Here is a 208,886-nt window from a genome sequence, read left to right as displayed (position 1 = left end):
CGCCCGACCAGGATCCGCACACCGGACAGACCGCCCGTCCCGCGGTCGTACGTGCCCCGACCGGACGACCGCGCCGGTCACCTCCACCGACTCCACCAACACGCCCTCGACCGAGGAGAACAGCAGCCGCCGAGGCCGACACGGCCTGCGCCGACCTCGCGATTCACGAGCTCGGGAACAGGGGCCCGCCCGCCATCAGGCCGCCGTCGACAAGGAGGATGTGCCCGGTGATGTAGCTCGCCTTGTCGGAACCCAGGTACTGGACGGCCTCGGCGATCTCCTCCGGGGTACCCGCCCGGTGCATGGGCAGCACCGAATCGACCGCAGCACGCGCCGTGTCGTCGCCGGTGAACCGCTCGTACATCGCGGTCCGGGTGTAGCCGGGCGCGACCGCGTTGACCCGGATACCGTGCGCGGCGCCTTCGAGCGCGGCCGCCTTGGTGATGCCGGCGACGGCGTGTTTGCTCCCGACGTACAAGGTCGCCCCCGGGTATCCCATCAACCCGTAGTTGGAGCTGACGTTGACGATGCTGCCGCCGCCTCGTTCCTTCATGACCCGGAACTCGTGCTTCAGGCACAGCAGCGTTCCCTTGACGTTGGTATCGAAGGTGGCCTGGTAAGCCTCGTCGGTCACCTCGGTGACAGGGCCGGGTGTTCCCTCCGTGCCGGCGTTGTTGAAGGCGACATCGATCCGCCCGAACCGCGCCACCGCACGGTCGACGAGGTCCTTCACATCGGCGTCGTAGCGGACGTCGGCCCGCACGAACTCGGCCGGGGCACCGAGGTCGGAGAGTTCTCCGGCAAGCTGCTCACCCACGTCCTCGTGGCGGCCGGAGACCACGAGGCTCGCGCCGTGACGGGCATAAGCCAAGGCGGTAGCTCGGCCGATACCGGTAAGCGCGCCCGTGATGAGGACGACGGGATCAGACACGTCGAGAGTCCTTCCTGCAACCACCCAGGTGAACGACGGGCAAGCGGTCCGGAACCCGCACGACACCGGGTTCCTCTTCGGGCCGGGGCGTATCCCCCGGTACACCCGCAAGGAAGGTGTCCCAGCCGGACGACAGCCGCGTCGGACCCGACCGCCGTATCCATCGAACGGCGGCACTCGATGACCGGTATGGCCCACGGACGGCGGCCGGGAGAGACGCTCCGAAAGCGGTCACGCGGGTGGGAGGCGAACGCCGCAAGTCCCCTGGTGACATCAGAACGAACTGACATCGCGAACTCGCTCAGCCAGTGACTCCCGCAGACACATCGAAACGGCTCACATCGCAACGACCGAGCGCGTCGGCCGGCCACTGCTGCGGACAGTGGCCGCCCGACGGCGTTCGCTGCCGAGATCAGGGGCGGGCGGCCAGGAGGTCGGTCAGCAGGCCGCAGATCCGGCGTTCGATCTCGTCGCGGATCGGGCGGACAGCCTCGATGCCCTGGCCTGCGGGATCGTCGAGTTGCCAGTCGAGGTACGTCTTGCCGGGGAAGACGGGGCAGGCGTCGCCGCAGCCCATGGTGATCACCACGTCGGACGCCTGCACCGCCTCAGTGGTCAGCGCCTTCGGCGTCTGAGCGGAGAGGTCGATGCCGACCTCCGTCATCGCCTTGACGACGGCCGGGTTCACGGCGTCGGCGGGGGCGGATCCGGCGGAGCGGACCTCGACCTGGCCCTGGGCGTGGTGGGCGAGGAAGGCGGCGGCCATCTGCGAGCGGCCGGCGTTATGGACGCAGACGAACAGCACCGACGGCTTCGGGCGGGTGTCAGGCACGGGAGGTCTCCTGGGGCCCGGCCGGCTCGGCGGCCGGGACGGCGCCGGGGATGGGAAAGAAGCGGCGGGCGGCCAGGGCGACATGGACCAGGCCGATCAGCACCGGCACCTCGATGAGAGGGCCGACGACTCCGGCCAGGGCCTGGCCGGACGTCGCCCCGAACGTCGCGATGGCGACGGCGATGGCGAGTTCGAAGTTGTTGCCCGCCGCGGTGAACGCCAGGGTCGTGGCCCGCGGGTAGTTCAGCCCGACGGCCCTGCCCAGGGCCATGGAACCGGCCCACATGACGGCGAAGTACACCAGCAGCGGCAGTGCGATCCGCACGACATCCAGCGGACGGGAGGTGATCGCGTTCCCCTGCAAGGCGAAGAGCACGACGATCGTGAACAGCAGGCCCCAGAGGGCGAACGGGCCGATGCGGGGGATCAGTTTCGTCTCGTACCAGGTGCGGCCCTTGGCCTTCTCGCCCAGGCGGCGGGTGAGGAACCCGGCGGCCAGGGGGATGCCGAGGAAGATCAGCACGCTGCGGGCGATCTCCCAGACCGAGATGTTCAACCCGGTCTGCTGCAGGCCGAGCCAGCCGGGCAGGACGGAGAGGTAGAACCAGCCCAGAAGGCTGAACGTGAGCACCTGGAAGACGGAGTTGAGGGCGACCAGGACGGCGGCGGCTTCGCGGTCGCCGCAGGCCAGGTCGTTCCAGATGATGACCATGGCGATGCAGCGGGCCAGCCCGACGATGATCAGGCCGGTCCGGTATTCCGGCAGGTCGGGCAGGAAGATCCATGCGAGCGCGAACATGATCGCGGGGCCGAGGATCCAGTTGATCACCAGCGAGGGGATCAACAGGCGGCGGTCGCGGGTGACGGTGTCCAGGCGGTCATAGCGGACCTTGGCCAGCACCGGATACATCATCACCAGCAGCCCGAGCGCGATCGGCAGTGAGACACCCGTGACGGTGACCGTCGCCAGCGCGTCTCCGAGCCCCGGGACGAGGCGGCCCAGACCGAGGCCGGCGGCCATGGCCAGCAGGATCCAGATGGCCAAGAAGCGGTCCAGGAAGGACAGGCGGGCGGCGACCGGCCCCGCAGTCGCCGCGGTGGTCTCGGCGGTCATGAGGTGGCCCCCGCGGCCGTCTCAGTCAGGGGCTGTCCGGCGGGGCGGGCCAGGATGCCGGCGAGGCGGTCGGTCATCCGGGGCAGCAGCCAGTAGTACACCCACGTTCCGCGGCGTTCGCAGTCGATCAGTCCGGCCTGCCGCAGGAGCTTGAGGTGGTGGGAGATCGTCGGCTGCGACAGGTCGAAGGCCGGGGTCAGGTCGCACACGCACACCTCGCCGCCGGCCCGGGAGGCGATCATCGACAGCAGTCGCAGCCGCACCGGATCCCCCAGGGCCTTGAAGACCTTCGCCAGCTCGACGGCCTGGTCCTCGTCCAGCGGGGCGGCCAGCAGGCCCGGACAGCAGGCTTCGGTCCGGCCGGGTACCTCAAGCTCTTGTTTCGACATGCCTCTATGTTGACGAACTTCGATTCAAGACGCAAGCTTGCATCGACAGGTATCAATTCAATGAGATCGGGGAGACCTTCATGTCCCGTATTCAGCTCGCCCTCAACGTCGCCGACCTCGAAGGGTCCGTGGAGTTCTACTCCAAGCTGTTCGGCGTCGAGCCGGCCAAGCGCCGCCCCGGATACGCCAACTTCGCCCTCACCGAGCCGCCGCTGAAGCTCGTCCTGATCGAGGGCGAGGCCGGCCAGGCCACCCGCCTGGATCACCTCGGCGTCGAGGTCGACTCCACCGACCAGGTCACCGCGGCCACCGACCGCCTCAAGGAAGCGGGGCTGGCGACCTTCGAGGAGAACGACACCTCCTGCTGCTACGCCGTCCAGGACAAGGTCTGGGTCCACGGCCCCGGCAAGGAGCCCTGGGAGGTCTACGTCGTCAAGGCCGACGCCGACCAGATGGGCAAGGCACCTGCCCTGGACAGCAACGCATGTTGCAGCAACGAACCCGCCGCCGAGCCCACCGAAGCGGCCGCTGGATGCACTTGCGGAAACTGACCCGCAACGACAGCGCAGAGGAACTCGCGGGCCGCGCCGGGGCCGAACGAAGAGCGGCACACGAGGCACACGAGTTCATCTCCCCTGCCGGAGCGGCCCGGCCGGGATCGAGGGATCAACTGGTCCGAATTCTCTGCACATCAAGCGGAGATTGCCGATCCCGGGCGCGACGCCGCTCCTCCTTGGCCTCTGGCACGTTGAGCACTACGAGTACGGCCGGAACACCGTCCGGCCTTTCCTGCTGTGGTGCCGGACCACCAAGCTCACACGGCGATTCCGACCGCCGATGCCGTCGGCCCGCCGGGCGCCCGCGCTGTCCCGGGAAGGCCGTCTGGACCTGCTCGGCCGGCTTCTCACCGACGGCAACCTGCCCCTGCGAAGCCGCGTCGCCGCGGCTATCGTCCTGCTCCATGCCCAACCCTGCAGCCGGGTGGTCCGGCCGACCATTGACGATGCCGATCGCGGCAACGACCGAGTCCTGCTGCGGCTCGGTGATCCGGTGATCCGCCTCCCCCGGTCCCGCTCCATTCGCCGCACTCCTCCTGGCCGGTATCGACAACCGGGACAACATGAACACCGCGACGAACCGCGACCTCCGCGGGTTGTTCCCCGGCCGACGTGCCGGTCGGTCGTTGCCTCCCTTCGCCCTTGCCGAGCTGGTCCGCGACCTCGGCGTCCCCGCCACCGCCCGCCGGGCGCCAGCGATCCGCGCGCGGGTCCTGGAGATGCCGGCCCCCGTCGTCACCGACGCCCTTGGCCACCACCAGGTCACCACGGCCCGCCTCGGGGCTGAGGCCGGAGGAACTTGGAGCCGACACGCCTCCGGGGGCCACACACGGTCACCGGCGGGCCGGGTTCATCGGGGGCCGGCGACAGTCGAAGAGGCGAGGCCACCGGTGAATCCCTGGAGGCCCCGGACTGCTACCTCCGTCCCAGGGCGATAAGTGCCGGTGAGGGGGCACCAGTTGGACGACCCGAGAGGGGGAGCCCGGCTCGCACGGGCTCAGCGCGCCGGACCCCGAAGCCCTGGTCCTGGGGCTATCCCCCGTGAAAGTGTCGGGCCGGCCCCAGCGCACCCGGGCTGCCGTGGGCGTGATGATCTTCTCAACAGCGCTTGACATCACGCAGGTTGAGGAGTGATCACACATGACCGGCAATGCTGGTAATGGGAAGAGGCTCGCGGCAGCGGCTCTCGCCCTGGCCGCGGTGCTGGCCCCCGCGACGGCCGCGTGCGCGTCACCGGCGGCGTCCGCGTCCGCCACCGCGCCGGCCCCCGTCCGCGCACTGGACCGGATCGCCCACCCGCTGCGGTCGACCCAGCCGGGCACCGACACGGCCGACCTGCGGGCCCTCGGGACGATCGTCGGTGGTGCCAAGGTGGTCGGCCTGGGTGAGGCCACTCACGGCTCGCACGAGTTCTTCGCGCTGAAGGACCGGGCCTTCCGCTACCTCGTCGAGCGGAAGGGATTCACCACCTTCGCCCTGGAGATCAGCTGGTCGGCGGGCCTGCGGATCGACGACTACCTCCAGCACGGCGACGGCGACGCACGGCAGGTCGTACACGAGACGATGGCCGGATCCCCCTGGGACCGTGAGGAATTCGTGACCCTCGTCCAGTGGATGCGCGACCACAACCGCCGGCACCCCGACCGACCGGTCCACTTCATGGGCGACGACATCGGCGCCCCCAAACTCGACGAGCCCGTCTTCGACGCGGTGACCGACTACGTCCGGCGGACCCATCCGCAGTCCCTGCCGCGGCTGAACAAGCTCCTCACCGGCCTGCGCCCGCTCGACGACGCCATCGGCTACCTGAAGCGACCGCTCGCGGAACGGCAGCAGAACGCCTCCAGGGCACAGCAACTGCTCACATTCATGGGAGGTCAGGGAAAACCTGGCGACGATGACTTCGAGTTCGCCCTCCAGAACGCCCGCAATATCGCCCAGACTTACACCTTCCTCACCCTCAACGCCGACGATCAGGACTCGTTGACCGCCATGGAGCGCTACCGCGACCAGGTGATGGCCGAGACCACGGCATGGTGGCAGCGGCGTGCCGGCGGCAGGATCCTGCTGTCCGCCCAGGACGACCATGTCGGCTACACGGCCACCGATCCCACGACGTATCCGAAGACCCAGGGCTCGTTCCTCCGCGACACCCTGGGCGCGGACTACCTCGCCATCGGCACCACCTTCGACCAGGGGTCCTTCCTCTCCAAGGATCAGGCGCTCGGCGGCGAGTGGAAGAAGTTCACCGTCGGCCCGGCCGGACCCGGCACCAACGAGCACACGCTCGACCAGGTCCGGTACCGCGACTACTACGCCGACCTGCGCAAGGCCCCTGCCGCCGCCCGCACGTGGCTGGACATCCCGCGCCCGACGTACAACGTCGGCACGCAGTTCCCGAACGACAAGACGCCCGAGACCGCCATCGGCCGGGCCTACGACGTCCTGGTCCACCTCCACACCGTCCGGGCCGCGAGCAAGCTGTAGTACCCAGATGCCGACCCCGTCGTCGCCGATGTCCTCGGCTGCTACCAGGTCACCACGGCTCGCCTCGGTACTGAGGCCGGAGGAACGGAGCCGGTACGCCCCCGGGGATCACACACGGCCACCAGCCGGGTGGGTTCTTCGGGGAACTGGCGGCAAGTTGAACGGGCGAGCCCGCCGGCGCCGAGGCCGCCCATGGGTGCATGAAGCCGGTCGAGACGGTCGGGATGTCCGCTGCCGCCACGCCGGAACGTCCCGGTCTCGCCCCCCTTGTTGACCGGTGCGGCACTGGCCGAGGGCATGCGCCGGCGGATGGTCTTCCGCTGCCGGGTCCGTGAGTGACCCCCGGATGTCACCGCGTGGGTGACCGAGGTGTTCGTCGATGCGTTGCGTGCTCGGGCGGGACCGAGCCCGTGCTGGTGACCGTCTCCTGTTCGTCCCGTCGCTGAGGCGGGTAGCGCCCGTCACCGAGGGCGGTGCGTACCCTACAACTCGGGTACCACGTACGGCTGTTGCGTCATTCCCGGGAGGGAGGGGAGGTGTAGCCCGGCGGGGGATCCGCATGCGTGGCCGGTTCCTGAAAGATCTTTCCTGTCCGAACATGCGACCGGAAGGATCGATATCGTGCGAAGACGACGTCTCGTGCCCCTGTTGGCCGTGAGTGTCACGGCAACGCTGGCTCCCGCGCTCGCCACCTCGACGGCCACCGCTGCTCCCGCCGCCACCCCGTCGACCGCCCCCTCGTCCGCCGCCAAGGGCACGCTGGACCGGTATGTGAAGCAGAAGCCGCAGTGGAAGCGGTGCGAAGCCGACTCTCCGGCGGAGTTCGAGTGCGCCACGATCAAAGTCCCGCTGGACTACCGGGCTCCCGGGGGCAAGCGGATCGACTTGGCCATATCCCGGATCAAGAGCACCGCGCCCGACAAGCGGCACGGTGTCCTGTTCTCCAACCCCGGCGGACCGGGCGGGGAGGGGCTCTACATGCCGCTGGGAATGCAGAAGATGCTCCCCGAGTCCGCACGTCAGAAGTACGACCTCATCGGCTTCGACCCGCGCGGCGTGGGACAGAGCAGCCCGGTTTCCTGCGGGCTGGAGCCGGATGAGGCGGAGAACTGGCTGCGGCCGTACAAGGAGGAGAAGTTCGACGAGGACGTCGCCTGGGCACGCGGCGTCGCGAACAAGTGCAAGGAGAAAGCGGGCGACACGCTCCCGCACCTCACCACACGCAACACCGCGCGCGACATGGATCTGCTCCGGGCGATCCTCGGTGAGAAGAAGATCTCGTACGTGGGTTACTCGTACGGCACCTACCTGGGCTCCGTCTACACCCAGCTCTTCCCGGGCCGGGCCGACCGGTTCGTGCTGGACAGCGCGGTCGACCCGGCACGCGCCTGGCGAGGGATGATCCAGTGGTGGGCGGAGGGCGCCGAGCCCGCGTTCGACCGGTGGACCGAGTGGGCCGCCGCGCGTTCGGAGAAGTACGGCCTCGGTGACACCCCGAAGGAGGTCGACCGGACCCTCTGGGACCTGGTCGCGCAGGCCAACGAGAAGCCCATCGAGGTGGACGGGCAGCCGACCACCGGTGATGACATCCGGAGCGGAATGCGCGGGGCGGTCTTCACCCCGGAGTCCGCCACCGAGGGTGTCGTGGAGCTGAAGAAGGCCGCGGCCGGCAAGCCCGCCTCCGCGAAGAAGCTCGCGGCGTTCGCCGGATCCGGGCGGACCTGGACGGCAGGCGCCGCCGAGGCACCGGCCGACAACATGACGGCGAGCTTCTGGGCCGTGGTGTGCGGCGACAACTCGGCCGCGTGGTCCCGCGATCCTGAGAGCTACCGGCGGGACGCCATCGAGGACAAGGGCCGTTACCCCCTCTTCGGTGACTTCGCGTCCAGCATCAAGCCCTGTGCGTTCTGGGACAAGTCCGTGGAACCGGCAACCAAGGTGAACAACAAGGCCGGCTCCCTGATCGTCCAGAACGAGTGGGATCCGCAGACCCCGCTGCCCAGCGGTCAGGCCCTGCACGCCGACCTGAAGGGCTCGAAAATGGTCACTGTCCTCGGCGGCGAGGGCCATGGCGTCTACCCGAACGGCAACGCGTGCACGGACGGCACGGTCACCGGCTACCTGCTCACAGGCAAGCTCCCGGCGAAGGACGTGACCTGCGAGGCGACGGCCGACTCGAACGCGAAGGCACGGAAGAACCAGAAGCGGGAGGTGCTCCCCGGGTCTCCGCTCCCGGAGCGTGCCCCGGACCGTTTCTGAGCCCCGTCGCACGGCCCACTGCCGCATGATCCATTGATGGGGCTGGCTGGTTCCCTCCTGAAGGGACGCGAGGGCGACGGGACGTCATGTCCGTTCTGCCGCGTCGGGTAGAAGCGCGTTATCCACCCGCGAGGCCAGCGGGTCGTGGACTTCGGCGAGGTCCAGGCTGGGGCGGTCGTACGGGGGCGGCAGGTAACCGTCGAATGACCGAAGGGGGGTGAGCGGCGGCTGCGCGAGGCGCTGGATGTCCTGGAGGGGCACCACGTCGTGACGGCGTCCACCGGGCCCGGGGCAGCCTCCCTGCGGTGCGGTGTCCTCGTCCTGGTCCTGGTCCTGCCCGCCGAGTACACGGTTGACGGTGGTCCGGGCGACACCTGTGGCGCGGCGCAGCTCCACCTTGCTGCTGCCGCGCCCGAGCGCGAGATCACGCTCGGCTCGCCGTCGCCCGCGCCATCGTTGACGGCTGATGTGACGTCACGCTCGATACACGCTTTTGTCACGGAGCTCTTCCCGCCTCTGGAGCAGGTGGCGGGCGTGTTCCACCGCCGCGTCGGCGTCGGTGCGTTTGACCAACCGCCACCGGTGGGCGTCGTATCCCGCGGTGCCCTCCCATGGCCGGACGACGAACACCACCGCGTTCCAGGCGCGCATGGGGGCCTGAAGCGTCTCGGGCTCCTCGCCGTTGAACCAGAGGTTGAACTCGTCGACCAGCGCGCCGAGGAGCTCCAGGCAGTGGGCGGCGCGGGCCTCGTTGCCGGCCGCGGGGTGATGCTCGCGGAGTTCTTGCACCCGGGCGGTCAGGAGTACTGCCCGGTCAGTTCGTCGGCATTGAACGGGGCGGGCCGGGGCTCATCGGTGAAGAAGCGTGAAAGCAGGCATCCCAGCCCGCCGAGGCGGTCTCGTCGGCGGCCATGGGCTTGTGCGGCCGGCCGCGCCCCTTCGGCCGGATCCTCATCACCGCAGGCGCCTTCGACATCGTGGCGGCGGGCGGGACGAACTCGCCCCGGGTGGGCGCCTGGTGCTGCCGCTGCCGCGCCTGCCGCGGCCACGTAGAGGGTCGCCAGGCACGGTAATCTCGGGCCATGCCGGAGACATCGGTGACGCACTTCTACGACGAACTGGCCGACGACTACCACCTGATCTACTCCGACTGGGATGCGAGCATCCGTCGGCAGGGCGACACCCTGGACGCCCTGATCGGCCAGGATCGCGCGGCGGTCCTCGACTGTTCCTGCGGCATCGGCACGCAGGCCATCGGCCTGGCACTGCGCGGGCACCGGGTCACCGGGACCGACCTCAGCCCCCGCGCCGCCGCCCGCGCCGCCCGTGAGGCCACCCGCCGGAACCTGAGCCTGGGCACGGCCGCCGCCGACATGCGACGCCTTCCGTTTCCTGATGGCCGGTTCGACACGGTCGTCTGCGCCGACAACTCGCTGCCTCACCTGCTGGCTGAGCAGGACGTACACGCCGCCCTGGCCGAGATGCGCCGCGTGCTGCGTCCCGACGGCCTGCTGCTGGTCAGCACACGCCACTACGACGACCTGCTGCGCGACCGCCCGGCTTCGACGCTTCCACAGGTCCACAGGAACGCCGACTGCGCCGACGGCGAAGAACGAACCGTCACCTTCCAGCTCTGGCACTGGCACGACGACGGCGAGCACTACGACCTGGAGCACTTCCAACTCCTTCCGGCAGGCGGAGAGTGGCGCGTCCAGGTCCGCCGTACCACCTACTGGGCACTCGGCCGGGACCGGTTGTCCGGCCTCGCAGCCAAGGCCGGGTTCGCCGACCCCGAGTGGCGGATGCCGCAGGAGACGGGCTTCTTCCAGCCACTGCTCGTGGCCCGCGCCGGTGAGTAAGTGACTCCGCCTCCCGGCGTGGGACGGACGCAGGGATCAACCCCTATGAACCGCATGACATCGCTCCCCAGCGACGTCGCCTGCTTCGCTTCGCAGGCCGCCCCAAATGATGCCGGCCTGGCCTCCATACGTAGCGGATGAGTGCGCCAGGACGTGCAGGCGCGGACGTTCGCGCCGGGACCTTGGCGTCGGCCGCCGCGAACAGCTCCGGCACGATCCGGCGCAGCGGTCGTCCCATAGACAGGCGGGTCCGGCACGACGTCCAGCCGACCGGCGTCCGCGTCAGCCTTCACCAACCCGGACCTGCCCGCCCGGTTCAGACGCGACGGCGGCGAGGGCACTGTCGAACAGGGCAGATGTCGAGCAGGGAGGGCTGTTCCGAGGACGGGTGTCCGAAGAGCTACCTGCCCCGGTTCGTCGGCGGGCTGGTCACGCACGGCGTCTCCTTGGTGCTCGACGGCTCCGTCCTCGCGCATCACCAGGCCCGGCTCATGCTGATCGCGCTCCGGAGCCCGAGCGGCGCGCGACCACCGTGCCGCACCGCCTGCCCGGTGCGCCGCTTCGGCTTCTCCTTGCGGATGGCGCCGTTCTTCTTCACCGCCTCGCGGGTCGCGACCAGGGCCTGGCATGCGAGATCACCCCGCTCAGTTCGGTGGTCATGCGATCACCACGCGGACCAGCGGAAGATGCCCGCCGGCCCGGATGCCTCGTCACGCCGGCGGCTACTTGGCGAGTTCCGCGACGCCCGCCCGCGCGAACTTTTCGTCCAGGTCGCCCGACGGGGCTCCGGCGACACCGATGCCGGCGATCGGCGCGCCCCCGGCGGTGACCGGGGCGCCGCCGGCGAGGAACAGGGTGCCGGGGATGTCCTTCAGCGTCGGGGCGCTCTCCAGGCGCTTGACCAGTCCGGAGGTCGGGGCGTTCCAGGAGACGGCGGTGTACGCCTTCTTCACGGCCGACTCGTAGGACTGCGGCCCGGCGCCGTCGCCGCGCAGCTCGACGACGGTGTTGCCGTTGCGGTCCACGACGGCGACGGAGACGCGCTGGTTCTCCTTCTGCGCGGCGCGCAGGACGGCTTCGGCGGCGTCGGTTGCGGCCGCGACGGTCAGGTGGGTGGACCGCGTGAGGTGGCCGTCGCCCGCGCCGGCCCTGGCGGCGGCCTGGGCTGCCGGGGCCGGGGATGACGCGTTCGCCGACCAGGCGCCGACGCCACCGATGGCGAGGGCGGCGACGACGCCGGTGAGGACGCGGGTGCGCTTCGAGACCTTCTTGACATGCTTCACGGGAGTCAACTCCAGGAATTCTCAAGGGGTGTGCGGGTTACCGCTGGTCGGGAGGGGGCGGTGCTCCGGCGGCCGCTCTCGGCGAGGCGAGGCGATACGAGGCCGGAGAGAGACAGGGGCGAGGCCAGGGCCTGCTGTGCTGCCTGTCGTCCGCTCCGAGACCCATCCTGGGCCCGCATACCGACGGCCCCCGTCGTCGTACCGGCTCCATACGGCGGGCGGGACGGTGGGTATCGGGGTCGTCCGATCGGATGACGGCCCTGCTGCCGGGACTGCCCTTCCCCAACTCCTCCCCATTGGCATACCAAACTCCTGGAACGGGATGGCCGAACCATCACGGGACGCCGCATACAGGGGCGACCATCTCACCAGCACGCGGGTTTTCGCCCGCCCGAGCCCCTTGCCCGCGACCCGTAATTTGGGATACCAATTGCCATCGGTTGTCCGCAGAGCGCCGAGGAGCCCGCCATGTGTGTCGAGTCCGTCCCGCCCCCGTCCAGCCGGGTCACCCGTCGCGGCGTACTCGCCGGGGCCGCCGCCCTGGCCGGAACGGCGGCTGCCCTCTCGGCGGCTCCACGTGCCGCTGCCGCACCGGCGCGGGGCGCGCAGCACGCCGGTGACCTGGTCGTCGAGGGCGGCACGCTGCTGGATCCGGCGACCGGTGACGTCACCGAGGACGCCGTCGTCGTGATCCGTGGCGGCGTGGTCCGCGCCGCCGGGGCCAGGGCACGTACCGAGGTTCCGGACGGCGCGCCGCGCCTCGATGCGCACGGCCGGTGGGTGCTGCCCGGCCTGGTCGACGCGCACATCCACCTCAACACCGCGACCGAGGCGCGCGACGCCGTGCGTAAGGGCGCCACCAGTGCGCGCAGCGGCTCCACGAACTTCTACCAGGACATCGCCGTACGGGAGTTGGCCCGTCAGGCACCCGAGCAGGCGCCCCGACTGCGGGCCGCCGGAATCTTCGTCACGCCCGATCTGGGCGACACGGTGCTCGCCGACCCGGACCTCACCCCGCTCGCCCGCCTCAAGGACGGAGTGCGTTCGGCGGAGGCGCTGCGCCGGGTCGTCCAGGTGAACCTGGCCCGCGGTGCCGACGTGATCAAGACGCGGGTGAACGAGCGGGCCGGGCTGCCGGAGCAGGACCCGCTGGCCCAGGTCTACTCGCACGAGCAGCTGTCCGAGGTCGTGGCGGCGGCGCGGCGCGACGGCAAGGGCGTGCTGTGCCACAGCTACAGCGAGCGCGGCTGCGACGACGCGGTGCGGGCGGGGATCCGGTCCCTGGAGCACGGGGTGTTCGTCGCCGAACGCACTCTGCACGACATGCGGCGCAGGGGTACGTACTTCACGCCGACGCTGACCGCCATCGCAGGGCTCGTCGATGCGCCCGACCCGGTGCTCGCCGAGCGCGGCCGTACGTATCTGCCGGTGCTCAAGGAGGCGGTGCGCATGGCGTACGAGCTGGGTGTTCCGCTGGCGGCCGGGACGGATTCCTCCGGCGGTGAGGTCGAACCCATCGGGCGGGAAGTGGAGTTGATGCGGGCGGCGGGACTGCCCGCGCTCGACGCGATCCGTGCCGCCACGACCTGGGCCGCCCGGCTCCTCGGCCTGGAGCGGACGGCGGGGCGGCTCGCACGCGGCTTCGCGGGTGACGTGATCGTGGTCGGCGGTGACCCGCTCGCCGACGTGTCCGTGCTCAGGAAGCCGCTGCGCGTGGTCCGCGCCGGGCTGCCGCTTTAGCGCCTGGGTCCGAACCCCGCACGGCCGGTCCTGCCGTGCGCCGTCCCGTCACCGACCGAAGGAGTCCCATGATGTCCGCAGCATCCGAACCGTCCCGGCGAGGTGTCCTGGCGGGGGCCGCCGCGCTCGCGAGTTCCGGCACCGTACTGTCCGCCGCCGCTCCGTCGGCACGGGCCGACGCACGGGCGCGGCCCGGCCGCCCGGTGGTCTTCCGTGACGTACGGCCCTTCGGTGCGAAGAACCCGGTGGATCTCACCGTCGTCGACGGCCGCATCACCGGCGAACGGGCCCCCGGCGGCGCCGAAATGATCGACGGTGGCGGCCGCATCGCCCTGCCCGCCCTGGTGGACGCGCACATCCACCCCGACAAGACGACCTGGGGTGGCACCTGGATGTCACGCAAACCGGCCGACGGCATCGCCGATCTCGCGGCGCAGGACGTGGAGGTGTTCCACAGCCGGCGCCGGCCTGTCGCCGAGCGGGCGTACGGGCTGATGGCGCACGCCGTGACGCGCGGCACGCGGGCCCTGCGCGCGCACGCCGACATCGCTCCCGCCTACGGCCTGACCTGCGTGGAAGGCGTCGCGCAGGCACGCGAGCGGCTCCGGCACGCGCTCGACGTCCAGATCGTGGCGTTCCCGCAGCACGGCGTCGTCCGCGCGCCCGGTACGGCAGCGCTGCTCAAGGAGGCGGCGCGCAGCGGGGCCGTGGACTTCATCGGCGGGATCGATCCGATCGGCTTCGACCAGGCGCTTGACGAGCAACTCGACCTGGTCTTCGGTCTCGCGGACCGGTACGGCGTCGGCGTGGACATCCACCTGCACGACAGGGGCGAGAAGGGCCTTGCGACGCTGCGCGGCATCATCGACCGCACCCGGACGCTGTCCCTGCGGGGGAAGGTCACGGTCAGCCATGTGTTCTGCCTGCCGGGCCTGTCCGACGGCGAGCTGGCCAAGGTGGCCGCGGACCTCGGCGACCTGGACATCGCGCTGACCACCGTGGCGCCGAGCGCGTCGCTGGTCCTGCCAATCGCCCGGCTGAAGGAGCACGGCGTGCGGGTCGGCCTCGGCTCGGACGGGGTGCGCGACGCGTGGAGTCCGTTCGGCAATGCGGACATGCTGCACCGCGCGCACCTGCTCGGCCGGGTCGAAGACGTCCGTCTGGACACGGAATTGACGGCCTGTTACGAGGCGGGGTCGCACGGCGGCGCCGATGTCCTGCGCCTGCCACGCGCCGACCTGTCCCCCGGCTCCCCCGCCGACTTCCTGCTCGTCCGCGGCGCATGCCTGCCGCAGATCGTGGTGGACCTGCCCGCGCGGGACATGGTGGTACACGGCGGCCGGGTGGTGGCCCGCGACGGCGAACTGACGTGACGGGCGCACGGAGGCGAAGGCGCCCTGCCCGGCGCGGGCCGCGAACGGCGCCACGTCCCGGGTGCCCGCACAGGACTCCGGGGTCGCGTCGGCCACCGTCAACTCCGGTCAGCAGGTGGGCGGTTCCCTCGGGTCGGCCGTCTTCCACACGGTCGCCGCGAGCGCGGCCGCCGCCCACCACGGCAGCCCCCGGGCGGCCACCCTGCACGGGTTCACCGCGGCCGTCCGGCATCCCCTGGGCGTCCTGCTGCTCGCGGCCGCCGCGACGTCCACGCTCACGCGGCGGGGCACGGCGGCGGCAGCATGATGGACGGTGCCTATAGTCCGAGGTATGGGTCCGGAACTACGTCACCTCCGTTATCTGATCGCGGTGGCCGAGCAAGGCAACTTCACCCGCGCAGCCGAGGTGCTGTGCATCTCCCAGCCGACGCTTTCGCAACAGATCAAACAGCTGGAACGCGCCGTCGGCGTCCAGCTCATCGACCGCAGCGGCCGCAGCGTCCGGCCGACCGACGCGGGCGAGGCATATGTGCACTACGCCCGGCGCGCCCTGCGGGAGCTGGCCGCGGCCGACCGCGCGGTCCTGGACGTCGCCGACCTCTCCCGAGGGCATCTGCGCCTGGCGATGACGCCCACCTTCACCGCCTACCTCCTCGGCCCTCTCGTGCAGGAGCTGCACGAGCGCTTTCCCGGCGTCACGCTGGAGGTCAGCGAAATGGCGCAGGACCGCATCGAGGCGGGCCTCTTGGCCGACGAACTCGACCTCGGCATCGCCTTCGACGGCCCCCATCCGCCCGGCATCGCCGCCACCGCACTGTTCGCCGAGACCCTCAGTCTCGTCGCCACCGGGGACCGTCCCGACACCAGGGATCAGCGGCCGCTGCCGGTGCAGCAGCTCGCCGAGCAGCGGCTCGCGCTGCTCAGCGAGGGTTTCGCCACGCGCGGCCACATCGACGCCTACTTCGCGCGGCATCGCGTCAGCCCGCCGATCGCGGTGGAAGCCAACACCATTCAGGCCCTCACCGAGATCGTGCGCCGCACCCCCGCACTGGCCACCGTGCTTCCCGACGCCATCACCGACGATCACCCACACCTCACCCCGATCCCTCTCGCCCCTCCCCTGCCCACCCGCGTCGCCGCGCTGCTGCGCCGCGACAGCGCCTACCAGAGCGCCGCCGCCCGTGCCTTCACCCGGCTTGCCCGTGACGTGGTCCAGGGCCGCGGCTACGCACCGGCCTGACGGCATGCCGGACGCGGCACGGGCCGATGAGAGAATGAGGACATGGCAGGGTCTGGAGGGTTTGAGCCCGAGTCGGAGCGGGTCACACGGCAGTTGCGCAACGAGATCATCGACGGCGTCCGCACGCCGGGCAGCAAGCTGGTCGAACGGGAACTCGCCGCCGAACTGGGGGTCAGCCGGCTGCCGATCCGGGATGCCCTGAAGGCGCTGGTGTCCGAGGGGTTGGTGACTCCGCGCCCCCGGACGTGGGCCGTGGTGCGGGAGTTCGCGCCGACCGACATCGCCGACCTCGACGAGGTGCGTTCGGCCTTCGAGACGCTGGCCTTCCGGCTCGCCGCCCAGCGCCGCACCCGCGCCGGGCTCGCGCGGCTCCGCGCAGACCTCGACGCCGAACTGGCCGCGGCCGGCGAGGGCGATGCCGTACGTGCCCGGCGGGCCGCCGCCGACTTCCACGAGACGGTGACCTCACTCGCCGACAACGAGCTGCTCAACGAGCTGGAGCGCACCCTGCGCAGCAGGATGCGCTGGCTCCTGGGGCAGCACGACGACCTCATGGCGATGGCGAAGGAACACGAAGATCTCTACGCGGCCATCGCCGACCGGGACGTGGCACGGGTCGAAGCGCTCGCCATGAAGCACGTGGAGACCGGCCGCAGCGCGGCCGCCGCCCGCCGGAAGCGGCCCCAGGACTGACCGGAAACGGTCACCGGGCGACCGCCGGAGCACGTGCCTACCGGGGCAGCAGTCGCTGTTCCTTGGCGACGGCGACGGCGCCCGCGCGGGTGTCGACGCCGAGCTTGGTGTAGATCCGGCCGAGGTGGGTCTTGACGGTGGCCTCGCTGATGAAGAGCGCGCGGGCGATGTCACGGTTGCCGAGACCGCGGGCGAGCTGCCCGAGGATGTCCCGCTCCCGGTCGGTGAGGGCCGGTGCCGCGGCGCCGCGCATCCGGTCCATCACCCGGCCCGCGACCGGCGGCGACAGCGTCGTACGGCCCTGGGCGGCGGACCGGATCGCCGCGAACAGCTCTGCGGGCCGCTCGGCCTTGAGCAGGTACCCGGTGGCGCCCGCCTCGATGGCGCGGGTGATGTCGGCATCCGTGTCGTACGTGGTGAGGACCAGGACGTGGCCGGAGTCCGGGGTGGCCACGAGGCGACGGGTCGCTTCGGCTCCGTCGATGCCGCTGCCGAGCTGAAGGTCCATCAGGACCACGTCGGGACGGAGTTTGGCGGCGAGGGCGACGGCTTCCTCGCCGCTGCCCGCTTCGCCGACGACCTCGATATCGGGCTCGCTGCCCAGGAGAGCGAGCAGCCCGGCACGTACCACGGCGTGGTCGTCGCAGAGCAGGACACGTACGGGGGCGGTCATGACAGGGGCTCCAGAGGGATCGCGGCGGAGAGGACGGTGCCTTCACCGGGGGCCGTTTCGATGGTGAGGGTGCCGCCGAGCTGCCGCACGCGGGCGCGCATGGCGGGCAGGCCGTGGCCGCGTACCCCGCCGGGGCCTGCTGCGGGGGTGAAGCCCCGGCCGTCGTCGGCGATGTCCACAACGACCTGGTCGTCGAGATGGGTCAGGGTGAGCGCGACGGTGGTGGCGTCCGCGTGTTCGCGCACGTTGGCCAGCGCGCCCTGCGCGATCCGCAGCAGCGCGGACTGGAGCCGGTCGGGAAGCGGCGTCTGCGGGGTGCCCTCCTGGTGGAAGCGGATCCGGAGGGTGGCGGTCGTCTCGCGGACGGCGAGGGCGCGCAGTGCGTCGTCGAGTCCGCCGCCGCCTGCGAGGTCGGCGGGGGCGAGATCGTGGACGAAGCGGCGGGCCTCGGCGAGGTTGTGTCCGGAGATGGACGTGGCGCTGCGGACATGGCATCGGGCTGTCGCCGGGTCGGTGTCCCAGATCCGGTCCGCGGCCTGGAGCAGCATCTGCTGGCTGGACAGGCCCTGGGCGAGAGTGTCGTGGATCTCCATGGACAGCCGCTGGCGCTCGGCCAGGGTGCCCGCACGGCGTTCGGTGGCGGCCAGCTCGCGCCGGGCACGCACCAGGTCGGCGATGACGTTCCGCAGCCGGGCGGCCTGGCGCTGGGAGTGGATGAACACGGCCGTGGCGACGGCGGCGACCGCCGGGGGCGCGAACAGCAGATTCGGGTCGAAGCCGGTCTGCGGCCGCAGTTTGACCTGCGCGGCCACCACGGCGGCGGTGAGCAGCGCGACGAGGACGATCGCGGAGCGGGTGCCCAGGGACCGCAGGCCGGTGTAGAAGAGCGGCACGGCGCACCAGCCGAAGCTCGGCGCGAGGACGATCAGCATCAGCCAGGCGGCGATGACGGCCACGAGCCAGATCCGGTGGGTGGTCGCGGAGCCGCCCGCCGCGGTCCTCTCGTCCGGGCCGAGAACCGGACCGAGTACGTACAGGAGGGCCAGGGTGACGGCGAGGGCGATCACCCAGGGCGTGGCGGGATGGTGCGGGTGGCGCAGCAGGAAGCGGGTCAGTGAGGCGCTCAGCAGCACGAAGAACGTGATGTGCATCACGGCCGCGAGCCGGCGTGCGTCGGGGTCGGCTGCCTCGCTGCCGATGGGCGACCGCCTGTTCATCCCTGCCGCACGCTCCCCGCCCGCCTTGCTTCCCAGCCAAGGCTATCCAGCGGCTCCGCGTCCGCATCAACCGATCGGCTGACCCCGCGGCCGTCCGGGACACCGGGCCCGCCGTCGCCTTCGCCGTCGACCGGGCCCCGGCCGGGAAACGGCGTTGTCCCCGTGCACGGTCAGACGCTAAAGTCAGCCGGGTGACTGCCGGGTCGGCCATGGGCCATGCACGAGTGAGGCTCCCGGCCTCGGCGTGAGCGCGAGGCGGGCAAGAGCCCCGCCCCCTCCTCCGCATCTTCGCTCCCGGCGCCCGTGTGCGGCGCCTGTCCCAGCGCATCCCGAAGATCCGGAGAATCCCACTGATGTCACACGACCAGCAGTACCCGCACCCATCCGAGCCGTCGGCGGCCTCCGTCCAGCTGAACCACACCGCCGTCTTCGCCAGTGACCGGCGCCTGTCGGCCGAGTTCATCGCCACGATCCTGGGGCTGAAGGTCGGCGCCCCGTTCGGGCCGTTCCTGCCCGTAGATCTCGGCAACGGCGTGACGCTCGACTACTACGAGAAGCGGGACGAGCCGATCCAGTCGCAGCACTACGCGTTCCTCGTGCCCGAGGCGCAGTTCCACACCATGATCGCCCGCCTGGAGGCGGTCGGGGTCACCTACTACGCCGACCCCAGCCATACCGAACCCGGCCGGATCAACCGCCTGTTCGGCGGTCACGGCGCGTACTTCGCCGACCCGGACGGCCACAACATGGAGATCATGACCCGGCCCTACGTGCGTCCTTAGCGGGCTGCCCGGCCGCCCTCCACCGTCATGTGCGCACCACGAAGGGAGCCGCGCACAGGCAGCTGTGAGGGCGCGGCGGCGCACGGTCGGGCGTCCCGGACTCCGGTGCCTCCCCCGCCAGTTGGCCGTGTGGGGTGCCGGTCCGTGCGTCCGGCCCAGGAGGCGAGGAAGCGGAGTCCTTCGTGGGAGGGGGTGCCGGGCTCCGCGGTCCAGATGACCAGTTGCTGGTCGGGGTCGGTGCTGGCGGTGAGGGTGTCCCATTCGAGGGTGAGGTCGCCGGGCGGCGAGGGGGTGGAGCGTCTTGGTGCCGATGTTCCGGGCGGCCACGTCGTGCGAGGCCCACCAGTGGCGGAAGTCGGCGTCCTGCACGGAGAGTTCGCCGACGAGGGCGGTCAGGCGCGGGTCGTCGGGAGAGGCGGCGGCTTCCCTGCGCAGCTGCGGGGCGCAGGTGCGGGCGACGGTTTCCCAGTCCGCGTACAGGGTGCGCATGGCGGGGTCGGTGAAGGCCATCCGGATGCAGTTGCGGTCCCTTTCCGGGATCTGCGAGAAACCGGCGACGAGGGCGGCGGCGGGCACGTTCCAGGAGAGGACGTCCATGCGGCGGCCCATGACGATCGTGGGGGCGCGGACAGGTCGTCGGCGAGACGGTCGAGCGCGAAAGGGCCGGGCAGCGTCCAGGAGGGCCCCATCCCCGCTGGCCGAAGCGGGCCGTGGCGCGGCCGCCCGGCAGCGCGTCGATGACCGCGTCCCAGGTGCGCGGGGCCCATGGGGCGCCGGACGCGGTCACTTGAGGAACCGGGCGAAAGCGTCCGGCCGATCGGGACGGCGGCCCGTCTCACCGGAGCCGCGGAAAAGGGGCGCACGGGTGCAACCGCCGAAGTGCGGCACAGTGTCATGCGCCGTGAGGGTCAACCCCTCTGCGAACCCAACCCAACTCAACTCATCGCAACTCAACTCGACATATTCCCCACCCACTTAACCCACCCCACTCCGTTCGATCCACTCCCATCAACTCAACTTCCAGGAGGTCGTGTGCGTAATCGCACCAGGGGCGCGATAGCAGCAGGGATCGGTACCGTCGTCGCGGGGGCCCTCGCCGTCACCGCAGGGGCCGTCACGTCGGGCGCCGCCGGGCCCGGCAAGGACTCGGAGGCCGCGGTCAAGAAGTCCGCGGTGAAGGAGGACTTCAACGGCGACGGCTACAACGACCTGGCCATCGGCGCCCCTGGCGCCTCCGACGGGGCCGGCAGCCTCGCCGTCGTCTACGGTTCGGCCCACGGCCTGGACCCCTCCACCCGCACCGTCATCGACGCCAAGATGCTCGGAATTCCCGACGTCGACGGCCGGTTCGCCGACAAGCTCGCCGCCAGGGATCTGGACGGGGACGGCGTGACGGATCTCGCCGTGCAGGTGGCGGGCGGGTCCGGGGACCGCCTGATCGCGCTCTGGGGCGCCAAGGGCAAGGGGCTGAGCGCCAAGGGGGCCGTCCGGCTCCACGATGCCGAACGGATGGCCGCAGGTGACTTCAACGGCGACGGCAAGCAGGACCTGTTCGTCACCGAGTACATGAAGGAGGACAAGGCCTCGCTGCTCCAGGGCCCCTTCACGCGCGAGGGCAAGCCCGCCGAGGTGCAGACGGTTTCGGTGGCCGACTCCGACGAGGAGGCGTTCGGGCTCACCGCAGGCGACATCAACGGCGACGGCGCCGACGACGTGTTCGTGACCCGGGCCATGGAGGAGTCGGCGCGTCCGGGCGCCGTGCTCCTGGGCGGCAGGAACGGGCTGACCAAGCAGACCGGCGACGGGCCCGAGGCGCTGCCCGCCACCTTCGGCGACTTCAACGGCGACGGCAAGGCAGACCTGGCCTACCGCGAGGCCCCCGGCGACATCGTCGAAGGCCCGTGGACCGACTCCGGCACCGTCAAGGTGCGTTACGGCACCAGGAACGGGCTCGGCAGCCGCACCGCGACCTTCACCCAGGCCACCCCGGGTGTGCCGGGCGCGAACGAGAAGGGCGATGTGTTCGGCGCCTCGCTCGCCGCGGGCGAGGTCGACGGGGACGGCCGTGACGAGCTGGCCGTCGGGGTGCCGGGCGAGTCCATCGGCAGCAAGCGCAAGGCCGGTTCGACAGTTCTGCTCAAGGGCTCGGCCGACGGGCTGACCGGAGCCGGCGCGCAGGCGTTCAGCCAGGACACCGCGGGTGTACCCGGTGTCGCCGAGGCGGGCGACGAATTCGGCGGCAATGTACGGCTGTTGGACATCAACGGCGACGGCAGGGCCGACCTGGCCGACTCCGCGCCCGGCGAGAACGCCGGCGCCGGTGCCGTCTGGTCCGTCCCCGGCAGCTCCTCGGGCCTGGATACCGGCAAGGCGACGTCCTTCGCGCCCGGCGACCTGGGTGCGCCCGCGACCCGGTCCGCCTTCGGCGACAACTTCAACGGTTCGACACCGTCGCCTCTTCGGGGCCTCGAAGAGAGCTGACCCGCTGCGGTCCCGTGGACCGTCCGCCGGGAAGTGCACGGCCCCCGACCACATGATGGATGGTCGGGGGCCGTTTACGCGGGCGGGCAGCGGGCCCCGCCCCTCCCCGGGCTCCCGGCTGCCCCGGCCCGCCCAGGGCGGTCACCGGGAATTCCCCCATGCCTCGTATTGCCGCTCATGCCCCTCTTCACCGACATGCACTCGTTTGGATGAGATACGGCGTGTCAGGACGATCTCGGGACACCGTGGGCAGTCTCCAGGCGAACTGACCTGAAGGGGGAGGCGTGGGATTAGCACGCGAGTACGGGCGCGCCATCAGCGAGGGGCCAACTCCGGCCGACGCGGCGGGGACACCGGCCCTTCCCTACCCGAGCGGCTGGGCCGCGCTGGCGTTCTCGGACGAACTGACGCCGGGCACCGTCCTGACCCGGCCGCTGGCCGGTGAGGACGTCGTCCTCTACCGGCTGGGCTCGGGGGCGGTCCGGGCCATCCGGCCCTACTGTCCGCACCTCGGCGCCCACCTCGGCCTCGCGAAGGTCGAAGGCGACGACCTGGTATGCCCGTTCCACTTCTTCGCCTTCCGTCCCGACGGGACGTGCGTGCGGACGGGATACGACACCCCGCCGCCCAAGTCGCGCCTCGCGCCACTGCCGGTGCGGGAGGCCAACGGCGCCGTCTTCGTCTGGCGGCACCACGACGGCCGGGCACCGGACTGGTCCATCCCCGACTGGCACGCGATCGGTCACCGCCCCGCCCGGCACATCGCCTGGGAGCTGGCGGGCAACGTCCAGGAGGTGATCGAGAATTCGGTGGACCTCGGGCACTTCGCCACCCTGCACGGCTGGTCCAAGGCCGAGATCGGCGGGCCGGTCGCCTACGCCGACGCGACGTTCCACGTCTCCATGCGGGCCCATGAATCGGCGCCGCTGATAGGGGACTTCGTCGTCGAGGTGGAGGTGGACGGGTACGGGCTCGGCTGCCTGCACGCGGACATGTACACGCCGCGGCTCGGGCTGCGGATGTGCACGATGGTGATGCCGACGGCCATCGCGCCCAACCGCATGCAGTTCCGGCAGCTGAACCGCATCGCCTTCAGCGAGCCGGCCCGGCTGCCCGCGCCTCTCGCCCGCGCGGTCAGCCGGACCGCAGCCCGACTGCTGGACCGCCCGATCTTCCGGTCCAGCTGCGAGTTCACCGCCGCCGACTTCCCGATCTGGAACCACAAGCTGTACCAGCAGCCGCCCCGGCTCGCGCACGGCGACGGCCCGATCGGCCCGTTCCGGCGCTGGGCCCGGCGGTTCTACCCGCCGCTGGCGGAGTGCGGGGACGCCTGACGGCCGACCGACGCCGATGCGGGAAATCCCATTGGCATACTAATAATATTAAGTAGCTCAAATTGATGACACGGGGCTCTTTTCATATTCCCCAGGTGTGGACCATCCGGTTCAATGGTCATCAGGTGGAGAGCGGTGACGCGGATACCTGGAACGGCACATCGGTACGCCTTGCTCAAGGCCACCGGAAAAGAAAAGGAACAATGCATACCCGGTTCTGTCGACGCTCATCCATGCGTTTCACGAGTCTGTCCGGCAGCCTGGAAACCGCGAATTCCGGCCAGGCTCCCGAAAGCATCACGCACCTCCCTGAAGGGCCTGCCGAATCCTCTGGGTGCCGGGTAGGCGGGGGTGGTGGACCGCACTGCGAGGTGGGAGTTCGCGCCTCCAGCGGATCCCCGCAGTGATGAGGGCTTCACCTTTTCCGTGTATCGCATCGCATGCAGAGGTGCTACGGATGGAAGAGTTCGAGCAATCAGCCAGCAGCGAAATCGAGCCAACTACGTCCCTGGCGTCCACAAAACGGATTTCGGTTATTTCCCCGGGTTCCGTTCTGCGCGCGACCGCCTATCCGGTGCTTTTCCTGACCACACTTTCGGTGGCTATGGCGGCGCTGCGGTACCGGTGGGATCCCACCCGGGTGAGCCCTCTTCTCCTGATCGGCATCGTCACCTATCTGGTAATTCTCGAACGCCTGATTCCCTACGAGCGCGACTGGCGGCCCCGTGCCGACGAATGGCGTTGGTACGGCGTCTATTTCCTGCTGACCATGGCCGGAGGGGCGCTGGCGCAGGGGCTGGTGACGGCCGCCGTCGGTGTGCTGTCACCGGCCGAACCGGCGCTCGCGCTGTGGCAGGAGATCCCGTGTGCGCTGCTGAGCGGCTCGTTGGCCGGCTATCTGGTGCACCGGCTGGCGCACACCCACACCTGGCTGTGGCGGTTGCACGGAGTGCACCACGTCCCGCAGAAGGTCAATGTCGCCAACAACGGCGTCAACCACATCCTCGACATCGTCATCGAGCAGGGATGTGTCCAACTGACCCTGGCGCTGGCCGGGTTCTCGCGGGAGTCGGTATTCGTCGTGGGCCTCTTCGTGGTCGCGCAGGGGTTCTTCATCCACGCCAACATCGATGTGCGTATGGGCTGGCTCAACCACGCACTCGCGGGTCCTGAACAGCACCGCCTGCACCACAGCACCGCGCTGTCCCAGGCCGGTCACTACGGCTCCGACCTCGCGGTCTGGGACCACCTCTTCGGCAGCTTCACCTGGCGGCCGGGAAGCAGGCCGGTCGCGGTCGGCCTGCGGGATCCCGCGTCGTTCCCCGGTACCGGCGAGATCCTCGCCGCCCAGCTTCACCCGTGGCGCCGTGCGAAGGGCTGAAAGCGGCCCTGCTGACCGGAGTTCCCGGAAGCACACACCACCACTCGTATCCCCCTACCCCATACCCCATCCCCCGATCCCCAGTGCCGCGGCGCACGACGTGAGGAGTTCAACCATGACGGAGGCGCACGACGCTGCCGCACAGGGCAAAGTGGCCATCGTCGGCATGGGCTGCCGGCTGCCCGGTGGCGCGTCCGACCACCGGACTTTCTGGCAGAACCTGCTGGACGGCAAGGACTGCATCACACCGACCCCTGCCGACCGCTACGACGTCACCACGCTCGGCAGCCGGTTCAAAGACAAACCGGGGCGCCTGGTCGGCGGCCGCGGTGGATACATCGACGGCTTCGACGAGTTCGACCCCGCCTTCTTCGGCATCAGCCCGCGCGAGGCCGACCACATGGACCCGCAGCAGCGCAAGCTGCTGGAAGTGGCCTGGGAGGCCCTGGAGGACGGCGGGCAGCGGCCCGCCGAGCTGGCCGGATGTGAAGTCGGCGTGTTCGTCGGCGCGTTCACGCTCGACTACAAGATCCTCCAGTTCTCGGATCTCAGCTTCGCCTCGCTGGCCGCGCACACGGCGACCGGCACCATGATGACGATGGTGTCGAACCGCATCTCGTACTGCTTCGACTTCCGCGGCCCCAGCGTCTCGCTCGACTCCGCGTGCAGTTCGTCGCTGGTGGCCGTGCACCTCGCCTGCCAGAGCCTGAACCGCGGCGAGACCGGCCTCGCGCTGGCCGGCGGGGCCCTGCTGCACATGGCGCCGCAGTACACCATCGCCGAGACCAAGGGCGGATTCCTCTCGCCCGACGGCCGGTCACGGACCTTCGACGCCTCGGCCAACGGTTACGTACGGGCCGAAGGGGTCGGCGTCGTCGCGCTCAAGCGGCTGGACGACGCCCTGCGCGACGGGGATCCGATCCATGCGGTGATCGTCGGCAGCGGGGTCAACCAGGACGGCCGCACCAACGGCATCACCGTGCCCAACCCTGACGCGCAGGTCACCCTCATCCAACGCGTCTGCGCCGAGGCCGGCATCGCACCCGGCAGCCTCCAGTACATGGAGGCGCACGGCACCTCGACACCGGTCGGCGACCCGATCGAGGCCAACGCGCTGGGCCGCGCACTGGCGCTCGGGCGGCGGCCCGGTGACCGCTGTTACGTCGGCTCGGTCAAGGCGAACATCGGGCACACCGAAGCGGCCGCCGGCATCGCCGGGCTGATCAAGACCGCCCTGTGCCTCGAACACCGGAAGATCCCGCCCCACATCAACCTGAAGCAGCTCAACCCCGCCATCGAACAGGGCGCCCTGCCCTACGAGTTCCCCGACCGGGTGACCGACTGGCCCGCGCACGAGGGCCCCGCGCGGGCCGGGGTGAACTCGTTCGGCTTCGGCGGCACCAACGCGCACGTCCTGCTGGAGGCAGCACCCCCGCAGCCTCCGGACGGGCGCCCCGGCGCGCCGGAGGACCGCGCCTGGACCATCCTGCCGCTGAGCGCGCGGACCGCCGACGCCCTCCCCGAGGTGGCCGCGGGCATCCGCGAAGAGCTGTCCGGCACCCACGGCGCGGCGGCCTCGCTGACCGACATCGGCCACACCCTCGCCCACCGCCGCCAGCACCACGCCGCGCGCCTGTCCGTCGTCCACTCCTCGCGCGACTCGCTGGACGAGGCGCTCGCCGCCTACACGCGCGGCGAGCCCCACCCCCGGGTGCTCCAGGGCCAGCAGCGGGACGCCGCGCAGCGCCGCCTGGTCTGGGTGTTCACCGGGATGGGGCCCCAGTGGTGGGGCATGGGCCGCGAGCTGTTCGCGAACGAGCCGGTCTACCGCGAGGTGATCACCCGCTGCGACGAGGAGATCCGCAGGCAGGCGGGCTGGTCGCTGATCGAGGAGCTGAACGCCGACGAGTCCGCGTCGCGGATGGCCGAGACCTGGCTCGCGCAGCCCGCCAACTTCGCCCTGCAGATCGGCCTGGCGGCGATGTGGCGCGCGTACGGCGTGCGCCCGGAAGCCGTGGTCGGACACAGCACGGGCGAGATCGCGGCCTTCTACGAAGCGGGGGTCTACACCCTGGCGGAAGCGGTCCGGATCGCCCTGCACCGCAGCCGCCTCCAGCAGCAGCTGGCAGGCACCGGCACGATGCTCGCCGTCAGCCTCTCCGAGGCGGAGGCGGAGCGCCACGTCGCGCCGTACGGCGACCGGGTCTCCGTGGCGGCGGTCAACAGTCCCACCGCGATCACGCTCGCCGGTGACGAGGACGCGCTGACGCAGCTGGCGGCCGAGCTGGGCGCCGAGCAGGTCTTCGCCAAGTTCCTTTCGGTGCGTGTCCCTTACCACAGCGCCTCCATGGACGCGATCAAGGACGAGCTGCTGTCCTCACTGGCCGGGCTCGATCCGCAGCCTGCCCGGGTGCCGCTGTATCTGACCGGCCAGGACGGTGTGGCGCACGGCCCGGAACTGGACGCGGGCTACTGGTGGAAGAACGTCCGTGACCGGGTCCGCTTCCGCGCCGCGGTCGACCGCATCGCCGACGACGGCTACGGCCTGTTCCTGGAGATCGGCCCGCATCCGGTGCTCGGCCACTCCCTCCGCGAATGCCTCGAAAGCAAGGGGCTCGACGCCGACGGCCTCAAGGACAGCACCCTGCCGTCGATCCGCCGCCAGGAGGACGAACCGGAGCGCTTCGCCGCCTCGTTGGCGACGCTGCACAACCTCGGCGTCGACATCCGGTGGGACGTGCTGCACCCCGCGGGCCGGCCGGTTCCCCTGCCGCGCTACCCGTGGAAGCGGGACCGCTACTGGACCGAGCCCGCGCCCGTCGAGCAGGTCAGGCTCGGTCGCCAGGACCACCCGCTGCTGGGCCGCCGCACGGCCCACACCGAACCGACGTGGGAGGCCCGGCTCGACGTCGAGGCCCTGCCCTATCTCGCCGACCACCGCATCCAGGACACCGTGGTGTGTCCCGCGGCCGGCTACCTGGAGATGGCGATGCAGGCGGTGCGGGCGGTCACCGGCGGCACCCACGTCGCGCTGGCCGACATCGAGCTGCGCAAGGCGCTCTTCCTGCCCGAGGAGGAGAGCAGGACGGTGCAGCTGTCCCTGTCCATGGAGAACGCCGGGTTCACCATCGCGTCGCTGCCGGACGCGGACGGCGACCCGCTCGTGCACGCGAGCGGCGTGGTGCGTACCGGGCAGCGCCGGACGTACGGGCCCGCGCTGGACGCCGACGCGATCCGCGCGCGCAGCCTGCGCCGGCTGGACGGCGACGCCTGCTATGCGGCGCTGACCGCACTCGGGTATCACTACGGCCCCGCCTTCCAGGCCATCGAAGAGGTGTGGATCGGCCCCGACGAGGTCCTCGCCCGGGTACGTCCCACCGCCGAACTCGGCGACGACGCCGCCCGCCACCACTTCCACCCCGTACTGCTCGACGCCTGCTTCCAGTCACTGCTGACTCCCCAGCTCCTGGAGGCGCACGAGGAGGGCGGCACCGGCATCCGGCTGCCGCTGTCGATCGACGAGGTGTGCGCGGGGCCCGTCGGCGACCAGCCGCTCTGGGTGCACGCCACCGTCACCCGTCGCGACGAGGAGGAGTTGGTCGGCGACCTCACCGTGTACGGCGACGGCGGCGAGCCGCTGGGCCGGATCGGCGGGTTCCGCGCGGCCGACGTGGAGAAGGCGTCGACCACGGTCGGCCGGAGCACCATCGACTCCTGGCTGGCCGAGACCGTCTGGACCGAGCTGCCGCCCGACGCAGTCGTGGCAGGAGAGGAGGACGACCGGACTGCCGGCCGCGGCACGGACGCGCCGTCCGGGCCCGGATCCTGGCTGGTCTTCACCGACGCCGCGGGGCTCGGCGACGAGCTGGCGGCGCTGGTGAGCGCGCGAGGCGGGCGCTGCCACGTGGTGCGTCCTGGCCACGCCTATGCCCAGGAGGGGCGGGAATTCACGGTCGAACCGGGCTCCGTCGACCACCTGGAGCGGCTCTTCGCCGATCTGGACCGGCAGGGCGAGGAGCCGCCGGGTGCCCTGGTGCACCTGTGGAATCTGGACCTGCCGGCGATCGACGACACCGTACGGGCCGACTTCGGGCGACACGTCAGCGCGGGCTCCTACTCGCTCATCGCGCTCGCCCGCGCGCTGCTGTCCTGCGGGACCGGCGGCAGGCTGCACATCGTCACGCGCGGGGCGCAGGCGGTACGTGCCGGCGAGGCCGTCGAGCCGCTGGGCGCGCCCGCGTGGGGGGTCGGCCGGGTGCTGTGGCATCAGGAGCTGACCGGCCACCGCGGCAAGCTGATCGACCTGGACCCCGACGGGATCCGGGGCGCCGCCGGGATCCGCGCCGAGGCGGAGGTGCTGCTGCGCGAGGTCCTGGCCGACGACGAGGAAGAGATCGCGCTGCGTGGCGAGGGCCGCCTCACCAGCCGGCTGCGGCCGGCCGACGGGCTGACCCGCCCGCTGCCGCTGCTGCTGCGGGCCGACGGAAGTTACCTGGTGACCGGCGCGTTCGGGGCGCTCGGCCGGCTGCTGTGCCGGACCCTCGTCAGACGAGGTGCGCGTCGCCTGATCCTGATGGGCCGCAGCCGGCTGCCCGGACGCGAGCAGTGGCGCGGCCTCGATCCCGCCACTCCGGAAGGCCGGGCCGTGGCGTTCCTCAAGGAGTTGGAGGCGCTGGGCGCGCAGCCCGTCCTGGCCCCGGTCGACCTGACCGACGAGGACGCGCTGGCCGACTGGCTCCAGGACCACAGGCGCGGTGACCCGCCGCCCATCCGGGGCGTGTTCCACCTGGCGGGCCAGGTGCGCGACACGCTGATCACGGACATGGACCGGTCCACCTTCGATGCGGTCCACGACCCGAAGGCCGTCGGCGCGTATCTGCTGCACCGGCATCTGCGGGACGAGCCGCTTGAGCACTTCGTCCTGTTCGCCTCGATCGCGTCGCTGCTGACGACGGCGGGGCAGACCAACTACGCGGCGGGCAACGCCTTCCTGGACGCGCTGGCCCACCACCGCCGGGCGCAGGGCCTGCCGGCGCTGAGTGTGGACTGGGGCCCGTGGGCGACCGGCATGATCGAGGAGCTGGGGCTCGTCGAGCACTACCTGCACAGCCGCGGGATGAGTTCACTGTCGCCCGAGGCCGGTATGGCGGTGCTCGAACGCGTCATGGGCCAGGACCGTGCGCAATTGCTCGTCGCGACGGTCGTCGACTGGCCGGTCTTCCTGGCCTGGTACTCCTCACCGCCACCGCTGGTGTCCGAGCTGGCGGCGGCTGCGGAGGGCCCGGCCGGCGAGGAGGGCAGCGGATTCCTCGACACCCTTCGTGCGGCCGGAGCCGACGAGCGCAGGTCGCTGGTGGCCGAGCGGTTCACCGCGCTGGTCGCCTCCGTGCTGCGGGCCGCTCCCGAGCAGGTCGATCCGTCGGCCGGGCTCAATGTCCTGGGGCTCGACTCGCTGCTGGCGATGGAGCTGCGGGCCCGGGTCCACGCGGAGTTCAAGGTCGCGCTGCCGGTGGTCGCGCTGCTGAGCGGCACCCCGGTCGGTGAGCTGGTGGCACAGCTGGACGAGGGTCTGGCCGAGCTGGTGGCGGCCGACGAGCGGGGTGGTGAGTGGGTTCCGGAGCTGTACGAGGACGAGTGGCAGTATCCGCTGACGCAGAACCAGAAGGCGCTGTGGTTCCTCAAGCAGCTCAACCCCACGGGCTACGCCTACAACATCGGGGGCGCGGTCGAGGTGCGGGTCGCGCTCGAACCCGAGGTGATGTTCGAGGCGGTCCGCCGTCTGATCGCCCGCCATCCGGCGCTGCGCACCAACTTCCTGCTGGAGGACGGGCAGCCGGTGCAGCGGGTGTCGGCGGCGACGCCGGCCGACGTCGCACTGTTCGACGTGCAGGGCCAGGAGTGGGACGACATCCACCGGGTGATCGTCGAGGAGTACCGCAAGCCCTACGACCTCGAACGGGATCCGCTGGTCCGCTTCCGCCTGTTCAAACGAGGCGAGGACCGGTGGGTGATCATGAAGGCCGTTCACCACATCGTCTCCGACGCGATCTCGACGTTCACCTTCATCGAGGAACTGCTGGCGCTCTACGAGGGGTTGCGGCACGGCCAGGAGCCCTCGCTGGCGCCGGTGCCGGCCCGCTATCTCGACTTCCTCAACCAGCAGAACCGCTTTCTGGCCGGCCGCGAGGCCGAGGGCATGCTCGACTACTGGCGGTCGCATCTGCCGGCCCAGGTCCCGTTGCTCGATCTGCCGGTCGACAAGCCGCGCCCCGCGGTGCAGACGCACAACGGCGCCTCCGAGTTCTTCGTGCTCGACACGGAGCTCAGCGCCCGCGTCCACGCGCTGGCGCGTGAGCACCACGTGACCCCGTTCATGGTGCTGCTCAGCGCGTACTACGTCCTGCTGCACCGCTACTCCGGGCAGGACCACCTCATCGTCGGCAGTCCGGTGACCGGCCGTACCCAGCAGGAATTCGGCTCCGTCTACGGGTACTTCGTCAATCCGCTGCCGCTGCACGCGGACCTGTCGGGCGGTCCTTCGGTCGCCGAGCTGCTGGAGCAGGTGCGCACGACCGTGCTGAACGGTCTGGACAACCAGGAGTACCCGTTCGTCCTGCTGGTCGAGAAGCTGGGCCTGCAGCACGATCCGAGCCGCTCGGCGGTCTTCCAGGCGATGTTCATCCTGCTCACGCACAAGGTCGCCACCGAGAAGTACGGGTACCGGCTGGAGTACATCGAACTGCCCGAGGAGGAGGGCCAGTTCGACCTGACGCTGTCGGCCTACGAGGACGAGGCGGAGCGGCGTTTCCACTGCGTGTTCAAGTACAACACCGACCTGTTCCTGCCGGAGACGATGCGGCGGATGGCGTCGCACTACGTCAACCTGCTCGACGCGATGACCCGGGCACCGGCCGGGCGGCCCACCCCCCGGCTTGACATGCTGGACGCCCCGGAGCGTGCGCGGCTGATCGGTGACTGGAGCGGCGCCGGCCGGCTGGCGCTGCCGCCCGGCGGCTCGGACCGGAGCGCGGAGCCCGGCCTGCCGGTGCACGTGCTGATCGGCAGGGCCGCCGCCGAGCGGCCCGATGCGGTGGCGGTATCGGCGCCCTCGCTCCATGGTGTGACCCGGCGGCTGACCTATGCCGAACTGGAGCGCAGGGCAGGCGGGCTGGCCGGGCGGCTGCGCGAGCGCGGGGTCGGGGCGGGCTCGGTGGTGGCGTTGAGTCTGGACAAGTCGCCCGAGCTGGTCGTCGCACTGCTGGCGGTCCTCAAGGCGGGCGGCGCCTATCTGCCGCTTGAGCCCGGCCATCCGGCCGACCGCATCGCCCGGATGGTGGGCGCCGTCGGCGTCTCGCTCGTGGTCGTCGCCGACGGTGACGGCCTGGAGGCGGCGAGGGGTCTGCCTGCCGAGGTGGTGACGCTGGACGAGCTGCTCGGCGCGGATGCGGATGCGCCCGTGGACGTGCCGGCGGATCCGGTCGACCTGGACGCTCCGGCGTACGTCATCCACACCTCGGGCTCCACGGGGCGCCCCAAGGCGGTGCAGGTCAGTCACCGCAACCTCGCATCGGCGTACGGCGCATGGCTCCAGGAGTACCGCCTGGAGGACGACGTGCGGGTGCATCTCCAGATGGCCGCGCCGTCCTTCGACGTCTTCACCGGCGACCTGGTGCGGGCGCTGTGCTCCGGCGGCAGCCTGGTGCTCGCCGACCGTGACCTGCTTTTCGACACCGCGCGCCTGTACCGGACGATGCGTCAGGAGCAGGTGGACTGCGGTGAGTTCGTGCCGGCTGTGGTGCGTGGGCTGATGGATCACTGCGAGCGGGAGGGGCTGCGGCTGGACTTCATGCGGCTGCTGGTCGTCGGCTCGGACGCCTGGAAGGTCGCGGAGTACCGGCGGCTGCGCGGCCTGTGCAGCCCGCGGACGCGGGTGGTCAACTCGTACGGCGTCACCGAGGCGACGATCGACAGCGCGTACTTCGAGGGGCCGGTCGACGACCTGGAGCCCGGCCGGATGGTGCCGATCGGGCGGCCGCTGCCGAACAGCACGCTGCACATCCTCGACGAACGCGGCGAGCCGGTGCCTCCGGGTGTGCCGGGCGAACTGTGGATCGGCGGCCGCGGCGTCGCGATCGGGTACGCAGGGGATTCGGAACAGACCGCGCAGCGGTTCGTGACCCGGACCCTGGGGCGTGAGCCGGGTGCAGGGCCGGAACGGCTGTACCGCAGCGGCGATGTCGCGCGGTGGGACGCCCAGGGCCGGGTGCATGTGCTCGGCCGGGTCGACAACCAGGTCAAGCTGCGGGGCCACCGCATCGAGATCGGTGAGATCGAAGCGCAGCTGGCGCAGTGGCCCGGCCTTGCGCGGGCGGTGGTCACCGTACGCCAGGACACCGGCGGCGAGGCCGCGCTGTGCGCCTACTGCGTGCCGGCCGGCGGCACCGCACTGAACCGGCGTGAGCTGCGCCGGCACCTCGCCGGGTATCTGCCGACGTACATGATTCCGTCGTACTTCGTGGAGCTGCCACGGCTGCCGCTGACCCCGAGCGGAAAGGTGGATGTCGCGGCGCTGCCTGCCCCGCGGTCCGACGGCGGCGAGGAGCCGCACGAGGAGCCGGTGACGCGCTACGAAGTGAGCATGGCCCGGCAGTGGCAGAAGCTGCTCGGCCTGGAACGGGTCGGCCTTGAACAGGACTTCTTCGAAGTGGGCGGCAGTTCGATCAAGTTGATCGAACTGATCCACCACCTGCGGACGGAGTTCGGCGTCAGCATTCCCGTCAGCCATCTGTACCGGGTCACGACCCTGCACGGCATGGCCAGGACCGTGGAACAGCTCCTGCAGAACGAGACCGCCGACGAGCTGCCGTATCTGAGTTTCAACGGCCCCGGCGCGACGGTCTTCTGCTTCCCGCCCGCGGGCGGCCACGGGCTGGTCTACCGCGAGTTCGCGACGCGGCTGCCGCAGTACCGGCTCGTCGCCTTCAACTACGTGCCGGGCGACGACAAGGTGGTGCGCTACGCGGATCTGGTCGAGTCGCTCCAGCCCGAGGGTCCGTGCCTGCTGCTCGGCTATTCCCTCGGCGGCAACCTCGCGTTCGAGGCGGCCAAGGAGCTGGAAAGCCGCGGGCGCCGGGTGGCGCATGTGATCATTCTGGACTCGCAGCGCATCGTGGAGCCCTACGTTCCCGGCCCCGAGCACATCGAGGCGTTCGAGGCGGAGCTGGGCGAGCACCTGCTCAAGCACACCGGCTCGGAGGTCGTCGCACAGGACGTGCTCGATCACGCCGCGGAGTACCTGGCGTTCTGCGGCCGTACTCCGAATCTCGGGGCGGTGGCGGCGGCGGTCAGCGTGATCACGGATGAGGAGAAGACGGCGCTGTACGCGTCCGGAGAGCGTGGTACCTGGCACGGCAGCTCGACCGGCAGCACCGCGGTGCTGCGCGGCTCCGGTACGCACGCCGACATGCTCGACCCCAAGCACCTCGCCCGCAACGCGAATCTGGTGCTGGGCGTTCTGGCGGGGGGCGAAGTCCATGCCTGATGATCTGGAGCCGGACTGGAGCGAGCGCGGCTCGGGCGGCAGGCCGCGGGTCATCGTGATCGGCGCGGGTGTCGGCGGCATGTCGACCGGCAGTTACGCGCAGATGAGCGGGATGCGGACCCGCATCTTCGAGAAGCACGTACTGCCCGGAGGGTGCTGCACGGCGTGGTCGCGTGACGGCTACATCTTCGACTACTGCATCGAGTGGCTGATCGGGACGGCCGCCGGCAACGAGGCGCACCAGGTGTGGCGGGAGCTGGGGGCGCTCGACGGCAAGTCGATCACGAACTTCGACCTGTTCAACCGGGTCACCGACGAGAGCGGCCGCTCGGTGACGTTCTACAACGATCCGGACCGTCTGGAGCGGCATCTGCTGGAGCTGTCCCCCGCCGACGCGCGGCCGATCCGCGCGTTCTGCCGGGATCTGCGGCGGTTCCTCGGCATCGAGCTGTATCCCTTCCTGACGCCGCCGCCGCTGCGGAGCGCTAGGGAGAAGGCGGCGCTGCTGCGGACCGTGCTGCCGGCGTTCCGGCTGTTCTGGCGGACCGCGGCGCTGCCGATGCACACCTTCGCCGACCGTTTCCAGGATCCGCTGCTGCGCCGGGCGTTCCGGAACATCTTCTTCCAGGACCCGGAGGGCTTCCCGCTGCTGCCTTACCTGTTCAACATGGCCAGTGCCTATCACCACAACGCCGGTTTCCCGCAAGGCGGTTCGCTGGGTCTGGCCCGGTCGATCGAGGAGCGGTACACATCACTGGGCGGTGAGATCACCTACCGTGCGCGGGTCGAGCGGATCCTGGTGGAGAACGACCGCGCGGTCGGCGTGGAACTCCGCAACGGCAAGCGGTTCTACGCCGACCACGTCGTGTCGGCCTGCGACGGATACACCACCATCTACGGCCTGCTCGACGGCCGGTACACGGGGCCGCGGATCGACAAGCTCTACGAGGAGCTGCTGGACCGTCCCGGTGCCCTCTTCCCCGCCGTCGTCTCGGCGTTCGTCGGCATCAAGGGCGACCTCCCGACCGGCGACGCGCACAGCACCACGTATCTGCTGTCCGACGAGGAGGCCGCCGAACTGCCCGGCGCGCTGCAGAAGAGCCTGGTGGTGCAGTTGCGTTCGCGCTATTCGGACGGCTTCGCCCCGGAGGGGAAGTCGGTGGTCCACTGCACCTACTTCAGTGACTTCTCCTACTGGAAGAACCTGCGGGGCAGCGACCGCAAGGAGTACTGGGCACAGAAGCGCAGGGTGGCCGACTTCGTGCGGAGCTTCCTGGAGCGCCGGTGGCCGGGCACCGGCGAGCGGATCGATGTGGTCGACATCGCCTCGCCGGCCACGACCAAGCGCTACACCGGCAACTTCGACGGCAGCATTCTTGCCTGGAAGGCGTTCTCCGATGCCGACGACCTGGCGGCCAAACTGGTGGGCAAGGACCGGATGCGGCTGCCGGGGCTGAGCGGATTCTCCATGGCCGGGCAGTGGGTCGGCCTCGGTGGCCTGATCCGCGCCGCGTCGACCGGCAGGTTCGCGGCCCAGTACCTGTGCGAGGAGCTGGGCCTGGAGTTCACCGCGTGGGAGAGCGCGGGCGAGGAGCCGTGGCATCCGGGGAAGCTGGGGCATCTGCCGCAGCTCGACCGGTGGTCCGCGCGCGGGAAGGCAGGCGCGTGAGCGGCGGGGAGGCGCCGGACACGGCGCGGCCGGAGCACGGCAGAGAGACGATGATCATCATCGGTGCGGGCCTGGGCGGCCTGTCCACCGGCTGCTACGCGCAGATGAACGGCTACCGGAGCCAGATCCTGGAGATGCACGAGATCCCCGGCGGCTGCTGCACGGCCTGGGAGCGGGGCGACTTCACCCTCGACTGCTGCATCAGCTGGCTGCTCGGCAGCGGCCCGGGAAACGAGATGCACCAGATCTGGCTCGAACTGGGCGCGTTGCAGGGCAAGGAGGTGCGCCACTTCGACGTGTTCAACATCGTGCGCGGCCAGGATGGCAGGGCCGTCCACTTCTACTCCGACCCGGACCGGCTGGAGGCGCATCTGACCGCCATCTCCCCTGCCGACGCCAAGCTGATCCGGCGGTTCTGCCACGGGCTGCGCAGGTTCCGCAAGTGCCTGGCGGTGTATCCCTTCCTCAAGCCGGTGGGGCTGATGGGGACGGTCGAGCGTATGCGGATGCTGGCGTCGTTCGTCCCGTACTTCAACACCGTCCGCACCTCGATCACCGAGCTGATGACGGACTACTCGGCGAAGTTCCAGGACCCGCTGCTGCGCGAGGCCTTCAACTTCATCCTGTACGAGAAGCATCCGGCGTTCCCGGTACTGCCGTTCCTCTTCCAGCTGGCCTCGCACGCGAACCTGTCGGCCGGCGTCCCCGAGGGCGGCTCGCTCGGTCTCGCCGAGTCGATCGAGCAGCGCTACCGGCGGCTCGGCGGTGAGGTGAGCTACAACGCCAAGGTCGAGGAGATCCTGATCGAGGACGACCGGGCGATCGGGGTGCGTCTCAGCGACGGGCGGGAGCTGTTCGCCGACATCGTGGTCTCGGCGTGCGACGGGCACACCACGACGATGAAGTTCCTCAAGGGCCGCTACCTCAACGACGCCTACCGCCGCCTCTACACCGAGACCATCCGCGAGCCCGGCATGGTCTTCCCCGGATACTTCACGCTGTTCCTCGGTCTCCGGCGTCCCTTCCCCGAAGGGGCACCCTGCACGACGTATCTGCTGGACGAGTCCGTGGCCGCCGAGCTGACCGGCATCCGTCACCCGAGCATCAACGTCCAGTTCCGCAACCAGCATTACCCGGAGCTCTCCCCCGAGGAGACGACCGTCGTCTATGCCACGTATTTCTGTGACATCGCCCCCTGGCGCGCCCTGGACGAGGGGGCGGAGCAGATCAGCCGCACCCGTGGGGGCCAGGAGGTGCACACCTTGCCGGTGCGCCACGGGCGCGGATATTACGCGGCGAAGCGGCAGGCGCGGACGGCGCTGGTGCGGTTCCTGGAGGAGCGGTATCCGGGGATCGAGGACGCCATCGCGGTGCGCGACGTGTCCAGTCCGCTGACGCAGGTGCGCTACACGGGCAACTACAACGGGACCGTGCTCGGCTGGCAGCCGTTCGTGGAGAGCGGCGAGACGCTGGAAGAGCTGATCAAGAAGCACGGGCCCGGACTGCCGGGTCTTGCGAACTTCTACCAGTCCGGTGTCTGGGCGACGACCGGCGGCCTGATCCGGGCCGCCGCCGCCGGCCGGCACGTCATGCAGTTCGTCTGCCGCGACGACGGGCGGCCGTTCACCGCCTCCGTCGACAAGACCGGGCCGCTGCCGACCCACGTGGTCATTCCGGTCGGGGCGCGTGTGCCCCGGCCCGCCCGCGAAGAGGTCAGGACGGCCGTCACCACAGAGAAGGACGCGACATGAAGAGCAAAAAATGGGTGGTCCGTGAGCACGTCGAAGGTGTTCCCGATATCGGCAGGGTCTACGAGCAGGTCACCGAGGACGTGGGAGGGGACCTCGCGCCCGACGAGATGCTGCTGAAGACCCTGTATGTGTCGGTGGATCCGTATCTCCAGGGCATCGCGATGGACACCCCGCTCGGCGCGCACATGGGGGCCGACTCGGTCATGGAGGTGCTCAAGGCCGGCCCGCGCGCGGCCCACCGGGTCGGTGATCTGGTGCAGGGGTTCGGCGGCTGGCGCGAGTACGTCGTCAGCAACGGCGAGCCGCGGCTGTGGCAGACCGGGACGTTCCCGATGGTCTTCCCCGCCTACCGCCGGCTGGATCCGCAGTGGTTCGACGACACGCTGCCCCTGGCGACGGCCCTGAGCGTCATGGGTGGCCCCGGCATGACGGCCTGGGGGACGCTGACCAAGTTCCTGACGGTCAGCCCCGGCGACACCGTCGTGATCAGCGGTGCGTCGGGCGCTGTCGGGTCGCTGGTCGGCCAGTTGGCCAAGCGTGCCGGGGCGCGGGTGGTGGGTTCCACGTCCACCCCGCAGAAGGCGGAGTATCTGACCCGGCTGGGCTTCGACGAGGTCATCGTCTACCGGCACGGTGACGGCGCCGACGCGGTGCGCGAGGCGCTCAAGAAGGCCGCACCCGGCGGCGTCGACAAGTACTTCGACAATCTGGGCGGCACCGTGACCGACACGGTGTTCTCGCTGCTCAACATCGGCAGCCAGGTGGCGGTGTGCTGGCAGTGGGCGACCCAGGTCGGCCGGGAGGGCGTCGGGCCGCGACTGCTGCCCTACATCATGTTTCCGCGCACCACGATCCGCGGCATCTTCTCGCTCGAATGGTTCACGGATGAGAACTGGGCAGCACTCCATACCGAGTTGGGCGGCATGTTCCGCCGCAACGAGATCACCTGCGACCACACCGTCCACCACGGCTTCGACCACATCCCGGAGGCATACGGGAGCCTGTACCAGGACCAGGCGGCCAATCGGGGCAAGGTCCTGGTCAAGTTGTGAGCGTGACGCCAACTCCGATGTTCTGCACCGGAGTTGGCGTCGTTTCGGCTCGCGCCACCCCCCACACACCACGGACCAGGAGGTACCGTGTCCGCCGCAGACAACTCCACGAAGACGGCCGACCAGACGCTGCTCCCGCTGCACCGCGTGAGTTTCGGCGAGTCCGGCCCACCGCAGCCCACCACCCTGCCCGACGGCAGCCCGGCCTGGCTGGTGACCCGGCACCGCGACGTGCAGCAGGTCCTCAGCGACGCGCGGTTCGGCCGCGCCCAGCTCTACGGGCCGGACGCCCCGCCCGTCTCGGACGTACCCAACCTCGTGAACAACCCCGATCTGGTGTTCAACCAGGACGGGCCCGACCACCTGCGGCTGCGCCGCACCTTCCGCCGCGCGTTCACTCCGCGGGCGGTCGCGCGCTGGCGCCCCTGGATCGCCGCGATGGTGGAGCGCTGCCTGGACGAACTGGCGCGCTGCGAACCGCCGGTGGACGTGGTGGCCGCCTTCACCCTCCCGCTGCCGATCGCGGTGATCAGTGAGCTGATGGGCCTCGACGCGCAGGCGCAGGGCCGGCTGCGGCACTGGACCGCGTACGCCTTCTCGGACGGTTCCCACGACCCGGATGAGGTGACAGCCGCGCTGGAGGAGTTCGCCGCGTTCGCGGCCGAGCTGATCGCCGAGCGGCGGCGCGACCCCGGCGACGACCTCGTCAGCAGCCTGCTCCGGTCGGCGGACACGGAAGGCGGCATCCCCGAGGCGCAGCTCGTCAGCCTGGTGTGCGGTCTGGCGGTGGGGGGCCATGACAGCACGATGACGATGCTCGGCAACTGCCTGCTCTACCTGCTCGGTGAGCGGCCGGAGACCTGGCCGGTCCTGGGATCCGACGAGAAGGCGGCCGAGCTGGCGGCCGAGCGGCTGCTGCATCTGATCCCGCTGGGCGACGACCGGGGCAGTACCCGCCATGCGTCGGAGGACGTCGAGGTCGGGGGCGTGATCATTCCGGCCGGGTCGGTGGTGGTCGCCGACTGCGGCACGGCCAACCGGGATCCTGCCGTCTTCCCCGGCCGGCCGTTCGACGAGTTGTTCTCACCGCTGGCGGGCGCCAATCTCGCGTTCGGGGCCGGGCCGCACTACTGCATGGGCGCCTGGCTGGCCCGGCTGGAGTTGCAGCTCGCGCTGCACCGGCTCGCCGCCCGCTTCCCGGAGCTGCGGCTGGCGGAGCCCGCGCAGGGCGTCGAGTGGCGTCTGGGCGCCACGTCACGCAGCCCGCTGCGGCTCGCGGTGACCTGGTAGGAGTCGCACCCGTGGCCCTGCCTGGACGGTGTGTCCGGACAGGGCCACGGCGGAGATGGCGGGCGGCTACTCGAAGCGCGAGGTGTCGCCCGCTCCCCGGCGGACGATCTCGGCCTCGTCGCCGGAGAAGTCGATGACCGTGGTCGGCTCGGTGCCGCAGTCGCCCGAGTCGACCACGGCGTCCACCACATGCTCCAGCCGTTCCTTGATCTCCCAGCCCTGCGTCAGCGGCTCGTCCTCGTCGGGCAGCAGCAGAGTGCTGGAGAGCAGCGGCTCGCCGAGTTCGGCGAGCAGGGCCTGGGCGACGGCGTGGTCCGGGATCCGGACGCCGACCGTCTTCTTCTTGGGGTGCAGCAGCTTGCGCGGCACCTCCTTGGTCGCGGGCAGGATGAAGGTGTAACTGCCGGGTGTCGCCGCCTTGATCGCGCGGAACACGTCGTTGTCGACGTGCACGAACTGGCCCAGCTGCGCGAAGTTCTGGCACACCAGGGTGAAGTGGTGGCGATCGTCGAGGTTGCGGATCGACCGGATCCGGTCGATGCCGTCCCGGCTGCCGAGTTGGCATCCCAGCGCGAAGCAGGAGTCCGTCGGGTACGCGATGAGCGCGCCGGAACGGATGCTGTCCGCCACAGTGCTGATGGTGCGCCGCTGAGGATTCTCGGGGTGCACGTCGAAATACTTCGCCATCCGTCGAGCCTACGTGATGGGCACCCTGTGTACGGGCCGTGCGGGCGCCGTCGGCGGGGCTGTGCGGGGTGGCCGGGGGCGCGGTCAGCGGCCGGGGGCGCCGGTGCGCAGTCCGTCCATGACGAGGTCGATGAGGCGCGTGGCGCGGGGCTGCCACGCGCCGCGCGGATCGAGCTGCCACAGTCCGGCGATGGCGAGCAGGAAGTCGTCCGGGGTCACGCCGGGGCGGATGGTGCCGGCCTCCTCGTTCGCCTGGAGGAGGCGGGTGATGGCGGAGGTCACCGGGCCGTGGCCGAGAGCGGCCAGGCAGCCGTGTGCGCTGGTGGCCCGGCGCATCGCGTCGGCCAGGCCCGCCTTGGCCATGGCGTACTGGGCGAGGCGGTCCATCCACTCGCGCAGGGCCTGGTCCGGTGTCCGGGTCGCCAGCAGCTGGGACGCGGCGTCGGCCACCTGCTGGACCTCGTAGCGGTAGACCTCCAGGACGAGTGCCTCGCGCTGGGGGAAGTTACGGTAGAAGGTGGCCTGGCCGACGCCCGCCCGCTTGGCGATCGTGCTGAGCGGGACGTCGGCCGAGCGCGTCAGCTCCACGAGGGCCGCCTCCAGGATGCGCTCGCGGTTGCGCTGGGCGTCCGAACGCAGGGGCGCGTCTTTCTTCGGTGGCACTCGTCCTCCTTCCGGGATCCGGGAATCACGGATGGATCGATCTTGCTTACCGGACAGCTGTCCAGTAAGTTTCACGCTAACGGACAGTTATCCGCTTGGACCCACCATAATGGCAGATGCGGACGGTGCGGACGGCCGGTCGCTCGGCCCGGCCACACCGTCGGCACCGCAGCTTCCGCCGTCACACACAGCGCCCCGCCCCTCCCGGCCGTCTGTCGGAATCAGCAGCTTCCCGCCCGCGCTCCGGCGCCACGGAACTCCCTGCTTCCCGGTCGACGGCGTCGACATCAGGGCCCGGACCCCGACCCGCACCGCGCCTCATATACGCGAAAGAAGGCTGATCATGGCCCTATCGACGTCCAGCGCCATCACGTTGCACATCAACGGCGAGAAGCACTCACTGCCGGTCGACCACCGCACCACCCTGCTCGACGCGCTGCGCGAGCACCTCGACCTGACCGGCACCAAGAAGGGCTGCGACCACGGCCAGTGCGGCGCCTGCACGGTGCTGCTCGACGGGCGCAGGGCCGTCTCCTGCCTCCAGCTCGCGGTGGCCGCCGAAGGACGCGCGGTCACCACCATCGAGGGGGTGGCGGACGGCGAGCGGCTGCACCCGGTGCAGGAGGCGTTCCTCGATCTCGACGGCTACCAGTGCGGCTACTGCACACCGGGGCAGGTCTGTTCGGCCCTCGCGGTGATCGAGGAGCACGCGGCGGGCTGGCCGAGCGCCGTGACCGCCGATGTGTCGCCCGATGCCGGCCCGCCGGCGCTGACCGCTGAGGAGATCCGGGAGCGGATGAGCGGCAATCTGTGCCGCTGCGGCGCCTACGTGTCGATCGTGCAGGCGGTCGCGCGGGCGGCGGCCGCGACGCAGTCCTCCAACACGCCGGATTCCGACGGCACTTCGCACGCGGCGGATGCGGCGGATGCGGCGGTGTCGGCATGAGGGAGTTCGGCTACCAGCGCGCGTCCGACGTCCAGGGCGCCGTTGCCCTGCTCGGCGCCGATCCCGGTGCGCGCGCCCTCGGCGGCGGCACCAACCTCGTCGACCTGATGAAGACCGGGGTGGAACGGCCCGCGCAGCTCGTCGACATCCGGGAACTGCCGCTCGACCGGATCGAGACCACGGACGACGGCGGCCTGCGGATCGGCGCGACCGTCACCAACAGCGACCTGGCCGCCCACCCCGAAGTGCGCCGCCGCTACCCGGCGTTGGCGCAGGCGGTGCTGGCCGGGGCGTCGGGACAGCTGCGCAACATGGCCACCGTCGGCGGGAATCTGCTCCAGCGCACCCGCTGCGGCTACTTCACCGACGTGACACAGGCGTGCAACAAGCGCTCCCCCGGCAGCGGTTGCCCCGCCGTCGAGGGCGAGCACCACCAGCACGCGATCCTCGGCGCCTCCGCACACTGCGTGGCCGTCCATCCTTCGGACATGGGCGTGGCGCTGGCCGCCTTCGACGCCGTCGTGCACTACGAAACGGCGGACGGTCCCGGCGAGTTGCCGCTTGCGGAGTTCTATCTTCCGGTGGGCACCACGCCGCATCTGGAGACCGCGCTGCCGCCCGGCGCACTGATCACCGGCCTGACCCTGCCGCCGGCCCCGGTCGCCGCGGCCTCCCGCTACCGGAAGGTGCGCGAGCGCGCCTCGTACGCCTTCGCCATCGGCTCGATCGCCGCCGCGCTGGATGTGCGGGACGGTGTCGTACACGAGGTGCGCCTGGCCTTCGGGGCGGTCGCGTCGCGGCCGTGGCGGGCCCGGGAGGCCGAGCGGGCGCTGACCGGCGGCCCGGCGACCGCCGAGGCGTTCGGTGCCGCAGCGGACGCGGAACTGGCCGCCGCCGCGCCGCTCCCCCACAACGGATACAAGGTGACGCTGATGCGCAATCTCGTCGTGGCCGTACTGACCGAACTCGCCGAGGAGGCCGCCCGATGACCACCGTGACGACCTCGACCGCAGGCACGACGGGATCCGTCGGCGCCGCACACGCCCGCCTTGAGGGCCGCGACAAGGTCACCGGGGCCGCGCGCTACGCGGGCGAGGTGCCGTTCGCCGAACTCGCCCACGGCTGGCTGGTGTTGTCCACGATCACCCGCGGCCGCATCCGGTCCGTGGAGACCGGTCCGGTCCTGGAGATGCCCGGCGTGCTCACCGTCCTGCATCACGGGAACGCCCCCCGCATCGACGGGAACTACCAGGGCATGATGGGGCCGCCCGACCCGGTCATCCAGGTCTTCCAGCACGACCGAGTGCCCCACGCGGGCTGGCCGGTGGCGCTGGTCGTGGCGGAAACGTCCGAGCAGGCGCGGGAGGCCGCCGAGTCGCTGGTCGTCCGGTACGAGGAGGAGCCGCACGACGTGGTGTTCGGCGCCGGGAGCCCCGGCGCGTACGTCCCGGACTCGGAGACGCCGACGGAGAAGGGGGACGTGGAGGCCGAACTCGCCTCGTCCGCCGTCGTCGTGGACGCGGAATACACCACGCCGGAAGAGCACCACAGCGCGATGGAGCCGCACGCGGCGATGGCTCGCTGGGACAGCGGACGCCTCGAAGTCGTGGACTCCAACCAGGGCAGCATGTGGGTGGCGAGCGAGCTGGCGAAGCTGTTCTCGCTCGATCCGGGGGCGGTGCGGGTGCGCTCCGAGCACGTCGGCGGCGCGTTCGGGGCCAAAGGGATCCGGCCGCACCAGGTGTGCGCCGTGATGGCGGCGACCGTTCTGCACCGCCCGGTCCGCGTCGTCCTGACCCGCCGTCAGACGTTCTCGCTGGTCGGCTACCGCAGTCCCACCGCGCAGCGGGTCAGGCTCGGCGCCGACGCCGACGGGCGGCTGCGCGCGGTCGACCACCAGGCGCTGAGCGTCACGTCGACGGTGCACGAGTTCCTGGAGCGGAGCGCCGACGCGGGGCGTGCGATGTACGCGGCCGACGCGCTGCACACCGTCAACCGCCTCGTACGGGTCGACGTGCCGACGCCGACCTTCATGCGGGCACCGGGCGAGGCGCCCGGCTCGTTCGCGCTGGAATCCGCGCTGGACGAACTCGCCGAGAAGTGCGGCATCGACCCGATCGCGCTGCGCGCCCGCAACGAACCTGCCGTGGGCCCGGCCTCCGGGCTGCCGTTCAGCAGCCGCAATCTGCTCGCCTGCTTCGACGAGGGTGCCGCGCGGTTCGGCTGGGCGCAGCGGGATCCGCGTCCCGGCATCCGCCGTGAGGGGCGCTGGCTGCTCGGCACGGGCACGGCCGCGTCGTCGTTCCCCTCGGGGGCGGCGCCGTCCACGGCTTCGGTGACGGCGGAGGCGGACGGCAGCTTCACCGTGCGGATCACCGCGGCGGACGTCGGAACCGGGGCGCGGACCGCGCTGACGCTGATCGCGGCGGACGCCCTGGAGGTGGCTCCGGAACGCATCCGCATGAAGATCGCGGACAGCGACTTCGGTCCCGCCATGGTCGCCGGCGGCTCGATGGGCACCCGGTCCTGGGCCTGGGCGGTCACCACCGCGGCGGCTGACCTGCGGGAGCAACTGGCCCTGGGCGGCGGCATTCCGCCGCAGGGCATCACGGTGCGGGCCGACACCGGCGCGGCCGTGCAGGCGCTGACGCAGAAGGAACGGCACTCCTTCGGGGCGCAGTTCGCCGAGGTCGCGGTGGACGTCACCAGCGGTGAGGTGCGCGTGCGGCGGATGCTCGGCGTCTTCGCGGCCGGCCGCATCGTCAACCCGCTGACCGCGCGCAGCCAGTTCATCGGCGGCATGACCTGGGGGCTTTCCATGGCGCTGCACGAGGAGGCGGTACGGGACCAGGCGTCGGGCGGGCACGTCGGCGCGGACCTCGCGGGGTATCACTTCGCGGCGCACGCCGATGTACCGCCCATCGAGGCGGCCTGGGTGGAGGACCCGGATCCGGACGACCCGGTGGGGATCAAGGGCATCGGCGAGATCGGGATCGTCGGGGCCGCGGCGGCGATTGCCAACGCGGTCTGGCATGCGACCGGTGTGCGCCACCGGAATCTGCCGATCCGGCCCGACCGGGTCCTTCAGGCGGGTACCGCGGCCCACGGGGCCGGCTGAGCACGGGCGCCGGGGGTTCCGCCTCGTCCGCCGTACACCCCGCCCGCACCGGGCCGTGAAGCAGGAGGAGACCGAAATGCTGGACATCGCCGACGAGTTGGCCCGGTGGGTGGCACAGGGCCGGGAATTCGCCGTCGCCACCGTGGTGGCCGTCGGCGGCAGCGCGCCGCGCAGTCCCGGCGCCGCCCTGGCCGTCGACGGCGAGGGCACGGTCATCGGCTCGGTCTCCGGCGGCTGTGTGGAGGGCGCGGTGTACGACCTGTGCGTCCAGGCCCTGGAGGACGGGCGGACGGTGCTCGAACGGTTCGGATACAGCGATGAGGATGCCTTCGCGGTGGGGCTGACCTGCGGCGGGGTCATCGACATCCTGGTCACGCCGGTGGGCGCGGACGCGGTGGTGCGGGAGGTGCTGGCCGCGGCGCTGCCGGCCGCCGCCCTCGGGGAGACGGTGGCGCTGGCCCGGGTGACCGACGGGCCGGCCGAACTGCTCGGCCACGCCCTGCTCGTGCGGGCCGACGGATCGTACGAAGGCGGTCTTGGCGGGCATCCGGAGCTTGATCTGGCGGCTGCGGGTGAGAGCCGGGCCCTGCTGGCGGCCGGGCGCACCGGTACCTGCGTGGTCTCGGACCGCGGGACGCGCTGCGGGGTGCCGCTGACGCTGTTCGTCGAGTCGCGCGTGCCGCCGCCCCGCATGATCGTTTTCGGTGCGGTGGACTTCACGGCGGCGCTGGTGCGTACCGGCGTGTTCCTGGGTTACCGCGTGACGGTGTGCGACGCGCGGCCGGTGTTCGCCACCCGGGCCCGCTTCCCCGAGGCCGACGAGGTCGTGGTCGACTGGCCGCACCGCTATCTCCAGCGCACCGGGACCGACGCCCGCACGGTGCTGTGTGTGCTGACCCACGACGCCAAGTTCGACATTCCGCTGCTGACGGTCGCCCTGCGGATGCCGGTCGCGTTCGTCGGCGCGATGGGGTCGCGCCGCACGCACGAGGACCGGGTCCGCCTGCTCACCGATGCGGGGGTCGGCGCGGACGAACTGGCCAGGCTCCGTTCGCCGATCGGCCTGGATCTCGGTGCCCGCACCCCCGAGGAGACCGCGCTGTCCATCGCGGCCGAGATCATCGCGGCCCGGCAGGGTGGTACGGGTGCCCCGCTGACGGGGTCGCGGACGCCGATCCACCCCGACGCGCACGGGCGGGAGTCCGGCGCGGGCGGGGGGGCACGCGGCGGCGTGAGGCGGAAGCGCTGAAGGGGCCCCGGTGGCGGGGCCCCTTCAGCGCTTCCTACAGCACTCCGGTGCGGAGCGCGAAGGCGACCGCGTGGGTGCGGTTGCGGAGGTTGTGGCGGGCCACGAGTTGGTGGATGACGCTCTTGATGGTGCGTTCCGAGCAGCCGATCCGGCCTGCCACCTCTTTCGTGTTGAGACCGTCGGCTAGCAGCCTGAGCACTTCGACCTCTCTGGCTCCCAGGCCCGCGACATTGAGTCCGTGCGGGATGAGGGCATGGTCCCTGATCGCCTCGATCTGACTGATCAGGCGTTGCTGAATGCCGTCCCCTGCTTTCGCGCGGCCGCGTACGGCGGTCACGACGGCGCGCACGATGGCGTTGAAGCTGCTCTTGCGCCGGTAGAGGAGGCTGACGAGTCCGAGGCTGATCGCGCGCAGCATGGAATGTTCGGGGAACTCGTTGGCGACGAGGATGACCGGCAGCCTGCGCGAGCCGCCTCCGTTCTCGCGGTGCACGCGTTCCACTCGCGTCAGTAGCTTCGCGGTCACTTCGTTGGCCAGTACAAGCAGTACGTCAGCGGTGTCGCACGAGTCCAGGGAAAGCGGGGCGATCTCTTCGTATGAGGTTAAGCGCATGATGGCCCCCTCCTCGGTTATGGGGTCATCTGCGAGCACGGCTACGGCAATCGGCTTTCTCAAGGAATCCCCTTATGGGCACCCTGCGCAATGAGTCTGCCCACCCCAACGGGAGAACAGTCCCTACGCAGAGCTGTGCCATGCCATACAGGGATAACGATGCCTACGGACATTACCTCTGCACTCCCCGGCATGCACGGATCAGGTGGTCGCGCTCAATGTAACCCGATGGAATCCCGCATTACCTGGAAAGCGATACAAGTCTCCCCCGCCGGAGGGCACTTCAGACTGTCCATTTTCAGCCAACTCTTGCCGGGCGGGGCGCCGGGGGGTTGACGCGCCGCACCCCCGGCACCACCTCCTCGGCGATCACTCACCGGCGAGTGATTCGACCACCTGTGCGAATTCCGTCATGGCCGATTCATGCACACTGATGTAGGAAAAACCGTAGCGATCACGCCGTTCTCGCAGTTGGGCCGTGATCTCCTTCACAGAGCCGAGCAGCACCGTCGGCGCGTCGGCGATCTGCCCGGCCGTCAGGTGCGGCATCCGGCGGCGCAGCGTCTCGACCGCCTCGTCGCGGCGCGCGGTCACCGCCACCGCCTGGACCAGGATGTTCCGCTCGATCAGCGACCCGCGCTCGCCGGCGACGGAGGCGAAATGGGCGACCCGTTCCGCGACCGTCTCGCCGTCCAGCAGCTCCAACGTGCCCCGCGTGGCGCCGCGTTTGAGCACCGCGCCGGTGAAGGCGACGACGTCGGCGTGGCGCGCGGCAAGGCCCAGGACGCGGTTGCCGTTGCCGCCGATCACCACAGGCGGCCGGGACGGCGGCTGGGTATCACCCAGTTCGCGGGGATTGTCCAGGAGCCGGGTCACCTCGGTGACGGTCTCCTCCAGCCGGTCCACCCGGGTACCGGCTGTGCCCCAACTCACGCCGGCCTTGTCGAACTCTGAACGCACGTACCCGGTTCCGAGCCCCAATTCGAGCCGCTGATCGGTGAGCCGGTCCGTCGTCCTGACCTCGCGGGCCAGCAGAACCGGGTTCCAGAACGCACTGTTGAGGACAAAAGTGGCCACCCGTATGCGCTCGGTCACCGCGGCCGCCGCGACCAGCGCGGGGAACGGGGCCTGCACGCCGAGGTGATCAGGAACCGTCAGGACGTCATATCCGAGCGATTCCGCCGACCGGCATTTTTCCGTCCAATCCTGATGGCCCGTCGCGGAATTCAGATTTACCCCGAATCGAAATTTCCTCATCAGTTCACTCCGTCCCTTCCCCGCGATTCACAAGGCGTCATGGTGAATACCTGATCCGGCAGCAGGGCGCCGAATCGGTTGAGTACCGCGGCGAGATCACCGGCCAGCTCCCCGGCATCGGCGGCGCGGATACGGTCACCGCGGTAGGCCAGCGACCCCCGCACCGCGGAGCCGCTTTCCGCGAACGTGACGGTGAGCGGGAACTTACTGGTTTCGGTGCGCTCCGCGACGAAATCCACGGGTGTCAGAGCGGCGTCGCCGAGCGTCCCCGACCAGTGCGTCAGGCTGACGCTGTTCAGCAGCACATCGGCGTACGGCGTGTGTCCGGGCAGCCTCGCGGGACGCAGGCCGCGCACCACGTCGTCGAAGGACGCCGCGCGGTGCTCGAAGGCGCCGATGATCTCTTCCCGCAGGGTCCGCAGCAGCTCGCCGAGTGTCGTGTCGCGGGCGCAACGGGAGCGCAGCACCAGGGTGTTCAGGCACGGTCCGATGACGTCGTCGAACGCGGAGCCGCCGCGGTTCGCGACCGGGATGCCGAAGGTGAGGTCGGTGCGCCCGGTCCACCGGTGCAGGGCCGCGGCGACCGCGGTCGCCTGGATCATGAAGGCCGAGGCCCGCTCGGCGCGTTGGACGGCGAGCAGTTCCTGCGCCGCCTCGTCGGCAAGCCGCAGCCCGAGGTTGCCGGCCGGCTCGGGAGAGCGGGGCGCGGACAGGCCGAGCGAGCTGGGGGCGCCGGCCAGCCGGTCGCACCAGTAGGCCAGGTCGGCGGCCGCCCGGGGCTCCCGATGCTCGGCCGACACCAGGTCGCGGTACTGGTGCGGGGGCGCCGGCGGCATCGCCTCCCCGCCGGCCGCCGCGTAACAGCGCTCCAGCTCCCGTACCAGATGCGGCACCGACTCGCCGTCGAGCACGAGGTGGTGGACGCACAGGGAGAGCACCTGATGCTGCGGGGCCCTGGTGAACAGCGCGGCGCGCAGCAGGTGTCCGTCCGCCGGCACCAGGTCGCCGGCCGCCTCGTCCGCCCATCGCCGCAGCCGCAGATCCTGTGCGGCGGCGGGCAGCCCGGTGAGGTCCGTGTGGCCGGCCTCCGGGGTCCAGGGCGCGGCCACTTCCTGGTAGAGGCGGCCGTCGCGGTCGACGAAGCGGGTGCGCAGGATCTCGTGCCGGGAGACCAGCAGCGCCAGTGCGCGGCGCAGCCGCGCGGGGTCCAGCTCGCCGGCCACGTCCCAGGACAGCGGCACGTGGTACGTCGCGTGGACGGGGTCCAGGCGCTGCGCGAGCCAGATGCTCTCCTGGAAGCCGGATGCCGGGAGCGGGCCGCCGGGCTCGGGGCGGGCCGCGGGGGTGTCGTCCTGGGTGGCCCGGGAGGGGGCGGGGCCCTGGTCGATGAGGCGGACCAGTTCGCCGAAGCCGGGGTGCGAGAAGAGGTCGCGCAGCGACGGCTCGGTGCCGAAGCGGCGGCCGATGCGGGTCAGCAGCGTGGTGGCGAGGAGGGAATGGCCGCCCATTTCGAAGAACGAGTCATCGGCCGATGCCACCGGTACGCCCAGGACCTGATGCCAGATCTCGGCGAGTGCGACGGCGGTGGGCGAGGTGAGGGACGAGGGCGCGGGGGCCTGCGGGCGCGGCGCGTCGAGTGCCGGGGCCGGTTCGGCGGCGTGCGGCCCGTGGGCTGCGGCGGCTGCGTCGTCCGGGGGCGGGGCGCTGACCGCGGGCAGCCGTGCCTGGCCGTCGGCGAGGGTGCCGTACGGGTCGGCGACCATGTCCGCGACGACGGCCAGGTGGTCGCGTGCCAGCGAGGCGAGCAGGTCCGGGTCGACGGTGCCGTGCGGGTCCTTCCACAGCATGCGGCTGCCCCGGCTGTCCTCGGCGAGCAGGACGGTGAGCCGGTGGTCGGCCACGTCGGTCAGGTCCCGCAGGCTCAGCTCGGCCCGCGCGCCGCCGGCCGCGAAGTCCATCCGGGCCACGTCGGCGCCCTCCTGCGCGTGGTGCCCGAACTGGAGGTACTGGAAGACGACTTGGTGGGTGCGGTCCCGGTCGGCGGGCGCCGTCAGGCCCGCCGCGCGCAGGATCGCGGGCTGCGGCAGCTCGCCGTGTCCGCTGCCGCTTTGCACCTGGGCGCGCAGGCCGGTCAGCAGGTCGGCGTACGTCCGGGTGCCGGGGAGGTGCTCCCGGAACGGCAGGACGTTGACGAAGAAGCCGATCCGGCCGGCGAGGGCGGGGTCGGACCGTCCGTGGTAGGGCGCCGAGACGATGAGGTCGTCGGTGGCGGTGTGGCGGTGCAGGGTCACGAAGAGGGCCGCGAACATGACCGTGAAGTAGGTGACGCCCAGTTCCGCGGCCACCTTCCGTACCTGATCGACGAGTTCCTGGTCGATGGGGCGCGGCAGCTGCTGGTAGCCGCCGGGTTCGGGCCGCACCGGCAGCGGGCGGGCCGGCGCCGGGTCGGCCAGGACCGTGCGCCAGTACGCACGGTGCGGTTCGCCGTCGGCTCCGAGTGCCAGCTCCCAGGAGCGCCGGGCGTGGGCGATGACCGGCCGCGGATCGTCCGGGCCGTCGAGGGGGTGCCCGGCGTAGGCCCGGCGCAGCTCTTCGCAGAGGAGGGGGATCGACGTGCCGTCCAGGACCAGGTGGTGGACGGTGAGCTGGACCACGGTGAAGTCCGGGCCGCGCAGCACCTCCGCCCGTGCCAGCGGCCCGCGGTTCAGGTCGAAGGGGCGGCAGGCCGCCGCGAGGGCCGCGTCACGGTCGGCGTCGACGGTACGGACGGTGAACGGTACGGGGTCCGTGCCCGCCCAGGTCAGGCGGGTGCCGGTGGGGGCGCGGTCGACGCGGGCCCGCAGCAGGGGGTGCCGGCGCGACAGCTCCGCGACGGCCGCCCGCAGGCGCTCGGTGTCGAGGTCGCCGGTGACGTCCAGGGCCAGCGGGATGAGGTGCTCCTGCTGGTCGAGGTCGCGCTCCCAGGAGATCCACATCGCCTCCTGCACGGCGGACAGCGGCAGGGCGTCGCCGGGCGCGGCCCAGCCGGTGCCACGCCCGGCCGGCCGGCTGCCGCTCGCGCCCGCCACAGCTTCTCCAGGCTCAGCCACGGGTCCTCCAGGCGTGGTCTCTTGGGGGTCGGGGGCTCCGGGTGCGGGTCATGACAGCTGCTCGGCGAGGGCGCGCTTGTCGGTCTTTCCCGAGGGGCTCAGCGGCAGCTCGGGGACGGACACGAAGCGGCGGGGCACCATGTAGGCGGGCAGCGCGGCGCGGGCGCGGGTGGCGAGGCGTTCGGCCAGGTCGTCCCCGGCGGCGGACGCGTCGGACGCCGGTGCGTAGAAGGCCGTGAGCATCCGTTCGCCGATGCGGCTGGTGACCGGCACGACCACGAGGTCCTGGACGCCGTCGGTGGTGCGCAGCGCGGCCTCGATCTCGCTGGTCTCGATGCGGTAGCCGTTGATCTTCACCTGGTCGTCGGCGCGGCCCGCGAACTCCCATGAGCCGTCCGGGAGGGCCAGTGCCAGGTCGCCGCTGCGGTAGTAGCGCCGCGCGGTGCCGGTGCCGGCCACGTCGAGCAGCGGGTAGCGCTCGTCGGTCAGCTCCGGCCGGTTGAGGTAGCCGATGGCCAGCTGGTCACCGGCCAGGCAGAGTTCGCCGATGCGGCCCGGAGGGGTGCGGCCGCCCCATTCGTCGAGCAGTTCCACGTCGAGGCCGTCGAGCGGGCGGCCGATGTTGAGTTCCGGGTCGGCGCTCGCGCGGGGCGGCGCGGCCGGGTCCGCCGGGGCCAGTCCTTCGCGGGCGGCGCCGGACGGGGCGTCGGTCTCGGCCTCGGGCAGCCGTCGGTAGGTGGCGAAGACCGTGGTCTCGGTGATGCCGTACATGTTGAAGAACTCGGCCCGCCTGCCGTGGACTTCGCGCCAGCCGCGTACCGCTTCGAGGTCGACGGGCTCGCCGCCGAAGATGACGTACCGCAGCGGCAGCTCTCCCCCGCCGGCCGCGGGTTCGCGGGCCACCGCCGAGCGGGAGAGGTAGCGGAACACCGAGGGCACCTGGTTGAGGACGGTCACGCGCTCGGACACGACGAGGTCGAGGAACGCCTCGGGCGAGCGGGCGGTCTCGGCCGGCACCACGACCAGCCGGGCGCCGTGGGCCAGGGCGCCCCACATCTCCCAGACGGAGAAGTCGAAGCAGGGCGAGTGGAAGAGCGTCCACACGTCGTCGTCGCGCAGGTCGAAGACCTTGTCGCAGGCGGCCAGCAGCGCCGTGACGTTCCGGTGGGAGACCTCGACACCCTTGGGGTTGCCGCTCGATCCGGAGGTGTAGATGACGTAGGCGGGCAGGTCCGGGGTGGCCTGTACCTTGCCCGGGTCGAGGGGCGGGTGTGCGCGCACCGCGTCGCCGACGGTGATGACGGTGGCGTCGGGCAGCGCGTCGGCGGTGTCCTGGTCGGCCACCACCAGGTCGAGCGAGGCGTCCTCGGCCATGTACCGCACCCGGTCGCCCGGGTAGGAGGGGTCCAGCGGTACGTAGGAGCAGCCGGCCTTGAGCACCGCGATCACCGCGGCCACCACGTCGTTCCCGCGCCGCAGGTACAGGCCGATCCGGGAGCCGGGTGCGGGGGCGTGGTCCAGGATGGCGGACGCCAACCGTGCGGCGCGGTCGTCCAGTTGGGCGTAGGTCAGGGTCTCCCGGCCGTCCGACACGGCGGGCGCGTCAGGGGTGCGCGCCGCCTGTTCTTCGAATATCCGGTGAAGACAGAGCTGTGACAGCACGTGCTGCTCTCCTCCTCGTGAGGGTGGGCGGACGGGTGCCGCCCGGTCGGCGGGCGGGTCAGGAACGCAGGCTCTTGGGCCGCAGGTCGGTCCATGCGGTGGCGATGTAGGACAGGCAGGCGGGCTTGTCGCCGGTCACCGGCAGCGTGTCCCAGCCGGGCGGCGCGGGCCGGTCGGCCGGCCAGAGGGAGTACTGGTCCTCGTGGTTGCGGACCACGGTGTACTGGCGGTCGTCGTCATCGAACATGGGTGACGCGGTCCTCTCCGGTGCGGGGTGCGGGGTGGGCCGGCCGGTCGGGCCGGGCGGGTGCGAGGAGTTCGGTGCGCATCAGAGAGCGCATGTCGGCGCCTTCCGGGCCGGTGAGGAAGAAATGTCCGCCGGTCAGCCGCCGGTTAAGGAAGCGCTGTGCGGTATGCCTTTCCCAGGCGGCGAGTTCGGGGCCTGAGACCAGGGCATCGGTGGTGCCGCCGAATGCGCTCAGGGGAATGTCGAGCGGGGGCCGCTCGCGGTATGTGTAGCTGAAGTCCAGTTCGAAGTCGGCGCGCAGGGCGGGGAGTGCCAGCTGCCGGATCTCCGGCCGGGCCAGAACTCCCGGCGGGGTGCCGCCGATACGGTCGAGAAAGCCGAGCAGTTCGTCTTCCGGCAGGTCGTGGCAGGCGACCTCAGCACTTCCCAGATGGGGGGCCTTGTGTGCCGCCACGATCAGCCCGGTCAGGGAATTGCCCGGCAACTGCCGCAGGCGGGCGGCCACTTCGTACGCGATCAGGGCGCCGAGGCTGTGGCCGAAGAGGACCATGGGGCGGTCGGATGCGGCATGCAGTACCTCGGCCAGTGCGTCGGCCAGCGGTTCCATCCGGCGGACCGGCGTTTCACGCAGCCGTCCGCCACGGCCCGGCAGCTGGACGGCGCAGACCTCGACGTCCGCGGGGAACTCCGTCGACCACGGGTGGTACATCGCCGCCGAGCAGCCCGCTCCCGGCAGGCAGACCAGGCGCAGCCGGGCGTCGGGGCGCGGCGGGAAACGCAGCAGCCAGGGGCTTTTCACGGGGCCTCCGCAGGTGCCGGTGCGGTGGTCTGCGCGGCCCGCTTCAGGTGGGCCGCGAGGTCCTGGACGGTGGGGTGGTGGAAGATGTCGCCGACGCGCAGCGAAAGTCCGGCCTCCCGTGCCCTGTGCACCAGTTGGATGCTCTTGAGCGAGTCCCCGCCGATGGCGAAGAAGTCCTCGGTGACCTCGGTGTGCGGGCGGCCGAGCACCTGCGACCAGATGCGCACGAGCGTGGCCTCGACCTCGTCCGCGGGCTCCGCCGGCTCGTGGCCGGGGGCCGGAGCGGCGGACGGGCCCGGTGCGGGCAGGGCAGCGCGGTCGACCTTGCCGCTGGCGTTGAGCGGCAGGCGGGGCAGGACGAGGAACCGCGCGGGGACCATGAAGCCGGGCAGGCGGTCGCGCAGATGGCCGCGCAGTGCGCCGGCGAAGGCGTCGTCGTCGGCGTGGCCTGCTGTTGCCGCGGTCTCGTTCCGTACGAGGTAGGCGTGGAGTTCGGGCGATGCGGCGCCGTCGGGGCGGGCGGCGATCACGGTCGCCTCGTGTACGCCGGGGTGGGTGCGGATCACGTTCTCGATCTCGCCGGGTTCGATCCGTACGCCGCGGATCTTGACCTGGTGGTCGTTGCGGCCCAGGAAGTCAAGACCCGCGTCGGACCGCCAGCGCACCAGGTCGCCGGTGCGGTACAGGCGGGCGCCCGGCACCCGGCTGTAGGGGTGGGGAACGAACCGGTCGGCGGTGAGGGCGGGCTGGCCCAGGTATCCGCGGGCAAGTCCGGTCCCGCCGAGGTACAGCTCGCCGGGCACGCCCACCGGTACGGGCCGCAGCTCGCCGTCGAGGACGTACACCTCGGCGCCGGCGACCGGACGCCCGATGGACACCCGCGGGTCGCCCGTACCCCCGTCGGCGTCACCGGCCGCGCACTCCCCTTCGGTGACCTCGATCGATGCCTCGGTCGGTCCGTACGCGTTGAACAACCGGACGGGCAGCCGCTCCAGGCAGCGGTCGCGGGAGGCGGGGGGCAGTTCCTGGCCGCTGCACAGGACCCGCCGCAGCGAGGCGCAGCGGTCCAGGCCGGGCTCTTCGAGGAACGCGGCGAGCAGCGGCGGCACGAAGTGCACGGTGGTCACCCGCTCCCGCTCGATCAGCTCGACGAGATAGGTGGGGTCGCGGTGCCCGCCCGGGACGGCCACCACGAGCGTGGCGCCCGCGGTCAACGGCCACAGCAGTTCCTCCACCGACACGTCGAAGGTGGCCGGTGTCTTGTGCAGCACCCGGTCCGACGCGTCCAGGCCGTGGATGTCCTGGAGCGTGCGGACCCGGTTGGCCAGTCCCTGGTGCGGGACGCCCACGGCCTTGGGGGCGCCGGTGGAGCCCGAGGTGTGGATGACGTACGCGAGGTGGCCGGGGGCGATGCGCGCTGCGGCCGGGGGCGGGCCCGGGTGCGGGGCCTCGTCCCAGGGGAAGGTGTCCACGGCGGTGACGGGTACCCCGGCGGCGGCGAGAGCGGGGGCCAGCGCTTCGGTGGTGAGGATGTGGGCGGCGCCGGCCGCGCGGAGCATGTCCACCAGCCGGCCCGTCGGGTCGTCGGGCGACAGCGGGAGGTAGGCCCCGCCGGCGGACATCACGCCCAGGACCGCGGTGACCAGGTCGCTGCCGCGCGGCAGGCAGACCGCGACGGGCGTGTCCGGCGTCACGCCGTGCCCGGCCAGGTGCGCGGCCAACGCGCCTGCCCGAGTGTCGAGTTCGGCGTAGCTGAGCTGCCGGCCGTCGAAGACCACGGCGGTGGCGTCGGGGGTCAGCCGGGTCTGCCGGGCGACGGCCTCGTGCACGGGCCCGTCCCACGGGTGGGCGGGCGCGGTCCTGCTCCACCCGTACAGCAGCCGCTCGGTCTCCTCCTCGTCCGTCAGCGAGAAGCCGGAGCAGGGCGTGCCGGGTGCGTCAAGGGCGGTGTGCAGAACCTGGCGGTACTGCCGTGCCAGGCGGGCGACGGCCGCTTCGTCGAAGAGTTCGGTCCGGTAGCGGAAGGAGCAGTCGGCGCCGTCCTGGTGGGGACGGATCTCCAGCCACAGGTCCGTGAAGGTCGTCCGCGGGCTGACCGGGAAGAGGTCCGTGGAGAGTCCGGCGAGGCCGGGCGGGGTCAGCGGCTGCTGGAGCGCGAACATCGCCTGGAACAGCGGGTCGTGGCTGCGGGCGCGTTCCAGGCCGAGTTCGGTGACGATCCGCTCCAGGGGGACGTCCTGGCGCGGGAAGGCGTCGAGCGCGCCGCGCCGGACCCGTCGCAGCAGCTCGTCGAACGAGGGGTCGCCCGACAGGTCGATGCGCAGCGGCATGGTGTTGACGAACATGCCGATCAGTGGGGCGAGTTCGGGCCTGGCGCGGCCTGCGCTGGGGCTGCCGATGACCAGGTCGTCGGCGCCCGAGAGCCGGGAGAGCTGGAGGGCGAACGCCGACAGGAGCAGCATGAAGGGGGTGGCCTTGTGTGCCCGCGCGGCATCCCGTACCGCCTGCCAGGTCTCGCCGTCCAGCGTCGTGGTGTACGACGCGCCGTCGAAGCCCTGGACGGCGGGGCGGGGGGCGCTGGTGGGGAGTTCCAGCAGCGCCGGTGCGCCGTGCAGCCGGGTGCGCCAGTGGGCGAGGGCGTCCTGGGTTCTGGGGTCCGCGAGCTCCCGGTGCTGGCGGGCGGCGTGATCGCCGAACTGGAGCGGCAGCGGGTCGAGTTCGGGTGCGCGTCCGGCCGTGAGGGCGGCGTACAGCTCGGTGAGCTCCGCGAAGAGCCGGTCCATGGACCAGCCGTCGCACACGGTGTGGTGGCAGATGACGGCGAGGACGTGGTCCTGGTCGTCGAGGCGCACCACGTGGGTGCGGATGAGGGGGCCGTGGGCGAGGTCGAAGGCGCGCTCCGTCTCCGACTCGATGAAGGCCCTGGCCTGTTCGGCACGGTCGGCTGCGGGCCGGTGCGTCAGGTCGGTGACGGGGAGGCCGAGGTCGATGCGGGGCGCCACGTGCTGGCAGGGCTCCCCCGCCGCGTCGGCCCGGAAGACCGTGCGCAGCGCCTCGTGCCGCGCCACGATGCGGTTCAGGGACCGGTACAGCGCCGGCAGGTCGAGCGGCCCGCGCAGCCGCAGGGCCGCCACGAGGTTGTAGGCGCTGTTGCCGGGGTCGAGCTGGTCCAGGAACCACAGCCGGCGCTGGGCGAAGGAGGTGGGCGCGATCCTGCCCTCGCCGTCCTCGCCCGCCGCGTCGGCGGATTCCGTCAGCAGAGCGGTCAGGTCCGTCATGATTCCCCCCGCGCGTCGTGGTGGTGGCCGGTCTCGGGCGCGGCGTTGGCGGCGGCCCGCAGATCCTCGACGACGCGGGCGAGGCCGCTGACCGTCGGGTGCTCGAACACGTCCTCCAGGGACATCGCCACGGTGAACCTGTCCTCGATGAGGGCGACCAGTTCGACGGCCGCCAGGGAGTCGCCGCCGTGCTCGAAGAAGTCCGGGTCGGTGACGTCTTCGGCGGTGCCGAGCACCTGCTGGAAGAGGCCGAGCAGGGTGGCCTCGGCGGTGTCGGGCACCTGCGGTGCCGCGTCGGCAGTGGCCGGGACGGACGGGGCCGGGGCGGTGTCGGCGGCGGGGCGGGGCTCGGGGCGAACCAGGTGGTGCTGCCGCTCGAACGGATAGGTGGGCAGCGGTACCCGGCGCAGGTCCGTGCCGGTGTGCAGACGGCTCCAGTCGACGGCCGCCCCGTTCTGCCAGGCGCGGCCGGCCGCGTCGAGGAGCGCGGTGAGCGGGCCGCCGTCCTGCCGGTCCGTGCCGATCTCCAGGTGGAGGCGGCCGGTGGGATCCGGCAGCGGGTAGCCGTCGGGCCGGTGGGTGTCCGTCTCCAGGAGTGCCGCCCAGAAGCCGGGGTCGGCCGCCTCGCGGGCCGTCACCGGGGCGCCGGTGGCGGCGTTCGTCCAGGGCACATCGGGGGTGCGCCAGGCGGCCGCGCCGACTGCGTCCCGCAGGGCGTCCGCGCCCCGGGGTGCCGCCGTGGCGAGGGCCAGCGCGTCGGCGAGGGGCAGTGCTCCGGCGACGCTCGCGGCGGCCAGCGCGCCGGGTCCGTGGCCCGTGACGGTCGCGGGCGCGACGCCCCACTCCATGAGCGTGCGGGCCAGCGCGTAGGCGGCGGTGACGTCCGTCGCCCAGGCCGCCGGAGAGGTCCCGGCGTCCGGTTCCGCGCCGGGCTGTCCTGCGCCGTCCGGGCCGAGCAGCCGGCGTACGTCGCGGGCGACGGCGGCGGGCAGGGCCTGGCAGCAGGCGTCGACCGAGGTGCGGAAGGCCGGGACGGTCGCGTACAGGGGGCGGAGGGCGGCGGTGTGGCGGGCGCCGCGGGCCGGGAACGCGAAGGTGACCGGGTGCTCGTCCGTGTGCTGGGCCGCGGCCGGTGCCGCGAGCGCGGCGAGTGCCTGGGCGCGGTCGGAGCAGACGAGGTAGCGGCGGTGGGCGAACGCGTGCCGGCCCGTCTGGAGGGTCCTGGCAACGGCGTCCAGCGGCAGTTCCGGGTGCCGGCTCAGGTGCTGCGACAGCCGCTCGGCCATGGCGTCCAGCGCCGTGGGGGTGCGGGCCGACAGGACGAGAAGCTGCTCGGCGGGGGCGGGCGGGGCGGCGGCGGGCGCGGGGAGCGGCGCCTCTTCCAGGACGACGTGCGCGTTGGTGCCGCCGATGCCGAAGGAGCTGACGCCGGCCCGGCGCGGAAGCCGACCGGTCTCCCACTTGCGGGCCTGGGTGACGACCTGGAAGGGGGTGGCGGCGAAGTCGATCCGGGGGTTGGGCCCGGTGAAGTGCAAGGTGGCCGGGAGGGTGCCGTCCTCCAGGGCCAGTACGGTCTTGATGAGGCCCGCGATGCCGGCCGCGGTGTCGGTGTGGCCGATGTTCGTCTTCACCGAGCCCAGCGCGACGGTGCCCGCGCCGCCGTGCGCGGCGCCGCCGAACGCCTCGGTCAGCGCGGTGACTTCGATGGGGTCGCCGACGGGTGTGCCGGTGCCGTGCGCCTCGATGTAGGAGATGTCGTCGGGGGCGACCCCTGCGGCGAGGTGCGCGCGGCGGATGACCTCGGACTGGCCGCGCACGCCGGGGGCAGTGTAGCCCGCGCGGTCGTGGCCGTCGTTGTTCACGGCCGAGCCGCGGATCACGGCGTGCACGTGGTCGCCGTCGTCGATGGCGTCCTGGAGGCGGCGCAGCACGACGACGCCTGCGCCGTCGCCAGCGACGATGCCCCGGGCGTCCTGGGAGAACGTGCGGCAGTACCCGTCGGGCGACATGGTGCCGCCTTCCCGGTGCCAGTAGCCGGAGAGGGGCGCGCGCAGGGTGACGCCGCCGGCCAGCGCGGTGTCGCACTCGCCGGCCAGCAGGGCGCGGCCCGCTTCGTGGACGGCGACCAGCGAGGTCGAGCAGGCGGTCATGACGGCCACACTGGGTCCGGTGAGGCCGAGCGTGTACGAGACGCGGGTGCACAGGTGCTCGGGGTCGTTGGCGAGGCTGAGGGCGAGGTCGTCCACACCCGGGAAGCGGTCGGTCCTGTTCCGTATGACCGCGGAGTAGCCGTTGCGGCCCGCCCCCGCGTACAGGCCGGTCGTGCCCGGGACCGCACGGGGGTCGTATCCGGCCCGCTCCAGCGCTTCCCAGGCGCATTCCAGGAAGATCCTGTGCTGCGGGTTGAGCAGGTCCGCGTCGCGCTCCGAGACGCCGAAGAACGCGGGGTCGAAGTCCCCGATGTTGTCCACGACGCCGTGCCGGCGTACGTAGCGCGGGTCCGTGAGCCGCTCCGGGTCGTCGCCCCACTCCCGGAGTTCCGCGGGGGTCAGGGTCCGCACGCCGTCGGTGCCGGACACCACGTTGTCCCAGAACTCCTCCGGGGTGACGGCGCCGGGGAAGCGGCAGGCCATGCCGACGATGGCGAGGTGGGTGTCGTTGTCCTCGTCGCCGTACGCGAGGCCGTCGTCGTAGGGGTGGGGGTTCTCGTTGCCGTGCTCGGCGGTCACTGTCGTTCAGCCCTTCCGTGAGTGGGTCCGCGCCCGCATCGCCGTCAGCCGGGCCGCGCCGCGGCGGCGGCGCTCGACGGCGCCGTCCTCGACGACGGCCGGGCCGGGGGTGTGGCCTTCGGCGCCGGTCAGCTGCCGGGCGAGGGTGGCGATGGTCGGGTACGCGTAGAGGTCGGCGATCCGTACGGGGGTGCCCAGTTCGGCGGCGAGCCGGTCGCGGACCGACGCCAGGAGCAGCGAATGGCCGCCCACGTCGAAGAAGTTGTCGTCGGTCCCGAAGGACTCATGGCCCAGCGCCTGCGCCCAGACACCGCTGATCAGACGCTCCAGCGGCGCCTTCGCCGACCGGCGGGCCGCCTCGGGCGGCGGGGCGAGTTCCGCGGCGTCGTCGGGCAGCGCGGTGCGGTCGACCTTGCCGTTGGCGGTCAGCGGCACCGACGTCAGCAGGAGGTAGCGGCGCGGGTGCATGTGGCGGGGCAGGTGCCGGGCGGTGTGGTCGTGGAGGCCGGCGAGGTCGGGGGCGGTGCCGTCGGCGGGTACGAGGTAGGCGGCGAGTTCGGTGCCCGTGCCGCCTTGGTCGGAGGCCGCCACGACCGCTTCCCGTACGCCGGGGTGGGCGCGCAGCACGTTCTCGATCTCGCCCGGCTCGATGCGGATCCCGCGGACCTTGACCTGGTGGTCGTTGCGGCCCAGGAAGTCCAGGCTGCCGTCGGCCCGCCAGCGCACGAGGTCGCCCGTGCGGTAGAGCCGGGCGCCGGGTGCCGGGGCGTAGGGGTGCGGGACGAACCGGTCGGCGGTCAGGGCGGGTTGGCCCAGGTAGCCGCGGGCAAGTCCGGCTCCTCCGAGGTACAGCTCGCCGGGCACGCCCACCGGGACCTGCCGCAGTTCCGCGTCGAGCACGTACGCCTCGGTCCCCGCGATGGGGCGTCCGATGCCGGGCAGCGCGTCCTGCGCCTCGCCCTGCGCGGTGACCGTGCCCGAGGTGGCGACGACCGTGTTCTCGGTCGGGCCGTAGTTGTTGACCAGGCGGAAGGGCAGCGGGTGCCCGCCGGCGCCGTGCAGCCGGTCGCCGCCGGTCAGCACGGACCGCAGTACGGACCCGGCGGGCCAGGGCGTGGCGGTCATCCGCTCCAGGAGGGGCGTGGGCAGGAACGCGGTGGTGACCTGCCGTTCGGTCAGCCAGGCGCGGAGTTCGGACGGCGACAGGACGGTCTCGGCGTCGGGCACTTCCAGGCAGGCACCGGCGGTCAGGGCCGACCAGATCTCCCAGACGGACGCATCGAATCCGGGGGCCGCGATCAGGGTGCTGCGGTCGCCGGGTTCGAGGCCGAATGCGGTGCGGTGCCAGGCCACCAGGTTGGCGAGCGCGTGGTGTTCGACCATGACGCCCTTGGGCTTTCCGGTGGACCCGGAGGTGTACATCACGTAGGCGAGGTCCTCGGGCCCGGCCTCCGTCGTGTGCGGCCCGTGCCGCCCGTCCGCCTCCCGGTCTCCCTGGTCCTGGAGGGCGGCGACGGTGTGCACACTGCCCGCCGCGAGCCCTGCGGCGGGTTCCTGGCCGGCCACGACCAGCAGCGGACGCGCCTCGTCGAGGATGGCGTTGAGCCGGGACGAGGGGTGCGCGGGGTCGAGGGAGACGTAGGCGGCGCCGCTCTTGAGGACACCGAGCTGCGCGGTCACCAGGTCCGCGCCGCGGGGCAGGCAGGTCGCCACGAGCGTGCCGGGCCCGGCGCCCGCCGCGCGCAGCCCCGCCGCGAGCCGGTCGGCCGCGCGGTCGAGTCCGGCGTAGGTCAGGCTGCCTTCACCGGTCCGTACCGCGAGGGCGTCCGGGTGGGCGCGGGCCCGGCGGGCGAAGAGCCGGTCGATGCGCTCGCGTTGCGGCTCGGGCGGGCGTCCGGACGTCCCGGACCAGTCGCGCAGCGCGTGCTCCTCGTCGGTCCCGAGCACGGGCAGGTCCGCCAGCGGGGTGTCCGGCGCGGCGAGGGCCGCGGACAGCAGGCGGGTGTACCGGTCGCCGATCAGACCGGCGGTCCGGCCGTCGAAAAGGCCCGTCTGGTAGCCCACCCAGCCCTCGGTGCCCTGCCGGTTCCCGGCCAGGTGCAGGGCGAGTTCGTACTTGGCGGTGGTGGTGGGCAGCGGGAGGGGCGAGCAGTCCAGGCCCGGGAGGAGTGCGGCGCCGGCAGCGGGCAGGTCCTCGTAGGTGACCACGGTCTGGAAGAGCGGGTGGCGCGCGGTGGAACGGTCCGGCTGCACCTCCTCGACCAGGAGCTGGAAGGGCAGGTCCTGGTATTCGTGACCCGCGAGGAAGGTGTCGCGGACCTGGTGCAGGAGCGTGGCGAAGGTGGTGTCCGGCGCGCAGCGGATGCGCAGCGGCAGCATGTTCACGAACAGCCCGACGGTGCCTTCGACTTCCAGCGTCGTACGGCCGCTGACGGGTACGCCGATGACCAGGTCGGGCGCGGCGGACATCCGGGAGAGCAGCACCGCGTACGCGCTGAGCAGGGTGATGAACCGGGTGACGCGGTAGCGGGAGGCGACCGCGTCGAGCTGCGCGCCGAGCTGCGGCGGGAAGGTGACCGGGTGGCTGTCGCCGTCGAAGCGCTGCGTCGGGGGGTGCGGCCGGTCGGTCGGCAGCGGCAGCCGCAGCTGGGCGCCGGCGAGTTCGGCCCGCCAGTGGTCCAGTGCTTCGCGGCGCCTCGGCCCTTCCAGGAGCCGGCGCTCGGCGGCGACGTACTCCCGGTAGGAGTGGGCCGGCGTGGGCAGCGGATCGGCGCCGCCGGTGCGCAGGGCCTCGTACTGGAGGGACAGTTCCTGGTCGATGATGCCCATGGACCAGCCGTCGACCGCGATGTGGTGGAAGGTGAGGACCAGCGCGTGGTCCTCGTCGGCCAGCCGGATCAAGTCGGCGCGGAACACCGGGCCTTCGGCCAGGTCGAACGGTGCCAGGGCGGCGCGGGCCACCGCTTCGGCCAGGGCCGCTTCGCGCGTCGCCGCGGGCGATCCGCCGAGGTCGGTCCTGCGGAGCGGCACCGCTGCCTCGGGGGCGATCCGCAGGACGGGGACGCCGTCCACGGTCGGGAAGGTGGCGCGCAGCGCGTCGTGCCGGGCCACCAGCCGGTCGATGGCCCGCTGGAGGGTGTCCGCGTCGAGCGGGCCGCGCAGGCGGGTGGCCCGCGGCACGTTGTACTCGTTGCCGTCGGGCCGCAACTGCCACAGGAACCACAGGCGTTGCTGGGCCGAGGACAGCGGGGAGACCGCGTCGCCGCTCATTCCGGCGTCCCTCCCTCGCGGCCGCGCCGCCGCACCACGAAGTCGGCGAGCTCGTCGACGGTGGGCCCGTCGAAGAAGTCCGCCATCGGGACCTCGACCTGTAGCGCTCGTGCGATACGGGCGATGACCTGCGAGGCCGTCAGCGAATGGCCGCCCAGCTCGAAGAAGTTGTCGTCGCTGCCCAGCACGTCGAGACGGAGGACCTCTTTCCAGATCTGGCTGATCGCGGTCCGCACACTCTCGCGTGAGATCTGCTGCGTTGGCTCGGCCTGGGAAACCATGGCCACAAGACCCCTTCCGACTCTGGAGGATAAGGGGGGTTTCCCGGCGTACCGCGCGAAACCTCTGCCCTCACCACAAGATGTCCGGCGGCCGAGCAAGATCCAACTGCCGTGCCCAAAGGGGAAACGATCACTGCCCTGTCGGGCAGCCCACGCCACCGACCTGCGCCCTTTCCCTCTCTCCGGCCGGGCCCCACTGAGCAGAACCCCCGCAGGACCGGGTCGGCGGAGGCTCTGCTCAGTGGGGCCGCGTCGGGCGTGCTCCGGTCAGTCCGCCGCTCCCGTGATGAGGGTGTGCAGGACGGCCTGGGCCGTGGGCAGCCGGTTCGCCGCCTGCCGCCAGACCAGCGACTGCGGGCCGTCCAGCACATCCGACGTGATTTCCTCGCCCCGTACGGCGGGCAGGCAGTGCAGGACGACGGTGTCCGCGCCCGCGTGGGACAGGAGTTCGGCGTCGACCCGGTAGGCGGCGAAGCGGCGGACGCGTTCCGCCCGCTCCTGCGGCCGGTCCATCGGCACCCAGACCTCCGCGTAGACGACATCGGCCTGCCGGACCGCCTCCACCGGATCGCCCGCGAACTCCACGGAGCCGCCCGTCCGTTGCATCGTCCTACGGGCCGCGGCGACGAGGCCGGGGTCGGCTTCGTAGCCGGGCGGGGAGGCGATCGTGAGGTGCATGCCCGCGCCCGCGCAGGCTTCCAGGAACGAGTTGCAGGTATTGCTCCGGCCGTCCCCGATGAATGCGGCCCGGAGACCGACCGGCGTCCCGAAGTGCTCGGCCAGCGTGAGCAGATCGGCCAGCGACTGGCACGGATGGTGGTCATTGGAGAGGGTGTTGATGACGGGAACCGTCGCGATGCCGGCCATCCGCTCGACCGTGCCGTGGTCGAAGGTGCGCAGAGTGAGGGCGTCGAAGTAGGAGGAGAGGACGCGTACGGTGTCCTCCCAGGTCTCGCCGTGTCCGAGCTGCATCTCCTCCTTGTTCAGCATGACGGTCGTCATGCCCAGCCGGTGGGCCGCCACCGCCAGCGAGACGCGCGTACGGGTCGACGGTTTCTCGAAGCTGCACCCCACCGCGGCGCCGCGCAGGCTGTGCTGCCAGGCCAGCGGTTCACGCTTCATCCGGGCGGCGAGGTCCAGGACGGCGGCCAGCGCGATCGGATCGAAATCGCTGACGCGCAGCAGATGACCCGGGGGCACGCCTGCGGTCCTCGCACCGGCGGGACGGTCCGATGATTCCGTTCCTGGCAGGGTCATGGGTCACGCTCCTGGGCTCGCCGGCTGTCCGGTCCCGGGGCGTGCGTGCCAGGCGTCGCGAGCCGGGCAGGACTGTGCGGACACGCCCCAGGCCAGCGTGGAGCCCGGCGGGCCCGGGGGCGCGCCGGGAGACGCGGACAGGTGAACGGTTGGCGTCCCCGGCCCGCGGCGGCGATCCTCGACGGTGGCCGGTCGCCGGTCGCCGGTCGCCGGTCGCCGGTGGCCGGTGGCCGGTCGCTGTTCCATGCCGTGCCGTGCCGTGCAACCCTTGCGCAACCTTGCGGGGCGTTGACTGGGGCCATCAGCCGTGAGCGCGGCCCGGCGGGGCCCGGCACCGGCCGGCGGGCACGGGTGCCCGCGGTGGCCGGTCGACGAAGGGACGCACGCGTGTACCTGCCCGGCACGTACCGACAGCAGCAGACGCAGCGCCCGTCCGGGAAGCCGGGGCGCTTCTGATGGACGGCGCGAAGGACCCGGCCGCAGCGACGGCAGGGAACGGTCCGGGTGCCTCGGACGGCGGGGCACCCGGACCGGACGACGCTTCCCGGATCGCCCTCACCGATGCGGCCGCCGCTCTGCTGCGCACGCTGCGACAGCTGCACGGCCCGCTGATGTTCCACCAGTCGGGAGGCTGCTGCGACGGGAGTGCACCGATGTGCTTCCCGGCCGGCGAGTTCCGTACCGGGGCGTCGGACGTGCTGCTGGCGCGGCTGGTCGTGGAGGGCGTGCCGGAGCCGATCGGCTTCTGGATGTCAGCCGATCAGTTCGCCCGCTGGCGGCACACGCATCTGACCGTGGACGTCGTCCCGGGGCGCGGCGGCGGATTCTCGCTGGAGGCGCCGGAAGGAGTGCGGTTCCTGATCCGCTCACGACTGCTGAGCGAGGAGGAACGGGCCCGGCTCGACGAGCCGCCGGGGGCCGGCCGGAGCGGCGGCCGGGAGGGCTGAGCGGGCACAGTGAGGCCCCGCGCACGGGGGATGACGCGGGGCCTCACTTACCAAAACGCTTCACCGGCCCTCGGGGTTCCGCCTTCGTGAAGATTCTGCGGGAAATTTTCGCCCGGGGCGTGTGCGGGCGGCGCGGGCCCGAGCGCCGGGCCGGGCCGCAGGGTCAGACGTCGTCCTCGACCAGGCGCTCCAGCATGTTCTGGAAGTCGCCGTTCACGACCACCCGCAGCCCTGCGCCGTCCGGCTCGCTCAGCGGCGTCAGGAAGCCGCGGCGCCACCAGAACACATTGGGGCTGATGGCGCCGGCGGCGTCCTCGTGCCCCGCGGCCGCGAACTGGGCCATGGCCTGGAGCGCCGGGATGACCTGGGCATCGTGGATGCGGTGGAAGGCCAGCTGGTGGCGGAACGGCATGGCGACGAGCGCGCCGTTCCCGGTCAGTCCTGTGCCCATGATCCGCTCGACCAGTTCGTCGAGCACCAGGACCCGGCTGGCGGTGAAGAAGGAGTCGCCGAGCAGCACCTCGAAGGCCGCGCCGTCGCCGCGGCGGACCGTCTCGTGCCCTTCGACGGGCAGCGCGCGCAGGTTGTTCAGCGCCCGGATCCGCAGTTCGGCGATGTCGCCGACGTCCCGCAGGGAGTCCTCGCTGAGCATCTGCACCGCGTCGGGCAGGTCGAGGGCCAGCACCTCGCGCAGCCCGGGTGCGGGTTCCTGGCCGTACCGGAAGGCGTCCGACGCGGGGAGGGTGTCCTCGGCGACGACGCGGGGGTAGAGGCAGGCCCTGATCTCGTCGCCGGAGAGGATTTCCAGGGGCTGCGGGCCGTCCATCGTGCGCAGGACCTTGCCGACGTGGTCGCGGATGAGGACCGGCCAGCAACGTTCGCCGCGCCGGTCGTGGTGGCAGACGGCCGCGAGGTTGCCCAGGCCGAACCTGCGGCCTCCGGAGTCGGTGACCGTACCCGCGTACACGGTGACCTCCAGGCCCCGTTCGGCGAATGCCTGCCGCACCTGGGACCTGAAGACGCCGCCTTCTCTGTCGGAGAAGAACGCGAACTCATCGTCGCGTGCGAGCGCGCGTGGATCCCGCTTCGGTCCTCGGCGGAACAGGCCCATCTCTTCCTCCCGGCGACGGCCACGAACGACGGCCACGAAGGCCGATCGTATCGGGTACGCCGGTCGCACCCGGCACGCTCCACCGCCCCGGTACGGGGACCGTGCCGGGGCGGCGGGGTGGGAGCGGAGCGCGCCGGGCGGGACGGGCCGCCCGGCGCACGGCGCCCGGAGTATCCGTACTAGCCGCCGATGTTGACGTCCACGCAGGCGTAGAAGGCGTTCGCGGTGTCGGCGATGTTCCAGACCGCGAGGACCTTCTGCTTGCCGCTGAGGCCGCCGAAGTTGACCTGATGGGTGACGGTGGATCCCGGCGTGGCCCCGTTGTCGTTGAACTCCGCGATCTTGTTGCCACCGACGAAGTACTGCCAGGTACTGGTGGCGTGACGAGCCGTCAGGCGCCAGTTGAAGCTGGTCGAGCTGCCGACCGGGGTGACCTTCCAGCCCTTGGAGTCGTCGTCGAGATCGGCGAACTGGCTGTTTCCGCCGCTGCAACTGGTGAGCCCCTTGGGGCCTTCGACGCTCTGCGGTTCCCACTTGATGGGCCCGCACTCGACAGTGCCCGCGGCGCACTGGGCCTGTCGGCTGGGCGGCGAGGAGATGTAGCCGTGCGCGCTGGCGGAGCTGACCGGCATGGTCACGACGAGCAGCGGAGCCACACCGGCACCGATGGCCAGGGCCAGCCTTCTTTTCTTGTTCATGCCAAAACCTTTCGCGAGGGAGGCCGCCACGCGAGAAGATGGGGACGCGGCGCTGCCGCAGCGCCGAACGTCCGCCCCGGGGAGCCTCGTTGAGTGTGGGGTGAATGACGCGAAGGTGTTCCACGGCGGCACCGCCCGCGACCGCCCGGCCCGGCGCCGACACCGGATACGGAGGCCCGCGAGCCCGCCCGCCAATTGGTCTAGACTTTACTCGCTGACCGCGTACGGTCAAGAGGTGCGGAGCAGCGCATCGCGCGGCATTCCCGGCCGCACGCCGGATATGGCGGGTGCCGCAGGCGGGTAGGAAGGACCACATGACTGCTCTCGGTGCCGTATTCCGCCCCCAACTGCCTCCCGAGCGGCTGCGCGACGTCGCGCGCACGGCCGAGGAAGCCGGCCTGGAGGAGCTGTGGCTCTGGGAGGACTGCTTCTTCGAAAGCGGGATCGCCGCCGCGGCCGCCACCCTGGCCTGGACGCAGCGACTGCGGGTCGGTGTCGGCCTGCTGCCGGTGCCGCTGCGGAACGTGGCGCTGACGGCGATGGAGGCCGCGACGCTGCACCGGCTGTTCCCCGAACGCGTCGTCCTCGGCGTCGGGCACGGCGTCCAGGACTGGATGGCGCAGGTCGGCGCGCGCGTCGATTCGCCCCTGACGCTGCTGCGCGAACACCTGACGGCGCTGCGGGCACTGCTGCACCGCGAACGGGTCACCGTGCAGGGGCGTTACGTCCGGCTCGACGACGTCGCCCTCGACTGGCCCCCGCCGACGGCGCCCGCCGTGTTCGCCGGCGCGACGGGCCCGCGCTCGGTCCGGCTGACCGGCGAGACCGCGGACGGCACCATCCTGGAGGCCGGCACCACACCCGACGGCGTGCGCCGGGCGCGTGCACTCCTGGAAGAGGGACGCGCGGCGGCCGGCCGCACCGGGCGGCACCACGTGACCGTCTACCTCCACGCGGCGACCGGCCCCGGCGCCGAGTCCCGGCTGCGTGCCGCTCTCGCGCCCGGGGAGGACGGCGTGCCGCCGGGCCTCGGCGTCGCGGGGGACGCGGCGGCGTGCGCGCGGGCGGTACAGCGCCTGGCGGACGCCGGGGCCGGCACGGTGGTGCTGCAGCCCACCGCCGACGAACCGGATCCGGAGGGTTTTGTCCGCTTCGTGGCCCGGCAGGTGCGTCCGCTGATGCCCTGAGCCCTGGTCAGGGGCGCGTCCGTGACATGGGGGGACACCAGAACAGGGGACTGGCCGACGTGCCCGGCCGCTGCGAGAGTTGCGGCGGAACAGCCAACTGCCGGCAAAAACCGGCGCGAGAGGGTGGGCAGATGACAGCGCCAGGCTTCAAGGTCACTCCGCAGGTGATCGCCCAGGCCGCCGCCTCCTGTGACAACACGGCGACGGACGTCGAGGCGAAGCTCCAGAACCTCAAGTCGTACGTCATCCAGCTGGAAGATTCCTGGCAGGGCATCGCCCACAACACCTTCCAGATCTACATGGCCGAGTACGACACGTACGCACAGATGCTGCACAACGCCCTGACCGACATCGCGTCGGGCCTGCGCGGCAACGAGGTCAACTACAAGGAATCCGAGAACGCCAACCTCCAGCGGATCCACACCCTGCAGAGCGAGCTGCCCTCGGCCCGGCTGGGCTGACCACCGAACCATCCGAATGACCGGCCGAACGCCCGAGGAGCTGCCGTGGGAATCGACGATGCGAACCTCTTGGTCCGCCAGGAGCTGGAAAACGCAGGCACGCACATCAACAACCTGTCCGAGCAGATCGCGGAGGAGCTGCACCAGCTGATCACCCTGCTCCAGCCGATCTCGGAGACCTGGCAGGGTCAGGCGCAGGTGTACTACGAGGGTCTGCAGGCGGAGTGGAACACGGCCGCTGAGGGCCTGTTCGGACCGGGCGGCGTGCTCGGCCAGATCGCCATGGCCATGAACGTCAACTGGCAGAACTACTCCGAGGCCGAGTGGACCAACACGAAGACCTGGCAGCACTCGTAACACCCGCACCACCCATCTCACCCAGCACGAGAGGACCTGAGCACACCCGATGGCCGATGAGCGCTGCCGGATCACGGTCGTAGGCGAACGCAGGCAGGTGGACCTCGCGGTCCCGGCCCGTGCTCCCATCGCCGAGTACATCGATGACCTGGCCCGCATGTGCGAGCTGGAGGAGAGCGAGCTGATGCCCGCCGCCTGGTCGCTCGCGACCGGGACCGGAGAGCCGTTCGCACCCGAACACAGCCTGGCCGAGATCGGTGTGGCGGACGGTCAACTGCTGTACCTGCGGGACGTGGTGGCCGGGGAGTTCGACGAGCCGGTGATCCAGGACGTGGCCGAGCAGGTCACGGAGGCGTCCGAGCGGCTGCTCGACCGGCGCTGGGACGCCCGCTCGCGCACCGTCACGGTGATGGCCTGCGGCCTTGCCTGGTGGATCGGCGCGCTGGTGCTGGTCGCCGCGCTGGCGCCGATCGATTCCGCGGTCACCGGCACCGCGGCCGCCGCGCTCGGACTGGTACTGCCGGCGCTCGGCTGGCTGGCCGCCGAACGGCGCTGGTCGGTGCCGGGGTCCGTGCGGCTGGCGCTGGCGCTGTGCGCGATCCCCGCTCTGGCCATCGCCTCCTGGGAGTTGGTGGCACAGGACGCGGCGCCGCAGGCGGCGCTGACCCCGGCCGGAGTGACGGCGCTGAGCCTGGCCGGCGGCGTGCTCGTCGGCGCGGTGCTCGCCTGCGTCGCGTCGATGGGCGTGACGACCGCCGCGGTACTGCTCGGTTCCGTGATCGCCACGGTGCTGACCGCCGGGCTCGCGCTGCTCCAGGCGGACACCGCGCAGTGCGCCGCGGTGATCTCGGTGGTCGCGTTCGGTCTGCTCCTCATCGCTCCGGCGACGGCGGGGCGGGTGGCCGCGTTCGGCTACCGACGCCATGCGCCGAGCGGCGGGACCGCCCCGGAGGGCCCGGAGCTGGAGAGCGCCGTGCGTACCGCGATGCTGCTGCTCGCCCTGTGGGGCGGGGCGTTGTCCCTGGCGGCCGCCGTCGCGCTGGTGCTGCTCGGTTCCGACGGGGAGTCCCCGTTCGCCGCCGCGATCACCGCGTGCATCGGCCTCGGCCTGGTGCTGCGCGCCGGGTCCGCGAAGGTCGTGGTCGAGGTGGCGCCGGTGGGAATCGCCGGTGCGATCGGCCTGTTCACGCTGCTGCTGGCCGGTCCTGACCAGCTGGATCTGCCCGCTTGGTCGGGCCCGGTGGCCTCGCTGGCGATCGGTGCCGTGCTGGTGCTGTACGGGTTCCGGCGGCTGATGCGTCCGGAGCTGCCGCCGCTGCGCCGTCCCACCTGGTTCGGCGGACTCGGCGCGGTGCTCGGTGCGTTCGCCATCCCGCTGACGGTTGCCGCGTTCGGCGTCTTCGGCCAGCTGATGGGGATCGGCCGGAATCTGTGACAGACGGAGCGGAGCGGGACGAGTGGTCGGCGCTGCCGGCCCTGCCTACGGAAGAGCATCGGGCGGCGCGACCGGCCCCGCCCGCTCCGTCACTCCGTGCCGAGCAGCAGGGAACGGGGCCGTCCTCCGGAGCCACGGGCCGGTCCTGCCCCCCGCGCCGTCGCGGTGCCTGCCTCCCGCAGCAGGCCCAGTTCGATGGCGGTGCGGGTGAGATCGGCCTTGTTCCCGACGTTGAGCTTGGTTCTGATCCGCTTGACGTAGGTGCTGACGGTGGCCTCGGTCAGGCCCATCCTGCGACCTATCTGACTATGCGTCAGCCCTTCGGCGAGCAGCCGCAGCGCTTCGAGTTCGCGGCGGGCCAGCGACCTGGGTTCCGCTCCGCTGGGCTCCCGCAGCTCCGCGTGCAGGCGGGGTGCCAGCGTCGGCGTGAGGTGGAAGCCGCCCGCGACGACGGTGTCCACGGCGCGCAGCAGTTCCTCGTCGTCGACCTGTCCCGTGACGCAGCCGAGCGCCCCGGCCCGCACGGTGTCGAGCAGGCGGCACGGCCGGCTGAACTCCGAGACGACCAGGACCGGCGCACAGGCGGCGAGGTGAGCGACCGTCTGTGCCGACGACTCCCCCTCCATGTCGCCTTCGCGGACGGGCGGGCCGAACAGGATGGCGTCGAGTCCGTCGGAGCCGAGCGGCACGCGCGAGAAGTCCTGCACGGACTCCACTGCGGCGATCACGTCCAGCCGGGGGCTCTGGGACAGCACTCGCTCAAGCCCGTGCCGGACGAGGTTCTGGTGCTCAATAATGACAATTCGCGCACAGTCAGACATGCGTGGTTCCGTCCTCAGATCAATGCGTCGCACTTCCGGCCCCCGGATCGACGCATCATCCGGAAACCGACTCGATGTACCGTCAATGTACTGGCCCGGGTCGGCAGTGTACGGACCGATGGCTATGTATAACAGAAGTGATGCACGAACGTTCGATCCACTGCGTGGTGAGACGTACCTACCGCGCTGACCTGCGACGAAGGAACCCGGACGGCGGTTCCTCGCGGGAGATTACGATTATGTAAGGCTTCCGTTAACGGGGCGATAGGCACAGCACCCCGTTAATTTATTTACCTCTGCGGACTTATCTGTTAACCCATCAGCGGTATTCTGTGCCGCGTCCCATACGGTCCTGAATATTGGAGAGCACGTGGCTGACCAGGAGAAGCCTAAGGAGCCGGCTGCCGAGGCGCCCGGCCGCCTGGCGGAGGAGGACCGGCACGGCTTCGTCTCCGCGTTCGTGGGCGGCGTCCGACCCGACGGCGAGCAAGGCAGGCCGGGCAAGCGGCTGGTGGCGATAGGTATCGCGGTGGTCGCCGCACTGAGCCTCGGTGCCCTCGCGATCGGCGCGCTCACCAGCAAGGGCGACGAGAAGAACGAAGCCGGCAAGGCTTCCCCCGCCGGTGCCACCGCCAGCGCCGACCAGCACGGCAAGCGCCCCGCGGGACACGACAACGGCCCCGCCGGAGGGACCGGAGGAAGCGGCGGCGGCTCAGGCGGACAAGGTGCCGGGCAGGGGACGTCGGGCAACAACATCCAGACCCAGCCGGACTCCACGGGCCCTTCCCCCGATTCCACCGGCTCGTCGAAGACTCCCCCCACCAGCGCCGCGACCCAGAAGGCCGAGGCCCACGGCAAGACGTACTCCCGCGCCGCGACCCCGGCCTACACCGGCCTCGCCGGTTACGGCTGCCCGTCGAGCGCCGCCGCCAAGATCTGGACCAAGGACCCCAGTTTCAGCAACGGTTCATCCGGCTGGCTCAAGTCCTCCACCGGCGGCTACACCGGTTCCGGCTGCAACGGCCAGTACCTCTCCGTCCCCATGTCCGGGTCGAAGACCTCGTACGACGCGACGCAGTACGTGCTGTGGAAGTTCGACTACAGCGCCAAGATCAAGGGCGCCGCCTCCTGCGAGCTGTCCGTCTACGTCCCTGGCAACTCCAACATCCAGTACGTGGGCGGCAATCCGGCCCAGTACGCCCTCTACAACTCCGACCACAGCGGCGGCACCGCCGCCGGTACCTTCCAGGTCGACCAGGTCCACAACGCCGGCAAGTGGCTCTCCCGCGGGCCGTTCAAGGTCAGCGGCGGCAAGGTGACGCTCAAGATGTTCAACACCGGCATCGACTACACGTCGTCCACCAAGCACGCACACGACGCTGCCGCGCCGGTCCAGCTCAGCTGCTCCCCGGCATGATCGGGCGGTCCAGCGGCGCGGCCGCACTGCGCGTCGGGGCCCGGGGCTGGGGAGGGCACCGCACCATCGGCGCGGCGCTGCGCGCTGCTGGACCCGGCACGGTCATCTCCGTCCAGCCCGGCACCTACACCGAAAACCTGACACTGGACCGGGACGTCACCCTGGTCGCCGAGCAGGGCCCCGGCACGGTCACGCTGGTCGCCACCCGCGGCACGCCGCTGACCGTGCTCGGCGGCGCCGGCGAGGTCCGCGGTCTCGCCGTCCAGGGCCTGGGCGCCGACCAGCCCGCGGTGTCGATGACGGGCGGCACGGCGCTGCTCGACGGCTGCGAGATCACCGGCGGCCAGGTGGACATCGCCGGCACCGCGGCCCCCACCCTGCGCGACTGCCGCATCCACGGCACGAGCGCCCCGGCGCTGCGCCTGGGCGGCGACAGCCGGGCGGTCCTGGAACATGTGACCGTCACCGACATCGACGGCACCGGCCTGCTGGTCGAGCACGGCGCGGACGCCACCGTCACCGGACTCACCGTCAACTCGGTGGCCGGGTACGGCGTCCTGATGCGCGGCCCGGCCCGCGGCAGCTTCACCGACTGCGAGCTGACCGGCACCGCGTCGGCCGCGTTCCGCGTCGACGACGACGCCCGTCCCGTGCTGCGCTCCTGCCGGCTGACCGGCAGCGCGGCGCAGGGCGTACTGGTCACCGCCTCGGGCACCGGCGGGCCCGCGATGCCGCAGGACACCGACGCGGGCAGCGGCCCCGAAGGCGGCGCCGGAGCGTCCGGAAGCACCGCAGGAGTGCTGCTGCACGACTGCGAGATCGCCCGGAGCGGCGGCACCGGCGTCCAGGCCGCGGGGCCTGTGCTGGTCACCCTGCGGGACTGCCGGGTCGACGAGTCCGGCGGCGTGGGGGTGCTGGCCGCCGAGGGCGCCGTACTGCGCCTGGACGCCACCACCGTCGGCGACTCGGCCGACAGTGGCCTCGCCGCGGGCGGCACCGCGGACGTCGAGGTACGCGGCGGCGGCCTGGCCCGCTCCCGCGCCAACGGCGTCTTCGTCACCGACGAGGCCCGCCTCACGCTCACCGAATGCACGGTCACCGACAGCGCGTTCACCGCCGTGCACCTGGCCGGTTCGGCCCGCGCGACGGTCCGCGACTGCGAACTGCGCGGCACCCCGCAGCACGGCGTACGGGTCACCGAGCGGGCACTGCTCACGCTCACCGACACCCGTGTCGAATCCGCGGAACTCACCGGAATCGCGGTGGACGGCGGGGATTTGACGGCTCGTCACTGTCGAGTGGTGGGCGCGGGTACCGGCATCAGCCTGTCCACCGCGCACCGCCCGCTCCTCGACGGCTGCGAGATCGAGGACTGCGGCACCGGCCTGGACGTGACGGCCGGCACCGGCGCACTGGTGGCGGACACCCGGGTGCGCGGCAGCCGGTCGGCCGGCGTGTTCCTCGGCGAGCGCAGCACCGCATGGCTCGACAGCTGCGAGATCACCGACAGCAAGGGCAGCGCCCTGGTCCTGTGGACCGGCGCCCGGCCTCGGATCAGCGCGACCCGGGTCACCCGCGCCGCCAAGAACGGCGTCTACATCGCCGACGGCGCGTCAGGGCTCCTGGCGGACTGTGACATCGGCGCCACCGGATTCCCCGCGGTGTACGTCGGCAAGGATGCGAAGCCGGTGCTGCGCCGCTGCCTGATCCGCGACACCGACGAGGACTTGAAGCTCGCGGAAGGCGCCGATCCGGTCTTCGATGAGTGCCGCGTCGAGGCGGTGAAGGACAGCACCCTGCCGGAGTCCGGGATCGCGGCCGCGCCCGGGGCGACCCCCGTCCCGGCGGGCGGCGCACGCAGCGCCACACCGGCCGCGGCCGAGACCACTCCCCCGCCCGCCGAAACGCTGGAAGAACTGCTCGCCGAACTCCGCAGCCTGATCGGCCTGGACCGCGTCAAGCAGGATGTGGAGACGCTGGTCAAGCTGATGCAGTTGGTCCGCCGCCGTACCGAGGCGGGCCTGCCGCCGCCCCCGCTCAGCCGCCACCTGGTGTTCGCGGGGAACGCGGGTACCGGCAAGACCACGGTGGCCCGGCTGTACGGCCGGCTGCTGGCCGCGCTCGGGCTGCTGACCCGCGGGCACCTCGTCGAGGCGGACCGTGGCTCGCTGGTCGGCGAGTACGTCGGGCACACCGCGCCGAAGACCACCGCGATCTTCCGGCAGGCCGTCGGCGGCGTGCTCTTCATCGACGAGGCGTACGCGCTGGTGCCGCACGGCCAGGGCTCGGACTTCGGTCTTGAGGCCATCTCGACGCTGGTGAAGCTGATGGAGGACCACCGCGAGGACGTGGTGGTGATCGTGGCCGGCTACCCCGACGACATGGGCCGGTTCATCGACGCCAACCCGGGCCTCGCCTCGCGGTTCACCCGGACCCTGCTCTTCGACGACTACGACGCGGACGAACTCGTCGGCATCGTGGCGCAGCAGGCCGAGCAGCACCAGTACGAGCTGGGCGGCGAGACCTCGGCGGCGCTCGCCGAGTACTTCGCCGGCGTCGAGCGCGACGACCGCTTCGGCAACGGCCGCACCGCCCGCCAGCTCTTCCAGCGGATGACGGAGCGTCACGCGGCCCGGCTCGCCGATCATGCGGTCCTGACCGGACCGGCGGATGACGAGTCGGAGCAGGACACGGATGACCTGGTGACGTTGCTGCCGGAGGACATTCCGACGTTGCAGGCGCTCTGACGGGCGGAGCCGGACGGCGAAAACGGGCCGGGAGTGCGGAGTTCGAGAAGAACGCCGCGCTCCCGGCCCGTTGCTGATCAGCCGTCACATGCCGGTCAGGTGCCCACTACCGGCTTCATCGACTCCGGGAAGGCCGACGCGTGGTCGGCGTTGGCGTAATAGGTGCCCGCGCGGTCCATACGGACGATGAACTGGCCGGCCAGCTCAATGGCGTTGGCGCATTCCTTCAGCACCTCCGTCATCTTGGGGTACATCGCCTCGGCGTACGCCTTGGCCGCGCTTTGCACCTCGGTGTCGGGGTGCTGGCCCGGGTGGTCGGAGTGGCTGGCGTAGTCGGGGGAGACGCCCTGTGCCCGCTGCTTGGAGTGCACGGCGCTGCCGTCGCTCTTGCCCCAGTCGTCCTGGTAGGTGGCCTGTTCTCCGAACGTGTTACCGCTGAACATGGCGCCCACGACGACCTGTTCCATCAACGTGTAGCCGTCGACCGCGCTCTTGGAGGCATCCAGCATCCCCTGCATGCCGTCGACGATGCTGCCGATGTTGACGTTGATGGGCGCGTGACTGCCCGCCGTCTGATGGTCGCCGCCACCGGATCCTCCGCTGTTGGGGAGGTACGTGGTGATGGGCGGGGCACTGCCCCAGATCATCGCCAGAGCGGGGACATCGGCGTATGCGGGCCCGCCCTTGGAATTGTCGACGGGGTCGTTCGCGTGGGCGGCCGGGCCGTCCTTGCTGTCATCCCTGGGCGGGCCGAACCGTGAGTCTCTCGGAGTTTCTGCCACAGCTGCCTTCCACCGCATTCGGTCGGGTAGGGTTCGGTCGATCCCACCCCATCCCATCCGATACGGCGGCCACCGGCCAGGTCCCCGTTCAGAGACATTTCCCTGTCGGAATTGGGGCGTACCTTCGGGTGATCATCGCGGTTTAGGCTCGCAGGGTGGCCCCTCAATCCCTCACTCCCGCAGAGTTCAAAGTCGATCTGCAGCAGCTCCATGACGCCATCTCCACGGTCAACGGCTGCACCGCGTCAATCGAGAACGACGTCATGCTGGTGAACCAGGTGTTCAAGCTCGCCGAGGGCGTCTGGCACAGCCCGTCGGGCGCCACGTTCTCCAATCTGGAGCGCGACTTCAGCCAGAATATGGACCAACTCGTCCAGCTGCTGCACGAGATGTCGCGTCGGATGCAGTCGGCGTACAACCAGTACCGCGATACCGAGAAGACCAACGCGGACAACTTCCACAAGAACCAGCACTAATCGGGTGGCGGAGCCACGCCGTGCCGCTCAGGCGGCACGGACCGGTGCTCCCGTACGAGATTCCCAGGAGCAGTGGTGAGCCCCAGCCCTACCCCAGATGAAGACCCGACCAAGGCGCCCGTCTACGGCGCGCGTGGCGCTTCCAACAACGCCACCATCGAGGTCGATGCCCAACTCCTGCGCGTATTCGGCGCGCAGATCGGCGGACCCGACGGCGCCGGCGGACTGATCGAAAACCTCAGCACCCAGGTCGGCACGATCTTCCACGTGCTGGGCGACCTCAAGCTCGGCTGGGCGGGCCAGACCCAGCAGGAGGCCGAGGACTTCTTCACGCGCCTGGACGCCTGCATGACCAGCATCTTCGGCAAGGCCGACAACGAGGCCAGCCAGGGGAACAGCGTGCTCGCACGGGTTGCCGTCGGACTGACCGCGGCCGGCAACAACTACCTGACCGCGGAGGACACCGTCGTCAAGGAGTTCACCGACTTCGCCACCCAGATCGGCGGTGGCTCGGGTGGCGAGGGCGGAGGCGGCGGCAGCCAGAGCATCACCGATCCCAAGGTCACCGCGATCAGCGAGACCTTCGGCCGCTGATCACCGCTCCACCCTGAACTCCCCGCTTTTCCGGTTTCCCGCTCTTTTCCCCGTCTCAGCTCCAGCTCACAGGTGATGTCGCTATGTACGATCCCGATCCGACTGTCACCGACAGCATCTACGCCCTCGGCAACGCGTGGATCGACTTCAGCGACCTGCTGTGGGTGGAGATGACGGCCATGGACTCCGCCGTCCATGGCATGCAGTGGAGCGGGGACGGGAACAACGTCGTCCAGAACACCTGGAACCAGGTGCACGATGCCCATCTCCAGAAGGCCGTGGACGACGCGCGGCAAATGGGCAACAACATCAATGCGTTCGGCGATTACATCAAGCAGCTCCAGGCCCAGGAGCTGCATGATGCGCAAATGGAGTCGATCAAGGCTCTGATCGAGACCGTTCTTCCCATGATCGCCGCCATGGCCCTGCCGTTCCTGCTTCCCCTGGAGGCGATCGTCGGGGCCCTCACCGCGGTGCTGGAGATCGTGGGCGTCGCCGTTGAAGGCGCCGTCGAGGCCGCGGTGTTCGCGGGAGCCATCGTCATCGACATGGCGGTGAACGCCGGTGCCCAGCTCGGTGCCGACATGGCCGCGGCGGCGCTCGCCTCGGCCGTCACGGGCACGGATATGCCCGACTTCGGGAGCTCCGAGTGGTGGAAGGGCGAGGCCGTGAACCTCGGCCTGGCCGGCGGCGGCAGCCTCGTCGGGCCGGCCCTGAAGGGAGCCGGCGCGGCGCGCAAGGCCATCGGTGACATGACGAAGGGCGGCGAAGCCGTAACGCCCCCCAAGATCAACCCAGGGGGCCAGCATGCCCCGGTGACTTCGGGGAACGGAGCGACGGGTGGCGCCCCGAACGGCACCGGCTTCAAGCCGCCGACGACGGGGAGCGGCACCGCGCCGATCTCGTTCGAGAAGGGTGGGAGCAAGGGCGTCGGAGACCTGGCCCCGAAGCCCGAGGGCGTGAACGTGAAGCCGTCCAACGAGGCCCCGGTCGGCGGGCAGGGGCTCAACGGCTCGACGACCCGGCCGAAGAACGTCACCTCCGGGGCGGACAGTTCGGTGACCGGCGGCCCCAAGGCCAAGGACCCGGTCGGCCCGGCGAACACCACGAGCACCACGCGGCCCGACCACACGACGACGTCCTCGTCCGGCAAGCCGACGCAGGTCGACTCCCCGAAGACGAACAGCGCGCGGCCCGACACCTCGACATCGGCCGGCGAACCCACCTCCACCCCCAAGGGCACCTCCCCCGGCACCGCGCACCCGGTCACGGGCGACGGGCCGCGCCCCGCCACCACGCACCAGCCAGGACAGCAGGGCAAGCCTGTCGAGAACACCCCGCAGCACGGCTCCTCGACGCACGAGCAGAACGGCGGCCGCGGCCCGAACGAGACCGCCGGTGCGAACTCCCCGCACCAGACCTCCGAGTCCGGGACGAGCCCCACCACGTCCGCGGCCTCGGGTAACGGCGGCAAACTCGCCGCCCACGAGGGGACGCACGGCCCGTCGGGCACCAAGGGCACGCAGGGGGAGCCCGTCCGGGAATCCGGCGCACCCCACTCCGGAACCGCCAAGGACCAGCCGCAGCACGTCCCGAACCGCGGGGAACGGAACGCGGACGAGACCACCGGCGCGCACAACGAGGACGCCGGCCGGCACACCTCTCAGCCCGGAAACGTCGCCACTCCGCCCAAGTTGACGGGCGACGCCGCGACGCTGGCCAAACAGGACGGCGTGCACGTCGGCTCGGTGGCCAAGAGCCCGGAGATCCGCGAGACCCCGACGCCGCATTCCGCCACCGTCGAGAAGGGCGGCCACCCGCAGCAGCCCCTGGACAAGACGGCGCCGAACGAGCCGCGGTCCGGGCAGCAGTCCTCCTCGTCGGCGCACGGGGCGCAGACGGAAGAGCACGCCGGATCCCCGACCGGGAACCACGCGACGGAGAAGTCCCCTTCGAACACGAACGTGACGTCCGGCGAGAAGTCCGCCGCCAACGTCACGTCCGGGGAGAAGTCCGCCGCGAACGTCACGTCCACGGAGAAGTCCGCCGCGCACGCCACGTCCGGCGAGAAGACCTCCCCCACGAACCTCACGTCCACGGAGAAGCCGGCGGCCCACGCGGCGGACAAGTCGCGGCCCGTCCAGTCCACGGAGAAGGCCCCGTCGACCGAGAAGCCGTCGTCCACCGAGCATGCCCCGGCCAAGGAGAAGCCGACGTCGGAGAAGTCGTCTTCGGCTCATCAGTCGGCCGACGAGCCGAACGCCTCCGCGGCGAAGGAAGCACCGGCGAAGTCCGCGCCCACCAAGGCGTCCGCACACGAATCCACCGAGCACACCTCGGCGTCCTCCGGCAGCACGCATGACCCGGCGCACGACGCCTCTTCGCCGGGCGAGCACACCAAGCAGGGCGAGCACGTCAAGGAGCCGCACGGGAGCGGGCATGCGGGCGAGCAGCCCGCGCCCGTGCGGCCCGACGAGCCGAACCCGGCATCCACCACGTCGGCGTCCGACCACTCCGCGCCGAAGTCGGCGGAGCACGGCCCGACGGCCGCGAAGGAGAAGACCTGGGCCGCCGAGCACGACTCGGTGCGCAAGGACTTCGCCGAGAAGCTGGCCGGGGAGCAGAGGCTCGCCGACGCCAGGGAGCAGCTGCGGGACCGGTTCGTGCAGACGTCCAAGACGTCCAAGGCCCTGCGGGGCCTGAACGAGGCCGATCGCCAGAAGGTCTTCGACGGGCTCGTGCACGACGCGGAGACCAAGCACGGCAACGTGTTCAAGCCGGAGTCCGAGGGCCACGCACACAGCCCGGCGGATCTCGCCAAGGCCGAGAAGCAGTGGCAGCGGGAGCTGAAGAACCTCGGCGACTCCGTCCGTGGCCGCGCCCAACTCCACGGCATGAAGCCGAAGGTGGACGCGCGCATCAACCATGCGGTGGAGCGGGCGGAACAGCGCTGGAACTCCGAGGGCCACCAGCCGGACGTCGTCAACGCGGCGTCCAAGGAGTACCGGAACAGCCTTGAGCACGCCTACGAGCATTCCTACGGCCAGCTGAAGGAGAAGGCGCACTGGAAGGTCGACGACCCGGCCGGGCGCTTCTCCCGGATGGCCGACGACCTCAAGAAGGGCCTGCCGGACCGGATCGACCGGCACGCCAGGACCCACGACATCCTCAGCACCACCGACAAGATGGTCGAGCGTCATCTGACCAGCTGGAAGGAGTCCGGCTCCGGCTGGTCAAGCCGTGACCTGTCGGAGATCCGGCAGCGCTACGGCGCCAACTCCCACAACCTGTTCGAGCAGATGGTCAGCGACGAGCTGAAGGCGCTCCCCAAGGCCCGGCTGACCCCCGCCGCCGAACACGCCGCCGTGACCCGGGCAGCAGAGAAGTGGGGGAAGGTCGAGGCCGGTGTGAGCGAGAAGCTCGCGGCCGAGCTGAAGGCGACCGAGGACATCCGGCACTTCCTGGACGAGCTGCCGGACCGCTTCGGCGACGCGAACCCGCACCACCTCGCCGCCGACCTGCGCCAGCACTCCGGCAGCGTCCAGTCGTCCATCCGCGCAACGGCCCACGACCTGCTCGCCGACATCCGGCGCGACCCGCTGGACAGCAGGTCCGTAGGGGTGGACACCACCACCAAGCACGCCCTGGCCGATCTCGACAAGAGCATTTCCGGGCGCCTCAACTTCGAGGCCGAGGCCCATCGGCAGTGGAAGACCAGCCATGATTCCCTGCCGAACCAGAAGGACCTGGGCAAGCAGGGCAGCTGGGTGCGGTCCCGGCTCGACGACCTCTCCATGGACGCGGTGGCCGACGCCCGTAAGCGGCTGAGCGGCACCGACTACGCGCCGCAGCACGTCAACAAGGCGCTGCACAGCCTGGAGCACACCCTCACCGACCTCAAGAAGTCGGCGCCCGACCTGGCGAAGACCGCGGAGCAGTTGCCGCACGCCGCCGCCGAGGCCAAGTCGGTATGGCACGACATGGCCGGCGACCGGCACGGTCTCCCCTCTTCCAAGGTCGACGCGCTGGGTTCGGACTTCCACGACAAGTGGATGTCCGGCTACGACAAGGTCTGGTCGGACGGCCGGCTGGACGGCGCCCGCTGGAAAGACACCGAGCCCTCCCCCGTGCCCGGCCAGGATCCCGCGGTGGACGCCGCGCACACCGCCGGCAAGGAAAAGCTCACCGACCACTACACACACGTGCTGGAACTGGCCGAGACCCGCAACCGGCAGTTGCAGGGTCTGGCCGGGAAGGTCGACGCGGCGGCCAAGGACTGGATGCCGCTGGACGAGCGGGTCCGCCACCTGAACACCGAGGACAAGGCCCGCCTCACCCCGGCGGAGCTGAAGGACGCACGGGCCACGGCCGAGCGCCGTCAACTGCTGGGCACGTCCGTGACCCGGCCCACCAAGGCGGACATCACAGCCGTCCTGGACGAGGTCACGGCCGAATTCCACGCCGAGTTCAAGAAGCTGACCGAGGTCGGCGAAGGCCGTCCGCTCACCGCGGCCGAGCACCAGGAGCTGAGCAAGACCTGGGACGCGTTCCACGAGCAGCTCGTCAACAAGCTGCCCGAGCGCTTCGACCTGCGCCAGTCGCTGGCCGAGCGGGACCTGATGGCCAACCGGCCGCTGGACGAGAACCTGGCCCGGACGTACAAGGACAACCCGCTCGATCCGGAACTCGTGAAGTCGGTCCGGGAGAAGTACCAGGCGGACATCGACGGCGCGAAGGACCTCACACCGGACCAGGCCCACACGGTCGGCACCGAGGCCGAACGGTTCGCCTTCGCCAAGGAGGTGCAGACCCGCGTCGACCACTTCATGGAGCACTACGACGCGGCGTCCGGCAAACGCGGCGGCGATGCCCGCATCGATGACGATCACTTCAACGACGGCGGCAGGAAGGGCTGGGAGCTCTCCGCCCGCGATCAACTGCTGGACTCGTTCGGCGACATGAAGCAGTTGCAGGCCCAGGGCTGGGCGCGCCAGGACGCGGCCGACTTCGCACTGGACAGCACCCTCACCCGCCTCCGTGAGCACCTGCGGGTCGAGCAGGACCTGCTGCCGGGGCTGAAGGAGAAGCTGGACGACGCGGCCTCCCTGCACGCGCTGGACTCCGGGAGCAAGCCGACCGGCGAAGCGCTGGACAACCTCAAGGCCGACGCGCTGGAGAGCCTCAAGAAGGACCTCCGCGCCACGGTGGACGACGCGTTCGCCACCTTCAACGGCGGGATCGAGCCGACCCGGCACGGGCTCGGCGAAGCGGTGTCGTGGAGCAAGCACACCACCGACTCGATGCTGAGCGGACGCGCGCTCAACGACCGGTTGCACTACCACTCCGAGGTCAACCAGCGCCTCACGCAGCTGCGGGACACCGCGGAGAACAACCTGTCCCACGACACGGGAACGATCAACCGGGTCGTCGACGACCTCAGCACGCAGCTGAAGGCCGAAGCCGAATCCCTCCTCGACGGGCTGCGCAACGGGAAGGAACCCCTGCTCGGCAAGGAACTCGACCCCCGTTTCCGGCAGTGGCGGGCGAACTCCGGCAAGCTCATCGACGACCTCCGTACCCATCTCGAACGGGACGCCTACCGCGAGGCCGCCGTCAGGGAGGCCGGCCACACCTTCGAGAAGCGGTTCTTCGACTACGACGGGTTCAGCGCACCCCACGAGGACGGCTACGCGGACGTGGCGTCGTCCTTCCGGGAGGACTGGGTCGCGCTGCACGACCACTTCCACGGCAACAGCAGCGCCGACCTGAAGCAGTGGCTGGAGCACGAGAAGGACAGCACCGACGCCTTCGCGAAGGGCGCACAGCAGCGTGCCGATGAGCGCATTCAGACTGCGCTCAAGAAGGAGCGGACGGCAGCGAAGGAAGCTGCCACGGCGCAGGACGCGGGCGCGCCGCCGGCCGGCAAGGACATGCCCACGGCGGAGCCCACGAAGGTCACAGGACCCACCCACGAGCATCCGGCCCCGGCCCGGACCCACGACTCCGTCCAGGCCCAGACCGTCGCCAAGGACGCCGGCGCCACCCACGAGCAGCCGACGCAGGTCCACGCCGAGCAGTCCCACGCCACCACCCGGACCCAGGCCGTCACCGAGGACACCGCCACCACGCACGACAACCCGGCGACGGACCACACGCAGCAGACCCACGACACCTCCGGCCGGGCGTCGGAGCATGTCACTCAGGACCAGGTCACCGGTGCGTCCGCAGACGTCTCGACGGTGGACACCGCGGGCAAGACCTCCGGACACGAGGCCGGCGCGACGTCCCAGGACACGCCCATCACCTCGTTCTCCCTCCCCTCGGCCACGTCCCACCTGCTGGGCCACTACGACGCCCGCATGGATCTCGCCGTGCAGCGGAACACCGACCTGGCCACGCTCCCGGAGCGGGCGGAGGCGGAGTACCACCGCTGGATGGACGAGTCCGAAGCAGCCCGTACGGCAGCGCCGGAGAGCGAGCGCGGGCCGGAAGCGCACCTGACCGACGCGGACCGCAAGACGATCCTGGACACGCTGCACAAGGATCTCATCCGCGACTTCGACAAGATCGTCGGCGGGGTGCGCAAGGGCTCCTCCACCCACGCGCCTCCGGCGCTGAAGACGTCCTGGAAGCAGCAATTCGATCTGCGTATCGGTGAGTTGAGTGAGCGGTACCAGCAGCGGCTGACCGACGTGCGCCTGACCAGCTCGGCGTCGCAGAGCGTGGACGCCTACGCGCACGAGCAGCTGCCCGAGGAGGCGCCGCAGCGTGCGCAGCTCATCGAACTGGTGAAGAAGGAATACGTCGCCGACGCGCTCAAGGAGGCGCAGCGCGCACGCGCCGTGTCCCAGGACCTGCCGTCCTCGGTCAGCCCCTCCACCTTCAAGGCGTCGTCCGACACCGCGCGCAAGACCCTCCAGGACACGCTGGAGGCCCGTTTCACGCACGCCCGGCAGACCCTGACCCGGGCCGAGCGGGTGCTGAAGACCTTCGACGGGTACGACGCCCAGGGCAAGATCAGCGGCGGCCCTGCGACCATGCAGACCTCCGCGGACATGCTGCGCTCCGTCCAGCACGAGAAGGCGCTCCACCAGCTCGCGGACGCCTACCACAGCCCGAACGGCTTCCGTAAGTACGGTCCCCAGCACTCCGCCACCGCCGAGAAGGCGCTGAACGCGGCAGAGGCGGATCTGCACCGCCACCTCACGGTCGAGTACGAGATCGCGCCGCAGGGCGACCACGTCATCGACACCGCCGCCAAGGACAACGCCGGCGTCACGGACCAGATGGTCCGGGAGGCCAAGGCGAGTCTCCGCCAGGACCTGCACCACGTCGCGAACCGCTGGGGCGCCAAGAACCCGCCGCAGCCGCTGTCTTCGGGCCACTCCTTGGAGGAGGGCCGGTCCCTCGCGGAAGAGCTGCCGTTCCCGCACGTGCAGTCGCAGACGGGGGGGAAGTCCCTGGCGGAGGAGACGGGCACCCTGCTGGCGCCGTCCGCGCTCCAAGCGCGCCTCGAATTCCACCAGGAGCTGCACAGCGCCGTCGACGCCCTGCGGGACAAGGTGCGCGGACACGGCAACGGTCTCAGCGCCGAGGGCGAACAGCGCGTCATCGAGGCGAAGACCCTGGAGCTGGCGGCCGCAGCCGAGCAGCACATCGGCTTCCTCAAGGCCGGTGAGCCGGTGCGGACCGGCAGGAGCGCCGACTCGCGCCTGGTGGAGTGGCACGCGGAAGCGGACCGCATCCAGGACGGGCTCGGCGCGCGGATCGACTCGGAGATCCGCCTGGAGTCGACGGTGCACGACGGCGGTGAGGTCTTCCGCGGCAGGTACGGCGCTGTGCAAGGGCTCGCGGAACACCTCGACGACGCGGATCTGGGTGGCTTCGCGGGCGACGCGGCAGCCTTCCGGCACGACTGGACCACGCTCCACGAGCGGTTCCACGGCGACCCGGACGTCGATACCGAAGCCTGGCTGGCCAAGGAGAAGACGTCCGGTGACGTATTCCGCAAGGGCCTCCGGGAGGGCCGGGCCGTCGGCGCCTACGAGGCCGGGCGGACGGCGCTGGAAGACGCGCTCCGCGACCTGAAGAAGGTCCCGGACGTAGCGGCCCAGGGCCGGGTCACCACCGCCGTGCGGGAGTTCGAGCACGTGCGCTCCGGTCCGCACGGCAAGGACGCGCTCCAGGCCGACCGGCTGCTGGAGGAGGCGCGCGCCGAACTGGCCCGCATCCGTGCCGAGGCGCCGGTGGAGGGCGCTGCCGACTACCGCGCGCAGAACAAGGAACTGGCGGAGCTGCACAAGCAGCGCACGGCCCGCGCAGAGAAGGCGTCCGCTGCGGACCTTGAGAGCGAGTCCGCAGGCGCCGGCCAGGAGTCGCCGCGTTCCGACGCGCAGACCCTGTCCCAGGACGTCCACGGCGGGCAGCAGGAGACCGTCGACTACCGGGCGCAGAACGAGAAACTGGCGCAACTGCACAAGGAGCGTGCGGCACGCGCCGAGGACGCGTCCGCCCGCGGCGACCAGCCCGGCATATCCCGCGCGAGGGCCGCCCGCGAGCCCCGCATCAAGACCATGCAGGACCTCCGGCGCGAGAGCGCGTCGCAGGCGAACGGACCGGCCGGCGGCGGCACGACCAGCAACGCCAACGGGACGATGACCGAGCTGGAAAGCCCGCGCCCCGAAACCCAGCACACCCACGGGACGACGGCGGACGAGACGGCCGCGCACGCCGGTCAGGAGCCGGCGGCGGCCACGCTCACCGGGCCGAAGACCCGCATCCAGGCCGCCAGGGACGAAGTGGTGCGCACCGAGCGCGCGATGGTGCAGGCCAGGTCCGACCGGTACCTGGTGCGGCAGTACGAGCACTGGACGGCGAAGGCCGAGGAGGCGGCCACGGCCACCGACACGGCCCGTGCCGAGCACTACCGGGCGCAGGCCGGGCAGCTCATCGACGGTCTCGACGTGCAGGGCATCGAGACCCGGCTGACCGCGGCCCATGAGGCGCACGAGCAGGCGAAGGCGGAGCTGGCCGCGGCGCAGGTGGCCGAGGCGAGCCGGCGGGCACGGAACGCGGCCGCCGATGCGGCCCGGCGGGCGAAGGCCGCGTGGGCCACGGCCAAGCAGGCGCACCAGGCCGCACAGGCCGAAAAGGCCAAGGCGGTGGCGGCGGACGAGGACTCCGAGAGCCACTTCACGGCGGCTCTCGACGCCTCCGAGCAGCACAAGCACGCCCGGCTGACCGTCCGGGAGCGCCGGGAGCAGCACGACGCTCTCGTCCGCACGGAGCGGAACGAGCGTGCCCGGCAGGACATCCGGGCACGGCAGACCGCGGTCGAGCACCCGGCCACGGAGTCCGCGCCCGCGCACCCCGTTCCGACGGGATACGTGTATCTGGGCTCCGGATCCGAGGCGGTACGCCGGGCCGATGCCACGCTCCAGCTCCTGGGCGCGGGCGCGCAGGCGCGGATCGTCCCCTGGAACAGCGAAGGCCAGGTGGAGTCCCCGGCCTGGTTCGCCCAGCACCTGGGCGACCGCACGACGGTGTGGACCGGGGCCGATGACGTCCAGGTCGACTTCCCGTCCGTGCAGGCGCTCGTCCAGCCGGCCGCGGTATCCGGCCCGGTGCTGATCCAGTTCCTGGACACGCAGGGGAACGTCCTGGCGCCCGAGCACCTGCCGGCGTCCGTGGACTCCCCCGGGACGGCCTTCGCGCCGCACGACGAGCGGGCCGCCCAGGAGGAACTGGCCCGTATCCAGCAGTCCGTTCGCGACGCCGAGACGGCGCTCAAGGCGGCGCAGCGGGCCGAGCGGAAGGCAGCCGACGCGGCGGATCGCGCCTGGGAGGCCGCGTCGGCGGCGGATGCGCGGCTGACCGCGGCGGAGCAGAAGCTGGACGCGGCCGATGAGCTGGCCACCGGCACGAAGTCGGCGGCTCTGCAGGCCGTGAGGGCGGCGCGGCAGGCCCGTGCGCGGGCGCTGGCGCCGGCCTCCGGACAGACCACGGCATCCGGCTCCACCGGCACGCTCACCGCCCTGTACGAAGCCGCGGCCGACCGCCTCGCGGAGGCGCTCAAGGCCACCGACGAGTTCGATCGGGCCCAATTCGCCGTCCTGGAAAGCGGGGACCAGCACGGCCCCCTCGTCCAGGCCCTGTCGGAGGCGGCAGCGCGGAAGAACCTGACCGAGCAGGCCGCGCGCGACGCCTTCGAGCAACTCGTCGCGGCGCAGCAGGACATGACCGCGGCGGAGCAGGTCACGGCGGAGTCGCAGGAGTGGATCACGGTCTCCGAACCGGCCGTCCAGTCCGGCCAGGTGCCGCAGGACTGGAATGTCGACGAGCTGATGGAGGTCGACGACCAGTTCTGGCAGCAGGTGGTCGAGGACACACAGCAGGGCGGTTCGCTGAGCCACTCGGAAGCAGCGCAGTGGCTCGCCGGGCTCATGCTGGACGTCCGGGGGGTGGACGTCGAGCAGCTGATGTACCTGCTGGCCGGCCATGTCCCGCCGACGGGGCGGCAGGCGATCGACGAGTTCGACCGCGCGTTCTTCGGCCATGCATCAACAACTCTCCCTGTGGCGCTCAACACGGCAGTGGGGCTGATGCTGCTGGACAGCACGCACGCCGTGCAGGTCCTGGAGCACGTCTACGCCTCCGTACCGGGCGGCTGGGACCTCGATCTGCGCGATCTCGCGTCCGACGTGCCCGCGTCGGCCCAGCCGCAGGTGCAGGCGTTCGTCACCCGGCTCTCCTTCCACCTGGGCGATGGCAACCTCGCCGCCGCCATGCAGCTGCTGAACGGGCTCGACCGCGATCTGCGCAAGGTGTGGGCGGTCCAGGACACGTTCACGGAGCTGTACGCCATGGACCTCAGGGACTCGCTGCTGGGGCTCCCCCACGGGCCGCAGCAGGCGGAGTTGATCGGGCACATCCTCGGCGACCCCACCACCGTTCCGACGGCGTCCGTCGAGCAGGTCCACGAGTGGTATGCGCGGCTTGAGCAGCTGCAGTACCACCACCCGGACTTCGGCCAACTGCCCATGCCCAGCGGGCATCCCGAGGAGGGCTGCAACCTGCGGGCCCACCTGTCGGCGATGAAGCTTCAGCAATGGGGGGCGCCGGTCAAGAAGATCGTCGTCTCCCGCACCGAGCCGAAGCTGTCCGTGCTGTCCCCCAACGCGGCCGGTGCCACCCGCAGTGCGCCCCGCCTCGTCCAGTGGCACTACCACATCGCCGTGAGCGTCCCCACGACGATGGCGGACGGCACGGTCCGGTTCATGGTTCTGGACACTGCCCTGGGGCTCGGGCCGGTGACCGACACCGAGTGGCTGGCCACCGTCGGCGTCCAGCAGTCCGAGGCCGATCAGTACGTGGGCTCGCCGTCCGAGGTGTCCGCACAACTCACAGCGAACACGGTCAAGGACCCGGACAACTGGACCACGATCAACACCGGGCTCTTCCCCAAGAACCGCCCGGTCATGGTGATGACCGACGCGTTCTCACCGGGATTCCCCAATCCCGGTGAGAAGCAGTTGGGCTCACTGCGCGAGGTGGACGACCTGTATCGTCACGTCCTGGACATGCTCACCGAGTACACCATGGAGCAGTTGGCCCGGGAAACGCTCAACGAGGTGCACGACGAGCTGGCGGTCCGGCAGCACAGGGACGACGACGAGACCCGGCAGTGGGCGTCGGACACCTATGACCGGATGCAGTTGAACGGGCTGCTGAACGATGACCCGCTCTTGGAGCTCGGCCTGCGCGCCCTGCTGCCGGACACCCACCCGGCCCTGCACGGCTCGAACGAGTCGGACATCGACCGCCTCATGCGGGAGGCTCTGGAGGGAGCGGTCGGCGGCGAGGCGCTGACCACCGACGACCTCCTGTCCGGCATGACCTGGCAGCCGCAGCCGCAGGGCGCTCAGCAGTCCCGGCCGGCCACGTCCGGTGGCGCACGCCAGCGGATCGGCGCGTGGCTTCGCAACACCGGTGCGGCGCAGCGTGAGGAGCTGCTGAGCAACCGGTACGGGATCAAGATCGGCCCGGCGAACGGCGAGGCGCACTTCAGCCACTCCATGCTGGACAAGATCACCAAGGTGTTCGACGGCCTTCCCTCGAAGGACGTGGCCGACAACGTCTATCTCCAGTCCATCACGGCCGATAGCTCCCAGGGGCCCGTCAGCTCCTACATCATCGACGACCGGCACATCCGCATCTCGCACCCGCTGCACATGCCCTCCTGGATGTACACCAGGCTCGACCGCGGGAGCGCGGCACAGCGGTGGCTGATGGACATGGTGGCGATGTCGGACTACCAGGGTCTCCGCATCGCTCGTGCCCTCGGGATCCAGGGCCCGCGGCGTCATGTCATGGCAGGGGTCTCCGACGTCCTGGCGCACGGCAACCTCGTCGAGTGGACGCTGCGCCACGAGGTGGGCCACTCGGTGGACATGCGGATGGGGTGGGTTCTCAAGCACAGTGGCGAGGACCGATTCGGCGGTTGGAGCACGTACTACGTCAATCTGCGACCGGTCGCCAAGGCGTTCCTCGCCGGTGTGGGCATCGACGACGAGGCGCTGAGCAACCAGGTGGCGGAGCGCATCGAGGCGCAGGCCATTCGGAAGGACCCCGGCGCTCTGGACCGGCTCCCCAAGGAGCTGGCCGGCAGCGACACGGACCGGCTCGACCGTCTGACGCGCATGGTCGGCAAGATGCGGATGGCCGCCGCGCAGCCGTGGACGCTGGATGACGGCGGTGCGGCGCAGCTGACGCACGACGGCCGCATCTACCAAATCAGCCACGGCGGCCACTGGGTCAGCTACCTGGCCGATGCCCGCGAACACGCCGTCTCCAACTACCAGTTCGCCACCCCCGACGAGTGGTTCGCCGAGACCTACGCGGCCTACCACGACCCCCGGACGATCAACCCGCCGCGGGGCCGGCTCGACCCGCGGGTGGTGCAGTGGTTCGTCGAAGACCTCTACGCCGATCCCGAGCCGGTGACCGTCGCACCGGAGAGCACCGCCTACGAGGACGTGGTGCTGGAGACGTCGGACGGCACCACCGTGCGTGCCGGCGACATCGACCACCTGCGGATCGTGGCGCCCGGCACCAAGGCCCCGGCCGGCCGGTCCTTCCACAGCTGGGACGATGTCAAGGTCCGGCTGCGGACGCACACCGATCTGGACCTGACGCAGCAGTACTTCGCGCACTACGACCAGGCCGGATCGCCGGGCAAGGTGCACCTGAACGCGCGCCGGCCCGTGCCGTGGGACCGTACGAACCCGATGTACCTGGCGCTGCTGCACGGCACCCGCGGCTGGCTGACGGTGCCGGTGAACGGCAAACCCACCCACGTGAACGGCAGCACCTTCGGCAAGGCGCTCGGGCGGCGCCCCAGCATCACCGAGCTGCGGGAGAAGGCGGGCAGCACCGCCCAGATCATCCTGGCCGCCTGCGAGGCGGGCGCCGTCGACGAGCACGGCCGGTCCGTCGCGCAGCAGATCGCGGACGAGACCGGGCTCACCGTGTGGGCGCCCACCACCCAGATCGCCGCCACCCCGGAGCTCTCCGGCATCAGCTTCCTCCTCTACCGCGATGCCGACGGCAAGACGGGTGAGTGGCGGAAGTTCACCCCGTCGTCCACGAGCGTCCACGGCAGCGGTGAGCAGCAGGCCGGTCCCGTCCTGTCGGGCCCGCCCCGGATCACCGTGCCGCTGCCCGTCGCCCGGTCCGGCGCGGTCACGGTCGGCACGCCGCAGTCGCAGTCGGAGACGTCCCAGGTAGAGGTCCAGTCGGACACGTCCGATGGACAGGTCGAGCCGGACACTCAGGAAGAGCTCCAGCTTCCGGACGAGGTCCAGGAGCTGAGCCACGTCCAGGAGTTGAGCCACGACCTGACGACCGCCGAGGCGTCCCAGGAGCCCGCCCACGGTTCACCGGAGTGGCAACAGCTCCGTACCGCGCACGCCTTCGAGTGGCACGGCAACGACGTCGACGCCGCGGTGCAGTTCATCACGGTGCGGCTCCGTCAGGCCGGCTCCGGTGCCGCCTCCCTGGTGGTCTTCCCCCGCTCGGACGGCCGCGCCGCCGACCAGCTGCAGGCCAAGAACATTGACGGCCGTGTGGTGTGGGCCGACGCCGCGCACCCGGAGGAGCAGTACCGGTCCCCCGCCAAGCTGCTGCGTCCCGGGCGGCGCGACGTCACCTCCATCGACATGGACGCCGAAGGCAGGCTGCTGGCGCCTTCGGACGAGTTGCTGGCGCTGGGTGAGGGCGCAGATCTCTTCCCCCATCTGCTGCCGCACTTCCCCGTCGTCCTCAGCGACGGCTCGGACCCCGTGGAGGACATGCGGTGGCTGTTCCCCGAGGCCGTGCCGCCGATCGGCTTCGGCGGTGTCTCGAAGCAGCATCCGCTGGGCACGTTCGGCACCGTGCTCGAATTCCACGGTGTCCGCTTCGACGGGATCAGTCTGCCCGGCGCCCCGCAGACCCGTACCTTCACGGACCTGGTCACCGAGCTGCTGCCCGATGACATCGCCGACGGCGGTGACCTGGAAGCGGCCTTCCGTGCCGAGCTGCGGGCCACCATCGCCCGCAAGACGCCCCGTGACTTCGCGCAGCAACTGGTCGACGAGGGCGTCCAGTTGACGCTTCCGGGACGCTGGGGCGGCGCCAAGCGCACCGTCACGCTCAACCTGACCGGCATCAACCGGCACCGTGCCACCCTCGTCGACGCGCCCTACCGGCCGTACGGGACGAAGAGCCTCGGCCTGCAGGAGCCGGGTTCCGACCGCTCGACGGGCACGTCCGAGAGCGTCAGCAACAGCCGCAGCCTGAGCGGGGGCGAGAAGCTCACCGCCATCGCGGCCGGGCCCGTCGCCGTCACGCCCAAGGTCGGCGTCAGCCTGTCGTCCTCGCGGAGCTACGGCCAGAGCCGGAGCACCAACGCGTACAGCAACCCCTCGCTGGGGCTCGACGGTGAGCTGAGGCAGTTCTCGTTCTCCGGGACGACTCTGACCGTCACCACGTCGGGCCCCGGCTCGCAGTCCGTGCACAGCTTGGTGACCGGGGACCTGACGGTGGCGTTCCCCGCCCAGCTGACCGAACTCGCCGCGAACGGCACCACCGCGCCCTTCCACGCAGAGCTGCCCGATGCGGCGACCGGCGCCGCGCTCGAACGGCTCACCAGGGAAGCACGGCGGTTCTTCTTCATCCCCCAGCAGATCGGCGGGCTCCGCCTGATCCGGGACCACCTGACGGGCGACTACCTCAGCGCCAGGCCCGGCACTGCGCTGCACGACTACCTGCACAGCCGCATCGGCGAGCTGAGCATGATGGCGGACCTCGCCAGGACGCTGGAGGGCGGCATGACGCTGCCTCCGGTGCCGGTGAACGACAAGGAGTTCCTGACCCTCTCGCTGAAGGCACAGGTGCGCGGCGTCGTGCGGATCGCCGACGCCACCGCCATCCCCACCGTGCTCAACAGCCGCTGGCTGGAGCTGCAGGGCGCCTCCACCAGCACGGGCGGCGGCTTCGGCCTCACTCTGGGGGCGGCGTTCGGGCCGGGCGCCGGCCTGCTGCCGAGCACGGTCGCGCCCTCCGCGTCGCTCAAGCTCGACCTGGGCACGTCGACCGCCTTCAGCAGCGCGGGCGACACCGGCGGCGGACGCTGGCACACCGCGCGCTACAACGGCGACAGCGTGCCGTACCTGATGACGATCCGTCTGGAGGTGGGCTCCCGGCCGCTCGGGCACACCACGGGCCGCGAGCACGTCGAGGACATCTCGGTCGTCGTGCGGGTACCCGCCGAACTGGCCGACGCCTTCCAGCACACGATGGCCACGGTCGTCGCCCAGGAGACCGGCGCGCTTCCCCGTACCGTCGGGCCGCTGCCGATCACCTTCCCGCGGCAGCCGGGCGAGCCGGTGACCGCTCCCCCGGCCGAACTGACGCAGCCGACCGGCAGTTCAGGGCTGTTCGGGCCCGCCGGGCTCTCCGGCGCGTCGAAGGTCCGCGACAGCCTGCGCGAACAGTTCCTGAACGCCGGCCGGACGACCCGCACACCGGAGTGGACACGGGGCGAACTGGCCTCGCTGGACACGTTCCTGGACAGCCACTTCAACACCGTCTCGCTGGAGACCCGGTTCACCCAGCTGTTCTCCACCGAGGGCCTCACCCGGACCTTCCCGCGGCTGCTGGCCTCCGGAGAGACGGAACTGGTCACCTTCCAGGTGCGCGCGGAGCGCGCCTCCACCGGGGCAGTGGGCTCGCCGATCACCCCGGTGTCCTCGGTGTACCTGCCCGAGGGCGGGTTCGACCTGTGGCCGAGCGCCATGCGGGACTTCACCAACACCGAGTCGCACGGCTCGTCGGTGGCGCTGACCGTCGGCCTGGCATCGGGGTTCGGGCAGGTCTTCACCCCTGAGAGCGACGTGAAGCTGTTCTCGCACAGCCACGCCGCCAAGAACGGCCTGACCTCCTACGCCTACGTACTCTCCGGCCTCAACTACGCGGGTCCGGTGCGCCAGTTCACCTACCGGACGGTCTTCAGCCCGTCCGTCACGGTGCAGCGGATACCGGCACCCGACTCGTCCCGGACGCTGAACCGGGCCGCCCGCCTCCTGACCCGCGGCACGGACCAACAGCAGTTCACCCCGCGCAAGTTCAGCCCGGCCCTCCCCATCGAGGGCGAGGCGCGGTGGCTGGCCCCGGCCGTGTCCGGCACCGTGTCAGGTCCCTCCCGTGCGCTCAGCGGACCGGTCGCACTCACCCAGCACGACCGGGTGCTCGGCGTGACCGGCTCGGACACCGTCCATGAACAGGCCATCGCGCTGCTGACCGAGCTGGGTGTCCCGGAGGACCTGGCACGGCACCACCTGGAAACCGCCGTCACGCACGACCAGTTGGTGGCCGCGCTGCACATCGGCGCCGGCTCACTCGCCGGACAGGTGGTCCTGGACGGCCTGCTCACCGACCGCAAGGTCCGGCTTTCCGTCCAGGCGGAGATCGTCGACGCGGAGGAAGAGCCGGGAACCGCCGACCTGAGCTCGTTCGACCTCACCGAGTACTCGGCGGGCTTCTCCGGTGTCAACAGCGCCACCACCAACCACGGCAACCACAGCCACTCCGGCACCTTCAGCGGCGGCACCGGGGAACTGACGGGCGGCGGCGGCTACGCACGCTCCTACTCCCCCGGCAAGAGCCGCAGCGTCTCGGAGATCACCAACGTCAACACGGGCCGCTACATCTCCCGCGACAAGGTCCCGCACCGCAAGCGGGTGGGGCGGGTCGTGCTGCGGATGACCGCACGCGCCGAGAACATCAACCAGTTCGGCTCCTGGTCTCCCGACAAGCGCACCGTCCTGGTCGAAGCCTCACAGGGCGTCACCGTCACCTACCTCCACCCGCAGTGGCCCACGCCCGACGCCGCCCTCGTCGCCAAGGTGCCCGCCACACTGCCGGTCGTGCAGATTCCCCTCTCCTCGGTCAGCGAACGCTTCCTGCCCGCTCCGCAGGAGACGGAGACCGTGGCACGGCCGCAGCGCACCGTACGTTTCCAGGACGAGGACCCGACCCAGCTCAGCCACAGGGTCATGACCGAGCTCGGAAGGAAGCTCGGCCTGCGCGGAAAGGGGGCCCGCGACGCACTGTGGACGGTGCACACGCCCGGCGCGACCCTGCCCGGAACCCTCGACACGGTCCTGACCACGCGCTCCCTGCACGCGATGGGCGAGAGCCTGCGCGGCCCCGGCATGGTGCTGCACACCGTGGTGCCGGGCCCCGGTCACCGCAAGCGCATCCAGATGGTCATCCGCTTCCACCGCGGCCAGGAGGCGACGTTCACCGGGCTGCTCACACCGGGCACCGTCAGCCGCTACACCCAGTCCAACACCCGCCAGGAATTGGCCACCAGCCGCACCCGGGCGAAGGGCAACAGCTTCACCGCCCTGTTCTCGGGCGGCTCGGCCTCCTACGGCCGCACGTCGAGCAACTCGCAGAGCCTCACCGAGGCGCAGCTGACCCGCCGTCACGACGGGCACACCGTCACCGACTCGCTCGCCTCCTTCCTGCTGGACGGGGAGCTGGAGATCACCATCCAGCAGACCGTGCAGGTCTCCCGTAGCGCATCGACGCTCAGCATCGACCTGGCGCGACAGGCCGCCCAGGTCATGCAGACCGTCACGGGCGGCAAGCACACGGTGCGGATCCCGATGCGCGAGGAAATCGCCGTCCCGCTCGGTGAGCTTCAGGGCACACTGCCCCGGCCGGTGGCACAGCCGGTCGTGCGTCCGCTGAGTCCGCTGCGCTCCCGCAACGAGGTGGCGGCGGCCCGGCAGTACGGGATCGCCTCCGAGCACCTGGCCCGCAAGGCCGTGAGCGTGATGCTCAATCCGACGGCGGCGCGCGGGCTGCTCGACCAGGTGGTCAAGAAGATGTGGGAGGGCGACGAGGAGCTCCGTGACCTCGTCCGGCGTGGCCAGTTCTCGCTGGACGGCCTGTACCGCTTCCTCGACCCGAACGTCCTCGCACGCCATGTGCTGCTGCACGGCCTGGACAGCGTGCCCACCGCCGTGGGCCCCGCTCTGCGGGCCGTCGGCGGGCCGCTGACCGACACCACCGGCGTCCTCAAGATCGCCATCCTCCCGGCCGAGCAGGCCAGGTCGCTGGGCTGGCGGCCAGGAACGGCCGAGCGCAGCGACTACGGCTCGCAGAACAACGGCCTGACGACCGGCCAGAGCCTCACCCAGGACACGTCGCTCGGCTGGGGCCAGGCAAACGCGCAGGGCACCGCCAACGGCGGCGTCGCCTTCAGCCGGACCGCGGGCCAGTCCGTCTCCAGCTCCGGCTGGGCCATGAATCACGTCGAAGGCTCGGCGCAGGACACCCTCTGGCAGACCCACGACTTCGCGGACTCCTATGTCCTGGTGCAGGTCGATGCCGCCAACGAGCGCGGCCGGCTCGGCTGGACCGGCAAGTCGCTGACCGTCGTCTTCAAGGTCACCGACCTGCTGGCGATGCGGTTCTCGCCGGAAGCGGCCCTGCTGGGGCTCGGTGGCCTCGCGGAGTCGGCGATCCGTACGCCTTCCGGCTGGTTCGTGCCGCCGCACACGGCGGCCGGCTGGCACGACCCGGTGCTGCGGGACCTGGCGCACGCCCAGCAGCTCCCCGCCGTGGACGACACCCTCGTCTGGCAGGCCAAGGCCGGCGAGGGCGACACCGTCCTCGCGCACGGCAAGAGCCTGACGCACGCGGAGTTCGAAGAGCGCTACATCCGCCCCAACCTTGACCAGGACTCCGCCGGGCACGTCCTCACCTGGGAAAAGCCGGGCCCGGACGGCACCGTGCACGTCACGGCGCAGGCACCGGCGCCGGTGGACGAGGCGGAGGGGTCGGCGTCCCGGACGGACGACACCTCGCACGGGGCGGACGAGATCACGCCCGTCGCCCCGCAGTCCACGGCACCGAAGGCACAGAAGGACCAGAAGGGGAAGGAGCAGGAGGAGAGGCAGGAGCAGGGCGCGCAGGAGTCGTCCGTCGGCAACGAGCAGGCCGGGACGGTCTCCGCCACGGTCACCACGGCCACCGCGTCCGACGCCCGAGAGCTGCACCTGACCGACGTTTCCGGGACCGTCGAGAAGGCACCGGCGTCCGACGTGACGACGCCGACGGCCCACTCGCAGTCCCCGTCCCAGTCCCCGTCGCTGACCGACGCCGACGCCGACGAGGTCCTGGAATCCCTCGCGGGCCTGTTCACCGAATCCGCGCCCGCACCCCGCCGGCAGCCGCCGACCGGCTTCGCCGAGACGCCGAAGAGCTTCCCGCTGGGCACCTTCGGCAGCGTGGTCTCCTTCGACGGAGTCCACTTCGACGGCACCGAACTGCCCCGTGCCCAGGAGGAGGACGGCGGCAGCGAGCAGGCCGGCTCCGGGCCCCGCCGTATCGCCGACCTCATCGCGGGCCTGCTGCCGCCGGATGCTCCCGACTGGCTGCCGGGCGCCGTACGCAACGCGGTCGGCCGGCTGCTGTCCGGGCTGAGCCCCCGCGACTTCGCCCGGCGGCTGCTGGACGGCGGCCTGACCCTGCGCGAATCACAGGCGTCGCAGCCGTACACCGTCCGGATCACGCTCACCGGCATCCACCGCGACCGAGCCGTGCAGCTCGACGAGCAGTACCGGCCGCACGGGGAGAAGAACATCGGCCTCCAGGAGGCCGGCTCCAACCGGGGCGCCTCCCTGTCCACCGGTGTCGCCAACAGCGGCACTCTCACCGGCGGCGAGACCGGCTCGGTCGCCCTCGCGGGCGGCGGCCTGGCCCTGGGCCCCAAGGCCGCCTTCAGCACCAAGTCGACGCACTCCGAAAGCCACAGCCAGTCCCGCCTCGTCTACACCAAGCCGTCGCTGGACCTCGGCGGGGAGCTGACGCACTTCTCCTTCCCGGGTGCCGAGCTGACCGTCAGCACCACACCGCCCGGCGGCGGCACCTTCGCGCGCGCCGTGGTCGGCAACCTGGTGACGGCCTTCCCGTCCGAACTGGTCGAGCTGGCCGCCGGAAAGCCCAAGAACCCGTGGCAGCAGGGCCTTTCCGGCACGGCGACGATCGAGGCCCTGGACCGGTTCACCCAGCAGGTCCTGCGCTTCCCCTTCGTGGCCCAGCAGGTCGGCAACCTCGGCGCGCTCCGCGACCGGCTGTTCGCCGCGCACCTGGAGGCGCAGGCCGCATCGGAGCTGCACGAGTACCTGCACAACCGCATCGGCGAGTTGAACGTGATGACGGACCTCGCGTGGGTGCTGGGGGGTGAGACGACCCTGCCGCGGTTCCACCTGGCCGGCGGCGACGTCCTCCTCACCTCGCTCCGGGGACGCGTCCGCGCCGCCGAGCAGATCGCCGACGCCTCCGACATCCCCACCGTGCACAACAACCGCAGGCTGGGCATCCACGGCAACAGCACCGTTGTCGGCACCGGACGTTCGGTCAGCGGCGGGATGTCCGTGGCACCGGGGTCGGGTGTGCTGCCGCTGTTCTCCGCGAAGTCCTCGCCGCTCACGCTGTCCGCGAGCACCGCGTCCGGCTCCGGCGCCGGGTCCGACCTGGCCGGCGGGCAGTGGCAGACGGTGCGGCACAACGGCCCGAGTGTGCCGTTCCTGCTGACCGTCCGGCTCGACGCGAGTTCCCGCCTGCTCGGCCACCCCGGCCGGGCGTACTCCGAGGACGTCGCCGTCGTCGTGCGGGTGCCTGCCGACCAGGCCGACGACTTCCGCAAGGCGCTCGACGAGGCGATCCTGCGGGAGAACTCCGAGCAGAGCGGTGGGTCCACCGACCTGTACGCGCCGCTCACTGCGTCGCCGCAGGAGCAGGAGACCGCCGCCGTTCCCGCTCCGCCGCAGGAGCTGTCCAAGGCGACAGGACCCACCGGGCTGACCGAACCGGCCGCGCTCTCCGTCGAGTCGGACATCCGGAGCGAGCTGCGGCTGGCGCTGCGGGAGGCCGAGAAGAAGACCGGGATCTCCTCCTGGAGCGACGTCGAACTCGCCGACCTCACGGGCTTCCTGGAAGCCCACTTCCACCCGGCGTCGCTGAGCCACCAGATGGCGGAGCTGTTCTCGCCGGACGGCATCACGCGCCGGACGACCCGCCGGCTCCCGGACAACGTCCAGGAAGTGATCAGCTTCACCGTGCAGGGCGAGCGCATGCCCGTGACCGAGAACGGGACGATCGTCCCGACGTCCGGCCGGCGGATGCGCAACGTCGGCTTCGACCGCTGGCCCGCCGCCATGCGGGACACCGCCAACTCCGAGACGTACAGCGCCACTCTCGGGCTCAGCAGCAGCCTCTCCATGGGCATCGGCACCGTGGCGAGCCCGGGGTACGCGGCCGGCTTCTCGATGTCGCGCACCGATGGCAGGCAGCACGCGAACTCGTACTACACGTATCAGCTCCATGGGTACGCGTGGCCCGCGTCCGAGGAGAACGAGAGCGCTCTCTACACCTACCGGGTGCGCCTGCGGCTGTCGGTCACCGTCGTCCGGCTCACGCCGCACAGCCCCGTCGACAAGGCCGAGAAGCTGCTGCTCGACACCTGGGGCAAGGTGCACGGCGACGACGCCCCGCCGAAGCTCAGCGAGCACACCGCCCACCGGGGTGCGCTGAACGGCGAGGGCAAGTGGCTGGCGCCGGTCTGGCCGGAAGAGGAGACGACTCTTCCGCAGACCGCACCGGAACAGGCGGCGGCCGGTTCCGAGCAGACCCAGGAAGATTCCCCACAGCCGCTGGAAGACGCTCCGTACACGCTGACCCAACGCGACCGGGTGGTCGACGTGACCGGCGTGGAAGACGTACGCCGCAGCGTGACCGAGGTGCTGAAGCAGCTCGGCGCGCCCGAGGAGATCGCCGCTCTGCACGCCCAGGACCTGGTCACGTCCGACCAGCTCATCGGGGCGCTGCACAGCGCGTCCCATTCGGCGGCCGGCCGGTTCGTGCTCGACGGTCTGTTCACCGACCGGGATATCCGCCTTGTCCTCCAGGCCGAGATCAGCAACGTCCGGCGCACCCGTCCTGGCACTCTCGCCCTCACCACGATGGACCTCGACGAGCACTCCTCCGGGTTCACCGGCGGCGACTCCGTCACCACCAGCAACTTCTTCCGCAACCACAGCAACACCGTGAGCCTCAGCGGTGGTTCGGGTGCCGAGCAGGGCGGCGGCTCCGTCACCTACTCGGCCGGCGACAGCCGCGGCCGGAGCACCACCCGGATCCTGAACGTCAATCCGGGCCGCTACATCATGCGCAACGGCGTGCCGCACACGCTGCACACCGGGCGGATCACCTGGACGGTCACCGCGATCGGCGAGGACCGCAACCAGATCCGCACCTGGGCGTCGAAGAAACCGACGCCGGCGAACACCGTCATCGACGACGGCGTCCTCTTCCTCCAGCCGCAGCTCCCCACGCCCGCCCCGGCCACCACCGCTCCCGGCACCTCCCGGACGGAGCAGGTCCCGCAGCAGCTGCCGGCCCACGCACTGCCGCTCACCACCGTCACCGAGCGCCTGCTGCCGGCCAACAGCACCGGCGAGCCGCTGTCCCGCCAGATCATGCACAGCCTCAACGACCTGCTGACCCGGCACGCGCCCCACAGCCGCAACGCCCTGTGGACGCTTGAGGTCCCGGGCGCCAGCCTCTCCGGGACGCTGGACATGATGCTGACGCCCGGCGCCCTGACCGCCATGGTCAACGCCATGCGCGGGGCCGGCGTGGTCCTGCGCCCGCTGTCCTCCGGCGGCCCCGGTTACCGCCGGAACCTCCAGATCGTCATCCGCCTCGACCGCGACCGCGCCGACGCGGTGCACACCGGCGAGGTCACCGACGGCACCGTCAGCCAGTACATCCAGTCCAACGTCCGTACCGAGCCCGGTCATACGCGGACGAAGGGCAAGAGCGTCCAGGCCGGGGCCACCGCATCCGAGTCGGCGCCGTCGTTCACCCGCTCCCGGCAGTCCGCCCGGACCGTGGCGGCCAGCCTGATGTCCCGCCGCCACGACGCCTTCACCCTCAGCGGGCCGCTGGCCTCGTACACGGTGAACGGCACGCTGGAGATCACCCTTCAGGAGACCGTCCGGGTCTCGCAGACCGCCGCCACCCTCAGCGGGGGCCTGGCCCGCCCGCTGGCGAAGCTCGCCCAGAGCGACAAGGGCGGCACGCACACCGCCACCGTTCCGCTGCGCGAAGAGGTACTGGTCCCGGTGTCGGAACTGGCGGGCCAGCCCCTCAAGGCGCCGCCGGTCCCCCGGATCCAGCGCTTCCTGGACGTGCCCTCCTTCGCCGAGCGGCACGCGATCTCCGGCGCGGAACTCTCCCGCAAGGCGGCGCTGGTCCAGCTCAATCCGGAGGCCGTGCGCCGGCTGTTCGACACCCTGCTGGACGACCTGCGGCACTTCGACGGCCCGGTGGGCGACCTCGCGGGGCGCGGGCGGCTCTCGCTCGACACCCTGCGCAAGCTGATCAACCCCGACGTGCTGACCAGGCACCTGATCCAGCACGGGCTGACCAGCGAGCCCACCGAGCTGCAGTCCGACCTCCAGACCGTCGACCAGATCCTCGCGGACACCAGGGGGCAGGTGCGGATCGCGATCGTGCCCGCCTGGGTCGGGCCGCACCTCGCCGACCGCAAGGGCACCAGCGAGCGCAGCGACTACGGCTCGCAGAACAGCAGCTTCTCCACCACCGACAGCCGCGGCAACTCCGTGGAGGGCGACGCCACTCCCGGACACACGCTGCCCGGCACGGCGACGGGCACGGCCACCGGCGGCGTGAACCTCAGCCAGACCACCAGCCTGACGACCGGCACCACCGGCTGGGCCATGAACCGCGTCAACGGCGCGGCGATGGACACCTACTGGAACGTGCACGGCCTCACCGGCGCCTACGTGCGGGTGACCATCAGCACCGAGCGGGTCGTCGGACGCGTCCGTTGGGCCGCCGACACCTTCGACGCCGTCTACCGCGTCTCCGACCTGCTGGCCCTCAGCCTGTCCCCGGAGGGGACGCTGCTGAACCTCGGCGGGGCCGGCGGCACGGCGATCCGTACCGCCTCCGGCTGGTACGTGCCGCGGGACGCCGCGCGCGACCGCAGCGACGCGCTGCTCCTCGACCTCCGGCGCGCCCAGGAGGTCCCGGAGACACCGGGCGCCCAGGTGTGGCAGGTCACCGAGGTCACGCCGCCCGGCCCGGAGACCGAGGGCACCGTCGCGGCCTATGGCAAGACCCTGACCCGCAGCGCCTTCACCGACCGCTTCATCCGCCCGGTGCTCGACCGCGACCCGGCCACCAAGGACCACACCCTCACCTGGGGCCCGTCCGAGAACGGCATGGTGTCGGTCACCGTCGCCGCGCCGGCCACGGCCACCGGCACGACGGACGAGCAGTCCGCCGAGCAGAACGGCCGGCAGGAGGACGCCCAGGACCAGGCGTCCCGGTCGACGCAGCCGACCCCGTCGTCCGAGGTCACCGAAGAGACCACCGCGACCGTGGCCACCCCCGTGCCCCAGGAATGGGTGGCGCTCGGGGTGGACTTTGCCCAGGCGGGCGGACTGCGGTCGTCCGGGCTGCGGCCCGAGCAGGTCGCCGAGGACGGCGACTGCTTCTTCCACGCCGTGATCCGGACGCTCCAGGCGTCCGGGCGGGCGAACGAGCTGCCCACCCAGGACATCGCGACACTGCGCGCCACCCTCGCGGACCGGCTCGCCGAGGGCCTGGGGGCCGACGACCCGCAGTTCTGGGACATGGTGCTGCCCTCCCTGCAGGCCGAGTTCCACAGCGGCCCGGAGAACTCCGTCGGGCAGCGGATCCGCGCGCACATCCAGGCGCAGCCCGCCGCCGTGCAGGACGCGGTGGCGAACGGCGACGCCGACGCCTGGCGCCAGGTGCTGCGGGGCTCGGGTGTCATCGACGCGATCGTCCAGGACATCAGGACCCCCGGCAGCTACAACCACCTCGCCGGCGACTTCGTCCCGGCCCTGTTCCCGCAGGTGTTCGGCATCACTCCGGCCGTCCTCCACCGCGGCAACACCACCTGGAACCAGCTCGCCGACGGCGACAACCCGGTGCACGTGGTGCGGGTGCAACTCCCGAGGGGGAACGGGCAGTACGTCGAGCACTACCAGGCCACGACGACGGTCCAGACGCAGGCCGAGCCCCAGCCCCAGGCTTCGGCCTCGGCTTCGGTGACCGCGCCGGCGACGACGGACACCCGCGCCGTCTCCTCCGAGGAGGCGAAGCAGGAACAGGAGCAGCCGGCGCAGTCCGCGCCGCAACTGCCGTCCGTTCCCGCCCGGTTGACCGAAGGCCGGCTCAGCGCCGGGGACATCGTGTACGGCCTCGGAGAGTCCGAGGAAGCGATCGTCGAGCAGCTGATGCCCGCGCTCGAAGCGGCGCTGGGCGCCGAGAAGGCCGCGATGGCGCGCGGCCAGCTGCTGTCCTACCTCGGCACCGAAGAGATGAAGCCGTGGCTGTCCGGGCTGACCCGGGGCGGCAAGCGGTGGGTTCCGATCGAGGTACCCGGCTGGTCCGGGGAGATCGAGGTCGGCGCGGTACTGCGCGAGGCGGTGACGGACGAGGAGCTGCCCAAGGTCGAGTTCGAGAACGGCGCGGAGTCCGCGTCCGGATCGGGCCACGGCAAGGACCGGCGCCTGCGCCGCACCTTCGGTGCCGACGTCCGGGTGGCCTTCGCGGGCGGCCGGGTCGACTTCCTGGCGAACAGCAGCGAGGACGGCACCACCGGTGTCACCACCGAGCGGACCGGCCGGATGTTCGCGCGCGGCAAGACCTCGGACAAGGCGCTGGCCGTCCGGGCCGTCGCCGAGTTCACGTTCGACTTCTCCGACGTGACGGCGACCGGCACCGGCAGCGGCGGACAGATCATGCCGATCGGGAACCAGCCCGTCACGGCCGGGCAGAGCGGCCCCCGTACGCAGCGGCTCACCGCCACCGTTCCCACGCTGCTGCTGGTCCCCGAGGCCGATTCGTCCGCGCACACCGCTGCGCCCCCCGTACACCGGATCCCGTCGGCCCGGGTGCGCGATCTGCACGCCATCGGGGGCACGGACATCGTCATCGACGTCCACCCCGCCGACCTGTCCGGCCAGTCGCTCAACGGCGGCCTGGAGGACGTGCTGACGCAGAAGGTCGCCGGTGGCAAGTCGCCCGACGAGGTCGGGCGCGAGGTGTTCGGCGACCGCTGGCCCGAGATCCGCACCCAGGTGCTGAGCCGGGTGGACTTCGGCCTGCTGCACGAGCAGTTCACCGCGATGATGAGCGGCGAGCCGCTGGAGATCAGCCTGGCCGAAGGACTGGGCTCGGTGCTGTTCTCCGCCGAGGTCGCCACCATGCGGCATGTGCGCGACACCAAGGAGACGGAGTTCAACGTCGGGACCGACGTGACGCGCACCGTCACCCACCCGTCGGCATCCGGCTCCAGCAAGACGGTCACGGGCGCCGGGCAGGTGACCCCGTTCGGCCAGGTTCCCGGCAAGCTCAGCGGACGGCTCGCAGGGCAGGCGGGCGCCGACGCGATCGTCATCGACGGGTTCTCCACCCGGACCGGAGCGGCCACCAAGACCAAGGTCCCCGGCTCGGTCTTCGACGGAGTGGCCGTGCTGCACGTCCGCTTCGTCCGCGCCACCGGCGACATGGAGCAGCCGGAATCCGCCACGGCGCACACCACGCTCGGCTTCCGCTCGCTCTCCGAGGCGTCGGAGACCGAGATCAGCGACGAGCGCACGGTCTTCGAGACGCCGTGGGCGCAGCAGGCGCTGAGCGGCACGTCCGCGTCCCAGGACCGGCAGGTCAAGCGACTGAGCCCGAAGACCTTCGCCAAGGGGGACACCACCTTCGCGCCGCCGCTGACCACGTGGTCGAGCGACCCCGCCAAGGGCGGCGGGCTGCCCGACACCGCCGTCATCCACGGCCTGTTCACCGGCGGCGACTTCGAGCTGGTCCCGCAGGAGAGCCCGCAGGGATCCCGCGAGACGCAGCAGCCGCTGCGGATCGGGATCCGCGAACGCATCGACAAGCTGGGCGAGCCGGTCTTCGGGAAGAAGGAGTGGCAAAGCCTCGCCGCGCTCTTCCACAGCAGCTTCCGCGGTGAGCGTCTCGCGTCCTGGCTCGGCGCGATGACGCGGGGCGGACGCCTCACCAGCGAGCAGCTCAGCAGCTCGGTCAGCCATGGCCACCGGGCGATGTCGGCCGAGGCCGAGGTGCAGAAGCTGGCGTATCTGCGGACGATCGACAAGTCCGAGCTGAACGTGCTCAGCGAGACCACGACCGGCGGCGCGCAGCGCACCCTGGTCTGGCAGGAAAGCGGTTGGCAGGCGCTCGGCGGCGGCGACGCCACCCTGCCGCAGGCGAGCAACATCCAGCCGACGGCGGGCGGCGGCCACTCGACGCGTACCCGCACCGGCACCCGTGCCGGCCGGCAGGCCAAGAGCGTCAACAACGCCAAGTACCCCGAGCCGATGGTGGTGTTCTCCGGCGAGGCCACGGTGCGGTTCCAGGTCACCGACTCGCACGGGCGCGTCATCGTGGCCGATCCCGCGCACGAAGTGGCGACGGTGCCCTTCATCGTGGCCATCCCCCGTGCGCTGTGCGAGCAGGTCACCGTGGAGACGGACGGACCCGCCGTCTACACGCGGGACGTCGAGGTCCGCAAGCTGCTGAGCAAGCTCAAGCAGCAGGCCGAGGCGGAGAAGCAGGAAGCGGCGAAGCAGGACGAGCTGCGGGCGCCGCTCCGGGTGACGCGGCAGCAGCGCCTCGCGCTGACCGACCACGTCCTGAGCGTGCACCGCGGCACGTGGCCGCACACCGCGCTCGAAGAGGTGCTGAAGCCGCACTTCGGCTCGGACTGGCCGAAGGCCAGGGCCGCCCTGGCGACCCACATCGAGCCGTTCGCCCTGCGCCCGCGTATCGCGCAGTTCAGCCAGAACCCGGACGCGTTCGAGACCATCGAGGTGACGGTCGGCGGGGTGAGTGCCAAGGTGTCGCTGGCGTCGGTGACGGTGCACGAGCCGCGCTACGTCGGGACGGTCGAGAAGAACTTCGAGTCCGAGACCGGCGCCGAGGAGGCCGGGTCCACCGGCCGGGTTCAGGACCGGCGCAGCCGCACCACGGGCATCCTCGACATCACGGCCAAGGCCCCGCACGCGATCACCGTCCAGTACACCGGCACGACCCTGTCCGACAGCACCACCGGCCACGCCATGGACACCGGTGGCGGCTCACAGGCCAAGGGCAAGACCGTCGAGCCCGTCGGCCTGTTCGACGCGAAGATCACGTTCGCGTTCGACGTCACGCTGACGAAGCGCCTGTCCGCAAGCGTCGAACTGCCGGTCACCGCCGGCCTCGACACCCGTCTCGCCTTCCCGAAGCGTGACCTCATCGACCCGAAGACGGGAATAGCGCCCGCCCCGTCGGTGCGACGCCCGGTGCCGAAGCGCATCGAGGACGGGCGCATCGGCGACACCGACCTCGTGCAGGGCCTGGAGCTGTCCGCGTCCACCGCCGAGATCCACACGCTGCTCGACGATCTCAACACCCGCGGCATACGGGCCTTCGGTACGGCCAAGCGCTGGCGGCAGGCCAAGGCGGACCTGGCGCAGGAGCTGCACTCCGACCGGATCCGGCAGCACCTGCGCGGCATGATGGCCGACGAGCCGCTGATCATCCCGGTGCGCGGCGGCGTCATCGCGATCACCGCGAGCGTCTACGACCTGTCCCACGTCGCGGACACCGGAACCACCGAATTCACCGTCGGGGCGGAGCACAGCCTCAGCGAGGGCAGCACGGACGGGGTGTCCGCGCTCGGCTCCGGTTCGGCCACCACGCACGCCCTGAAGATCTCCGGCGGGGCCCAGGTCGCGCCGGGTGTCAGCGTGTTCGGCGGGCTCGGCGGCAGCCGTGGCTCAGGCCACGACGAGGTGTCGGTCACCGGCACGGCGAGCAAGACCGTGCTGACCACCAAGAGCAAGGCCCCTGGGGCGTTCTACACCGGCAAGCTCCGGCTCTACTTCGACATGCGGTCCACCGGCGACGGGCTGCACCGGCGCGTACTGCGGTACACCTACCGGGAGCAGGCCCGGCGGCTCCAGCACAAAATCGGGCAGCAGAAGCCGGTGCAGCAGTCCGTCCCGGACACGGATCAGCCCACCGCCACCTCGGCAGGGGCGTTCCGCCGGAAGCTCGCCGATGTCTTCCGGCAGTTGCAGGGGGACGAGCGCAGTCGTCAGCTCGTGGAGACGGAAGAGCGCCGCCGACAGGTGCGGCTGTCCCGCCAGGCGAAGCTGCTCCAGCTCGGGGCGGGCCGCGCCATCGGTGAGGTGCCGGTCAACCGTGACCTGCCGGACAACCGTGACGTGTCGATCGCCTTCTCCGTCCTGGTGGAGGCCGCTCCGGAGCAGAAGCAGGAGCAGGAGAAGGCACCGGAGCAGGAGCAGGTACCGGCCCCCGACGCGTCGCAGCCGAAGCAGCGCGCCACGCCGCAGGAGCCCTCCACCGACTGGGTGATCCGTGACCTTCCCTCCATCGGAGGAGTCCACGCGATGCTCCGGGTCCACGGCCGCAAGTACCTCGGCTCGGATTGGGACGCCAAACCCCAGAAGAACGCCAGGACTTGGGGAGAGACCGCGCAGAACGCCTTCGGCCTACAGGTCCTCAAGCCGTGGATGCGGCACCTGCTGGTGACCGCGCCGCAGGCGGACGCCTCGGCGTTCGGCCCGCGTTCCACGCTGAGCGTCGACCTGTTCAAGGACATGTTCGGCAAGCAGACCCGCGTGACGGCCACCTTCGAGCTGCTGGACGAGCTGACCCTGGAACGGCTGGACGAGAAGGCCGAGCGGGCGATCGGCTCGGAGGCCGGGCACCGGTTCGGCAAGGCGCGGCTGAACACCCAGCAGTGGACAGGACAGGGCCAGATCGGCGTCGAGGGCGGCGCGCCCGGAGTGTCCGGGCTGCGCGGCGGCGTGCACGCGGGCGGCGGTATCCGCAGGCGCGAAATCGCCCTCCAGTCCGAGGCGGGCCGGACCTTCGCCAACGCCAAGATCCCTCAGCCGCACGAGATCCGCACCGGCTCGGTACGGGTGACGTTCACCTTCTGGCGCGGTACGGAGAAGCTCGGCGAGGCCCGCGGCATGACTCCGCTGACGGTCGGCATTCCGTGGAAGCCGACCCGGGAAGCCACCACCGAGCAGCCGGCCAAGGAGACCCAGGAGGCCACTCAGCAGGATGTCATGCAGCGGGAGGTCCTGCGGCTGCGCGGCGGATACGAGCCGCAGCCCTTCACCTTCTCCCGCGGGTCCGACGCGTCCTTCTCCTCCGAGGACGAGGACGAGGCGTCCCTGTCGGACGACGAGTCGATGGTGTCCGCCGGCCTCGCCGACGAGGCGATGGAGCTTGACACGTCGGACACGGAGTCCCGGTCCAGCGTGGACAGCATCCGCCACGCCCGGCCGTCCCAGGCCACGTGGAACGCGCTGACCAACGCCGCCTCGCACACCACCGCCCAGCCCCCGTGGCTGGCGAAGGTGCAGAAGCTGCGGGCCCAGCTGGCGCAGGCGCTCCAGGCGCCGCCGCTGCACGGGCTCACCCCGCAGCAGATGGCACTGCTCCAGGCGAGCATGCCGTCGTCGGCCGAACTGTCCCACGAGGTGTGGGAGTACATGCCGCTGCTCCCCCTGACCGGGCCCTTCAAGGGGGTCCGCGAAGAGCTGCTGCGCGAAGTGACGGCGCTGGAGCGGCAGTTCAACGTCCCGGACCTGCTCCCGCCCGCCACCGGGAACGGTGACGCGCAGCAGCAGTGGGAGGGCTGGGCCGAGGAAACCCAGCTCGTCGCCGAGGCACTGGAAGAAGATCTGGCCCCGGACGCCGGGACGGAGAACGCGGAACGCGGTTCCTCGCAGCCCATGGTCGACTACCTGGCCCGCGCCGCGCTGCGCCACCGCCAGCAGCTGTGGGCGGCCCCGGCCATCGCGCACCTGTCAGGCGCCGAGCGCCGGCACCTCACCGAGCACCTCACCGGGCTGCTGCACCCATGGCTGGAATCGCACTACGGCAGGCACGCCACCGTGGCGCACGGCACCGGGGAAAGCTTCACGGACGACGTCCTGGAGGACTCCGAGATGTCGGACGGCTCGGTGATGTCCGAGGATTCCGGCATGTCGGAGGACTCGGCCGTCGAGGAGTCCACGCACGCGTCCCTCACGGACGACCGGGAACTCACGGAGGACGAGGACACTCTCTCGACGGGCACGGACGTCGGCGACGACGCACTGGTGGACACGGAACGCCGTATGTTCCCCCAGGCCCTGGTCTTCCCCACCATCGAGGCGGGCGCGTCCTACGGACAGCAGCAGTGGAACGCCCATGTCCTCCGCCTTCCCCGCAGGCTGAAGCGCGCGCTGCGTGACTACACCAGCGGGCCCGAGGAGGTCCGCCGGCTGCCCTACACTCCCGCGGACATCGAGATCAAGGCACTCGCCCGGGATCTCGACGCGGACGACGGCACCCTCACGCACTTCGTGGAGGCCCTGGCCCAGCAGCACGCGATCAGCCACGACGAGATCTACGACAACGTGCTGACCGACGGCAAGCCGACCCCGCCGATGTCGGGGCTCGCGTTCATGGAGCAGGCGCTGGCCGCCACCGAGCACCACGTGCGGACCCTGGGCGAGGCGCTCAAGAGTCACCCGGTGCCCGAGACCCTGGTGGCCGTCAAGGGTCTCGACAAGGGGTACTTCCCCGAGGGAACCGACGTCCGGCAGGGCCTGGTCGTGCGCGAGGGCCGATTCATGTCGACCTCGCTCGGCCCGGTCGCCGAGGACTTCGAGGACAGGCCCTACATCCTGCATCTGCTGGTGCCCGCGGGCACCCCCGCCCTGTACCTGGGCGCGCTCTCCGACACCGGGGACGACGAGCGGGAGTTGCTGATCTCCCGCGGCTTCGACTGGGAGATCGTGCACGTCGAGAAATCCGCGACGGACGACGAACAGGTCCATCTCTACGGCCGGATCGTTCCGCAGGTCACCGGTGCCGCAGCGAGCGCGCCGACCACCACGGAGCTCACCGCGGACCCGCACACCGCGTCCGGGGGTTCCCAGACATCGGCGACGGACACGACGGACCACTGGGAGCCGTCCGCCGCGACCTTCGGTCCGAAGATGGCACCGACCCAGCGGTCGTCCCCGGGGACGGATACGTCCGCCCACGAGGAAACGCACGCCGTGCGCTTCACCGAGCGTGCGAAGGAGGTCGAGACGTCCGAACAGCTGGACGTGATCGACCAGGTGGCCAAGCGACTCGTCGAGTGGGCTCTGGAAGACCGACGCGCCGACCGGCCGCTCCCCGAGGTCGAGTTGACCGGCTTCGGCAACGGCTCCACGCTGCCGTTCGTGGACTCCGCCGCCCGCGCCGAGCAGACCGGCGATCTGCGGGCTTCCGCGGTCCACAACAAGTTGCGGCGGCGGCTGGCACAGGAACTCTACGAGTACTACTCGTACGACAAGGAGGGCATGACGCGTCCCCGCCGTCTGACGCACCGGGACTTCGTCATCTCCCAGGCCCCGTCGCGGCAGCCCGACCGCCACACCGGCACCCTTGAGGACGGCCGCCGGGTGGAGATCACCCTCCACCGTGCGCCGACAGCCGCGGACCCCTTCCTCGACGAGGACCTGCCGCTGCAGACGCTGGCGACGCAGGAGCAGCAGGCCCGGACCGTCCGGCTGGGCGACGTGCAGCACCTCCCCATCGTCTCCGTCGACGAGGACGGCCGGCACCGCGTCGGGCGCTTCTTCCTGGGCGGCAAGGACATCTTGGACTTCGAGGGCCAGTATGTGGACCTTCAGCTCAAGAAGCCGTACTTCGTGCACTTCGCCACCCTCAATGACCCGCCCGGCTTCAGCGTGAGGAACGACATTCCCAAGGAGAGCCTGCGAAAGGTGCCTTGGGACCTGGGGCGTCCCATCTACGTGGCCATGGCCCACGGGCTGCCCGGCCAGGTCGAGCTGTGGGTGCAGGAGAACGGCGCCGAGCCCACGCAGCACGACGTGACGGGCCGGGAGTTGGGCAGGACGCTGGCTCGTCGCCCGAGTTTGCAGGAGCTGAGGCAGCGCGAGGGGAAGCCCGCCCAGATCGTCCTGGTGGTGTGCCTGGCGGCTGACGTCGACGAGTACGGCCGGGTCGTCGCCCAGGAGGTCGCGAACGAGACCGGCATGGAGGTGTGGGCGGCGACCACTCCGGTGGCTACGATCTCGCAGCTGCCTGCGCGCGACGATCAGTTGGATTACTCCTTCGGCCTCAGGCCCCATCTGGAAACCGGCGAGCCCGGTGAGTGGAAGCTGTTCACCCCGGCCCGTCAGAGCAGTGCCGCGCAAGCCACCGAGCAGCTCCCGCCCGTGGTCACCGTGCAGACCCTGCCGCCGGCCACAGCCACGGAGCAGAAGGTCACAGAGCCGGAAGAGCAGCACGGCGCGCATCAACAGTCCACCGCCACATGGGCCTTTCTGGCCGCCCCGCGCCGCGTGGGCGCCTCCGGCCCGGAGTTGAGCGACGCGGCCCAGGAGAGTGCCGAAGAAACGTCGGCGCCCATGTCGGCCTCGGAGTTCGACGCGCTGCTGGCGGCCGGGCAGACCATCACCGCGGTCGAGGAATATCTGGGGCGGTTCGGGAACGCCGCGAATCCGCCGTCGGACACGCAGATCGAAGAGGGCTGGGGGCACCTGGCCGACCTTGACGAGGCCGTCCACGTCGGCGCCGCCCGGCCGGAACTCCTGTCCCGGCTGCTGACCACCCTGGCGGGACTGGAGGACGCCGACACCGCGGCGCCACACGTCCGGTCCACGGTCCCGTCGCGGGACGCCGGAACAGACGCGTGGAACAGCTGGGTCCAGCGGTGGGACACCTTCGTCTCCCGGGTGGAAGCGGCGGCCGACAACGGCAGCGTGGTCCAGTCCCATGGACGCCTGCTGTGGAACCTGCGCCGTCTGCGGCGTGACCTGTGGGAAGAGGAGACCGGGCGCCAACTGCCGTCGGAGGCCCGGACGGAGATGACCCAGCGGCTGAACACCGTGCGCACGCGGCTGATCGCCCTCGTCCCGCCCCAGGCACCCGTCCGGACGGCGGCTACGGCCTCCGCTCCGGTCACCGGGAACCAGGCCGCCTCTGCCATCCACCCGACGCTGCCCGTGGAGGTGGGCCCCACCCAGTACCTGCCCATCCGCACGGCGCCCCGTCTGCCGCAGGTCGACCGGGCCACCACGGTCCACTCGCTGACGGAAGAGATGGCGGCCGTCCACGGCGCGGAACACCCGTTGGTCACGGCGGTCAGCCGCTTCCTGGACAAGGACCGGGTCGCCTCAAGGAACCGGCCGCTCGCATGGACAACCCGTGACGGGCACGCCAAGGGGCTGTGGGCCTGGTGGCAGAACGCGCGGCACGACATCGGACGCCTGGAGGGCACCCCCGATCAGGAAATGGCGCGGTTCGTCGAGCACTTGACGGAAGCCGCACGCGCCGGCACCCGGGTCAGCAGCGTCCCCGACACGTCCACCGAGGCTCCGGGAGTGTGGTCCGGCCGGATGCCGAGCGCCACCCGTGCCTTCTCGGGATTCCTCGCCTCGTCGGAGAGCACCGAGCAGCCACCGGCCCCCGCGCAGACAGTGGAAGACGAGTCGACCGGCATCCGCCAGTCGGAGAGCACCGAGCAGCCACCAACCCCCGTGCAGACAGTGGGAGACGAGTGGGCCGGCATCCGCCGACGACCGACGACCATGCGGCTCATGGCGACGTTGCTGACGGTGTACGGCGAGGGCGATCCCCTCATCCGTGTGGTGCGGGACTGGCTGCGCGAGTTTGACGAAAGCAGCCGGGGGCAAGGGGACCGCGCACGCTCGTTCTCCCGGTGGGAGGCGTACCTGCGGTCGCAGAACAGGCACCCGCTGGACGAGACGGTCCTCCCCACCGAGGACGAGGGATTCCTCCAGGCGCTGCAGGAGGCCGCTTCGGCCGCCGGTCAGGAGCTGAGCCGGCTCACTCTCCAAACCGTGCGCAGCAACGTCAATGCCTTCATCTCGTTCCTTGTGAAGCACCCCGATCTGCGGGGAACGGCCGGTACGCAGGTCAGCGTCCCGGCGTCGCCGGTGGCCGCGGACACGGAAACGGGCGTGTCAGTGGGCACGCCCCCGGCGGCATCCGACAACGCGTACGCATCCGCGCAGACGGAATGGCTCATGCAGGCGGAGGCCACGGCGCTGCTCCTGGAGATAGCGACGCCCGACATGCTCACCGCGGAGGAGCGCGAGGGCTGGCGCGCATCCGTCGACCAGGGCACGGCGTTCCGGACCGAACTGATGCAAACGCAGGTCTCCGGCTTCCTGCCGGAGGCGGAACGGCTGGCACTCGCACAGCGTTTGGACGCGGCGCTCGCCCCGTGGACGCAGGCGCTGCGCACCACGGCCCTCGCCCCGCAGGCCACCACCTCAGAACCGTCATCGTCCGAACTCCCGGGCACCGAACCGTTCGCACTGCTGGACTCCAGCGACGCGCGGGGCGCCGAGGACCAGCCGAACGCGCAGTGGGAGTGGGATTTCGACGAGCTGCTGGACTTCGGTCCCGCGATGGACGTCGACCCCACGCCGGTGACCGAGGACGACCTGCGCTGGGCCCGCTCGCTCGTGCGGCTCCAGCCCATCATCGACAACCCGGAGCGGTTGGCCCTGGTGCGCGAAGCGACCGAGGAGATCGCCCGGCAGCGAGCCAACTTCAGCAGCGACGCCGAGGCACGTAAGCGCGCCTACGAACTGCTGGAGCAGCGCAACATCCCGATCTCGTCGCAGGGACTGCCCGGCGGCGGCCAGAAGCTCGGCACCCCCACGACCACCACCCAGGCCGGCCCCTCCACAGCCAGCGGCTCCGGCAGCGGCCAGGAAACGCACAGCGTGTCCTTCCCCCAGGGCTCGCAGGACATCTCCACCCCGCAGCAGCAGGACGAGATCGACCGCATCGCCGATCTGCTGGTGACGCAGGGCCTGCGCAACTGGCAGGCGGGCGGGGCTCTTCCGGCGACGGAGGTCACCGGCCTGGGCAACGGCTCCAAGATGCCGTTCGGCGGCACCGGCCAGGCGGTGGCCACCGGGAACAAGCGGGCCCTCGCCACCGTCACCGAGCTGAAGAAGAGCATCGCGGCGCGGCTCAAGGCGGAGCCGCAGGGCGACGGGCCGCGCCTGACGGCCGACCTCTTCCCGATCGTGCAGCAGCTGTCGCCCGAGCCCGGCGCCCACCGCGGCCCGGCCCAGGAGCAGCGCCGTGCCGACGTGTCGGTGCAGCGCACACCGCACTCCGTGCACATCGGCGACACCCGTGGTGACGTCGTGCCGGTGGCCCGCAAGATCCACATGCAGTGGCTCGGCAGCAAGCCGCTGAGCGAATCCGCCAAGGAGAACATCGAGGCGTGGCGGGCGAAGGCGAAGGAGGCCGGGTGGACGCTGGTCTTCCGGGCCGACGACGCCTCCCGGACGGCCAACGCCGACTTCTTCGGGCAGCTGACGGCCGCCGGTGCGGCCCGCGTAGAGCCGATGGAGGAAGTCTTCGCCCTCCAGGACCCGGCGTCCGCGGATCCGCTGCACAAGAGGCTGGCCAAGGCCGTTGAGCTCTACGAGTTCGCCCTGCGGAACAAGGCGTTCCCGATGGCCGCTGACGTCGCCCGGTACGCGATCCTGGTGCAGGAGGGCGGTGTCCACACGGACGTCGACGTGGCACCCGGGGACACCGTCCTGCCTCCCGACGGCCTCAGCACGTCCCAGGACGCGGTGCCGTTCCTCGGGCCCGAGATCCAGGACTGGGGGCACTTCGCCGACATCCGGGCCAAGGCCGATGAGTGGGCCGGCGCGCGTGCTGCGGACGGCCGTGCGCAGCATCCCCTGTGGCGGGGCGCACAGTTCCAGTACTCCAAGGGCACCCTCGGCAACCAGTTCATCGTCGCGCCCGCCGGGTCGGCGTTCCTGGAGCGGGTCCTGGACAACCTCACCTCACCGAAGGACCTGGCCAACCAGACCGTAAACCTCAAGCACGACGCCGGGGCGCTGACCGGCCCCTGGTATCTCAAGAAGCAGATCACCCTGCACCTCCGGGACAACGGCCGGCTCACGCAGGAAGAGGACGTCTCCAAGGCCGGCCTGTTCTCCTCCCGCAGGGTGCAGGCCGACCCCGCGCAGCTGGCGCAGTGGCAGCACGTCATGTGGCTGACCGCCGAGAGCGACAGCCTGGTGTACGACACCCCGCAGTCCGCGTCGCACGCCACCCCGGAGAACCTGTCCGATGAGGACATGACCTGGGCCGCCGGTCTGGTGCACGGCCCGCTCCTCATCGCCGACGCACCGCGTCAGCGGCTGGTACGCAACGTGGTGCGGCAGGTGGCTGCCCAGCGCACCGAGCTGGGCGGCGACGAGCAGCGGGCGCGCACACTCGGCGACCAACTGCTGGACCGCTACGGCCTGTTGCCCGCGGCCACCGGCCTGCGGGCCGGCACCAGGACCACCACCTTCTCCACCCAGGAGGCCGACCCGTACGCCGCAGGACCGTCACGGACGGCGGCCGACCGGGCAACGAACAGCCAAACCGCAGAGGGGCAGACCACTGCGGCCCAGGCAGGCACGGCCCGTTCCCTGGTACAGAGGATGTCCGCCTTCCACGGCGTCGAGCACCCGCTGGTCGGGGCCGTGAGCAACTTCCTCGACGAGGACCGTGTCATCTCGGCGACCGGTCGGCCATTGGCCGAGGCAACCCGTGAGATGTACGCCAGGGACCTGTGGTCCTGGTGGGAGAACACGCTGGCCGAGGCCGGGCACCTGGTGGGCACCCCCGACGAGGAGATGGCGCGGTTCGTCGCGCACTTGACGCGTGCGGCACGCGAAGACATCCGGGGCAGCAGCATCCCCGGCTCGTCCGACCAGACTTCGCAGAGGTGGGACGACGCGACGCCGCCGGCCACTGTTGCCCTCGCCCTCTTCCTCTCCCCTCCTGCGCAGGCCCCCCGCTCCCGTCCGACAGTCGCCCTCCTCATGCAGACGCTGCGGGAGGAGTACGGCAACGACGCCCCCCTCGTCGATGTCGTGCAGGACTGGCTCCGCCAGTTCCCCGAGGGCAGCAGTCAGGAGACGTATCACGCACGGGCCTTCCTCCGGTGGGAGGCATACCTGCGACCGCAGGGCCGGCACCCGCTGGACGAGACGGAATTCCCCTCGGCGAACGGGGATTTCCTCCACGCTCTGCAGGCGGCCCAGTCGGCCGCCAACCAGCCGGTGCGTCACCGCACCCTTCTCGAGGTGTCCTACAAGGCCAACTCCTTCGTGCGGCATCTTCAGCACCACCCCGAGCTGCGGCGAACGGGCAGCGAGCAGGTGAACGTCCCGGCGTCACCGGTGGCTGCGGACGTGGACGTGGACATGGACGCGCCCCTGGCGGAGTCCGATGACGCGTACATCATCGAGCAGGCGGAGACCACACGGGTACTCCTGACGACCATGCCACCCGACATGCTCACCACGGAGGACCTGGCCGGCTGGCACGACTCCGTCGATGAGGGCATCGCCCTGCTGGCCGGACTGAGGCGGCAGCAGGCCGCCAACTTCCTGCCGGAGACGGAAGAGCTGGCGCGCGCATTGGACGCGGCGCTCACCCCGTGGAGGCAGGCGCTGAGCACCACAGCCGCCCCGCAGACCACCACCGAACCGGCATCGTCCGGGCTCACGGACACCGAACCGTTCGCGCTGCCTGAGCAGCGGAACACCCCGGTGGAGCAGGAGCTGCACAGCGGGACATCCGACACCTGGTGGGGCCGGCTCGTTTCCCGTTCCAGGAGCCAGAGCCCCTCGGAAGCCGCCCTGGAGTCGGAGACGGCGGCGTCCATGTCGTCGTGGGATTTCGACGCGCTGCTGGCGGCCACACAGACCACTGTGGTGGTCGACGAGTACCTGGAGCGGATCGGGAACGCCACGACGCCGCCGTCGGCCGCGCAGATCGAGGAGGGCCGGGGATACCTGGCCGACCTCGACGAGGCCATACGGACCGGCGCCGCCCGGCCGGAAGTCCGGACCCAGCTGCTGACCGTCTTGGAGGGGCTGGAGGACGCCGAGCGGGCGACCGCCCTCGCCCCGGCCACGACCCCCGCGCCGGTCGCCGAAGGCGCACCCGTCGTGCACCCGACGTTGCCCGCGGGCCCGGACCCCGGCCAGTACGTGCCCATCCGTCAGGCGCCCATCAAGCCCGCCGTCGACAGGGCCGGCACGGTCCACGAACTGACGGCGAAGATGGCAGAGGTTCACGGTGCGGAGCACCCGCTGGTCATGGCGGTGAGCGCCTTCCTGCACAAGGACCGGATCGCCAGCACCGGCCGAAAGTTCACCGTGAACGGCCGTGAGGGGTATGCCAAGGGCCTGTGGGCCTGGTGGGACAAGGCCCTGTCCGAGATCGGGCCCTTGGAGGGCAACCCCAACGAGGAAATGGCGCGGTTCGTCGGGCACTTGAGGCGCACCATTACGCTCCCCACCACCCGGGAGAGCGGCGGCCACGCGCCGGTCGGCGAGGGTCCGCAGAGGTGGACGAGCTACATGCCGAAGGCCACCCAGCCCTTCGCCTCCTTCCTCACCACACTGCCTACGCAGCCGACCGCTTCCCACACCACACTGCCTCAGGCGGCGTCCGATGACGCGAACACCGCCGCGCAGACGGAGTGGCTCTCGGAGGTGAAGGCCACGCTGATACTCCTGGAGGTGACGACACCGGACCTGCTCTCCGCGGAGAGGCTGGCATCCTTGCGCCCGTCCGTCGATCAGGGCGCTGCACACCTGGCCGAACTGAGGCGGCAGCAGGCCGCCGGTTTCCCGCGGGAAACGGAACGGCTGGAGCTCGCAGGGCATTTGGAGGCCGCGCTCGCTCCATGGACACAGGCGCTGAGCGCTCTCGATTCCGCCCCGCAGACCAGCACCGAACCGGCGTCGTCCGAACTTCCGGGCACCGATCTGTCCGCACTGATGGACTTCAGCTTCGAGCAGGCCGCCGAGGACGAGCCGAACGCGCAGTGGGAGTACGACGGGCAGTTGGACTTCGGTCCCGCGATGGACGTCGACCGCACGCCCGTGACCGATGAGGACATGCTCTGGGCCGCCCCGCTCGTGCCGGCCAAGGTCGTCATCGACGACCCAGTGATGATGGCGGCGATACACGAGGCGATCGAAGACGTCGCACGGCAGCGCGCCCGCTTCGGCAGCAACACCCGAGCCGCAAGCGAGTACGCCGTCGAACTGCTGGAACAGCGCAACATCCCCATCTCGCAAGGACTGCCCGGCGGCGGCCAGAAGCTCGGCACCCCCACGACCACCACCCAGGCCGGCCCCTCCACAGCCAGCGGCTCCGGCAGCGGCCAGGAAACGCACAGCGTGTCCTTCCCCCAGGGCTCGCAGGACATCTCCACCCCGCAGCAGCAGGACGAGATCGACCGGCTGGCCCAGAGGCTGGTGGACCTGGGACTCGCCAACTGGCGTGCCGGTAACGCCCTTCCGGAGGTGGACATCACCGGCCTGGGCAACGGCTTGAAGCTGTCGTTCGCCCCCTCCGCCGCCGAGCGCGCCGCGATCACCGGAGGCAAGCGGGCCACTGCCACCGCCACCGCGCTCAAGAAGAGCATCGCGGCGAAGCTCAAGGCGGAGCCGCAGGAGTCCGGGCTGCGCCTGACGGCCGACCACTTCCTGATCGTCGAGCGCCCGGCGCCGCAGCCCGGCTCCCGTCGCGGCTCGGTGGAAGAGCAGCGCCGTGCCGTCGTCTCGGTGCAGCGCACGCCCCACTCCGCGTACATCGGCGACACCCGTGGTGACGTCGTGCCGGTGGCCCGCAAGATCCACATGCAGTGGCTCGGCACCAAGCCGCTGAGCGAATCCGCCAAGGAGAACATCGAGGCGTGGCGGGCGAAGGCGAAGGAGGCGGGGTGGACGCTGGCCTTCCGGGCCGACGACGCCGCCCGGCAGACCAACGCCGACTTCTTCGCGCAGCTGACGGCGGGTGACGAGGCGCGTCTGGAGCCGATGGAGGAGGTCTTCACCCCGCAGGGCACCTCCGACGACGAGGCGCTGGTCAAGGCCGGTGAGCTGTACGAGTTCGCACTCGGGCAGAAGGCGTTCCCGATGGCCGCGGACGCCGCGCGGTACGTGATCCTGCTGCGGGAAGGCGGCGTGCACGCGGACGTCGACGTCGCCCCCGGTGCCATCGTCCTGCCCGCCGACGGCCTGGAGATGTCCTCGGACGGGGTGCCGTTCCTCGGGCCCGAGTTGCAGGACTGGGACAGCTTCGCCGAGACACGGCGGGAGGCCGACGAGGCGCAGAGCGACCGCACGCAGCCCCCGCTCGTGCGGGCCGCGGGGTTCAAGTACTCCGATGGCATCCTCGGCAACCAGTTCATCGTGACCCCCGCCGGGACCGCCTTCATGAAGCGGCTGCTGGCCGAGCTCCGTTCGAAGGAACAACTGGGTAACTACATCGGTCACCTCAACGAGAACGCCGGATACCTGACCGGCCCGTGGTTCGTGAAGGAGCAGATCGCCCAGCACCTCAAGGACAACGGAACGCTCCCCGGGCACAAGAGCACCACCTTGTACGCCCTGTTCCGCTCCCGCCGGGTGCAGGCCGATCCCGCGCAGCTGGCGCAGTGGCAGGACGTCATGTGGCTGACCGCCGAGAGCGACAGCCTGGTGCTCGACACGCCGCAGTCCGACGCGGACACCGCGTCCGGCAGTTCGGGCCCGTCCGAAGCGGACCGGGAATGGGCGGCAGGTCTGGTGCACGGCCCGATGCTCGTCGCCGACCCTCCGCGTCAGCGGCTGGTGAACGAGGTGATACGGCGCGTGGCCGCGCGTCGCGCCGAGTTCGGCGACGACGAGCAGCGGGCGCGCGACCTGGCCGGCGAACTGCTCGACCGGTACGGGCTGTTGCCCGAGACCGCCGGTGTACGCGGCGGTAGGGCCGGCACTCTGCCCGTCCAGGGCTCACAGGCCCAGAACGAGCAGGTCAAGGACGAGCAGGTCCAGGACCCGTACGCCGCGGGCCCGTCGCGGACGGCCAAGGCCCAGGGCAAGACCCGGGCACGCGTCCAGGACACGGCCCCGGTCCGGCAGCCGGAGCCACCGAAGCAGCCGCAGTTCCCGCTCGCCAATCTGGACGCCGCGCCGAAGCCCGTGACGGCCGAGGAGGCGGCGGCCAAGGAGACAGTGGCGACGGAGCCCGCCGTCACTCCCAGCAAGGAGACCACCGCCCCCACGTCCACCCCCGCCCCCCAGGTCCCGCTGGTCTCCGACCGGAGCCTGGTCCAGGGCCGCCTCCAGGCGATCGTCTGGGTGCCCACCGGTACGTCGGACGTGTCCGCTGAGGGCTACCGGGACGGCGCGGCGGTCGGGCAGTTCCGGTACCGGATGGGTGGGCTCGACACCGGGAGCGTCACGGTGGAGAACCCGGTCACGGAGCTGGCCAGCGGCGGCGCGAACGGTGGGCTGCCGCCGCGTGTCCTGCACCTGAGCGGGGCGATGTCAGGGGACGAGCCGCCCGAGCAGGTGGCGCGGATCGTCGAGGCGCTGCTGCGGCGGGCCGTCCGGCTGGCCGCGGGCGACGACGCGGGCCAGGTGATCGTGGAGACCAACGGGGCCGTGGTGACCCCTGAGTTGCTCGGCGTGCTCGGCTTCGAGCAGCTGGGCGACGGGCCGCTGTGGCACAGCGGCACCACGGAACTCGTCACGGTGCTGCGTGCCAGGCCCGAGGCGGAGGATCTGGTGGTGGACAACTGCGAGTCGGGCCGGCTGCCCGGATAGCGGGCCACGGTGGGGGTGTCCTGCGGGTTCACCGGCCGGACACCCCCACGTCGCCGGGCGGGTTTGCGCAGGTCCCGGCTCGGAGGTCCCCGAACGGGGATCTGGGCAGGTCCACCGCCGGGAGGGAGGATGGGCGTGGACCGATGCCGTTCCCCCCGCGTTCGGCCGCCCCTGTGGTGCCGGCGCGCTCGAAGGCCGGCGTGCCCGCGTGGCCGCCTGCGCCCGTCGTGTGCCGGTACGTCCGCGTCGTCCCCCCGCCCCGCACGAGGAGCACCACCCATGCCCGACCCGATCGATTTCGCGGCTCTCACCGACCGGATGCGCCACCTTCAGGGCCATCTCTCCGGACTGAGTGAGAACCTGTCCGCGAATCAGGCGACCGGCCACGGTGGCGGTGGCCTGGTCACCGCGACGGTGACCGGTGAAGGCCGGCTGACCTCGCTGCGGATCGACCCGTCGGTGGTCGACCCGGACGATACGGAGACGCTGGCCGGTCTGGTCATCCAGGCCGTCGATGCCGCGCAGCTGTCCGTCAAGGAGATGCACTCCGAGCGGGTCGGCGAGTTCACCGAGGGGCTGACGAACCTGGCGGCGGGGCTGCGCGAGCACACCGAACAGAGCCGCCTGAACCGGCCCACGGGCCCGGCCCCCGACCGCCCGGCATCGTCCACGGCCGCCCCGGACACTTCGGCCCCGTCCCAGGACGGCTCCGCGCCGCGCTGACCTGCCGGTCAACGGGCACCACCGCCCCGTCTTTCGCCGCCCCACCTCCCTGCACAGAGAGCCCTGATGTCGCGGATCGTCTTCCACCGCCCAGCCCGGGTCGCCCCGCCGCAGTTGCCGACCGATCCGGTGGTGGTGGCCGCGCCACCACAGCCGGTCGGCAAGGACTCCAGCGCCAACTGGCTGATGCTGCTGATGCCGTTGCTGTCCAGCATCAGCATGGCCGCGTACATGATCGTCGCCGGCAAGAAGATGCTGATTCTGCTCGGCATCTCCTTCGTCCTGCTCTCCATCGGTCTCACCTTCGGTGTGCGCATGCAGATGCGCGGCACCCAGCGCAAGCAGAAGCTGCGCGCCCGTGACCGGTACCTGGAGCACCTCGTCGAGGTACGGCGGGCGGCCCGTCAGGTCGCCGTCGACCAGCGCACCGTGGCGGCCTGGCAGTACCCGTCCCCGCACCGCCTGTGGGCCATCGCCCGCCGGCGCCGCCGGGTGTGGGAGCGCCGCCCGGCCGACCCCGACTTCCTGCGGGTGCGGCTGGGCACCGGCCGTGCGCCGCTGTCCACACCGATCCGGCTGGCCGCCCGTAACGACCCGACCGTCGAGTACGACGCGCGGGCCCGTGCCGCGGCCGACCGGCTGATCGAGGGCACCGCCACGGTCGGCCATCAGCCGGCCACCGTGGACCTCGACAGGTCCGGCGTGGTCAGCGTGCTGGGCCCGGCCGGGCGTGCCCGTGGGGTGGCCCGCGCGCTGCTCACCCAGGTCGCCGTGTTGCACGCGCCGGACGATGTCTGCCTCACGGTGGTCACCGGCGGCGCGGAGGACGCCGACTGGGAGTGGGCCAAGTGGCTGCCGCACACCCATGAGAACGACGCGTCGGGTGAGGCCGGTGTGGTGCCGCTGGTCGCCGAGGACTTCGACGGAGTCGCCGACCGCCTCGACGCCTGGCTGACCGCCGCCAAGGAACAGGCCGCCGCCGCCCGGCGCGCCTTCTCCACCAGCCGGGACAACGGCGACAGCCGACGCCGGCTGATCGTCCTGCTCGACGGCTACGACCCGCGCAGCGCCTGGGCGCGTTCGGCGGTCGCCACGCAGCTGCTGGCCGAGGCCGGTACCGGCACCGGTGTCACCGTGATCTGCGTGGTGGACCGGGAGGCGGACGAGCCGAACCGTGCCGACGTCCGGGTCCGGGTGACCGGCGACGGCCGCCTGACCATCGAGAGCCGTCGCTCCGACAACCGCACGGACAGCTCCCCCGTGGAGGGCGCGGTCGCCGACGAGCCGAGCCCCGCCCTGTGCGCGGCCACCGCCCGCGCCCTGGCGCCGCTGCGGCTGTCCGCCGAGGGCGAGGAGATCCTCGCCCAGACCATGTCGCTGCCGAACCTGCTGGGCGTCCCCGACCTCGACTCCTTCGAGCCGGAAGACCTGTGGATCGAGCCGGACTCCGAAGACGTGCTGCGCTTCCCCGTCGGCTTCGACGCGGAGGGCCGTCCGCTGCCCCTCGACCTCAAGGAGGCGGCGCAGGGCGGCATGGGCCCGCACGGTCTGGTGGTCGGCGCCACCGGTTCCGGCAAGAGTGAGCTGCTGCGCACCCTGGTCGGCGGCCTGACCGCGATCCACTCCCCCGATCTGCTCAGCTTCGTCCTGGTGGACTTCAAGGGCGGCGCCACCTTCGCCGGTGTCACCGAACTGCCGCACGTGGCGGGCCTGATCACCAACCTGGTCGACGACCTGGCGCTGGTCGACCGGGTGCGGGACGCGCTCCAGGGCGAACAGCAGCGGCGGCAGAAGCTGCTGCGCGACGCCGGAAACCTCGACAACGTGCGCGAGTACCAGCTGCGCCGCGCCGCCGGCCAGACCGGGCCCGACGGCAAGCCGCTGGAGCCGCTGCCCTACCTCCTGGTCATCGTCGACGAGTTCGGCGAACTGCTCTCCAGCCGACCGGACTTCATCGACCTGTTCGTCCAGATCGGCCGGGTCGGCCGCTCCCTCGGCATCCATCTGCTGCTGGCCACCCAGCGCTTGGAGGAAGGCAAGCTGCGGGGCCTGGAGTCCAACCTCTCCTACCGGATCTGCCTGCGGACCTTCTCGGCCGCCGAGTCCCGTTCGGTCATCGGCACGCCGGACGCCTACCAGTTGCCGCCCATTCCCGGCTCGGCGTACCTCAAGGTCGCCGACACGGTCTATGAGCGGTTCCGGGTGGCGCATGTGTCGGGCCCGCACCAGACCGCGGAGGAACGGCTCGCCGTCGAGGGCCCGGTGCCCACCAGCCCGGTGCCGTTCGGGCTGCGGCGCGCGCCCGACCCGGACGCGGCGCCCGAGCCTGCGCCCGAGACGCGGCCCCGGCCCCTGCTCACCGGCCCGACCGAGATGCAGGTCCTGGTGGAGCGGCTGCTGCGGGCCGGGCAGGCGGTGCACCAGGTGTGGCTGCCGCCGCTGCCCAGGGCGCTGCCGCTTGACGCCCTCACGGGGCCGCTGGCCGGCGATCCGGGCGAGGGGCTGCGCGCGCAGTGGTGGCCGCACCACGGCGAGCTGCGCTTCCCGATCGGTGTGGCGGACGTCCCGGTGATGCAGCAACAGCACCCGGTGGTGCCGGACTTCGCGCACGAGTACGGGCATCTGGCCCTGGTCGGCGCGCCGCAGTCGGGCAAGAGCATGTTCCTGCGCTCGCTGATGCTGTCCGCGATGATCACGCACTCGCCGGATGAAGTGCAGTTCCTCTGCCTCGACTTCGGCGGCGGCTCGCTGCTGCCGTACGAGCGGGCACCGCACGTCAGCGGCGTCGTCGGACGGCACGACACGGACCGGGCACGGAGGGCGCTCGCCGAGGTGTCCCAGCTGGTCACGGAGCGCGAGAAGCTCTTCCGTGACCTGGGGATCGACTCGGCGGAGGAGTTCAGGCGCCGCCGTACGGCGGGCGACCTGCCGGCCGGTGTGCGTACCGCGGACGTCTTCCTGGTCCTGGACAACTGGGCGGGTCTGCGGGGCGAGTTGCAGAACCAGGTGGACATCGACGCCGTCGTGCTGGACGTCGCGGCGCGTGGCCTGGGCGTGGGCGTCCACCTGGTGCTGACCGCCAACCGCTGGGCCGACCTGCGGATGTCGCTGCGGGACAGCATCGCGGCACGCCTTGAGCTGCGGCTGAACGACCCGGCCGAGTCCGAGGTCGACCGCCGTGCGGCGCGCCGCTTCGCCTCCGCCACCGCGCCGGGCCGCGGCCTGGCTCCGGGTGGCATTCAGTTCCAGGTGGCGCTGCCGCGGCTGGACGGCATGGACACGCTGGAGGGTCTGGGCGAGGCCCAGGAGGACGCGCTGGCGAAGATCACCGAGTCCTGGCCTTCGGTGGTGGCCCCGCCGATCCGGATGCTCCCCGAGCACCTCACCCTCGCCGAGATGGCGGCGCTGCCCGCGCCGCCCGGCACCGACCCGACGCAGGAGACCGCCCTTCCGGGTGTGCCGATCGGCATCGCGGAGCACGACCTGCGCCCCGTCCACCTCGAACTGGGCGACGCGGAGCCGCACTTCCTGGTGTACGGCGACTCAGGTTCCGGCAAGTCGGTGTTCCTGCGCACCTGGCTGTCCGGGATGACCGCGCGGTACTCGGCGTGGGAGGCCCGCTTCATCGTGGTGGACTACCGGCGGGCGCTGCTCGGCGCGGTCCCCGACGAGCACCTGGGCGCGTACGCGGGCGACAGCAACGCCGCCACCGCCTATGCCGAACAGGTCGCCCAGAAGCTCGCCGAGCGGCTGCCCCCGCCCAATGTGACCGCCGCCCAACTGCGCGACCGCAGCTGGTGGGAGGGGCCGGAGCTGTACGTCGTGGTCGACGACTACGACCTGGTGGGCAACGGGCGCAACTCCCCGCTCGCCCCGCTCGTCGACTACCTCCCCCAGGCCAGGGAACTGGGCTTCCACCTGATCGCCGCACGCCGGGTATCCGGCTTCGGCCGCACCGCCCTGACCGAGCCGCTGCTGACCCGCGCCCGCGAACTGGGCGCAGCCGGCCTCGTCCTGTCCGGCGACCCCAAGGAAGGCGTGCTCATCAGCGGCGAACGGGCCGAACCCCGTCCCCCGGGCCGCGGCGTCCTGGTCCGCCGCCAGTCGCCCCGCACGGTCATCCAGATCGCCCTCACCGAGGACGACTCCGGCATCTGACACCGGCTCCGCCCTGCCACGCACACGGCCGGGTCTCGCGTTCCGCACTTCCCGCGGGCACGAGGCCCGGCCGTGTGCGTTGCCGTGGCCGATGCCGGTGACGGCGACGTAAGGGAACAGGGGTCTGCCGGGCGGACGGTGGAGTCGGCGTCCGGCACGGGGAGCCACGTCAGCGGTGGTCCACGCTCCTCCTGGACGTGCGAAATGCGGGCGAAATGAACTCCGGGAAACGGCTCGGTGCCGTCGGCGCACCGCGTGGACCGACGTCGGCCATATGGATAAAACCGCTGGTCACACCCCTATCAGATTCCGCTGGAGCGCACCATACCCGGCGCGAGATGTGGCATGCGTAACCATCTGTTGACAGCCCGTGGCCGGCGTCGCATACGGTGTGGATCACGGCCGCAAGGTGTATGGCACAAGTACACGAACCTCTGCGGGAGCGCGTGGGAACCCAGCGCCCGGACGCCGCCACTGTCGCCGGCGTCACCCTTCTTCTTCTCAACCGACCGGCGAAACACAGCTCACCTCTGCGTGGGCAGTGGTACGCGAGGGAGTTCAGGCATGTCTCAACGGCTCGACCCACACCGCACGCGGCACGGGATGGGTACGGCCTCCGGCTTACCGACGGCCGGTGACATCGGGAGCCTTGAGAGCTGGCTTCTGGAGTGGGTGGCCGGGGCGACCGGGCGAACGCCCGGCGCGGTCCGTGCGGACGGGCGGTTCTCCTCCTACGGCCTGGACTCGATGGCGCTCACCCGCCTCGTCGCGGAGGCGTCGCGCCTTCTCGGGCGCCCGCTGGCCCCCACTCTCGCGTGGAGCTGCCCGACACCAGCCGCGCTGGCCCGGCATCTGGCCGGCGGGCGGGGAGAGTTAGCCGCGGGCGCTGCGCGCGGCGCCGCGGAGCGCGGACCGGCGGCGGTGGACGAGCCGATCGCCGTGGTGGGGATGGCCGCGCGGTTCCCCGGGGCGCCGAGCGTCGCCGCGTACTGGGACCTGCTGGCCGCCGGACGGGACGCGGTCGTCGAGACGCCACGGGAGCGCTGGGCCGTCGACGACTGGTACGGGCCCGGCGAGCCCGGCCGGATGGCCACCCGGTGGGGCGGATTCCTTGAGGGGATCGCCGACTTCGACCCGCTGTTCTTCGGGATCTCCCCGGCCGAGGCCGTCCAGATGGACCCTCAGCAGCGGCTGGTGATGGAGCTGGCGTGGGAGGCGCTGGAGGATGCGGGCACCGTCCCGGAGAGCCTGCGGGGCCGGGCGGCGGGCGTGTTCGTCGGCGCGATGTGGAGCGAGTACGGCGCGCTGACCGCCGCCGACCCGACGCGGCTGACCACGCACTCGGCCACCGGTGGCGACACCAGCATCATCTCCGCCCGCGTCTCCTACACGCTCGGTCTCACCGGCCCCAGCCTGACCGTGAACACGGCGTGCTCGTCGTCGCTGGTCGCGCTGCACCAGGCACGGCGCAGCCTGCTCTCCGGAGAGTGCGAACTCGCCCTCGCGGGCGGCGTCAACCTGCTGTGCGACCCGGCGGGCACCGTGGCGATGTCGCACTTCGGTGCGATGGCGCCGGACGGCCGGTGCAAGGTGTTCGACGCCCGCGCCAACGGCTACGTCCGCGGCGAGGGCGGCGGCCTGGTGGTGCTCAAGCCGCTCTCCCGGGCCCGCGCGGACGGCGACCGTATCTACTGCACCCTCCGCGGCAGCGCCGTCAACAACGACGGCTTCAGCAACGGCCTGACCGCCCCCAGCCCGCAGGCGCAGGAGGCGGTGCTCCGCCGGGCCTGCGCGGACGCCGGGGTCGTACCGGCCGCCGTGCGGTACGTGGAGACCCACGGCACCGGCACCATGCTGGGCGACCCGATCGAGGCCGGGGCGCTGGGCGCCGTCTACGGCGAAGGACGGCGGGCCGACGCGCCGCTGCTGCTCGGGGCGGTGAAGAGCAACATCGGCCACCTGGAGGCGGCGGCCGGAGTGGCCGGGTTCGTCAAGACGGCGCTGGTGCTGCACCACCGTACGGTCCCGCGCAATCTGCACTTCGAGAGCCCCAACCCGCACATCCCCCTCGACGATCTGCGTCTTGAGGTGCCCACGGCGGCGCGGCCCTGGCCGGGCGGCCCGGACGAGGCGGCGTGGGCGGGGGTGAGCGGCTTCGGCTTCGGCGGGACCAACTGCCACGTGCTGCTGTCCGGTGCGCCGCGGGAGGACGCGGCGGAGGATGTCGTGGACGCGGGCCGCCCGGCTGTTCCCGAAGCGGCGGGCGGCGCGCCTGCCGGCCCGGTGTTCGTGTTCGGCGGGCAGGGGTCGCAGTGGCCGCGGATGGCCGTCGAGCTGATGACGGACCCGGCGTTCGCACGGGCGGTGCGCGCCTGTGACCGGGCGCTGGCACCGCACCTCGGCGGGCGGAGCGTCAAGGACCTGCTCACCCTGCGCCGGGAGCCGCTGGACGACACCGGCTCCGTCCAGGCCGCCGTCTTCACCGTGCAGGTCGCGCTCGCCGCGCTCTGGGCGGCCCGCGGCGTGCGCCCGGCGGCGGTGATCGGCCAGAGCATGGGCGAGATCGCGGCGGCCCACGTCAGCGGCGCGCTCGGGCTGGACGACGCGGCGCGCCTCGTCGCCGTCCGCGCCCGGCTCGTCGACGAGTTGGCCGGCGACGGGACGATGGCGGTGGTGGGCCTGGACGCCGAGCGGACCCGGGCCGCCCTCGCCCGCCACGGCGACCCCGACCTCGCGGTCGCGGTGCTCAGCGGTCCTGACCGGACGGTGATATCCGGCGGACGCGCGGCGGTGGACGGCCTGTTGGCCGTGCTCGCGGCTGAGGACGTGACCGTGCGGCCGATCGACGTGGACTACGCCTCGCACTCGGCGCACATGGATCCGCTGCTCACCCCCCTGCGCAAGGCCCTCGCCGGCCTCGCACCGGGGCCCTCCGTCGTACCGATGTGGTCCACCGTCACCGGGGCGCCCGTCGCCGGGGAGGAGCTGGACGCCGACTACTGGTGCCGCAACCTGCGCGAGCCCGTGCTCTTCGGCGACGGCATCGCGGGCCTGGCGGCACAGGGCCACCGCCACTTCCTGGACCTCAACCCGCATCCGGTCACCCTGCTGGACACCGAACGGGTCCTGGACGGGCGCGGCCAGGCCCTGCCGTCGATGCGCCGCGGCGAACCGGCACGGCCCGTGCTCGCCGCGTCGGCCCGCGCGCTCGGGCCGGCCCCCGACCGGCCCGACGTGCCCCATCTGCTCACCCTGTCCGCCCGGGACGAGCAGGCGCTCGCCCAGGCCGCAAAGCTGACGGCCGGCCGCCTGGCCGAGGCCGCCCCCGGCGAACTGCCGGGCATCTGCCACACCCTCGCCGCCCACCGTGGCCACCACGAGCACCGGCTCGCGCTGGTCACATCCGACGCCCGGCAGGCGGCCGGCTCCCTGGCCGCGTACGCCCGGGGCGAGCGCCCGCCCGGCCTGGTGCGCGGGCGGGCCCGCGCCGCCACGACCCGGACGGTCTTCGTCTTCCCCGGCCAGGGCGGGCAGCACGCCACGATGGGCCGCACCCTGTACGCGCAGGAGCCGGCGTTCCGCCGCGCGGCCCACACCTGCGCCGAGCTGATCCACGCCGAGGGCGGCATCGACCTGCTGCCCTGGCTGCGCGGGGAGCAGCCGCTGGACACGGAGGCCATCGCGGTGGTCCAGCCGGCCGTGTTCACGGTGAGCGTCGCCCTCGACGCGCTCTGGCGGTCCTGGGGCGTCGAGCCCGCGGCGGTGGTCGGCCACAGTATGGGCGAGGCCGCGGCAGCGTACGCCTGCGGTGCGCTCTCCCTGCCCGACGCCGTGCGCGTGATCTGCCGCCGCAGCGCGGCCCTGGGCCCGCTGACGGGACGGGGCGCCATGCTGCTGGTGGACCTCGGCCCGGAAGCGGCCCTCGCCGCGGCCGCGCCGTACGCCCCGAGCGCGGAACTGGCCGCCGCCAACGGACCGCGCGCCACGGTGCTCACCGGCGACGCCGACGAAATCGCCGAGGCGGCCCTGAAGTTCGACGCCCAGGGCGTCATGGCGCGCGTCCTGCAGGTCGGTGTCGCCGCGCACAGCCGCCAGTGCGAACCGCTCCTTCCCGGACTGCGGCGTGCACTGAAATCGCTGACACCAGGGGCGGAGCGGGTGCCCTTCGTGTCGACGGTCACCGGCCGCGTCCACCCCGGCGAGGCCCTGGACGCCGGGTACTGGGCGCGGAACCTGCGGGAGCCGGTGCGGTTCGCGGACGCCGTCGGCCGGATCGCCGCCGACGGGCCGGCCTGCTTCCTGGAACTGGGCCCGCACCCGGTGCTGGTACCGGCGCTCCAGGACCTGCTCCGCGGGCAGGAATCGGCCGCGGTGGGCGCGCTGCGCCGCGACCGGCCGCACCGCGAAACCCTCGCACTGGCCCTGGCAGGACTGCACACCGGCGGCGTCGCCCTCGACTGGGACCGCACCCCGCTCCCGGCGGGACGCCTGACCGCGCTGCCCGCCTACCCCTGGCAGCGCCGCCGCTACTGGATCACCGATCCACCCCGGCACACCGACGAACCGGTGGACCGGGCGCCGCTGGCCGACCGCATCGCCGCCGCCTCCCCCGACAAGGCCGCCGATCTGGTCCGGCACCACCTGACCGCCCACCTGACCGCCCTCCTTGAGATGGACGCCACCGAACTGCCCGCCGACGTCCCGCTGCTGGCGCTCGGCGCCGGCTCGCTCGTCGCGATGCAACTGCGCAACACCCTCCTGGAGGACCTGAACGCCGACCTGAAGGTCTCCCGGATCCTCAACGCCCCCTCACTCACCGCCCTCGCCCAGGAGGCACTCGACGCCGGGACCGGCGCCGTGCGCCACGTCCAGGACGCCCCCACGGAGGTTCTGCTGTGAACGACCCGACGGACCCGGTCCTCGCCGCCCTCGTCGCCCGCGGCGGCGACCTCCGCGCCGACGACGGCCGACTGCGGCTGCGCGGCCCCGACGGCATCCTCACCCCCCAACTGCGCGAGGACGTCGCCGCCCACCGCGACGCCCTGCTCGCCCGGCTCCGCGACCGGCGGGTGCTGCCGCTGTCCGGCATCCAGCGCCGGCTGTGGTTCCTCCAGGAGCTGGACGCGAGCGGCACCGGCTACACCTTCAGCTACGCGCACCGGCTCCGCGGTCCGCTGGACCCGGCCGCCCTCGACGCGGCGCTGAACGCGGTACTCGCCGCCCACCCGGGCCTGCGCGCCGGCTTCGATGAACTCGCCGGCCACCCCGTGCAGTTCCTCGCCGACGCTGCATCCGTCACCACCACCGTTTTCGACCCCGGACCCGGGCAGGAGGGGGAAAAGCTGCTCCGCGAGGAGCTGGTGCGCCCCTTCGACCTGGCCCGTCCGCCGCTGATCCGCTCCGCGCTGGTGCGGCTCGGCGACGACGACTGGCTCTGGGGCCTGACGGTGCACCACCTGATCGCCGACGGCTGGACGTACGGCCTGCTGCTGGACGGGATATCCGATGCGTACGCGGGCCGGGTGAGCCAACCGGCCGCGGAATACGCCGAGTTCGTCGCCCACGAGCGCGCCGTCGAGGACACCCCCGGCCGGACGGCCGCCCTCGACCACTGGGCGAAGACACTCGCCGACGCCACCGCCGACGGCACCGCCGAACTGCCCGCGGACCGCCCACGGCCGCGGCAGCGCGGCTACCGCGGCGCCACCGTCGGCCTCACACTGCCGGCCGCGACGACACGGAAGCTGCGCGCCCTGGCCGAAGCGGAGGGCACCACGCTGTTCGCCGCGCTGCTCGCCGTCCACGGCGTGCTGCTCGGCCGGCACACCGGCAGCGACCTGACGGTCGTCGGCACGCCGTACGCCAACCGGCCTGACACCCGCTTCCACGGGACGGCCGGCTGCTTCGTGAGCACCCTGGTGCTGCCGGTCGACCTGACCGGCAGGCCGACCTTCCGGCAGCTGGTCGCCGGCACCGGACGCACCTGCGCCACGGCCTGGGACCACTGCGACTACGCGTACGAACGGCTGGTGGAGCGGCTCGCCCCGCAGCGGGATCCCAGCCGCAACGCGCTGTTCCAGACGTTCCTGGCGCTCCAGGACCTGCCGGGACGGCTCACACTGCCCCAGGTCACCGCCGCCCCGGTGCCGTTCGACGCCGGCACCACCCAGTTCGACCTGGAGGTGTACCTCACCCCCGCGCCCGACGGCGCACTGGAGCTGGAACTGCGCTACAACACCGACCTGTTCGACCCGGCCACCGCGACGGCCTTCGCCCACCGCTGGCAGCAGCTCGCCCAGCGGCTCGCCGACACCCCGGACCACGAGACGCCGCGCGTACCGGTCCTGTCCGACGCCGACCTGCGGGCCCTTGCCGCCGCCAACGACACCGCCCGGCCCTCCCCGCAAGACGCCACCGCCGACGACCTGTTCGCCGCGCAGGCGGCCCGCACCCCGGACCGCACCGCGCTGCGCTGCGGCGACCAGGAGTGGTCGTACCGCCGCCTGGACGCCCGGGTGGACGCTCTCGCCGGATTACTGCGGGACGGGGACGGCGCGGGCGGCCGGGTCGGCATCGTGATGCACCGCTCCGCCGACATGGTCGCCGCGGTGCTCGCCTCGCTGCGCGCGGGCGCCGCCTTCGTACCGCTCGCACCGGACCTGCCCACCGAGCGGATGGCGCAGATGAGCGCCGACTGCGCGTTGACGGCCGCCTGGACCGACCCGGACACCGCCGGTCTGCTGCCCCCGGGAATCCGGCCGCTGGACGCCACCGCCGACGTCCCGCCGCCCGGCCCGGCGCCCGCGCGGGAGCACGGCGACCTCCGGACGACGGCGGCCTACGTCCTTTACACCTCCGGCTCGACCGGCGTCCCCAAGGGCGTCGAGGTACCGCACTCCGCGCTGGTCAACCTGCTCGCCGGCATGGGCGAACACCCGGGCATCGGCGCCGACGACGTGCTCGTCGCGGTCACCGCGCTGTTCTTCGACATCTCTCTGCTGGAACTGCTGCTCCCGCTGCTCACCGGCGCCACCCTGGTGGTCGCCACCGACGCCGAGACCCGCGACCCCGACCGCCTCGCCGCCCTGCTGGAGCGCCACGACGCCACGGTCGTGCAGGCGACACCCTCGACCTGGCGGATGCTGCTGGACTCGGGCTGGCCCGGCCGCCCCCGGCTGCGCGCCTGGTCCGGCGGGGAGGCGCTCAGCCGCGACCTGGCCGACCGGCTGCTCGGCGGCTGCGCCGAGGCGTGGAACCTCTACGGCCCCACCGAGACGACCATCTGGTCCACCTGCTGGCAGGTCAGGCCCGGCGACGGGCCCGTCCTGATGGGGCAGCCCGTCGCGAACACGACGCTGCACGTACTCGACCGGAACCTGATGCCCGTCCCGCCCGGCGTACCGGGCGAGCTGTACATCGGCGGCGACGGCCTGGCGCTGGGCTACCTCCACCGGCCCGAGCTGACCGCCGAGCGCTTCGTGACCCTCGACACCGGGGACGGCCCGGCCGAACGCGCCTACCGCACGGGCGATGTGGTGCGGTGGCCGGCCGGCGGCGACCCGGTCTTCCTGGGCCGCGCCGACGACCAGCTCAAGGTGCGCGGGCACCGCATCGAACCGGAGGAGATCGAGCACGCCCTGCGCCGCCACCCGGCCGTCCGCGACGCGGTGGTCGTCCCGGCGGGCGACGAGGTACTCGTGGCCCACCTGCTGCCCGCCGACCCGACTGCCCCGCCCGCCGCGGAGGAGCTGACGGCCCATCTGGGCGGGCTGCTGCGCCCCGCCCTCATCCCGCAGCGGTTCGTCCCGCACACGGAGCTGCCCCGCACGGCCAACGGCAAGACCGACCGGGGCGCGCTGCGCCGGATGGCGCTCCCGGTGGCCTGTTCCTCCGGAGCCTCGCAACCCCCGGAAGGCGCCGAGGAGTTGGCCGTCGCGGCGGTGTACGAGGAGGTCCTGGGCATCACCGGGGCCGGGCGGCTCGACGACTTCTTCCGCCTCGGCGGCCACTCACTGACCGCCACCACCGTCCTGTACCGGCTGCGGCAGTCCACCGGTACCCGCGTCCCGCTGCACGTCTTCATGCAGGACGCCTCGGTCGCGGCGGTCGCCCGCCACCTCCGGCCCGCCGACGACCTCGAAACGGCCCTCGCCCTGCTGGACTCCCTCTCCGACGAAGAGGCCGCCGCCCTCCTCGCCGACACGCCCTGATCCGCGGGTCGCGCACCCGTTCCGTACGGCACGGCCGCCGCGCCCCCCCGATCCCCGCATACCACCCACCACAACCGCAAGAAGACCCCACAACTCCCCTTCGGAACGCACCCCCAGGAGTTCCCATGACCGATCTCGCCAACAGGGTCAGCGGCCTGTCCGACACCAAGCGGCTCGCGCTGCTGCGGCTGCTCGCCGAGAAGAACGCCGAGACCCGCCTGCTGGAGCTGACCGGCTCCCACCTCAAGGTGCTGCGCGAAGGCAGCCCCCGGCTGTTCTTCTTCCCCGCGACGGAGGGCAGCGTCGGCTACATGAGCGGCTACCTGCCGCACGTCCCCGCACCCTGGGGCGTGTACGCCTGCCAGTCGCCCGGCCTGGACGGCGACCAGGCGCCGACCACCACGGTCGAGGAGATCGCCGCGCGCGGCATCGAGGAGATCCGGCGCCTCCAGCCGCACGGCCCCTACCACCTCGCCGGCAACTGCATGGGCGGCCTGCCCGCCTTCGAGGCCGCCCGGCAGCTGGAGGCCGCGGGCGAGCAGGTGCCGCTCGTCCTGCACCTGATGCCGACGTTCGCGCGGGCCTGGCAGGAACTCCCCGAGGCGGATTCGCTGCAGACCCGCGCGCTGCACGACTACGGATTCATCATCGAGCGGCTGCTGGGCCACCCCGTCGAGCTGCCGCTGGAGCGGATAGCCGCGGCGCCCGATGAGCAGCGCACCGACATCCTGGTGGACTTCCTCGCCGCCCAGCCCGGCCTGGGGAGTGTGGACCCGCAGGTGCTGCGCCACCGGATCGCGGTGTACCAGGCCAACCTCGGCGCGATGTTCGCCTACCGCCCGGCCGGCGGTCTCCAAGGACGGCTGCACGTCCTGGCCGTCGGCGAGGGCACGCGCCGCGAGAACGTGGTCGACCCGGACTCGCCGTACGCGAAGGCCCTGGGCGCCATGGACCAGGACCGCGTCGAGATCGAGAAGATCGACGCCGAGGCGAGCACCCTCTTCGACTGCGCGGAGCCGCACATGTCACGCGTCGGCGTCGCCCTGCGCGCCGCGGTCGAGCGGGTGAGCCGATGAGCTGCCCCGTGCGCGCGGGCTACGACCCGCTCGCCCCCGCCTTCCTGACCGACCCGTATCCGCAGCTCGCCGAGATCCGCGCGGAAACCCCGGTGTTCCACCACCCCGAGCTGAACCTGTGGGTGGTCACCCGGCACACCGACATCGAGCGGATCATGAAGGACCACCGGACGTTCTCCGGCGCGAACACCCAGGAGCCGGTCTTTCCGCTGAACGAGGAGGCGCGCGCCCTCCTCGCCGACGGCTTCGGCACCAGCCCCACCATGTCGAACGGCCCCGAGCCCAAGCACAGCCGCGTCAGGTCCCACTGCCTGAAGGTCTTCTCGGCGCGGCGCCTGGAGGTCCTGGCGCCGACGGTCCGGGCCCGCGCGGACGAACTGATCACGCAGATGCTGCGCCGCCCGCGCTTCGACGCGGTGACCGAGCTGACCTACCCGCTGCCCGCATCGGTGGTCTTCGCGCTGATCGGCTTCCCGGCCGAGGACACCGTGATGCTCAAGGAACTCGCCGCCGAGCGGATGGTGTTCACCTGGGGCCGCGCCACAGCCGAGCAGCAGACGGACGTCGCCGCGTTCATGGTGCGGTACTGGAAGTACTGCGTCGACTTCGTCCACCAGCGGCTGGCCGAACCCCGCGACGACTTCACCAGCGACCTCATCCGCGTCCACCTGGACGACCCGGAGGCGCTCACCGTCGACGAGATCACCAACGTGATCCACGCGATCAGCTTCGCCGGCCACGAGACGACCACCAACGTGGCGACCAGCGCGCTGCTGCGGCTGCTCCGCGACCGCCCCCAGTGGGAGGCGCTGTGCGCCGACCCGTCGCTGGTGCCAGGAGCCGTCGAGGAGGCACTGCGGTACGACCCCAGCCTGTTCACCTGGCGCCGGCAGACGACGCGGCCGGTCGACATCGGCGGCGTCGAGGTACCGGCCGGGGCGAAGCTGCTGCTGCTGATCGGTTCGGCCAACCACGATCCGCAGGCGTTCGACGACCCCGAGGCGTTCGACATCCGCCGCGAAGCGGCCCGCCACCACCTCACCTTCGGCCGCGGCATCCACTACTGCTTCGGGGCACCACTGGCCAGGATGGAGATCGGGGTGATGCTGGAGCTGCTGGGAAAGCGGGCGCCGAGCCTGCGGCTGGCCGACGCGGACGTCGACTACCCGCAGAACATCTGCTTCCGCGGCCCCACGGAGCTGTGGCTGGAGTGGGACGCATGAGCGGCGCACCGGCCGAGCGCTACGAGCGGCTGTTCACCCCGATGGCGCTGGGCCGCCGTGAGGTGAAGAACCGCATCGCCTTCCCGGCGATGATCACCGGCCTCGGCGCAGGAAACCGCCCGACGGAGCGCACCGTCGCCGCGTACGCCCGCACGGCGGCCGGTGGCGCGGGGATGGTGGTGTCGGAGGCACTGGCGGTCCATCCGACGTCCGAGCCCAAGCCGTTCGCGCTGGTCACCTACGATCCGGCCGGGTGGGACGGCTTCGCGCGGATCGCGGAGGCGGTCGAGCGCGAGGACTGCCGGATGATCGGGCAGCTGTACCACCTGGGCCGCAGCCAGCTGTGGACCACGGGCGACGCCCGGCCGATGGGCCCCTCCGCGCTCCCCGACTTCTACAGCGGCACCATGCCGCGGGTCATGTCGCACGGTGACATCGCCATGCTCACCGAGGCGTTCGCGCACTCCGCCGCGATGCTCGCCGCGCGTGGCTTCTCCGGCGTCGAACTGCACGCCGCCCACGGCCATCTGCTGTCGCTCTTCCTCTCGCCGTGGTCGAACCACCGGGAGGACGCGTACGGCGGCGACGTGACGGGACGCACCCGCTTCCTGCGCGAGGTCATCGAGGCCATCCGGGCGGCCACCGGTCCAGACTTCGTGGTCGGCCTGAAGATGCCCGGCGACGAGGGCGTACGCGGCGGGCTGCGGCCCGCGGACGCCGCCGCGCTGTTCACCCGCGTCCAGGAGGGCGCGCCGGTGGACTATGTCTGCTTCGCGCAGGGCACCATCGCCCCCAGCTTCGGCGACCACGTCCCCGACATGCACTACCCGCCCACCCCGTATCTCGACCTCCAGCGGGAGCTGCGGGCGGCGGCCGGCGGGGTGCCGGTGGTCGCCGTCGGCCGCGTCCGGTCCGCGGCGGAGGCCGAGACGACGCTCCGGTCCGGCGCCGCCGATCTCGTCGCGCTCGGCCGGGCCCTGGTCGCCGACCCGGACCTGCCGCGCAAGGCCAGGGCACGGCAGGAGGAGCAGATCCGGCCCGGCGTGTACTGCAACGCCTGCTGGGGCGAGGTGCACGCCGGGCGCCCGGCCGCCTGCCCGGTCAACCCGGGGTTCGGCCTGACCGCGCAGGAAGCGGCCCCGGCCGCGGCGGCGTCCGCGCGGCGGGTGACGGTGGTCGGCGGCGGCGTCGCGGGCCTCGAAGCCGCCCGCGCGGCCGCGGACCGTGGCCACCGGGTGACGCTGCTGGCCGGTCCCCGGCTCGGCGGCCGGACCCGCGCGGAGTCCCGGCTCCCCGGCAGGGGCGACCTCGGCCGGCTGGTCGTCTCCCAGGAAGAGGCGGCGCGACGGGCCGGAGTCGAGGTCGTCCTGGGCGCACAGGCCCGGGAGGCGGACGTCCTCGCGACCGCCCCGGACGCGGTCGTCCTGGCCACCGGGGCGAGGATGAGGCCGCCCGCCGCCCTGGTCGGTACCGGGATCAACGACTACCTCGCAACGCCGGCCGGGCCCGCATCGGGCACCGCCGTCATCCTGGGCGAGGACGACGGCGCCGCCGTCTGCGCGCTGGCCGAACTGCGCGCCTCCCGCCACCCGCGTACCGTCCTGCTCACCCCCCGCCTGGCGCCGGCCGAGACGGTCCCGTACACCAGCCGGCTCGGGGTCCACCGGCGGCTGTCCGCCGCCCGCGTCGAGGTGGTCACCGGCGCCGCCGCGAGGGGCCTGGACGGCACGACGCTGCACTACGAGAACCTCTTCACCGGGGATCCTGCCACCGTCGACGGCGTCGGCCAGGTCGTCTGGGCCACCGCCCGGATCCCCGTCGACGACCTGTATGGACCGCTGCGCCGCCGCGGCCTGGCCGTCCACCGCGTCGGCGACGCCCACGCACCGGCCACCCTGCTCACCGCACTGACCCAGGCCCGCACGGTCGCCGAAGAGCTGTAGGGGAAGGACACCGAAGGCCGCCCCGGGACGTCCGGTACCGGGGCGGCCTTCGGCATGCGTGCTCGCGCCCCGGGACGCGAAGGTGGTCGAACTCCCGCCGGGCGCTGGCCGTCGGGGGCGAACACGAATGCCGTGATGCGCACAGCGCCGGAGTTCTCGTACGTGGCGTGTACGGAGCAGCAGTCACCACCCAGGGCACCCAGGATGCCGCGCTCGATGCGCAACATCCCTGCCGCTGGGGGTCGTTGGCGGTTCGAGGAGCCGGGCCGCAGGGACATCGCCGAAGCGGTGTTCGGCGACCGCTCGCTTGGCGGCTTCGTCCTGTCGCAGCAGCCGTGTACAGGAGGAACGGAGGCGGCGCCCGCCCGTACATCGAGCGTGTCGCCTCGCCAGGACCTATCGGGGCCGCCCCTGGCAGGGGCGGCTGGTAGGGGAATTTCGCACCCCCATACGCTTTACGCGATATTTACTACTTCTTTTCTGGGAAAGTGAGGGTACGCGTGAAGCTGTCCCGTATTTCATCCGTCGTTGCCGCTGCCGCAATCGCGCCTGCCGTCCTGTTGCAGAAGCAGGACGTCGTCAAGGACGTCAAGGGCGCCATGAAGTCCAACGGCACCACCGGCGCCAAGCCCGCCGTAGCCACCCCCAGCGCCAGCTCCCCGGGCGCCCAACTGGCCGCGACCGGCGCCGGCTCGGCCACCCCCTGGGCCATCGGCGGCACCGCCGTCACCCTCACCGCAGGCGCCGGCCTGATCCTGGCCTCCCGCCGCCGCGCCTCCCACAAGGACTGACACCGAACGTCGGCACCCATGCATGAAGAGGCCGGGGCAGCCGCCCGCGCACGGACAGCCGTCCCGGCCACCCCTCGCCCGGCCGCCTTCAGGGAAACGACTGTTGGCTCTCCTTGGAGGACAGGCCGGCACAGCACTCGGTCCCGGCCCGTTCGGACACGCAGCGTCCGAACGCAGGTGGCTGCGGTGGCTCTGACGAGCTCGTCAGGTCTGGAGGCCGCCGACCGGCACGTCGTGGCCAAGAAAAAGATCCACGACGACATCCGTCACGGCCGGCTCCTGCCCGAACCCGTCGTGCACAGTCTCCTCAACCACCTTGCGAACGCCGACGGTTGGGACAAGGGCAACGCATATATGGACGACCCCGTCGACGAACGGGCCTTCACTGCCGCCGGCCGACCCCTCAACGACGACCGGCGCGGGCATTCCCAGAACGTGTTGTCGGATCGCGGCCGTGCGGCCGGCGATGGTGGGAATGCCGATGTCGTCGATGAGTGCGGCCAGGACGTCAGGGTGCATCGGTTGCCCTGCGCGGCGGCAGTCTCGCGAGCGGCGACGGGACGGGGGCCGGCGGTTTGCCGAGACGGAGAAAGGACTCCTCTTCGCTGTGGCCGATGTCGTCGAGGGTGGGGTGCACGACTCGGCTGAGTGGTGGGGCGTGGAGCAGAACGGTCACGCCCGCGACCCGGGTGCGAAGCGGCAGGTCCAGTTCGGTGAGAAGGCCCGACCAGCCCGTCGGCGAGGGGGCGGTGAACGGGAGGCGGGTGGTCCGCATGGTCTGGGCGAGTTCGCCGTCGTCCCACAGCCACCGCGTCCGGTCGTCTTGCGTGTCGGGATGGTGCAGGACGTTCAGCGTGGCCTGACAGGTTCCGGGCAGAGCGGCGGCGAGGTCTTCGGCGATGCCGCCGAGGAAGGCACGAGCGGTGCCGCTGACCGGAGCACTCCGATCTGTGCGTCCTGACCTCGGACCACCCGCGCAACGAGGCCCCGGGGCCGTCCTGGACCAGATCACTCCCGGCCTCGCCGTGACGGGCACACCCATCGAGCGGCTCGCCGGCCGTCGCGAAGCAATCGCCTTCGCCCTGTCGGCAGCGGACCCCAGGACGCCGTCCTCATCGCAGGCAAGGGAAGCGAACCGCACCAGACCGTCCGCGAGGAACTGATTCCGTTCGGCGAGACGACCACCGTGCGTGAACCCGCCCCGCAACAGACAGCAAGGTTCCCGGCGCTCCGCCTGCCGCATCAGTCCCGTTCGTCGGCACGCGGGAAGCAGTTCCTACACCCGTTCCCTCGCAATGGGGGCGCCTCGAACACGACAGTCCGTACGACGAAGAAGCTACGGGCGCGTATCCGGCGGGAAACCGGCACGCAAAGAGAATCTAATTCGAGGCCACCCCCCGGTCAATTCTGTGTGCAGAGGTGCTTCGTCGATGTTAGGCGCTTTCCCCCTTTCCGGAAAAGAGCCGGTGAGGGTGGTGCTGCGGGGTTCCGCGCTTCAGCCCCCGAAGTGCAACCACGCGCACCCCTTTGCCTCCACGAACGTGTCGCACCGGTGGCCGGAACCGGTGGCACCGCCACGGGCCCGTGCAAGGATCAATCCGGTTCGCGATTTTTCCCATATTCGGGAGGTGTACGGAGTGACACGACTGCGGCATGGAAACAGGCTCTTGCACAAACTCTCCGCACAAGCGGCGTCGGCCTCGCAGGAAAGGGCAATTCGAGAACGCGGGAGGAATTCCCGGCCGTCGCGCCCGTCCCACGGTTCCACTGCGGCGGCAGCACACGAGGTGCCGTTGCCGGTCGCGCCGCTGTCCTGGATCGAGCCCCTCGTGGGGGCGGAGCGAGTGGTCCAGGTGCAGTCGGTGTTACGGGCGGCGAGCGACCGGCTCGACGGACGCACCGTGTGGCACGTCAGCGACAACCCGGTGCGGGGCGGCGTCGCCGAACTCCTGCGGAGCAACCTTCCCTACCTGGCGGGCGGAGGCATCCTCACCCGCTGGACCACTCTCGACGCGCCCCCCGAATTCCGGCAGTTCACCAAGGCGCTGTACTACCAACTGTGCGGCGTGACATCGCCCGCACCGGGCACCGGGCCCGACGCGGATCCCGAGCGTGGCCGCCGGCTCTACGAGCGGGTGTGCAAGGAGTACGCGGCCAGGCTCGCCGCATCGGTGGGCCGGCATTCCGTCGTCGTCCTCCACGACCACCAGACGGCAGGTCTCGTCCCCCATCTGCGCGAGGCCGGCTGCACCGTTGTGTGGCGGGCGCACATCGGCGCGGCACTGCGTCCCGAACTGGCCGCCCCCGCCTGGGACTTCCTCACCCGCTATCTCACTTCCGCCCACCGGCACATCGCCTCGTACCCCGGAGTCCTGCCCGCCGGGCTCGCCGGGGCGGGCAGCCACATCGTCCCTCCGTCGATCGACCCGCTGTCACCCAAGAACCTTTCCCTGCAACCCGGCATCGACCCGTCCCGACTGCTGGCAGCCGCCGGGCTCATCCAGGACTCGACAGCGTCGGTGCCCGGCAGCCACGCCTTCAACGGCCTCCTCCTGCGGCACCCCGTACTGATCGTCAGGGACGGCGGCCCGGTGCCCGCGCGGGCGCCGTTGGTGACCCAGGTGAGCCGGTGGGACCGGGTGAAGGACATCCCCGGGGTGATCCGGGGCTTCGCCGAACACGTCGACGCCGCCTTCGGCGCCCACCTGCTGCTGGTCGGGCCGAACACCACGGGCGACCGGCAGGCGCAGCAGGTCTTCGAGGAGTGCCGCGCGGCGAGGTCGGCACTGGGGAGCCGACGGGAGCGGGTGCACCTCGTACAGGTACCGACGGACAACCCCGCCGAGCACGCGCTCACCATCAACGCCATCCAGCGGCGTTCGACCGTGCTGGTCCAGAAGAGCCTGGCCGAGGGGTTCGGCCTGACCGTGTCCGAGGCTGCGTGGAAGGGCCGGCCCGTCGTCGCGGCGCCGGTGGGCGGCATCCGGCAGCAGATCGAGCACGGCACGACGGGGCTGCTCCTCTCCGGCCCCCGCGACCTGCCCGGGTTCGGCGCGGCGGTCAACCGCCTTCTTGCGAGCCCTCGTTACGCCGATGAGCTGGGCCGGGGCGGACGCGAGCGGGTGCTGCGGCACTTCCTCACCGACAGCAATGTGCTGGGCATCGCGAACGTGCTGTCCGACGCCGCGCAGATCCGATGACCGGAGCAGACCCGATGAACGAAGGAGAAGGAGCGACAGTGCGCGTACTGGCCATGGGGGCCCACCCCGACGACGTCGAGCTCTTCTGCGCGGGAACGCTGGCCCATTACGTCCGGCAGGGTGCGCACGTCACCGTCGCCGTCCTCACCAACGGGGAACTCGGCTCGCGCACCCTCTCCCCCGAGGAAACCGCGGTGGTACGAGAGAAGGAGGCGCTGCGGGCGGCCGGCGTGCTCGGCGCGGAACTGCTCTGGACGGGCGCTCCGGACGGGTTCCTCTTCGACACCCCCGAGGTGCGTCGGCAGGCCGTGGACGTGGTGCGCCGCAGCCGGCCGGACGTCATCTTCGCCCACCACCCGGGCGACTATCACCCCGACCATCGCATGGTCGCTCAACTCGCCTCCGCGGCACGCCTGTTGGCCCGCGAGACCTCGCTCGTCTCCTCGTATCCGGCCACCGACCGCGTGGCACCCCTGTTCTACATGGACACCCTGCTGGGGACGGGCGGGGGAAGTCCGGACGTGTGGGTGGACATCTCGGACACCATGGGGACCAAGGAGGCCATGCTGGCCGAACATCTCAGTCAGAACGACGCACGACGACGACGCAAAGGAGCCGATTTCGTGGACCTGACGAAGCAGCAGGCGGCGTTCCGGGGGCAGCAGGTGGGGGTCCGCCACGCGGAGGTCTTCACCTGCGCTCCCTCCCACCCGGCGACCTCGGCACTGGATCTGGTGCCGGAGGGGGCCGAGGTACGACTCCCCGTGTGCGCCAGTCCGCGGTGAGCGCGCGGCAGGCGAGGCGCGGACGCCCGTACCCCGGTGGGCGTGGGGGCCGCAGTGGCGCCGTCTCGCTCTACACGGTGTTCTTCCTCAACGGTCTCGTCCTGGCGAGTTGGGCGCCCCGCATCCCGCAGGTCAAAGAGCAGCTCCAACTCTCCGACGGGCAGCTCGGGCTGGCGCTGCTCGGCGTCGCACTGGGTTCCGTGCCCGCCATGCCCACGGCCGGGGCGCTGGTGAACCGCTTCGGCAGCCGGGCGGTGGCACGGACCTCGGTTCTCGTATACACCGCGGCCATCGCACTGCTGGGGCTGGCTCGCTCACTGCCCGAACTCCTGGCGAGCCTGGCCGTGCTCGGCGCCGCGGTCGGCACGTTGGACGTGGCCATGAACGCGCACGCGGTGGACCTGGAGCGCAGCAGTGGCCGGACGCGGCTCTCCTCCTTCCATGGCCTGTTCAGCGCAGGTGCGTTGGCCGGTGCGCTTCTCGGCACGCTCGCCGCGGCGGGAGGTGTGACACCGCGCGCCCAGTTCGCCGTCACTGCCGTGGTCGCCGTGCTGTCGGCCGGGGTGGCGGCGGCGGCGCTGCGCCCCTCCACGCACCAGCACGAGCACAAGCAGCCGGACGACCACCGGCACCCGGTCTCGTCCGCTTCCGATGCCGGCCGGGACATGTCCGCCACCACCGCTCTCGCGGCCTCCCTCTTCTCCCGGTTCACGCCCCGGCTGCTACAGCTCAGCGCCCTGGGTCTGTGCGTGCTGCTCATCGAGGGGGTGGTGACCGACTGGGCCAGCGTGTACCTGACCGATTCGCTGCACGCGGAGCCCGGCCCGGCGGGCGCGGGGTACGTGGCGTTCGCCCTGGCCATGACGGCGGGACGGCTCGGCGGCGACCGGGCGGCCCACCGGTTCGGGCCCGTCCGGGTCGTCCGGGGCGGTGCCCTGCTGACCGCGACGGGTTCCGTGGTCACGCTCGCGACGGGACAACCGGTGGTGGCGGTGGTCTTCTTCACGCTGATCGGCCTCGGGATCGCGGCGTCCCTCCCCCTGGTCGTCAGCGCGGCCGGCCGCCTCCACACCGGCTCGCCCGGTACCGCTGTGGCCACGGTCTCCACGACCGGCTACTTCGCCTTCCTGGCAGGCCCGCCCCTCATCGGTTTCCTCGCCTCGCACAGCAGCGTCCGCGCCGCGCTGCTGGTGTTGCCCGTACTCGCCGTGGTGACGGCGCTGCTGGCCCACCTGCTGAAGGTCGAGGGACGTTCCGTGACGACGCACCGCCCCGCACCGCGAGCCGCTTCCCAGCGGTGATCCGGCCCCGCCGTCGGCCGCGCACGCCCCCGGCCGACGGCTGTCTCCCCGTGCATCACGAAAACGCGCGCTGGTGGGAGCCGAGGCCCGGTTCCTGGGACATGGCGGTGTTCGGGTGGTCGCGCGAGCGGCCCAGGTCAGCGAGACCACGGTCCGCAAGGGTGTGGACGAGCTGGAAGCGGGTGAGGGGCTGCTGGGGCGGCGTGCCGTCCGGGCGGCGTTGACGCCTGCGCTCTCCGCGACCCGGAGCTGACCGGCATGACCGTGCCGCAACTGGAGGCCCCGGTCGACGCGTTGATCCCGGCACCGGCGCAACGACGCGAGCGAACCCGCCACGAACACCGGGGCGGCGAGCGCCGACGCACGCGAGGCGCGGGTGCCAAGGACAAGCTCTCCGACGCAGACCGGATCCTGGCCACCGCGCTCCTAGGACCGCATGTCCCCTCATGACCGCAAAGTCTCCGAGGGGGACTCCCCGAACTGTTGGCGGTACGCGAGTGAGAAGCGGCCTGGGTGCAAGAAGCCCCAGCGGGATGCGATGGCGGTGACAGTCGTGGCACCCGGGTCGGAGGCCAGGAGTTCCTTGCGTACGCGGTCCAGGCGGACCTCGCGCAGGTACGCGAGCGGTGTCGTGTCGAGGTGCCGGCGGAAGCCTTCCTGGAGGGCCCGTACGCCGACGCCGACGCATTCCGCGATCTCCGCGACCGTGAGCGGCTCGGCGGCGTGCCCCTCGATGACCTCCATGGCGCGGCGGACCGCGGGCGGCGCGACGCGCGGCTGCTCGCCGAGCAGCGCCGGCGTGTAGGTGTTGGGCTGGGCCATCAACAGCTGGGTCATGAGGAGTGATTCAAGCTGTCTTGTCACGACGGGCCGGCTTGTCATGCCACCAGGCCCCTCCGCCTCCCGGCGCATGAGGTCGACGATGTTGAGCCAGGAACGGGATCCCGGGGTGGTGAGGTTCATGCCGAGCGAGAAGAAGATCGGGCGGCGCACGGTGCGGCCGAGCAGGCTGCCCAGGTGCGATTCCAGGGACGATCGGTCGAACCACACGATCAGCTGCGGATTGCCGCCACCCCAGAGCATGTCCAGCTTTCCGGCCGGAGAGGGGACGGAAGCGAGTTCGGGGGAGGAAATGATCTCCTCCCGGCCGCAGGTGATTTCGGCGTGGCCCGCGAGCGGGATCTGGACAAGGAAGAAGCTCTCCAAGTCGCCCGGAGTGATCCGGACTTCCGTTCCGTAGTCGAGGTAATACAGCCCTGTCCGATCGAAGGGTGTGCCGTGCAGCCGGGCGTCGAGCGTCGCCGAGCGCTGAGTGATGCGCAGCTCATGCGGACAGAAAGCTCGGCCGACCTCGGCCCGCGCCTCCCACATGTCCGCTGTGTGGAACCGCTGGTGGTTTGCGAGGGGTGGCTCTTCAGCGGGCATGTGAACCTCCACCGCCGAGATGCGCGATCGGGACAGCGACCCGCGTGATCCGGATAGCGCAGATGATCTTGCCATATCAAGGTTGGTCCCTGACCGCCGCGGACCCGAGAAGAATCCAGGGAATCAACGATGCAGGGAGTGCCGGGCCGTACTGCGCTCGTCACGGGCCAAGTCACGCCCAGCGGACAGCCCGTCGCATGCGCGCTGCGCGTGCCACGCGCGACCGTCGCGGCGAGGCCCGCCGGGGCCGTACCCCCGCACGTCGCGACGCTCTTGCCTCTGCTGCCCCGGCTCGCCGAGTCGGCCAGGCCCCTCCAGCCGGCCGGGTGACCCGGACCCCGTCCCCCGGTCCTACGGGTGACCCGGCCTCCCGCGGCTGCCCGCCGCCCCCTCCGGCGGGCAGCCGCATTCGACACCACCGCCCCCACTCATGACGCCGCCACGTCACCGAAATGCCGTACCAACGCACGGCACTGCACGGCACCACCTAAAACCGCACAACCCGGCCCTCGGAGGTCCCCCTCATGCGCAAGATCACCATCGTCGGAGCCGGCCAGGCCGGCCTCCAGCTCGGTATCGGCCTGATCGCCCACGGTTACGACGTCACCCTCGTGTCCAACCGCACCGGAGACCAGATCCGCGACGGCCGGGTCATGTCCAGCCAGGCCATGTTCGGCACCGCGCTGGCCCACGAGCGCAGCCTCGGCCTCGACTTCTGGGGCGATGCCTGCCCGCCGATTGCCGGGCTCGGTGTGAACATCGCCGACGGCCGGGGCGGCCGGGCGCTCTCCTTCGACGCCCGCCTCGATGCCACCGCCCGCTCCGTCGACCAGCGCGTCAAAATGCCGCTCTGGATGGGTGAGTTCGCGCGCCGCGGCGGCCATCTGGAACTCTGCGAGGCCGGCATCGCGGACCTGGAGCGCTACGCCGCCGAGTCCGACCTGGTGATCGTCGCGGCCGGCAAGGGCGAGATCGCCGGGCTGTTCGAGCGGGACGCCAGGCGTTCCCCGTACGACGCTCCGCAGCGCGCGCTGGCCCTGGCGTACGTCACCGGCATGGCGCCGCTGCCCGACCGCCCCGGCGTCAGCTTCAACGTCATCCCTGGTGTGGGCGAGTACTTCACCATGCCCAGCCTCACCACCAGCGGCCCCTGCGACATCATGTTCTTCGAGGGCATCCCGGGTGGCCCGCTCGACTGCTTCGACGGGGCGGCCCCCGACCAGCAGCTGGCGAAGTTCCAGGAGCTGCTGCGGTTGTACGTCCCGTGGGAGGCCGAGCGCTGCACCGATGTCGCACTCACCGACCGGAGTGGCACCCTCGCGGGCCGCTTCGCGCCGACCGTCCGCAAACCCGTCGCCACGCTGCCCTCCGGCGCGCAGGTGCTCGGCCTCGCCGACGTCGTCGTCCTCAACGACCCGGTCACCGGCCAGGGGTCCAACAACGCCTCGAAATGCGCGGCCTCCTACCTCGCCACCATCCTGGACCACGGCGAGCGCCCGTACGACGCCGCGTTCATGGGGCTGGCCTTCGGGCGCTTCTGGGACAACGCGCAGTCCGCCACGGCCTGGACCAACGCGATGCTCGGCGCCCCGCCGCAGCACGTCCTGGAGCTCTTCGGCGCGGCAAGCGCCAACTCCCGTGTCGCCGCCCGCTTCGTCAACGGATTCGACGACCCACGCGACTTCTTCCACTGGTTCATGGACCCCGTCGCCGCGAAGAACTACCTGGCCGAGGTCAGTTCCTGAGCACGCTTCAGGAGAGGGATCCTCACGACTGACGACACGTCGTCAGAGATGAATACGTTACGAGAGCAGGACGGCAGGACATGAGAAGGATCGCGGTGATCGGCGCCGGGCAGGCGGGTGCCCAACTCGCCCTGGGACTCCAGACGCACGGCTATGACGTCACCCTGGTCACCGACCGCGGCCCCGACGAGATACGTCGCGGCCCGGTCATGTCCAGCCAGTGCATGTTCGACACCTCTCTGCAGAGCGAGCGCGAACTCGGCCTGCACCACTGGGAGGACCGGGCCCCTGACATCTCCGGCATCGCGTTCTCTCTCATCGGTCCGCACGGCACTCCGGACGTCTCCTGGCGCGCGCCGCTGGAGGGCCACGCCCACTCCGTCGACCAGCGGGTCAAGTGTGCCGCCTGGATAGAGCAGTTCGCGGACTGCGGCCGCGGCGAGGTCGTGCTGCACGAGGCGGGTGTCGACGACCTCGAATGATACGCCCGTACGCACGATCTCGTCGTGGTCTCGACAGGCAAGGGCGAGCTGAGCCGGCTCTTCCCGCGCAACTCCGAACTCTCCCCGTACGACCGGCCGCGCCGTGCGCTGGCTCTGACGTACGTCACGGGAACGGCACCACAGGAGGAGGAAGCCGCCGTCCACTACCGCCTGGTCCCCGGCGTCGGCGAATATTTCTCCTTCCCCGCCCTCACCACCACCGGACCCTGCGACATCATGGTCTTCGAGGGCGTCCCCGGCGGCCCGATGGACTGCTGGGACGACATCCGCACACCCGAAGGCCACCTCACCCGCTCCCGGGAGATCCTCCACCGGTTCTTCCCCGACGCATACGAGCGCTACCGGCACGCCCACCTCACCGACAGCGGCGGCGTGCTGCGCGGCAGGCTCACTCCGACCGTCCGGCACCCCGTCGCCCGCCTGGCCTCCGGTCGGCACGTTCTCGGCATGGCCGACGCCGTCGTCCTCAACGACCCGATCACCGGCCAGGGTTCGAACACCGCGGCCCAGTCCGCGACCCACTACCTCGACAGCATCCTCCGCCACGGCACCGCCGAATTCACCCCGCAATGGATGCAGCGCACCTTCGACACCTTCTGGCGCGGCTGGGCTCAATGGGCCGTCGGCTGGACCAACTCCCTTTTGACCGACCTGAGCCCCCACCACCGCGAGCTCCTGACAGCGGCGGCCGAAATCCCCTCGGTCGCAGGCGCCCTCGCCGCCGGATTCGACGACCCGCGCACCCTCTACCGCTGGTGGTTCGAGGAGGCCGAGGCACACCGCTTCCTCGCCGAGAAGCGCACTCAGCACGCCGCCCGCTTCGATGGCCGCGAACTGCGCCGCGCGCTGGGCCAGTACGCCACCGGCGTGACCGTGGTGACGGCCCGCGCCCCCGACGGCCGCAACGTCGGCATGACCGCGAACTCCTTCACCTCCGTCTCCTTGGACCCACCCCTCGTCCTGTGGTGCCCCGGCAAGAACAGCCCGAGCCTCCCGGACTTCACCGCCGCCTCGCACTTCGCCGTCCACGTACTGGCCGCCGACCAGCACCACCTCTCCCGCCGGTTCGCCACCCCGGCCGACGACAAATTCCGCAGCACCCCCATCACCCGCGGCATCGCCGGCACCCCCCTGCTGGACGGCGCGGTCGCCCGGTTCCAATGCCGCACCGTCCAACGCCTCGACGCCGGCGACCACATCATCTTCCTCGGCGAGGTCGAAGAGTACGAGGCCGACGGCGGCACTCCTCTGGTGTTCCACTCGGGGTACTACCACGTGGCGACGGAGCATCCGGATCTGTGAACGGACATGCGGATCCGCTCCGTTCGTCTGCACGACGGAGGGAGATTTTCCGAGGTCGCCCTCGGAACAACCGCACCGGGGGAACGTCGAAGCCGCCCGCGCCGGCCAGCGACTTCGGCCGCTTCATCTTCCGTACCGGCTCCCGGCGCGAGGCCGCGCAGGACGCGCGCCGCATCGTCCCGCGACAGCACCCTGCCCGACCTGTGCGGCGAGCGCGTTCCGCGCAGCGGGACAACGTTCTCGAACTGCGCACCGTCCTTGAGGAGTACGCCTCAGGGGCCGCCGCCCTGCGTCGCGGCGAGGACCAACTGCACCAGCTGAGAGAGCTGTTGGCCCCGACATGGCCCGGTGCCCTGCTGGCCAAGGAAATCGCGGGCATCGACGGGATCGCCGGCGGCCGTCTCACGCTCGGTATCGGCGTCGGGTCGCGCGAGGACGAGTTCACCGTTCCCGGACACGCACTGCACGGTCGTGGCACGCGGTTGGAATCCGACCTGGCGACGTACCGCAAAGTCTGGGGCGGAGAGCCGGCCGGCACCGGACCGAACCCGGCTGTGCCGTCGGGAACCCGGGCGGCGGCGGACGGCGGTCTCGCCCTGTACATCGGCCTACGCGCAATCGGGTCGGCAAGCGGCTTGCTCGACCCGCAGTCGGCTCCGATCACTGAGGTGAGTCAGCGCACCAGGCAAGGGGGGCTCTCACAGTACCTGTATCACCAGGGTCTCCCAGACGTCCAAAACGCCTGTCAACCTGGTTGAGTCGAAAGCGCCGACAACACTCCATGGGTACGCACTGCAGCTTTACCCCCATCAGTTCAATTCAGCTGCCCCGAATTCGCGACCGTGTCGGCGCATTCTTCCACGACAGAAGGGACGGAGACCAATGGCGGACAACCAATTCACCACTCACACAGAACTTTTCGATCTGAGTGGGAAGTACGCTCTTGTCACTGGCGGCACCAAGGGCATTGGGATGATGATAGCGCGCGGCCTTCTCCAGGCGGGCGCCCGCGTCGTCATCAGCTCACGCAACGCAGACACATGCGCGGAGGCACAGCATCTGCTGTCCGAATTCGGCGACGTTCAAGCAATCCCCGCCGACCTGTCCAGGCACGACGAGTGTCAGCGCCTCGCTGATCTCGTCACGGTCGACTCGGAACGCCTGGACATCCTTGTCAACAACGCGGGAGCGATGTGGCGCGAGCCGCTGGCGACGTTCCCGGACGAGGCCTGGGACGCAGTGATCGACCTCAACCTCAAGTCGCCGTTCTGGCTGGTGCAGGCGCTGCTCCCCGCACTTCGCAGGGCGGGCACCGCCGATGATCCCGCGCGGATCATCAACATCGGCAGTATCGCCGCCATCCACGTCGCCCAGTCGCCCAACTACTCGTACGCCAGCAGCAAAGCGGCACTCCATCAACTCACCAGAGTGCTTGCCAGAGAGCTGGGCCCACAGCACGTCACGGTGAACGCGGTAGCACCGGGAGTGTTCCCGTCGCAGATGATGGCGTCCACGCTCGATGCCATCGGCGACACGATCGCGGCGGCGGCCCCTCTGCGCCGGCTCGGCCGCGACGACGACATGGCGGGTATCGCCGTGTTTCTCGCTAGCCGGGCTGGGTCCTACCTCACGGGCACCATCATCCCGGTAGACGGCGGCATCGCGACGACCGCATCGGGTACCCCTTAAACTGCGGGACGGGCTTACGGTGAGGGGATGGCCACGATGGATCTACGCACCGAGATCCGGGAGTTTCTCAGCTCGCGTCGCGCCCGCATCGCACCCGAGCAGGCGGGCCTGCCCGCTTACGGCGGCAACCGTCGGGTCAAAGGTCTGCGCCGCGAGGAGGTAGCGTTACTGGCGGGGGTATCGGTCGACTACTACGTGCGCATGGAGCGCGGCAGCCTCGCCGGTGCCTCCGACGGCGTGCTCGACGCGTTGGCCTCTGCCTTGCAACTCGACGAGGCCGAGCGCGACCACCTGTTCCACCTCGCGCGCCGATCCAGGGCGCCCAGCGGCCCACGCCGGCGTAGGCCTGCCGTGACGGTGCGCTCGACGCTGCAGCAGGTGCTCGACGCGATCTCCGATGCGCCGGCCTGGATCGGTAACAGCTGTTATGACGTGCTCGCCATGAATCAACTCGCTCGTGCGCTGTATTCACCCGTGCTGGCCGACCCTCGACGGCCCGCGAACACAGCGCGGTTCGTCTATCTAAACCCCGAGGCGGCCAGAGATTTCTTTGTCGACTACGACCGAATTGCCGGTGACGCGGCCGCGAAGCTACGCATGGAAGCCGGCCGCAATCCGCACGACGAGGAGCTGATCGCCCTGGTCGGCGAACTGTCAACGTGCAGTGAGCTATTTCGGCAGCGGTGGGCATCTCAGGACGTGCGGCTGCACCGGTCCGGCCGCAAGCGTGTGCGCCATCCGATCGTGGGCCAGCTCGACTTGGACGTCGAGTCCCTGGAACTGCCCGCCGAACCCGGCCTGCACCTCAACGTCTACACCGCACCCGCGGGCACACCGACCGCTGACAATTTAGCGCTCCTGGCGTCGTGGGCGGCCACCCAACAGACGCTGGCGACCGAGCTCGAAGCACACAACGGATAGTCCAACCCCTTCAGCCGTGCTAGTCAGCGGACCATGACGTGGGGCAACAATCTGCCGGAAAGTAAACACGGGGGTGAGACAAAAATCAGTGTGGACATGCGCGTGAACCGTTGACGATGGCGCCGTGGCGGCGCAATGACGCCCGACGCCGTGTCGGTGACGGGCTGATCCATCAAGTGATGCCGGTCCAATACAACCCGAATGCTATTGCGGAAACCGCTGCGCTGGATGGAATTGCCTCATCGATTAGCAGTAGGGGGATGCCTACGACAACGCGCTAGTGGCTCGTCACGCGGCCTTGGCCGGGTAATCGATCCAGGTTCGGATCGGTGAATCAGCTGAGCGGGCCGCTCGTCTGCTTGTCGATCTCCTCGGTCAGTTGCACGAGTCGCTGCTCAACTCGGTGCTCGAAGACAGTTCTCTGATGGACGACGGCCATTTCGTGGAGAAGGTCGACCAACTTCTCACGGTGATCACCTCCGTCCGTGTCATCGGCGAGGTAGAGCGAACAGACGAGGCCGAGAGCCGCTCGTTGGTGACGCCGACCAGTTCCGACGCCCTCGCCCCGGTGGAGATGAAGAACGCCAGCATGGCCCGGTCCCGGTTGGACCGCAGCGCGGCGAAAACCCGGTCGAAGAGCCGGTCGGGGGTATTGCGCGGCGTGCGGCGCGGACGACGCTGCCGCAGCGGTGCCCGACGGTGCGGCTTGAAGGTCGTCATCGGGTTGTGGTGCGCGTTCACCCGGCCGCCGTCGGCAGTCTTCGCCACGGCACCGGGTTGACCAGCGGGCCGTCCCCCACCGACAGGTGATGGTCGTAGAACTCCCGGAGCACCGTCTTTATCTAGTGCTGTCAAGTCTTGATGCAGTTCAGGCCCCTGTTGCTTGTTAAGGGAAGTCAGGCATGTTGCTGGGCGTCGACGCCCCCGCGGGAACGGGGTTGGTGACGGATCTTGTGAGCCATCGCCGCTTTTCAGAGGCACACCCGCGCTGTTCTGCCAGCGGTGAACACCGGCCCGACCGGGCTCGACGATCACTACAGTCCAGTCTCATGACGACGGTTACAACGCGCACGGTCGAGTACCCGGCCGACGGTCTGACGATGATCGGGCACCTCGCGCTCCCGGCCGGTGTCGGCCGCCGGCCCGCGGTGCTGCTCGGACCAGAGGGCATGGGGCTCAGCGACGTCGAGCGCCGCCGGGCCGATGCTCTCGCCGAGCTGGGATACGTAGCGCTGGCCTTCGACCTTCACGGCGGGCGCTATTTGGGTGACCCCGAGGAGATGCTGGCCCGTTGCATGCCGCTGCTCGCCGACCCCGACCGGATGCGGGGCATCGGCCATGCGGCGCTCGACGTGTTGCGCGCCGAACCGCGGACCGACCCCGACCGGATCGCCGCCGTCGGCTACGGCACCGGGGGCGCCATCGGGCTGGAACTCGGGCGCGATGGCGTCACCCTGCGCGCGATCGGGACAGTCAACGCACTGACCACGGGCCGACCGGGCGAGGCGGCGCGCATTCGCTGCCCGGTGTGGGCCGGGGTCGGGTCGGAAGACCCGATCATGCCGCCCACGCAACGGGACGCGTTCACCGCCGAGATGCAGGCCGCGGGCGTCGACTGGCGCCTCGCCGTCTACGGCGGCGCCTTGCACGCCTTCCACCACCCGTCGGTCGACCACACCGTGCGTCCCGGCGTCGGCTACCACCCACGGCACGCGCAGCGCGCCTGGCACGACGTCGTCGACCTGCTCGCCGAGTGCCTGCCCGTAACGGGGATGTAGGTGGCGTCGAACTCCTCCGCGCTCAGCGCTCCGCGTTCGAGGGCCTTCTCGCCACTCCTGCGCCTCACGCTGGCTGCGGCATTCACCCGCGGGCACTGGGGGGTGCGGCACCTGTAGGCGACGGTACGGGGGTTGTCGACGTCGCCGGTGAACAGCCACAGGGCCGTGTCCCACTCGTCCGGACGCCAGTCGGGGTCGATGCGCCCCGCGAGGTAGGTCCGCCACTCCTCCAACCTGGCGTCGCTCTGCGCCGGGGCCGGCGTGATGCGCTCGACCAGCGTCAGGGTGCTGGTCCAACCGCGCGTACCTGCGCTTGAAGCCGCTGCGGCCGCTGCCTGAGCGGGAGCCCTCCCGCCACCGCACCGGCCGGGCGGCCCGGCGGGCGGCCGCGGTGACCGGCTTCTTCGCGGCCTTGGCCGCGCGGTGGCCGCGCCATACGCCGCGAGCGTTATCCGGTGCGGTCGGCATATGAGTCCGTAAGGCAGGTTCGGGTCTCCTCGAAGTGCCGCTGCTTTCTCGGCGGGCTGAGCGGCTACCCGTTGTCCATGCGACGAGATTTGGGCTGCTGTTGGGTAGCGCAGTGGATACCGCCACCGCCTTCCGCGATGGTGCGGATCTCCAGTTGGACGACTTCCCGTCCAGGGTGGAGGTCGCCGATGACGACGGCAGCGTTGCGGTCGGCTCTGCGGTCTCCGAAGCGGGGGATGAGGACGGCGTCGTTGGCGGTGTAGTAATTGGCGTAGGAGCCGAGGAAATCGTCGCCGCGGCGGCCGAGTCTGATGGGGTCGGGCTCAGGAAGGTCGACGATCTCGATGCTGCGGTCGCGGGCGTCGGTCTCCCTTTCCATGACGCTGCGGGCCTGTTCGTAGGCACGGGTCCACATGTCCGGTCCGTCCCCGTCCCAAGGGCGGCTGAGCAGGACGACGGCGTCCTCCGCAAAGCGGGCCAGGGAGTCGACGTGGTAATCCGTGATGTCCTGCGCCTTGAGCCCCTTGAGCCAGATCACCTTCTCGGCACCGACCAAGTCCTTGAGAGCCCTTTCGACCTCGTCACGGCTCAGGCCCGGGTTGCGATTGGCATTGGCCAGGGAACTCTCGGTGACCACGAGGGTGCCGTGCCCGTCGACCTCCAGCGAGCCTCCCTCTGCCGTCAGGGGCGCATCGATACGAGGAACCTCGGCGTACTCCAGGACGGCACGGGCGACCCGCGCGTCGTGCTCGTGCTCCTGCTTGCCACCCCAGCCGTTGAAGTGCAGGTCGATGCCCTCAAGCCCCTTGGGCCCTTCGACGAACGTCGGGCCGCTGTCACGCATCCACAGATCGTCCACGGCCACGGGTATCACCTCGACCCCTGAACCGCAGGCCCGTCGGGCGGCCTTGACCTCTTCCCGAGCGGCCAGCATGACGACGGGCTCGAAATCGGCCAGAGCTCGGGCGATGCCCGCGACGTCGCCCTGGACGTCGGAGGTCAGGTCCTCCCACACCGAGTCCGGCGACGGCCAGGACATGAAGGTGCGGACGTGCTCCTGCGTCTCCGCCGGCATGAATCGCTCGGCCCGCTTCTGGCTGGACATCTGTGCCTTACCCATCCCGCTCGACTCACCGGCCGCCGGCCGGTACTGATGACCAGGCTGCCAGAACCGACCCGGCCGGCACGGCCACCACACATGGAGCTACACCCTCCGCCCCCAGCAGCCCATAGAGGCGACGCCGATCAACAGCACGCCGGACCAGGCGCCGGCGGACACCTCACATCGGCTCGTGCCACGTTCGCCGCAGGACCCGGAACTGACCGGCATGACCCGCCAACAGCTCAGCGCGCTCATCGACACGCCGGCTCCCGCGCTGGAGGTTCAACGTGAGCGAGTGCTCCGCACGCGTCGCGGCCACGAGCGCCTGCTGACCACCGGCACGGGCGCCAAGGCCGAACTCGCCCCAGCCGACCGGATCCTGGTCACCGTGCTCCCCCAATGCAAGCGCGCCGCCATGGACCTCATCGGCCAACCCATGTTGATTCTTTACGAGCCCCGAGTCGTCCGCGAGCGGCTGCCGCCGCCGAGCGTGACGGCCGCCCAACTGCGCGACCGCAGCCGGTGGGAGGGCCCCGAACTGTACGTCGTGGTCGACGACCACGACCTGGGGGGCAACGGACGCAACTCCCCCCTCGCACCGCTCGTCGACTACCTGCCGCAGGCCAGGGAACTGGGCTTCCACCTGATCGCCGCACGCCGGGTATCCGGATTCGGCCGCACCGCCATGACCGAACCCCTGCTGACCCGCGGCCGCGAACTGGGCGCAGCCGGCCTCGTCCTGTCCGGCGACCCCAAGGAAGGCGTGCTCATCAGCGGCGAACGCGCCGCGCCCCGCCCCCGGGCCGCGGCGTCCTGGTCCGCCGCCAGTCCCCCCGCACGGTCATCCAGATCGCCCTCACCGAGGACGACTCCGGCATCTGACACCGGCTCCGCCTGCCACGCACACGGCCGCGCTGGGCCACGCGTCAAAAGGCCGGATCGTCGTCCCACTGATCCAGCAGATCCTGTTCCGTAGGCTCCTTCGACAGCAGCGCACCGGCCTCCAGGGACTGTTCGGTCCAGACGACCTTGCCGCCGTCCGGGTACCGCGTGCCCCACCGCTCGGCGAAGCGGGAGACGAGGTAGAGGCCGCGACCGCCCTCGTCGGTCATCGCGGCTCTGCGCAGGTGCGGGGCGGTGGGGCTGCCGTCCGACACCTCGCAGATCAGGCTGCGTGCGCGCATCAGCCGGACGCGGACGGGTCCGGTCCCGTAGCGGATCGCGTTGGTCACCAGTTCGCTGAGGATCAGCTCGGTGGCGAAGGTGAGTTCTGCCAGGCCCCAGGCGCCGAGCCGGCCGGCCACTTCGGCGCGCACCGGGGCGACGGCCGCCGGGTCGCTGGGCACCGCCCATTCGGCGATGTGCTCGGAGTCGAGGCGGCGGGTGACGGCGACGAGCAGGGCGATGTCGTCGCCCGGGTGCGATGCCACCATCGAGTCGAGCACGAACCGGCAGGTGTCGTCGGGTGTGCCTCCGGGGTGCCCGGCCAGGACCTCGCGCAGCCGGTCGAAGCCGGTGTCGAGGTCCCGCTGCCGGTCGGCGATCAGCCCGTTGGTGAACAGGACGAGCCGGCTTCCCTCGGGCAGTTCCAGCGTGAGCGTGTCGAACGGTTCGCCGCCGAGTCCGAGCGGCGGCGAGACGGGTACCTCGGGGAAGGACACCGTGCCGTCGGGGCGTACCAGCGCGGGGCCCGGGTGTCCGTTGCTGGCCATCGTGCAGCGTCCGGACGCGGGGTCGTAGACGGCGTACAGGCAGGTCGCGCCGGAGACCTCGGCGGTGCCTGCGGTGCCGGTGTCGTCGATGCGGGTGACCAGTTCGTCGAGGTAGCCCAGGAGTTCGGCGGGCGGCAGGTCGAGTGCGGAGAAGTTGTGCACGGCGGTGCGCAGTCGGCCCATCGTTGCGGCGGCGTGCAGGCCGTGGCCGACGACGTCGCCGACGACGAGGGCGACCCGGGCGCCGGGCAGCGGAATGACGTCGAACCAGTCGCCGCCCACCCCGGCCGCCTCGGCCTGGGCCGGCAGGTAGCGGTAGGCGGCGTCCACCGCGTCCTGTTCCGGCAGCGCGCCGGGCAGCAGGCTGCGTTGCAGCGTGACGGCGGTGGCGTGCTCGCGGGTGTATCTGCGGGCGTTGTCGATGCTGACGGCGGCCCGGCCCACCAGTTCTTCGGCCAGCGCGAGATCGTCCTCGTCGAACGGTGCGGAGCCCGCCGTCCGCCAGAAGTCGGCCACTCCCAGCACCCGTCCCCTGGCCCGGACCGGGACGCTGATGAGCGACTGCAGGCCCAGCTCGCGGATCCGGTCCGCCTGCCCGAAGTCCTCCGGCCACGCGTCGGCGCCGGTCAGGTCGGGTACGAGCATCGCCTGTCCGCTGTGCAGGACCTGTGCCTGCGGCGACGGCATCGCGTAGGTGAGCAGTTCGTCGGTGGGGAAGAGCATCGCGCCGCGCGAACCGTCCGCCGCGGCCCCGTCGTCGCGGTCCTCGCCTCCCCCGTCGCCGCGCGGTGGCGGCCCGCTGACGGCGGTGCGGCGCAGCAGGCCGTCCGGTGCCGCCGGTTCTTCGCCCCGCACCACAGGGTCGGCCAGTTCGACGGTGACGAGGTCGGCGAACCGCGGCACGGCCACCTCGGCCATCTCCCGGGAGGTCCGGCGCACGTCCAGCGTCGTGCCGACGCGGGCGCCGGCGTCGTGCAGCAGCCGCAGCCGCTCCCGGGCGGCTTCGGCCCGCCCGGTGACCACGCGCAGTTCCGTGGTGTCCCGCAGCGTCGCCACGCCGGCCCGCGGCCCGTCGGGAGTGTCGGTGAGCCGCATGTTGAGCACCAGCAGCCGGTCGCCGGCCCGGCACACCGCGTCCGATACCACGTCCCGGGACGTCAGCACCTCGACGACCTGGGGTTCCAGGCCGAGTTCCGTCACCAGCCGGCCCTCGGCGTCCGGCCCCAGGTCCAGCAGTCGCCGCGCCTCGTCGTTGGTCAGCACCAGCCGGTGGTCGGCGTCCATGATCAGGACACCTTCGCGGACGGAGTGCAGCACCGCGTCGTGGTGTTCGTACATCCGCGTCATCTCGGCGGGGCCCAGGCCGTGCGTCTGGCGGCGCAGCCTGCGGCCCACCAGCACGGTGCCGGCGGCGGACAGTGCGAGCACGACGCCCGCGCCGCCCAGCACCACGGGGAGCTGCGCCGCCGTGGTGCTCTGTACCCGCTTGATCGTGATCCCGACGGAGACGAGACCGGCGACCGAGCCGTTGCCGCGGATGACCGGCGTGATCGAGGTGACCGTCACGCCGGTGCTCGCCCGCAGCGTCCTGGTGACGGTCCCGTGGAGGGCTTCCTTGTACCCGCCGACCACGCGCTCGCCGATGAGCTGCGGGTCGGGGTGGGTGTACCGGATCCCCTGTGGCGTGAGCACCACGACGAAGTCGACGTCGGCTTCCCTGCGCACCCGTTCCGCGCGCGGCTGGAGGACCGCGGTGGGGTGGGGCCCGTCCAGCGCCTGCACCATCCCGGGTGCCTGCGCGAACGTCGTGGCCACCGACCGCGACCGCTGCTGCGCCTCCCGGGAGATGTCGCTGTGGGACTGGAGCACCAGTGCCAGGGCGGCGACGGTGACGAGCACGACCACCAGGACGAGCTGCACCAGCATCAGCCGGCCCGCCAGGCTGCGCACGCTCAACGGGAAGCGGAAGGGTCGCTGCGCACCTGGGCCTGTGGCCCGGTGCCCGTTCTTGCGCATTCGGTATCCGTCACCTGCCGGAATCCGCCGCTCGCACCCGCCGGGCGGGGCCCGCCCGGCCATGGGGAGGATCAGTTGGAAGCCAGATCAAGGCAAATGTACCGATGTATGGCACGGCGTGACGTCCGCGGTGCGCATCGTCCGTCTCCGCGGTCCTGACGCGCTGCGGTGCCGGGGCGGTGGCAGGGGCTTCCGGACGGGCGCCCGGGGCGCTCCGGTCGCCGGCGGCCGCGCTCGCCCAAGCGGGTGGGGTGGCACCTGGCGGCTCCGCGGACGCCGACTCCGTGAGCGTTGACTTCCCGCCATCCATGGCATGAACATGTGGGGCGGTGAGCCGGCGTCGAAGAGCGATGCACAGGGGCACCCCTCCCCCGCGCTCCCGGAACGCTGTGAGGACCGCCTGTGGTGGGAAACGACCTGGGGAACAACAGTCCCGGGGCGCGGCACGACGTGGCACGCGCGGCCCGTCTGCACCTCGCCGACGGCGGCAGCGTCGCCCTGCACGGCCCCGCAGGCATCGGCACCTCACACCTCCTGGGCGGCCTCGTCGACGCCGCACGCGCCCGCGCCGAAACCGTCCTGTCCGCCGAACCCACCGCCCCCGAAGGCGAGTTGACGTATGCCGCGCTCGCCGACCTGCTCGACCCGCTGCCCGACGAGGAACTGGCGCGGCTGTCCGCGCCGCAGCGGTCCGCGCTGCGCGTCGTGCTGCGCCGTGAGCCCCCGGCGGCGGGCGCGCCTGACCCGCTCGCCCTGCGCCTGGGCACCCTCGCCCTGCTCCGCGCCCTGGCCCGCGGCGGCCCGGTGCTCCTCGCCATCGACGGCGCGCACTGGGTGGACCGGCCCAGCGCCGAGATCCTCCGGTACGCCGCGCGGCGCCTGCGGACCTCGGGCGTACGGGTGCTCACCGCGGAGAGCGCCGCGCACGGGCAGGGCGCGCCGGTGGGCGTGGCCTTCTGCCCCGGCCCGGTGCGGGAGCTTGAACTGCCGCCTGCGGGCCTGTCGGAGCTGCGGGAGATGCTCGGCGACCGGGAGGGCCCGGCGCTGCCCGGCTGGCTGGTCCGCCGGGTGCACGAGGCGTGCGCGGGAAACCCGGGCGACGCCCTGGAGATCGTCCGCGCACTGGACCGCCAGGACCGACCGCCGTCCCGCGACCGGCCGTTGCCCGTGCCCGCCCGCATACGCGACGGGCTCGCGAAGCGGCTGGCGGGCACCGGGCCCGACGGCCGCGAGGTGCTGCTGACGGCCGCCTGCACCCGGCGGTTCAGCGTCGGCCTGCTGCGCTGCGCAGGCACCACGCGGCCGCCGCTCGGCAGCCGACCGGCCGACGGCACGGACACCACACACGGCACCCTCCTCGCCGGGCGGCCCGGCGGTGACCCGGTGCCCCGCACCGTCGGCAACGCCCTCGCGGCCGGCGTCCTCGTCGCCGACGAGGACGGCGTCCTGCTCCGGTTCGCCCACCCGCTGTTCGCCTGCGCCCTGTACGCCGGGGCCACCGCAGCCGAACGGCGGGCCGCACACGCGCGGCTCGGGGCGGTGACCGCCGACCGTGCCGAACGCGCCCGGCACCTGGCCCTGTCCGGCACGGAACCCGACGAGGAACTGGCGGCGTTCGTGACCGCTGCCGCCGAAGAGGCCGCCCGGCAGGGCGCGCCCGACGAGGCGGCCGCCCTGGCCCGCCTCGCCGCAGCCCGCACCCCGGCACGCTTCACGGGCCGCCGCTGCGAACGCCTGCTGGCCGGCGCCGCGCACGCGTACGCGGCGGCGGACCACGAACTCTGCCGTGAACTGGCCCTCGACGCCGCCGCCGACGCCGACACCCCGGACCGCCACGTACGCGCCCGCATCCTCGTCATCACCGCAGCCGACCAGGCGCTGTCCGGCCTCGACGAGGTCTTCGCGGAAGCCTTCGCGCACGCAGGCGGCGCACCTTACGACCGGGCCCGCCTGCACTACCTGCGCGCCTGCAAGGCCCACATAGCCGATGGCGACACGACCGTCACCTGGGCCGAGGCGGACCGGGCCGCGCTCTGGGCACGGCGCGGCGGCGACCGTACGACCGAGGTGCTGGCCCTGTCGCTCCAGGCGTTCGTCGGCACGCTGCTGGGCCGCACCGACGCCACCGAACCGCTGGCCCGCGCCCTGGCCCTGCCGCAGGACGCCGGGCCGACCACGAGCCACAACGGCCCCCGGGCGATCAAGGCCAGGCTGGACTTCTTCGCCGACCGGCTCATCGAGGCGGGCGACGAACTCGACGCGCTGCTGCACCGCGCGCAGACCTTCGACGACGCCGAGGACCTGATCTTCCTGCTGTGCGCGGCCATCGACGTGGAGGTGCGGGCCGGCCGCTGCGGGCGGGCGCTGGCCGCCGCACGCGAGGCGCTGCGGCGGGCCCGCGAGCTGGGCGCGCACCTCGGCCAGGCATGTTATTCGGCTGCCGTCGCCGAGGCCGCGGGCGGCGACCTGAACCGGGCAGCGGCGCTCGCGCACGAGAGCATCCGGGTCGCGGACGCGGAGCGGGACCTCATCTATCTGCCGCTCGCCCTCTGCCTGTTGGGGCAGGTCCGGACGCGCGCGGGCGACGCCCGGGCGGCCGTGGACTGCCTGAGCCGGGCGCGTGCCATCGCCCGCCGCCGCGGCATCGTCGACCCCGTCCCGGTGCCCTGGCCGCCCGACCTCGCCGAGGCGCTCATCGCGGCGGGCGAGCACGGCCGGGCCGCCGCCGTCATCGACGAGGTACGCGACACCACGCTCCGCCTGGGACGAGCGGGCGCCGCCATGTCGCTGCTGCGGGCCGAGGCGCTGCTGCGCGCCGGATCGGGCGACCTGGCCGGCGCGGTGTCGAACCTGCGGGAGGCGGCCGAGCGGCACCAGCGCCTGGGCCTGCCCCTGGAGCACGGCCGCGATCTGCTGGCGCTGGGCACCGTGGAGCGGCGCAGGCGGCACGTCACGGCGGCGCTGGCCTGCTGGCAGGACGCGGCGGCCGTCTTCGAGGAGGCCGAGGCGCACCCCTGGCTCGACCGGGCCCGTGCCGAGATGCACCGCTTCACGCACATCGAGGACGCGGCGGGCGGCGACGCGGCACCGGCGGCGCAGTGGCGGGCACTGACACCGGCCGAGCACCGGGTGGCGCAGATGGCGGGCGACGGCGCCACCAACCGTGAGATCGCCGCCCGGCTGTTCCTGTCGGCGAAGACGATCGAGTCGACGCTGACCCGCGTCTACCGCAAGCTCGGCATCCGCTCACGCGCCGAGCTGGTCAGGCTGCGCCGGGACAGCGCCGGCGACCCGGGCAACGCCCGGCAGCGGTGAACCCGGCGGCCACACCTCCGATGCCCGCCCCCAACACCGCCCGCCACCAGGCCCTTTGACCGCTCTCCGACGGATGAGGGGGGTACCGGATACCCCCTTGCTCTGGGGGCGAGGGGGTTCCCGGCCGTGCCGCGGCGACTCCACCGTTGCCTCGTTCGTCCAGCCGGCCGACGAGTTCCCGCCCCCCGCGACATGACCTCGACGGCCTCCCCCCTCACATCCTGGCCCGGCGCCATCAGCCGGGCGAGAAGGAGAACACCATGATTCTGCGGCATCGCAGGACGCCTCCGGGAGCCGCGCAAGCGTCCCCGACACCGCCCCGGCGGCCTGGGCGCAAGGCGCTCGCCGGTCTCGCGGCCGCCGCCTGTCTGGTCCTGCCGCTGGCGGGCACCGCATCGGCCGCGCCCGCACCCGCCAAAGCGGCGGGCTACGGCTCCCAGCTGGACTTCAACGAGCTGACCCAGGTGCAGGACCAGTGGTGCTGGGCCGCGACGGGCCTCTCCGTGGCCCAGCACCTGGGCTACGGACAGAGCACCGACCAGAACACGTTCTGCAACCTCGCACACGGCCAGGACGGCAACTACCCCTGCCCCAACCAGCCCGGTGAACTCACCGACGTGCAACAAGCCTGGTCCGGGCTCGGGATGAGCCCCGGCAACGTCACCGGCGTCCTCCCCTTCTCCACGGTCACCTCGTCCGTCGACGCCAACTCCCCTGTGGAGGTCGGTATCTACTGGACCGCCGGCGGTGGCCACGCGAACGTCCTGTACGGCTACGACTCCGCCAGCCGCACCATGATGTACGCCGACCCCTGGCCCTCCAACCCCCGCTACGGCGAGATGAACTACTCCACCTACGTCAGCAACAACCAGTTCAACTGGGCCGAGTCCCTGTACGGAGAGAAGTGAGTGTGATGACCGACAACTCCCCCACGCGCCTTCGCCGTCTCGGCGGCGCGGCGCTCGCCGCGGGCCTCGGCGCACTCGTGCTGCTGACCCCCACCACGGCATCCGCCGCCACCAACACCCCCGCATCCCTGGCTGGTTCGGTGACCCCCGCCGACCGTGCAGCGGCCGGGCGGACGCTCGGCAGCCAGGACACCACGGACAGACTGGCCGCCTTCTTCGTCCACCTGCGCGAGCACAAGGCATCCGAGCACGGCACCGTGGCCGACACGAAGGTGACCCGGCAGGACGCCGCGGCACAGGCGCCTGAGCTGGTCGGCTCCGCGGTACCCGTCTACTCCTTGGACCCCGCCTTCGTCCGCGGCGACCAGGCATCGGCACCGGTCGCCCGCTTCTCCTACCTGGCCACCGAGGCCCGCTCGGCGACCGGCGAGGAGGCGACGGTGTGGACCGTACGCGACGCGCACACCCACAAGTGGACCGTCGCCAACGTCCTTTCGGGCGCCGACGAGCTGACGTACACGCACCGGGCCCAGGGTGCCGAGGTCTTCACCGAACCGCAGATAGCCGCCTGGTACAAGCTGTCGGGCAACCGCGTGCTGCCGCTCAACGACAGCGCCCGGCAATCGGTCGGCGCCCACGGCGTGACCACGGACGCCTACCGGAAGCTCGTCCACACCCGGTACGGCGACAAGCTGGCCGGCTCGGACTACCAGCGCTCCGGCAAGCTCGGCGGCTTCTCCCCGCGCACGGCATCCGCCACGGCCACACCGGAGCAGACCCCGGCGGGCTCATCCGTCGCGGCCACCGCCGCGGCAGGCGGCGGCCTCCTCCTCGGCGGCGGCGCCTACCTCATCCGCCGCCACCGCCGCGGCACGACACCCGCGTAACACCCGCGCCCGGCACCTTCCCCTCCACCCGGCCCGCCGTCCCGCCCCCACCGGGCGGCGGGCCGGGTACGGGAGTTGGCGCCGCGTCACAGGAACACCGGCAGCAGCGGATGGGTGGTGGTCAGCAGACACAGGCCCGTCGAGGCCGCCGAGAACAGCGCGATGTTCGCCCTATACCGCCCGGCCGTTGACAGCACCACGGAGCGATGCCGCCAGACCGCCCGGCCCCGCCCCAACCACCACAGGAGTATGCCACCGGCCACCGCACCGCCAACCGCCGCTCTTCGGCCGTCCCTCCACGGCCGGTACCCGCTGCCACGAACCACCGCGGCCCGCCCGGCCACCGTGTGACCGCTCAGGCCGTGCCGAGCCGCGCGGCCGGGAACGGTGTCCGCTTGCTCTCCCTCAGCAGTCGGCGGCGGAAACCGTCGATGACGACGGTGGAACGGGCGTGCCGGTCGATGACCGCGGCAAGCCGCGACGGCACGCCGTCCGGCCGCCGGCCCTCGGTCCACGCCCGCAGAAACGCCTCGTGCGCCGCTCCCCCGCGCTCCCCGTCGAGCAGCCCGCGGAGCAGGTGATGCAGCAGATGGCTCGCGGAGTGCCAGCGGTCGTACGCGAGATGCGCGGTGTGGAACGCGGCTTCCTCCGGGGCGAGTTCGAAGCCGGAGGCGAGGGCGAGCCCGAAGTCGGCGAAGTAGATCCGCCGGCCGTCGGTCAGGATGTTGCCGAAGTGCGCGTCGAAGTGGACGAGCCCCTGGGAACGCAGGAAGGCGGTCCCGCGAGCCAGTTCCGCATCCGCCCACAGGTAGCGCGAACCGTCGCCGCCGTCCGGCCCGCCCACGCCCCGGTGCCCGTCCAGCAGTCCGGCGAGCGTCTGCGGCACGTACTCCAGGAAGACCACCAGGCTCGACGTGGACCGCGCGATGGCCTCCAGGCGCCCACGGACCGCCCGGGAGCCCTCCCAGTGCGCAACTGCCCCGTCGATGCCCCCGAATTCGTCGGCGAAGCCCACGGGAGGCGAGTCGGGCAGCACCCGCCAGTGGTACATCAACGGGAAGCCCCCGTAGGCGCCCCCGAGCACCCAGTGGGTGCTCATGATGTGCACGGCCAGCTCGCGCCAGGCGCCGAAACCGGCCGAGCCCACGCCGTACTGGTAGTGCAGCGGCAGTCCGAAGAGGTTCGCCGTCGACCGCACGTGCTCGGGCCGCGACTCGATGTCCGTCAGCGGGATCCGCTTGACGAACACCCGCGTCCCGCCGACGTCCAGCTCCGCCGACCGGCCGCCGATGCCCGTCCCGAGCGGCGTCGCGGCCGCGACCGCCGCGCCGATCCTGCGGTCACTCAGCAGGGACAGACGGGTGCCCACGGACGCGTAGGCGGCCAGCCGCGCGGCGTGCGACGAATCCGGCTGGGGCATCGACGGCTCCTCGTGCCCCGCGCCACCGCACCGGCGGCGGCCACAGGGCGTGGGTGATCGCGAGAACCCGACGACCCTACGCGCGCCGGGCCGTCAGGTCGCCCCCTTTTTTTCCGGCGGCTGCGAGGGCTGCGGCGGGCGGGCGCGGAGGACGACCGGCACCGGCTGCCGCCGGGGCCCCCGAACGCCCTGGCACACCGCGGGCTCGGGCGCGCCTGCCGTTCGGGTGGCCTTGCGCCGAGCCCCGCGCGGCTCCGCCACGACGGCGCGGGCAGCTGCCTAGCGTGCGGCGATGACAGCACATCAGGTAATCCGACAGTCCCTGCTCGCTCTCGTCGCCCTCGTGGCCGCCTCGCCCGGCACGGCACACGCCGGAACCCCGGCGGACGCCCGCGTCACCAAGCCCAGCGAACCCGCCACCGGCACCGCGGCACGCGGCGCCCCCGAATCCGCGCAGTTCCAGCACCACCGGCGCGCGGAGGGCGAGGACCGCTGGTCCCGCATCGCGGAGTGCGAGAGCAGCGGGAAGTGGGACACCAACACCTCCAACGGCTTCTACGGCGGACTCCAGTTCCAGCAGTCGACCTGGGAGGCGTTCGGCGGCCGCCGCTACGCGCCGCGGGCCGATCTCGCCTCCCGGAGCCAGCAGATCAAGGTCGCCGAAGCGGTGCGTGCGAAACAGGGGTGGGGGGCCTGGCCGGTCTGCGGCAAGGGCATGAGCTCGTCGTCGGCCGGGACACATAGGACGACGCCGCAGGATGCGGGCCCCCCGATGCGCATGCACAAGATCACGCAGAGCCACACCGTCCAGGCCGGGGAGACACTCTCGGCCATCGCCCTGCACTACGGCGTCCGCGGCGGCTGGCCCGAGCTGCACCGCCACAACCAGCGCGCCATCGGATCCGACCCCGACATGCTCGCCATCGGCACGGAACTGCGGATCCCCTGAGACCCGACGCCCGCTCCCGTCCGGCCCGTCCGCTCCGGTGCGACGCAGCGGCCGTGGCGGGAGCGGCGGCCGCGCCGGAGCGGCTGGTGGCCGCAGGGCGTCAGGTGGTGGCCACCAGCAGGTCCTCTCCGCTCGACGGGCGGAGGCCGTCGGTCCGGTGGGCGAAGTAGCGCTCGGCAAGCCGGGATCCGGGCACGTGCCGGGCGTCCTTGAAGCCGGCTTCGCGGGCCAGGGCCAGCATCTCCTGCGGGGTGTGGAAGCTGATGAACGGCGTTCCGGCGGCGCGCGCCTGTGGCTCGGTCGCCTCGAATGCGGGGCGGTCGGCGTCATCGAGAAGCTCGGCAGGCAGCATGAACGTCATGGCGAGCGTCGAGCCCGGTGCGAGCCCGGCGAGCCGGCGCAGGGTGGCCGCTGTGGCGTCTTTGGTGAGGTACATGGTGACGCCGGTGGAGACGACGACCGCCGGCCGGCCGGCGTCGAAGCCGGCGGCGGACAGCTGCTCCCACCAGTTGCCGCTCGCCTCGAAGTCGACCGGTACGAGCCGCAGCCGGTCGGGGATGCCGTAGCCCAGCTCGATCAGGCGCTGCCGCTTCCATGCCTGCGGGCCGGGCTGATCGACCTCGAACACCCGCAGGCGCCCGGCGATCTCCGGCCTGCGCTGGGCGAAGGTGTCCAGACCCGCGCCCAGGATGACGTACTGGTCGACCCCGTGGCCGGCCTGCTCGGTGACCAGGTCCTCGATGAAGCGGGCGCGGGACACGGTGGCCGCCCGGAATCCGCTCGTGACACGCAGATCCATGTCCGGGCGGTCCCGCCAGCCTTCGTCAGGGGCGGCGAGCCGCAGGCCGATCTCGTCCTCCAGCACGTGCGGCGGCGCGTCGGCCTGGACGTGCAGCGCCCGCCAGAGGGCGACCCGCACCGCGGTGCTTTCCGGCGTCCCGCTCTGTTCATCTGCCATGAGGTGCTCTCCTTGCCCGACGATGGCTGTCGCTGCCCATAAGTGTCGCCGAGGGGGACAGGCCCGGCCCGGTGATGTGCTGCCCTGATCGGTCAGCCCGGTCGGCAGGACACCTCAGAACAGGGCGAACGGTGCCTGATGCGGCGTTAGCGTGGAGGCATGGACGAGAGCGGAACGCGGCCGGCGGGCCCCTCGCCGCCGGACAGCGAGGACAGCGCCTTCCCCTCCTTCCACGCGGCGCGCAGCGGCGGACTTACGGAACTCGACGCGCGGGTGGCCGACTGCCGGGCCTGCCCGCGGCTGGTGGCCTGGCGGGAAGAGGTCGCCGCGACCCGGCGGGCGGCGTTCCGCGACTGGGAATATTGGGCGAGGCCGGTCCCGGGGTTCGGGCCGCCGGACGCGGCGCTGGCCGTCGTCGGGCTGGCGCCGGCCGCGCACGGCGGCAACCGTACCGGCCGGATGTTCACCGGGGACGCCTCGGGCGACTTCCTGTTCGCCGCCCTGCATGCCGTCGGCCTCGCCTCCCGGCCGACGTCCACCCACCGCGGCGACGGACTGGAGCTGCACGGCGTACGCATCACCGCACCGGTCCACTGCGCCCCGCCGCAGAACAGGCCCACGCCGGCCGAACGCGACACCTGCCGGCCGTGGTTGTCGGCGGAACTCCGGCTGCTCGGCCCCGGTCTGCGCACGGTGGTGGTCCTGGGGGCCTTCGGCTGGCAGGCGCTGCTGCCCGTACTCGCGGACGCGGGCCGGCCGCTCCCCCGTCCGCGGCCGGTCTTCGGCCACGGCACCCAGCTGACGCTGCCGGCCACCGGCTCGCGGCCGGAACTCCAGGTCCTGGGCTGCTACCACCCGAGTCAGCGCAACACCTTCACCGGCCGCCTCACCTTCCCCATGCTCGTCGACCTCCTCGCCCGCGCCGCCGATCTCGCGGGCCTGACGGACGGCGGGCCCGCCGCGTGAGAGAGCGGCGGGCCCGGCCGTCTCACCCTCCGGTGACCTGCCGAAGCGCCGACGGCGTCAGGTCGGCGAGTGTGGGATAGCCGTCGACGGCCATGGTCAGGTCGGCTTCGGCCAGCAGGGAGCGCAGGACGTGCTCGACGCCGTCGGTGCCGCCGATGGCGAGGCCGTGGGCGTAGGGGCGGCCGACGCCGACGGCGGTGGCGCCGAGTGCGATGGCCTTGACGATGTCGGCGCCGCTGCGGACACCGGAGTCGAACAGGACGGGCAGCCCGTCGGCGGCCTCCACCACGCCGGGCAGCGCGTCGAGCGCGGGCAGCCCGCCGTTGGCCTGGCGGCCGCCGTGGTTGGAGCAGTAGATGCCGTCCACGCCGCCGTCCTTGGCGCGGCGTACGTCCTCGGGGTGGCACAGGCCCTTCACTATCAGCGGCAGCGAGGTGAGCGACCGCAGCCAGGGCAGGTCGTCCCAGGTCAGCGGATTGCCGAAGAGCTGCGCCCAGCGGAGGACCGCGGCCTGGAGGTCCTCTTCCGGCGTACGGGACAGCGCGGCGCGGAAGACCGGGTCGCTGGTGTAGTTGGTCAGACAATGGCCGCGCAGCTGCGGGAAGTTGGCGGTGGACAGGTCGCGGGGGCGCCAGCCGGTGAGCCAGGTGTCGAGGGTGACGACGATGCCCTTGAAGCCGGACCGCTCCGCGCGGTGCACCAGGCTCTCGGCCAGATCGCGGTCGGTGGGCGTGTAGAGCTGGAAGAAGCCCGGGGTGTCGCCGTACTGCGCGGCGACGTCCTCCATCGGGTCGGCGGACAGCGTCGAGGCGACCATGGGGACGCCGGTGCGGGCGGCCGCCCGTGCGGTGGCGAGGTCTCCGTGGCCGTCCTGGGCACAGATGCCGAGGACCCCGATGGGCGCCATGAACAGCGGCGAGGGCAGCGTCATCCCGAACAGGTCGACGGTCAGGTCACGTTGCGCGGCGCCGACGAACATCCGCGGGATCAGCCCCCAGCGGCTGAAGGCCGTCACGTTGGTGCGCTGGGTGTGCTCGTCGCCCGCGCCGCCCGCGACGTACGACCACACCGACGGCGGCAGCGCGGCCTGCGCCTTGGCCGCCCACTCCGCCGCGGTCATCGGGAAGCGCGGCGTGACACCGCGCAACCCGTCGAGGTAGATCTCGTTCCCGTAGTTCCCGAAGTCATGACCCATGACGGGGATTCTCCCGGAACGGGGCCGTCCGGGGCAGGCTGGCGTCCGGTTCCCGCCACACCCGCCGCCCCGCGCGCGGCGGCCGCCTGCATAAGGTGGGGGAAGCCGTGACCGCCCGCGACACCTTGAGGCAGCCCGTGCGTGAGTACCTGTTGACGTTGTGCGTCACGGCCGCGGTCACCTACCTCCTGACCGGGCCGGCGCGGAAGTTCGCCATCACGGTCGGCGCGATGCCGGAGATACGGGCGCGCGATGTGCACCATGAACCCACGCCGCGCCTCGGCGGCATCGCGATGTTCGGCGGCCTGTGCGCCGGCCTTGTCATCGCCTCGCGGCTGCCCCATCTCCAGAGCGTCTTCGAGGTGAAGGAGCCGCAGGCGCTGCTGTCCGGCGCCGTGCTGATCTGGCTGGTCGGGGTGCTCGACGACAAGTTCGAGATCGACGCGGTCATCAAGCTCGGCGGGCAGCTGATCGCGGCGGGTGTGATGGTGCAGCAGGGCCTGCGGATCATGTGGCTGCCCATCCCCGGTGTCGGCACGGTCTTCCTCAACGACACGGTGGGCACACTGCTGACCGTCGCCCTGATCGTCATCACCCTCAACGCCGTCAATTTCGTCGACGGCCTCGACGGCCTGGCCGCCGGCATGGTCTGCATCGCCGCCGCCGCGTTCTTCCTGTACGCCTACCGGCTCTGGTACGGGCACGGTATCGAGGCCGCCGCCCCCGCCACCCTGTTCTCCGCGGTCCTGATGGGGATGTGCCTGGGGTTCCTCCCGCACAACCTGCACCCGGCCCGGATCTTCATGGGCGACTCCGGATCCATGCTCATCGGCCTGGTGATGGCTGGCTGTGCCATCACCGCCACCGGCCGGGTGGATCCGGACGCGCTGAAGCTGTTCGGCACCGAGCGCGCGGCGGTGCACGCGATGGTGCCGGTGTACATCCCGCTGCTGCTGCCGCTGACCGTGATCGCACTCCCGCTGGCCGACCTCGTCCTGGCCTTCGTACGCCGCACCTGGCACGGCCGCTCACCCTTCGCCGCCGACCGCGGCCATCTCCACCACCGGCTCCTCGGCATCGGCCACTCGCACCGCAGGTCGGTCCTGATCATGTACTTCTGGTCCGGCCTCATCGCCTTCGGCGCCGTCGCGTACTCGGTGCGCAACACCAGCTTCTGGATCGTCTCGTGCCTGGTGCTCCTGAGCGCGGCCGGCCTCGTCCTGCTCCTGCTGCCGGGAATCTCCCCACGGCTGCCACGCTGGGCCGAACGCCTGGTTTCGGCGCGCTGCCGGCACACGGACCGTACGGACGGCACGGCCTAGGACCACCGCCCGTACCCCGCGTACGGCGGGCGGCTACGACTCGCCGAGGCGGGCGAGTGCTGGTAGGCAGGTGGGCATGAGCGACATTCCACCGGTTTTGACCGTGACCGCTGTCAGCACCATCGGGGCCGCCGATGTCCACGACGACACCGCGGACTCATGGATGGTGATCGAGACGGCCGAGCAGGGCCAGCTGCTGCTGAACCTCCCCGGCCCGCTCTACCGCGCCATGGCCCAGGCGACCGAGCTGCCCGCCCACCAGCCGGGCCCCGGCCGCCTTGCGCTCACCGAGGCCGAGATCTCCGCGTACCGCGCCCATATCGCCCGCCTGACGCGGGCCGATTAGGGATCCCCGAGCCCAGGGAATGACCAACTCCCATGCACCCACGGCTGGTTCGGTCACCCACCCGGCCGGTTCTTGAGCGGAGCATGAGATTGCCGTGAGCGGTGCATGATCAACTATGGATACGCTGCGTGGGCCCATCCGTTGTCCACCAGGGATGTCTTCATGCCGCGTACCACCACCCGCAGGACCCGCGCCCTGCGCCTCGCATCCACCGGGCTCGCCGCCGTCGCTGCGGTGTCGCTGACCGCCTTCAGCGGCGGCGCCGCGCAGGCCAGTACGGCCAAGGGCGCCACCACGCTCGCCGGCACCCCGGCGTGCAGCGTCAAGAACGTGTCGCTGAAGGTCGAAGCGATACGTGAGCCCATCAACACCTACCGGCTCTCCCTCACCAACCACTCCAAGAAGACCTGCGTCGCGTACAAGTACCCGCAGCTGCGCTTCGGCTCCGCCAAGTCCCCTGCCAAGATTGACAAGTCGACGAAGCCGCGTGGCGCGGTGAAGGTCAAGCCGGGCCACAGCGCCTACGCCGCCATCCACACCAGCGGCGACGGCAACCACGGCTACCAGACCAAGAAGCTCAAGGTCACCCTCCCCGGCGCCCCGGCCGGTGCTTCCAGCGCCGGCGTGGCACTCCCCGGCGCCCCGGTGTACGTCGATGACACCGTCGCCAACAGCTACTGGGTGACCAACCCCCGGATCGTCTACACCTGGTAACCGCATCCACAGCGGGCCGTCCCGGCAGAGGCCGCCGGAACTCCCTTGCACACCAGGGAACTCCGCCCCTCTGCCGGGCAGGCTCACCTCCTCGCGCCCCAGCCGGCCACACCGCCCGTCCGGCCACCGGGGAGACCACGACCGGGCGCGGACGACGGCATGCAGCGACAGTCCGGCGGTCTTGATCGACGCCGGCGGGTCGTCAGCAACGCCTGGCCACAGTCGCGTACCCGGATGCCCGACGCCGGTCTCCTGGACATCGCGGACGCCGTCTTCCTCTCCTACTAGCCCGGCTACCCCCATCGGCGCCGAACCCGGCGAGGCCCCCTTCAGCAACGACACTCCCGGCCATGCCGCCGCCCGCCCGGATCGAGGAGTTCGTGACCCCTAGGTGAGCCCGGCAGGCCGGGCCCGACCCCAGCAGGTCAGGACGTCGTCGGTGCGGGTCACGGTGGCCACCAGGGCGAGCGTGTTGCGGACCATCACGGGGGTGTAGTCGGCGGGCACTCCGGCAATGGCGTCCGCGGGGACGACGGCCGTGTAGCCGAGGTTGACCGCGTCGAACACGGCGTTGGGGATCGCCACGTTGGCCGAGACGCCGGTGATGACGAGCGTGCGGCAGCCGGCATTGCGCAGCAGCGCGTCCACACCCGTTCCGGCGACCGGCGACAGTCCGTGGAGGCGTTGCACCACCAGGTCGTCCTCGGAGACCGGGATCGGGTCGGCGACGCGGACGGCTGCCGTCCCGATGGTCTGCTGGACGGGGAGGCGACCGGCTGCCCGGAAGAGGCGGGCGTTGCGGCCGGCGCCGCGGCCGTCGGGGCGGCGCACGGCGACGGCGTGCAGCACCTGGACCCCGGCGTCGTGGGCGGCGGTGGTCAGCCGCGCGACGTTGTCCAGGGCGCCCGACTCCCGTGCCGCGGCGGCGAGTTCGGGGAGCGCGCTGTCCTGACCCACCACCCCGCGCTGGCATTCGACGGTGAGCAGCACCGTGGTGTCCGGGTCCAGTTGCTCGATGAGCCGGGGGTCCGTGGGCATGGTTCTCCCTCTGTGGCGTCCTGCCTGCGGTGTCCGTCCACGACGGTGGACAGGGGCTGCTGGAGGCGCGCGAGGCTAGCGGCCATTGCGCACAAGGGGAAGAGGCTTCATGATTCCTGACACCTAGTCAGTTTCCATGGCGGTGCAGCGGATGAGCGGGCCGGGCGGCCGGGCCGCAGGGTGGAGGTGCGGGCGGATGGCCGGGACACAACGGCGCGGGCGCCGGATCATGCTGACGGACGGCGAGCGCGACGCCTTCCTCGCCGTACAGCGGACCTGCCGGGTCGCGACGGTCGGCGGGGACGGCGCCCCACACGTCGGAGCCCTGTGGTTCGTCTGGGACGGCAGCGCGCTGTGGCTCTATTCGATCACCCGCAGCAAGCGGTGGGCCCAGCTCCGGAAGGACCCGAGGATCGCGGTCGTCGTGGATGACGGCGACGACTACGGGGAGCTGCGCGGCGTCGAGCTGTCCGGCCGCGCCGCCTTCGTCGGGGAGGCACCCCGTACGGGAGAGCGCTGCCCCGAACTCGATGCTCCGGAGCGGCTGTTCGCGGCGAAGTACTTCGGGATGGACACGATGCCGCACGACGGCCGGCACGCCTGGCTGCGCCTGGTGCCGGACTCCGTGGCCTCCTGGGACTTCCGCAAGATCCCGGCCGGGTGACGGGGACGGGGCACGGGACGCGGCACGGCGCGGTGGTGCGGGACGCGATGTCAGTGGTCTCTGCGAGAGTGGTACAGGTCAGCAAGAGAGCCCGTACCGCGTCGTCAGGCGTGCGGGGCGGATCGCCACGGCCGTGAGCGCCGGGCGCCTGAGGACGAAGGAGATCCGGTGAACGTGTTCTTCCCCGCACTGCGCGACGGTTCACCCGCACCCGCACTGCGATTCGGCGACCGCGCCCTGAGCTATCGCCAACTCGCCGCGGTCGCGGGCCCGATCGCCGAGCGGATCGCCGGGCGGACACGCGTGGCGGTCTGGGCCACCCCGACCCTGGAGACGTCGGTCGCCGTCGTCGCCGCGATGCTGGCCGGAGTGCCCGCCGTGCCGGTGAATCCCAAGATCGGCGAGAGCGAGCTGGCGCACATCGTCACGGACAGCGCACCCGCCCTCGTACTGGCCGAGCCGGGCGCCGCCCTTCCCGACGCGCTCGACGTCCTCCCGCGCCTCGACATCGGCATCGACATCGAGGAGGCGTCCGCAGCGGCCGGCGAACCCGGCGGATCCGGCGCAGCGGATACCTCCGGCACCGGCGAGGGCCCCCCGGACCTGCCGTACGAACCCGGTGACGAGGCCCCGGCGCTCATCGTCTACACCTCCGGCACGACCGGCCCGCCCAAGGGCGTCGTCCTCCCGCGCCGGGCCCTCGCGCACACCCTCGATGCGCTGGAGGACGCCTGGCAGTGGACCGCGTCCGACGTCCTCGTCCACGCCCTGCCGCTCTTCCACGTCCACGGCCTGATCCTGGGCATCCTCGGCCCGCTGCGCCGCGGCGGCAGCGTCCGCCACCTGGGCCGGTTCACCACCGAAGGCGTCACGCGCGAGCTGTCGGGCGACGGCACGATGCTCTTCGGCGTGCCGACCATGTACCACCGCCTCGCCGTCGAAGCCGGCCGCGATCCGGCGCTGGCCAAGGCGCTGGCCGGCGCCCGCCTGCTGGTCTCCGGATCGGCTGCGCTGCCGCTCACCGACCACGAACGTCTGACCGCGGCATCCGGCCGGCGTGTGGTCGAGCGGTACGGCATGACGGAGACGCTGATGAACACCAGCGTCCGCGCGGACGGGCCGTCGGCCACGGGAACGGTCGGGGTGCCGCTCCCCGGGGTCTATCTCCGGCTGGTCGATGACGCGGGGGAGGCGGTCGAGGGGAACGACGGCGAGACGGTCGGCGAGATTCAGGTGCGCGGCCCGAATCTCTTCGTCGAGTACCTCAACCGTCCGGATGCCACGGCCGCCGCGTTCGACGGCGGCTGGTTCCGCACCGGCGACATGGCGATCCGGGACGCCGGCGGCAACTACCGCATCGTCGGCCGCAAGGCGACGGATCTGATCAAGAGCGGCGGCTACAAGATCGGCGCAGGCGAGATCGAGAACGCCCTGCTGGCGCACCCCGCGGTCGCCGAGGCGGCCGTCACCGGCGAGCCTGACGAGGACCTGGGCGAGCGCATCGTCGCCTGGATCGTCGTCGAATCCGGTCCCGGCAGCGTCCCACCGCCCTCCGCCGAGGACCTCGCCGACCACGTCGCCCGCCAGCTCGCACCCCACAAGCGGCCGCGCGTCGTCCACTTCCTGGATGCCCTCCCCCGCAACGACATGGGCAAGATCCTCAAGCGCCGGCTCAGCTCCTGACGCGGGACGGCCGGCGCCCGTACGCCACGCGTGGGCGCTCGTGGCGGGCGTTCACGCTGTGCGTTCCGGGCGCTCCTTCCGGGCGCTCGCCGAAGGCACGGTGGGCCGGGCCGGTGGTGTCGCGGCCGCTGCCCGCGGGCCGTTCAGCTTCCCTCGACGTCCTTGCCTGCCGCGCCGAGTGCGCTGACGGCGGCGCGGATCGAGGGCCTCCGGTCGGCGTCCGCCCGCCAGATCGCGTAGACGTGGCGCCGCATGGTGTGGCGTACGGGTACCACGCTCACGCCGTCCGGTACCGGTCCGCGGCCGAGGCGCGGCGCCACGGCGAGACCCAACCCGGCCGCGATGAAGGCGAGTTGGGTGTGGTGCTCCTCGGCCATGTGCGCGATGCGGGGCTCGATGCCCTTGCTGCGGAGTGTGAACATCAGCCAGTCGTGGCAGAACTCGCCCTGCGGCCAGGAGATCCACTCGTCGTCGGCGAAGTCCTCCAGGTCCACCGAACGGCGGTGCGCCAGCGCGTGATCCGCGGGCATGGCCACATCGGCAGGATCGTCCAGGAGCGGCGCCTTCGCCAGCCCATCGGGCAGCGGCAGGGGGCGGTTGTACCAGTCCAGGACCACGGCCAGATCGATATCGCCGCGCACCACGCTCCGCACCGACTCGTCCGGCTCCATCTCGGTGAGCCGAACGCGCAGTTGCGGGTGGGCGCGACGGAGGGTGGCGAGGGCGGCCGGGAAGAGGCCGCGGGCTGCGGTGGGGAAGGCACCGAGGCGGAGTTCGCCGACCGCCTGGCCGCGGTGCGCCTCCAGCTCGGCCTGTGCCAGTTCGACCTGGGAGAGGATGCGGGCCGCGTGGTCGGCGAGCAACCGGCCGGCGTCCGTGAGGCGGACGCCCCGCCCGTACTTCGCCAGCAGCTGCTGCCCGGTTTCCCGCTCCAGCTTGGCGATCTGCTGGGAGACCGCCGAGGTCGTCACATGCAGGCTGTCGGCCGCCGCACCCACCGAGCCGTGCCGCGCCACCGCGTGGAGCGTGCGTAGGCGATCAAGATTCAACACGTAAGCAATGCTAAGCGATACCTGCCAGTAATTCTCGCTTGTGCTACGAGATGAGGGCCCAGCATCGTAGACGGCATGAGCACCGCCTCCGGCACAGCCGACACCGCCACCTCCCCCGCCCCACCTCCGGACCTGACCGCCACCGGAACCGCCACCGACATCACCGGGGACGCGCTCCCGAAAACGGCGGCGGCCACCGGGGCCGCTGGCCGCACCATCGGCACACCGGCATCCGCGGACGCTCCCGGGGCGGCTCCGGCCCGGCGCCGCGCCTTCGGATGGCGGTTCCGCTTCGCCGTCCTCGTGGTGGTCTGGGGCTTCAGCTTTCTCTTCGTCAAGGTGGGCAACCAGGGGTTCGCACCGCTTCAGGTCACGCTGGGACGGGTGGGGTTCGGCGCCGCGGTGCTGCTTGCGGTGCTCGCCGCCAAGCGCCAACGGCTGCCGCGCTCCGCACGGACCTGGGCACATCTGACGGTCGCCGCATTCCTCCTCAACGCCCTCCCGTTCTCCCTCTTCGCCTATGCCGAGCTGACGATCCCGTCGACCCTGGCCGGCATCTGCAACGCGACCTCGCCCCTGTGGGGCATGGCCCTGTCGCTGGTCGCCCTGTCGGAGGACCGTCCCACCCGGCGCCGGGTCGCCGGTCTGGGTGTCGGCTTCCTGGGCGTGCTCACGGTGCTCGGCATCTGGCAGGGCTTCACCGGCACGGACCCGGCGGGCACGGCCATGGCGCTCGGCGCCGCACTCAGCTACCCGATCGGCTGGATCTACGTCCGCCGCACGCTGGGCGGCGCCCGGGACTCCCACCTGTCCATGTCCAGCACGCAGCTGCTGCTGGCCACGCTGCAACTCGCCGTGGTGACCCCGCTGTTCACCTCCGCACCCGCCTCCTACCCGCTCTGGCCCGTACTGGCCGTCTTCGCCCTCGGCGCCCTCGGCACCGGCATCGCCTTCCTGCTCCAGTACGGACTGGTTGCGGAGATCGGCCCGACCACCGCGCAGATGGTCACCTATTTCATCCCCGTGATCGCCACGGCCGCCGGGGTGGCGCTCCTGGACGAGCAGTTGAGCTGGAACACTCCGGTCGGTGCCGTCATCGTCCTGGCCGGCGCCGCCCTCACACAGACCCGGCCCCGCAGCTCCCCCCGCCCCCGCATCGCGGACGCACGGAACGCCCGCCCGGCCGTCCCGGGCCCCGACGGCCCCGGCTCCCGCTCCGCCGACGACTACCCCGCCGCCCGGCAACCTGCCGCCCGATAGCCCGGCGCCCGGCGCCCGGCTCACTCATACCGGCGCGCGTCACCCGACCCGATGGCCGAAGCGACAGCGGCGGCTATCGGGTCCATGTCGTCGACGGACAGACCGGACACCGTGATGCGCACCGCGGGCGGTGACTGCATACGGAAGCGGGCACCCGCCGCCACCGACCAGCCGGCGTGCAGGAGCCGGGACACCGCACCCGTCTCGTCCGGCACCGGCACCCAGACATTCATCCCGCTCCGGCCCCGCGCTCGTACGCCCTGCGCGGCCAACGCGTGTATCAGGGCCTCCCGCCGCCTGCCGTATGCCGCGGCCACCGCCGCCGGTTCGACCGCGGTCGTGCGCCACAAGTGGACGACCGCGTCCTGGAGAAGGTGGCTCACCCATCCCGCCCCCAGGAGCTGCCTGCCCCGCACCCGGTCGACGGTCACCGCGTCTCCGGTCAGCACTGCGAGGCGCAGGTCGGGGCCGTACGCCTTGGCCGTCGACCGCACCAGCGCCCAGTGATCGGTGGTGCCGGCGAGCGGGTGCAGCGGCAGGTCGACGATGCCGTGGCCGTGGTCGTCCTCGATCAGCAGCACACCGGGATGCCCGGCCAGCAGGCTCCGCAGCTCGGCCGCCCGTGGCCGGCTCACCGCAGCGCCGGTCGGGTTCTGCGCACGGTCCGTGACGACGACCGCCCGCGCGCCGTCGTCGAGCGCCCGCGTCAACTGCTCGGGCAGCGGCCCCTCGTCGTCGAGCGCGACCGGGGCCGGCCGGAGCCCGAGCGCCGGGATGAGATCGAGCAGACTGCCCCACCCCGGATCCTCCACCGCCACCACGTCACCCGGCCGCAGATGCGCGGCCAGCACCCGCTCGATGGCGTCGAGGGAGCCGCTGGTCACGGCCAGAGGCCCGGCGGGCACCCCGTCCGCGGCGAAGGCGGCGCGTGCGAGGTCCGCGAGATCGGCGTCGATCGTGGGCGCGCCGTAGAGCACGGGACGCTCCGCGCTGCGCCGGGCGGCGACGGCGAGGGCCTTCTCCAACGGGGGCAGCAGCGCGGTGTCGGGATTGCCGTCCGAGGCATTGCGCACGCCGGGCGGGATCTCCACCCGCGACGCCTCGCGCGGAGTACTGGCGGGGCGCTGACGCACCCGGCTGCCGCGCCGCCCCGCCGTTTCGATCACTCCGCGGTCCCGCAGTGTCCGGTAGGCGGACGCCACGGTATTCGGATTGACCTCCAGATAGACGGCCAACTCCCGCAACGGTGGCAGGACTTCGCCTGGTTGGAGCTCACCGGCACCGACGGCTCGCTCGACGCTGGCGGCAATCTCCGATGCGCGCCGCCCTTCGATCCGATACTCTCCTAGCACAAACTTGATTATGCACTAGTGCAATGGAGTTGGCAATGTCCCGAGCCGTGGAACCCGCACCCGCATACCCGTCGACCGGGCGGACCGTACCCACCCGCTCCGCCGAGCGCGCCGCCTATGACCACGACACGGTGCACGCGATCCTCGACGAGGCATACGTCTGCCACCTGGGCTTCGTCCGCGACGGATCGCCGGTCGTGCTGCCCACGCTCTACGCCCGGGTCGGCGAGCGCCTCTACCTCCACGGCTCGACCGGCTCCCGCCCACTGCGCATGGCGGGCGGGCAGGACCCGGGTCTGGAGGTCTGCGTGACCGTGACGCTCGTCGACGGCCTGGTACTGGCCAAGTCCGCCTTCCACCACTCCATCAACTACCGCAGCGTGGTGGTGCACGGCACCGCCCACCAGGTCACCGACGCCGCGGAGAAGACCGCGGCGCTCGACGCCCTGGTCGATCACGTCCTGCCGGGCCGTGCCGCCGACTCCCGGCCCGGCAACGCCAAGGAACTGGCCGCCACCGCCGTCATCCGGCTCGACCTGCGCGAGGTCTCGGCGAAGGCCCGCACCGGCGGCCCCAACGACGAGCCCGAGGACCTGTCGCTCCCCCACTGGGCCGGCGTCCTCCCCGTGGCTCCCGTATACGGCACGCCCATACCGTCCGACGCACTCGCACCCGGCACCCCCGAGCCGGCGTACCTCACCGCACGCTGAGGAGGACCGATGCTGATCCATCCCTGGGACGCCCCGACCGAGGACGCCGAGTGGCAACACTGGCTCACCCGGCACGACTTCGGGCAACTGACCGTCAACGGCCCGCCCGGCGAACCGCCCCTGGTGCAGCCGCTGCACTTCGCCTACGCCCCCGACCTGGGCGAGGCCGTCACGCACCTGGCCCGCCCGAACCCCATCTGGCGGGCGATCGAGGCCGCGCCCGCGGTCCTGCTGAGCGTGGTGGACGACTACGCCTTCATCCCCGGCCCCTGGCAGGCGGCCGAGGACGAACCGCCCGAGCACGGCGTCCCCACCAGCTTCTACGCCGCGGTCCAACTGACCTGCACCGCCCATGTCGTGGACGCCCCGGAGGCCAAGGCGGCCCTGCTGCAGCGGCAGTTGGGGCACTTCCAGCCGGAGGGCGGTTCCGCACCGGTCCGTGCGGAAGCGGCTCCGTACGGCCGCCAGTTGGCGGGCATCCGAGGGCTGCGCCTGGAGGTGCGGGAGGTGCGCGCCAAGTTCAAGTACGCGGGCAAGCGGAGCGAGGCCGTGCAACAGCGGATCTCGGAGCGGCTGGCCGAGCGCGACGCCCCCGGTGACGCCGAAGCCCGCGCCCACCAGCAGCGCCGCCTGGCCACCACACGCCGGCGGTGAGCCACCGCCCGGGACGACAGCAGGCGATGCCCAAACCGCCGTCCCGGGCCCGGGTCAGGCGCTATCCGCGGTCCTGATCCACCGTTGTCGCGGTGGCCTCCGACGGGCTCCGTGGGGCGCCGTCGGCCGGCTCTGTGGCCTCCGGGCAGGCAGGCGCAGGCCCGGTGCTGCCAGGTGTCGCCGACTGGGCGATGAAGGCGCCGACCAGCACCACGGCACCGCCGATGATCTGCGCGGCGGAGAGGCGTTCGCCGAGCAGCACCCAGGCCAGGACGATCGCCACCACCGCTTCGAGGCAGGCCACCACCCCGGCGACCTGCGGTGACAGCCGGCGGATCGACACCACACCGGCGAGGTAGGCGAACACCGTCGCGATCAGCACGATCCAGGAGAGCAGCAGCACAGCGGGCACCTCGGTGCCGTTCATGGAGGCGCTGCCGCCCAGCACCGGCCAGTCCATCTCCCAGGGGCGCGCGAAGACGGTGAGCAGCAGCGTGCCGACCAGCAGCCCGTGGGCGACCACGCCCAGCGGGTCCACCGCGTCCTCGCCGTCGGCACCGTGGTCGGACAGCACGAAGTAGCCGACCTGGCAGCAGGCCGCACCGAGGGCGAGGACGAGGCCGATGACGTCGATGCTGAGCCCCGACCACACCTCCACGACGCAGGCCAGGCCGCCGACGGCCAGCATCACACCGACCACGGCGGCCCGGGTGACCGGACGTTTCTGCACGAAGCGCACCCAGCCGAGCACCAGGGCGGGCGCCAGGTATTCGATGAGCAGGGCGATGCCCACCGGGATACGGGAGAGCGCGGCGAAGTAGCATGCCTGGACTCCCGCGACGGCCAGCAGGCCGAAGCCCACGAGCAGGGCGGGCCGCCTGCGTACCAGGGAGCGGTGGCGCCAGGCGACGGGCAGCATCACCAGGGCCGCACCGGCCACTCGCAGCCAGGTGACGTGCAGAGGCTCCAGGCCCGCCTCGATCAGCGGCTTGGCGGCGACACCCGAGCCGCCGAACGCGAAGGCGGCGAGCAGCGCGAGGGCCGGCCCCGCGCCCCGTCCCGGGGTGGCGCCGCCGCCGGGCGCCCCGGTTGCGGGCGTCGATGACGGGGCTCCCCCGGAACCCTGAACTCCCTGACCCGGCCCCGTTGCCGTACCGGCGGGGTTCCCCGAAGACGCATGCATCGAATCATCATGGCAGCCGCCGTCAGCAGCGTCATCTGTAACGCCCCTGTCGGGGCGGCAGTTCGGCCGGTGCGCCGGTCCGTCCCGGCGGGCCCGCCGCGTCAGCCCGGGTCCGGGCGCTCCCCGTCGAGCCGGGCGGCGAGCCGTGCCGTGTCCACGGAGGCGCGGTGCAGCACCTCGACGGCCCGCGACTCGGGGTCGTCCACCAGGGCCGCGAGCAGGTCCAGGCAGTCCGCGTGCAGCACGTAGCGGGCGTGGGCGCGGTCCAGTGCGCCGTCCATCGCGGCGGCGGCCGCGGGCGACCATCCGGGGACTCCACCCTCGGTGACCACCGGGACCGCGCCGGAGTCCTCGACGGTGCCGTGCCACTGGAGTCCGTAGCCGATGCTGCGCTGGACGAGGTAGCCCAGCAGTCGGGCGATCTGCGGCGGCCCGCCGTCGAAGGCGTCGCGGACGGCCGGATCCCATTCCAGGAGGCCGTGCAGCAGATGCGCGGTGTCGACCTGCCGGTCGCCGTCCCGGGTGGCCCGTCTGCGGGCAGCGGATATCACCGACGCCAGCTCCACGGTGAGCTGAGCGTCCAGGTCCTCCTGGGCAGGGCCTTCCCCGCCGCTGTACGCAGTACGGTTTTGCACAGTCCCCACCCCACCAGCCCGAGAAGGGCCGAGCATCCCCGGCGGGAAGCATTTGCGCATCCCACCGTGGTTGGGCTCGCGCCTGACGCGTCTCATCCTTACGGAGGAGACGCCGGGAAGGGTACGGGCAGCCGGTGTGGCTCCCCGGCTCTTCGCGGTGGCCTGCACCCCAGAAATTCTGACGGGCCATCAGCCTTGCGGATTGGCCTGCTTGCGGCTACCTTCCGCGACACCGTCAAGGACAGGCAGACACGAAGGGGTGGCCGCATGGCCGAAGTCACCGCTCAGGCCCGGATCGACGCACCGGCCGCGCGGATCTGGGACCTGCTGACCGATTTCGACTCCCATGCCCGGTGGAACGCCACCCACACCGCCTTCCCCAAGGGTGGCCCGCAGCCGCTGGAGGTGGGCGCGAGCTACGAGGAGAACATGAAGCTGATGGGGTTCCCCGCCGAGGTCACCTGGACCGTGCGGGCGCTGGAGCCGGGCCGGCTGCTGGACATCGGCGGGAAGGGTCCGATGGGAGTGCAGCTGGTCATGCGGTACGCGCTCACGCCGGACGGCGAGGCGACGACGGTCCGTATCGACGGCGAGTTCACCGGTGCCGCGGTGTCCCTGATGGCGGGCAAACTCAAGGACTCCGCGGGCACCGCACTGAACGAGTCGCTGCGCGGGCTCGCCACCTTGGCGACCTGAGACCGCCGACCGCGCGGTCGCCTCGCGCCTGCGGCGACCGCCCCCGCCCGGCGGCCGGGCGACGGCCGCGCACCGGCGTCAGTCCTCATCGGCGAGGATCAGGTACAGCTCCTTCCGCGCCTTGTTGACCACCGCCATGGCCTTGTCCCGCTGCTCGGGAGTGCCGGTGGCCCAGACCTGGCGGAACGCCTCGATGAGGCCGCCGCCCGCCTTGCGGATCTCGTTCATGGCCTCCCAGTCGACGCCCCGGCCGGCCTCCTCCCAGGGCGCGTCCGAACCGCTGTCGGCCTCCGTGCGGCCGTCATCGGTCAGCGAGAAGAGCTTCTTGCCGCCCTCGCTGGCACTGGCGATCAGCCCCTCGTCCTCCAGGAGTTGGAGGGTGGGGTAGACCGATCCGGGGCTGGGCTTCCACGCCCCGCCGCTGCGCTCGGCGATCTCCTGGATCATTTCGTAGCCGTGCATCGGGCGGTCCTTGAGGAGCGCCAGGATCGAGGCCCGCACGTCACCGCGCCGGGCCCGTCCGCGCGGCCCGCCGCGGCCCCTGCCGCCGCCGAACGGCCCGCCGAAGGGCGGCCCGAACGGGCCGAAGGCGCGGCGGCCCTCGAACCTCTCGCCGAAGTCACCCCGGCCGCCGTGGCGCCCGGGTCCGCAGTATTCCTGTCCGTGGTCATGTCCGTGGGAACGCATGAGGGCGTCCTTCCGTCTGATGCCGATCAGCCTTATCGCTGATCGGTCGCGATGCCTCAACGATATATCGCTACTGTTCGTTCGGCAATCCCCATCGGATCCAATTTCTTGAGATTGGCCTTGGCCTGCGGCTTTGCCGCGGACCTACGCTCCGTGCATGAGGATTCGTATCGTCGACGCCTTCAGCGCGCGCCCCTTCGCCGGCAACCCCGCAGGAGTCGTCCTCCTGGACGCCGACGCCTTCCCCGATGACCGGTGGCTCCAGCAGGTCGCCACCGAGGTCAATCTCTCCGAGACCGCGTTCGCCCACCCGCTGCCCGCGGGCGGTACCGCGGACTGGGCGCTGCGCTGGCTGACCCCCGCCACCGAGGTCGACCTGTGCGGTCACGCGACCCTGGCCACCGCGCACGTCCTGCACACCACCGGAGCGGCCACCGGAACCGTCCGCTTCGCCACCCGCAGCGGCATCCTGACCGCCGCCACGGACGACAGCGGCGCGATCACCATGGACTTCCCGACCGCCCCGCTCACCCCCGTCGACGTACCGGACGCCGTCGCCACCGGGCTGGGCGGCGCCGAGATCCTCAGCGCCCACGACACCGGACCGCAGGTGGGCGACCTCCTGGTCGAGCTGGCCGACGAAGCGGCGGTGCGCACCCTGACGCCGGACCTCAAGGCGCTGGCCGGGCACGGCGGCCGGGGCGTGATCACCACCGCGCGCGCCGAGAACCCGGCAGCCGGCTACGACTTCGCCACCCGCTGTTTCTTCCCCGCGGTGGGCATCGACGAGGATCCCGTCACGGGCAGCGCACACACCGCGCTCGCACCGTTCTGGGCGGCCCGCACCGGCCGCGCCGCGCTCACCGGCCTGCAGGGCGGCGCCCGCACCGGTCTCGTCCGCACCGAACTGCGCGGCGACCGCACACTCCTGACCGGCTCCGCGGTCACCGTCATCGACGGCGAACTGCTGACCACGGCCTGAACCACGGGACGGGGCGGCGGGCAGGCACCGCACCCGCCCGCCGCCCCGTCACAGCGTCGGCAGCCAGTCCACCCGGCCCGCCAGCAGCGCGTACCCGAGGAACGCCACGATGTCGATCAGGGAGTGCGCGACGATCAGCGGGCCGACCCGCCGCCAACGCCGGTAGAGCAGCACGAAGATCACGCCCATCACCATGTTGCCGACGAATCCGCCGATGCCCTGGTAGAGGTGGTACGAACCGCGCAGCACCGCGCTCGCCGCCAGCGCGGGCAGCGGCCCCCAGCCCAACTGCCCCAGCCGCCGCAGCAGATACCCGACGACGATGACCTCCTCCACCACGGCGTTCTGCACCGCCGAGGCGATCAGCACGGGCACTTTCCACCACACATCGGGCAGCGACTCGGGAACCACCGTGAGGTTGAATCCGGCCGCCCGCGCGCCCAGGTAGAGCACCAGACCGCACCCGCCCACGGCGGCGCCGAGCGCGGCGCCCGAGCCCAGGTCGAACCACGGCCTGCGCCGGTCGCATCCCAGCGTGCGCAGCCCGTCGGCCCTCTCCCGCAGCAGCAGGTGCGCCACCAGGAGGACGGGCACCAGCGCCGTCGCGATCCCGAAGAGCTGCCAGGCGAGATCCAGCCACGGCCGTCCGGGCGCGTGGGAGCCGTTGAGCGTCGCCGCCTGATCCTTGAGGCCACCGGGCCTGGTCACCGAGCCGACGAAGCTGATCAGCGCGGAGACCGCACTGGGGCCCAGCGAGAGAGCCAGCACGAGAAGCGTCTCGCTCCTCAGCACCCGCCGGGACGGGCCGTCGCCCGCCCCCGCATCACGTCCCGTACCCGGCCCCTCGCCCGGCACGTCCGCATCGGCCAAGGGGCTCGCGTCCGACTGCACAAATTCCTCCAATTCCACCACTTCCGCAATACCGCCACTGGACCACCGACGCCCCGCTAGGGTCGCCGCAGCAGGTACGAAGAGCGCGCGCGACAGGCCGGGGCGGGCGCCATCCACGTGGCGCGTTCCCCTCCCCCGCACATCCCGATCCAGCTCCGAGTGCCAGGAGAGGCGGTACCGCCATGGGACGTCACAGCTTGCCCGACGACTCTGCACCGGTCGGCACAGGGGGCCGCCGCCCCGGTACCCGCCGCCGCACCGTCGTCATCGCCACGGCCCTCGTCCTCACCGTCGCCGGCACCGTCGTCGCGCTGCGCAGCGGCCTGCTGCCGTTCGGCGCACCGTGCGGCGGCGACACGGTACGGCTCGACGTGGTCGCCTCCCCCGACATCGCCCCCGCACTCGACGAAGTGGCCGACCGGGCACGGAAGAACGAGACGCGTACGGATGGGAAGTGTCTGGACGTCAACGTCACGGCGCGGTCCGGTGGGGAGGTCGCCGACTCGCTCGGGCAACGCCCCGCCCGGTCCGAATTCCAGGTGTGGATACCCGATTCCCGCATCTGGTCGGACCGGGTCGGCGCCGAGGGCGGCACTCCGCTGACCGCCGGCGGAACCATCGCCTCCTCACCCGTCGCGCTGGGCGCCGTCCCGTCGGCCGCCAGGAAACTGGGCTGGCCGAAGAAGACGTACACCTGGTCGGGGCTGACCGAGGCCGCCACCAGCGGCGACGCACTGCGTCTCGGGATCGCCGATCCGGCCCGCAGCGCCACCGGGCTGCTCGCGCTGGCACGGATCGACGCCGCGCACACGAAGGGCGGCGACGGCGCCGCGGACCCCAGGACCGCCGCTACCGCCAAGATGCTCTACCAGCGGGTCGCGGACGGCGACGGGCAGGCGCTGGCCACCCTGCCGCGCGACGGATCCGGAGCAGAACTGGGCAATCCGCGCCGCAATCAGGCCCTGCTGCTCTCCGAACAGGCCGCGTTCACGCACAACACGAGCGCGGACGGCGGCCCGGACCTGAACCTCTTCTACCCCGAGGACAGCACCGCCCGGCTCGACTACCCGTACACCCTCGTCGACGAAGAAGAGCTGACCGCCGACCAGTCACGCGCCGCCGGCCGGTTCATGACCCTGCTGGACGGCACGGCCGGGCAGCGGGTGCTGCAGGCGCACGGCTTCCGGGCCGGCAACGGCGAGGCCGCCGGGCAGGTGATCCGGGCCGCGGGCGGGCACGCGCCGCAGCCGTTCACCGCCGAACAGGCCGATCCGCCGTCGGTCAAGGAGATCCAGGCGCTGCTGGGCATGTGGACGATCACGGTGCAGAGTGCCCGGATCGCCACGGTCGTGGACGCCTCGGCCTCGATGGCCGGCCAAGTGCCCGGCAGGGGCGGCCGGTCCCGGATGGAGCTGGCGAAGGATTCGCTGCTCCAGGCGCTGGCGACGTTCACACCCGAGGACGAGATCGGGCTGTGGAAGTTCGCCACCCTCCTCGACGGCGACAAGGACTACCTGGAGCTCTCCCCCACCACCCGGCTCGGCGACCGCGGCACGAGCGGCGGCACCCACCGCGACGAACTGGCCGCCGCCTTCCGCTCGCTGGCCCCCGTGCCCAACGGCGCCACCGGCCTGTACGACACCACGCTCGCCGCCTACCAGAAGGCCCGCGACACCTATGCGGAGGGCAAGTTCAACGCCCTGGTCGTCGTCACCGACGGCGCCAACGACGATTCCAGCAGCATCGGCCTCGACGCGCTGGTCACCAGGCTGAAGAAGCTCTCGGACCCGCAGCGGCCGGTGCCGCTGATCGCCATCGCGATCGGCCCGGAAGCCGACAAGTCGGCCCTGGACCGCATCGTGGCGCCGACCGGCGGCTCGGCACACCGGGTCAGCGACCCTTCGCAGATCCACGAGGTGATCCTCAAGGCCATCATCACGGCGGGCAGCACGGGACCGGAGTAGCGCGCCCCCGGGCGCCCGAAGCCCGGCGCCCGGAAGAACTCCCGCTCCCGGCAACGCCCGCCCGGGACGCCGCCCCACCTGCCGGGCAGGGGGCGCCCCGAGCGGGCCGCGGTCAGCGGGGCCCGGCCGGGCGGCGCGCCCCCGGAACGGTGCCCTCCGCGACGGGCCAGGCGACCGGCCAGGTGTGTACCGGATCGCCGGCCTGCATCAGCTCGCCGTAGCGGCGGGTCATCGCGGCCAGCGCCGCGTCCCGCTCCAGCCCCTGGTGCACGGCGTGGCGGTACGCGGCAACCTGCCAGGAGGCACCGTTGATCCGGCGTGCGCAACGCTGCTCGATGATCCCCAAATACCGGTCACGGTCGGCCGGTTCGACCCCCCACGCGTCCAGCCCCGCGGCGGCCAGCGGCAGCAGTTCCTGGCGCACCAGCCGCACCACCGGGATCTCCGCGATGCCGCCCCGCCCCGGCCGGGGCCAGCGCAGGCGTGCGTCGATCCCGTACCGGCAGGCGGCGTCGAAGTTCTCGGCCGCCGCGGCGAACGGCAGCCGCGTCCACACCGGACGGGGCTCATCGGCCAGCGCGCGCACCAAGCCGTAGTACAGCGCGGTGTTGGCGATGACGTCGGCGACGGTCGGCCCGGCGGGCAGCACGCGGTTCTCGACCCGGAGGTGCGGCACGCCGTCGGCGACCGCGTAGACCGGCCGGTTCCAGCGGTAGACGGTGCCGTTGTGCAGCACCAGTTCCGCCAGGTCGGGAATCCCGCCGTGCTCCAGGACGGCCAGCGGCTCCTGCGTCCCGCAGATCGGCAGCAACGGCGGGAAGTAGCGGACGTTCTCCTCGAACAGCTCGTACGCGGAGTCGACCCAGCGCTCGCCGAACCAGGTGCGCGGGCGCACTCCTTGGGCCTGGAGTTCGGGCGGCCGGGTGTCGGTGGCCTGCTGGAAGACCGGCGGCCGCGACTCCTGCCACAGCTCACGGCCGAAGAAGAACGGCGAGTTGGCACCGATGGCCACCTGTACCGCGGCGATGGCCTGCGCCGCGTTCCAGACGGCGGCGAAGCGGCCCGGCGTCACCTGGAGATGCAGTTGGACGGAGGTGCAGGCCGCCTCGGGCGCGATCGACGGCGACCGGGCCACCAGCCGCTCGACGCCCTGGATATCGAGCGCGAAGTCCTCGCCACGGGCCGCGCGCATCTGGTCGTTGAGCAGGACGTAGCGGTCGATCTCGGAGAGGCTGGCAACCGTGAGATCCGCCGAGTGCAGCGTCGGCAGAATGCCGATCATCACGATGTGGGACGCCACTTCGCCGGCTTTTCGGTCCGCGTAGGCGAGGCCGGTACGGAGTTCCTCGGCAAGGTGGTCGAGTACCTGTCCGTGCAAACGGTGCGGCGCGATGTTCACTTCGAGGTTGCACCGGGCGAGTTCGGTCTGGAAATCCCGGCTCGCGATACGTTCCAGCACCTGCGAGTTCATCATCCTGGGCAGCCCGTCGGCGTCGGCAAGATTCAGCTCGATCTCCAGCCCGACGAGATTTTTCGGGCGATCGAACCGTTTCTCACCCAAGAGCCTCGACAACGCCTCAAGGCACTCGTGAAGCTTTCTTCGATAACGCTCCCGGTCCGCCAGGCCGATGTCGTCCGCGGCGACCTTCTCCCCCATCGAAGGGTCCTTCCTCAAGTGAACGGCCCGCGGCAACGGGCCGCTCGGGGCCGTCCCCGGCACCGCCGGGGCACGCGTCACGGTCGATGATGCCCCGCAATCTGATCAATAACGCCTCAACGGCTTCCGGTTACCGATAGGCTGAAGCGACAGAGCACACTGGCACATTCCAATGGCACATCACTGCGGCAATCACTGTCGGCATTTCTCCGGTGAGAAACGCCGACAAGATCCGGCCTACCGTGCACGAGAGGAATGACGAGGTGCCGTGAACGGCCCCCGCGCAAAGAGGTGGAAAACACCTCTCCCGCGGGTCCTGTTTTCGCCTTGCCGTAAATTCACGAAACAGCTAGCGGAAACACCGATTGAACAAGTGTCGTATAAACTTCGCTGACGAGGCAGAGACTTGGTGCCCAGTGTCGCGTTGCCCGCATCTGCGCTGAGCACAGCGTCCGGCCAGGCTCTGACCCCGCACGCTGACAGTGCCGTCCGCGTTTGCCTGCACCACCGTGTCTCCCAAGTGAGAGGCGACCCACCATGCCGCTGCATATCCCTGCCGCACCCCCGCCCGCCCTGCGCAGCGTTCTCGCCGCCCTCGGCTCGCCCACCGCCGTCCGAGAGGCCCGCACCGCCGCACTGCGCTCCCACCAGGGCCCGCTGAGCGCCGACCAGCCGCTCCCCGTCCACGTCCTGAGCGGCATCGGCCAGGCCGGCGGCCCGCCGCACACCCGGCTGGCCGGCTGGCGGTTCCTGGTACGCGGCGGCGAGCGCCCGGTCGGGGCCGCCGAGGCCCGGCTCACGGCGGACGGCTGGACGTTCTCGCACTTCTGCGGCGGCCCCTACGTCACCGCGACCGAACAGGCCCTGCTCCAGGCCGAGTCACTCACCGCCGCATACCAACCGCGCCTGCTCTCCGTGCCCGAGCTGTACATGGTCACGCTGTGGCTGCACCACGACATCGCATCCGACGGCACCACCGGACTGCCCGCCGCGGGCGACCTGTTGGTGCCGCTCGCGCCCGCGCCGCCCGGCATCGCCGCCCATCTCCCGCAGCGGGTCGCCGACTTGCTGCCGCGACTCACCCACCGCCTCACCCCCACTCCCCTCCTCGGCTCGACGACACTCGACTCCCCGGCCCTCGGCTCGACCGCCTGACCCGGCGCGCCGGCACCGCGCGCCCCGAACCGAACACGGCGCACGCCGTCGCACAGCCGAGCGCCCCGCGAGCCCTGCCGGCCGCGGGGCGCTCGGCTGTGCCACCCGCGCGGGGCGGACCGCCGCTATCACTACCAACACCCGTCGGAGGGGGCGCATTTGGGAGCAACCGCCCGCACGGGTGACACGTCCCTATCGAGTGCGCATCACTGCGGCGAAATCCCTGCGGAATCCCGTCCGCAGGGCAACACTGGGTCCGACCGAAGGAAACGGGGGAAGCGGCCATGACCATTTCATCGCGCCGCACAACGACGTTCACCACACCGCAGCGAAAGACAACATCCATGTGTCAGCACCAGCCGCCCTGCCCGTCAGCCGAATCCACCGACCGGGAAGCCGCGCATCCGGTGGCCCACCACCCGGAACAGGGGTGGAGCCTGCTGTGCAACGGCGTCCTCCTCTTCGAGGACACCGGTGAGCTTCTGCCGGACGGACAGGTCATCGCGCCGCACCGGCCGATCGGCGGATCACGGCTCGCCACCACGGTCTGACCCGCAGCACCCGCGGAAACCACGGGGCCCCCGGCAGAATGCCGAGGGCCCTTCTTGCTGCGCCGGAACGTCAGCTGTCGTAATCCTCCATCGGCGGGCAGGAGCAGACGAGATTGCGGTCACCGAAGGCACCGTCGATGCGGCGCACCGGCGGCCAGTACTTCTCCGCCGCCACGACACCGGCCGGGAAGACGGCCTCCTCGCGGGTGTAGCCGTGGTCCCAGTCGCCACCCAGCGCGCTCGCCGTGTGCGGGGCGTTGCGCAGCGGGTTGTCGTCCTTGTCCCACTCCCCCGAGCCGACCTTCTCGATCTCCGCGCGGATCGCGATCATCGCGTCGCAGAAGCGGTCCAGCTCGCCGAGGTCCTCGCTCTCGGTCGGCTCGATCATCAGCGTGCCGGCCACCGGGAACGACATCGTCGGCGCATGGAAGCCGTAGTCGATGAGCCGCTTGGCGACGTCGTCGATGCTGACGCCGGTCGCCTTGGTCAGCGGCCGGACGTCGATGATGCACTCGTGCGCGACCAGCCCGCCGGGACCGGTGTAGAGCACCGGGTAGTGCGGCTCCAGACGCTTGGCGATGTAGTTGGCGCCCAGGACCGCGACCTGGGTGGCGCGCTTGAGGCCCTCGCCGCCCATGAGCCGGACATACGCCCAGGAGATCGGCAGGATGCCGGCCGAGCCCCAGGGAGCGGCGGAGATCGGGCCGACACCGGTCTCCGGGCCCGCGGCGGGCTGCAACGGGTGGTTCGGAAGGTACGGCGCCAGGTGGGCGCGGACGCCGACCGGGCCGACACCGGGACCACCGCCGCCGTGCGGGATGCAGAAGGTCTTGTGCAGGTTCAGGTGCGAGACGTCCCCGCCGAACTTTCCGGGCTCGGCGAGGCCCACCAGCGCGTTGAGGTTGGCACCGTCGACGTAGACCTGGCCGCCCGCATCGTGCACCGCCGCGCAGATCTGGGTGATGTGCTCCTCGAAGACGCCGTGCGTCGAGGGGTAGGTGACCATCAGGACCGCCAGCTCGTCACCGTGCTTCTCGATCTTGGCATGCAGATCGTCGGTGTCGACCTCACCGTCCGCGCCGGTCTTCACGACGACGACCTTCATCCCGGCCATCACGGCACTGGCGGCGTTGGTGCCGTGCGCGGAGGACGGGATCAGGCAGACGGTGCGCTGCTCGTCGCCGTTGGCCCGGTGGTACGCCCGTACGGCCAGCAGGCCGGCGAGTTCGCCCTGGGAGCCGGCGTTGGGCTGGATGGACACCTTGTCGTAGCCGGTGACCGTGGCCAGCCGCGCCTCCAGCTCCTGGATCAGCGTGAGGTAGCCCTGTGCCTGGTCGACCGGGGCGAACGGGTGCAGCTGGCCGAACGCGGGCCAGGTGACCGGCTCCATCTCCGTCGTGGCGTTCAGCTTCATCGTGCAGGAGCCGAGCGGGATCATGCCGCGGTCCAGCGCGTAGTCCTTGTCCGAGAGGCGGCGCAGGTAGCGCAGCATCGCGGTCTCGGAACGGTGCTGGTGGAAGACCGGGTGACCGAGGTATCCACTGGTCCGCCGCAGCCCTTCGGGCAGCGCCTCGGCAGCCGCCGCGTCCAGCTCCTCGACGTCGCCCCGAACACCGAACGCACCCCAGACACCGGCCAGCTGCGCGCGGCCGGTGGTCTCGTCACACGCGATGCCGACGAGATCGCCATCGACCAGACGGAGATTGACGCCGGCCTCGCGGGCCGCGGCCACGACCTCGGCGGCCCGGCCGGGCACCCGCGCGGTGAGAGTGTCGAAGTACGCGTCGTGCACGATCTCCACGCCGCCGGCCTTCAGGCCCGCGGCGAGAATCGCGGCGTAGCGGTGGGTGCGCCGGGCGATGTCCGCCAGCCCGTCCGGCCCGTGGTAGACCGCGTACATGCCCGCCATGACGGCCAGCAGCACCTGCGCGGTGCAGATGTTGCTGGTGGCCTTCTCGCGGCGGATGTGCTGCTCACGGGTCTGCAGCGCCAGGCGGTAGCCCTTGTTGCCCTCGGCGTCGACGGACACCCCCACCAGCCGTCCAGGCAGACTGCGGGCGAACTTCTCCCGTACCGCCATGAACCCGGCGTGCGGCCCACCGAAGCCCATCGGGACGCCGAAGCGCTGGGTGGTGCCGACCGCGATGTCCGCGCCCAGCTCACCGGGCGAGGTGAGCAGCGTCAGGGCCAGCAGGTCGGCGGCGACGGTGACCACCGCGCCCATCTCCTGCGCCTGCGCGATGAGGGCGCGCGGGTCGCGGACCGCGCCGGAGGCTCCGGGGTACTGAAGCAGCAGGCCGAAGACACCGCGCTCGGCGACCTCGGCGGGGATGCCGCCACTCAGATCGGCGACGACGACCTCGACGCCGGTCGGCTCGGCGCGGGTCCTGATGACGGCGATGGTCTGCGGCAGACAGTCCGCGTCAACCAGGAAGACGCCCTGCTTGACCTTGCCGACGCGACGGGAGAGCGCCATGGCCTCGGCCGCGGCAGTGCCCTCGTCCAGGAGCGAGGCTCCGGAGGTCGGCAGTCCGGTCAGGTCGGCGACCATGGTCTGGAAGTTGAGCAGCGCCTCCAGGCGGCCCTGCGAGATCTCCGGCTGGTAGGGCGTGTACGCCGTGTACCAGGCGGGGTTCTCCATGACGTTGCGCAGAATCACCGGCGGGGTGAACGTGCCGTGGTAACCGAGGCCGATCATCGGGGACAGGACCTCGTTGCGGTCGGCGAGACCGCGCAGTTCCGCCAGTACCTCCGCCTCGGAACGGCCCTGCGGCAGGTCCAGCGCCTCCGCGCTCTTGATCACATCGGGCACGGCGGCCGCGGTCAGCTCGTCCAGCGAGCCGAACCCCACCTGCGCGAGCATCTTGGCCTGCGACGCGTGGTCGGGGCCGATGTGCCGCTGCTCGAAGGGCGTACCGCGCTCCAGCTCGGTCAAGGAGATGCGTTTGGTGGTCATCTGCGGGGGCCTCCTGGTCTCACGACCTACGAGGGGCACCACGGCACTGGTGCCCGGACGGCCTCCCCCTCTGTCATCTCAACCTGAGAGCTTCACCGGTCCGCACCCGCGGCCCGGCTTTCACCGTCGGTGAGGAGGGGTTCCGCGCTGCATCGCCCGTGGCCCGCCCTGCTTTCCAGAGTGACCTCACCCATGCGGTACGTGTGCCTGAGAGATTCCGGGGAGGATTTGCTCCTTCGGCGCCCCCGCCGCGAACGGCAAAGGACTCTCCCGCACGGGGTCTGCGGCCATTTGCCAGCCTACCAGCGCGCCACCTGAGAGATCCTTCGAGTGGCCGAGGCATGAAATGTGCCGTTTGGTAGTTGCCACAAGGCAGTTGCGACCAGTTGGAGGGGCCGTGCAAACCGATATCGATCCCCGGAGTCTGATCGGCCGCAAGGCATTCGACCGCCATGGAACCAAAATCGGCACCGTGGACGAGGTGTATCTCGACGATGCGACCGGAGAGCCGGAGTGGGCCGCGGTACGCACGGGTCTCTTCAGCCGCGACGCCTTCGTCCCCCTGGAACCCAGCAAGGTGGTCGACGACGGGCTGCACATCCCGTACGACCGCAAGCTGATCAAGGACGCCCCGGACTTCGGAGTCGGCCGGCACCTCTCCCCTGAACAGGAACTCCAGCTCTACCACCACTACCGGCTGGATATCTCCTCCCCTCCCGACTCCCCAAGCGCCCCCGCCGACAAGAACTTCGGACGGGTGGCCGGAACGGACGACTGAGACGCCGGCCCACCATCCGCCTCCGGGTGCCCCACGGGCCCCACCGCAGCGCCCGGCAGCTGCGCGGCCGGATCCCCGCCCACCAACGGCAGGGGCTCCCCCGGCCGCAGCGCCGGATCGTCGATGGCGAAGGTCCGCACCCTCCCTGGCGCCGACCAGGGCTGCTCGAACCGTACGGTCACCCGCCCCACGCCGCTGCCCTGCACCCACCCCGCGCCGAACTCCTCGTGGACCACGTCGATCCCGGGGTGCCAGACGCGCGGCTGCGCCTCCTCGGCCGGCTCGGCCTCGCCCGGCCCCGCCGTCTCCACCGCAGGCGCGGCCTGAGCTGCCAGAGCCGCTTCCGCGGCTTCCCGCTCCGTCGCGGCCTGGGCGAACAGGTCCTCCTGCGTGAAGTCGGCCAGGCCGCTCACCCCCACCCCGAGCAGCCGCACCCCGCCCGTGGTATCGACGGTCTCCAGCAGCCGGGTGGCGGCCTCGCGCACCACCGACGGATCGTCCGTCGGCCCGCGCAGCGTCTCCGAGCGGGTCAGCGTCGAGAAGTCGTAGTTCCGCACCTTGATCACCACCGTGCGCCCGGACCGGCCGGCCGCCCGCAGCCGCTGCACGCAACGGTCGGCCAGCCGCAGCAGCTCCGCCCGCACCCGCGTCCGGTCGGTCAGGTCGACATCGAAGGTGTCCTCGACCGACACCGACTTCGCATCGCGCTCGGCCACCACCGGACGGTCGTCCCGGCCCAGCGCCATCGCGTACAGCCCGGCCCCGTGCGCCCGGCCCAGGAGCCGCACCAGCTCGGCCTCACCCGCCTCGGCGGTCTCGGCCACCGTCGCGATCCCGGCCCGGCGCAGCGCCTCGGCAGTCGCCGGACCGACCCCGGGCAGCGTGCGCACCGGCATCGGCCCCAGCAGCTCCCGCTCGGTGCCCGGCTCGATCACCACCAGGCCGTCCGGTTTGGCCGCCTCCGACGCGATCTTGGCCAGCATCTTGGCGCCCGCCAGCCCCACCGAACCGGTCAGCCCCGTGACGGCCCTGATGTCCCGCCGCAGCTGCTCCCCCACAGCCCGGACGGCCGCCGTCTCGGCAGCGACACCACCGGCCTCCAGATCGACGAACGCCTCGTCCAGGCTCAGCGGCTCGACCAACGGCGACAGCTCGTGCAGCAGCTCCATCACCAGGTCACTCACATGGCGGTAGACCGTGAAGCGCGGACTCAAGTAAGCCGCGTTGGGGCACAGCCGACGCGCCTGGGCGGTCGGCATCGCGGACCGCACCCCGAAAACACGCGCTTCGTACGACGCCGTGGAAACGACTCCGCGCGGCCCGATCCCGCCGACGACCACGGGCTTCCCGCGCAGGCTCGGCTTGGCCGCCTGCTCGGCGGCCGCGAAGAACGCATCCATGTCGAGATGCAGAATCGTCGGCGCTGGTCTCACAAGACCGATGCTGCCGCATACCACTGACAATCGGCCCCGCACCGGGCCGCGGGACCGTCTGCCGGGTCAGCCGGCGCGGTTACGCCGCCGGGCCAGCTCGTCGTGCGGGTTCTGCCCGATCAAGGTCTCGCCGGTGTCCACCCGCTCACCGTGCAGCTGCGACAGCGTGCTCTCCACGTCCCGCCACACCACACCGATGGCGATACCGAACACGCCCTGCCCGCCCTGGAGCAGGTCGACGACCTGATCGGGTGAGGTGCACTCGTAGACGGTCGCGCCATCGCTCATCAGCGTCATCCGCGTCAGATCGGCCAGCCCGCGCGAGCGCAGGTGCTGCACAGCGGTGCGGATGTTCTGCAACGAGACACCGGTGTCGAGCAGCCGCTTCACGATCTTCAGGACGACGACGTCGCAGAAGCTGTAGAGCCGCTGGGTACCCGAGCCGTAGGCGGGGCGGACCCTGGGCTCGACCAGGCCCGTACGCGCCCAGTAGTCGAGCTGCCGGTAGGTGATGCCGGCTGCGGCGCACGCGGTCGGACCGCGGTAGCCGATGGTCTCCGCCTCGCGGCCCCCCGGCACCGCCGCGGTCTGTACCGGGGTGCGGTTCACCGCCACATTCGAATGGAGCGGCAACGCCCCTTCCGCCGCCGTACCGTCGCCGGTGATTGCCACGCCGCCCTCCGTCCTCCACGTCCCGGACGGGACCTGCATATCGACGGTATGCAGTCACTCGGGGTGCGTCAACGATCGCCGCGCTCGCCACGCCGAGTGATAATCACCCTACGAGTGGTTTCCCGTGACTACGGACGGGGAACGCGTAGCAGGTTGGCCGAAAGAGAACGGCCGTGGCCGGATCATCCGGCCCGGCCGCTGTCACTGGCTGTTGGTACCGAAATCCTCGGGCGAGATCTGGTCGAGGAACTCGCGGAACTTCTCCACCTCGTCCTCCTGCTCGTCCGGGATCGCGATGCCCGCGTCGTCCAGCACACCGTCGGTACCGAAGATCGGCGTTCCGGTGCGCAACGCCAGCGCTATCGCGTCGGACGGACGCGCACTGACCTCCACACCGCTGGCGAAGACCAGTTCGGCATAGAACACTCCCTCGCGCAGATCCGTGATGCGGACCTGCGTCAGCTCCTGGCCCACCGCCTCCAGCACGTCCTTGAAAAGGTCATGCGTCAGCGGCCTGGCAGGGACCATTCCCTGCTGGGCAAAAGCGATAGCGGTGGCCTCCCCCGGCCCGATCCAAATGGGCAAGTAGCGGTCGCCTCCCACCTCCCGCAGCAGCACGATCGGTTGGCTGGAAGGCATTTCCACCCGGACACCCACGACGTCGAGCTCGTTCACACAGCAACCCTAGGACGTGCCTGGCAGGTTTGGGTAGTCGGGCACTCTTTTGCTCACTGGAGACGGACCCGAAGCGCAGTCTGGACGAGTGCCGCGTGCAGCCGTACGGACAGCGTCGCCAGCTCTCTCGCGGTGGCCTCCGCATGCGCCCTGGTCTGCGGATTGCGATGCCGCCGCAAGGGTGCGACGACCTGCTCCACCAGGCCGGCCTCGCGTTCGGCAGCCGCCTTCACGGCCCGCAGATGGCGCGGTTCCAGTCCGAAACGGCCGAGATCCGCCACCAGTTTGGCCACCGTCACCGCCTCGACGTCATAACCGCCGTCCGCATCGGGCACGATCAGCCCGTACGCCTCCCAGTCGGTCAGCGCGGCCTCGTCGACCTCGGCGGCCGCCAGCAGCTCCGCGCGGCCGATCCGGACCGCCGTGGGGCGCTCCTCGTCGGGCCCGTGCACCCCGTCCACCAGATCCCGGGACGGAGTGGTGGGAGCCGGGAGCTGGACCCGCTCACCGCGCTCCAGGGCGTCCAGATGCTCCCGGATGACCTTCAGCGGCAGATAGTGGTCCCGCTGCATGCGCAGGATGCTCGCCAGCCGCTCGACATCCTGGGCGGTGAATTTGCGGTACCCGGACGGTGTACGCGTCGGCTCGACAAGTCCCTCGGCCTCCAAGAAACGGATCTTGGAGATCGTGACCTCGGGAAATTCCTCGCGCAGCACGTTGAGCACCGCACCGATGCTCACCGGCTTGCCGTCCGAAGAGGCGGTGCCGGACGTACCGGCACCGCCTGTCGGTGTATGACGCATATACCTTCCCCGGCCGGTCAGATACCGGCGCCTCGCTGGCTCGCGTAGAAGACCAGGCGGTACTTGCCGATCTGCACCTCATCGCCGTTGGCAAGGGCGACGGAGTCGATCCGCTCACGGTTGACGTAGGTACCGTTGAGGCTGCCGACATCGGAGACCGTGAAGACACCGTCCTGGCCACGACGGAACTCCACATGGCGGCGGGAGACCGTCACATCGTCGAGGAAGATGTCGCCCTGCGGATGCCGACCCGCCGTGGTCAGCTCACCGTCCAGGAGGAACCGACTGCCGGAGTTCGGCCCCCGGCGCACAACCAGCAGCGCCGAGCCCAACGGCAGGGCGTCCACGGCCGCCTGGGCCTCGGGGGACAACGACGGGGTCAGGGTCTGGCCCGTCGCCTCCGCGTCGTACGCCTCAAGGCCCGAGATGGAAATGGTCGATGTCGTCTCGGATGCGCGCTCGGGCCGGGCCCCCGCGCGCAGCGGCGCACCGCAGTTGGAACAGAACCGGCTCGCCTCGGCGTTCCGGTGACCACACCTCGTACAAACCGGCAAGGCCGACCCTCCATCCGTGCCCGACGTCGACGGATCCTGGGAACCTATGCGGACGGAACCGGAAGGGTCAACAGAACCCGCGCCATGGCCCCCGGAAACACCACCGGCCGGACCCGCGACCTCGTCACGGAAGAGCGGACGGTCCTCGCCGGTACCGCTCTCGTCGGGCTGGCGCGGAGCGCGGTGCCGCGCCGAGCCGCTGCCGCCCTCCTGGCGTGCGCTCTTGCCGAACAGCTTTGCAAACAACTTCACGGGCGATTCCCCTTGAACGAAACAGACCCGCCCGTGGGGCAGGACGAACCCTCGATGCACACACCGGCCGATCCGGACATCCTGTGAACGTCCGTGGCCTTCAGACAGTTTCCACCACGCACCACGTACACGGTGCGTCGACCCCCCGCTACCTCATGCCCTCCCCGGGCTCTCCCCATACGCATCTCTCTCACTGCGATGACGACCGAGCGTAGTCAGGCCGCTTCGCCTCTCGCAAGGCGTCCACAATGATCTTCCCCACTCGGGTCACAGACACCGTGGCCTGCTCCTTCTCCAGCGTCTGCACCACGCCGCCAGGGATGTTGAGCGCCGGCTCCAGATCCTGCGGCTTGCCGATGACCTTGAACCGGTACGGCTGCGTGACGCGCTTGCCGTCGATCTGCACCCCGCCCCTGACATCCGAAAGAGCGGTGTTCGCGACCACCCGTACATCATTCACCTGGATCGCCTCGGCGCCGGCCGCACGCAACTCCTGGATGGTGTCCAGCAACTTGTCCGCCTCCACGGAGTGCGTCGAGTCGTCGATGGTCAGATTGATGCCGGGCCCCTGGGCCGCGACGGTCCCGGCCAGCACGCCCAGCTGCTGTTCCTTCTCCACGGTCTGCTTGCGGGCCTCCTCGGCCTGGTTCGAGCTGTTCTCCAACTCGGTCTTCTGTCCCTCCAGGCGCCGCTGTTCGTCCGTCAACCGCTGCGAGCGATTGTCCAGTTCGTCCAGGATCCGCACCAGGTCCTCCTGGCGCGCGCCCCGCAGCGCACTGCTGTCACTCGTGGAACGTACCTGAATCGCCAGGCCGAGGCCGAGAATGAACAGGAGTACCGCAACGATCAGTTGAGCACGGGTCAGCCGCGGCGGCCACAGGCTGGCACGCAGCCGCTGCCGACCGGTCTCCGGCTTCTCCGGAGCCCTACCCTCCGCTTCCGTATCCGCCGGTGCCTGCGCCGAGAGGGCGGGAACGTCCTCATCGGCTGCCCTGGCAGCCGGTTCACCGTCCCCGTCCCAGCCCTCCGCACGCTCGTCCGCACCGTCCCGCCGCGGAACGTCACGGCTCTCGGGAGGCATCGGCCGCCGGTCCGCCGCACCGCGCGCCGGCTCCGCATCCGTCGCACGCTCCCGCCCGGGAGTGTCATCGGACTGCGGGCTCTCGCCGCCGCCGGGCTGCTGCGGCCGCTCCGGCTCCGGAGTCTCGTCGGTAGCCATCCGCCTCACGCCCTGAAGACGTGCCGGCGGATCGCGGCAGCGTTGGAGAAGATCCGGATACCCAGCACCACGACGACACCCGTGGAGAGTTGGGCGCCGACGCCGAGCTTGTCGCCGAGGAACACGATCAGCGCAGCCACCACGACGTTCGACAGGAAGGAGACGACGAAGACCTTGTCGTCGAAGATGCCGTCGAGCATCGCGCGCAGACCGCCGAACACGGCATCCAGCGCCGCGACGACAGCGATGGGAAGGTAGGGCTCGACCACCGTCGGCACCACGGGTCGGACCACAAGCCCGACCACGACTCCCACGATGAGGCCCAGTACGGCGATCACGATGTGCCCTTCCCTGTGTCGGCGCCGTCCGCCTTCGCGGCACCGGCCTGCGGCTGTGCTGTACGTACGATCAAACTGGGAGCGGGCGGCAGCTTGACCTCGCTCTCCGCGGAAATCCTGGTGCGCACGCCGTAGTTCTCCTGCAGCACATGCAGATACCGGCCGTCTGCGCTGTCCTGGAACGCAGTGCTGAGCCGCTGCCCGTCCCCCACCGCCAGCACCGTATAAGGCGGCACCAGTGGCTTGTTGTCGACCAGTATGGCCTCTCCCGCGGCTCTGATCGCCGAGAGTGACGTAAGCCGCTGCCCGTTGACGGAAATCGCCTCGGCCCCGGACTGCCACAGGCCGTTGACCACCCGCTGCATATCCCGGTCGCGCACCCGGCCGGTGTCCGTGAAACCACTGCTCTCCCGGGGGCCGTCGCCACTGGACGCCGCATCCTTGGCATCGTCCACGACCAGCTTCACCCCGGGGCCGGTGACCTGCGTCGAGCCGGCCAGCAGCGCCAGCAGCTCGGCCTTGTCACCACCGTGCTTGCGCAGCGCCTCACGCTGCATCGCATCGACGGAATCCCGCAGCGCATCCACCCGCTCCTGCTGCTCGTCGGCCTCGCCGGTGCCCTTCTGGATGCGGTTGACGAGCTCTTCGTGCTCCTTGGCCAGCGTCGGCGCCGACACCCGCGCCTGCGCGGCACCGACCGTCACCACCACCGCCGCGAGCACCAGGCCCGCCGTAAGACCCAACTTCGCCCGCAGCGTACGGGGCAGGCCACGCACACCGGCTGCGGACTGGCGCGCGGCGGCCTCCGCGTAACCGTCGTCGAGGCTGTGATCCATCACGTTGGTCAGCAGCGACATGGACGCATCGGGGCGCGCAGCCGGCTTCTTGGTGGTGCTCCGATCGGGGCGCTGCTGCGACATGCCGCACATCGTCGCACGTCGCCCGCATGGTCTCCCAATGGCCCCACCGGCATACCGAATCCGGCACGCCGGTGGGGCCCGGGGTCAGCGCCCGGCGCCGTCGACCACCGCGGACCACTCGTCCAGCAGCTGCTGGGCCGAAGCGTCGTCCGGCCCCTCGGCCCACAGATGCGTGACCGCCTCGGCGGGATCGGGCAGCACCAGCACCCAACGGCCGTCCGACTCGACGACCCGCACCCCGTCCGTGGTATCGACGGACCGATCGCCTGCCGCCTCGACCACGTGCCGCATGACCAGGCCCTTGACCGCCCACGGCGTCGCCAGATCACGGCCCTGGACGTGCGCACGCGGAATCCGCGCATCGATCTGGCTCAGCGTGAGCTGCGTACGGGCCACCAGACCGATCAGCCGCACGAACGCCGCCGAGCCGTCGAAGACGCTGCTGAACTCCGGGATGATGAAGCCGCCCCGGCCGTCCCCGCCGAAAATGGTGCCGTCCTCACGGCCCACCCGCGTCAGATCGTCCGGCGACGTCGTCGTCCACTCGACCTGAGTGCCGTGATAAGCGGCGACCTGCTCGGCGATACGGGTCGTCGTCACCGGCAACGCCACCCGGCCACTGCGCCGTTCCGCGGCGATCAGATCCAGCATCACCAGCAGCGCACGGTCGTCCTCGATGATCCGGCCGCGCTCGTCCACCAAGGACAGCCGCTCACCGACGGGGTCGAACCGTACGCCGAACGCGGCCCGCGCCGACGCCACGATCTCCCCGAGGCGGACCAGGCCCTTGCGCCGTGTGTCGACGGTCTCTGTCGGCCGCGACTCGTCCAAACCCGGATTGATGGTGAGGGAGTCCACCCCGAGGCGGCCCAGCAGGCTGGGCAGCACCAGCCCGGCACTGCCGTTCGACGCATCGACGACGACCTTCAGCCCGGACTCGCCGATCCCCGTGGTGTCCACGGCCCGCAGCAGGGATCCCGTGTACGAGTCGAAGACGCTGGACGGGAACCGCAGGTCACCGATCTCGCCCGGGAAGGCGCGGCGGTACTCCTGGCGGGCGTAGACGCGGTCGAGCTTGCGCTGGCCGGCCTGCGAAAGGTCGGCTCCACGCTCGTCGAAGAACATGATGTCGACGGAGTCCGGCACCCCGGGTGTCGTCCGCACCATGATCCCGCCCGCGCTGCCGCGGGCCGTCTGCTGCCGCGCCACCGGCAGCGGCACATTCTCCAGGTCGCGCACCTCTATGGCGCTGGCCTGGAGAGCAGAGATCACCGCGCGCTTCAGCGCCCGCGCACCACGGGAATGGTCGCGTGCGGTGGTGACCGTGGTGCCCTTCTTCAACGTCGTGGCATACGCCCCGGCGAGCCGCACCGCGAGTTCGGGCGTGATCTCGACGTTGAGGATTCCGGAAACCCCGCGGGCGCCGAACAGATGCGCCTGTCCCTTGGACTCCCAGATCACCGACGTGTTGACAAAAGCGCCGGCCTCGATGGTCTTGAACGGATAGACCCGCACATTGCCTTGAACGATGGATTCCTCGCCGACGAGACACTCATCGCCGATCACCGCACCGTCCTCGATCCGGGCGGCCCGCATGATGTCGGTGTTCTTGCCGATCACACACCCGCGCAGATTGGTGTGCCGGCCGATGTAAACGTTGTCGTGGACAACGGCCTTGTGCAGGAAGGCACCGCTCTTGACGACGACATTGGAACCGATGATCGTGTGCTCGCGGATCTCGACGTCCGCTTCGACCTTCGCGTAGTCGCCGATGTACAGCGGTCCTCTCAGAACGGCATCGGGATGGACCTCGGCGCCCTCGGCGATCCATACACCAGGGGAGATCTCGAAGCCGTCGAGATCAACGTCGACCTTGCCCTCCAGGACATCGGCCTGCGCCTTCACATAACTCTCGTGGGTACCGACGTCCTCCCAGTAGCCTTCGGCGACATAGCCGTAGATCGGCTTGCCTTCCTTCATCAGCTGCGGGAAGACGTCTCCCGACCAGTCCACGGAAACATCGGGCTGAACGTAGTCGAAGACATCGGGTTCCATGACGTAGATGCCCGTGTTGACAGTGTCCGAGAACACCTGGCCCCAGGTGGGCTTTTCCAGGAAACGTTCGACCTTGCCCGCTTCGTCGACGATGGTGATGCCGAACTCAAGCGGATTGGGCACCCTCGTCAGACAGACGGTGACGAGGGCGCCCTTCTCCTTGTGGAACCGGATCAGGTCGGTGAGGTCGAAGTCGGTGAGCGCGTCACCGGAAATGACGAGGAAAGCGTCATCCCGGAGAGCTTCCTCCGCATTCTTCACACTGCCTGCGGTGCCCAGAGGCTTTTCCTCATTGGCGTAGGTGAGCTCCATTCCGAGCTCTTCCCCGTCGCCGAAATAGTTCCGGACGAGCGAGGCAAGGAATTGCACAGTCACGACGGTCTCACTGAGACCATGCCGTTTCAGCAGCCTCAGCACATGCTCCATGATCGGCCTATTGGCCACAGGGAGCAGCGGTTTGGGCATGCTGGACGTCATGGGGCGAAGGCGTGTGCCTTCACCGCCGGCCATCACAACGGCCTTCATGTCGGAAGCGTCCTCCTCTAAGAGACGACGGTCTTGCCGACTTCACCCGTCCAGATCGCCCACTGTTCTCACGCACGGGCACCGGGTGGCACAGGTTTCGCCTGTTCGGCGAGCTCAGTCGGCTGTGGTGTCCGCCCTGATGATCCGGCGGACCTGAACCACGTAGAGGATTCCTGCCCACCAGTACAGCGCCGTACCCCATCCGGCGAACGCCCATCCGAAAATAGCAGCGAGAGTCTGAAGCCAGCCACTTCCCACACTCAAGAGGAGCAACGGGAAGGCGTACATGAGGTTGAACGTGGCTGCCTTGCCCAGGAAGTTCACCTGGGGCGGACCGTAACCGTGCCGGCCCAGGAATCCGACGGCGATCAGCAGCATGAGTTCACGCGCGAGCAGCGCCGCGGTGAGCCACCACGGCAGGATCTCCCGCCAGGTGAGTCCCACCAGGGTGGACAGGATGTAGAGCCTGTCGGCCGCCGGGTCGAGGATGCGCCCCAGGCTGCTGATCTGGTTCCAGCGGCGGGCGAGCTTTCCGTCCAGGTAGTCGCTGACGCCGCTCAGGGCAAGGACCAGCAGCGCCCAGCGGTTGGCCGACTCGGGCCCGCCGAATTCCGGCCACAGAATCAACCACAGGAACACCGGCACGCCGACCAGGCGCGCCATGCTCAGAATATTCGGGATGGTGAGGATGCGATCCGTCTGGACCCGCGTCTCCTGGACCTCCACGCGGGGGCCTCCTGTGGGAAATGTGCCAATGATGCCCCCTGACCTTACCTGCACGGCCGACGGCTCCGTACCGTGGGTCCGTTTCGGACTCCCCAGGAAATGCAGAAATGCCCCGCCGGGAACCGAAGTTCCCGACGAGGCATTCCACAAAAATTGTTCGGCGGCGTCCTACTCTCCCACAGAGTCCCCTCTGCAGTACCATCGGCGCTGAAAGGCTTAGCTTCCGGGTTCGAAATGTAACCGGGCGTTTCCCTAACGCAATGACCACCGAAACACTATGAAGTTGAACTCCAGCCGACAAGGCGAGTTCGTTACTTCAGAACCTACACAGTGGACGCGAGCAACTGAGGACAAGCCCTCGGCCTATTAGTACCAGTCAACTCCACCCGTTACCAGGCTTCCATATCTGGCCTATCAACCCAGTCGTCTACTGGGAGCCTTAACCCCTCAAGGAGGTGGGAGTACTCATCTCGAAGCAGGCTTCCCGCTTAGATGCTTTCAGCGGTTATCCTTTCCGAACGTAGCCAACCAGCCATGCCCTTGGCAGGACAACTGGCACACCAGAGGTTCGTCCGTCCCGGTCCTCTCGTACTAGGGACAGCCCTTCTCAATACTCCTACGCGCACAGCGGATAGGGACCGAACTGTCTCACGACGTTCTAAACCCAGCTCGCGTACCGCTTTAATGGGCGAACAGCCCAACCCTTGGGACCGACTCCAGCCCCAGGATGCGACGAGCCGACATCGAGGTGCCAAACCATCCCGTCGATATGGACTCTTGGGGAAGATCAGCCTGTTATCCCCGGGGTACCTTTTATCCGTTGAGCGACGGCGCTTCCACAAGCCACCGCCGGATCACTAGTCCCTACTTTCGTACCTGCTCGACCCGTCAGTCTCACAGTCAAGCTCCCTTGTGCACTTACACTCAACACCTGATTGCCAACCAGGCTGAGGGAACCTTTGGGCGCCTCCGTTACTCTTTAGGAGGCAACCGCCCCAGTTAAACTACCCACCAGACACTGTCCCTGATCCGGATCACGGACCCAGGTTAGACATCCAGCACGACCAGAGTGGTATTTCAACAATGACTCCACAACCACTGGCGTGATCGCTTCACAGTCTCCCACCTATCCTACACAAGCCGAACCGAACACCAATATCAAGCTATAGTAAAGGTCCCGGGGTCTTTCCGTCCTGCTGCGCGAAACGAGCATCTTTACTCGTAGTGCAATTTCACCGGGCCTATGGTTGAGACAGTCGAGAAGTCGTTACGCCATTCGTGCAGGTCGGAACTTACCCGACAAGGAATTTCGCTACCTTAGGATGGTTATAGTTACCACCGCCGTTTACTGGCGCTTAAGTTCTCAGCTTCACCAACCCGAAGATTGATTAACCGGTCCCCTTAACGTTCCAGCACCGGGCAGGCGTCAGTCCGTATACATCGCCTTACGGCTTCGCACGGACCTGTGTTTTTAGTAAACAGTCGCTTCTCGCTGGTCTCTGCGGCCACCCCCAGCTCACACTGCAAGAGTGATCACCGGAAATGGCCCCCCTTCTCCCGAAGTTACGGGGGCATTTTGCCGAGTTCCTTAACCATAGTTCACCCGAACGCCTCGGTATTCTCTACCTGACCACCTGAGTCGGTTTAGGGTACGGGCCGCCATGAAACTCGCTAGAGGCTTTTCTCGACAGCATAGGATCATCCACTTCACCACAATCGGCTCGGCATCAGGTCTCACCCTCAACATCATCCGGATTTACCTGGATAACGGGCTACACCCTTACCCCGGGACAACCACCGCCCGGGCTGGACTACCTTCCTGCGTCACCCCATCGCTTACCTACTACCACCTTGGACCGGCGGCTCCACCACGTCCCTTTGTCCGAAGACTCCAGGCCGGCTTCACGGCCTTAGCATTAATGGATTCGATACTGGGCGTTTCAAAGCGGGTACCGGAATATCAACCGGTTGTCCATCGACTACGCCTGTCGGCCTCGCCTTAGGTCCCGACTTACCCTGGGCAGATCAGCTTGACCCAGGAACCCTTAGTCAATCGGCGCACACGTTTCCCACGTGTGTATCGCTACTCATGCCTGCATTCTCACTCGTGAACCGTCCACAACTCGTTTCCACGGCTGCTTCACCCGGCACACGACGCTCCCCTACCCATCACGATCCCCGTTGGGGGTAATATCGCAATGACACGACTTCGGCGGTGTGCTTGAGCCCCGCTACATTGTCGGCGCGGAATCACTTGACCAGTGAGCTATTACGCACTCTTTCAAGGATGGCTGCTTCTAAGCCAACCTCCTGGTTGTCTCTGCGACTCCACATCCTTTCCCACTTAGCACACGCTTAGGGGCCTTAGTCGATGCTCTGGGCTGTTTCCCTCTCGACCATGGAGCTTATCCCCCACAGTCTCACTGCCGCGCTCTCACTTACCGGCATTCGGAGTTTGGCTAAGGTCAGTAACCCGGTAGGGCCCATCGCCTATCCAGTGCTCTACCTCCGGCAAGAAACACACGACGCTGCACCTAAATGCATTTCGGGGAGAACCAGCTATCACGGAGTTTGATTGGCCTTTCACCCCTAACCACAGGTCATCCCCCAGGTTTTCAACCCTGGTGGGTTCGGTCCTCCACGAAGTCTTACCTCCGCTTCAACCTGCCCATGGCTAGATCACTCCGCTTCGGGTCTTGAGCATGCTACTAAACGCCCTATTCGGACTCGCTTTCGCTACGGCTCCCCCACACGGGTTAACCTCGCAACATACCGCAAACTCGCAGGCTCATTCTTCAAAAGGCACGCAGTCACGACGTTGAATGCAAGCACTCAACGCGACGCTCCCACGGCTTGTAGGCACACGGTTTCAGGTACTATTTCACTCCGCTCCCGCGGTACTTTTCACCATTCCCTCACGGTACTATCCGCTATCGGTCACCAGGGAATATTTAGGCTTAACGGGTGGTCCCGCCAGATTCACACGGGATTTCTCGGGCCCCGTGCTACTTGGGTGTCTCTCAAACGAGCCGTTAATGTTTCAGCTACGGGGGTCTTACCCTCTACGCCGGACCTTTCGCATGTCCTTCGCCTACACCAACGGTTTCTGACTCGTCTCACACTCGGCAGAATGTGAAAAAGAGATCCCACAACCCCAACCACGCAACCCCTGCCGGGTATCACACGTGACTGGTTTGGCCTCATCCGGTTTCGCTCGCCACTACTCCCGGAATCACGGTTGTTTTCTCTTCCTGCGGGTACTGAGATGTTTCACTTCCCCGCGTTCCCTCCACACTGCCTATGTGTTCAGCAGCGGGTGACAGCCCATGACGACTGCCGGGTTTCCCCATTCGGACACCCCCGGATCAAAGCTCGGTTGACAGCTCCCCGGGGCCTATCGTGGCCTCCCACGTCCTTCATCGGTTCCTGGTGCCAAGGCATCCACCGTGCGCCCTTAAAAACTTGGCCACAGATGCTCGCGTCCACTGTGCAGTTCTCAAGCAACGACCAGCCACCCACCACCCCAACCCGAAGGCTGAGTACACTGGGGCCGGCATCGCGAAGGTCCAGACCATACAGTCCGTACCCTCAGATACCCAACAGCGTGCCCGACCCACTCAA

126 protein-coding genes, 2 rRNA genes, 4 pseudogenes and 1 riboswitch are annotated in these 208,886 nt (G+C 71.2%); of the genes and pseudogenes, 74 read left to right on the top strand and 58 right to left on the bottom strand.

Annotated features, from left to right (window positions below; all coding sequences use genetic code 11):
* Window positions 1-163: 163 nt before the first annotated feature.
* The 4 genes from LIU39_RS06155 to LIU39_RS06140 all read right to left on the bottom strand — a co-directional run bounded on the left by LIU39_RS06155 (window position 164) and on the right by LIU39_RS06140 (window position 3,266).
* The gene (locus LIU39_RS06155; RefSeq protein ID WP_227045459.1) at window positions 164-931 is read right to left on the bottom strand and encodes an SDR family NAD(P)-dependent oxidoreductase; all 768 of its coding nucleotides are present in this window, start codon (window positions 929-931) and stop codon (window positions 164-166) included.
* Window positions 932-1,343: 412 nt separating this feature from the next.
* Entirely contained in the window at window positions 1,344-1,763 is a 420-nt protein-coding gene (locus tag LIU39_RS06150) for an arsenate reductase ArsC (RefSeq protein WP_227045457.1), read from the bottom strand.
* Window positions 1,756-2,877, bottom strand: a complete 1,122-nt coding sequence (gene arsB / locus LIU39_RS06145) for an ACR3 family arsenite efflux transporter (protein WP_227045456.1) — start codon at window positions 2,875-2,877, stop codon at window positions 1,756-1,758. The genes LIU39_RS06150 and arsB overlap by 8 nt, the downstream gene beginning before the upstream one ends.
* Entirely contained in the window at window positions 2,874-3,266 is a 393-nt protein-coding gene (locus tag LIU39_RS06140; protein WP_227045454.1) for an ArsR/SmtB family transcription factor, read from the bottom strand. Before LIU39_RS06140 ends, arsB begins: the two co-directional genes overlap by 4 nt.
* A gap of 80 nt (window positions 3,267-3,346) precedes the next feature.
* Between LIU39_RS06140 and LIU39_RS06135 the strand changes: the two genes are divergently transcribed.
* The 3 genes from LIU39_RS06135 to LIU39_RS06125 all read left to right on the top strand — a co-directional run bounded on the left by LIU39_RS06135 (window position 3,347) and on the right by LIU39_RS06125 (window position 8,569).
* On the top strand, window positions 3,347-3,817 hold the full coding sequence (locus LIU39_RS06135; RefSeq protein WP_227045452.1) for an ArsI/CadI family heavy metal resistance metalloenzyme: 471 nt from the start codon (window positions 3,347-3,349) through the stop codon (window positions 3,815-3,817).
* 1,146 nt (window positions 3,818-4,963) lie between these two features.
* Window positions 4,964-6,310, top strand: coding sequence for an erythromycin esterase family protein (locus LIU39_RS06130; RefSeq protein WP_227045449.1), 1,347 nt, complete (start codon window positions 4,964-4,966; stop codon window positions 6,308-6,310).
* Between the two features lie 621 nt (window positions 6,311-6,931).
* The gene (locus tag LIU39_RS06125) at window positions 6,932-8,569 is read left to right on the top strand and encodes an alpha/beta hydrolase (RefSeq protein ID WP_227045447.1); all 1,638 of its coding nucleotides are present in this window, start codon (window positions 6,932-6,934) and stop codon (window positions 8,567-8,569) included.
* Between the two features lie 84 nt (window positions 8,570-8,653).
* On the opposite strand, the gene LIU39_RS06120 is transcribed toward LIU39_RS06125, so the two are convergent.
* On the bottom strand, window positions 8,654-8,965 hold the full coding sequence (locus LIU39_RS06120) for a hypothetical protein (RefSeq protein ID WP_227045445.1): 312 nt from the start codon (window positions 8,963-8,965) through the stop codon (window positions 8,654-8,656).
* 78 nt (window positions 8,966-9,043) lie between these two features.
* Window positions 9,044-9,358: a hypothetical protein gene (locus LIU39_RS06115; RefSeq protein ID WP_227045443.1), complete on the bottom strand. Its 315-nt coding sequence runs from the start codon at window positions 9,356-9,358 to the stop codon at window positions 9,044-9,046.
* Window positions 9,359-9,651: 293 nt separating this feature from the next.
* On the opposite strand from LIU39_RS06115, the gene LIU39_RS06110 reads away from it, so the two are divergent.
* Window positions 9,652-10,428 (top strand): class I SAM-dependent methyltransferase, encoded by a 777-nt coding sequence (locus LIU39_RS06110; RefSeq protein ID WP_227045440.1) that lies wholly within the window; start codon window positions 9,652-9,654, stop codon window positions 10,426-10,428.
* 475 nt (window positions 10,429-10,903) lie between these two features.
* Here the strand turns inward: LIU39_RS06110 and LIU39_RS34835 are convergent, their stop codons facing one another.
* Both LIU39_RS34835 and LIU39_RS06105 read right to left on the bottom strand, forming a co-directional pair.
* Window positions 10,904-11,026 (bottom strand): hypothetical protein, encoded by a 123-nt coding sequence (locus LIU39_RS34835; protein WP_264482438.1) that lies wholly within the window; start codon window positions 11,024-11,026, stop codon window positions 10,904-10,906.
* 124 nt (window positions 11,027-11,150) lie between these two features.
* A complete protein-coding gene (locus LIU39_RS06105; protein ID WP_227045438.1) occupies window positions 11,151-11,711 on the bottom strand; it encodes a GlcG/HbpS family heme-binding protein in 561 nt (186 codons plus the stop codon).
* Between the two features lie 468 nt (window positions 11,712-12,179).
* Here LIU39_RS06105 and LIU39_RS06100 point away from each other — a divergent pair, with 468 nt between their 5' ends.
* From LIU39_RS06100 to LIU39_RS06080, 5 genes are all read left to right on the top strand, one after another.
* Window positions 12,180-13,451 carry an amidohydrolase family protein gene (locus LIU39_RS06100; RefSeq protein ID WP_227045437.1) on the top strand — a complete coding sequence of 424 codons (1,272 nt, stop codon included), beginning with the start codon at window positions 12,180-12,182 and terminating at the stop codon, window positions 13,449-13,451.
* A gap of 68 nt (window positions 13,452-13,519) precedes the next feature.
* Entirely contained in the window at window positions 13,520-14,824 is a 1,305-nt protein-coding gene (locus tag LIU39_RS06095) for an amidohydrolase (protein WP_372463815.1), read from the top strand.
* Between the two features lie 61 nt (window positions 14,825-14,885).
* The gene (locus tag LIU39_RS06090) at window positions 14,886-15,131 is read left to right on the top strand and encodes a hypothetical protein (RefSeq protein ID WP_227045434.1); all 246 of its coding nucleotides are present in this window, start codon (window positions 14,886-14,888) and stop codon (window positions 15,129-15,131) included.
* Between the two features lie 24 nt (window positions 15,132-15,155).
* Window positions 15,156-16,064, top strand: a complete 909-nt coding sequence (gene cynR, locus LIU39_RS06085; protein WP_227045432.1) for a transcriptional regulator CynR — start codon at window positions 15,156-15,158, stop codon at window positions 16,062-16,064.
* 42 nt (window positions 16,065-16,106) lie between these two features.
* A complete protein-coding gene (locus LIU39_RS06080) occupies window positions 16,107-16,757 on the top strand; it encodes a GntR family transcriptional regulator (RefSeq protein ID WP_227045431.1) in 651 nt (216 codons plus the stop codon).
* Window positions 16,758-16,794: 37 nt separating this feature from the next.
* On the opposite strand, the gene LIU39_RS06075 is transcribed toward LIU39_RS06080, so the two are convergent.
* Both LIU39_RS06075 and LIU39_RS06070 read right to left on the bottom strand, forming a co-directional pair.
* The gene (locus LIU39_RS06075; RefSeq protein WP_227045429.1) at window positions 16,795-17,430 is read right to left on the bottom strand and encodes a response regulator; all 636 of its coding nucleotides are present in this window, start codon (window positions 17,428-17,430) and stop codon (window positions 16,795-16,797) included.
* On the bottom strand, window positions 17,427-18,647 hold the full coding sequence (locus LIU39_RS06070; protein WP_227045425.1) for a sensor histidine kinase: 1,221 nt from the start codon (window positions 18,645-18,647) through the stop codon (window positions 17,427-17,429). Before LIU39_RS06070 ends, LIU39_RS06075 begins: the two co-directional genes overlap by 4 nt.
* A gap of 353 nt (window positions 18,648-19,000) precedes the next feature.
* On the opposite strand from LIU39_RS06070, the gene LIU39_RS06065 reads away from it, so the two are divergent.
* Window positions 19,001-19,429, top strand: a complete 429-nt coding sequence (locus LIU39_RS06065; protein ID WP_227045423.1) for a VOC family protein — start codon at window positions 19,001-19,003, stop codon at window positions 19,427-19,429.
* Window positions 19,430-19,581: 152 nt separating this feature from the next.
* On the opposite strand, the pseudogene LIU39_RS06060 reads toward LIU39_RS06065, so the two are convergent.
* Window positions 19,582-20,082: pseudogene (locus tag LIU39_RS06060) on the bottom strand (MmyB family transcriptional regulator); the annotation flags it as partial.
* A gap of 379 nt (window positions 20,083-20,461) precedes the next feature.
* Here LIU39_RS06060 and LIU39_RS06055 point away from each other — a divergent pair.
* The 8 genes from LIU39_RS06055 to LIU39_RS06020 all read left to right on the top strand — a co-directional run bounded on the left by LIU39_RS06055 (window position 20,462) and on the right by LIU39_RS06020 (window position 39,928).
* Window positions 20,462-21,910: an FG-GAP-like repeat-containing protein gene (locus LIU39_RS06055; protein ID WP_227045422.1), complete on the top strand. Its 1,449-nt coding sequence runs from the start codon at window positions 20,462-20,464 to the stop codon at window positions 21,908-21,910.
* Window positions 21,911-22,194: 284 nt separating this feature from the next.
* On the top strand, window positions 22,195-23,244 hold the full coding sequence (locus LIU39_RS06050) for a Rieske 2Fe-2S domain-containing protein (RefSeq protein ID WP_227045419.1): 1,050 nt from the start codon (window positions 22,195-22,197) through the stop codon (window positions 23,242-23,244).
* Between the two features lie 457 nt (window positions 23,245-23,701).
* Window positions 23,702-24,625, top strand: coding sequence for a sterol desaturase family protein (locus tag LIU39_RS06045; RefSeq protein ID WP_227045417.1), 924 nt, complete (start codon window positions 23,702-23,704; stop codon window positions 24,623-24,625).
* A 115-nt stretch (window positions 24,626-24,740) separates the two neighbouring features.
* The gene (locus LIU39_RS06040) at window positions 24,741-34,166 is read left to right on the top strand and encodes a non-ribosomal peptide synthetase/type I polyketide synthase (RefSeq protein ID WP_227045416.1); all 9,426 of its coding nucleotides are present in this window, start codon (window positions 24,741-24,743) and stop codon (window positions 34,164-34,166) included.
* The gene (locus tag LIU39_RS06035) at window positions 34,159-35,835 is read left to right on the top strand and encodes a phytoene desaturase family protein (protein ID WP_227045414.1); all 1,677 of its coding nucleotides are present in this window, start codon (window positions 34,159-34,161) and stop codon (window positions 35,833-35,835) included. The genes LIU39_RS06040 and LIU39_RS06035 overlap by 8 nt, the downstream gene beginning before the upstream one ends.
* Window positions 35,836-35,885: 50 nt before the next feature.
* Complete coding sequence (locus LIU39_RS06030; protein WP_227045476.1) at window positions 35,886-37,586, top strand: phytoene desaturase family protein; 1,701 nt, start codon at window positions 35,886-35,888, stop codon at window positions 37,584-37,586.
* The gene (locus LIU39_RS06025; RefSeq protein ID WP_227045413.1) at window positions 37,583-38,638 is read left to right on the top strand and encodes an MDR family NADP-dependent oxidoreductase; all 1,056 of its coding nucleotides are present in this window, start codon (window positions 37,583-37,585) and stop codon (window positions 38,636-38,638) included. The genes LIU39_RS06030 and LIU39_RS06025 overlap by 4 nt, the downstream gene beginning before the upstream one ends.
* A gap of 87 nt (window positions 38,639-38,725) precedes the next feature.
* Complete coding sequence (locus LIU39_RS06020) at window positions 38,726-39,928, top strand: cytochrome P450 (RefSeq protein WP_227045411.1); 1,203 nt, start codon at window positions 38,726-38,728, stop codon at window positions 39,926-39,928.
* Window positions 39,929-39,994: 66 nt separating this feature from the next.
* Here LIU39_RS06020 and LIU39_RS06015 read toward each other — a convergent pair whose 3' ends face one another.
* Both LIU39_RS06015 and LIU39_RS06010 read right to left on the bottom strand, forming a co-directional pair.
* Window positions 39,995-40,615 carry an L-threonylcarbamoyladenylate synthase gene (locus LIU39_RS06015; RefSeq protein ID WP_227045409.1) on the bottom strand — a complete coding sequence of 207 codons (621 nt, stop codon included), beginning with the start codon at window positions 40,613-40,615 and terminating at the stop codon, window positions 39,995-39,997.
* Between the two features lie 84 nt (window positions 40,616-40,699).
* Window positions 40,700-41,278 carry a TetR/AcrR family transcriptional regulator gene (locus tag LIU39_RS06010; protein ID WP_227045407.1) on the bottom strand — a complete coding sequence of 193 codons (579 nt, stop codon included), beginning with the start codon at window positions 41,276-41,278 and terminating at the stop codon, window positions 40,700-40,702.
* A gap of 343 nt (window positions 41,279-41,621) precedes the next feature.
* Here LIU39_RS06010 and LIU39_RS06005 point away from each other — a divergent pair, with 343 nt between their 5' ends.
* The 4 genes from LIU39_RS06005 (at window position 41,622) to LIU39_RS05990 (ending at window position 46,591) form a co-directional block, all read left to right on the top strand.
* Window positions 41,622-42,224: a (2Fe-2S)-binding protein gene (locus tag LIU39_RS06005; RefSeq protein ID WP_227045406.1), complete on the top strand. Its 603-nt coding sequence runs from the start codon at window positions 41,622-41,624 to the stop codon at window positions 42,222-42,224.
* On the top strand, window positions 42,221-43,213 hold the full coding sequence (locus LIU39_RS06000; protein WP_227045404.1) for an FAD binding domain-containing protein: 993 nt from the start codon (window positions 42,221-42,223) through the stop codon (window positions 43,211-43,213). The genes LIU39_RS06005 and LIU39_RS06000 overlap by 4 nt, the downstream gene beginning before the upstream one ends.
* Window positions 43,210-45,342, top strand: coding sequence for a xanthine dehydrogenase family protein molybdopterin-binding subunit (locus LIU39_RS05995; RefSeq protein ID WP_227045402.1), 2,133 nt, complete (start codon window positions 43,210-43,212; stop codon window positions 45,340-45,342). Before LIU39_RS06000 ends, LIU39_RS05995 begins: the two co-directional genes overlap by 4 nt.
* 76 nt (window positions 45,343-45,418) lie before the next feature.
* On the top strand, window positions 45,419-46,591 hold the full coding sequence (locus LIU39_RS05990; RefSeq protein ID WP_227045400.1) for an XdhC family protein: 1,173 nt from the start codon (window positions 45,419-45,421) through the stop codon (window positions 46,589-46,591).
* A gap of 34 nt (window positions 46,592-46,625) precedes the next feature.
* On the opposite strand, the gene LIU39_RS05985 is transcribed toward LIU39_RS05990, so the two are convergent.
* The 11 genes from LIU39_RS05985 to argF form a co-directional block, all read right to left on the bottom strand.
* Window positions 46,626-47,204, bottom strand: coding sequence for a helix-turn-helix transcriptional regulator (locus tag LIU39_RS05985; RefSeq protein ID WP_227045398.1), 579 nt, complete (start codon window positions 47,202-47,204; stop codon window positions 46,626-46,628).
* A gap of 369 nt (window positions 47,205-47,573) precedes the next feature.
* Window positions 47,574-48,461: a TIGR03621 family F420-dependent LLM class oxidoreductase gene (locus tag LIU39_RS05980; protein ID WP_308409348.1), complete on the bottom strand. Its 888-nt coding sequence runs from the start codon at window positions 48,459-48,461 to the stop codon at window positions 47,574-47,576.
* On the bottom strand, window positions 48,461-51,550 hold the full coding sequence (locus tag LIU39_RS05975) for a condensation domain-containing protein (protein WP_227045396.1): 3,090 nt from the start codon (window positions 51,548-51,550) through the stop codon (window positions 48,461-48,463). Before LIU39_RS05975 ends, LIU39_RS05980 begins: the two co-directional genes overlap by 1 nt.
* A 48-nt stretch (window positions 51,551-51,598) precedes the next feature.
* Window positions 51,599-53,212: an amino acid adenylation domain-containing protein gene (locus tag LIU39_RS05970; protein WP_227045394.1), complete on the bottom strand. Its 1,614-nt coding sequence runs from the start codon at window positions 53,210-53,212 to the stop codon at window positions 51,599-51,601.
* A gap of 58 nt (window positions 53,213-53,270) precedes the next feature.
* Window positions 53,271-53,459 carry an MbtH family protein gene (locus LIU39_RS05965; protein ID WP_227045392.1) on the bottom strand — a complete coding sequence of 63 codons (189 nt, stop codon included), beginning with the start codon at window positions 53,457-53,459 and terminating at the stop codon, window positions 53,271-53,273.
* Window positions 53,449-54,258: a thioesterase II family protein gene (locus LIU39_RS05960; protein WP_227045390.1), complete on the bottom strand. Its 810-nt coding sequence runs from the start codon at window positions 54,256-54,258 to the stop codon at window positions 53,449-53,451. The genes LIU39_RS05965 and LIU39_RS05960 overlap by 11 nt, the downstream gene beginning before the upstream one ends.
* On the bottom strand, window positions 54,255-57,536 hold the full coding sequence (locus LIU39_RS05955; protein ID WP_227045388.1) for a non-ribosomal peptide synthetase: 3,282 nt from the start codon (window positions 57,534-57,536) through the stop codon (window positions 54,255-54,257). The genes LIU39_RS05960 and LIU39_RS05955 overlap by 4 nt, the downstream gene beginning before the upstream one ends.
* A complete protein-coding gene (locus LIU39_RS35215; RefSeq protein ID WP_227045386.1) occupies window positions 57,533-60,265 on the bottom strand; it encodes a type I polyketide synthase in 2,733 nt (910 codons plus the stop codon). Before LIU39_RS35215 ends, LIU39_RS05955 begins: the two co-directional genes overlap by 4 nt.
* A 6-nt stretch (window positions 60,266-60,271) precedes the next feature.
* Entirely contained in the window at window positions 60,272-63,535 is a 3,264-nt protein-coding gene (locus LIU39_RS05945; RefSeq protein ID WP_227045385.1) for a non-ribosomal peptide synthetase, read from the bottom strand.
* The gene (locus LIU39_RS05940; RefSeq protein WP_227045382.1) at window positions 63,532-63,816 is read right to left on the bottom strand and encodes a phosphopantetheine-binding protein; all 285 of its coding nucleotides are present in this window, start codon (window positions 63,814-63,816) and stop codon (window positions 63,532-63,534) included. Before LIU39_RS05940 ends, LIU39_RS05945 begins: the two co-directional genes overlap by 4 nt.
* A 267-nt stretch (window positions 63,817-64,083) precedes the next feature.
* Entirely contained in the window at window positions 64,084-65,016 is a 933-nt protein-coding gene (argF, locus tag LIU39_RS05935) for an ornithine carbamoyltransferase (protein ID WP_227045380.1), read from the bottom strand.
* 512 nt (window positions 65,017-65,528) lie between these two features.
* On the opposite strand from argF, the gene LIU39_RS05930 reads away from it, so the two are divergent.
* A complete protein-coding gene (locus tag LIU39_RS05930; protein WP_372463814.1) occupies window positions 65,529-66,020 on the top strand; it encodes a DUF779 domain-containing protein in 492 nt (163 codons plus the stop codon).
* A 163-nt stretch (window positions 66,021-66,183) separates the two neighbouring features.
* Here LIU39_RS05930 and LIU39_RS05925 read toward each other — a convergent pair whose 3' ends face one another.
* Both LIU39_RS05925 and LIU39_RS05920 read right to left on the bottom strand, forming a co-directional pair.
* Window positions 66,184-67,131 (bottom strand): DUF1444 domain-containing protein, encoded by a 948-nt coding sequence (locus LIU39_RS05925; protein ID WP_227045378.1) that lies wholly within the window; start codon window positions 67,129-67,131, stop codon window positions 66,184-66,186.
* A 179-nt stretch (window positions 67,132-67,310) separates the two neighbouring features.
* Window positions 67,311-67,829, bottom strand: coding sequence for a lytic polysaccharide monooxygenase auxiliary activity family 9 protein (locus LIU39_RS05920; protein ID WP_227045377.1), 519 nt, complete (start codon window positions 67,827-67,829; stop codon window positions 67,311-67,313).
* Window positions 67,830-68,143: 314 nt separating this feature from the next.
* Here LIU39_RS05920 and LIU39_RS05915 point away from each other — a divergent pair, with 314 nt between their 5' ends.
* The 4 genes from LIU39_RS05915 (at window position 68,144) to eccD (ending at window position 71,269) form a co-directional block, all read left to right on the top strand.
* Entirely contained in the window at window positions 68,144-69,016 is an 873-nt protein-coding gene (locus tag LIU39_RS05915) for an LLM class flavin-dependent oxidoreductase (protein WP_227045375.1), read from the top strand.
* 131 nt (window positions 69,017-69,147) lie between these two features.
* On the top strand, window positions 69,148-69,477 hold the full coding sequence (locus tag LIU39_RS05910) for a WXG100 family type VII secretion target (RefSeq protein WP_227045373.1): 330 nt from the start codon (window positions 69,148-69,150) through the stop codon (window positions 69,475-69,477).
* A 45-nt stretch (window positions 69,478-69,522) separates the two neighbouring features.
* On the top strand, window positions 69,523-69,834 hold the full coding sequence (locus LIU39_RS05905; protein ID WP_227045371.1) for a WXG100 family type VII secretion target: 312 nt from the start codon (window positions 69,523-69,525) through the stop codon (window positions 69,832-69,834).
* A 49-nt stretch (window positions 69,835-69,883) separates the two neighbouring features.
* Window positions 69,884-71,269 carry a type VII secretion integral membrane protein EccD gene (eccD, locus tag LIU39_RS05900; RefSeq protein ID WP_227045369.1) on the top strand — a complete coding sequence of 462 codons (1,386 nt, stop codon included), beginning with the start codon at window positions 69,884-69,886 and terminating at the stop codon, window positions 71,267-71,269.
* A gap of 89 nt (window positions 71,270-71,358) precedes the next feature.
* Here the strand turns inward: eccD and LIU39_RS05895 are convergent, their stop codons facing one another.
* Window positions 71,359-72,090 (bottom strand): LuxR C-terminal-related transcriptional regulator, encoded by a 732-nt coding sequence (locus LIU39_RS05895; RefSeq protein ID WP_227045367.1) that lies wholly within the window; start codon window positions 72,088-72,090, stop codon window positions 71,359-71,361.
* A gap of 370 nt (window positions 72,091-72,460) precedes the next feature.
* On the opposite strand from LIU39_RS05895, the gene LIU39_RS05890 reads away from it, so the two are divergent.
* Together LIU39_RS05890 and LIU39_RS05885 are read left to right on the top strand one after the other, a co-directional pair.
* Window positions 72,461-73,507, top strand: a complete 1,047-nt coding sequence (locus tag LIU39_RS05890) for a hypothetical protein (RefSeq protein WP_227045365.1) — start codon at window positions 72,461-72,463, stop codon at window positions 73,505-73,507.
* Window positions 73,504-76,254 (top strand): right-handed parallel beta-helix repeat-containing protein, encoded by a 2,751-nt coding sequence (locus tag LIU39_RS05885; protein WP_227045362.1) that lies wholly within the window; start codon window positions 73,504-73,506, stop codon window positions 76,252-76,254. The genes LIU39_RS05890 and LIU39_RS05885 overlap by 4 nt, the downstream gene beginning before the upstream one ends.
* Before the next feature lie 95 nt (window positions 76,255-76,349).
* Here the strand turns inward: LIU39_RS05885 and LIU39_RS05880 are convergent, their stop codons facing one another.
* Window positions 76,350-77,036 (bottom strand): hypothetical protein, encoded by a 687-nt coding sequence (locus LIU39_RS05880; protein ID WP_227045359.1) that lies wholly within the window; start codon window positions 77,034-77,036, stop codon window positions 76,350-76,352.
* 155 nt (window positions 77,037-77,191) lie between these two features.
* On the opposite strand from LIU39_RS05880, the gene LIU39_RS05875 reads away from it, so the two are divergent.
* The 11 genes from LIU39_RS05875 to LIU39_RS05825 all read left to right on the top strand — a co-directional run bounded on the left by LIU39_RS05875 (window position 77,192) and on the right by LIU39_RS05825 (window position 139,618).
* Window positions 77,192-77,512, top strand: coding sequence for a WXG100 family type VII secretion target (locus LIU39_RS05875; protein ID WP_227045358.1), 321 nt, complete (start codon window positions 77,192-77,194; stop codon window positions 77,510-77,512).
* Window positions 77,513-77,587: 75 nt separating this feature from the next.
* A complete protein-coding gene (locus tag LIU39_RS05870; protein WP_227045355.1) occupies window positions 77,588-78,106 on the top strand; it encodes a hypothetical protein in 519 nt (172 codons plus the stop codon).
* 83 nt (window positions 78,107-78,189) lie between these two features.
* Complete coding sequence (locus LIU39_RS05865; RefSeq protein ID WP_227045353.1) at window positions 78,190-121,494, top strand: protein-glutamine glutaminase family protein; 43,305 nt, start codon at window positions 78,190-78,192, stop codon at window positions 121,492-121,494.
* Between the two features lie 279 nt (window positions 121,495-121,773).
* Complete coding sequence (locus LIU39_RS05860; RefSeq protein ID WP_227045351.1) at window positions 121,774-122,217, top strand: YbaB/EbfC family nucleoid-associated protein; 444 nt, start codon at window positions 121,774-121,776, stop codon at window positions 122,215-122,217.
* 66 nt (window positions 122,218-122,283) lie between these two features.
* Window positions 122,284-126,375: a type VII secretion protein EccCa gene (eccCa, locus tag LIU39_RS05855; RefSeq protein ID WP_227045349.1), complete on the top strand. Its 4,092-nt coding sequence runs from the start codon at window positions 122,284-122,286 to the stop codon at window positions 126,373-126,375.
* A 564-nt stretch (window positions 126,376-126,939) separates the two neighbouring features.
* Window positions 126,940-131,274, top strand: coding sequence for a type I polyketide synthase (locus LIU39_RS05850; protein ID WP_227045347.1), 4,335 nt, complete (start codon window positions 126,940-126,942; stop codon window positions 131,272-131,274).
* The gene (locus tag LIU39_RS05845; RefSeq protein ID WP_227045346.1) at window positions 131,271-134,585 is read left to right on the top strand and encodes a non-ribosomal peptide synthetase; all 3,315 of its coding nucleotides are present in this window, start codon (window positions 131,271-131,273) and stop codon (window positions 134,583-134,585) included. The genes LIU39_RS05850 and LIU39_RS05845 overlap by 4 nt, the downstream gene beginning before the upstream one ends.
* A 125-nt stretch (window positions 134,586-134,710) precedes the next feature.
* Window positions 134,711-135,661: a thioesterase domain-containing protein gene (locus LIU39_RS05840; protein WP_227045344.1), complete on the top strand. Its 951-nt coding sequence runs from the start codon at window positions 134,711-134,713 to the stop codon at window positions 135,659-135,661.
* Window positions 135,658-136,884 carry a cytochrome P450 gene (locus tag LIU39_RS05835; protein ID WP_227045342.1) on the top strand — a complete coding sequence of 409 codons (1,227 nt, stop codon included), beginning with the start codon at window positions 135,658-135,660 and terminating at the stop codon, window positions 136,882-136,884. Before LIU39_RS05840 ends, LIU39_RS05835 begins: the two co-directional genes overlap by 4 nt.
* Window positions 136,881-138,827, top strand: coding sequence for an oxidoreductase (locus LIU39_RS05830; protein WP_227045340.1), 1,947 nt, complete (start codon window positions 136,881-136,883; stop codon window positions 138,825-138,827). Before LIU39_RS05835 ends, LIU39_RS05830 begins: the two co-directional genes overlap by 4 nt.
* Window positions 138,828-139,387: 560 nt before the next feature.
* Window positions 139,388-139,618: an LAETG motif-containing sortase-dependent surface protein gene (locus tag LIU39_RS05825; RefSeq protein ID WP_227045338.1), complete on the top strand. Its 231-nt coding sequence runs from the start codon at window positions 139,388-139,390 to the stop codon at window positions 139,616-139,618.
* Window positions 139,619-139,822: 204 nt separating this feature from the next.
* Here LIU39_RS05825 and LIU39_RS05820 read toward each other — a convergent pair whose 3' ends face one another.
* On the bottom strand, window positions 139,823-140,137 hold the full coding sequence (locus tag LIU39_RS05820) for a hypothetical protein (RefSeq protein ID WP_227045335.1): 315 nt from the start codon (window positions 140,135-140,137) through the stop codon (window positions 139,823-139,825).
* Entirely contained in the window at window positions 140,127-140,393 is a 267-nt protein-coding gene (locus tag LIU39_RS05815) for a hypothetical protein (protein ID WP_227045333.1), read from the bottom strand. Before LIU39_RS05815 ends, LIU39_RS05820 begins: the two co-directional genes overlap by 11 nt.
* Window positions 140,394-140,557: 164 nt before the next feature.
* Here LIU39_RS05815 and LIU39_RS05810 point away from each other — a divergent pair.
* The 6 genes and pseudogenes from LIU39_RS05810 to LIU39_RS05785 form a co-directional block, all read left to right on the top strand.
* Window positions 140,558-140,813 (top strand): annotated as a pseudogene (locus LIU39_RS05810) (glutamate ligase domain-containing protein); the annotation flags it as partial.
* 598 nt (window positions 140,814-141,411) lie between these two features.
* Window positions 141,412-142,818 carry a glycosyltransferase gene (locus LIU39_RS05805; protein WP_227045330.1) on the top strand — a complete coding sequence of 469 codons (1,407 nt, stop codon included), beginning with the start codon at window positions 141,412-141,414 and terminating at the stop codon, window positions 142,816-142,818.
* Window positions 142,819-142,856: 38 nt separating this feature from the next.
* Window positions 142,857-143,603 carry a PIG-L deacetylase family protein gene (locus LIU39_RS05800; RefSeq protein WP_227045328.1) on the top strand — a complete coding sequence of 249 codons (747 nt, stop codon included), beginning with the start codon at window positions 142,857-142,859 and terminating at the stop codon, window positions 143,601-143,603.
* Window positions 143,585-144,904, top strand: a complete 1,320-nt coding sequence (locus LIU39_RS05795; protein WP_227045327.1) for an MFS transporter — start codon at window positions 143,585-143,587, stop codon at window positions 144,902-144,904. Before LIU39_RS05800 ends, LIU39_RS05795 begins: the two co-directional genes overlap by 19 nt.
* Before the next feature lie 115 nt (window positions 144,905-145,019).
* Window positions 145,020-145,157 (top strand): hypothetical protein, encoded by a 138-nt coding sequence (locus tag LIU39_RS05790; protein ID WP_227045478.1) that lies wholly within the window; start codon window positions 145,020-145,022, stop codon window positions 145,155-145,157.
* Window positions 145,158-145,162: 5 nt separating this feature from the next.
* The gene (locus LIU39_RS05785; RefSeq protein ID WP_227045326.1) at window positions 145,163-145,354 is read left to right on the top strand and encodes a hypothetical protein; all 192 of its coding nucleotides are present in this window, start codon (window positions 145,163-145,165) and stop codon (window positions 145,352-145,354) included.
* Here LIU39_RS05785 and LIU39_RS05780 read toward each other — a convergent pair.
* Window positions 145,349-146,329 (bottom strand): AraC family transcriptional regulator, encoded by a 981-nt coding sequence (locus LIU39_RS05780; protein ID WP_227045325.1) that lies wholly within the window; start codon window positions 146,327-146,329, stop codon window positions 145,349-145,351. The genes LIU39_RS05785 and LIU39_RS05780 overlap by 6 nt on opposite strands.
* 524 nt (window positions 146,330-146,853) lie before the next feature.
* On the opposite strand from LIU39_RS05780, the gene LIU39_RS05775 reads away from it, so the two are divergent.
* From LIU39_RS05775 to LIU39_RS05750, 6 genes and pseudogenes are all read left to right on the top strand, one after another.
* The gene (locus LIU39_RS05775) at window positions 146,854-148,074 is read left to right on the top strand and encodes a styrene monooxygenase/indole monooxygenase family protein (protein ID WP_227045323.1); all 1,221 of its coding nucleotides are present in this window, start codon (window positions 146,854-146,856) and stop codon (window positions 148,072-148,074) included.
* Window positions 148,075-148,154: 80 nt separating this feature from the next.
* Window positions 148,155-149,369: pseudogene (locus LIU39_RS35500) on the top strand (styrene monooxygenase/indole monooxygenase family protein); the annotation flags it as partial.
* 42 nt (window positions 149,370-149,411) lie between these two features.
* Window positions 149,412-149,879: a flavin reductase family protein gene (locus tag LIU39_RS35495; RefSeq protein ID WP_227045471.1), complete on the top strand. Its 468-nt coding sequence runs from the start codon at window positions 149,412-149,414 to the stop codon at window positions 149,877-149,879.
* Window positions 149,876-150,637 carry an LLM class flavin-dependent oxidoreductase gene (locus LIU39_RS05760; protein WP_227045322.1) on the top strand — a complete coding sequence of 254 codons (762 nt, stop codon included), beginning with the start codon at window positions 149,876-149,878 and terminating at the stop codon, window positions 150,635-150,637. The genes LIU39_RS35495 and LIU39_RS05760 overlap by 4 nt, the downstream gene beginning before the upstream one ends.
* 124 nt (window positions 150,638-150,761) lie before the next feature.
* Window positions 150,762-151,568, top strand: coding sequence for an SDR family oxidoreductase (locus tag LIU39_RS05755; protein WP_227045319.1), 807 nt, complete (start codon window positions 150,762-150,764; stop codon window positions 151,566-151,568).
* A gap of 27 nt (window positions 151,569-151,595) precedes the next feature.
* Window positions 151,596-152,489 carry a helix-turn-helix transcriptional regulator gene (locus LIU39_RS05750; protein WP_372463813.1) on the top strand — a complete coding sequence of 298 codons (894 nt, stop codon included), beginning with the start codon at window positions 151,596-151,598 and terminating at the stop codon, window positions 152,487-152,489.
* Between the two features lie 375 nt (window positions 152,490-152,864).
* Here the strand turns inward: LIU39_RS05750 and LIU39_RS05745 are convergent, their stop codons facing one another.
* The gene (locus tag LIU39_RS05745; RefSeq protein WP_227045317.1) at window positions 152,865-153,257 is read right to left on the bottom strand and encodes a hypothetical protein; all 393 of its coding nucleotides are present in this window, start codon (window positions 153,255-153,257) and stop codon (window positions 152,865-152,867) included.
* 281 nt (window positions 153,258-153,538) lie between these two features.
* Between LIU39_RS05745 and LIU39_RS05740 the strand changes: the two genes are divergently transcribed.
* On the top strand, window positions 153,539-154,267 hold the full coding sequence (locus LIU39_RS05740; protein ID WP_227045314.1) for a dienelactone hydrolase family protein: 729 nt from the start codon (window positions 153,539-153,541) through the stop codon (window positions 154,265-154,267).
* Window positions 154,268-154,799: 532 nt separating this feature from the next.
* Here the strand turns inward: LIU39_RS05740 and LIU39_RS05735 are convergent.
* Window positions 154,800-155,855 (bottom strand): agmatine deiminase family protein, encoded by a 1,056-nt coding sequence (locus LIU39_RS05735; protein WP_227045311.1) that lies wholly within the window; start codon window positions 155,853-155,855, stop codon window positions 154,800-154,802.
* Window positions 155,856-155,925: 70 nt separating this feature from the next.
* On the opposite strand from LIU39_RS05735, the pseudogene LIU39_RS35745 reads away from it, so the two are divergent.
* A pseudogene (locus LIU39_RS35745) lies at window positions 155,926-156,270 on the top strand (ISAzo13 family transposase); the annotation flags it as partial.
* 493 nt (window positions 156,271-156,763) lie between these two features.
* On the opposite strand, the gene LIU39_RS05725 reads toward LIU39_RS35745, so the two are convergent.
* A complete protein-coding gene (locus tag LIU39_RS05725; protein WP_227045308.1) occupies window positions 156,764-159,565 on the bottom strand; it encodes a SpoIIE family protein phosphatase in 2,802 nt (933 codons plus the stop codon).
* A 405-nt stretch (window positions 159,566-159,970) separates the two neighbouring features.
* Here LIU39_RS05725 and LIU39_RS05720 point away from each other — a divergent pair, with 405 nt between their 5' ends.
* The 3 genes from LIU39_RS05720 to LIU39_RS05710 all read left to right on the top strand — a co-directional run bounded on the left by LIU39_RS05720 (window position 159,971) and on the right by LIU39_RS05710 (window position 164,675).
* Entirely contained in the window at window positions 159,971-162,880 is a 2,910-nt protein-coding gene (locus LIU39_RS05720; RefSeq protein ID WP_227045306.1) for a LuxR family transcriptional regulator, read from the top strand.
* 260 nt (window positions 162,881-163,140) lie between these two features.
* Window positions 163,141-163,788, top strand: coding sequence for a papain-like cysteine protease family protein (locus LIU39_RS05715; protein WP_227045304.1), 648 nt, complete (start codon window positions 163,141-163,143; stop codon window positions 163,786-163,788).
* A 5-nt stretch (window positions 163,789-163,793) separates the two neighbouring features.
* Window positions 163,794-164,675, top strand: a complete 882-nt coding sequence (locus LIU39_RS05710) for a hypothetical protein (RefSeq protein ID WP_227045302.1) — start codon at window positions 163,794-163,796, stop codon at window positions 164,673-164,675.
* Window positions 164,676-165,030: 355 nt separating this feature from the next.
* Here LIU39_RS05710 and LIU39_RS05705 read toward each other — a convergent pair whose 3' ends face one another.
* Window positions 165,031-166,095, bottom strand: a complete 1,065-nt coding sequence (locus tag LIU39_RS05705) for a protein kinase family protein (RefSeq protein ID WP_227045299.1) — start codon at window positions 166,093-166,095, stop codon at window positions 165,031-165,033.
* 292 nt (window positions 166,096-166,387) lie between these two features.
* Between LIU39_RS05705 and LIU39_RS35200 the strand changes: the two genes are divergently transcribed.
* On the top strand, window positions 166,388-167,044 hold the full coding sequence (locus LIU39_RS35200; RefSeq protein WP_308409345.1) for a transglycosylase family protein: 657 nt from the start codon (window positions 166,388-166,390) through the stop codon (window positions 167,042-167,044).
* Window positions 167,045-167,144: 100 nt separating this feature from the next.
* On the opposite strand, the gene LIU39_RS05690 is transcribed toward LIU39_RS35200, so the two are convergent.
* The gene (locus tag LIU39_RS05690; protein ID WP_227045298.1) at window positions 167,145-168,002 is read right to left on the bottom strand and encodes a class I SAM-dependent methyltransferase; all 858 of its coding nucleotides are present in this window, start codon (window positions 168,000-168,002) and stop codon (window positions 167,145-167,147) included.
* A gap of 159 nt (window positions 168,003-168,161) precedes the next feature.
* On the opposite strand from LIU39_RS05690, the gene LIU39_RS05685 reads away from it, so the two are divergent.
* Window positions 168,162-168,968 (top strand): uracil-DNA glycosylase, encoded by an 807-nt coding sequence (locus LIU39_RS05685; RefSeq protein WP_227045295.1) that lies wholly within the window; start codon window positions 168,162-168,164, stop codon window positions 168,966-168,968.
* 22 nt (window positions 168,969-168,990) lie between these two features.
* On the opposite strand, the gene LIU39_RS05680 is transcribed toward LIU39_RS05685, so the two are convergent.
* Entirely contained in the window at window positions 168,991-170,163 is a 1,173-nt protein-coding gene (locus LIU39_RS05680) for an alpha-hydroxy-acid oxidizing protein (protein WP_227045293.1), read from the bottom strand.
* Between the two features lie 125 nt (window positions 170,164-170,288).
* Between LIU39_RS05680 and LIU39_RS05675 the strand changes: the two genes are divergently transcribed.
* The 4 genes from LIU39_RS05675 (at window position 170,289) to LIU39_RS34810 (ending at window position 172,833) form a co-directional block, all read left to right on the top strand.
* Window positions 170,289-171,485, top strand: a complete 1,197-nt coding sequence (locus tag LIU39_RS05675) for an MraY family glycosyltransferase (RefSeq protein WP_227045466.1) — start codon at window positions 170,289-170,291, stop codon at window positions 171,483-171,485.
* 76 nt (window positions 171,486-171,561) lie between these two features.
* Window positions 171,562-171,831, top strand: a complete 270-nt coding sequence (locus LIU39_RS05670; RefSeq protein ID WP_227045291.1) for a hypothetical protein — start codon at window positions 171,562-171,564, stop codon at window positions 171,829-171,831.
* A 162-nt stretch (window positions 171,832-171,993) separates the two neighbouring features.
* On the top strand, window positions 171,994-172,545 hold the full coding sequence (locus LIU39_RS05665) for a DUF4232 domain-containing protein (protein WP_227045289.1): 552 nt from the start codon (window positions 171,994-171,996) through the stop codon (window positions 172,543-172,545).
* A gap of 159 nt (window positions 172,546-172,704) precedes the next feature.
* On the top strand, window positions 172,705-172,833 hold the full coding sequence (locus LIU39_RS34810; protein ID WP_264482435.1) for a hypothetical protein: 129 nt from the start codon (window positions 172,705-172,707) through the stop codon (window positions 172,831-172,833).
* Between the two features lie 99 nt (window positions 172,834-172,932).
* On the opposite strand, the gene LIU39_RS05660 is transcribed toward LIU39_RS34810, so the two are convergent.
* The gene (locus LIU39_RS05660; protein ID WP_227045287.1) at window positions 172,933-173,583 is read right to left on the bottom strand and encodes an isochorismatase family protein; all 651 of its coding nucleotides are present in this window, start codon (window positions 173,581-173,583) and stop codon (window positions 172,933-172,935) included.
* A 196-nt stretch (window positions 173,584-173,779) separates the two neighbouring features.
* Here LIU39_RS05660 and LIU39_RS05655 point away from each other — a divergent pair, with 196 nt between their 5' ends.
* Together LIU39_RS05655 and LIU39_RS05650 are read left to right on the top strand one after the other, a co-directional pair.
* Window positions 173,780-174,247, top strand: a complete 468-nt coding sequence (locus LIU39_RS05655; protein WP_227045285.1) for a pyridoxamine 5'-phosphate oxidase family protein — start codon at window positions 173,780-173,782, stop codon at window positions 174,245-174,247.
* A 168-nt stretch (window positions 174,248-174,415) separates the two neighbouring features.
* Window positions 174,416-175,930, top strand: coding sequence for an acyl-CoA synthetase (locus tag LIU39_RS05650; protein ID WP_227045282.1), 1,515 nt, complete (start codon window positions 174,416-174,418; stop codon window positions 175,928-175,930).
* A gap of 143 nt (window positions 175,931-176,073) precedes the next feature.
* Here LIU39_RS05650 and LIU39_RS05645 read toward each other — a convergent pair whose 3' ends face one another.
* On the bottom strand, window positions 176,074-176,982 hold the full coding sequence (locus LIU39_RS05645) for a LysR family transcriptional regulator (protein ID WP_227045279.1): 909 nt from the start codon (window positions 176,980-176,982) through the stop codon (window positions 176,074-176,076).
* A gap of 75 nt (window positions 176,983-177,057) precedes the next feature.
* Here LIU39_RS05645 and LIU39_RS05640 point away from each other — a divergent pair, with 75 nt between their 5' ends.
* Complete coding sequence (locus LIU39_RS05640; protein WP_227045278.1) at window positions 177,058-178,242, top strand: DMT family transporter; 1,185 nt, start codon at window positions 177,058-177,060, stop codon at window positions 178,240-178,242.
* 20 nt (window positions 178,243-178,262) lie between these two features.
* Here the strand turns inward: LIU39_RS05640 and LIU39_RS05635 are convergent, their stop codons facing one another.
* Window positions 178,263-179,594, bottom strand: a complete 1,332-nt coding sequence (locus tag LIU39_RS05635) for an aminotransferase class I/II-fold pyridoxal phosphate-dependent enzyme (protein ID WP_227045276.1) — start codon at window positions 179,592-179,594, stop codon at window positions 178,263-178,265.
* A 35-nt stretch (window positions 179,595-179,629) separates the two neighbouring features.
* Between LIU39_RS05635 and LIU39_RS05630 the strand changes: the two genes are divergently transcribed.
* Both LIU39_RS05630 and LIU39_RS05625 read left to right on the top strand, forming a co-directional pair.
* Window positions 179,630-180,304, top strand: coding sequence for a pyridoxamine 5'-phosphate oxidase family protein (locus LIU39_RS05630; RefSeq protein WP_227045274.1), 675 nt, complete (start codon window positions 179,630-179,632; stop codon window positions 180,302-180,304).
* Window positions 180,305-180,313: 9 nt separating this feature from the next.
* Window positions 180,314-180,958: an FMN-binding negative transcriptional regulator gene (locus LIU39_RS05625; protein ID WP_227045270.1), complete on the top strand. Its 645-nt coding sequence runs from the start codon at window positions 180,314-180,316 to the stop codon at window positions 180,956-180,958.
* 61 nt (window positions 180,959-181,019) lie between these two features.
* Here the strand turns inward: LIU39_RS05625 and LIU39_RS05620 are convergent, their stop codons facing one another.
* Window positions 181,020-182,141, bottom strand: a complete 1,122-nt coding sequence (locus LIU39_RS05620; protein WP_227045268.1) for an EamA family transporter — start codon at window positions 182,139-182,141, stop codon at window positions 181,020-181,022.
* Window positions 182,142-182,242: 101 nt separating this feature from the next.
* Window positions 182,243-182,776, bottom strand: a complete 534-nt coding sequence (locus LIU39_RS05615) for a Clp protease N-terminal domain-containing protein (protein ID WP_227045266.1) — start codon at window positions 182,774-182,776, stop codon at window positions 182,243-182,245.
* Window positions 182,777-183,043: 267 nt separating this feature from the next.
* Here LIU39_RS05615 and LIU39_RS05610 point away from each other — a divergent pair, with 267 nt between their 5' ends.
* Window positions 183,044-183,472 carry a type II toxin-antitoxin system Rv0910 family toxin gene (locus LIU39_RS05610; RefSeq protein ID WP_227045263.1) on the top strand — a complete coding sequence of 143 codons (429 nt, stop codon included), beginning with the start codon at window positions 183,044-183,046 and terminating at the stop codon, window positions 183,470-183,472.
* Between the two features lie 78 nt (window positions 183,473-183,550).
* On the opposite strand, the gene LIU39_RS05605 is transcribed toward LIU39_RS05610, so the two are convergent.
* Entirely contained in the window at window positions 183,551-184,159 is a 609-nt protein-coding gene (locus LIU39_RS05605; protein ID WP_227045261.1) for a PadR family transcriptional regulator, read from the bottom strand.
* A gap of 157 nt (window positions 184,160-184,316) precedes the next feature.
* Here LIU39_RS05605 and LIU39_RS05600 point away from each other — a divergent pair, with 157 nt between their 5' ends.
* Complete coding sequence (locus LIU39_RS05600; protein ID WP_227045259.1) at window positions 184,317-185,141, top strand: PhzF family phenazine biosynthesis protein; 825 nt, start codon at window positions 184,317-184,319, stop codon at window positions 185,139-185,141.
* Between the two features lie 48 nt (window positions 185,142-185,189).
* On the opposite strand, the gene LIU39_RS05595 is transcribed toward LIU39_RS05600, so the two are convergent.
* Window positions 185,190-186,032, bottom strand: coding sequence for a CPBP family intramembrane glutamic endopeptidase (locus tag LIU39_RS05595; RefSeq protein ID WP_372463812.1), 843 nt, complete (start codon window positions 186,030-186,032; stop codon window positions 185,190-185,192).
* A 182-nt stretch (window positions 186,033-186,214) separates the two neighbouring features.
* On the opposite strand from LIU39_RS05595, the gene LIU39_RS05590 reads away from it, so the two are divergent.
* The gene (locus LIU39_RS05590) at window positions 186,215-187,996 is read left to right on the top strand and encodes a substrate-binding and VWA domain-containing protein (RefSeq protein ID WP_227045257.1); all 1,782 of its coding nucleotides are present in this window, start codon (window positions 186,215-186,217) and stop codon (window positions 187,994-187,996) included.
* A 112-nt stretch (window positions 187,997-188,108) separates the two neighbouring features.
* Here LIU39_RS05590 and LIU39_RS05585 read toward each other — a convergent pair whose 3' ends face one another.
* Window positions 188,109-189,653 carry a glutamate-cysteine ligase family protein gene (locus LIU39_RS05585; RefSeq protein ID WP_227045255.1) on the bottom strand — a complete coding sequence of 515 codons (1,545 nt, stop codon included), beginning with the start codon at window positions 189,651-189,653 and terminating at the stop codon, window positions 188,109-188,111.
* Between the two features lie 537 nt (window positions 189,654-190,190).
* Here LIU39_RS05585 and LIU39_RS05580 point away from each other — a divergent pair.
* Window positions 190,191-190,808, top strand: coding sequence for a hypothetical protein (locus tag LIU39_RS05580; protein WP_227045254.1), 618 nt, complete (start codon window positions 190,191-190,193; stop codon window positions 190,806-190,808).
* A 344-nt stretch (window positions 190,809-191,152) separates the two neighbouring features.
* Entirely contained in the window at window positions 191,153-191,359 is a 207-nt protein-coding gene (locus LIU39_RS05575) for a DUF5999 family protein (RefSeq protein WP_308409344.1), read from the top strand.
* Between the two features lie 70 nt (window positions 191,360-191,429).
* On the opposite strand, the gene gcvP is transcribed toward LIU39_RS05575, so the two are convergent.
* Entirely contained in the window at window positions 191,430-194,315 is a 2,886-nt protein-coding gene (gene gcvP, locus LIU39_RS05570; protein ID WP_227045250.1) for an aminomethyl-transferring glycine dehydrogenase, read from the bottom strand.
* Window positions 194,316-194,500: 185 nt separating this feature from the next.
* Window positions 194,501-194,598, bottom strand: a riboswitch (glycine riboswitch).
* 114 nt (window positions 194,599-194,712) lie between these two features.
* On the opposite strand from gcvP, the gene LIU39_RS05565 reads away from it, so the two are divergent.
* Window positions 194,713-195,093 carry a PRC-barrel domain-containing protein gene (locus tag LIU39_RS05565; protein WP_227045248.1) on the top strand — a complete coding sequence of 127 codons (381 nt, stop codon included), beginning with the start codon at window positions 194,713-194,715 and terminating at the stop codon, window positions 195,091-195,093.
* Here LIU39_RS05565 and LIU39_RS05560 read toward each other — a convergent pair.
* The 12 genes from LIU39_RS05560 to LIU39_RS05505 form a co-directional block, all read right to left on the bottom strand.
* A complete protein-coding gene (locus tag LIU39_RS05560; protein WP_227045246.1) occupies window positions 195,006-196,526 on the bottom strand; it encodes a DNA polymerase IV in 1,521 nt (506 codons plus the stop codon). The genes LIU39_RS05565 and LIU39_RS05560 overlap by 88 nt on opposite strands.
* Before the next feature lie 66 nt (window positions 196,527-196,592).
* Window positions 196,593-197,198 (bottom strand): MerR family transcriptional regulator, encoded by a 606-nt coding sequence (locus LIU39_RS05555; RefSeq protein ID WP_227045244.1) that lies wholly within the window; start codon window positions 197,196-197,198, stop codon window positions 196,593-196,595.
* Between the two features lie 201 nt (window positions 197,199-197,399).
* A complete protein-coding gene (locus LIU39_RS05550) occupies window positions 197,400-197,873 on the bottom strand; it encodes a bifunctional nuclease family protein (protein ID WP_006606439.1) in 474 nt (157 codons plus the stop codon).
* A gap of 53 nt (window positions 197,874-197,926) precedes the next feature.
* Window positions 197,927-198,676, bottom strand: a complete 750-nt coding sequence (ftsR, locus tag LIU39_RS05545; RefSeq protein WP_227045242.1) for a transcriptional regulator FtsR — start codon at window positions 198,674-198,676, stop codon at window positions 197,927-197,929.
* Between the two features lie 17 nt (window positions 198,677-198,693).
* Complete coding sequence (locus LIU39_RS05540) at window positions 198,694-199,554, bottom strand: FHA domain-containing protein (RefSeq protein WP_227045461.1); 861 nt, start codon at window positions 199,552-199,554, stop codon at window positions 198,694-198,696.
* A gap of 118 nt (window positions 199,555-199,672) precedes the next feature.
* Window positions 199,673-200,701, bottom strand: a complete 1,029-nt coding sequence (locus tag LIU39_RS05535) for a DUF881 domain-containing protein (protein WP_227045240.1) — start codon at window positions 200,699-200,701, stop codon at window positions 199,673-199,675.
* Window positions 200,702-200,706: 5 nt separating this feature from the next.
* Entirely contained in the window at window positions 200,707-201,039 is a 333-nt protein-coding gene (locus LIU39_RS05530; RefSeq protein WP_003984969.1) for a small basic family protein, read from the bottom strand.
* Window positions 201,036-201,968 carry a DUF881 domain-containing protein gene (locus LIU39_RS05525; protein ID WP_227045238.1) on the bottom strand — a complete coding sequence of 311 codons (933 nt, stop codon included), beginning with the start codon at window positions 201,966-201,968 and terminating at the stop codon, window positions 201,036-201,038. The genes LIU39_RS05530 and LIU39_RS05525 overlap by 4 nt, the downstream gene beginning before the upstream one ends.
* A gap of 75 nt (window positions 201,969-202,043) precedes the next feature.
* On the bottom strand, window positions 202,044-204,539 hold the full coding sequence (locus LIU39_RS05520) for a mannose-1-phosphate guanyltransferase (protein ID WP_227045236.1): 2,496 nt from the start codon (window positions 204,537-204,539) through the stop codon (window positions 202,044-202,046).
* Between the two features lie 114 nt (window positions 204,540-204,653).
* On the bottom strand, window positions 204,654-205,265 hold the full coding sequence (gene clsA / locus LIU39_RS05515) for a cardiolipin synthase ClsA (RefSeq protein WP_227045234.1): 612 nt from the start codon (window positions 205,263-205,265) through the stop codon (window positions 204,654-204,656).
* A 155-nt stretch (window positions 205,266-205,420) separates the two neighbouring features.
* A 5S ribosomal RNA gene (gene rrf / locus LIU39_RS05510) occupies window positions 205,421-205,537 on the bottom strand.
* A gap of 74 nt (window positions 205,538-205,611) precedes the next feature.
* Window positions 205,612-208,733, bottom strand: a 23S ribosomal RNA gene (locus LIU39_RS05505).
* Window positions 208,734-208,886 lie beyond the last annotated feature (153 nt).

The sequence above is a fragment of the Streptomyces pinistramenti genome (assembly GCF_020564935.1).
Taxonomy (GTDB): Bacteria; Actinomycetota; Actinomycetes; order Streptomycetales; family Streptomycetaceae; genus Streptomyces; species Streptomyces pinistramenti.
This window is presented reverse-complemented; position numbering and strand designations above follow the sequence as displayed.

What these genes read in the sequence shown, in the direction of transcription:
- arsB (WP_227045456.1), bottom strand. Translation starts at nt 2,877, where the DNA reads ATGACCGCCGAGACCACCGCGGCGACTGCGGGGCCGGTCGCCGCCCGC.
- LIU39_RS06140 (WP_227045454.1), bottom strand. Translation starts at nt 3,266, where the DNA reads ATGTCGAAACAAGAGCTTGAGGTACCCGGCCGGACCGAAGCCTGCTGT.
- LIU39_RS06135 (WP_227045452.1), top strand. Translation starts at nt 3,347, where the DNA reads ATGTCCCGTATTCAGCTCGCCCTCAACGTCGCCGACCTCGAAGGGTCC.
- LIU39_RS06130 (WP_227045449.1), top strand. Translation starts at nt 4,964, where the DNA reads ATGACCGGCAATGCTGGTAATGGGAAGAGGCTCGCGGCAGCGGCTCTC.
- LIU39_RS06110 (WP_227045440.1), top strand. Translation starts at nt 9,652, where the DNA reads ATGCCGGAGACATCGGTGACGCACTTCTACGACGAACTGGCCGACGAC.
- LIU39_RS06100 (WP_227045437.1), top strand. Translation starts at nt 12,180, where the DNA reads ATGTGTGTCGAGTCCGTCCCGCCCCCGTCCAGCCGGGTCACCCGTCGC.
- LIU39_RS06095 (WP_372463815.1), top strand. Translation starts at nt 13,520, where the DNA reads ATGATGTCCGCAGCATCCGAACCGTCCCGGCGAGGTGTCCTGGCGGGG.
- cynR (WP_227045432.1), top strand. Translation starts at nt 15,156, where the DNA reads ATGGGTCCGGAACTACGTCACCTCCGTTATCTGATCGCGGTGGCCGAG.
- LIU39_RS06080 (WP_227045431.1), top strand. Translation starts at nt 16,107, where the DNA reads ATGGCAGGGTCTGGAGGGTTTGAGCCCGAGTCGGAGCGGGTCACACGG.
- LIU39_RS06075 (WP_227045429.1), bottom strand. Translation starts at nt 17,430, where the DNA reads ATGACCGCCCCCGTACGTGTCCTGCTCTGCGACGACCACGCCGTGGTA.
- LIU39_RS06070 (WP_227045425.1), bottom strand. Translation starts at nt 18,647, where the DNA reads ATGAACAGGCGGTCGCCCATCGGCAGCGAGGCAGCCGACCCCGACGCA.
- LIU39_RS06065 (WP_227045423.1), top strand. Translation starts at nt 19,001, where the DNA reads ATGTCACACGACCAGCAGTACCCGCACCCATCCGAGCCGTCGGCGGCC.
- LIU39_RS06045 (WP_227045417.1), top strand. Translation starts at nt 23,702, where the DNA reads ATGGAAGAGTTCGAGCAATCAGCCAGCAGCGAAATCGAGCCAACTACG.
- LIU39_RS06040 (WP_227045416.1), top strand. Translation starts at nt 24,741, where the DNA reads ATGACGGAGGCGCACGACGCTGCCGCACAGGGCAAAGTGGCCATCGTC.
- LIU39_RS06035 (WP_227045414.1), top strand. Translation starts at nt 34,159, where the DNA reads ATGCCTGATGATCTGGAGCCGGACTGGAGCGAGCGCGGCTCGGGCGGC.
- LIU39_RS06030 (WP_227045476.1), top strand. Translation starts at nt 35,886, where the DNA reads ATGATCATCATCGGTGCGGGCCTGGGCGGCCTGTCCACCGGCTGCTAC.
- LIU39_RS06025 (WP_227045413.1), top strand. Translation starts at nt 37,583, where the DNA reads ATGAAGAGCAAAAAATGGGTGGTCCGTGAGCACGTCGAAGGTGTTCCC.
- LIU39_RS06015 (WP_227045409.1), bottom strand. Translation starts at nt 40,615, where the DNA reads ATGGCGAAGTATTTCGACGTGCACCCCGAGAATCCTCAGCGGCGCACC.
- LIU39_RS06005 (WP_227045406.1), top strand. Translation starts at nt 41,622, where the DNA reads ATGGCCCTATCGACGTCCAGCGCCATCACGTTGCACATCAACGGCGAG.
- LIU39_RS06000 (WP_227045404.1), top strand. Translation starts at nt 42,221, where the DNA reads ATGAGGGAGTTCGGCTACCAGCGCGCGTCCGACGTCCAGGGCGCCGTT.
- LIU39_RS05995 (WP_227045402.1), top strand. Translation starts at nt 43,210, where the DNA reads ATGACCACCGTGACGACCTCGACCGCAGGCACGACGGGATCCGTCGGC.
- LIU39_RS05990 (WP_227045400.1), top strand. Translation starts at nt 45,419, where the DNA reads ATGCTGGACATCGCCGACGAGTTGGCCCGGTGGGTGGCACAGGGCCGG.
- LIU39_RS05985 (WP_227045398.1), bottom strand. Translation starts at nt 47,204, where the DNA reads ATGCGCTTAACCTCATACGAAGAGATCGCCCCGCTTTCCCTGGACTCG.
- LIU39_RS05980 (WP_308409348.1), bottom strand. Translation starts at nt 48,461, where the DNA reads ATGAGGAAATTTCGATTCGGGGTAAATCTGAATTCCGCGACGGGCCAT.
- LIU39_RS05965 (WP_227045392.1), bottom strand. Translation starts at nt 53,459, where the DNA reads ATGTTCGATGACGACGACCGCCAGTACACCGTGGTCCGCAACCACGAG.
- LIU39_RS05955 (WP_227045388.1), bottom strand. Translation starts at nt 57,536, where the DNA reads ATGACGGACCTGACCGCTCTGCTGACGGAATCCGCCGACGCGGCGGGC.
- LIU39_RS05945 (WP_227045385.1), bottom strand. Translation starts at nt 63,535, where the DNA reads ATGAGCGGCGACGCGGTCTCCCCGCTGTCCTCGGCCCAGCAACGCCTG.
- LIU39_RS05940 (WP_227045382.1), bottom strand. Translation starts at nt 63,816, where the DNA reads ATGGTTTCCCAGGCCGAGCCAACGCAGCAGATCTCACGCGAGAGTGTG.
- LIU39_RS05930 (WP_372463814.1), top strand. Translation starts at nt 65,529, where the DNA reads ATGGACGGCGCGAAGGACCCGGCCGCAGCGACGGCAGGGAACGGTCCG.
- LIU39_RS05925 (WP_227045378.1), bottom strand. Translation starts at nt 67,131, where the DNA reads ATGGGCCTGTTCCGCCGAGGACCGAAGCGGGATCCACGCGCGCTCGCA.
- LIU39_RS05920 (WP_227045377.1), bottom strand. Translation starts at nt 67,829, where the DNA reads ATGAACAAGAAAAGAAGGCTGGCCCTGGCCATCGGTGCCGGTGTGGCT.
- LIU39_RS05915 (WP_227045375.1), top strand. Translation starts at nt 68,144, where the DNA reads ATGACTGCTCTCGGTGCCGTATTCCGCCCCCAACTGCCTCCCGAGCGG.
- LIU39_RS05910 (WP_227045373.1), top strand. Translation starts at nt 69,148, where the DNA reads ATGACAGCGCCAGGCTTCAAGGTCACTCCGCAGGTGATCGCCCAGGCC.
- eccD (WP_227045369.1), top strand. Translation starts at nt 69,884, where the DNA reads ATGGCCGATGAGCGCTGCCGGATCACGGTCGTAGGCGAACGCAGGCAG.
- LIU39_RS05895 (WP_227045367.1), bottom strand. Translation starts at nt 72,090, where the DNA reads ATGTCTGACTGTGCGCGAATTGTCATTATTGAGCACCAGAACCTCGTC.
- LIU39_RS05885 (WP_227045362.1), top strand. Translation starts at nt 73,504, where the DNA reads ATGATCGGGCGGTCCAGCGGCGCGGCCGCACTGCGCGTCGGGGCCCGG.
- LIU39_RS05865 (WP_227045353.1), top strand. Translation starts at nt 78,190, where the DNA reads ATGTACGATCCCGATCCGACTGTCACCGACAGCATCTACGCCCTCGGC.
- LIU39_RS05860 (WP_227045351.1), top strand. Translation starts at nt 121,774, where the DNA reads ATGCCCGACCCGATCGATTTCGCGGCTCTCACCGACCGGATGCGCCAC.
- eccCa (WP_227045349.1), top strand. Translation starts at nt 122,284, where the DNA reads ATGTCGCGGATCGTCTTCCACCGCCCAGCCCGGGTCGCCCCGCCGCAG.
- LIU39_RS05850 (WP_227045347.1), top strand. Translation starts at nt 126,940, where the DNA reads ATGTCTCAACGGCTCGACCCACACCGCACGCGGCACGGGATGGGTACG.
- LIU39_RS05840 (WP_227045344.1), top strand. Translation starts at nt 134,711, where the DNA reads ATGACCGATCTCGCCAACAGGGTCAGCGGCCTGTCCGACACCAAGCGG.
- LIU39_RS05835 (WP_227045342.1), top strand. Translation starts at nt 135,658, where the DNA reads ATGAGCTGCCCCGTGCGCGCGGGCTACGACCCGCTCGCCCCCGCCTTC.
- LIU39_RS05830 (WP_227045340.1), top strand. Translation starts at nt 136,881, where the DNA reads ATGAGCGGCGCACCGGCCGAGCGCTACGAGCGGCTGTTCACCCCGATG.
- LIU39_RS05820 (WP_227045335.1), bottom strand. Translation starts at nt 140,137, where the DNA reads ATGCACCCTGACGTCCTGGCCGCACTCATCGACGACATCGGCATTCCC.
- LIU39_RS05815 (WP_227045333.1), bottom strand. Translation starts at nt 140,393, where the DNA reads ATGCGGACCACCCGCCTCCCGTTCACCGCCCCCTCGCCGACGGGCTGG.
- LIU39_RS05785 (WP_227045326.1), top strand. Translation starts at nt 145,163, where the DNA reads ATGACCGTGCCGCAACTGGAGGCCCCGGTCGACGCGTTGATCCCGGCA.
- LIU39_RS05780 (WP_227045325.1), bottom strand. Translation starts at nt 146,329, where the DNA reads ATGCCCGCTGAAGAGCCACCCCTCGCAAACCACCAGCGGTTCCACACA.
- LIU39_RS05775 (WP_227045323.1), top strand. Translation starts at nt 146,854, where the DNA reads ATGCGCAAGATCACCATCGTCGGAGCCGGCCAGGCCGGCCTCCAGCTC.
- LIU39_RS05755 (WP_227045319.1), top strand. Translation starts at nt 150,762, where the DNA reads ATGGCGGACAACCAATTCACCACTCACACAGAACTTTTCGATCTGAGT.
- LIU39_RS05750 (WP_372463813.1), top strand. Translation starts at nt 151,596, where the DNA reads ATGGCCACGATGGATCTACGCACCGAGATCCGGGAGTTTCTCAGCTCG.
- LIU39_RS05740 (WP_227045314.1), top strand. Translation starts at nt 153,539, where the DNA reads ATGACGACGGTTACAACGCGCACGGTCGAGTACCCGGCCGACGGTCTG.
- LIU39_RS05735 (WP_227045311.1), bottom strand. Translation starts at nt 155,855, where the DNA reads ATGGGTAAGGCACAGATGTCCAGCCAGAAGCGGGCCGAGCGATTCATG.
- LIU39_RS05725 (WP_227045308.1), bottom strand. Translation starts at nt 159,565, where the DNA reads ATGCGCAAGAACGGGCACCGGGCCACAGGCCCAGGTGCGCAGCGACCC.
- LIU39_RS05715 (WP_227045304.1), top strand. Translation starts at nt 163,141, where the DNA reads ATGATTCTGCGGCATCGCAGGACGCCTCCGGGAGCCGCGCAAGCGTCC.
- LIU39_RS05710 (WP_227045302.1), top strand. Translation starts at nt 163,794, where the DNA reads ATGACCGACAACTCCCCCACGCGCCTTCGCCGTCTCGGCGGCGCGGCG.
- LIU39_RS05705 (WP_227045299.1), bottom strand. Translation starts at nt 166,095, where the DNA reads ATGCCCCAGCCGGATTCGTCGCACGCCGCGCGGCTGGCCGCCTACGCG.
- LIU39_RS35200 (WP_308409345.1), top strand. Translation starts at nt 166,388, where the DNA reads ATGACAGCACATCAGGTAATCCGACAGTCCCTGCTCGCTCTCGTCGCC.
- LIU39_RS05690 (WP_227045298.1), bottom strand. Translation starts at nt 168,002, where the DNA reads ATGGCAGATGAACAGAGCGGGACGCCGGAAAGCACCGCGGTGCGGGTC.
- LIU39_RS05685 (WP_227045295.1), top strand. Translation starts at nt 168,162, where the DNA reads ATGGACGAGAGCGGAACGCGGCCGGCGGGCCCCTCGCCGCCGGACAGC.
- LIU39_RS05680 (WP_227045293.1), bottom strand. Translation starts at nt 170,163, where the DNA reads ATGGGTCATGACTTCGGGAACTACGGGAACGAGATCTACCTCGACGGG.
- LIU39_RS05670 (WP_227045291.1), top strand. Translation starts at nt 171,562, where the DNA reads ATGAGCGACATTCCACCGGTTTTGACCGTGACCGCTGTCAGCACCATC.
- LIU39_RS05665 (WP_227045289.1), top strand. Translation starts at nt 171,994, where the DNA reads ATGCCGCGTACCACCACCCGCAGGACCCGCGCCCTGCGCCTCGCATCC.
- LIU39_RS34810 (WP_264482435.1), top strand. Translation starts at nt 172,705, where the DNA reads ATGCAGCGACAGTCCGGCGGTCTTGATCGACGCCGGCGGGTCGTCAGC.
- LIU39_RS05660 (WP_227045287.1), bottom strand. Translation starts at nt 173,583, where the DNA reads ATGCCCACGGACCCCCGGCTCATCGAGCAACTGGACCCGGACACCACG.
- LIU39_RS05655 (WP_227045285.1), top strand. Translation starts at nt 173,780, where the DNA reads ATGGCCGGGACACAACGGCGCGGGCGCCGGATCATGCTGACGGACGGC.
- LIU39_RS05640 (WP_227045278.1), top strand. Translation starts at nt 177,058, where the DNA reads ATGAGCACCGCCTCCGGCACAGCCGACACCGCCACCTCCCCCGCCCCA.
- LIU39_RS05630 (WP_227045274.1), top strand. Translation starts at nt 179,630, where the DNA reads ATGTCCCGAGCCGTGGAACCCGCACCCGCATACCCGTCGACCGGGCGG.
- LIU39_RS05625 (WP_227045270.1), top strand. Translation starts at nt 180,314, where the DNA reads ATGCTGATCCATCCCTGGGACGCCCCGACCGAGGACGCCGAGTGGCAA.
- LIU39_RS05620 (WP_227045268.1), bottom strand. Translation starts at nt 182,141, where the DNA reads ATGCATGCGTCTTCGGGGAACCCCGCCGGTACGGCAACGGGGCCGGGT.
- LIU39_RS05610 (WP_227045263.1), top strand. Translation starts at nt 183,044, where the DNA reads ATGGCCGAAGTCACCGCTCAGGCCCGGATCGACGCACCGGCCGCGCGG.
- LIU39_RS05605 (WP_227045261.1), bottom strand. Translation starts at nt 184,159, where the DNA reads ATGCGTTCCCACGGACATGACCACGGACAGGAATACTGCGGACCCGGG.
- LIU39_RS05600 (WP_227045259.1), top strand. Translation starts at nt 184,317, where the DNA reads ATGAGGATTCGTATCGTCGACGCCTTCAGCGCGCGCCCCTTCGCCGGC.
- LIU39_RS05590 (WP_227045257.1), top strand. Translation starts at nt 186,215, where the DNA reads ATGGGACGTCACAGCTTGCCCGACGACTCTGCACCGGTCGGCACAGGG.
- LIU39_RS05585 (WP_227045255.1), bottom strand. Translation starts at nt 189,653, where the DNA reads ATGGGGGAGAAGGTCGCCGCGGACGACATCGGCCTGGCGGACCGGGAG.
- LIU39_RS05580 (WP_227045254.1), top strand. Translation starts at nt 190,191, where the DNA reads ATGCCGCTGCATATCCCTGCCGCACCCCCGCCCGCCCTGCGCAGCGTT.
- LIU39_RS05575 (WP_308409344.1), top strand. Translation starts at nt 191,153, where the DNA reads ATGTGTCAGCACCAGCCGCCCTGCCCGTCAGCCGAATCCACCGACCGG.
- gcvP (WP_227045250.1), bottom strand. Translation starts at nt 194,315, where the DNA reads ATGACCACCAAACGCATCTCCTTGACCGAGCTGGAGCGCGGTACGCCC.
- ftsR (WP_227045242.1), bottom strand. Translation starts at nt 198,676, where the DNA reads ATGCGTCATACACCGACAGGCGGTGCCGGTACGTCCGGCACCGCCTCT.
- LIU39_RS05535 (WP_227045240.1), bottom strand. Translation starts at nt 200,701, where the DNA reads ATGGCTACCGACGAGACTCCGGAGCCGGAGCGGCCGCAGCAGCCCGGC.
- LIU39_RS05525 (WP_227045238.1), bottom strand. Translation starts at nt 201,968, where the DNA reads ATGTGCGGCATGTCGCAGCAGCGCCCCGATCGGAGCACCACCAAGAAG.
- LIU39_RS05520 (WP_227045236.1), bottom strand. Translation starts at nt 204,539, where the DNA reads ATGAAGGCCGTTGTGATGGCCGGCGGTGAAGGCACACGCCTTCGCCCC.